The 227,946-nt window shown below is 72.5% G+C and carries 196 protein-coding genes, 4 tRNA genes and 1 riboswitch (1 of these 201 only partly in view); of the genes, 112 read left to right on the forward strand and 88 right to left on the reverse strand.

Annotated elements, in window-relative coordinates; all coding sequences use genetic code 11:
* Positions 1–161: 161 nt before the first annotated feature.
* A complete protein-coding gene (locus AB0O36_RS13075; RefSeq protein ID WP_365108328.1) occupies positions 162–1,484 on the reverse strand; it encodes a hypothetical protein in 1,323 nt (440 codons plus the stop codon).
* Between the two features lie 126 nt (positions 1,485–1,610).
* Here AB0O36_RS13075 and AB0O36_RS13080 point away from each other — a divergent pair, with 126 nt between their 5' ends.
* Positions 1,611–2,012, forward strand: coding sequence for a hypothetical protein (locus tag AB0O36_RS13080; RefSeq protein WP_365108330.1), 402 nt, complete (start codon positions 1,611–1,613; stop codon positions 2,010–2,012).
* On the opposite strand, the gene AB0O36_RS13085 is transcribed toward AB0O36_RS13080, so the two are convergent.
* Positions 1,990–2,208, reverse strand: coding sequence for a DUF397 domain-containing protein (locus AB0O36_RS13085; RefSeq protein ID WP_365108333.1), 219 nt, complete (start codon positions 2,206–2,208; stop codon positions 1,990–1,992). The genes AB0O36_RS13080 and AB0O36_RS13085 overlap by 23 nt on opposite strands.
* Between AB0O36_RS13085 and AB0O36_RS13090 the strand changes: the two genes are divergently transcribed.
* From AB0O36_RS13090 to AB0O36_RS13105, 4 genes are all read left to right on the forward strand, one after another.
* Positions 2,192–2,542, forward strand: coding sequence for an ATP-binding protein (locus AB0O36_RS13090; protein ID WP_365108929.1), 351 nt, complete (start codon positions 2,192–2,194; stop codon positions 2,540–2,542). The two genes, AB0O36_RS13085 and AB0O36_RS13090, sit on opposite strands and share 17 nt — an antisense overlap.
* A gap of 207 nt (positions 2,543–2,749) precedes the next feature.
* Entirely contained in the window at positions 2,750–3,421 is a 672-nt protein-coding gene (locus AB0O36_RS13095) for a DUF4097 family beta strand repeat-containing protein (RefSeq protein WP_365108336.1), read from the forward strand.
* Positions 3,422–3,783: 362 nt separating this feature from the next.
* Positions 3,784–4,680 carry a helix-turn-helix domain-containing protein gene (locus tag AB0O36_RS13100; protein ID WP_365108338.1) on the forward strand — a complete coding sequence of 299 codons (897 nt, stop codon included), beginning with the start codon at positions 3,784–3,786 and terminating at the stop codon, positions 4,678–4,680.
* 48 nt (positions 4,681–4,728) lie between these two features.
* Positions 4,729–5,319, forward strand: coding sequence for a Uma2 family endonuclease (locus AB0O36_RS13105; protein ID WP_365108341.1), 591 nt, complete (start codon positions 4,729–4,731; stop codon positions 5,317–5,319).
* A gap of 15 nt (positions 5,320–5,334) precedes the next feature.
* Here the strand turns inward: AB0O36_RS13105 and AB0O36_RS13110 are convergent, their stop codons facing one another.
* Complete coding sequence (locus AB0O36_RS13110; RefSeq protein WP_365108343.1) at positions 5,335–6,069, reverse strand: TetR/AcrR family transcriptional regulator C-terminal domain-containing protein; 735 nt, start codon at positions 6,067–6,069, stop codon at positions 5,335–5,337.
* Positions 6,070–6,221: 152 nt separating this feature from the next.
* Here AB0O36_RS13110 and AB0O36_RS13115 point away from each other — a divergent pair, with 152 nt between their 5' ends.
* On the forward strand, positions 6,222–7,769 hold the full coding sequence (locus tag AB0O36_RS13115; RefSeq protein WP_365108346.1) for an MFS transporter: 1,548 nt from the start codon (positions 6,222–6,224) through the stop codon (positions 7,767–7,769).
* A 318-nt stretch (positions 7,770–8,087) separates the two neighbouring features.
* On the forward strand, positions 8,088–8,684 hold the full coding sequence (locus AB0O36_RS13120) for a dihydrofolate reductase family protein (protein ID WP_365108349.1): 597 nt from the start codon (positions 8,088–8,090) through the stop codon (positions 8,682–8,684).
* A 129-nt stretch (positions 8,685–8,813) separates the two neighbouring features.
* On the opposite strand, the gene AB0O36_RS13125 is transcribed toward AB0O36_RS13120, so the two are convergent.
* The 4 genes from AB0O36_RS13125 to AB0O36_RS13140 all read right to left on the reverse strand — a co-directional run bounded on the left by AB0O36_RS13125 (position 8,814) and on the right by AB0O36_RS13140 (position 11,985).
* On the reverse strand, positions 8,814–9,080 hold the full coding sequence (locus AB0O36_RS13125) for a hypothetical protein (RefSeq protein ID WP_365108352.1): 267 nt from the start codon (positions 9,078–9,080) through the stop codon (positions 8,814–8,816).
* Between the two features lie 140 nt (positions 9,081–9,220).
* On the reverse strand, positions 9,221–10,408 hold the full coding sequence (locus AB0O36_RS13130; RefSeq protein WP_365108354.1) for a PLP-dependent aminotransferase family protein: 1,188 nt from the start codon (positions 10,406–10,408) through the stop codon (positions 9,221–9,223).
* A 129-nt stretch (positions 10,409–10,537) separates the two neighbouring features.
* Positions 10,538–11,326, reverse strand: coding sequence for an SDR family oxidoreductase (locus AB0O36_RS13135; protein WP_365108357.1), 789 nt, complete (start codon positions 11,324–11,326; stop codon positions 10,538–10,540).
* A gap of 83 nt (positions 11,327–11,409) precedes the next feature.
* Positions 11,410–11,985, reverse strand: coding sequence for a TetR/AcrR family transcriptional regulator (locus tag AB0O36_RS13140; protein WP_365108360.1), 576 nt, complete (start codon positions 11,983–11,985; stop codon positions 11,410–11,412).
* A gap of 144 nt (positions 11,986–12,129) precedes the next feature.
* On the opposite strand from AB0O36_RS13140, the gene AB0O36_RS13145 reads away from it, so the two are divergent.
* Positions 12,130–12,990 (forward strand): hypothetical protein, encoded by an 861-nt coding sequence (locus AB0O36_RS13145; protein ID WP_365108363.1) that lies wholly within the window; start codon positions 12,130–12,132, stop codon positions 12,988–12,990.
* Positions 12,991–13,169: 179 nt separating this feature from the next.
* Here AB0O36_RS13145 and AB0O36_RS13150 read toward each other — a convergent pair whose 3' ends face one another.
* The 3 genes from AB0O36_RS13150 to AB0O36_RS13160 form a co-directional block, all read right to left on the reverse strand.
* Positions 13,170–13,382 carry a DUF397 domain-containing protein gene (locus tag AB0O36_RS13150; protein WP_365108366.1) on the reverse strand — a complete coding sequence of 71 codons (213 nt, stop codon included), beginning with the start codon at positions 13,380–13,382 and terminating at the stop codon, positions 13,170–13,172.
* 269 nt (positions 13,383–13,651) lie between these two features.
* Positions 13,652–14,533 (reverse strand): helix-turn-helix transcriptional regulator, encoded by an 882-nt coding sequence (locus tag AB0O36_RS13155; RefSeq protein WP_365108369.1) that lies wholly within the window; start codon positions 14,531–14,533, stop codon positions 13,652–13,654.
* A 393-nt stretch (positions 14,534–14,926) separates the two neighbouring features.
* Positions 14,927–15,664 carry a GPP34 family phosphoprotein gene (locus AB0O36_RS13160; RefSeq protein WP_365108372.1) on the reverse strand — a complete coding sequence of 246 codons (738 nt, stop codon included), beginning with the start codon at positions 15,662–15,664 and terminating at the stop codon, positions 14,927–14,929.
* Between the two features lie 160 nt (positions 15,665–15,824).
* Here AB0O36_RS13160 and AB0O36_RS13165 point away from each other — a divergent pair, with 160 nt between their 5' ends.
* Complete coding sequence (locus AB0O36_RS13165; RefSeq protein ID WP_365108374.1) at positions 15,825–18,860, forward strand: hypothetical protein; 3,036 nt, start codon at positions 15,825–15,827, stop codon at positions 18,858–18,860.
* Positions 18,861–19,126: 266 nt separating this feature from the next.
* Positions 19,127–20,914, forward strand: coding sequence for an MFS transporter (locus AB0O36_RS13170; protein ID WP_365108932.1), 1,788 nt, complete (start codon positions 19,127–19,129; stop codon positions 20,912–20,914).
* 65 nt (positions 20,915–20,979) lie between these two features.
* Here AB0O36_RS13170 and AB0O36_RS13175 read toward each other — a convergent pair whose 3' ends face one another.
* The 5 genes from AB0O36_RS13175 to AB0O36_RS13195 form a co-directional block, all read right to left on the reverse strand.
* Complete coding sequence (locus AB0O36_RS13175) at positions 20,980–22,050, reverse strand: NlpC/P60 family protein (RefSeq protein ID WP_365108377.1); 1,071 nt, start codon at positions 22,048–22,050, stop codon at positions 20,980–20,982.
* Positions 22,051–22,117: 67 nt separating this feature from the next.
* Complete coding sequence (locus tag AB0O36_RS13180; RefSeq protein ID WP_365108379.1) at positions 22,118–22,600, reverse strand: poly-gamma-glutamate biosynthesis protein PgsC/CapC; 483 nt, start codon at positions 22,598–22,600, stop codon at positions 22,118–22,120.
* Positions 22,597–24,474, reverse strand: a complete 1,878-nt coding sequence (gene pgsB, locus AB0O36_RS13185; RefSeq protein ID WP_365108381.1) for a poly-gamma-glutamate synthase PgsB — start codon at positions 24,472–24,474, stop codon at positions 22,597–22,599. Before pgsB ends, AB0O36_RS13180 begins: the two co-directional genes overlap by 4 nt.
* A gap of 5 nt (positions 24,475–24,479) precedes the next feature.
* Positions 24,480–26,714: a HAMP domain-containing protein gene (locus AB0O36_RS13190; protein WP_365108384.1), complete on the reverse strand. Its 2,235-nt coding sequence runs from the start codon at positions 26,712–26,714 to the stop codon at positions 24,480–24,482.
* Between the two features lie 107 nt (positions 26,715–26,821).
* A complete protein-coding gene (locus AB0O36_RS13195; protein ID WP_365108388.1) occupies positions 26,822–28,075 on the reverse strand; it encodes a CapA family protein in 1,254 nt (417 codons plus the stop codon).
* A gap of 14 nt (positions 28,076–28,089) precedes the next feature.
* Between AB0O36_RS13195 and AB0O36_RS13200 the strand changes: the two genes are divergently transcribed.
* Both AB0O36_RS13200 and AB0O36_RS13205 read left to right on the forward strand, forming a co-directional pair.
* Positions 28,090–29,079 (forward strand): hypothetical protein, encoded by a 990-nt coding sequence (locus tag AB0O36_RS13200; RefSeq protein WP_365108391.1) that lies wholly within the window; start codon positions 28,090–28,092, stop codon positions 29,077–29,079.
* Positions 29,080–29,301: 222 nt separating this feature from the next.
* Positions 29,302–29,508, forward strand: coding sequence for a hypothetical protein (locus AB0O36_RS13205; RefSeq protein WP_365108394.1), 207 nt, complete (start codon positions 29,302–29,304; stop codon positions 29,506–29,508).
* Between the two features lie 30 nt (positions 29,509–29,538).
* On the opposite strand, the gene AB0O36_RS13210 is transcribed toward AB0O36_RS13205, so the two are convergent.
* From AB0O36_RS13210 to AB0O36_RS13230, 5 genes are all read right to left on the reverse strand, one after another.
* Positions 29,539–30,084 (reverse strand): ATP-binding protein, encoded by a 546-nt coding sequence (locus tag AB0O36_RS13210; protein ID WP_365108396.1) that lies wholly within the window; start codon positions 30,082–30,084, stop codon positions 29,539–29,541.
* A 390-nt stretch (positions 30,085–30,474) separates the two neighbouring features.
* A tRNA-Arg gene (locus AB0O36_RS13215) sits at positions 30,475–30,547 on the reverse strand.
* Positions 30,548–30,741: 194 nt separating this feature from the next.
* Positions 30,742–31,533: an ABC transporter permease gene (locus tag AB0O36_RS13220; RefSeq protein ID WP_365108399.1), complete on the reverse strand. Its 792-nt coding sequence runs from the start codon at positions 31,531–31,533 to the stop codon at positions 30,742–30,744.
* Complete coding sequence (locus AB0O36_RS13225; RefSeq protein WP_365108401.1) at positions 31,530–32,525, reverse strand: ATP-binding cassette domain-containing protein; 996 nt, start codon at positions 32,523–32,525, stop codon at positions 31,530–31,532. Before AB0O36_RS13225 ends, AB0O36_RS13220 begins: the two co-directional genes overlap by 4 nt.
* A 59-nt stretch (positions 32,526–32,584) precedes the next feature.
* Positions 32,585–33,265 carry a DUF4097 family beta strand repeat-containing protein gene (locus AB0O36_RS13230; RefSeq protein WP_365108404.1) on the reverse strand — a complete coding sequence of 227 codons (681 nt, stop codon included), beginning with the start codon at positions 33,263–33,265 and terminating at the stop codon, positions 32,585–32,587.
* Positions 33,266–33,488: 223 nt separating this feature from the next.
* Between AB0O36_RS13230 and AB0O36_RS13235 the strand changes: the two genes are divergently transcribed.
* Positions 33,489–34,208 carry a helix-turn-helix domain-containing protein gene (locus AB0O36_RS13235; RefSeq protein WP_365108407.1) on the forward strand — a complete coding sequence of 240 codons (720 nt, stop codon included), beginning with the start codon at positions 33,489–33,491 and terminating at the stop codon, positions 34,206–34,208.
* A 124-nt stretch (positions 34,209–34,332) separates the two neighbouring features.
* A complete protein-coding gene (locus AB0O36_RS13240; protein WP_365108410.1) occupies positions 34,333–34,797 on the forward strand; it encodes a MarR family transcriptional regulator in 465 nt (154 codons plus the stop codon).
* A gap of 243 nt (positions 34,798–35,040) precedes the next feature.
* On the opposite strand, the gene AB0O36_RS13245 is transcribed toward AB0O36_RS13240, so the two are convergent.
* Positions 35,041–35,541, reverse strand: coding sequence for a nucleoside deaminase (locus AB0O36_RS13245; RefSeq protein WP_365108413.1), 501 nt, complete (start codon positions 35,539–35,541; stop codon positions 35,041–35,043).
* A gap of 1,249 nt (positions 35,542–36,790) precedes the next feature.
* Between AB0O36_RS13245 and AB0O36_RS13250 the strand changes: the two genes are divergently transcribed.
* Positions 36,791–37,684: an FAD binding domain-containing protein gene (locus AB0O36_RS13250; protein WP_365108416.1), complete on the forward strand. Its 894-nt coding sequence runs from the start codon at positions 36,791–36,793 to the stop codon at positions 37,682–37,684.
* On the opposite strand, the gene AB0O36_RS13255 is transcribed toward AB0O36_RS13250, so the two are convergent.
* A complete protein-coding gene (locus tag AB0O36_RS13255) occupies positions 37,657–38,952 on the reverse strand; it encodes a M6 family metalloprotease domain-containing protein (protein ID WP_365108419.1) in 1,296 nt (431 codons plus the stop codon). The genes AB0O36_RS13250 and AB0O36_RS13255 overlap by 28 nt on opposite strands.
* Positions 38,953–39,204: 252 nt before the next feature.
* Here AB0O36_RS13255 and AB0O36_RS13260 point away from each other — a divergent pair, with 252 nt between their 5' ends.
* The 3 genes from AB0O36_RS13260 to AB0O36_RS13270 all read left to right on the forward strand — a co-directional run bounded on the left by AB0O36_RS13260 (position 39,205) and on the right by AB0O36_RS13270 (position 42,950).
* On the forward strand, positions 39,205–39,939 hold the full coding sequence (locus tag AB0O36_RS13260) for a TetR/AcrR family transcriptional regulator (protein ID WP_365108422.1): 735 nt from the start codon (positions 39,205–39,207) through the stop codon (positions 39,937–39,939).
* Positions 39,940–40,017: 78 nt separating this feature from the next.
* Positions 40,018–41,553: an MFS transporter gene (locus tag AB0O36_RS13265; protein ID WP_365108423.1), complete on the forward strand. Its 1,536-nt coding sequence runs from the start codon at positions 40,018–40,020 to the stop codon at positions 41,551–41,553.
* A 416-nt stretch (positions 41,554–41,969) separates the two neighbouring features.
* Positions 41,970–42,950, forward strand: a complete 981-nt coding sequence (locus AB0O36_RS13270; RefSeq protein WP_365108426.1) for a sigma-70 family RNA polymerase sigma factor — start codon at positions 41,970–41,972, stop codon at positions 42,948–42,950.
* Between the two features lie 67 nt (positions 42,951–43,017).
* Here the strand turns inward: AB0O36_RS13270 and AB0O36_RS13275 are convergent, their stop codons facing one another.
* Positions 43,018–43,965 (reverse strand): YafY family protein, encoded by a 948-nt coding sequence (locus tag AB0O36_RS13275; RefSeq protein ID WP_365108429.1) that lies wholly within the window; start codon positions 43,963–43,965, stop codon positions 43,018–43,020.
* Positions 43,966–44,028: 63 nt separating this feature from the next.
* Between AB0O36_RS13275 and AB0O36_RS13280 the strand changes: the two genes are divergently transcribed.
* Positions 44,029–45,582: an MFS transporter gene (locus AB0O36_RS13280; protein WP_365108432.1), complete on the forward strand. Its 1,554-nt coding sequence runs from the start codon at positions 44,029–44,031 to the stop codon at positions 45,580–45,582.
* Positions 45,583–45,750: 168 nt separating this feature from the next.
* Here the strand turns inward: AB0O36_RS13280 and AB0O36_RS13285 are convergent, their stop codons facing one another.
* Positions 45,751–46,536: a DUF6227 family protein gene (locus AB0O36_RS13285; protein ID WP_365108435.1), complete on the reverse strand. Its 786-nt coding sequence runs from the start codon at positions 46,534–46,536 to the stop codon at positions 45,751–45,753.
* Positions 46,537–46,719: 183 nt separating this feature from the next.
* Between AB0O36_RS13285 and AB0O36_RS13290 the strand changes: the two genes are divergently transcribed.
* Complete coding sequence (locus AB0O36_RS13290) at positions 46,720–47,385, forward strand: vitamin K epoxide reductase family protein (protein WP_365108438.1); 666 nt, start codon at positions 46,720–46,722, stop codon at positions 47,383–47,385.
* Positions 47,386–47,496: 111 nt separating this feature from the next.
* Here the strand turns inward: AB0O36_RS13290 and AB0O36_RS13295 are convergent, their stop codons facing one another.
* On the reverse strand, positions 47,497–47,904 hold the full coding sequence (locus AB0O36_RS13295; RefSeq protein ID WP_365108440.1) for a rodlin: 408 nt from the start codon (positions 47,902–47,904) through the stop codon (positions 47,497–47,499).
* A gap of 350 nt (positions 47,905–48,254) precedes the next feature.
* Between AB0O36_RS13295 and AB0O36_RS13300 the strand changes: the two genes are divergently transcribed.
* Both AB0O36_RS13300 and AB0O36_RS13305 read left to right on the forward strand, forming a co-directional pair.
* Positions 48,255–48,710 (forward strand): hypothetical protein, encoded by a 456-nt coding sequence (locus tag AB0O36_RS13300; RefSeq protein WP_365108443.1) that lies wholly within the window; start codon positions 48,255–48,257, stop codon positions 48,708–48,710.
* 143 nt (positions 48,711–48,853) lie between these two features.
* Positions 48,854–49,093 (forward strand): chaplin, encoded by a 240-nt coding sequence (locus AB0O36_RS13305; protein WP_365108445.1) that lies wholly within the window; start codon positions 48,854–48,856, stop codon positions 49,091–49,093.
* A 159-nt stretch (positions 49,094–49,252) separates the two neighbouring features.
* Here the strand turns inward: AB0O36_RS13305 and AB0O36_RS13310 are convergent, their stop codons facing one another.
* The 4 genes from AB0O36_RS13310 to AB0O36_RS13325 form a co-directional block, all read right to left on the reverse strand.
* Positions 49,253–49,603, reverse strand: coding sequence for a hypothetical protein (locus tag AB0O36_RS13310; protein WP_365108448.1), 351 nt, complete (start codon positions 49,601–49,603; stop codon positions 49,253–49,255).
* A 191-nt stretch (positions 49,604–49,794) separates the two neighbouring features.
* Positions 49,795–50,997: a chaplin gene (locus tag AB0O36_RS13315; protein ID WP_365108450.1), complete on the reverse strand. Its 1,203-nt coding sequence runs from the start codon at positions 50,995–50,997 to the stop codon at positions 49,795–49,797.
* 138 nt (positions 50,998–51,135) lie between these two features.
* Complete coding sequence (locus AB0O36_RS13320) at positions 51,136–51,369, reverse strand: chaplin (protein ID WP_365108453.1); 234 nt, start codon at positions 51,367–51,369, stop codon at positions 51,136–51,138.
* Positions 51,370–51,602: 233 nt separating this feature from the next.
* The gene (locus AB0O36_RS13325) at positions 51,603–52,010 is read right to left on the reverse strand and encodes a rodlin (RefSeq protein ID WP_365108455.1); all 408 of its coding nucleotides are present in this window, start codon (positions 52,008–52,010) and stop codon (positions 51,603–51,605) included.
* A 299-nt stretch (positions 52,011–52,309) separates the two neighbouring features.
* Here AB0O36_RS13325 and AB0O36_RS13330 point away from each other — a divergent pair, with 299 nt between their 5' ends.
* The 9 genes from AB0O36_RS13330 (at position 52,310) to AB0O36_RS13370 (ending at position 63,971) form a co-directional block, all read left to right on the forward strand.
* Positions 52,310–53,428: a DUF3344 domain-containing protein gene (locus AB0O36_RS13330; protein WP_365108458.1), complete on the forward strand. Its 1,119-nt coding sequence runs from the start codon at positions 52,310–52,312 to the stop codon at positions 53,426–53,428.
* Between the two features lie 84 nt (positions 53,429–53,512).
* Positions 53,513–54,727 carry a glycosyltransferase family 4 protein gene (locus AB0O36_RS13335; RefSeq protein WP_365108461.1) on the forward strand — a complete coding sequence of 405 codons (1,215 nt, stop codon included), beginning with the start codon at positions 53,513–53,515 and terminating at the stop codon, positions 54,725–54,727.
* A gap of 2 nt (positions 54,728–54,729) precedes the next feature.
* Positions 54,730–56,247, forward strand: a complete 1,518-nt coding sequence (locus AB0O36_RS13340; protein WP_365108934.1) for a sugar transferase — start codon at positions 54,730–54,732, stop codon at positions 56,245–56,247.
* A 107-nt stretch (positions 56,248–56,354) separates the two neighbouring features.
* Complete coding sequence (locus AB0O36_RS13345; RefSeq protein WP_365108937.1) at positions 56,355–57,785, forward strand: O-antigen ligase family protein; 1,431 nt, start codon at positions 56,355–56,357, stop codon at positions 57,783–57,785.
* The gene (locus AB0O36_RS13350) at positions 57,782–59,935 is read left to right on the forward strand and encodes a lipid II flippase MurJ (RefSeq protein WP_365108464.1); all 2,154 of its coding nucleotides are present in this window, start codon (positions 57,782–57,784) and stop codon (positions 59,933–59,935) included. The genes AB0O36_RS13345 and AB0O36_RS13350 overlap by 4 nt, the downstream gene beginning before the upstream one ends.
* The gene (locus tag AB0O36_RS13355) at positions 59,925–60,704 is read left to right on the forward strand and encodes a polysaccharide deacetylase family protein (RefSeq protein ID WP_365108467.1); all 780 of its coding nucleotides are present in this window, start codon (positions 59,925–59,927) and stop codon (positions 60,702–60,704) included. The genes AB0O36_RS13350 and AB0O36_RS13355 overlap by 11 nt, the downstream gene beginning before the upstream one ends.
* Positions 60,705–60,724: 20 nt before the next feature.
* Positions 60,725–61,894 (forward strand): glycosyltransferase, encoded by a 1,170-nt coding sequence (locus AB0O36_RS13360; RefSeq protein WP_365108940.1) that lies wholly within the window; start codon positions 60,725–60,727, stop codon positions 61,892–61,894.
* 167 nt (positions 61,895–62,061) lie between these two features.
* Positions 62,062–62,832, forward strand: coding sequence for a lipopolysaccharide biosynthesis protein (locus AB0O36_RS13365; RefSeq protein WP_365108470.1), 771 nt, complete (start codon positions 62,062–62,064; stop codon positions 62,830–62,832).
* Complete coding sequence (locus AB0O36_RS13370; RefSeq protein WP_365108473.1) at positions 62,829–63,971, forward strand: GNAT family N-acetyltransferase; 1,143 nt, start codon at positions 62,829–62,831, stop codon at positions 63,969–63,971. Before AB0O36_RS13365 ends, AB0O36_RS13370 begins: the two co-directional genes overlap by 4 nt.
* Positions 63,972–64,005: 34 nt before the next feature.
* Here the strand turns inward: AB0O36_RS13370 and AB0O36_RS13375 are convergent, their stop codons facing one another.
* Positions 64,006–65,253 (reverse strand): glycosyl hydrolase, encoded by a 1,248-nt coding sequence (locus tag AB0O36_RS13375; protein ID WP_365108476.1) that lies wholly within the window; start codon positions 65,251–65,253, stop codon positions 64,006–64,008.
* 150 nt (positions 65,254–65,403) lie between these two features.
* Here AB0O36_RS13375 and AB0O36_RS13380 point away from each other — a divergent pair, with 150 nt between their 5' ends.
* From AB0O36_RS13380 to AB0O36_RS13400, 5 genes are all read left to right on the forward strand, one after another.
* Positions 65,404–66,792, forward strand: coding sequence for an ATP-grasp domain-containing protein (locus tag AB0O36_RS13380; protein ID WP_365108479.1), 1,389 nt, complete (start codon positions 65,404–65,406; stop codon positions 66,790–66,792).
* A 134-nt stretch (positions 66,793–66,926) separates the two neighbouring features.
* Complete coding sequence (locus AB0O36_RS13385) at positions 66,927–68,207, forward strand: NAD(P)-binding domain-containing protein (protein WP_365108481.1); 1,281 nt, start codon at positions 66,927–66,929, stop codon at positions 68,205–68,207.
* A 12-nt stretch (positions 68,208–68,219) separates the two neighbouring features.
* Positions 68,220–68,525 carry a hypothetical protein gene (locus AB0O36_RS13390; RefSeq protein ID WP_365108483.1) on the forward strand — a complete coding sequence of 102 codons (306 nt, stop codon included), beginning with the start codon at positions 68,220–68,222 and terminating at the stop codon, positions 68,523–68,525.
* 53 nt (positions 68,526–68,578) lie between these two features.
* Positions 68,579–70,651 (forward strand): SpoIIE family protein phosphatase, encoded by a 2,073-nt coding sequence (locus AB0O36_RS13395; protein WP_365108486.1) that lies wholly within the window; start codon positions 68,579–68,581, stop codon positions 70,649–70,651.
* Positions 70,652–70,841: 190 nt separating this feature from the next.
* Positions 70,842–71,009: a hypothetical protein gene (locus AB0O36_RS13400; protein ID WP_365108489.1), complete on the forward strand. Its 168-nt coding sequence runs from the start codon at positions 70,842–70,844 to the stop codon at positions 71,007–71,009.
* 75 nt (positions 71,010–71,084) lie between these two features.
* Here the strand turns inward: AB0O36_RS13400 and AB0O36_RS13405 are convergent, their stop codons facing one another.
* Positions 71,085–71,549, reverse strand: a complete 465-nt coding sequence (locus AB0O36_RS13405; protein ID WP_365108491.1) for a DUF6299 family protein — start codon at positions 71,547–71,549, stop codon at positions 71,085–71,087.
* A 223-nt stretch (positions 71,550–71,772) separates the two neighbouring features.
* On the opposite strand from AB0O36_RS13405, the gene AB0O36_RS13410 reads away from it, so the two are divergent.
* Both AB0O36_RS13410 and AB0O36_RS13415 read left to right on the forward strand, forming a co-directional pair.
* Positions 71,773–72,411 carry a hypothetical protein gene (locus AB0O36_RS13410; protein ID WP_365108494.1) on the forward strand — a complete coding sequence of 213 codons (639 nt, stop codon included), beginning with the start codon at positions 71,773–71,775 and terminating at the stop codon, positions 72,409–72,411.
* Between the two features lie 57 nt (positions 72,412–72,468).
* Complete coding sequence (locus tag AB0O36_RS13415; RefSeq protein ID WP_365108497.1) at positions 72,469–72,963, forward strand: DUF5949 family protein; 495 nt, start codon at positions 72,469–72,471, stop codon at positions 72,961–72,963.
* 151 nt (positions 72,964–73,114) lie between these two features.
* Here the strand turns inward: AB0O36_RS13415 and AB0O36_RS13420 are convergent, their stop codons facing one another.
* Both AB0O36_RS13420 and AB0O36_RS13425 read right to left on the reverse strand, forming a co-directional pair.
* The gene (locus tag AB0O36_RS13420; protein WP_365108500.1) at positions 73,115–74,371 is read right to left on the reverse strand and encodes a cytochrome P450; all 1,257 of its coding nucleotides are present in this window, start codon (positions 74,369–74,371) and stop codon (positions 73,115–73,117) included.
* Between the two features lie 16 nt (positions 74,372–74,387).
* Positions 74,388–75,551, reverse strand: coding sequence for a low temperature requirement protein A (locus AB0O36_RS13425; protein WP_365108503.1), 1,164 nt, complete (start codon positions 75,549–75,551; stop codon positions 74,388–74,390).
* A gap of 404 nt (positions 75,552–75,955) precedes the next feature.
* Here AB0O36_RS13425 and AB0O36_RS13430 point away from each other — a divergent pair, with 404 nt between their 5' ends.
* The 6 genes from AB0O36_RS13430 (at position 75,956) to AB0O36_RS13455 (ending at position 81,308) form a co-directional block, all read left to right on the forward strand.
* Positions 75,956–76,930, forward strand: coding sequence for an MFS transporter (locus AB0O36_RS13430; protein ID WP_365108943.1), 975 nt, complete (start codon positions 75,956–75,958; stop codon positions 76,928–76,930).
* Positions 76,927–79,224: a molybdopterin oxidoreductase family protein gene (locus AB0O36_RS13435; protein ID WP_365108506.1), complete on the forward strand. Its 2,298-nt coding sequence runs from the start codon at positions 76,927–76,929 to the stop codon at positions 79,222–79,224. The genes AB0O36_RS13430 and AB0O36_RS13435 overlap by 4 nt, the downstream gene beginning before the upstream one ends.
* Before the next feature lie 8 nt (positions 79,225–79,232).
* Positions 79,233–79,832 carry a 4Fe-4S dicluster domain-containing protein gene (locus AB0O36_RS13440; protein ID WP_365108508.1) on the forward strand — a complete coding sequence of 200 codons (600 nt, stop codon included), beginning with the start codon at positions 79,233–79,235 and terminating at the stop codon, positions 79,830–79,832.
* Positions 79,829–80,518, forward strand: a complete 690-nt coding sequence (locus AB0O36_RS13445) for a Rieske (2Fe-2S) protein (RefSeq protein ID WP_365108511.1) — start codon at positions 79,829–79,831, stop codon at positions 80,516–80,518. Before AB0O36_RS13440 ends, AB0O36_RS13445 begins: the two co-directional genes overlap by 4 nt.
* Positions 80,518–80,904: a hypothetical protein gene (locus tag AB0O36_RS13450; protein WP_365108513.1), complete on the forward strand. Its 387-nt coding sequence runs from the start codon at positions 80,518–80,520 to the stop codon at positions 80,902–80,904. The genes AB0O36_RS13445 and AB0O36_RS13450 overlap by 1 nt, the downstream gene beginning before the upstream one ends.
* A gap of 173 nt (positions 80,905–81,077) precedes the next feature.
* The gene (locus tag AB0O36_RS13455; RefSeq protein WP_365108515.1) at positions 81,078–81,308 is read left to right on the forward strand and encodes a hypothetical protein; all 231 of its coding nucleotides are present in this window, start codon (positions 81,078–81,080) and stop codon (positions 81,306–81,308) included.
* 118 nt (positions 81,309–81,426) lie between these two features.
* On the opposite strand, the gene mscL is transcribed toward AB0O36_RS13455, so the two are convergent.
* A complete protein-coding gene (gene mscL / locus AB0O36_RS13460; RefSeq protein ID WP_365108517.1) occupies positions 81,427–81,933 on the reverse strand; it encodes a large conductance mechanosensitive channel protein MscL in 507 nt (168 codons plus the stop codon).
* 123 nt (positions 81,934–82,056) lie between these two features.
* Complete coding sequence (locus AB0O36_RS13465) at positions 82,057–82,521, reverse strand: hypothetical protein (RefSeq protein ID WP_365108520.1); 465 nt, start codon at positions 82,519–82,521, stop codon at positions 82,057–82,059.
* 262 nt (positions 82,522–82,783) lie between these two features.
* On the opposite strand from AB0O36_RS13465, the gene AB0O36_RS13470 reads away from it, so the two are divergent.
* Complete coding sequence (locus AB0O36_RS13470; protein ID WP_365108523.1) at positions 82,784–83,290, forward strand: GNAT family N-acetyltransferase; 507 nt, start codon at positions 82,784–82,786, stop codon at positions 83,288–83,290.
* Positions 83,291–83,406: 116 nt separating this feature from the next.
* Here the strand turns inward: AB0O36_RS13470 and AB0O36_RS13475 are convergent, their stop codons facing one another.
* From AB0O36_RS13475 to AB0O36_RS13490, 4 genes are all read right to left on the reverse strand, one after another.
* Positions 83,407–84,240: an S-methyl-5'-thioadenosine phosphorylase gene (locus tag AB0O36_RS13475; protein ID WP_365108526.1), complete on the reverse strand. Its 834-nt coding sequence runs from the start codon at positions 84,238–84,240 to the stop codon at positions 83,407–83,409.
* A 109-nt stretch (positions 84,241–84,349) separates the two neighbouring features.
* Positions 84,350–84,640, reverse strand: coding sequence for an FmdB family zinc ribbon protein (locus tag AB0O36_RS13480; RefSeq protein WP_365108529.1), 291 nt, complete (start codon positions 84,638–84,640; stop codon positions 84,350–84,352).
* Positions 84,641–84,707: 67 nt separating this feature from the next.
* Positions 84,708–86,135: an MFS transporter gene (locus AB0O36_RS13485; protein ID WP_365108946.1), complete on the reverse strand. Its 1,428-nt coding sequence runs from the start codon at positions 86,133–86,135 to the stop codon at positions 84,708–84,710.
* A gap of 547 nt (positions 86,136–86,682) precedes the next feature.
* The gene (locus AB0O36_RS13490) at positions 86,683–88,203 is read right to left on the reverse strand and encodes a potassium/proton antiporter (protein WP_365108531.1); all 1,521 of its coding nucleotides are present in this window, start codon (positions 88,201–88,203) and stop codon (positions 86,683–86,685) included.
* 194 nt (positions 88,204–88,397) lie between these two features.
* Between AB0O36_RS13490 and AB0O36_RS13495 the strand changes: the two genes are divergently transcribed.
* A complete protein-coding gene (locus tag AB0O36_RS13495) occupies positions 88,398–91,274 on the forward strand; it encodes a penicillin acylase family protein (protein WP_365108533.1) in 2,877 nt (958 codons plus the stop codon).
* 18 nt (positions 91,275–91,292) lie between these two features.
* On the opposite strand, the gene AB0O36_RS13500 is transcribed toward AB0O36_RS13495, so the two are convergent.
* Positions 91,293–91,937 carry a 5-formyltetrahydrofolate cyclo-ligase gene (locus tag AB0O36_RS13500; RefSeq protein WP_365108536.1) on the reverse strand — a complete coding sequence of 215 codons (645 nt, stop codon included), beginning with the start codon at positions 91,935–91,937 and terminating at the stop codon, positions 91,293–91,295.
* A 96-nt stretch (positions 91,938–92,033) separates the two neighbouring features.
* On the opposite strand from AB0O36_RS13500, the gene galU reads away from it, so the two are divergent.
* The 8 genes from galU (at position 92,034) to AB0O36_RS13540 (ending at position 99,063) form a co-directional block, all read left to right on the forward strand.
* Positions 92,034–92,939 (forward strand): UTP--glucose-1-phosphate uridylyltransferase GalU, encoded by a 906-nt coding sequence (gene galU / locus AB0O36_RS13505; protein ID WP_365108538.1) that lies wholly within the window; start codon positions 92,034–92,036, stop codon positions 92,937–92,939.
* A 3-nt stretch (positions 92,940–92,942) separates the two neighbouring features.
* Entirely contained in the window at positions 92,943–94,319 is a 1,377-nt protein-coding gene (gene glp, locus AB0O36_RS13510; protein ID WP_365108541.1) for a gephyrin-like molybdotransferase Glp, read from the forward strand.
* Positions 94,320–94,494: 175 nt separating this feature from the next.
* The gene (gene moaC, locus AB0O36_RS13515) at positions 94,495–94,974 is read left to right on the forward strand and encodes a cyclic pyranopterin monophosphate synthase MoaC (RefSeq protein WP_365108544.1); all 480 of its coding nucleotides are present in this window, start codon (positions 94,495–94,497) and stop codon (positions 94,972–94,974) included.
* 122 nt (positions 94,975–95,096) lie between these two features.
* Complete coding sequence (locus tag AB0O36_RS13520; protein WP_365108949.1) at positions 95,097–95,591, forward strand: MogA/MoaB family molybdenum cofactor biosynthesis protein; 495 nt, start codon at positions 95,097–95,099, stop codon at positions 95,589–95,591.
* 17 nt (positions 95,592–95,608) lie between these two features.
* Positions 95,609–96,211 carry a GNAT family protein gene (locus AB0O36_RS13525; protein ID WP_365108546.1) on the forward strand — a complete coding sequence of 201 codons (603 nt, stop codon included), beginning with the start codon at positions 95,609–95,611 and terminating at the stop codon, positions 96,209–96,211.
* Positions 96,212–96,364: 153 nt separating this feature from the next.
* Complete coding sequence (locus tag AB0O36_RS13530; RefSeq protein ID WP_365108549.1) at positions 96,365–97,390, forward strand: hypothetical protein; 1,026 nt, start codon at positions 96,365–96,367, stop codon at positions 97,388–97,390.
* A gap of 52 nt (positions 97,391–97,442) precedes the next feature.
* Positions 97,443–97,516, forward strand: a tRNA-Ala gene (locus AB0O36_RS13535).
* Positions 97,517–97,713: 197 nt separating this feature from the next.
* On the forward strand, positions 97,714–99,063 hold the full coding sequence (locus tag AB0O36_RS13540; protein ID WP_365108552.1) for a CoA transferase: 1,350 nt from the start codon (positions 97,714–97,716) through the stop codon (positions 99,061–99,063).
* A gap of 25 nt (positions 99,064–99,088) precedes the next feature.
* On the opposite strand, the gene AB0O36_RS13545 is transcribed toward AB0O36_RS13540, so the two are convergent.
* Positions 99,089–99,583, reverse strand: coding sequence for a GNAT family N-acetyltransferase (locus tag AB0O36_RS13545; protein WP_365108554.1), 495 nt, complete (start codon positions 99,581–99,583; stop codon positions 99,089–99,091).
* Between the two features lie 107 nt (positions 99,584–99,690).
* Between AB0O36_RS13545 and AB0O36_RS13550 the strand changes: the two genes are divergently transcribed.
* Entirely contained in the window at positions 99,691–100,491 is an 801-nt protein-coding gene (locus tag AB0O36_RS13550) for an exodeoxyribonuclease III (protein WP_365108556.1), read from the forward strand.
* Here AB0O36_RS13550 and AB0O36_RS13555 read toward each other — a convergent pair.
* Positions 100,476–101,291, reverse strand: coding sequence for a MerR family transcriptional regulator (locus tag AB0O36_RS13555; RefSeq protein WP_365108559.1), 816 nt, complete (start codon positions 101,289–101,291; stop codon positions 100,476–100,478). The genes AB0O36_RS13550 and AB0O36_RS13555 overlap by 16 nt on opposite strands.
* A gap of 124 nt (positions 101,292–101,415) precedes the next feature.
* Between AB0O36_RS13555 and AB0O36_RS13560 the strand changes: the two genes are divergently transcribed.
* The 4 genes from AB0O36_RS13560 (at position 101,416) to AB0O36_RS13575 (ending at position 105,118) form a co-directional block, all read left to right on the forward strand.
* Entirely contained in the window at positions 101,416–102,999 is a 1,584-nt protein-coding gene (locus AB0O36_RS13560; protein ID WP_365108562.1) for an NAD(P)/FAD-dependent oxidoreductase, read from the forward strand.
* Positions 102,996–103,964: an alpha/beta hydrolase gene (locus AB0O36_RS13565; RefSeq protein WP_365108564.1), complete on the forward strand. Its 969-nt coding sequence runs from the start codon at positions 102,996–102,998 to the stop codon at positions 103,962–103,964. The genes AB0O36_RS13560 and AB0O36_RS13565 overlap by 4 nt, the downstream gene beginning before the upstream one ends.
* Positions 103,961–104,851 (forward strand): SDR family oxidoreductase, encoded by an 891-nt coding sequence (locus tag AB0O36_RS13570; RefSeq protein WP_365108566.1) that lies wholly within the window; start codon positions 103,961–103,963, stop codon positions 104,849–104,851. The genes AB0O36_RS13565 and AB0O36_RS13570 overlap by 4 nt, the downstream gene beginning before the upstream one ends.
* A 75-nt stretch (positions 104,852–104,926) precedes the next feature.
* Positions 104,927–105,118 (forward strand): hypothetical protein, encoded by a 192-nt coding sequence (locus AB0O36_RS13575; protein ID WP_365108568.1) that lies wholly within the window; start codon positions 104,927–104,929, stop codon positions 105,116–105,118.
* A gap of 168 nt (positions 105,119–105,286) precedes the next feature.
* Here the strand turns inward: AB0O36_RS13575 and AB0O36_RS13580 are convergent, their stop codons facing one another.
* On the reverse strand, positions 105,287–108,751 hold the full coding sequence (locus tag AB0O36_RS13580) for a S41 family peptidase (protein ID WP_365108571.1): 3,465 nt from the start codon (positions 108,749–108,751) through the stop codon (positions 105,287–105,289).
* 177 nt (positions 108,752–108,928) lie between these two features.
* Between AB0O36_RS13580 and AB0O36_RS13585 the strand changes: the two genes are divergently transcribed.
* The gene (locus AB0O36_RS13585) at positions 108,929–109,498 is read left to right on the forward strand and encodes a TetR/AcrR family transcriptional regulator (RefSeq protein ID WP_365108574.1); all 570 of its coding nucleotides are present in this window, start codon (positions 108,929–108,931) and stop codon (positions 109,496–109,498) included.
* Between the two features lie 138 nt (positions 109,499–109,636).
* A complete protein-coding gene (locus AB0O36_RS13590; RefSeq protein ID WP_365108577.1) occupies positions 109,637–111,865 on the forward strand; it encodes an MMPL family transporter in 2,229 nt (742 codons plus the stop codon).
* A 102-nt stretch (positions 111,866–111,967) separates the two neighbouring features.
* On the opposite strand, the gene AB0O36_RS13595 is transcribed toward AB0O36_RS13590, so the two are convergent.
* Entirely contained in the window at positions 111,968–112,333 is a 366-nt protein-coding gene (locus AB0O36_RS13595; RefSeq protein ID WP_365108580.1) for an SsgA family sporulation/cell division regulator, read from the reverse strand.
* A gap of 175 nt (positions 112,334–112,508) precedes the next feature.
* On the opposite strand from AB0O36_RS13595, the gene AB0O36_RS13600 reads away from it, so the two are divergent.
* The 4 genes from AB0O36_RS13600 (at position 112,509) to AB0O36_RS13615 (ending at position 116,487) form a co-directional block, all read left to right on the forward strand.
* A complete protein-coding gene (locus AB0O36_RS13600; protein WP_365108582.1) occupies positions 112,509–113,639 on the forward strand; it encodes an energy-coupling factor ABC transporter permease in 1,131 nt (376 codons plus the stop codon).
* 1 nt (position 113,640) lies between these two features.
* Positions 113,641–114,402, forward strand: coding sequence for a cobalt ECF transporter T component CbiQ (cbiQ, locus tag AB0O36_RS13605; RefSeq protein ID WP_365108585.1), 762 nt, complete (start codon positions 113,641–113,643; stop codon positions 114,400–114,402).
* A gap of 13 nt (positions 114,403–114,415) precedes the next feature.
* Positions 114,416–115,183 carry an ABC transporter ATP-binding protein gene (locus AB0O36_RS13610; protein ID WP_365108587.1) on the forward strand — a complete coding sequence of 256 codons (768 nt, stop codon included), beginning with the start codon at positions 114,416–114,418 and terminating at the stop codon, positions 115,181–115,183.
* Between the two features lie 71 nt (positions 115,184–115,254).
* A complete protein-coding gene (locus AB0O36_RS13615; protein ID WP_365108590.1) occupies positions 115,255–116,487 on the forward strand; it encodes a serine hydrolase domain-containing protein in 1,233 nt (410 codons plus the stop codon).
* Positions 116,488–116,518: 31 nt separating this feature from the next.
* Here AB0O36_RS13615 and AB0O36_RS13620 read toward each other — a convergent pair whose 3' ends face one another.
* The 13 genes from AB0O36_RS13620 to AB0O36_RS13680 form a co-directional block, all read right to left on the reverse strand.
* A complete protein-coding gene (locus AB0O36_RS13620; RefSeq protein ID WP_365108593.1) occupies positions 116,519–118,147 on the reverse strand; it encodes a penicillin-binding transpeptidase domain-containing protein in 1,629 nt (542 codons plus the stop codon).
* 202 nt (positions 118,148–118,349) lie between these two features.
* On the reverse strand, positions 118,350–119,609 hold the full coding sequence (locus AB0O36_RS13625) for a site-specific integrase (RefSeq protein ID WP_365108595.1): 1,260 nt from the start codon (positions 119,607–119,609) through the stop codon (positions 118,350–118,352).
* A gap of 72 nt (positions 119,610–119,681) precedes the next feature.
* Complete coding sequence (locus tag AB0O36_RS13630; RefSeq protein WP_365108952.1) at positions 119,682–119,900, reverse strand: helix-turn-helix domain-containing protein; 219 nt, start codon at positions 119,898–119,900, stop codon at positions 119,682–119,684.
* A 252-nt stretch (positions 119,901–120,152) separates the two neighbouring features.
* Positions 120,153–121,307, reverse strand: a complete 1,155-nt coding sequence (locus AB0O36_RS13635; RefSeq protein ID WP_365108597.1) for a DUF3631 domain-containing protein — start codon at positions 121,305–121,307, stop codon at positions 120,153–120,155.
* 346 nt (positions 121,308–121,653) lie between these two features.
* Positions 121,654–122,574: a bifunctional DNA primase/polymerase gene (locus tag AB0O36_RS13640; protein ID WP_365108600.1), complete on the reverse strand. Its 921-nt coding sequence runs from the start codon at positions 122,572–122,574 to the stop codon at positions 121,654–121,656.
* An 86-nt stretch (positions 122,575–122,660) separates the two neighbouring features.
* Positions 122,661–122,816, reverse strand: coding sequence for a hypothetical protein (locus AB0O36_RS13645; RefSeq protein ID WP_365108602.1), 156 nt, complete (start codon positions 122,814–122,816; stop codon positions 122,661–122,663).
* Positions 122,817–122,827: 11 nt separating this feature from the next.
* The gene (locus AB0O36_RS13650) at positions 122,828–123,316 is read right to left on the reverse strand and encodes a hypothetical protein (protein WP_365108605.1); all 489 of its coding nucleotides are present in this window, start codon (positions 123,314–123,316) and stop codon (positions 122,828–122,830) included.
* Between the two features lie 222 nt (positions 123,317–123,538).
* Positions 123,539–125,650 carry a hypothetical protein gene (locus AB0O36_RS13655; RefSeq protein ID WP_365108608.1) on the reverse strand — a complete coding sequence of 704 codons (2,112 nt, stop codon included), beginning with the start codon at positions 125,648–125,650 and terminating at the stop codon, positions 123,539–123,541.
* Positions 125,638–127,287 carry a hypothetical protein gene (locus tag AB0O36_RS13660; RefSeq protein WP_365108611.1) on the reverse strand — a complete coding sequence of 550 codons (1,650 nt, stop codon included), beginning with the start codon at positions 127,285–127,287 and terminating at the stop codon, positions 125,638–125,640. The genes AB0O36_RS13655 and AB0O36_RS13660 overlap by 13 nt, the downstream gene beginning before the upstream one ends.
* Before the next feature lie 81 nt (positions 127,288–127,368).
* The gene (locus AB0O36_RS13665) at positions 127,369–127,686 is read right to left on the reverse strand and encodes an RRQRL motif-containing zinc-binding protein (RefSeq protein WP_365108614.1); all 318 of its coding nucleotides are present in this window, start codon (positions 127,684–127,686) and stop codon (positions 127,369–127,371) included.
* Positions 127,683–128,531, reverse strand: coding sequence for a hypothetical protein (locus tag AB0O36_RS13670; RefSeq protein ID WP_365108617.1), 849 nt, complete (start codon positions 128,529–128,531; stop codon positions 127,683–127,685). The genes AB0O36_RS13665 and AB0O36_RS13670 overlap by 4 nt, the downstream gene beginning before the upstream one ends.
* Positions 128,528–128,803 carry a DUF6303 family protein gene (locus AB0O36_RS13675; RefSeq protein WP_365108620.1) on the reverse strand — a complete coding sequence of 92 codons (276 nt, stop codon included), beginning with the start codon at positions 128,801–128,803 and terminating at the stop codon, positions 128,528–128,530. Before AB0O36_RS13675 ends, AB0O36_RS13670 begins: the two co-directional genes overlap by 4 nt.
* Positions 128,803–129,066: a DUF6284 family protein gene (locus AB0O36_RS13680; RefSeq protein WP_365108623.1), complete on the reverse strand. Its 264-nt coding sequence runs from the start codon at positions 129,064–129,066 to the stop codon at positions 128,803–128,805. The genes AB0O36_RS13675 and AB0O36_RS13680 overlap by 1 nt, the downstream gene beginning before the upstream one ends.
* A gap of 516 nt (positions 129,067–129,582) precedes the next feature.
* Between AB0O36_RS13680 and AB0O36_RS13685 the strand changes: the two genes are divergently transcribed.
* Positions 129,583–130,710 (forward strand): XRE family transcriptional regulator, encoded by a 1,128-nt coding sequence (locus AB0O36_RS13685; protein WP_365108626.1) that lies wholly within the window; start codon positions 129,583–129,585, stop codon positions 130,708–130,710.
* Here the strand turns inward: AB0O36_RS13685 and AB0O36_RS13690 are convergent.
* Positions 130,694–131,470 carry an NUDIX domain-containing protein gene (locus tag AB0O36_RS13690; protein ID WP_365108628.1) on the reverse strand — a complete coding sequence of 259 codons (777 nt, stop codon included), beginning with the start codon at positions 131,468–131,470 and terminating at the stop codon, positions 130,694–130,696. The two genes, AB0O36_RS13685 and AB0O36_RS13690, sit on opposite strands and share 17 nt — an antisense overlap.
* Before the next feature lie 221 nt (positions 131,471–131,691).
* On the opposite strand from AB0O36_RS13690, the gene AB0O36_RS13695 reads away from it, so the two are divergent.
* Positions 131,692–132,078, forward strand: a complete 387-nt coding sequence (locus tag AB0O36_RS13695) for a hypothetical protein (protein ID WP_365108630.1) — start codon at positions 131,692–131,694, stop codon at positions 132,076–132,078.
* A gap of 117 nt (positions 132,079–132,195) precedes the next feature.
* On the opposite strand, the gene AB0O36_RS13700 is transcribed toward AB0O36_RS13695, so the two are convergent.
* Entirely contained in the window at positions 132,196–133,794 is a 1,599-nt protein-coding gene (locus tag AB0O36_RS13700) for a phospholipid carrier-dependent glycosyltransferase (RefSeq protein ID WP_365108955.1), read from the reverse strand.
* Between the two features lie 162 nt (positions 133,795–133,956).
* On the opposite strand from AB0O36_RS13700, the gene rsmI reads away from it, so the two are divergent.
* The 12 genes from rsmI to AB0O36_RS13760 all read left to right on the forward strand — a co-directional run bounded on the left by rsmI (position 133,957) and on the right by AB0O36_RS13760 (position 149,847).
* Positions 133,957–134,874 carry a 16S rRNA (cytidine(1402)-2'-O)-methyltransferase gene (rsmI, locus tag AB0O36_RS13705; RefSeq protein WP_365108633.1) on the forward strand — a complete coding sequence of 306 codons (918 nt, stop codon included), beginning with the start codon at positions 133,957–133,959 and terminating at the stop codon, positions 134,872–134,874.
* 238 nt (positions 134,875–135,112) lie between these two features.
* The gene (locus tag AB0O36_RS13710; RefSeq protein ID WP_365108958.1) at positions 135,113–135,508 is read left to right on the forward strand and encodes a hypothetical protein; all 396 of its coding nucleotides are present in this window, start codon (positions 135,113–135,115) and stop codon (positions 135,506–135,508) included.
* Between the two features lie 76 nt (positions 135,509–135,584).
* The gene (locus AB0O36_RS13715; protein WP_365108961.1) at positions 135,585–136,436 is read left to right on the forward strand and encodes a TatD family hydrolase; all 852 of its coding nucleotides are present in this window, start codon (positions 135,585–135,587) and stop codon (positions 136,434–136,436) included.
* 103 nt (positions 136,437–136,539) lie between these two features.
* Positions 136,540–138,618 carry a ubiquitin-like domain-containing protein gene (locus tag AB0O36_RS13720; protein ID WP_365108636.1) on the forward strand — a complete coding sequence of 693 codons (2,079 nt, stop codon included), beginning with the start codon at positions 136,540–136,542 and terminating at the stop codon, positions 138,616–138,618.
* Positions 138,615–139,529 carry a 16S rRNA (adenine(1518)-N(6)/adenine(1519)-N(6))-dimethyltransferase RsmA gene (gene rsmA, locus AB0O36_RS13725; protein ID WP_365108638.1) on the forward strand — a complete coding sequence of 305 codons (915 nt, stop codon included), beginning with the start codon at positions 138,615–138,617 and terminating at the stop codon, positions 139,527–139,529. Before AB0O36_RS13720 ends, rsmA begins: the two co-directional genes overlap by 4 nt.
* Positions 139,526–140,455, forward strand: a complete 930-nt coding sequence (locus AB0O36_RS13730) for a 4-(cytidine 5'-diphospho)-2-C-methyl-D-erythritol kinase (protein ID WP_365108641.1) — start codon at positions 139,526–139,528, stop codon at positions 140,453–140,455. The genes rsmA and AB0O36_RS13730 overlap by 4 nt, the downstream gene beginning before the upstream one ends.
* Positions 140,456–140,586: 131 nt before the next feature.
* Entirely contained in the window at positions 140,587–142,395 is a 1,809-nt protein-coding gene (locus AB0O36_RS13735) for an ABC-F family ATP-binding cassette domain-containing protein (protein WP_365108643.1), read from the forward strand.
* A gap of 159 nt (positions 142,396–142,554) precedes the next feature.
* Positions 142,555–144,252: a PQQ-binding-like beta-propeller repeat protein gene (locus AB0O36_RS13740; protein ID WP_365108646.1), complete on the forward strand. Its 1,698-nt coding sequence runs from the start codon at positions 142,555–142,557 to the stop codon at positions 144,250–144,252.
* A gap of 22 nt (positions 144,253–144,274) precedes the next feature.
* The gene (locus AB0O36_RS13745) at positions 144,275–146,179 is read left to right on the forward strand and encodes a PQQ-binding-like beta-propeller repeat protein (RefSeq protein ID WP_365108649.1); all 1,905 of its coding nucleotides are present in this window, start codon (positions 144,275–144,277) and stop codon (positions 146,177–146,179) included.
* A 257-nt stretch (positions 146,180–146,436) separates the two neighbouring features.
* On the forward strand, positions 146,437–147,111 hold the full coding sequence (locus tag AB0O36_RS13750) for a LuxR C-terminal-related transcriptional regulator (RefSeq protein ID WP_365108652.1): 675 nt from the start codon (positions 146,437–146,439) through the stop codon (positions 147,109–147,111).
* A 292-nt stretch (positions 147,112–147,403) separates the two neighbouring features.
* Entirely contained in the window at positions 147,404–148,372 is a 969-nt protein-coding gene (gene galE / locus AB0O36_RS13755; RefSeq protein ID WP_365108654.1) for a UDP-glucose 4-epimerase GalE, read from the forward strand.
* A 650-nt stretch (positions 148,373–149,022) separates the two neighbouring features.
* On the forward strand, positions 149,023–149,847 hold the full coding sequence (locus AB0O36_RS13760) for a response regulator transcription factor (protein WP_365108657.1): 825 nt from the start codon (positions 149,023–149,025) through the stop codon (positions 149,845–149,847).
* Here the strand turns inward: AB0O36_RS13760 and AB0O36_RS13765 are convergent.
* A complete protein-coding gene (locus tag AB0O36_RS13765; protein ID WP_365108659.1) occupies positions 149,806–150,303 on the reverse strand; it encodes a MarR family transcriptional regulator in 498 nt (165 codons plus the stop codon). The two genes, AB0O36_RS13760 and AB0O36_RS13765, sit on opposite strands and share 42 nt — an antisense overlap.
* Positions 150,304–150,467: 164 nt before the next feature.
* Here AB0O36_RS13765 and AB0O36_RS13770 point away from each other — a divergent pair, with 164 nt between their 5' ends.
* Both AB0O36_RS13770 and AB0O36_RS13775 read left to right on the forward strand, forming a co-directional pair.
* The gene (locus AB0O36_RS13770; protein ID WP_365108964.1) at positions 150,468–151,319 is read left to right on the forward strand and encodes a trans-aconitate 2-methyltransferase; all 852 of its coding nucleotides are present in this window, start codon (positions 150,468–150,470) and stop codon (positions 151,317–151,319) included.
* 2 nt (positions 151,320–151,321) lie between these two features.
* Positions 151,322–151,711 (forward strand): VOC family protein, encoded by a 390-nt coding sequence (locus AB0O36_RS13775; protein ID WP_365108967.1) that lies wholly within the window; start codon positions 151,322–151,324, stop codon positions 151,709–151,711.
* 81 nt (positions 151,712–151,792) lie between these two features.
* On the opposite strand, the gene AB0O36_RS13780 is transcribed toward AB0O36_RS13775, so the two are convergent.
* From AB0O36_RS13780 to AB0O36_RS13795, 4 genes are all read right to left on the reverse strand, one after another.
* Positions 151,793–153,529, reverse strand: a complete 1,737-nt coding sequence (locus AB0O36_RS13780; protein ID WP_365108661.1) for a VCBS repeat-containing protein — start codon at positions 153,527–153,529, stop codon at positions 151,793–151,795.
* 122 nt (positions 153,530–153,651) lie between these two features.
* On the reverse strand, positions 153,652–155,376 hold the full coding sequence (locus tag AB0O36_RS13785) for a VCBS repeat-containing protein (RefSeq protein ID WP_365108664.1): 1,725 nt from the start codon (positions 155,374–155,376) through the stop codon (positions 153,652–153,654).
* Positions 155,377–155,559: 183 nt separating this feature from the next.
* Positions 155,560–156,234, reverse strand: a complete 675-nt coding sequence (locus tag AB0O36_RS13790) for a TetR/AcrR family transcriptional regulator (protein WP_365108667.1) — start codon at positions 156,232–156,234, stop codon at positions 155,560–155,562.
* A complete protein-coding gene (locus AB0O36_RS13795) occupies positions 156,231–157,220 on the reverse strand; it encodes a fatty acid desaturase (RefSeq protein ID WP_365108670.1) in 990 nt (329 codons plus the stop codon). Before AB0O36_RS13795 ends, AB0O36_RS13790 begins: the two co-directional genes overlap by 4 nt.
* Positions 157,221–157,458: 238 nt before the next feature.
* On the opposite strand from AB0O36_RS13795, the gene ppc reads away from it, so the two are divergent.
* Positions 157,459–160,188: a phosphoenolpyruvate carboxylase gene (gene ppc / locus AB0O36_RS13800; RefSeq protein ID WP_365108673.1), complete on the forward strand. Its 2,730-nt coding sequence runs from the start codon at positions 157,459–157,461 to the stop codon at positions 160,186–160,188.
* Positions 160,189–160,270: 82 nt separating this feature from the next.
* Here ppc and pth read toward each other — a convergent pair whose 3' ends face one another.
* The 5 genes from pth to AB0O36_RS13825 form a co-directional block, all read right to left on the reverse strand.
* Positions 160,271–160,876, reverse strand: a complete 606-nt coding sequence (gene pth / locus AB0O36_RS13805) for an aminoacyl-tRNA hydrolase (RefSeq protein WP_365108675.1) — start codon at positions 160,874–160,876, stop codon at positions 160,271–160,273.
* Positions 160,877–160,968: 92 nt separating this feature from the next.
* Positions 160,969–161,562, reverse strand: coding sequence for a 50S ribosomal protein L25/general stress protein Ctc (locus AB0O36_RS13810; protein WP_365108677.1), 594 nt, complete (start codon positions 161,560–161,562; stop codon positions 160,969–160,971).
* A 209-nt stretch (positions 161,563–161,771) separates the two neighbouring features.
* Positions 161,772–162,749 (reverse strand): ribose-phosphate diphosphokinase, encoded by a 978-nt coding sequence (locus AB0O36_RS13815; RefSeq protein ID WP_219667467.1) that lies wholly within the window; start codon positions 162,747–162,749, stop codon positions 161,772–161,774.
* Positions 162,750–162,873: 124 nt separating this feature from the next.
* Positions 162,874–164,322 carry a bifunctional UDP-N-acetylglucosamine diphosphorylase/glucosamine-1-phosphate N-acetyltransferase GlmU gene (gene glmU, locus AB0O36_RS13820; RefSeq protein ID WP_365108680.1) on the reverse strand — a complete coding sequence of 483 codons (1,449 nt, stop codon included), beginning with the start codon at positions 164,320–164,322 and terminating at the stop codon, positions 162,874–162,876.
* Between the two features lie 109 nt (positions 164,323–164,431).
* Positions 164,432–164,502: transfer RNA gene (locus AB0O36_RS13825), tRNA-Gln, on the reverse strand.
* A 394-nt stretch (positions 164,503–164,896) separates the two neighbouring features.
* On the opposite strand from AB0O36_RS13825, the gene AB0O36_RS13830 reads away from it, so the two are divergent.
* Complete coding sequence (locus tag AB0O36_RS13830) at positions 164,897–166,189, forward strand: histidine kinase (protein WP_365108683.1); 1,293 nt, start codon at positions 164,897–164,899, stop codon at positions 166,187–166,189.
* A 225-nt stretch (positions 166,190–166,414) separates the two neighbouring features.
* Here the strand turns inward: AB0O36_RS13830 and AB0O36_RS13835 are convergent, their stop codons facing one another.
* Both AB0O36_RS13835 and AB0O36_RS13840 read right to left on the reverse strand, forming a co-directional pair.
* Entirely contained in the window at positions 166,415–166,933 is a 519-nt protein-coding gene (locus tag AB0O36_RS13835) for an SUKH-3 domain-containing protein (protein WP_365108685.1), read from the reverse strand.
* Positions 166,933–167,463, reverse strand: coding sequence for a YwqJ-related putative deaminase (locus tag AB0O36_RS13840; protein WP_365108687.1), 531 nt, complete (start codon positions 167,461–167,463; stop codon positions 166,933–166,935). The genes AB0O36_RS13835 and AB0O36_RS13840 overlap by 1 nt, the downstream gene beginning before the upstream one ends.
* A gap of 228 nt (positions 167,464–167,691) precedes the next feature.
* Here AB0O36_RS13840 and AB0O36_RS13845 point away from each other — a divergent pair, with 228 nt between their 5' ends.
* The 3 genes from AB0O36_RS13845 (at position 167,692) to AB0O36_RS13855 (ending at position 172,365) form a co-directional block, all read left to right on the forward strand.
* The gene (locus tag AB0O36_RS13845) at positions 167,692–168,690 is read left to right on the forward strand and encodes an SMI1/KNR4 family protein (RefSeq protein WP_365108689.1); all 999 of its coding nucleotides are present in this window, start codon (positions 167,692–167,694) and stop codon (positions 168,688–168,690) included.
* A gap of 8 nt (positions 168,691–168,698) precedes the next feature.
* Positions 168,699–171,251 carry an SUKH-4 family immunity protein gene (locus AB0O36_RS13850; RefSeq protein ID WP_365108692.1) on the forward strand — a complete coding sequence of 851 codons (2,553 nt, stop codon included), beginning with the start codon at positions 168,699–168,701 and terminating at the stop codon, positions 171,249–171,251.
* A 226-nt stretch (positions 171,252–171,477) separates the two neighbouring features.
* A complete protein-coding gene (locus AB0O36_RS13855; RefSeq protein WP_365108695.1) occupies positions 171,478–172,365 on the forward strand; it encodes a cellulose-binding protein in 888 nt (295 codons plus the stop codon).
* Between the two features lie 80 nt (positions 172,366–172,445).
* Here AB0O36_RS13855 and AB0O36_RS13860 read toward each other — a convergent pair whose 3' ends face one another.
* A complete protein-coding gene (locus AB0O36_RS13860; RefSeq protein ID WP_365108698.1) occupies positions 172,446–173,315 on the reverse strand; it encodes an alpha/beta hydrolase in 870 nt (289 codons plus the stop codon).
* Positions 173,316–173,396: 81 nt separating this feature from the next.
* On the opposite strand from AB0O36_RS13860, the gene AB0O36_RS13865 reads away from it, so the two are divergent.
* On the forward strand, positions 173,397–174,056 hold the full coding sequence (locus tag AB0O36_RS13865; protein WP_365108701.1) for a CGNR zinc finger domain-containing protein: 660 nt from the start codon (positions 173,397–173,399) through the stop codon (positions 174,054–174,056).
* Here the strand turns inward: AB0O36_RS13865 and AB0O36_RS13870 are convergent.
* From AB0O36_RS13870 to AB0O36_RS13880, 3 genes are all read right to left on the reverse strand, one after another.
* Entirely contained in the window at positions 173,999–174,826 is an 828-nt protein-coding gene (locus AB0O36_RS13870) for a hypothetical protein (RefSeq protein WP_365108704.1), read from the reverse strand. The genes AB0O36_RS13865 and AB0O36_RS13870 overlap by 58 nt on opposite strands.
* Positions 174,827–174,900: 74 nt before the next feature.
* The gene (locus tag AB0O36_RS13875; RefSeq protein WP_365108706.1) at positions 174,901–175,833 is read right to left on the reverse strand and encodes a hypothetical protein; all 933 of its coding nucleotides are present in this window, start codon (positions 175,831–175,833) and stop codon (positions 174,901–174,903) included.
* Positions 175,834–176,191: 358 nt separating this feature from the next.
* Entirely contained in the window at positions 176,192–177,823 is a 1,632-nt protein-coding gene (locus AB0O36_RS13880; protein WP_365108709.1) for an MFS transporter, read from the reverse strand.
* Between the two features lie 391 nt (positions 177,824–178,214).
* Here AB0O36_RS13880 and AB0O36_RS13885 point away from each other — a divergent pair, with 391 nt between their 5' ends.
* From AB0O36_RS13885 to mfd, 3 genes are all read left to right on the forward strand, one after another.
* Positions 178,215–179,003: an ABC transporter ATP-binding protein gene (locus tag AB0O36_RS13885; RefSeq protein WP_365108712.1), complete on the forward strand. Its 789-nt coding sequence runs from the start codon at positions 178,215–178,217 to the stop codon at positions 179,001–179,003.
* Positions 179,000–181,573, forward strand: a complete 2,574-nt coding sequence (locus AB0O36_RS13890; protein ID WP_365108715.1) for an ABC transporter permease — start codon at positions 179,000–179,002, stop codon at positions 181,571–181,573. The genes AB0O36_RS13885 and AB0O36_RS13890 overlap by 4 nt, the downstream gene beginning before the upstream one ends.
* Before the next feature lie 211 nt (positions 181,574–181,784).
* Positions 181,785–185,324: a transcription-repair coupling factor gene (mfd, locus tag AB0O36_RS13895; RefSeq protein WP_365108718.1), complete on the forward strand. Its 3,540-nt coding sequence runs from the start codon at positions 181,785–181,787 to the stop codon at positions 185,322–185,324.
* Positions 185,325–185,358: 34 nt separating this feature from the next.
* On the opposite strand, the gene AB0O36_RS13900 is transcribed toward mfd, so the two are convergent.
* On the reverse strand, positions 185,359–186,663 hold the full coding sequence (locus tag AB0O36_RS13900; protein ID WP_365108721.1) for a hypothetical protein: 1,305 nt from the start codon (positions 186,661–186,663) through the stop codon (positions 185,359–185,361).
* A gap of 197 nt (positions 186,664–186,860) precedes the next feature.
* Between AB0O36_RS13900 and AB0O36_RS13905 the strand changes: the two genes are divergently transcribed.
* Positions 186,861–187,082 (forward strand): hypothetical protein, encoded by a 222-nt coding sequence (locus tag AB0O36_RS13905; RefSeq protein ID WP_365108724.1) that lies wholly within the window; start codon positions 186,861–186,863, stop codon positions 187,080–187,082.
* Between the two features lie 58 nt (positions 187,083–187,140).
* Here the strand turns inward: AB0O36_RS13905 and AB0O36_RS13910 are convergent, their stop codons facing one another.
* From AB0O36_RS13910 to AB0O36_RS13920, 3 genes are all read right to left on the reverse strand, one after another.
* Positions 187,141–188,448 (reverse strand): SGNH/GDSL hydrolase family protein, encoded by a 1,308-nt coding sequence (locus tag AB0O36_RS13910; protein WP_365108727.1) that lies wholly within the window; start codon positions 188,446–188,448, stop codon positions 187,141–187,143.
* A 206-nt stretch (positions 188,449–188,654) separates the two neighbouring features.
* Positions 188,655–189,473 carry a hypothetical protein gene (locus AB0O36_RS13915; RefSeq protein WP_365108730.1) on the reverse strand — a complete coding sequence of 273 codons (819 nt, stop codon included), beginning with the start codon at positions 189,471–189,473 and terminating at the stop codon, positions 188,655–188,657.
* A 151-nt stretch (positions 189,474–189,624) separates the two neighbouring features.
* Complete coding sequence (locus AB0O36_RS13920; RefSeq protein WP_365108732.1) at positions 189,625–190,356, reverse strand: hypothetical protein; 732 nt, start codon at positions 190,354–190,356, stop codon at positions 189,625–189,627.
* A gap of 142 nt (positions 190,357–190,498) precedes the next feature.
* Between AB0O36_RS13920 and AB0O36_RS13925 the strand changes: the two genes are divergently transcribed.
* The 3 genes from AB0O36_RS13925 to AB0O36_RS13935 all read left to right on the forward strand — a co-directional run bounded on the left by AB0O36_RS13925 (position 190,499) and on the right by AB0O36_RS13935 (position 194,871).
* Complete coding sequence (locus AB0O36_RS13925; protein WP_365108735.1) at positions 190,499–192,643, forward strand: N-6 DNA methylase; 2,145 nt, start codon at positions 190,499–190,501, stop codon at positions 192,641–192,643.
* Positions 192,644–192,721: 78 nt separating this feature from the next.
* The gene (locus tag AB0O36_RS13930) at positions 192,722–193,366 is read left to right on the forward strand and encodes a hypothetical protein (RefSeq protein ID WP_365108737.1); all 645 of its coding nucleotides are present in this window, start codon (positions 192,722–192,724) and stop codon (positions 193,364–193,366) included.
* Positions 193,363–194,871: a serine/threonine-protein kinase gene (locus AB0O36_RS13935; protein ID WP_365108739.1), complete on the forward strand. Its 1,509-nt coding sequence runs from the start codon at positions 193,363–193,365 to the stop codon at positions 194,869–194,871. Before AB0O36_RS13930 ends, AB0O36_RS13935 begins: the two co-directional genes overlap by 4 nt.
* Before the next feature lie 77 nt (positions 194,872–194,948).
* Here the strand turns inward: AB0O36_RS13935 and AB0O36_RS13940 are convergent, their stop codons facing one another.
* Positions 194,949–197,444: a YfhO family protein gene (locus AB0O36_RS13940; protein WP_365108742.1), complete on the reverse strand. Its 2,496-nt coding sequence runs from the start codon at positions 197,442–197,444 to the stop codon at positions 194,949–194,951.
* Between the two features lie 182 nt (positions 197,445–197,626).
* On the opposite strand from AB0O36_RS13940, the gene AB0O36_RS13945 reads away from it, so the two are divergent.
* Together AB0O36_RS13945 and AB0O36_RS13950 are read left to right on the forward strand one after the other, a co-directional pair.
* On the forward strand, positions 197,627–198,247 hold the full coding sequence (locus AB0O36_RS13945) for a SurA N-terminal domain-containing protein (protein WP_365108745.1): 621 nt from the start codon (positions 197,627–197,629) through the stop codon (positions 198,245–198,247).
* An 81-nt stretch (positions 198,248–198,328) separates the two neighbouring features.
* Complete coding sequence (locus AB0O36_RS13950) at positions 198,329–199,333, forward strand: nucleoside triphosphate pyrophosphohydrolase (protein WP_365108748.1); 1,005 nt, start codon at positions 198,329–198,331, stop codon at positions 199,331–199,333.
* Between the two features lie 67 nt (positions 199,334–199,400).
* Here the strand turns inward: AB0O36_RS13950 and AB0O36_RS13955 are convergent, their stop codons facing one another.
* Positions 199,401–200,603: a globin domain-containing protein gene (locus AB0O36_RS13955; RefSeq protein WP_365108750.1), complete on the reverse strand. Its 1,203-nt coding sequence runs from the start codon at positions 200,601–200,603 to the stop codon at positions 199,401–199,403.
* A 121-nt stretch (positions 200,604–200,724) separates the two neighbouring features.
* Here AB0O36_RS13955 and AB0O36_RS13960 point away from each other — a divergent pair, with 121 nt between their 5' ends.
* The 9 genes from AB0O36_RS13960 to AB0O36_RS14000 all read left to right on the forward strand — a co-directional run bounded on the left by AB0O36_RS13960 (position 200,725) and on the right by AB0O36_RS14000 (position 211,692).
* Positions 200,725–201,978, forward strand: coding sequence for a cytochrome P450 (locus AB0O36_RS13960; protein WP_365108752.1), 1,254 nt, complete (start codon positions 200,725–200,727; stop codon positions 201,976–201,978).
* 143 nt (positions 201,979–202,121) lie between these two features.
* Positions 202,122–203,351, forward strand: coding sequence for a transglycosylase family protein (locus AB0O36_RS13965; RefSeq protein ID WP_365108755.1), 1,230 nt, complete (start codon positions 202,122–202,124; stop codon positions 203,349–203,351).
* A 275-nt stretch (positions 203,352–203,626) separates the two neighbouring features.
* Positions 203,627–203,803, forward strand: a riboswitch (cyclic di-AMP (ydaO/yuaA leader).
* A gap of 3 nt (positions 203,804–203,806) precedes the next feature.
* Positions 203,807–204,544 carry a transglycosylase family protein gene (locus AB0O36_RS13970; protein WP_365108758.1) on the forward strand — a complete coding sequence of 246 codons (738 nt, stop codon included), beginning with the start codon at positions 203,807–203,809 and terminating at the stop codon, positions 204,542–204,544.
* Positions 204,545–204,893: 349 nt separating this feature from the next.
* Positions 204,894–206,180, forward strand: coding sequence for a phosphopyruvate hydratase (eno, locus tag AB0O36_RS13975; RefSeq protein ID WP_365108760.1), 1,287 nt, complete (start codon positions 204,894–204,896; stop codon positions 206,178–206,180).
* Between the two features lie 152 nt (positions 206,181–206,332).
* Positions 206,333–206,815, forward strand: a complete 483-nt coding sequence (locus AB0O36_RS13980) for a septum formation initiator family protein (protein ID WP_365108762.1) — start codon at positions 206,333–206,335, stop codon at positions 206,813–206,815.
* 52 nt (positions 206,816–206,867) lie between these two features.
* Positions 206,868–207,446 carry a DUF501 domain-containing protein gene (locus AB0O36_RS13985; RefSeq protein WP_365108765.1) on the forward strand — a complete coding sequence of 193 codons (579 nt, stop codon included), beginning with the start codon at positions 206,868–206,870 and terminating at the stop codon, positions 207,444–207,446.
* The gene (locus AB0O36_RS13990; protein WP_365108768.1) at positions 207,443–208,384 is read left to right on the forward strand and encodes a Ppx/GppA phosphatase family protein; all 942 of its coding nucleotides are present in this window, start codon (positions 207,443–207,445) and stop codon (positions 208,382–208,384) included. Before AB0O36_RS13985 ends, AB0O36_RS13990 begins: the two co-directional genes overlap by 4 nt.
* 390 nt (positions 208,385–208,774) lie before the next feature.
* Positions 208,775–210,157, forward strand: a complete 1,383-nt coding sequence (locus AB0O36_RS13995; RefSeq protein ID WP_365108771.1) for an NAD(P)/FAD-dependent oxidoreductase — start codon at positions 208,775–208,777, stop codon at positions 210,155–210,157.
* 164 nt (positions 210,158–210,321) lie between these two features.
* Complete coding sequence (locus AB0O36_RS14000; protein WP_365108774.1) at positions 210,322–211,692, forward strand: cyclopropane-fatty-acyl-phospholipid synthase family protein; 1,371 nt, start codon at positions 210,322–210,324, stop codon at positions 211,690–211,692.
* A 132-nt stretch (positions 211,693–211,824) separates the two neighbouring features.
* Here the strand turns inward: AB0O36_RS14000 and AB0O36_RS14005 are convergent, their stop codons facing one another.
* Together AB0O36_RS14005 and AB0O36_RS14010 are read right to left on the reverse strand one after the other, a co-directional pair.
* On the reverse strand, positions 211,825–214,371 hold the full coding sequence (locus AB0O36_RS14005) for an FtsX-like permease family protein (RefSeq protein ID WP_365108776.1): 2,547 nt from the start codon (positions 214,369–214,371) through the stop codon (positions 211,825–211,827).
* Between the two features lie 81 nt (positions 214,372–214,452).
* Positions 214,453–215,226, reverse strand: coding sequence for an ABC transporter ATP-binding protein (locus AB0O36_RS14010; protein ID WP_365108779.1), 774 nt, complete (start codon positions 215,224–215,226; stop codon positions 214,453–214,455).
* Positions 215,227–215,669: 443 nt separating this feature from the next.
* Between AB0O36_RS14010 and AB0O36_RS14015 the strand changes: the two genes are divergently transcribed.
* Positions 215,670–215,751, forward strand: a tRNA-Leu gene (locus AB0O36_RS14015).
* Between the two features lie 192 nt (positions 215,752–215,943).
* A complete protein-coding gene (locus AB0O36_RS14020; RefSeq protein ID WP_365108782.1) occupies positions 215,944–216,816 on the forward strand; it encodes a Bax inhibitor-1/YccA family protein in 873 nt (290 codons plus the stop codon).
* A gap of 121 nt (positions 216,817–216,937) precedes the next feature.
* Here the strand turns inward: AB0O36_RS14020 and AB0O36_RS14025 are convergent, their stop codons facing one another.
* The gene (locus AB0O36_RS14025) at positions 216,938–217,168 is read right to left on the reverse strand and encodes a DUF4287 domain-containing protein (protein WP_365108785.1); all 231 of its coding nucleotides are present in this window, start codon (positions 217,166–217,168) and stop codon (positions 216,938–216,940) included.
* Between the two features lie 103 nt (positions 217,169–217,271).
* On the opposite strand from AB0O36_RS14025, the gene AB0O36_RS14030 reads away from it, so the two are divergent.
* Positions 217,272–217,616: a hypothetical protein gene (locus tag AB0O36_RS14030; RefSeq protein WP_365108787.1), complete on the forward strand. Its 345-nt coding sequence runs from the start codon at positions 217,272–217,274 to the stop codon at positions 217,614–217,616.
* Here the strand turns inward: AB0O36_RS14030 and AB0O36_RS14035 are convergent.
* The 3 genes from AB0O36_RS14035 to AB0O36_RS14045 all read right to left on the reverse strand — a co-directional run bounded on the left by AB0O36_RS14035 (position 217,600) and on the right by AB0O36_RS14045 (position 221,228).
* Complete coding sequence (locus tag AB0O36_RS14035; RefSeq protein WP_365108970.1) at positions 217,600–218,430, reverse strand: hypothetical protein; 831 nt, start codon at positions 218,428–218,430, stop codon at positions 217,600–217,602. The genes AB0O36_RS14030 and AB0O36_RS14035 overlap by 17 nt on opposite strands.
* 337 nt (positions 218,431–218,767) lie before the next feature.
* Positions 218,768–219,988, reverse strand: a complete 1,221-nt coding sequence (locus tag AB0O36_RS14040; RefSeq protein WP_365108790.1) for an acetyl-CoA C-acetyltransferase — start codon at positions 219,986–219,988, stop codon at positions 218,768–218,770.
* A gap of 199 nt (positions 219,989–220,187) precedes the next feature.
* Entirely contained in the window at positions 220,188–221,228 is a 1,041-nt protein-coding gene (locus tag AB0O36_RS14045) for an SGNH/GDSL hydrolase family protein (protein ID WP_365108792.1), read from the reverse strand.
* Positions 221,229–221,372: 144 nt separating this feature from the next.
* On the opposite strand from AB0O36_RS14045, the gene AB0O36_RS14050 reads away from it, so the two are divergent.
* Together AB0O36_RS14050 and AB0O36_RS14055 are read left to right on the forward strand one after the other, a co-directional pair.
* Complete coding sequence (locus AB0O36_RS14050) at positions 221,373–222,755, forward strand: cystathionine beta-synthase (protein WP_365108973.1); 1,383 nt, start codon at positions 221,373–221,375, stop codon at positions 222,753–222,755.
* Positions 222,756–223,386: 631 nt separating this feature from the next.
* Positions 223,387–224,232 (forward strand): MurR/RpiR family transcriptional regulator, encoded by an 846-nt coding sequence (locus AB0O36_RS14055; RefSeq protein ID WP_365108794.1) that lies wholly within the window; start codon positions 223,387–223,389, stop codon positions 224,230–224,232.
* A 49-nt stretch (positions 224,233–224,281) separates the two neighbouring features.
* Here AB0O36_RS14055 and AB0O36_RS14060 read toward each other — a convergent pair whose 3' ends face one another.
* Positions 224,282–225,730 (reverse strand): diaminopimelate decarboxylase, encoded by a 1,449-nt coding sequence (locus tag AB0O36_RS14060; RefSeq protein ID WP_365108797.1) that lies wholly within the window; start codon positions 225,728–225,730, stop codon positions 224,282–224,284.
* A 106-nt stretch (positions 225,731–225,836) separates the two neighbouring features.
* Here AB0O36_RS14060 and hutU point away from each other — a divergent pair, with 106 nt between their 5' ends.
* A complete protein-coding gene (hutU, locus tag AB0O36_RS14065) occupies positions 225,837–227,501 on the forward strand; it encodes a urocanate hydratase (protein WP_365108800.1) in 1,665 nt (554 codons plus the stop codon).
* 170 nt (positions 227,502–227,671) lie between these two features.
* A protein-coding gene (locus tag AB0O36_RS14070; protein ID WP_365108976.1) for an allantoate amidohydrolase crosses the window boundary here: on the forward strand, positions 227,672–227,946 show its start. 916 nt of this gene lie beyond the right edge of the window; only the first 275 of its 1,191 coding nucleotides appear in the window; its start codon is at positions 227,672–227,674; its stop codon lies off the right edge, out of view.

A 227,946-nucleotide genomic window follows, 5' to 3' on the forward strand; every position in this document is an offset into this window, starting at 1 on the left:
ATCGCCCTCCGGGCGACGCGACGAAGGAGCGCCCTTGACAGGACTGACGGACCCGTAATGACACTGGGACTGACGGGCCACCCCCGGGCACCACCCTGATTCCGTCCAGGCGAAGGCTTGGCTGCGGGTGCGCGGCCAAGCTCCTGTGGGATCCACGAGGTTCAGTGGTGGTGTACCGGGGCCGTGTCGTCCACCCAGTGCCAGTTCACCGGGGCGTACTGGCGTTTCAGAGCGTTGCGACCGGGGCCGTATGCCTTCAGCGCGGCCCGGACGGCGTCCTCCAGGTCACCCAGGTCCTCCGGTACCGGCACCCGGAGCAACAGGTGTTGCTTCTGGTGCACGAGGAGGAGCTCCCCGGCGGGCGAGCAGCCCATCAGCGAGAAGTTGGTCAGGGCCTTGAAGGGCGTGTCCGAGGTCGGGATCCGGGAACGCATCTGCCCCTCCGCATCCCATGCGTACAGGCCGTAGCGGTTGAGGTGGAAGGCGCGGGCGCGGTACGGATCGCCGACCACGGTCCAGTTGGCCCCGGTGAAGGGGCTGTCCTCGTACCGGTGCATCCCCTCCAGCCTCCCGCGTTCCGCGCCCTGCCCGTCGAGCAGCAGGAAGGAGAACACCTGCCCGCGGCTGCCCGAGCGGTACGTCTTGCCGAAGACGGGGACGACGAACAGGTCGTCCCCCATCGCGGCGGGGCGGCCCATCCGGCAGTTCGTGTAGTCGAAGCGGGTGCGGTCGTCCGTGGACACCATCTCGGTGAGGGTGGGCGACGGCCGGTTCCCACCACCGACGGGCGCGCCGTCGAAGACCACGTGCGGGTAGTGGTCGGCCTCGGTCTGCCGGTCGGTGAGCCCGTCGTGCGTCGCGATCGCCCGCAGGGTTGCCTTGGAGCCGGGGCCGAGCGTGCTGCCGGGCTCGGAAAGCGCGACCAGGTTGGCGACCCGACCGGCCCAGTTCTTCACTCCGTACTCGGCGACCGCGCACAGCAGCCGACCGGAAGGCGTGACGTCGATCGAGTGCGCGAACGGATCGCCGTTGCGCTCCTTCTCCTCATCCCGCCCCCAGGGCGAGCGCCAGGACTCCACGAGCCGGCTCAGATCGGCCGAGAAGAGGTGGGTGTTCCCGGGGTGTGAACTCACCGCCACCGTCCCGTCCGGGAGGACGGCCAGGTCGAAGTCCGATCCCTCGGTCAGCCCCGTCGGGACGTTGCCCCGGGTCGCCCCGCCGAGCCGGGCCGTCGCGGTGGGCGTCCCGTCGGGGGCGTAACGGGTGAGCAGGTGGTACGTGAAGTCCATCTGGAAGGGGTCGGAGGGTACGGCCGAACGCCCCCGGTAGCGCATTGCACAGGAGTACGCGTACGTCTCACCGTCCGCGTTCGCGGCGACGGCGTACGTTCTGAAGCCCCACCCGGCGGTGGGGGTGCCGGTCATGTCGACGCGGTGGTCGCCCACGACGGCGGCGGGCAGGGTCAGTGGAAGGGTCGCAGCCATGATCCCCATCCTCCTCCGGGCCACTGACAGTGGTGTGCAGAGGTGGGACGTTGCTGTGCGGCTACTCAGGGGAGATGAGTAGGTGCGCGCTGCTCCGGGACCGGGGTGGGAAGGGACGCTTGGGGCATGCGCCGAATATCACTGAAGCTCCTCCCCTGCCTGATGGTTGCCATCCCGGTCGTGGCCTGGGCCGCCTGGCTCGGATGGGACCAGAACCGGGACGTCCACCCCGACGGATCGGTCAGCGGCCCGTACGAGGCGTGGCAGGTGATCGGGCTGGTGCTCACCCTCCTCGCACCGCTGTACTGGGCCGCGTCCCGGGGCCGTATCGCGCCCGCCGTGCTCGGCACCACGGCCGGTCTGACCGCTGCCGTCTACTACGACTGGTCGGACGACGCCAGCGGCCTGTTCGTGATCGGAGTGAGCATGGTCATGGTCGGAAGCCTCGTGGCGACTTCCGTCCTTTCCCTGGTCATCGCCTCCGTGACGCGGGGCTCTACGCCGGTCAACCCCGTCGGGCTGCGGTGACGAACCCGCCCCAGGCGGCGGGGGAGAAGCTCAGGTGGGGGATGGCGGTGTCCTTGGAGTCCCGGACGAGGACGGCGGCGAGGGTGGTCGCTACCTCGACGCAGTCGTTGATGTCCCCACCGTCGCTGTAGCTGCTCTTGCGCCAGGCAACTTCGACGCAGGAGTCTCCCTCGGGGCCGCTGCAGCTGTCCTCCACCCCGCGCGGTGCGCGTCTCGCCCGGCTGCTGGCAGTGGAGCAACTCCGCTGCTGGGGGCTGCCCTTGGACGCTCCGGCGCAGATCGTGGCGGAACTGGCCGCCAATGCCGTGACCCACGGACGCGTGCCGGGGCGGGACTTCCGGCTCGTCCTGACCGCCGGCGCGGCGGCGCCGCTCCGGATCGAGGTCACCGATACCCGGGGTGACCGCGAGCCGGAAACGGCGGGGCGCGGGCTGGCGATCGTCGGGGCCCTGGCCGACCGGCGGGGAGTCGACCGGGGACCCGTACAGCGCAAGACGGTCTGGGCCGAGATCGATCCTGGTGCCGGTTAGCGTTCGCTGTCATTCCATTGCAACGGTCGGGGATGTTTCATTGCGTTACCCGTCAAGGTCGTTGCAATGATTGTGGGGCTCTGAGCTGCGCAGATGCCCGTTGAGCGCAATGAAGTTGTTGCCGTAACGGCGAACGCAACTTAGCGTTTCTCCTGTCGGAAACGCCGAGCAGGCAACGAAGAACACAAGAACAAACAGGAGAGAGTCATGCAGAAGTTCGCCGCCACCGCCCCCGTCGTCGCCGTCCTGAACGTCCCCGCCGGCCGCATCCAGCTCATCGCCGCCGACCGTGCCGACGCCACTGTGGAGGTCCTGCCCATCAGCACCTCCAAGAGCGCGGACGTGAAGGCCGCCGAGCGCACCGAGGTCTCGTACGTCGACGGCGTCCTGCGGATCGACGTTCCGGAGTCGGGGAACAAGCTCCTCGGTCAGTCCGGCGCCATCGAGGTCACCGTCCAGCTGCCCGCCGGGTCCCGGGTCGAGGCCGTGACGGCCGCCGCCGAGTTCCGGGGCGTCGGGCGCCTGGGCGACGTCGTCTTCGAGGGCGCGCAGGGCGCCGTCAAGATCGACGAGACCGCGGGTGCCCGCCTCACCCTCCAGTCCGGCGACATCACCGTCGGTCGGCTGGGCGGCTCCGCAGAGGTCAGCACCCAGAAGGGCGCTCTCCGGATCGCCGAGGTCGTCCAGGGCACCGTCACCCTGCGGACCGAGCACGGGGACATCGCCGTCGGCGCCGCCCGCGGAGTCTCCGCGACCCTCGACGCCGGCACCGCCTACGGCCGTATCGAGAACGCCCTCAGCAACACCGAAGGCGCTTCCGCGGCGGTGAACATCCACGCCACCACCTCGTACGGCAACATCTCGGCCCGCAGCATCTGAGCGCGTTGGGCTGCGGACACCGGGTCGAGGACACCGCGACCCGGCCGGGACGCGGGGCGGGCGCCCACGACGTAAACCACCCTGGTGGTCGGGGGGAAAAGAACCAAACCAACCAACCGGGGCGCCCGTCGCTCGCACGGGTGAACTGTCCCAATCGGACTGGAATTACGCACCGGTTGCGGGCATATGCTCGCCGCGACAACCCCAGACATGAGTCGGCCCCCGGCCGGGAATGGCATCCCGACCGAGGGCCTGACCGACGAGGAAGCGAACCCTTCCCGATGGCTATCGCACACCCTAACGCGGGCGCGCCCGCACGGCCCGGGATGCCCGCAGGGTCCCCCCGAGCCGGTGTCGTTCACGTGGTCGCCGACCAGGACGAGCGGTCCACGACGATCGGCAACCACCTCGCGCAGCACTCCGAACTGTCGCTGACGGCGGTCGGGCTGGGCGTGTACATCCAGTCGTTGCCGGAAGGCACGAACATCAGCGTCAAGGCCCTTTCCTGGCGGCTCAGGGAGGGCGAGTACCGGATCGCGAAGGCGCTCCGCGAGCTCGAACGACACGGCTACCTGGCGCGGAACCGCGAACGGCTGCCCGACGGGCGGATCGTGACGCGGACGTACTGGTACAGCCTGCCCCTCGCGTTGTGCGAGAACCCGCCCCCGGCGCTCATGGAGCACCCGGAACTCCCCGACGGCGCCCCCGGACCGGGCTGCACGTCCGCCGCCCCCGTGCCCGACGCGGCTGCCGGCCCGGCCCGCGAGGAGCTGCCCGCGGCCGACGCGGAGCCGGCCCCTGAGCCTCAGCCGGCTCCCACGCCGGAGGCAGCCCCCGCGCCCGGAACAGCCCCCGCGGCGGAATCGGCGTCCGAACAGGACCGGATGCGGGGCCAGGCGTGGAAGCTGCTGGCGGGGCTCCGCGGCAGCGATCCCCGGCTGACGCTGTCCTTCTCGGACATCCACCGGCTGGCGCCGCAGGTGACCCGCTGGCTGGAGAACGGCGCCCGGCCTTCGGCCGTCAGCCGGACCCTCACGGCCGGGCTCCCCGAAGACCTCCGCCACCCGGCCGGCCTGCTGGCGCACCGGCTGGCCACCCACCTCGCGCCCCCGCTCCCGGCCGCCACCCCGTCGCCTGCGCCGGACCCGCAGCGCCCGCATCCCATGGCGACCTGCGACGGCTGCGAACGCGGGTTCCGCGCCCCGTACCCCGGCGCCCGCTGCCGCGACTGCGGACCCATCGAGGGCAAGGCTGCCTAGCATGGAGGTGATGACTCGGGCCCAGGGCGCAGACGAGGAGCCGACACCATGACCGTTGCACCGGACGACTCGCGGCAGAGCTCGACGCCGTACACGGCCATGCGTGGCGTTCTGGAGTCGCTGGACGACACCGTTCCGGGCAAGTTCGAGATCAGCAAGCAAGGGATTGTGCACGACATGATGTCGCCCGGGCGTCCGCACGTGTTCACTGCCGGCCTGATCGGCCGACGCCTGGAGAGAGTCATGCCCGAGGGCATCTGGGCGGTTGCGGGGGAGCCGGACGTCGAAGACGAACCCGAAGGCATCATGCGCCGCCCCGACGTCATGGTGATCGCGCTGGACGAGATGGAGGGCGAAGGGTCCTTCGATCCCCGCACCCTCATCGCCGCCATCGAGGTCGTCTCCCAGTCGAATCCCGACAACGACTGGGTCGGCAAGATGCGCGAGTACCCCCTGATGGGCGTCCCCGTCTACGCCGTCTTCGACCCGCGCACCGGGACCGGCGCGGTGATGTCCGACATCCACGCCACGCCCGACGGCCCGCGCTACGCCACCCGCAAGGACTTCGTCTACGGCGAGGACGTCACCGTCGCCGACTGGACCATCTCCACCGAAGGGCTTCCGCGGTACGCCGGGTGACGGGCGCCCGGCCGGTCAGCCCGGGATGCGCAGGGCCAGGCCGTCGAGCATGGCCTCCAGGCCGTAGGTGAACTTGTCCTCGCGGGCGGCGACCGGGTCGAACACGTCGGTCGCGGCCTCCGCGTAGGCGTCGGTCAGGTGCTCGTGGCCTTCGGCCGCCTGCCGGGCGGTCGGCATCAGGCGGGCGACGAACTCCGCCTCGCTCTCGCCCGACTTGGCCACCGTGGTCAGCCAGGCCGCCTCGGAGGTGGCCATGCCGATCACGTATCCGCAGAGTGCATCGATCGCGCGGGTGGGGGAGGGGAAGCCCGCCTCGATGAAGAGCGATCCCAGGCGGTTCGAGAAATCCATCAGGTTCGGCCCGAGATAGGCCAGGCCCGCCTGTCCGAGGACCGAGGACAGCCAGGGGTGGCGCAGGGCGGTGGCCCGGAAGGAGCCGGCGGCCGCGGTGGCCGCGGGACGCCAGCCGCCCGGTCCGGCGGGGGTGACGACCACCTCGGCGAAGACCTCGTCCACCGCGAGCTCCATCAGCTCGTCCTTGGTGGCGACGTGGCGGTACAGGGAGGTCGCGCCCGCGTTCAGCCTGGCGGCCAGCTTCCGCATGCTCAGGGCCTCGATGCCCTCGGCGTCCAGCATCGCGATGGCTTCGCGCACGATCGCGTCCTGCGAGAGCCCGGGCTGTTCCGCCTCGCGTGCGGCCCGGCGGGCCCACACGGAGGGGACGGGCTGCGTCTTCTGGCCGGCGGCCATGGGCTCACTCCTCTGCGTACGGCGTGCGCATCCAGCGTACAGGCGTCACCCGGTTGCGAACACTGTGCGCATCGGCGTACGGTGTTCGCATCGCACGGAACAGTGTGCGCACCGGGCGGAACGGTGTGCGCAACCCGAAGGGGGAGAGATCGATGACGGATACGAACGCGGCCGCGGTCGCCGGGGCCCGTAGCCCGCACCGCTGGTGGATCCTGATCGTGCTGTGCCTCAGCACGCTGGTGCTGGTGGTCGACAGCATGGCGCTCACCGTCGCCGTACCGGCCATGACCGAGGACATCGGCGCGAGCCCGCAGCAGATCCAGTGGATCCTCGACTCCTACGTGCTCGTCTTCGCCGGTCTGCTGCTGACCTCCGGGAGCCTGGGAGACCGCTTCGGGCGCCGGAAGGTGATGATCATCGGCCTGCTGCTCTTCGGGGCCGCCTCGCTGGCCGCGGTGTTCTGCAAGAACCCCGGTGAGGTCGTGGCCGCCCGGGTGGCCATGGGGGTCGGCGGCGCGCTGATCATGCCGTCCACGCTGTCCATCCTGATCACGGTGTTCGACGAGGAGGAGCGCCCGAAGGCGATGGCGGCCTGGGGCTCGGTGTCCATGCTCGGCCTGGTCGGCAGCCCGGTCCTCGGCGGCGTCCTGATCGACCGGTTCTCCTGGCACTCGATCTTCTTCATCAACGTCCCGGTCGTCCTCCTGGCCGTCGCGGCCGGCCTGCTGCTGATGCCCGAGTCCAAGGCCCCCTGGCAGAAGGCCGATCCGCTGGGTGCCGTCCTCTCCGCCGTCGGCATGACCTCCCTGGTCTGGTGGATCATCGAGATCCCGCAGCACGGTGCCTTCGAGGGCCGCGGGGTCATCACCCTGGCCGTTGCCCTGGTCTCCCTCGTCGGCTTCGTGGTCTGGGAGAACACCACCGCCTCCCCGATGGTCCCGCTGGTGCTCTTCCGGAACCGCAACTTCACCGGCGGTTCGGTCGCGCTGGCCCTGGTCCAGATCGGCAACGGCGGTCTGCTCCTGGTCCTCACCCAGTACCTCCAGTCGGTCCTCGGGTACTCCCCGGTCAAGGCAGGGCTGGCCTTCACCCCGCTCGCCGTGGCCGCACTCATCGGCAACGGGGCGGGTGCCAAGCTCGCCGCCAGGACCGGCTTCCGCCCCCTGGTCCTGGCCGGGATGCTGCTGATGGCCGCCTCCTTCGGCCTGCTGACCACCGTCTCCACCGACAGCGGGTTCGCCGTCCCGGCGGTCGCGCTCGGCCTGCTCGGCCTCGGTGCCGGTGTGGCGATGCCCGCCGCGGTGGGTGCCCTGATGGGGACCATCCCGGCCGACAAGGCGGGCGTCGGTTCCGCCCTCAACGACACCATCCAGCAGGCCGGTACGGCCCTCGGCATCGCCATCCTCGGCTCGCTCCTCGGCAGCACCTTCTCGGCGAAGATGCCGGCCGGCGCCCCCGAGCAGGCCAGGCAGTCCATCGGCGGTGCGCTGGCCACCGCCCAGGGTGACGCGGGTCTGGTGCGGGCGGCCAAGGAGGCATTCACCGCCTCAATGTCCACCACCCTCACCGTCAGCGCGATCGGCATCCTGGCCGCCGCCCTGCTCGCCGTGGTGGTCATGCGCGACAACAAGACCGAAGCCCCGGCCGGGGCGGAAGGGGAAGCTGCTGCGCAGGAGAAGGAGCTGGTGGCGGCGGCCTGATCTCCCTCCCCCCGCCCGCTGTTCCGTGCCGGAAGGCCGGCGCCCCGTACGACGGGGGCGCCGGCCTTCCGGCGTGCCGGCCGTGCGCTGCGGCGTGCTCCGGGATCCGCCGGAAGAAATTCCGTCGGCGGGCGATGAGTTCCGGGCGGCCGGGCGGTCTGACCTGATGAACGTGGGCCGGCCGCGAGGGTGGGACACGGGAGCGGGACGCGGGAGCGGGACGTGGCGGCAAAGATGTGGACGGCGTCCACATCAGTCGCTAGAGTGATCGATGTGGACGCCGTACACATGCGGTGCCGATAACGGAGGCGGATTCAGATGCGTGTTGTGGTCAACGAGTTCATCAGCCTGGACGGCGTCGTGCAGGCCCCCGGCGGTCCCGAGGAGGACCTCGACGGCGGCTTCCGGCACGGCGGGTGGAGCCACCCGTACTTCGACAACGAGGTGATCGGCGGGTTCATCGCCCAGGGGTCGAGCACCACCGACGCCCTGCTGTTCGGCCGCCGCACCTGGCAGACCATGGCCGGGGCCTGGCCGGAGCGGGCCGGTGACCCCTTCGCCGACTGGATGAACTCCATCCGCAAGTACGTGGTGTCCGACACGCTCACCGACACCGAACTGGCCGGCTGGGGCGACTCGGTGCGGTTCGGCGTGGAGGAGGGTGCCGCGCAGATCCGCAAGCTGCGCGAGGGCGAGGGCCGGGACCTGACCGTGATGGGCAGCCCCACCCTGGTCCGCACCCTGCTCGCGGAGGGCCTGGTCGACGAACTCCGGCTCGTCGTCATGCCGGTGCTGCTCGGCGGCGGCAAGCGGATCTTCCCCGAGGACGACGGGCTCCGCGCGATGGAGCTGGTCTCCGCCGCGTCCAACGACAAGGGCGCCCAGGTGCTCACCTACAAGCCGGTGAACGCCTGAGCGCCGCTGCCTCGGGGGCGCCCCCGAGGGGGCGCCCCGCAGGACCCGGGACGGTGCGGGCGCCGAACGCGCGGTGCCGGTCCTTCCGGACCGTGACCACCGGCGCGGCCGACGCCCGCGGTCATCGGGTCAGGGCTTGTTCAGATCCTTCCGGATGTGGTTGTAGAGGCTTTGCGTGACCGGATTGACGACGTCCTCGCCGAGCTTCTTCCCCGCCTCGAAGGCGTGCTGCTGCGCCATGCCGTCGTTGGGGTTCTTCTTGGCGTGCTGGTACGCGGCGGCCGCGGTCGCGGCTGCCAGGGTCGCCCGGCCCTGTGGTGTCTTCTGGGTCCAGGTGTAGACGCTCTGTGCGATCTTCACGACCACGCCGGCGGCGGCAAGTAGGGGAATCGGCATGTTCCCTCCTTTTCCTCGACTGTTTCCTGCCACGCCGGACGAGGCCCCAACCCCCTAGGTGATATGGCTGGTTCACCCCTAGGGGGAGGGCGGATCGCCCCTCCGGGCGGGCCCTCGTGGCGGGCCGCCGGAGCGGGCCCTCAGGCAGTCGCTGCGGCCAGGCGGCGCAGGCCCTCGGCGATCTCCACCGGCGTGTGGGTGGTGAAGGACAGGCGCAGGGTGCGGGGATCCGGGTCGGTGCTGAAGAACGGGGCGCCGGGCACGAAGGCGACGTCCTGCCCGACCGCCGACTTCAGCAGGGCCGTGGCGTCGTGGCCCTCCGGGAGGCGGGCCCAGACGAACATGCCGCCCTCCGGCCGGTTCCACTCCGAGCCCGGCGGGAGGGCCGCGGACAGTCCGGACAGCAGCGCGTCCCGCCGCTCCCGGTAGGCGGCCCGGATGCGGTCCACGTGCGCGTCCAGGTCCGAGGCCGCCAGATAGTGGGCCGCCGCCAGCTGGTCCACCGTGGAGGTGTGCAGGTCGGCCGCCTGCTTGGCGACCACCGCGGCGCGCCGCAGCGCCGCCGGGGCCCGCAGCCAGCCCAGCCGCAGCCCCGGGGCCATGATCTTGGAGAAGCTGCCGAGCAGCGCCGTACGGTCGGCGGCCGCCGGATGCGCCGCGATCCACGGCACCTCGGTGCCCTCGTAGCGGAGTTCGCCGTACGGGTCGTCCTCGACCAGCCAGAGGCCGAGGCGGGCCGCGATCCCGGCGACCGCCGCGCGCCGGGCAGCCGGCAGGGTGCGGCCGGTGGGGTTCTGGAAGGTGGGGACGGAGTAGAGGAGCTTCGGGCGCTCGCGGAGGACGAGTTCCGCCAGGGCGTCCGGGAGGACGCCCTGCTCGTCGCAGGGGACGGCGACCACTCGGGCGCCCGCCAGCCCGAAGCACTGGAGGGCGGCGAGGTAGGTGGGGTTCTCGACGAGCACCACGTCGCCCGGCTCGACCAGGGTCGCCGTGATCAGGGTGAGGGCCTGCTGCGAGCCGGTGGTGACCAGCAGGTCGTCCGGCCCGGTGGGCAGGCCGCGGGCGGTCGCCCGGGCCGCCACCGCCTCGCGGAGCTCGGGCGCGCCCTCGGTGGTGGAGTACTGCAGCGCCCGGCGCGGTGCGGCGGCGAGCGCGGCGTCGTAGGCGGCCCGCAGGCCGGCGGTGTCGAACAGCTCGGGCGCGGGCAGCCCGCCCGCGAAGGAGATCACCCCGGGGCGCTCGGTCAGCGCGAGGATCTCCCGTACGGGCGACCCTCCGACCGAGGTCGCGCGGGCGGCGAACGCGGGCGGCGGATTCTGGTCGCGCATGCGGGCTCCTTGGCCGGAACGGTGTGGTTGGCGGACACCCTAGTAAATAAAGGTGTACCCGCCAACCACTTGTTCGATGGCTGAACTCCCTTGCCGCGGGCTGCTTTTCGGGCCGACCCCGCAGCCCGGTCAGGCGGCCTTGAGGGTGCCGCCGTCGATGACGTGGTCGGCGCCATGGATGCTGGCGGCGCGCTCGGACAGCAGGAAGGTGACCAGGTCGGCCACTTCGCCGGGTTCGGTCAGGCGCCCGGAGGAGATGCCGAACCGCCCGGGCAGACCGTCGAGCAGGTCGCCGTGACCCACCCCGAACGCGGCGGCCACCCTGCCGCCGAAGCGGTCCGGGTCGGTCCACAGCGGGCTGGTGACCACTCCCGGGGAGACGGTGTTCACGCGGACGCCCCGCGGTGCCAGCTCCTCGCTGAGCCGCTTCCCGAACTGGGTCAGGGCCGCCTTGGCCTCCGCGTAGCCGACCGGCGAGCCGCCGGGCACGTGGGCGCTGATCGAGGAGATGTTCACGATCGCCCCCTTGCGCTCCAGGATGCTCGGCAGGGCTGCCTTGGTGGTCCACACCGCGCTGAAGAGGTTGAGGTCGAACATGCTCTGCCACTGCTCGTCGTCGACGTCCAGGAAGCCGGCGAGGGAGAGGTCCTCCGCGTCGCCCGCGCCGACGTTGTTGACGAGGAAGTCGATCCCGCCGACCGCGGCCAGGGCCTGTTCGACCACCGACCGCGCCCCCTCGCGGGTGCTCAGGTCCAGGGACACGGCCGCGGCCGCGACCTTCTCCAGCTCGGGCGTGACGGTCCGGGCCGCACCCACCACGCGGACGCCCTCCGCGGCCAGGTTCCGGGCGATGGCCAGGCCGATGCCGCGGCTCGCGCCTGTGACCAGGGCGGTCTTTCCACTGATGCCGAGATCCATGATCTCCCCCTCTTGACGACTGGTTCTTGAACTACAGGTCCAAAATCAGGGCACAAAAAAGCGCTGCCCCGGGTGGCGTGAACTCAGATGCCGGCCAGGGCGGTGTCGATGATCCGGTGCAGGACCGGCCGGTCGAACGTCTTGACCATGACCCGGAGCCCCGCGAGCGTGGTCTGGAGGAGCAGCGCCTGGGCCCTGCTGTCGACCTCCGGTCCGACGTCGCCGTCCCGCCGCCCCTGTTCGATGCGGGCGGTGAACAGCTCGATGCTGCGCTGCTCGATGCGGTGCACCGCGCGGGTCGCCTCCTCGTCCCGCCCACCGAGCTCCTCGATCGTCTTCTGGGCCAGGCATCCGCGGCGGGCCGGCCCGTCCAGGCTCATGTCCACGAGCAGGACGAAGTACGCGCGGATGCATTCCCTGGCGGTGCCCGGCCGGGAGAGGGACTCCTCGGCGAACTCCGAACACCTCCGGGCGTACAGGTCCAGCGCCTTGGCGAACAGCTCGCGCTTTGAACCGAAGGAGTGGTACAGGCTGCCCTTGGCCACTCCGGTCGCCGCGGCGAGGTCGGCAGGAGAGGTGCCCACGTAGCCGTTGGTCCAGAACGCCTCCATCGCCTGCGCGATGACCACGTCCGGTTCGAAACTCTTCGGCCTGCCCATGCGGGCACTGTAGTGATTATTTGACCTGTAGGTCAAGAAGTCGGGTCCGGGTGGGGCAGCGCGCGTGGCGGCCAGGCCGCCCCCATCTCTCCCGACCGCCCCCGACCCCTCCCCATCTGATGCTCCATCAGCTAGACCGGTGGCATGACGAACGAAGAGCAGGAGAGCCGGGACGCGCGGCGCGTCGAGGACTACGCCGGGCTCGCGGCCGTGGGGCCGTACGGCGTCCACCCGGGGCACGCGCTGATCACCATGGTGGAGCCGCACCCGGGCCACGAGTACGCGTACAACCGCTGGTACGAGGACGACCACTACTACGCCGGGGCGATGGCCATGCCCTGGATGTACGCCGGGCGCCGCTGGGTGGCCACCCGGGACCTCCAGGAGCTCCGCTACCCGGAGAAGTCGGCGGTGGCGCAGCCCGTCACCGCCGGGTGCTACATCTCCACGTACTGGATCACCGACGGCCGCTACGACGAGCACATGAAGTGGACCGTCGGCATCAACAAGCGGCTCAACCGGGACGCCCGCGTCTACCAGGACCGCACGCACGTCTTCACGTCCTTCCAGGACCACGAGGCCACCGTCTACCGCGACGGTGCCGCCGGACCCCGCGACTTCCACGCGCTGGACCACCCGTACGCCGGGCTCGTCGTGCAGGTCGTCGACGCGGACGGACCGGAGCAGCGGGCGGAAGTGCTGGAGTGGCTGCGCTCCCGGTGCCTGCCGCGGCGGCTGGCGGGCGGCCCGGCGGCGATGGTGACGGTCTTCCGGCCGACGCCGCTGCCCGGCGACCGGATGACGTACGTCAAGCAGGTCGAGGGGGTCGACACCCGGCTGACGCTGCTGTGGTTCCTGGAAGCCGACCCGCGCGACTGCTGGGACCGCTTCCGCGGCCTGGACGCCGAGCTCGCGGAGTCCGGACCGGGCGGCCGGGTGGAGCTGGTGGCGCCGTTCGTCCCGACCGTGCCGGGGACGAACACGTACGTCGACCTGCTCCGCTGACGGGACCTCCGACGGGGGCCCTGGCGGCCGTCTCCGACGGCGGCCTCCGGGCAAAGGCCGAGCCCCCTCGGCCGGGACGGCGGACCAGTCGAGAGGGCTCTGTCGGTGTGGCTCTTCTGTTGTGTGACCCGGTCGCGAACGGTGCCGGGCCCGGCCTGCCGGGGCGCTCGTCGCGCAGCTCAGACGAGGCGTCCCAGCCGGCCCGAGGTGACCTCGGTGACGAAGGAGGTCCACGAGGCGGGCGCGAAGGTGACGGCCGGGCCGTTCTGCACCTTCGAGTCCTGGACCGCGATGGCTTCGGTGACGGGGGACTTGACTTCGACGCACGCGCCGTTTCCGCCGGAGTAGGAGGACTTCATCCAGTTTTCCGTGGCGCCCAGGCGAATGGCCATGTTTCTTCTCCGGTTCAGCGAGTTGTTCCGATGGCTGCCAGCCCCTGTCCACTGTTCCCGGCTGGCGTGATCGACGCTACCGGCCCCACCTGATGGGTGAAGAGGTCATTCACCCGACCGGGTGGCATATTCCATTCGGGTCTTCTGCGGTCGGGTGGTGACGGTGTACCGTACCGGCCGCCTCGCCGACGGGCCTGATGACGGCCCTTCTCGGCCCTTCGCTGCCTTTCTCGGCCCTTCGCGGTCCTTCTTGGGGGTTTCGGTCCTTCTCAGCCCTTCTTCGCGTATTCGGCGATGATGTCGGAGATGAAGTCGCGGGTCTGCTCGACGTTGTGGGCCTGGGCGCGCAGGTGCTCGTACATCACGCTGTACTTCTGGACGTCATTGGCCTTCTCCAGGTACAGGTCGCTGGTGACGCCCTCGATGTAGACGACGGTCGAGTCCGACGCGTCCGGGAATTCCAGAATGGCGTACTGGCCGTTGACCCCAGGATGTGCGCCCATGTCGAAGGGCATCACCTGGACGGTGACGTACGGGCGCTCCGACTGCTCTATCAGGTGCTCCAGCTGCCGGATCATCACCTGGGCGTCGCCCACGCGCCGGCGCAGCACCGCCTCGTCGATGACGGCCCACAGACGCAGCGGACCGACGTCCGGATTGCTGTTGTCGCTCTCCGAGAGCCGCTTCTGGCGGTGCATGCGGACCTGCACCCGCTTGTCGATGTCCACGGGCGAGGTCTCCGGCAGTGCGCCGCGGACCAGCGCCTGGGCGTACTCCGCGGTCTGCAGCAGCCCGGGGACCATCTGCGGCTCGTACACGCGCAGGCTGGCGGCGTCGGTCTCCAGACCGATGTAGACGCTGTACGGGATGTCGCCGAAGGCGTGCCACCAGCCCTGCTGGCGCGACTCCTTGGCCATCTGCATCAGGGAGTCGACCACCCGCGGGTCCTGCACCTCGTACACCTCGCACAAGTCGCGTACGTCCCGCTGGCTGATGGAGCGGCGGCCGTTCTCCAATCGGCTGATCTTCGACTGGGAGACCAGCAGGCGCTCGGCGACCTGCTCGGCCGTCATGCCTTTGTCCTCGCGGAGTTTGCGCAACTCCATGCCGAGCCGGCGCCGCCGGACGGTGGGATTGACATTGGACGCCACGGAAACGGCACCTCCGCCTTCTGTCGCTCTTTTGCTGCTCTGGGAGCTCTGCGTGTCTGCTGGTGAGCAGACTGCCACCGAAGACGGGCCCGGCGGGCGGGAATGCGCCATCGCGCGGTGATCTTGCCTTGATCGCGCGGGATTCGGGCGTGAAAACGGACGCGGAAACGGGGGCGCGGGGTGGCCGGGCCGGCGTACCGGCCCTCACCACCCCGCGCTTCGGCGGCTCCCGGACGGATGTTGGGGATCTTCCGGGGGCTGCCGTCGGTGCTGATGTGTTCCTGATGCTGCAGTGCTCGTGCTGCTGTTGTGCTCGTGCTGCCGTGCCCGTGCTGCCGTGCCCGTGCCGTGGTACCCGTACTGCGGTGTGCCGGTGGCGGGTGCGGCGGTGTGTCAGTGCGCCGCGCCGGCGCGGGCCATCGGGGCACCCCGGCGGGGCTGCATCGGAACGCCGCTCGCCGTGGCGCGCACGGCCGGTGCCGCGGCGCGTTCCCGGCGCGGCTGTGCCGCCACACCGTTCTGGACGTCCATCACGGCGTGTGCCACGAGGCCGCCCATGGGGTCGTGCCGGATCAGGTCGCGCAGCCTGGAGCGGGACGACCGTCCTTCGTTGCCCGGGTACAGGTGCTTGCCGAGCCCGACCGCGTGGGCCAGGGCGGCGAGCGCCGCGGTCCGCGGGTCCGGGGGTACCCCGGTGCGGATCGCACTGTCGAGCCGGGCACGGATCTCCCGGCTGATCGCCGTGTCGGTCGCCTGGTAGCGAGTCGTCGGCAGCACCCCGCACATCTGTCCCGCCACGGCATGCACCATGCCGCACCGCTCCAGATGAGAGAGGTACGTCTGGCGGAGCCCCAGCCGGGGTCCGCCGATCCAGTGGACCGCCCTCACCGGGCTGCCACGACGGCGCAGCAGCTCCAGTGCGGAGTCCAGGGTCGGATCTCCTGTCGGCCGTGGCATCACCACGGCGATACGATCCCCATCAGGGGCTATCCGTCCGGCCAGAGCCAGCTCCACGAGCTGTGCTCCGGCCAGTCCGAGGTCGAGCGACTGCGGCTGCGCAGTGGTACCCGTGGTCGGGTCCAAAGCGAGCAGCAGAAGCTCCTCGGGAATTGTTCTGCGGCTCCTGCCCATCCATGCCTCCCCGCGTGGATGAGTGACAGGGTGACCCCTCTCACATTCATCTGTCGAGAGTGCCTGTCTTCTTTGTGGGGGAACCGGCAGACATGTCGTTCTCGTCTAGCGCGGGGGCGATGCCCCCGAGACGGGACACTGGTAGACGGTTCGGACAGCGATGGAGGAGGAACTGGTGGCGGGCGAGTCCCCCGACAAGTCGGTAGAGCAAGGTTCGTCGGGTGCGGCGGCCTCCGCGGAGCAGGAGCGCGAGCGCGACCCCCGCCTGTCGGTGCTGCGCCCGCGCGACCCGGAACCGCAGTCGAAGCCGACACCGACGCCGGCGGCGGATGCGCCGGACACCGTGGACGCCGTTGATGCCGAGGGCGCCGAGGGTGCGGCGGACGATCCGCTGCGCGCCGCGGTCGCGGCATGGGTGGCGACGGCCGACTCCGACAACGATGCCGATGCCTCCGCGGACGCCGACACCGTTACCGGCACAGATGCCGGTGCCGATGCGGATGTCGCTGCCGGCGCTGACGCCGATGCCCGTGCCGATGCCCCCGCCGAGTCCGACGCCGCGTCGGACGAAGCCGCCCCCGCGCCTGCAACTGCCGATGCTCCCGCCGAGGCGGGTTCCGCTCAGGACTCGGAGCGCACCGCCGTGTTCCGCGCCTTCGACCGGCCCGTGCGCGCCAACGCCGATTCCGCTTCCGCTCCGGCCGACGGGCGTCCGAAGGCGGATGCCGGTGCGGACGCGGGCGTGGAGCGTACGACGGTCTTCCGTGCGGTCAAGCCGTCCGCGGCCGAGAGGGACGCCCCGGAGGCCGCCGAGGCGGACCCCGAGGCGGACCCCAAGACCCCTTCGGCGCCCTCCGCGGCACCCTCTTCGCAGTCTTCCTCGAAGTCTTCCCCGGAGTCTTCCTCCGGTTCTGATTCCGATTCCGCTTCGGCTCCTGAGGACGCCGCTCCGGACTCGGAGCGGACCGCCGTGTTCCGTGCGTTCGACCGGCCCGCGCGCGCCGGCAACAACGATTCCCCTTCGCCTGCCTCTTCCTCCCCTTCTCCTTCGGCTGACGGGCGTCCGAAGCCGGAGTCCGGCGCGGACGCGGACGCGGAGCGCACGACGGTCTTCCGGGCGGTCAAGCCGTCCACGGCGGCCGGAGCGGATTCCGCTTCGGGCCCGGGCGCCGCTCCGGCCAAGCCGGCCGGGGGTGCGGCCGCCGACCCGCGCGCCGGGCGTTCCGGGAGTGCCGCCGCAGAGTCGGACTCGGAGCGGACCGCGGTCTTCCGTGCCGTGAAGCCCGGTTCGGCCACGGGCGGGAAGCCGTCCGGCGGTGCCGCCGCGCCCGGATCCGGTCAGACTTCCGGTCCTGCTTCCGGTTCCGAGCGCGGGCGGGGTGACTCCGCGGGCGGCGACCGCGTTCATGGGGGCATGCGCGACGACTCCAAGGATTCCGCTTCTGCTCAGGGCCAGGGCGGTGACAGCGAGAAGACCACCGTGTTCCGTGCCGTGCGGCCGGCCGGCACCACCCCGGCCGGCACCGGCACCGCCGCACCGCGGTCCGAGGGCGAGGGCGACCGCGCCGGCACCTTCGTACCGCTCCGCACCGACGAGGACCTGCCCCGCCCGGCGGCGCCGGGCCAGCAGCCCAAGATGGCGCCCAAGGGCCCCGGGGTGCACCCCGCCGACCGCGCCGCGGCGCAGGCACCCGGGACCCGGGCCCCGGGCGCGTCGGCCGGTGCCCCGGCCGCATCGGCCGCATCGGCCGCGTCGGCCGCGTCGGCCAAGGCTCCGGCCGGTCCGGACCGGCCGGGCGCCGCAGCCGGCTCCGCCGCGGGCCCTGTCGGCGGCCCGTCCGCCGCGCCCGCCGACACCCCCGCCCCGCCACTCCTCCGCGACGGCACGGAGCGGACCACCCAGCAGCCGCTGCCGCCCCGGCCGCCGCTGGACCTGCTCGCCGAGCTCACCAACAACCCGCCCCCGCCGCCCAGCCCGCTGCGGACCACCGTGCGGCGGCTCAAGATCTACACCCCGATCGCGCTGCTGCTCGTGGTCATCCTGGGTGTCGTCCAGCTGGTCCGGCCGCTGCCGGAGCCGAAGCTGGTCATGACCGCCTCGACGAGTTACACGTTCGAGGGCGGGAAGCCGACCCTCCCGTACCCGAGCCAGGGCCAGTCCTTCATGGCGGCCGCCGGCCTCGGCACCGTCGGCTCCTCCGGCGAGCAGAAGCCCGTCCCGATCGCCAGCGTCACCAAGTCGATGACGGCGTACATCATCCTGCGCGACCACCCCCTCAAGAAGGGGGACCACGGTCCGATGATCGACATCGACAAGACCGCCGAGACCGAGGGCCAGAAGGACAAGTCGGACAACGAGTCCACCCTCAACACGGTCAAGGAAGGCGACAAGATCTCGGAGTACGACGCGCTCGCCGCGCTCATGCTCCCGTCGGCCAACAACATCGCGCGGCTCCTCGCGCGCTGGGACGCCGGCAGCCAGGAGGCGTTCGTCAAGAAGATGAACGACACCGCCCGGGAACTCGGCATGACCAACACCACGTACACGGACCCCTCGGGTCTGGACGCGACCACGGTCAGCACCGCCGAGGACCAGGTCAAGCTGGGCCTGAAGCTGGTCGAGATCCCGACCCTGGTCGAGATCACCAGCAAGCCCGAATGGACCGACCCGTACGGCAAGAAGTGGCGGAACTGGAACGACCTGGTCCCGTTCAACAACTCGCTCGGCATCAAGACCGGCTCCACCACCAAGGCCGGCGGCAACCTCCTCTTCGCCGCCTACCAGAACGTCGGCAAGACCAGGCAGCTGATCGTCGGAGCCGTCCTGGCCCAGCACAAGCCGCCGATCCTCGGCACGGCCATCAACGCCAGCAAGCAGATGATGCTGTCCACGCAGAAGCTGCTGACCGGAGCGAAGGTGGTGACCAAGGGGCAGGTCGTCGGCTACGTCGACGACGGCCTCGGCGGCCGCACGGAGGTCATCGCCACCGCGGACGTGGAGGCCGTCGGCTGGCCGTCGGTCACCGTGAACATCAAGCTGGCCGACGGCGGCAAGCTGCCGCAGTCGGCAACGGCCGGGACCGAGGTCGGCATGCTCACCGTCGGTGAGGGAGCCAGCCAGGTGAAGGTGCCGGTGGCGCTGAAGAGCGACCTGGCCGCACCCGGCATCGGCAGCAAGCTGACCCGCATCGGCTGAGGCCGGCGGCAGGATCAGGGATCCGGTACCGGCGCCCCGGGCAACCCCGGGGCGCCGGTCCGCGTCTTCGGGGCAGGTGCCGGGGACGGGACGCAGTGGAGAGGGCGCAGGTGACCACCGCCGAGCAGCAGAAGCGGGTCCCGCGGCAGGGTTCTGCCGCCGATCCGGACGACGTACGGGACACCGGGCACGCCCCGGGGCCCGGCCACACCCCGGGCTCCGGACCCCTCGGTCAGGACCCTGGCCCCGGAGCTCTCGGGCGGGCCCTGCGCGCCGGACTGGACGGGGTCCGCGCGCACCCCGTCGTGGTGGCCACCGCGCTCGCCGCCGTGCTGCACGTGCTCTGGTTCTACGCCTTCGCCAACAGCGGCGGGGACCTCGCGGCGCAGGACGCCTGGGCCGAGTTCGTCGGCCGGCACCCGGACTCCGCGTACAACCTGGCCTGGTACGGCGGCATGCACCCGGTCTCGTACAGCGTGGTCTCGCCGTACCTGATGCACATGCTCGGCGTCCGTACGACGCTGATGATCGCCGGGACGATCTCCGCGGGCCTGCTCGCCCTGGTCCTCACCCGCTGCCGGGGCGCCGTGCGCCAGCCGGTCTGGCCCGCCCTGGCCGGTGTGTACGGGCTTTTCTGCAACGCCCTGTCCGGCCGGGTCACCTTCGGCCTCGGCGTGATGTTCGCGCTCGGCGCGGTCGCCGCGGCCTTCTGCTGGCCCCGGAAATGGGCCCGGCGCCGCTGGGCGAAGGCCGCCGTGGCGGCGCTGCTGGCCGGACTGGCGACCGCCTCCAGCCCGGTCGCCGGACTGTTCCTCGGGGTGATCGCGGCCGCCCTGTTCCTGAGCGGGCGCCGGCCGGGGGCGTACGCGCTCGGGCTCGCGCCGGTGGCCGTGGTCGGGCTCTCGGCCTGGCTGTTCCCCTTCTCCGGCACCCAGCCGATGAAGCTGGGCTCGGCCTGGCTGCCGTTCGCCTCCGGGCTGGCGGTCTTCCTGCTGGTGCCCAAGAAGTGGAAGACCGTCCGGATCTCCGCCGCCGTCTACACCCTGGGCGTGTTCCTGACCTGGGCGATCGACTCCCAGGTCGGCTCCAACGTGACCCGCCTGGCCATGCTCTTCGGCGGTGCGGTGCTGCTCGCCGCCCTCGCGTACGAGGTCCCGCGCACCCGGCGCTGGTACGCCGTCCTGATCGCGTTCGCCTCCGTCAACATCTGGATCACCACCAACAGCATCACCGACATCGTCCGCACCACCCCGATGGCCGCCTGGAACCGGGAGCTGGCGCCGCTGGTCGACCAGCTGCAGAAGGCCGGTGCCGAGCGCGGCCGGGTCGAGGTGGTCCCGGCGAGCAGCCACCGCGAGTCCTCGGCCTTCCCCTCGTACGTGAACCTCGCGCGCGGCTGGAACCGGCAGGCGGACCTGGAGCGGAACCCGCTCTTCTACGACGACACCCTGGACGCCGACAACTACCGCACCTGGCTGGACCGCTGGGCGGTGCACTACGTCGTGCTGCCCGCCGACAAGCCCGACTCGGGCGGTGAGGACGAGGCCGTCCTGGTCCGGGAGGGGCTGCCCTACCTGCAGCAGGTGTGGGGCGACGCGAACTGGCAGCTGTTCAAGGTGACCGAGCCGGCGCAGATGGTGAGCGGTCCGGCCGAGGTGGTCCGGGCCTCCGCCGGGGAGATCGTCATCGACGTGAAGGCGGCCGGTCCGGTGCTGCTCAAGGTGCCGCACTCGCCGTGGCTGGGTCTGGTCGACTCGGCCGGCAAGTCGGTGACCCCGCCGCGGGAGACCGCGGAGTCCAGGGCCGCCCTGGGGGCCCACGCCCGCAAGGAGTACGAGAACGTCGCCGGCTGCCTGTTCAAGGCGGAGGCCGATCCGGAGGGCGACGTGTGGACGCGGCTGCTGGCTCCGGCTCCGGGCCGCTACCGGTTGGCCGCGAAGTACCAGCTGCCGCGCGGCACGCCCTGCCCGGAGGAGCTGATCACGGCGGAGCTGGGCATGCCGGACCGGGTGGGCCCGGACGGACCGGGCCCCCGGCGGCCGGACGTCCCGTAGCGGGTCCGGTTCCGCTTCCCTTCCCCCGGTGGGCCGGGGGAAGGGAGAGGCGCCCGCGGGCCGGGCTAGAGGCGCTTGGCGCTGCGCAGGGTGGACGCGTAGTAGCCGTTGCCGTCCAGACGTGAGGTGCCGCCCTTGTCGCCGATGGTCGGTCCGTCGGCCTCCTCGCGGCTGGAGATGAAGATCTTGTGGCCGTCGGTGTCGGTGCCCAGATAGATGCCGGTGTGGTCCAGGCGCTGCCCGGTGCGTGCGTCCAGCTTGAAGAACAGCAGGTCGCCGGGCTGGAGCACGTCGATCGAGGCGGGCCGGGCGTCCGCGCCGACGCCCTTCAGCGGAATCACGTCCACACCGGTCCTGGAGCGGGCCATGCCGTTCGCGGTGCGCGGCAGGCCGTCGCCGGTGGTGTCGCCGGCCATCAGCGGGAAGCGGGCCCGGTAGCCGAAGACCGTACGGACGAAGCCGGAGCAGTCCATGGCCCGGTAGCGCACCTTCTCGGGCTGCCCCTTGGCCCCGCTGCGGAAGGTGTAGGGGATGCCGAGGTAGTCGTAGAAGTCCGACTCCTCCAGCCGGTAGTCGTTGCCCATGGAGCCGTTGGGGTTGAGGGGGCCGAAGCTGGCGTCGCCGGCGTAGGGGACCCCGCTCGCGTCCTTCTTCACCGGTGCCTGGTCGCCGTACTGGAAGGCGATGGCGAAGAGGTCGTCCTCCTCGCTGCGGAAGTACTTCTTGAACCAGTCCTTGAACCACTGCTCGCGCTCGGCGCCCTGCCGCCACTCCTCCGGCATCAACCGCACCCAGTCGGTGGTCACCACCCGGGTCTTGGTGGTGGCGGGCTCGGTGAAGGTGCGGCTGGGGCCGGTCAGGGTCGCCGTGCGGGCGCCGTCGGTGAAGGTGGCGAGGATCGCCCCCTTCCCGTCGCGCAGCACCGAGCGCTCGGGGTTCTTCAGCCGCTCCCACTTCTGCTCGCCGTCGCCGCCCTGTGAGCCGCCGCCGTTCGGGGTGTCGGTCACGGACATCACGGCCGGTGCCTTGGTCTGCTCCTCCTTGCGCAGCTCGACGGTGAAGTACGCGCTGCCGGCGATGAGCGCGGTCAGGACGACGGCGTGCAGGACGGGACGGGTGCGGCGTTTGGCGGTCATCGGTCGCTTCCGGAGGCGTGGGTTGTGAGGCGGGCGGGCGCGGGGCGGTGGGCTCGGGGTGTGCGGGTCAGGCGTGCGGCATGACGCCGAGCAGGATTCCGGCGGTCAGGACGACGTACGTCATGAGCGTGGCGGAGCCGGTCGCCAGCAGGGTGGCGCCCTTGGGCTGGCGGACCAGCTGGTAGGCGATCAGGCCCGGCACGATGAAGCCGAGGGTCTGGTTCGCGTACAGCAGCGGGAACTCCATCTGGAGCACGATCACGACGCCGCCCTGGAGCAGGACGCCGATCAGCACGACCGCCGCGAACAGCCGCTTTCCGTAGAGGATCACGAAGCGCTGGACCAGCAGCGTGAGCGCGTAGGTGAGCGCGGTGACGCCGACGACGAGCGCGGCGCGCTGGAGGTCCTCGATCAGGGTGAGGGCGAGCCAGCCCGGCGTGATCATGCCGCCGGGGGAGAGGTTCGTCGTCAGGTAGCAGACGAGCGAGAACAGGAGCCCCAGGGCGATGCCGATCGCGGCGATCTCGGGGGTGAGGACGGCGGGGATCAACGGGGTTCTCCTGAGCTGGGCCACTGCGGGGCCTGGGGGTTGTCGTGGTTCTGCACGTACTGCTGCGGGGGCCGGGGGTATTGGGGAGGCCGGGGCTGCTGGGGCAGCCGGGGCGGCTGGAGTTCCTGGGGCTGCTGGGGCGGCCGGACGGGCCACGGCTGCAGTTCCGCGTGCTCGGGCCGTACCGGGGGCTCGGGGCGTACCGGGTGCTCGGGAGCCGGCGGGTATCCCGAGTACCCCGGATGTGCCGGGTGGCCCGGGTGACCCGAGTACGCCGGGTGGCCCGGGTGGCCCGGGTGTTCAGGCCGCTCCGGATATCCCGGTCGGCCCTGCAGGGCCTGCTGGCCCTGCTGTGCCTGATGGCCCTGCTGGTTCGGGCGCGCCTGCTGCCCCTGCTGCCCCTGATACCCCTGCTGGTCCGGGTGGTGCGCCGGCCGGAAGGTGTTCCGGTCCAGGTAGTCCTGCGGGAAGCCCGGCCGCTGCGGCTGCATCCGGGGGGCCGCGTGCTCCCGGCGGCGGGCCTCCTCGGCCGCGCTCAGGTCGGCGTACGGGTCCAGCGGCCGGGTGTACAGCGGCACGGTCTGGTCGTGCCGCGGTGCGGGGACGCCGTGGACCGGGGACCCCACGGGCGGGGCGGCAGCGGGGGCGGCGGCGGACGAGGCCGCGGGCGGGTGCGCCTGGTCGTCCTCCTCCTCGAAGGACGGCAGTTCGGCGAGGTGCTCCAGCAGGATCTCGCCCTGCCCGTGGATGTTGCCGATGGCGACCAGGGAGGACTCCGGGCCCAGGTGGCCCAGCAGCTCGTGCATGAACTCCTCGCCGTCGCGCCCGTCGCCGCCCAGGTCCACGGCGCGATCGCGCCACTGCGCGGGGATGGCGTCGATGGCGCTCTTCGCCGGGTGCCCGATCACGAAAACCCTGTCGGGCTCCAGGTCCGGGACGATCTGGCCCATCTGGCCGTTGCGTTCGACCCGGTCCGGGCGGCAGTTGATGACCACGTTCAGCGGGCGGCTGATCGCCCCGAGGTCGAGCAGCTGGTTGATGTTCATCAGCGTGGACTCGGGGTCGTTGGCCGCGAAGACGTTGGCGAACCGCACGCGCTTCCCGCCCGGGGCCACGTACCGCTCCACCGACAGCACACCGGGGTCCGGCGGCGCGTCGTACATGCCCTGGAGGGCGGTGTCCCGGTCGATGCCGAGGAGTTCGGCCACGGTCAGCGCGATGGCCACGTTCTCCTTGAACGTGAACCAGCTGAAGCCGCGCAGCTCCTCGTCGCTGACCGTCTCCGGGTCGGCGTAGATGAGCCGGCAGTCCCGCGCGTCGGCCTCTTCCCGGAGGATGTGGAAGCGGTCCTTCTCGGCGGTGACGCAGATGCCGCCGTGCGGCATGGAGCGGGACAGCGAGCGGCCGATGTCGTCGAGGGTGGGGCCCATCTCGGCGACGTGGTCCTCGCGGACGTTGCACAGCACGCCGATCGTGGACTGGATCAGCTTCTCCTGGTTGAGCTCCTGCAGCGGCGGCATGACCGCCATGCACTCCATCACCAGCGCGTCGGGCCGGTAGGCCGCGGCCCGTCGCACGATGCCGATCTGCTCCACCACGTTGGCGATGCCGAACTTGCGGTAGACGGGCTCCTCGGTGGCGTCCGGGTGGATGAACCGGGCCGCGGTGCCGGTGGTCTTGGCCACCGTCACCAGACCGCCGCCGCGCAGCGCCCCCGCGCACAGCCGGGTGATGGAGCTCTTGCCGCGGATGCCGTTGACCAGCACCCGGGTGGGTATCTCGTTCAGGTTGGCGAAGTGCCGCCGCTGTTCGACGATGCCGGCGACCAGCATGATCAGGGAGCTCACGAGGAGCACGATGTAGAGGAAGAGCACGCTGATCAGTTCCTTCCGGCCTGCGCTGTGGCGGCCTCGCGCTTGCGCAGTTCCACGAGCTGCTGCCGGATGACCTCCAGGCTCCGGGTGACGGCGCCGACCTCGTCGTGGTGGCGGGGGAACAGCACGGTGCGGCGGTCGCCGTCGGCCAGCGCCTCCGCCCGCTCGGTGAGCTCCCGCAGGGCCCGGACAACGATGATGTGCAGCCAGCCGAGGCAGGCCACGGCGGCGGTGAGGCCGAGCAGGCCGGCCAGCACGGTGCGGTTCTGCAGGTTGTACTCGGGGATGGCCAGGCCCTTGGCGGGCTGCCAGCTGACCACCGTCCAGTTCAGCGACTTGGCGGCGCCGCCGCCGGCCATCGGCACCGCGGCGGCGATGGTGATCTCCTCGCCCTTGCCGCGGAGCAGCACGCTGCTGGGCCGCGGGGCCATGCCGACCTTCTGGTTGGCGCCGGTGACCAGGGCGCGCAGGCTTTCGTCGGGCAGCTTCTTGAAGGCCAGGTAGCCGTTGTTGCCGCCGATCACCCGCTGCTTCTCGTCCAGGACCCGGATCTCGCCCAGGCCGGGCCGCTTGAGCAGCGAGTTGAGGAAGTCGATGCGCAGCTCGCCGACGACGTAGGCGCCCTTGAGGTTGGGGGCCGGGGCGTATTCGGTGATGACCGGCTCGTTGCCCGATTCGCGCAGCACCACGGGGGTGGTGGAGGGGCCCTTGCCGGCCGGGTGATGGGGCTCGGCGCCGGCCCGTGCGGTCACGGTGCCGTCGGTGCGCAGGACGTAGAGCGAGGCGTAGCGCGGGTGCTGGGTGAGCGTCCGCTCCAGGATCGAGGTGACGTCCGCGGGGGTGCTGTTCTCGCTGATCAGCAGGCCCATGGAGGTGAGGTCGGCGTGGCCCTCGTTGAGGGCGCGGCGGATCCGGTCGGCCATCGTGTCGGTGCGTTCGCGCTGGTCGTGGACGATCGTCTGCGGCACGGCGACGTTCTCGCCGGCCCGGTTGAGCAGCAGCACCAGCGGCGCGGACCACAGCAGCAGGAGTACGCCGCAGGCGGCGACCAGGGCGCGGGCGCCGATCCGGCCGCGGCCGCGGCCCGGGTCGTGGCCGTCCTGGTCCTCGGGGGCCTCGCCGAGGAGCTGCCGGCGGAGCCGCTCCAGGGCGGTGCCGATCCGGGCGGCCTCGCCGTAGCGGGGGCGGTTGACCGGGCGGCGCAGATCGCCGCGGCCGATGCGGCGGCTCTCCAGGAAGAGGGTGATCAGCGGTCGCTGGACGGTGCCGATGAGCAGGGCGACGGCGAGGAGGCCGACGACGAGCAGGGCGCCCGCCGCCGCGATGCCGAAGAAGGAGTCGACGGCGGCCGTGCTCTCCTCGGTGACGGTCAGCAGGGATACGACGGTCAGGCCGAGGGAGGTGGCGTCGGTGCCCTTGCCGGCTTCGGGGCCGGCCAGGGAGGCGTAGCCGACGACGGCGCGTTCGCCGCCCTCGCCGGGGCCGAGCAGGCTGCCGCTGACGCCGAGGAATCCGCCGGCTCCGGGCTCCTTGGTGGTGAGCGGGTTGGCCCTGGTCTTCTTCGCGGCCGTCTTGGCGAACTTCTTGAGCTGCTTGCGGGCCTTCTCGGTCTCGGCCTTGACGTCGTCGGACTGGATCTGTTCGTCGTTGGCGAGGCCGTCGCTGCTGAGGATCTGGCCGGCCGAGTCGGCGACGGCGATGGCCCGGAACTTGCCGAGGCTGATGCCGGGGAACTTCAGGCTGCTGGAGGCGACGAGCAGCATCTGGGGCCGGCCCGGCCAGGACAGGACCGCGAAGGTGAGCAGGCGGGTCTCGCCGTTCTCCAGCCGGACCATGCGGGGGGCGAGCCCGTCGGGCTCGCCGAGCTTGCTGCGGTCGATGGCGGTGAGCGGGAGGTTCTCGCCGCGCTGGGCCTCCAGCCGGCCGGAGTTGATCTCGATGACGGCCGTGCCGCGCCACTTCTGGTAGACGTTGCCCAGTTTGTCCAGGACGGTGTCGGCGGAGACCGGCGGGCCGGCGTTGAAGAGGGTCGTGGTGCGCGACAAGTCGGTGATCGACTCGTCGAGCGAGGCGCGCAGGGCGATCGCGCCGTCTTCCGCGAAGTGCTGCTGGGAGGTGCGGACGGCCTCGCTGACCGGTGCCGTGGCCACCTTGCCGAGGAAGGCGGTGAGGGCGGCGACGGCGAGCAGCAGTGCGGACAGCGCGGCGATCGGCGGCCGGATGCCGCCGAGCAGCGACATGTCCGCTCTTCGGCGGGCTTTCTGCTGCCGCTTCGTGCGCGACGCGGACAAGGAGGTCTCCTGAGGTTGTGCGGGCTCGGGGAGGGGGGTTCGGGGCCGGGTGCCGGTCAGTCGAGGCGTACGAGCGGCTCCAGGCCGTCCGCGCCGGCCCCGCGGTTGAGCAGGGTGCCCTGGGTGCGGTCGTAGGCGAGGCGGAAGCGGGCGCGCCGCTGGTCGGAGACGTCCTGGTACGCCCCGGTGCCGTTGAGGGCGGCGGCGAGGTCGATCAGCCGGTGGTCCTTGACCTGGCCCGCCTCCGGCAGCTTCGGCCCGTTCGCCGTCTGCTCGGGGTCCGGCGGGAGTTCGACGAAGGTCGGCACGTAGCGCGGGCGGACGTCCCACTTGCCGTCCTTCTCGGTGAACTCGAACCAGCCGATGACGCCTTCCTCGGAGAGTCCGCTGGGCACCTCGTGCCGGGCGAGCTGGTTGCCGAGCCCGTACGCGACCCAGGTGTCGCCGACCTTCTCCATGGGCTGCACCACATGGGCGTGGTGGCCGATGACGAGGTTCACGCCGGTCTTCCCGGCGATCTTCTTGGCGAGGCTGATCTGGAGGGAGTTGGGTGCGGGCTGGTGCTCCTTGCCCCAGTGGATGCTGAGGATGACCACTTCGGCGCCGGCCTTGCGGGCGGCCTTCTCGGCGGCGGAGATGGAGTCCAGCGAGGTCTTGTTGACCAGCCAGGGCTTGTCGGCGGGGACCTCGCGGCCGTTGAAGCCGCCCGCGAAGGAGATCTGGGCCACCTTGACGCCCTTGACGTCCATGATCAGCGGCTTGCCGCCCTCTTCGGCGCTGCGCGCGGAGCCGGTGTGCTTGAGACCGGCCCGGTCCAGGGCGTCCAGGGTGCTGCGGACGCCGCCCTCGCCGTGGTCGAGGGCGTGGTTGGACGCCGTCGAGCAGGTGTCGTAGCCGATGTCCTTGAGGGTGGCGGTGATCTGCGGAGGGGCGATGAAGTCGGGGAAGCTGCGGAACGGCCCCTCGGGCTTGCCGAGCACCGGCTCCATGTGGCATATCGCCAGGTCCGCCCGGCTTATCACCGGTTTGATGCCCGCCATGATGGCGCCGAAGTCCATGCCCTTCTTGCCGGCGGCCTTCGCGTCCGCCTGGGCCTGGGCGGTCAGCTCCGGGTGGATCAGGACGTCACCGGCGGCGGCCACGGTGAACGACCGCCCGCCCGATCCCTTGGCCCCGTCCGGGTCACCGGTGCCGCCGTCGCCGCCGCCGAGCAGGCTGCAGCCCGTGAGGGCGCCGGTCAGCAGGAGTGCGAGCATGCCGGTGCGGAGTCGGCCGGTGCGGAGTCGGCCGGGGGAGGGTCTGGTCGTCACTTCGATAGTTTTATATGACCATGACTTTCTTTCGCCCTTCGTCGCCCCGGGGACGAATAACGATTTCAGCAATTTTGGTGCTGGCGGCCGCCCTCACCGGAATTGTGGTGTATTTCATGCTCCCCGACGTGCAACCGTCGGGCGATTCGGTGAAAGGATCCGTCCGCGATGCGAGCGCCGACGCTGTCGATCTAGAAAAGCGTATTGCCGGGTTCACCCAGAGTTTCGGTGAACGAGGTGGTTACCGCATTCCCACGGAGCGTGAGCGGCACGCCGTGGCCGGCGGGGTCGCCCTGGTGCTGGACGGCCGCATGGACGAGGCGCGCGCCAGGCTGGCCGAGGTCGATTTCGCTGTGCAACCGATCAAGGACTCGGTCAGCGGCCGCCGCTTTGCCGAGGTGGCCGACGCGGCCGCCCGCTCGGACGGCGCCAACCGGGGATGGGGCCGGGTGTACGTCGACCTGGACGCCAAGCCCGCCTGGATCGTGCAGGTGCCGCACCCTGTGGCCGACCAGAACACCGAGCGCCTCGGCGCACAGGTGCTGCGCGGGGCGCCCGGCGGGGTGCTGGTGCTGGCCGGGGCGCACCGCAACGCGGCCGAGGGGGGTGCCGCGGACGTGGCGCACCGTACCGACTCGGTCTTCCATGACGTGATCGGCGAGCTGATGAACCGGCGCCTGCCCGGTTTGCAGCTGCACGGGTTCGCCAACTCCTCCATCCCCGAGTTCGACGCGGTCGTCTCGACCGGCGCGGGGGACCGTGCGGTGAGCGAGGCCAAGCTGTTGTCGCGGGAGTTGGACGAGCGGGGGCTCGACGTGTGCCGGGCTTACACCCGCAAGTGCCGCCTGTCCGGTTCGTCCAACGAGCAGGGGCTGCTGGCTGCCGAGGAAAAGCTGGGATTCCTGCACCTTGAAATCGCCCGGCGGAATCGGATTTCCGACGGCCGACTCGGTGAGGTCGCCCAGGCGATCGGCGTGCTCACACAGCGCTGGGCCAAGGGCTGACGGGGGCGGCGGGGGCCGCCGGTCGGGCGGGGCGGGCCCCGGGGCGGATCCCAGGTCGGGTCCCGGGCCGGACCCCGGGCCGGACCCCGGGCCGGACCCCGGGCCACCGGGTGCGCATGGCCCGCCACCTGCCTAGGATCGATCCACATAGTCCGATTGACTCCGATTGAATCAACTTCAACATCATTCGAGTCGATTCGATCCGATGGGAGTGACGACGGGATGAGCGAAGAGCGGAAGAGGCCGGACATCCGGGAGGCCCAGCGGCCCGAGGAAACCCACCAAGCCCCGCCGCCGCCCGGCCGGCACGGCTTCGACGGTCCCGTGCGGAGCAAGATCAAGGGTGGACTGCACACGAAGGCGGACCTCAAGCGGGCCGGCACCCCCCAGGGCGACCGCATCGGTGAACGCGCCAAGGGCCTGAGCTGACCCCTGCGTGCCAAGGGCCGGTCCGGGGAGTCACCTCCCCGGACCGGCCCCGTCGTGCCGCCCGTCGTGCCGCCCGTCATGCCGCCCGGCCGGGTGGCCGTCGTGCCGCCCCGCCTGGTGGCCGGCCTGATGGCCGGCCTGATGGCTGCTCTGGTGGCCGGGCTCGGTCCGGGCGGCGGACGGCCGCGGCCGGGGAGGCCGGAGCCGGACCCACACCCTCTTGCCCCGCCCGTCCCCGGCCGGCTCGGAGGCCCACTGATCGGCCAGGGCGGCCACCAGCTCCAGCCCGCGGCCGGATTCGGCCGACGCCTCCGGGTGGCGGGGTGCGGGCGGGGCGCCGGAGTTGTCCTCGACCGCGATGACGAGCCCACTGCCCGGCTGCCACGCCAGGCCCACCCGAATGTGCTCGCCCTCCCCCTCGGGCGCGGTCCGGCCGTGGACGACCGCATTGGTGGCCAGTTCGCTGCAGATCAGGACGGCATCGTCCTTGAACTCGGCGCAGCCCCACTCGTCGAGGTGGGCGGCGGCGAAGCGCCGCGCCTTGCCGGCGGCTCTCGTATCGCTGGGGATTTCCATCCGGGCGGATGCCGCCGGGGCGTCCGCGGCGGGGGCTGCCGTGACGTGCCGTGACGTCGCGAACCCCCAAAGCACTGTGGGGCGTTGCATCTGCCGGCCCTCCACACGCTGGTGGTGGCTTCGGGCCCGGGAGCGCCGACCGGGATACGCGAGTGACCATGGTGACGCTGGGACGACCCTGGCGGACGGCGGAATCGCCGCCCCCCTGACGGAGCCTGCGCGAACAGGTCCATCCCATGTTTCCACAATCCGGAAGTCCAATTCCGCATGTGGCATACCAAAAATGTAGAAACCCTCCCCGGGTTCGTCAACACCTGCCGACCGGGCGCGCCCCCACCCGACGCCAGAGGCCCCCCTGCCGGGATCGGCAGGGGGGCCTCTGGATCGGTGTGCCCCCGGCAGGATTCGAACCTGCGACACCCGCTTTAGGAGAGCGGTGCTCTATCCCCTGAGCTACGAAGGCGGGGATCCGCCGGACCGTGCGCCTTGGAGCGCCGGCCGACAGGGTGGCGCCCGACCTGCGAAGGACCGGGCCACCGCGGTCAGTGTAGCGGGTGACGCTTGATCGGTAACCGGGTAAACGGGGGAGAGCCGGAGCGCCCGGGGGCGGGCGCCGGGGAGCCGGTTGATCATGGGGGTCGCTTCGGGTCTCGGGGGTCACTTCGGGTCGGCGTTGAACTTCGCGGTCGACCAGAAATAGCCGAGGACCGCGAGGCCGACGCACCAGGCGACCGCGAGCCAGCCGTTGTGGCCGATCTCCGTGCCGAGGAGCAGTCCGCGCAGGGTCTCGATGGCGGGAGTGAAGGGCTGGTACTCGGCGATGGGCCGGAACCAGCCCGGCATCGCCTCGGTGGGCACGAAGGCGCTGGAGAGCAGCGGCAGCAGGATCATCGGCATCGCGTTGTTGCCGGCGGCCTCGGCGTTGGGGCTGATCAGGCCCATGCCCACGGCGATCCAGGTGAGTGCGAGGGCGAAGAGGGTGAGGAGTCCGAGGGCGGCGAGCCATTCCAGGGCGGTGGCGCCGGTGGAACGGAAACCGATGGCGAGGGCGACGGCGCCGACCACGAGCACGCTCATCACGGCCTGCAGGACGCTGCCGATGACGTGTCCGACGAGGACGGAGCCGCGGTGGATGGCCATGGTGCGGAAGCGGGCGACGATGCCCTCGGTCATGTCGTTGGAGACGGAGACGGCGGTGCCGACGGTGGTGCCGCCGATGGTCATCAGCAGGATGCCGGGAACGATGTAGGCGATGTAGTCGGAGCGGTCCGCCCCGCCGCCCGCGATGCCCGCGCTCATCACGTCGCCGAAGACGTAGACGAACAGCAGGAGCAGCATCACGGGGGTGAGGAGCAGGTTGAGGGTGAGGGAGGGGTAGCGGCGGGCGTGCAGCAGGTTGCGGCGCAGCATGGTGGAGGAGTTGCGGACGGCGAGGGCGAGAGAGCTCATCGGACGGTCTCCTGGGAGTCGTTGGACTGCTGCCCGGGCAGGGTCGGTACGTCGTTTCCGGTGAGGGCGAAGAAGACGTCGTCGAGGTCGGGGGTGTGGACGGTGAGTTCGTCCGCTTCGATGCCGGCCGAGTCCAGGCAGTCGAGGATGGAGCGCAGGTCGCGCTGGGTGCCGTCGCTGGGGATCTGGAGCGCGAGGTCGTCCTCGTCCGGCGTCGCATGGGTGTGGAGGGCCACGACGGCGTTGCGGTAGGCCGCCGGGTCGGAGAAGCGGAGGCGGACGTGCCCGCCGGGGACGAGGCGCTTGAGTTCGGCGGCGGTGCCCTGGGCGGCGATCCGCCCGTTGTCGAGCACGGCGATGGTGTCGGCGAGCTGGTCGGCTTCCTCCAGGTACTGGGTGGTGAGGAAGGCGGTGACGCCGCCGGCGACGAGTTCGCGGATGATCTGCCACATGGTGTGGCGGGAGCGGGGGTCCAGGCCGGTGGTCGGTTCGTCGAGGAAGATGACGCGCGGGCTGCCGACCAGGGTCATGGCGATGTCCAGGCGGCGCTTCATGCCGCCGGAGTAGGTGGAGGCGGGCTTCCTCGCGGCGTCGGCGAGGTCGAAGCGCTCCAGGAGTTCGGCGGCGATACGCCGGCCCTCGCGCTTGGGCAGGCAGTGGAGGTCCGCCATGAGGAGCATGTTCTCCTCGCCGGTGATCAGGCCGTCGACGGCGGAGAACTGGCCGGTGACACCGATCGCGGCGCGGACGTCCTGGGCATGGGTGGCCAGGTCGTGGCCGGCGACCCGCACCTCGCCGGCGTCGGCGGTGATCAGGGTGGAGAGGATCTTGACCGCGGTGGTCTTGCCGGCGCCGTTCGGGCCGAGCAGGGCGAAGACCGTTCCTTCGGGGACGGTCAGGTCGACGCCGTCCAGCACGACCTTGTCGCCGTAGGACTTGCGCAGACCGCGTGCCGAGACGGCCGGGGTGGCCCGGGTGGCCGGGTTGCTCATGACGGGTGCTCCTCGGAGGGCAGGGGCCGGTGGTCGGAGTCGGTGGTCGGAGTCGGTGGTCAGAGGCTGCGGGCGGTGATGTCGCCGTAGGCGGTGGTGGCGTGGATGGCGAGGTCGGCGCCGGTGCCGCCGGTGTTCCGGAGGGAGTTGTGGACGCGGCCGTGGGCGGTGCCGGCGTCCAGGGAGGCGGAGACCCCGCGGGCCGCGCCGACCGATACGTCACCGGCCTCGGTGCGCAGCACGACCGTGCCGTGCACGGCCTCGTCGATCCGGATGGCGCCCTTGTGGGTGGTGATCTCGGCGGAGCCGCCCAGGCGGCCGACGGCGATGTCGCCGGACCGGAGCGCGAGGCGGGCGCTGCCGGTCTCGTCGAGCCGGACCGAACCGTCCGCGCCCTCGAAGACCACGTCGCCGAGCCGCCCCACGCCGTGGAGTTCGGCGGCGGCCGCCTTCGCCTCCACACGGGAGCCGGCGGGCAGTTGGACGGTCACCTCGACGGATCCGGAGTTGCCCAGGAGCGCGTTCTTCGCCGCCGGGGCGTCGATCTCCAGGAGGCCGTCGGCGTACCCGACCCTGATCTGCTCCGCCGCCTTCACGTCGCGGCCCTTCGAGGCGTCCGCGGGCAGCACCCGGACGGTGGTGTCGGCGCGGTCGGTGGCGATGAGGCGGATGCGGCCGGCGGGGATGTCGAGGACGGCGGCGATCGGGGCGGGGGTCGGGAACTTCTCGGTGTTCTGCATGGTGTCGTTCCTTCGGCTCGTTGTTTCTGACTTGGGAAACGCTAAGTTGCGTTCACGGATCTGGCAATGAACGCGTTGCGCTTGATTGGCATCTATGCAGGTCAGAGCTGCAAATTCATTGCACTGGGTCTCCGGCTTAACGCAACGTCAGCTAGTCGTTCGTTGCAATGTGTTGAGCGTGAACGCTATGGTGGGCGTGTCAGGGAGAACGAAGGAGGCCGTGATGCCGGGAGGCAGGCTCACCCAGCAGGACCGTCAGCAGATCGCGCTTGGGGTGGCCGACGGCCTCGCCTACGCGGAGATCGCCAGGCGCATCGACCGCCCGACCTCGACGGTCACGCGCGAGGTCATGCGCAACGGCGGCCCCACCGCCTACCGCGCCGAGCTGGCCCACCGCGCCACCGAGCGCCGCGCCCACCGGCGCCGGCAGCCGGCTCCCCGGGAGGCCGAGGGGGCCCCGCAGCCCCACGGGCGGGACGCCGGGGCCGTGCGCGAGTACGAGGAACTGTTCACCACGGTCCTCATGGGCTCGGGCATGCCCAAGATGATGGCCCGGGTGATGGCCTGCCTGACCCTCACCGACAGCGGCAGCCTCACCGCGGCCGAGCTCGCCCGGCACCTCCAGGTCAGCCCGGCGTCCATCTCCAAGGCCATCGCGTTCCTGGAGAGCCAGGGCCTGGCCCGCCGGGAGCGCGACGAACGCCGCCGCGAGCGCTACGTCGTCGACGACGACGTCTGGTACCAGTCGATGATGGCCAGCGCCCGCGCCATCGCCCACCTGGTCGACATCGCGCGGCAGGGCGTCGGCGTCCTCGGCCCCCGCACCCCGGCCGCCAACCGCCTGGAGAACATCGCCCGCTTCGCCGACTACGTCGCCGAGAGCACGGTCCGGGCCGCGGAGCAGGGCCGCGAGATCCTCCACTCGAAGCCCCCGGCGCCGTAGGGGAACGCGCCGCCGGGGAAAAGCGATGGCTGCCGGCACCGATCGGCGGACAGCATGGTCCGCGCGCACGCGGTCCTGCCCGACGCGCCTTTGATCCGTGCACCGAGAACGAGAAGGAGCAGCCATGACCACCACCGCACCCGCCCTCAACGCCCGCGTCATAGCCCTGGCGCACCACTCCGCCCGCGCCCTCCTGGAGGACGCGCTGGCCCGTCGCGGCGTCACCTTCCACCAGAGCGTCACGCTGCGGGCCGTCGCCGTGGCCGGCGGTTCCATCGGTCGCGAGGAGCTCCTCGCCGAGGTCACCGGTGCACTGAAGGCCGACGGGTCGCTCGTACGCGGCGTGATCGAGGAGCTGACGGCCGCGGAGCAACTGGAAGAGGACCCGGCGGGGGCGTCCCGCGTACGCCTCACGGCCGCCGGACGGGAGCTGTACGAGCTCACCGCCGCCGAGGGCGCGGGGATCGCCTCCCGGCTGTACGCGGGAATCCCGGCCGAGGACCTCGCGGTCGCGGGCCGCGTGCTCGCCCTGATCACCGAGCGGGCGAACGACGAGCAGGCGAACGCGGAGCCGGCCGCCGGCGCCTGACCCCCGCGCCTTACCTCCGCGCCTGAGCCCGCGCCCGCGCCTGAGCCCGCGCCCTCACACCCCCTGGAAACGCCAAAGGCGGCGGACGACTCTCGTCGTTCCGCCGCCGGGCGCGCGGGGCCTTCTGTCCTTGCCGTGGACGTTCACCTCGTGTTGCGGTGCCGGAAAGTTCCGGGATCCACGCCGGTCCGCGGGGTTCGGTTCACTCGTTGCCGGAGCGCGGTGAACCGGGACGCCGCGTTTTCAGTAGTCGATGCGGTCGGTCTTGGCCACCCACGCGTCGAACGGCGCGGTGCGGTTCGGGAGGTCCAGGCCCACGATCTCCAGCGGCCAGTCCGCCGAGTCCTGCTTCTCGAACAGGTCGTAGAACTTGCGGTCGTCGAAGCCGGCCACCGCGGCGTCGTCACGGTCGGCGGCGAAGACGATCCGGTCGACACGCGCCCACAGAGCGGAGGAAAGGCACATCGGACACGGCTCGCACGAGGTGACCAGGACACAGCCTTCGAGGGAGAAGGTGTCCAGCTCCTTGCACGCGGCGCGGATCGCGGTTACCTCGGCGTGCGCGGTCGGGTCCAGGTTCGAGGTGACCTTGTTGTTGCCGAGCGCAACGATCTCGGAGCCCTTGGCGATCAGGGCGCCGAACGGGCCGCCGCCGTTGGCCACGCTGGTGGTGGCGAGCTCGATCGCCTTGTTGAGCCAAGCGCGCTCGAGCTCCTGGGTGCTGGTTTCCTGGACTGCCGTCATGGTCACTCCTTGTTGGGGGCGGTGGGGGACTGCCCGAATGCTCTGTCCGTGCGGGACGCCGGACGCGGGTTCATGCAGGGGGTTTCGCGGGTGCCGCCTCACGACCGGTTCGGTCGGCGGTACCGGCGGGGGCTCACCGCGGCTGTGCGTCCACGGTGCGTCCCGGGGTGACCGGGGTGTGGTGCAAGACCGGTCCCGGCGCGTTGCTGATGGCGTACACGACTGCCGGGGCGGAGAAAGGTGGGCGGTTCACCGACACCACGTACGCCGTACGGGGATGTCGGTCACGCAATGTCGCAGACCGGAAGATACCGGACGAAACGGGGTTTTCCGCATAGCGGGAGCCGACCCGCTCCGTGGAGGACGGCCGGCGGTCTTCCGCCGGATCGTGTCCCCGCAGGCGCGTGCGCGGAACGGACCGGGCGGCCACTGCGGGCCGGCCGGACGATGTCGCAGCCACGACTCTCCCCTTCGTTTGGACAGGCTGTCAGGAGGGTGGAGGCCCTGGCCGGCGGGTCCGGCATCACGCAGGCGCCACCCCTGGGTGGTGGCGATGCGGACACAGCGAGCGCAATACCCCGTTTCGTTGCGCCTTGTGTGAGCAGTAGACAGCCAACGGGGTCAGGCCAGCGAGGGGCTGAAAATATGAAGACGCCCCCGGGCTGGGACCGGCTCTTCGTAGGGTTCTACAAGAGATGGTCCGTCCGTGATGTCACGTTGGTGAGTTCGCTGGTCACTACTGCACCCGCGGGGCCCTGCCGGGGCGCCTGAAGAGGTGCTCCGGCGACGGCCGGAGGCGGGTGCGGGTGGGCAGGTCAGCTCGGCTTTGTCGTGATCGACTGGCTGAAATCCACCGCCCGCGCCCGCCCTCCGACCGCGTGTTTCCGCCACCGCGCCGACGGGCCGGTCGGTGGCCGCCGCCGGCCGTCCGGCACCCGGGACCGATTTGCCCCGAATGATCGGTATTGCCTGCGAATCGGGCCGATCCGCTCCCGCCCGTGTGATGGGCCACTGCCGGGCGGGGTGGTCCGCCGCTCTGCGCGGGGCGATCCGTCGCTGTGCGCGAGCCGATCCCCATGGCCGGGCGGGCCGATCCCCGCTGCCGCGCGGGGCGATCCGCCGCGACCCGGCGATATCATGGCGAGGTTCGGACATTTCCGATCGTATGGGTGAAATTCCGCCCACTCGGGCGACGCCGGTCGCCACGTCGAGCTTTCCCCGCCCGCTCCCGGACACCGGAGAGGCGATCATGGAGTTCCTTCGTCCTGCCGACTGGGAGGAGGCGCTCGCGATCAAGGCGGAGCGCCCCGCGGCCCTGCCGATCGCCGGCGGTACCGATGTCATGGTCGAGATCAACTTCGATCACCGCCGGCCCGAGACCCTCCTCGACCTCACCCGGATCGGCGAGCTGTACGAGTGGGAGGTGGGGGAGGACACCACCCGGCTCGGCGCCTCGGTGCCGTACACGCGGATCATGGAGAACCTCCGGGGTCCGCTGCCGGGCCTCGCCCTCGCCTCGCACACCGTCGCCTCCCCGCAGATCCGCAACCGCGGCGGAGTCGGCGGGAACCTGGGGACCGCCTCACCGGCCGGCGACGCGCACCCGGCACTGCTCGCCGCGGGCGCCGAGGTGGAGGTGGAGTCCGTCCGCGGGTCCAGGCTCATCCCCATCGACGACTTCTTCACCGGGGTCAAACGCAACGCGCTGGCCGCCGACGAGCTGATCCGGGCGGTGCACGTCAGGAACGCCACCGGGCCCCAGCAGTTCTCCAAGGTCGGCACGCGCAACGCCATGGTGATCGCGGTCTGCGCCTTCGGCCTCGCCCTCCACCCCGACAGCCGGACCGTCCGGACCGGGATCGGGTCCGCCGCGCCCACGCCCGTCCGGGCGAAGACCGCCGAGGAGTTCCTCACCGCAGCACTGGAGGAAGACGGGTTCTGGGACTCCGGTGAACCCGTCACCCCGGCCATCGCCAAGCAGTTCGGCGATCTCGCCGCCGCCGCGTGCAACCCGATCGACGACGTCCGCGGGACCGCCGCGTACCGGCGGCACGCCGTCGGCGTGCTCGCCCGCCGGCAGCTGATGTGGACCTGGGACCAGTACCGCGACCCCCGTCACCGCCGGGTGACGCGCACCCGGTAGCTGCCCGACTCCAGGCGCTGCAGGACCGCGATGCTGATGCCCGCCTCCGCATCCGTGAAGGTCTCGCCCGGCCCGTACGGAGCGTCCGAGAGCTCCGCGTGGATGTTGGCCCGCCGGGTGCAGCCGCCGCTGGTGTGCTTGCTGTCCGCCACGGTCACCGGGCCGCGTCCGGTGTCCACGTCCGAGTCGACCTTGTAGATGAGGACCCCGGGCTTGCAGACCGCCTCGTCGTTCCCGGCCTGCGTACGGACCTCCACCGCGTACCCCACGCTCGCCGACAGCGGTACGAAGGCCAGCTTGACCCCGCCCCCCGTCGCGAGCGGCGCCAGCACGTGCACGCTCGTCCCCGCCCGGGACGCGCAGGAGATCTGCTTGCCGTCCAGCCAGCCCAGCTTCCACTTGTGCCAGCCCAGCAGGTCGTTGTTGGAACCCCAGTCCTCGCTCATGATGTCCCAGTGGCCGACCGCGCCGCCCCCGTCGGCGGTGTAGAGGTCCGGCAGCCCGAAGACGTGCCCGTTCTCGTGCGGCAGCACCCGGTAGCCGGTCTCCCGGTAGCTGCCGGAGCCGTCGTCCTGCCGGCTGTAGACGAACGAGGTGTTCGCCAGCGGCACCCCGTCGGCGACCGGCGCGTCGGCGTTCCCGGAGAAGGTCACGGAGAGCACGGTGTCCAGCGCGGACGGCCCGGCGTTCGGCGTGACCAGGATGTTGACCAGGTCGTACCGGCTGAAGTCGACCTCGCTGTCGGCCGCCTTGACGATGTGCTCGATGAGCTGCTGGTAGCCCGGCTCGTACGCCGAACCCCGCTCGATCCCGTACGCCGCGAACGGCATCGGCATGCGCAGCCAGGACCTAATGGGGGACTCCGGCCGGTAGTCCAGCCGGCCGTAGGAGCTGGCGCGGAACCAGTCCGCCGTCTGGGGGAAGAACTCCGCCAGCCGGTCCAACGCCGTGCCCTCGCCCTTGGCGTCCGGGAAGTCGATCATCAGGTTCAGGGCCCGGACCTCGCCGGTGCTGCGCGCGTAGCCGGGTGCGGTCGGCATGCCCTCGGACATCTGGACGCCCATCGCCCCGGCGATCCGGCACGGAGCCAGCGCGGCCTCGTTGGACGTCGCCACCGGACCGGCCGCGGACCGGGCCGGGCCGGTGATCCCGGTGCTGGCCGTCGCGGTGATCCCGAGGGCCAGTGCGGCGATACCGATGTATGCGCAGGTGCGGCGGTGCGCGTGGAGGACCTGGAAGGTGCGTATCCGCCGGCGGGTCTGCGTCATGGGATACGCCTTCCGGCCCGCGGCAGCCGGCCGACCCGGACTGCGCTCTGACCGCCACCCTCCGTCCGGCGCGCCGCGCCCGCGCGCCGGGCGCGTCCGAACGTGGGGCGGCCTGTGGCCCGGCTCACACGGACGAGTGAAATAACCGGGGACGGGTTCCCCGTTTGCATGGATGTCCTCGAAGCGGGGACGGGCTCCCCGTTTGCGGGGCGGGCCGAAACGCAGACCGACCGAACGTGTGGAGGAGGGGCGATGGGAGTCGCGGAGAAGGGCGGCCGCGAGCCGGCGCCGGAAGCCGTAGTGCAGCCACAGCCGTCGGCGCCGGGCAAGGTGCCGAGGCCGCGTGCGGACGCGCTCCGCAACCGCGAGCGGATCCTCACCGCCGCCCGGGAGGCCTTCGTCGAACACGGGCCGGACGCCCCGCTCGACGAGATCGCCCGCCGGGCCGGGGTCGGCAACGCCACCCTCTACCGGCACTTCCCCGACCGGTCGGGTCTGGTCCACCACGTGGTCCTCTACGTCATGGACCAGGTCACCGCCCACGCGACACGGTCCCTCGCCGAGGAGCCGGACGCCTTCGCCGCCCTCGTACGCTTCACCCACGCCGCCGCCGACGAGCGGATCGGTGCCCTCTGCCCCATGCTCAGCGGCGACTTCGACCACGACCACCCCGAACTCCTCGCGGCCCGCGCCGCGCTGGAGGAGGCCGTCGGCCAACTGATGGCGCGCGGCCGGGACACCGGCCTGCTCCGTCCGGACGTGGCCATCGGGGACTACATGCTGGCCACCGCCCAGCTGAGCCGTCCGCTGCCGGGCACCGGCTGCCCCGACGCCGACGGGTTCGTCCACCGCCATCTGCAGCTGTTCCTCGACGGGTTGCGCGCACCCGCCCGGTCCGAACTGCCCGGCTCCGCCATCACTCTCGAAGACCTGAGACGGAGGGCCGGGGCCGAAAACCACATGACTCCGCCGGGCTGCGCCCTCTAGCCTCTCAAGCCGAGTTCTTCCAGAAGATCCCTTTTCTTCATCGTTTCAAGTCATCCGCACCGTGAAGTGGGTACCCCCATGCCGAAAACGCCCGAGCCCGCCCTGCAGCAGGCTGATCCCAGCCGCTGGAAAGCGCTGGTCTTCATAGCCCTGGCCCAGCTGATGGTCGTCCTCGACGCGACCATCGTGAACATCGCCCTCCCGTCCGCCCAGCAGGACCTCGGGATCTCCGACGGCAACCGGCAGTGGGTCATCACCGCCTACGCCCTCGCCTTCGGCGGCCTCCTCCTCTTCGGCGGCCGCATCGCCGACCTGTGGGGCCGCAAGAACGCCTTCATCGTCGGCCTGATCGGCTTCGCCGTGGCCTCCGCGCTCGGCGGCGCCGCCACCGGCGAGGCCATGATGCTCGGCGCCCGCGCCCTCCAGGGCGCCTTCGGTGCCCTGCTCGCCCCGGCCGCGCTGTCCCTCCTCGCCGTCATGTTCACCGACGCCAAGGAGCGGGCCAAGGCCTTCGGCATCTACGGCGCCATCGCCGGCGGCGGCGGCGCCGTCGGCCTGATCCTCGGCGGCTTCCTCACCGAGTACCTGAACTGGCGCTGGACCTTCTTCGTCAACATCCCGTTCGCCGTGGTCGCGGCCGTGGGTGCGTACCTGGTGATCCGCGAGCCCGCCGGCTCCCGCAACCGCTCCCCGCTGGACATCCCCGGCGTGCTGCTCTCCACGGCCGGCCTGGTCGCCCTCGTGTACGGCTTCACCCGCGCCGAGTCGGACGGCTGGACGGACGGGGTCACCGTGGGCCTGTTCGTGGCCTCGGTCCTGCTGCTGGGCGCCTTCGTGGTGACCGAGAAGCTGGTGAAGTCCCCGCTGCTGCCGCTGCGGGTGCTCCTGGAGCGCAACCGGGGCGGTGTCTACCTCTCCCTCGGCCTGGCCGTGATCGCGATGTTCGGCCTGTTCCTCTTCCTCACCTACTACCTCCAGGTGGTCGAGGGGTACTCGCCGGTCAAGACCGGCTTCGCCTTCCTCCCGATGATCGCGGGCATGATCACGGGCTCCACCCAGATCGGCGCCCGCCTGATGACCCGGGTCCCGCCGCGCCTGCTGATGGGCCCCGGCTTCCTGCTCGCCGCCACCGGCATGCTGATGCTGACCCAGCTGGAGGTCGGATCCTCGTACACGACGCTGATCCTCCCGGCCCAGCTGCTGCTCGGCCTGGGCATGGGCACCGCCTTCATGCCGGCCATGTCCCTGGCCACGCACGGGGTGGACCCGGCGGACGCCGGTGTGGCCTCCGCGATGGTCAACACCTCGCAGCAGGTCGGCGGCGCGATCGGCACCGCCCTGCTGAACACCATCGCCGCCTCGGCCACCACCGCCTACCTGACCTCGCACGCCACGGAGGCCGCGGCGGGCGGACCGGCCGCGCAGCTGGTGCAGGCGCAGGCCATGGTGCACGGCTACTCCTCGGCGATCTGGTGGGCCGTGGGCATCCTGGCGGTGAGCGCGGTGATCGCGCTGACCCTGATCAACACCGGGCGCCCGCAGACCGGCCCCGCGGCCGGCGCGGACCCGGACGCGGCGGACGCCGAGGTCAAGATCCCGGTGGTCGCCCACTGACCCGCCCGGCAGCCGCCTGACAGCGGCCACCCGCTTCACACCAGGACGGGCCGCCCTCCACCCGGGGGGCGGCCCGTCCTCGTGTGCGGGTGGTGCGGAGGCAACCCCGCGGCGCGATCCGGCGTCTACAGGAGTGAAGTGGCAGCCCGCACGGGTACGCGCGCAGATGCCCGTACCGGTCCGCGCGCCGGTGCGCGCACCGGCGCTGACCTGCGCCTCTGCCGGAGCGGACGGGCGGCGCCGCCCTGTCGCCGACGGCGGCGGGGCAGGATACTGCAAGATCTCGAAAATTGCGGCGCTCTGTGGGAATTCTGTCCCGATTCCGGTCGTTGTTTCCTTCGGATGCCGGCGCTCACGAGAGGGTTCCGGCACCCGCACCGCCACACCGCGACCGAACTCATCGCAAGGGAGCACGCATGGCAACCCGCGCCGTCGCCCGTCGTCAGTCCGCCGGCAGCAGTCGCGCCACGAGCGCGGAGATCGCCGACCGCGACCTCGTCGGGATGTACCTGGACGAGATCGCGCGCACCCCGCTGCTCGACGCGGCCAGGGAAGTGGAGCTCTCCCAGATCATCGAGGCCGGTGTGTACGCCCGGCAGATGCTCGACGGTGAGACGGAGCAGTCCGAGGGGGGTGTCGCCACGCGTGCCGAGCTGGAGGCACTCGCCGCCGAGGGGGAGCGCGCGAAGGAGATCTTCATCCGGTCGAACCTCCGGCTGGTCGTCGCCGTCGCCCGCCGCTACCCGCGCAGCGGCCTGCCGCTCCTGGACCTGATCCAGGAGGGCAACGCCGGCCTGGTCCGCGCGGTGGAGAAGTTCGACTACGCCAAGGGCTTCAAGTTCTCCACGTACGCGACCTGGTGGATCCGGCAGGCCATCACCCGCTCCATCGCCGACCAGTCCCGCACGATCCGCCTCCCCGTCCACCTGGTCGAGGAGCTCGGCCGGATCCGCCGGGTGCAGCGCGAGTTCAACCGGGAGCACGGCCGCGACCCGGAGCACGCCGAGATCGCCGCGGAGCTCGGCTCCACCGAGACGCGCGTGGGCGACGTCCTGGACTGGGCCCGCGACCCGGTCAGCCTGAACATGTCCGTGGACGACGAGGGCGAGACGCAGTTCGGCGACCTGCTGGAGGACACCTCGGCGATCTCCCCCGAGCAGTCCGTCCTCTCCCTGCTCCGCAGCGAGGAGCTGGAGGACCTGATCGGCAAGCTCGACCACCGGACGGCGTCGATCATCAAGATGCGGTACGGCATCGAGGACGGCCGCGAGCGCACGCTGACCGAGGTGGGCAAGCAGCACGGCCTCACCCGCGAGCGCATCCGCCAGATCGAGAAGCACGCGCTGCTCGAACTCAAGCGGATGGCCCGCGACACGGGCTTCGACGCGGTGGCCTAGGGCGGCCGGCAGCGATCCCCGGGCGGGGGCAGGGCGCAGGAAGGCTGCGCGCGGCGGAGCGGAATGCCTACGCCGCGCCGGCGGCGGCGGTCAGGGTCGCGCCCAGCGTGGCGGCCGCAGCTGCCAGCGCGGGCGGCTCCACCACCGTGAACGGGACGCCGGTCAGGGCCAGCCGGGCCGCCAGCCACTCCGGCGCGTCCGAAGTCTCGAAGCGGAGCCGGCAGCCGCCGGCCGGCTCCTCCACCGCCGGCTGCAGCCACGACGGCAAGTCGGCGGGCACCGCGGTGAAGACCACCTCCACGGTGTACTCCTCCCGCCCGCGCAGCCCGCGCGCGACGAACTGCACCGGATCCATCGGCGCCTCGCGTTCCGTGAACCGCGCCCCCGTGGGGAACGGCTCGGCGACCCGGTCCACCCGGAAGGTCCGCCAGTCCTCGCGGTCGAGGTCGTAGGCCATCAGGTACCACCGCCGGCCGGTGCTCACCAGCCGGTACGGCTCCACCAGCCGCTTCGACGCGGTCCCGTCCCCGGCCCGGTAGCCGAAGCGCAGCCGCTCCTGCCCGGCCACCGCGCCGGCGATTGCCGTCAGCGTGCGCGGGTCGATGCGGGCCCCGTCGCCCCGGGTCAGCGCGACCGTCGCCGACTGCAGGGCGCCCACCCGGTGCCGCAGCCGCGACGGCAGCACCTGCTCCAGCTTGGCCAGCGCCCGTACGGACGCCTCCTCGACCCCCTCGATGGCGTGCCCGGCACCCGCCCGCAGCCCCACGGCGATCGCGACCGCCTCCTCGTCGTCGAGCAGCAGCGGCGGCATGGCCGTTCCGGCCACCAGCCGGTACCCGCCCACCGCGCCGAGCGTGGCCTCGACCGGGTAGCCGAGCTCCCGCAGCCGGTCGATGTCGCGCCGGATCGTCCGGGAACTGACCCCGAGTCGCGAGGCCAGTTCACTGCCCGGCCACTCGCGCGGGGTCTGGAGCAGGGAAAGCAGGGTCAGCAGTCGTCCCGGGGTGTCGTTCATGGTCACCAGGCTCCCATTTAAATAGGACACGGACTGACCTACATGGGGGCTAGATTCCTCTCCATGAGCACTGAGACGCCCAGGAAATCGCCTGCAAGACCCAGCGGGCCCGCACCGGAAGAGAAGCAGCCGGAGGCCGCCGACCGCCGCCGCTGGCTGGCCCTCGCCATCGTCATGACCGCCGCCTTCATGGACCTGGTCGACGTGACGATCGTCAACATAGCCATCCCGAGCATGCGGGCGGACCTCGGCGCCTCCACCAGTGCCATCCAGTGGATCACGGCAGGCTACGCACTCGCCTTCGCCGCCGGACTGATCACCGGCGGCCGGCTGGGTGACATCTTCGGCCGCAAGCGGCTCTTCCTGATCGGCATCGCCGGCTTCACCGCCGCGTCCCTGCTCTGCGGCCTCGCCGCGAACCCCTCGATGCTCGTCGCCTCCCGGATCCTCCAGGGCGGCATGGCCGCCCTGATGGTGCCGCAGGTGCTCGCGATCATCCACGTCACCTTCCCGCCGCACGAGCGCGGCAAGGTCTTCGGCATGTTCGGCGCGATCGTCGGCCTCGGCGCCGTCTCCGGCCCGATGCTCGGCGCCCTGCTCACCGAGTGGAACCTGTTCGGCCTGGAATGGCGGCCGATCTTCCTGATCAACCTGCCGGTCGGCATCGCCGGAGTGCTCCTCGGCCGCAAGTTCATCAGCGAGTCCAAGGCCCCGCAGGCCCTCCGCCTCGACCTGGTCGGCGTCGTCCTGGCCACCCTCGCCATGGTGATGCTCATCTACCCGCTCACCCAGGGCCGGGAGAACGACTGGCCGCTGTGGGGCTTCGTCTGCATGGGGGCGGTGCCGCTGGTGATCGCCGGCTTCATCGTCTACGAGAAGCGCAAGGCGGAGCGGGACGGTTCCCCGCTGGTCGAGCTCTCCCTCTTCAAGGTCAAGAGCTTCGCCGCCGGCATCGCCGTACAGCTCACCTTCGGCATCGCGACCGGCATCTTCTTCTTCGTCTGGACGCTGATGATGCAGCTCGGACTCGGCTGGAGCGCCCTGCGCTCCGGTCTGACCGGCATCCCGTTCTCCATCTCCGTCTCCCTGGCCGCGGGCATCTCCGTGCAGAAGCTGGTGCCCCGCTTCGGCCGCAAGGTGCTCCAGACGGGCGCGCTGGCCATGGTCGCCGGTCTGCTGCTCTACATCTGGGAGTCGCAGCACTACGGCATGGAGATCTCCTCCTGGCAGATGGCGCCCCCGCTGATCGTGCTGGGCATCGGCATGGGCCTGATCGTGGCCCCGCTCACCGACACGGTGCTCTCCGAGGTGCCGCGCGAGCACGCCGGCTCCGCGTCCGGCCTGATCAACACCACCAACCAGATGGGCAACGCGCTCGGGCTCGCCCTCACCTCGGTGGTGTTCTTCGGGGTGATCGACAACGAGATGGTCTTCGGTGCGCCGTACGTGGAGGCGTTCCGGCACGCGATGTGGTGGGTGGCGGGGGTGCTGGCCGTCATCTTCGCGGTGATGTTCGCGCTGCCGCGCAGGCATGATGCCGCGGGGGCGGGCCACGAAGCCGAAGCCGGCTCCGCGGTTGCCGCCGACCCGGCCCCGGTCAAGGTCCCCGCGGCCTAGACCCCGCCCGGTGTGGGCAGGCGTCCCGCAGGGCGGGACGGGTGGGCACACCGGAACGACGGCCGCGCCGGACCGCGCAGCGTGTACCTGGGCCACCGCTCCGGCGGTGGCCCTTGCTGTGCCCGCTGCGAAACCGCGGCCCGCTTCGGCCGGGGGCGGCTGCGAGAGTCAGCGGACGCGGGAACGGGATTGCATGGCCGCCCGCGCCGCCGTCTCCGTCTCGTAGACCTCGCACATGTGCCGGCCGTCCGGCGTCGCCGTGTGCTCGACCTCCCACAGGCTGACCTCGCTGCCGTCCAGCAGCACGAACGCGTGCTCGTAGAGGCTGAATCCGGCGTCCCGCCCGTACGCCAGGCACTGCCGGGTCCCGAACGCCTGGGTGATCCGGTGCGCGTACGCCGCCTTCAGCAGCCGGGCCGTCGGCTCGCCCGGCCGGTCCGGGTTCTCCGCCCGGCGCAGTACCCGGCGCGCGTGGTCCGCGGAGTCCTCGACCTCGTACTCCCGGTGCCGCCGGTCCGGCGCCGCCGCGGACTCCCCGGACGCCGCGAACAGCGCGCTGAGCGCCGCCGCGTCGTCCGCCAGGCCGTCCGCATCGTCGGGCAGCAGCGTGAACTCCGCGTGCGCGGCCCCCTCCGGACCGTCGAAGATACGGTTCACCGCCGACGCGACCTCCGCCCGTCCGGCGAACAGCTCGTACCGCACCGCCGGATCCGGCCCCCGGCGGTAGGCGAGTTCCCACAGCACGGCCGCGCTGCCGTCGGCCAGCAGGTACGTGTGCCGGTGGACCTCCCGCCACAGCCCCGACGGACCGTGGTGCGCAGTGTGCAGCGAGGAGCTGTGGGCGAGCGCCGTGCCGAGGCGCTCCACCAGCCGGTCCGGCAGGTCGAAGGAGTTGAGGGCGCGGCCCAGGAGTCGTGCGAGGTGGGCCTCGGTTGTCTCGTACGGATCGCTCAAGATGGGTCTCCAGGCCGTCGCAGCTCGTCACGTTGCGGAAGCACAACGTAGCCCCTGCATCTGACATCACGTCCGGGGTTCGGTAAAACGTCCGGGAAGCATCCCGGGTTCCCGCCACCCCTTCAGGTCAACTTGCATACGGATACAAAGGGTTCACCACGTTCTGTGGGGTATCGCGGGAGTATGGGCCGTATGGCAACAACCGATGCAGTGAAGACCGCGGGCATTCCCCGGCAGGGGGCGGACCGCGCGAGGCGGGGGCCGGACCGCGAAGGGGCCGCCGCGCCCAAGGGGCTGGCCTGGCTGCTGGCGGTCACCGGGGCCGCCGGACTGCTGGCCTCCTGGGTCATCACCCTCGACAAGTTCCTCCTGCTGGAGGACCCTTCGTTCAAACCGGCCTGCAGCCTCAACCCGGTGGTGTCCTGCGGCAGCGTGATGCAGAGCGAACAGGCGGCCGCCTTCGGGTTCCCCAACCCGATGCTGGGACTGGCCGGTTATGCCGTGGTCGTGTGCGTCGGCGCCGGCCTGCTCGCGGGCGCCCGCCACCGAGGCTGGTTCTGGCTGGGACTCAACGCCGGGACCGCCTTCGGCACCGGCTTCTGCGCCTGGCTGATGGTGCAGTCCCTGTACGAGATCAACGCCCTGTGCCTGTGGTGTTCCCTGGCCTGGGTGGCGACGCTGCTGATGTTCTGGGCGGTGACCGCGCACAACGTCCGTACCGGAGTGCTGCCCGCGCCCGCCCCGCTGCGGACTTTCTTCACCGAGTTCGCCTGGGCGCCGCCGGCCCTGCACATCGGGGTGATCGGCATGCTCGTCCTGACCCGGTGGTGGGACTTCTGGACGAGCTGAGCGCCGTCCGGACACCGGAGAGCCCCGGCAGCCGGATGCTGCCGGGGCTCTGCGCATCACCGCATCGCTCCACGGGCGTCAGTAGCCCGGACCGTAAAAGGGGAGCAGGGGTCAGCTGCCGGCCGACGCGTTGCCCGAGAGGACCGGGATGTTGCTGAGGATGTGCGAGACCGGCTCGTCACCCTTGATCTGGTTCGAGTTCTCGACGCACTGCTGGTTCTGCGGGGCGGAGAGGACCGGGATGTCCTGGACGCCGACGTTGATCAGGGCCACCAGCGACTGCGCGTTGACCTTGGCGGGCAGGCCGATGCACGGCTTGTTCAGGGTGCCCTGGACCAGGCCGAGCTGCGGGCTCATCGGGCCCTCGGTCTTCTGGTTGCCGTAGATCTGCTGCGCACCGTTGCCGTTGACGTTGGTGACGGTGTCGTTTCCGATGGCCATCGCCGGGGCGGCCACGGCGGCGCCCGCGCCGACCACGGAGGCGGTGACCGCAGCGGTGGCCATAATCTTCTTGAGCATTTTGGTCCTTTTGTCGCACGAGTGCCCGCTAATGGAGCGCCCTGATCAACTGGCCGGTCCGGGGGTTGGTTCCGCTCCTTCACTCAAACGGCCTGTCCCCGCCCGGCTTTTCCCCAGCCCGGGTGAAACCGCCCCGGACGCCTGCGCGAAGCCCGTACGAAGCCCGCAGCGGAGGGCCCGGCGAAGGATGCGGCGGAGGGCGCGGCGGAGGACGCGGGCCGGCGGCGGGCCCAAGGTCCGGTTGCGCTCCGTGCAAGGTGTTCGCACGGTGGGTGAGGAAGCGGACTGTCTCCCGACTCCGGGGGTCCCCCTGCTGGTCCGCGCCCGCACGTCCCAGAGAAGGAACGCTCATGCACCCCAAGAAGGCGACTCGCGTCCTCGTCCCCTCCGCCCTTGCCGCCGTCATACTCTTCGGCGGGGCGACCCCGGCGAGCGCCATCGACGCGGAAGGAGCCCGATCCCACCGGGCGGCGGCCGCGGCCGGGCCGATCGACGACCTGGTGAACGGCATCCTCGACGTGATCAAGGGGCTGCTGCCGGCGGGGGTCTCGCTCCCCCCGATCAGCATTCCGGAGATCAAGCTCCCGGAGATCAAACTGCCCGAGATCAAGCTGCCCGACCTCGGGATCCCCGGCCTCGAACTGCCGGAGATCCCGGGCGTGGAGCTCCCCGAGATCCCGGGCCTGACCCCGCCGGAGCTGCCCGTCCCCGGCACTCCGGTCGACATCGTGCCGGAGGTCCCGGAGGCCGAGGTCCCCGACATCCCGGTGGTCCCCGACGTCAACATCCCGGTGAGCGCCCGGTAACGCCGGATCCGGGCCGCGGTTACGGCCGTTGAGCTGAACAGGTCGGATCGCGGCCCGGCCCGTGTCGTCCTTGCGGAGTGGACCGTTTCGATCGGTGCGAGCCCCGGATCGGGGCAGAACGTCGAAGAGAAGGTGTGCTCCTCATGAAGACTGCCAAGAAGGCCGCCGTGGTCCTGGCCACCGCCGGACTCGCCGCTGCCGGTGCCGCGGGCTCCGCCGTCGCCGACTCCGGGGCCGAGGGCGGTGCCTACGGCTCCCCCGGTGTCGCCTCGGGCAACGTGGTCCAGGTCCCGGTCCACGTTCCGGTCAACCTCTGCGGCAACACCGTCAACGTGATCGCGCTGCTGAACCCGGCGTTCGGCAACACCTGCGTCAACGCCTGATCCGTAGGATCCTGAGCCACCGGGTCCGGGCTCCCCGAGCCGGACTTCCGGAAGGCGGCTCCAACCACTGTGGGCGCCACCGGCATTGCCGGTGGCGCCCACAGTGCTGTGCCGGGGCGGTGGGGGCGGCCGAGGGGGTGTCCCGGCGGCCGCCGGGCGTCAGCCCTTGCTGCCGCCGTTCACGTTCAGCCCGCCCAGCATGGGGACGACCTCGCCGACCACGTTGGCCTTCTCCGCCACCTGGCCCGGGCCGACCGCGTTGCGGGCCTGGTTGACGTCCTGGACCGTCCCGAGCACCTTGCCGACCTGCCCGTTCTGCGTGGCCAGGTCGTCGCCGACGTGCTGTACGGGGTTCTCCAGGACGGGTGCCAGCGCGTTCGCGGCCTCGGTGACCCCGCCGTTGAGGCTCATCTGGGGCGCGGGGCCGGCGGCGAAGGCGGAGGCGGACGCGGAGGCGGCCAGCGCGGCGACGGAACCGGCGACGGCGACGGCGACCTTCGAGTACTTCATCGTCGAAATCCTTTTCCAGTGACGACCCTCGCGCCACTATCGCCCTGGACAACGAGGTGGCATGGCTGCGGAAACTCTGCGGGCACCGCTTTTCGAACGCCAACCGCCCGCATGCCGACGGCCGGAGAATCCCGCTGGATTCCCCGGCCGCCGATTTTCCGATCAGTCGATGTGTGGTCGGTCGATGTGTGTCAGTTGATGCGGGACCGCCGGTAGAGGACGGCTCCGCCGAGCAGCAGGGCCGAGGCGAGAGCCGCCATGGCCTCCATGGAGCCCGCGCCGGTCGCGGCGAGCACCGGAGCGGTGACCGGCGCGGGAGCGGGCGCCGGGAGCGGCGCCGGGGCGGGCGCGGGCGCGGGTGCCGGAGCCGGCTGCGGGGCGGGGGCGGGCGCGGGCAGCGGGGCCGGCACCGGGAGGTCCCCGGCGGGGACGGCGGGCGGCTGGTCCACGACCGGGGCGGGCGGACGTACGGTCTCGGCGGCGGGCGGGACGACCATGCTGCCGTGCGGCGGTGCGGGCGGCGCCTCCTCGTCGGCCGGAGCGGGCGCGGGCAGCGTCACGGGCGCCGGGGCCGGGGCCGGCTCGGGCGCCGGCAGGGTGACCGGCGGGGCCTCCTCGTGGACCGGGGCGGGGGCGGGGGCCGGGACCGGTGCGGGCATCGGCTCGGGCTTCGGGGCGGGGGCCTCCGGCCGGTCCGGCGTGGCCGGGCGGGGGGCCGGAGCCGGGTGCTCCGCCTGCGGCCCGGGCTCGGGCTTCGGCTCGGGCTTCGGCCGCGGCATGGGCTTCGGGGGGACGTGCTGCGCCGGCGGGTGGTCGTCGCAGTCCTCGTCGTGGCCGCCGTAGCCGTCCTGCCCGCCCTGCCCGTGCTGGACGTGCTGCCCGTGGTCCCGGTGGTCCAGGCGCGGCTCGTGGCGGGGCTGTTCGTGGCGGGGCTGTTCGTGGCGGGGCTGTTCGTGCCGGGGCTGTTCGTGCCGGGGTTCCTGGCGCGGCACATGGCGGGGCGGTGCCTCGTGCGAGGGTCCGTATCCGCCGCCGTGCCCCTCGCGCTCCTCCAGGTAGCGCTCGAAGGCCTCGGCGTGCTCCGGGCTGAGGTGGCGCCGGTAGTCGTACCCGTCCGCCGGGCCGGAGTGGCCGCCGGTGTCGGTGACGCAGGTGTTGCCGAAGGACGGGTTGAGCGCGCCCGCGGGATCCACCGAGTTGCCGCACACGTTCGGCGAGAAGGTGATCGGCGCCGAGACGCTGTTCCCCGAGAGCACACCGGGGGAGTGCGAGGCCTCGGCGGTCGCTCCGGGGCTCGCGTAGGCCGCCCCGCCCGCGATCGACAGCAGACTCGACGCCGCCGCGGCCGTGAGCACCCCCTTGCCCAGTACCTGTCGGCTGAGTACCTGTCGCATGGGTTCTTCCCTGTCTACCGGCACCACGGCCGGTGCTGAATCGAAGGTGGCCCCGGAGTGCACCGCCGTGCACTCCGGGGCCACCCCGAGGAGGTTTGCCCTTCCGGGCGACGGCGCCTGGCGCCGGCCGGCCCCTGGTCAGGCGTTGACGCAGGTGTTGCCGAAGGCCGGGTTGAGCAGCGCGATCACGTTCACGGTGTTGCCGCAGACGTTGACCGGGACGTGGACCGGGACCTGGACGAGGTTGCCCGAGAGGACACCGGGGGAGCCGATGGCCGCACCGTCGGCCGCGGAGTCGGCCATGGCGGGGGCGGCCGCACCGGCGGCCATCAGAACGCCGGCGCCGAGGACGAGGGCCTTCTTGTACTTCATTTCTTCGATCCTTCCCGCAGTGACGTTTGCCGCTGCAGAAATAACAACGAGCCGTGCCGGAAAAGGAAACCGGATATTTCTCCGGGCTTCGATTTCGTTCACTCGATTGCCGGTGGGGCGCTCGATTGCCGGCCGGACCCCGTCGGGTGTGGAATTCGGTATTGAGTGGAGCGTCCGTCACGCGGCGAGGCCGCCGCCCCGGAAAGGTGCGGCGGCCTCGGCGTGGCGTGCGGTCAGCTGCCGGAGGAGAGGTTGCCGGAGAGGACCGGGATGTTCTGCAGGATGTGCGAGAGCGGCTCGTCGCCCTTGATCTGGTTCGAGTTCTCGACACACTGCTGGTTCTGCGGCGCGGACAGGACCGGGATGTCCTGGACACCGACGTTGACCAGGGCCAGCACGGACTGGACGTTGGCCTTGGCGGGCAGGCCGATGCACGGCTTGTTGAAGGAACCCTGGATGAGCGCCATCTGCGGGCTCATCGCCCCGTGGGTCTCCTGGTTGCCGTAGATCTGCGCGGCACCGTTGCCGTTCACGTTGGTGTTGGTTTCGTTCCCGATAGCCATCGCCTGCGGAGCCATGGCCGCGCCCATGCCCACGACGGAGGCGGCGACCGCCGCCGTGGCCATCATCTTCTTGATCACTGTCGTCCCTTTTCTGCAGGATTGCCCGGTACAGGAGCATCCGGAACAACGGTCCGGTCCCGGCTCGGGTTGCGAGGCTTCACCCGGATGTCGTCCTCGGGTGAGCGCGTTGACGGCCGGATGTTCGCAGCTGCCGAACGCGGTGCACCTCCTTAACGACACGCCGCCCGTAAGGGTGCGCAGCATCCCCCAAAAGGCCGTACGAGCGAGTCCGGCGTGATTTCGAGCCCGATTTCTGACAAAGTGCGGAACCGGTTTCATCCCAATGCGTCCCAATGATCGAAAATGGTGACAGGGTCATGGGTTCCTTCCGCCGAATCCTCGGCGCACTCGGTCTGATCTCGTCCCTCGCTCTTTCGTTCAGTTCACCCGTGGCCGGCGCGGCCGCCGTTCCGGTGGTGAAGGAATTGCCCCGGATCCCCTTCACCCAGCGTTATCAGGCGGTGCAGCACGGCGGACTCGTACGGGCCTCGAACTCGGGGATCGGCTGCCGCCGGCAGGAGGAGCCGGGGGCGGCCACCTGTGCCCAGGTCGGTCGGGGTGCGGCCGGGGTCAACAGCGATTACGAGATGTTCTACAGCGAGGTCGACAAGGACCCGGACACCTACAACTCGACCCGGGCCGAACTGCGGATCCCGCAGGGCGCGAAGGTCACCTACGCGCGGTTGTACTGGGGCGGGAACCTGCGGGTCGGCGAGCAGAAGCCGCCCCGGGACAACGGCCGGGTGCTGGTCGCCGAGCCGGGCGGGGCGTACAAGGACGTGCTGGCCGACACCGTGATCGGGCACCGGACGGACGCGGGCAGCGACGCCTACCAGGCGTCCGCCGACGTCACCCCGCTGGTCCGCGGGGGCGGCGCCGGGATGTGGACCGTGTCCCAGCTGAACATCGCCATGGGGCATTCGGAGGTGGGCGCCTGGGGCGGCTGGACCCTGGTGGCGGCCTACGAGCACCCCGGCGAGCCGCTGCGGCGGATCTCGCTCTGGGACGGCTTCGAGGCGCCGGCCGCCGGCGTGCCGGGGTCGGCCGTGCCGGCGATGCGGATCACGGGGCTGGACGTGCCGGTGCGCGGGTCGGGGAAAGCGGGGGTCGTCGGCTACGACGGGGACCGCGGGACCCGGGGGGACTCGCTCACGGTGACGGCGGACGGTGGTCGCCGGACCCGTCTCGGCAATACCGCAAATCCATCCGATGATGTGATGAATTCGACGATCACGGAATTCGGAAAGGCCGGTTTCCGGCGCCTGCCCGCCCATGTGAACAACCTGGGGTACGACGCGGACGTGTTCGATCTGGGCCCCGCCCTGTCCCGCGGAGCCCGCAGCCTGACCTTCGCGTTCACGGGCGAGAGCCGGGGCCATTTCCTCGGCGTGCTCTTCGTCCAGACGGACGCCGTTCCGACGGACGCGCGTCCCTGAAAGGCGACCACTACGTCGCCGATCGCACATTCCTGATCCCACACCCCCTGAAAACGCACGGGGACCACGGAGGGCCTCTTCGCCGTGTCGTCAGATCATGCGCCCGACCATCCGACCGTTCTCCATCTCGTCCAGCCCGTGGAGGGCGGTGTCGCCCGGGTCGTCACCGACCTCGTCCGCGCCCAGACCTCAGCCGGCCTGCGCACGGTCGTCGCCTGCCCGCGCACCGGCCGTCTCGCCGAGGACGCCCGGGCCGCCGGGGCCGAGGTGCTCCCCTGGCGGGCGGTACGCGCACCGGGTCCCGGGCTCGCGCTCGAAGCGGCCGCCGCCGCCCGGCTGATCCGCCGGGTCCGCCCCGACCTGGTGCACGCGCACAGCGCCAAGGCCGGACTGGCCGGCCGGCTCGCCCTGCGCGGCACCCTGCCCACCGTCTTCCAGCCGCACGCCTGGTCCTTCGACGCGGTCGGCGGCACCACGGCCGCACTGGCCCTCAGATGGGAGCGGTTCGCGGCCCGTTGGGCCGACCGGGTGCTCTGCGTCAGCGAGGCCGAACGGCGCGCCGGGGAGTCCGCCGGGATCGCCGCCCGCTGGGCCGTCGTACGCAACGGGGTGGACCTGGACCACTTCGCCCCCGGCGGGCCCGACCCCGGCCGGGACAAGGAAGCCGCCCGCGCCGCGCTGCCGCTGCCCGCCGCCCTCCGGGACGGCGGCCCGCTGGCCGTCTGTGTGGGCCGGGTCTGCCAGCAGAAGGGCCAGGACGTGCTGCTCCGGGCCTGGCCGGAGGTCCGGGCCGCCGTCCCCGGCGCCCGGCTCGCCCTGGTCGGCGACGGCCCCGACGTCGAACGGCTGCGCAGGACAGCACCGCCCGAGGTGATCTTCGCGGGGGCGGCCGCCGACATCCGACCGTGGCTTCGGGCCGCCGATCTCGTTGTACTGCCGTCGCGCTGGGAAGGCATGGCGCTCGCTCCGCTGGAAGCCATGGCCTGCGGCCGGCCGGTCCTGGTCTCCGACGTCAGCGGGGCCCGGGAGAGCCTGCCGCCCGGTCAGGGACGGCTCTGCCTGGTACCGCCCGAGCAGCCGTCCGCCCTGGCCGGCGCCCTGAGCGGACTGCTCGCCGAACCGCGCCTGCTCGACGAGCTGGGACGGCAGGCGCAGCAGCACGCCCGGACCGAGTTCGACGTCCGGCGGACCACGGACGAGGTCACCGGGCTGTACCAGGAACTGCTGGGCAGGCCCTCCCTGCGGCTCCACCGGAGGGACGACCCCAAGCCCATGAACCAGGAGCGCAACAGCCGATGACGATGGACAGCGCACACGCACCGCACCCGGGGCGCGGCGGCAACCGGCCCGCCACCGCGGTCCGCCGTTCGGTGCTCCCGATCCACCCGCCGCGGGGTCCGCGGGCCGACCAGGCCCGTCCGGCCGTCCGGCCGCAGCGGATCCGCCGGCACGGCGGCGCCGTCCCGCTGATCTCCGCCGACGCGCTGGCCGCCGTACTGACCACCGCCGTCACCGCCGGGACGGGTCCGGGCCTGCCCGCCGGGGCGGCCGTACCGCTCGGGGTCCTGCTGGCCGGAGGAGCCGTCGCGCTGAGCGCGCAGGCCGGGCTGTACCGGCCGCGGCTCGCGCCCTCCGCGCTGTTCGAACTGCCCGCGCTGGCCGGGCGGGCGGCCGTCCTGTGGTGTGCCGTCGCGGCCGCCGCCGGGGCCGCCGACGCCGGCGCCGCACCCGGCTGGGGCGCCCTCCTGACCGCCGTCTGCCTGCAGACCGTACTGGCCTGTGCCGGGCGCGGGGCCGTCCACCTGCTGCGCCGCCGCACCGCCCTGCGCCGGCCGCGGTCCGCCCTGGTGGTCGGACCCGGCACCGGGGCGGGCACGGTGGCCGCCGCCCTGCAGGGCCGCCCCGAGTACGGGCTGCGGCCGGTCGGGCTCGCGGACACCGGGACGGTGGGGCCCGGCGCGGAGGCCGGCGGTCCGCTGCCGCTGCTCGCCACCCACGAGGACGTACGGCGCGCGGTGATCCAGAACTCGGTGCGGGAAGCGGTGTTCACCCGCCCGCCGGAGGCCGACGAGCACACCGCCTCGCTGGTCCGGCTCTTCCACGACCACGGCTGCCGGCTGTGGCTGGCCGACCCGTCCGGCACGGCCAAGATCACCGGAATGCGGGTGGCGCACCCCGCCGACCAGCTGTGGGGCTTCGCCGTGCAGCCGCTGCTGCCCCGGCCCGCCCGGCCGGTGGAGAGGGCCGTGAAGCGGGCCGTGGACACCGCCCTCGCCACCCTCGCCCTGCTCGCCGCGGCACCGGTGATGGGGCTGTGCGCGCTGGCCGTACGGCTGGCCGACGGGCCCGGGGTGATCTTCCGTCAGGAGCGCGTCGGCCTCTACGGGCGCCCGTTCACGCTGCTGAAGTTCCGCACCCTGCGCCCGGCGAACGAGCACGAGTCGGCGACCCGCTGGACGGTCGCGAACGACCACCGGATGAGCGCGGTCGGCTCCTTCCTGCGGAAGTCCTCGCTGGACGAGCTGCCCCAGCTGTGGAACGTGGTGCGGGGTGACATGAGCCTGGTCGGCCCGCGCCCCGAACGGCCCTTCTTCGTCGCGAAGTTCTCCTCGCTGCACCCCGGCTACGAGGCACGGCACCGGATGCCGGTCGGCATCACCGGGCTGGCGCAGATCAACGGGCTGCGCGGGGACACCTCCATCGAGGACCGGGCCCGCTTCGACAACCACTACATCGACACGTGGTCGCTCTGGCAGGACCTGTGGATCCTGGCCCGCACCGCCGCGTCGTTCTTCCGTTTCCGGCTGGGGGGAAGTTGAACACGGTCCTCGCCGCGCCCGCGGCGCCGACGGGTCCGCCGCCGACGGGTCCGTCGCGGCCGCGGCCGCCCCACCGTCACCGCCGGGGTCGCCGTTTCCGGGACGCGCTGCTCCGGGACTGGCCGCTGCTGCCGCTCGCGGCCACCGTCCTGCTGCTCGTCGCCCCGCTGCCGGCCGGTGACGTCACCGCCTCCGGCAAGGTCACCCCCGCCGACACCGCCTCGCTGCTGCTGGTGGCGGTCTGCGCGGTACGGGCGCTGCGCGGGGAGACGGGCCGGCTGAGCCTGCTGGGCGCGCTGGTGCTGGGCGTGCCGGCGGTGGGCCTGGCGGTGGCCACCGTCACCGCCGGGGACCCGGCCGCCGCCCTGCCCGGCTTCGTGCGCTACCTGCAGGTGTTCGTGCTGGTGCCGGGCGCGGTGGTGCTGCTGGTGCGCGAGGCGCGGCAGTTCCGGCTGGCCGTGGGGTGCTTCGTGGTGCTGGCGCTGGTGCAGGGCGCGGTGGGTGTGGTCCAGTACGCGACCGGGACGGGGGCCTCGTACCAGGGCGAGGACATCCGCGCGGTGGGCACCTTCGGGCCCGGCGACGTGATGGGCATGGCCACGGTGGTGGCGTACGGGCTGATCGCCGCGACGGCGGTGGCCCTCGCACCGGGCAGCGGCCGGCGGGCCCGGCGGGCCGCCGTGGCCGCGGCGGTGCTGCTGGTGGTGCCGCTGGTGCTGTCCTTCAGCCGGGGCGCGTGGATCGCGACGGTCGTGGCGGGGCTGGTGGTGATGCTGCTCGCGGGGGTCCGGCGGGCGCTGAAGGTGCTGGTGGCGCTGACCGCCGCCGGGGTCGTCCTGGTGGGCGGCTTCGGGGTGGGCTCCGAGATGATGGCCGAACGCCTCGCCTCGATCACGCAGGTCTCCAGCGCGCCCGACCAGTCGGTGACGGACCGGTACACGATGTGGGCGGCGGCCTCCTCGATGTGGCGGGAGCGGCCGGCCACCGGGGTGGGCCTCAAGGGCTTCCCGGCGAACCGGGACGGGCACTCCTCGCTGGGCCTGTCCTCCGGCAGCGACACGGCGGGGGCGGGGCGCGGATACCTCCGGCAGCCGCTGCTGTCCCCGCACAACATGTACCTGCTGGTGCTGAGCGAGCAGGGGCTGGTGGGCCTGGTGGCGCTGGCGGGTGGCTGGGCGGTGCTGCTGGTGGCCGGGATCCGCCGGGTCCTGGTCCGGGGCGCGGCGCCCCGGACGGCCCGGGACTGCGGGCTGATCGCGGTCGGGCTCTTCGTCTGGCAGACCACCGACTTCCTGTACGCCGACATCGGCGGGCCCTCCACGGTGCTGACCGGTGTGATCATCGGCCTCGCGGCCTGGTGGGCTGTCGGGACCGGGACGTTCGGGACCGGGACGTTCGGGACCCGGGCGTACGGGTCCGGGGCGGCCCCCGCCGGTCCGGACGCCACGGGCAGGCCCGGGGGCCCGGCGGTGCCGGCCCCGGCGGCCGTCGGCCGGGTCCCGGGCGCGGTCGCCCGTGAGGGTGCGGCCGGCCGGTGACGGATACCACGCCCTGGCGGCCCGCAGCCGCGGCGAACGGACTCGCCGCGGCTGCGGGGCGTCCCCCGGCCCCGTCGGACGGCGCCGCTCCCGCCGTGTCCCCGCCGTCGCCTCCGCCGGCCGCGGCCGGCGCACGGGCGGACGCACCCGCCCCGGCGGACCCGCCCCCCGGCGGGCCGGCCCCGGGCCGGGGACACCCGGGTACGGCCCCACCGACCCTTCCGGGGACCGGTGTTCCCGGTACGGCGGCCGCCGCCGGGGCGGGTGCTCCGGCGGCCCCGGTTTCCGGGTCGGCCGTCCCGGCGGCCGAGGCGGTGGGCGGCGGGGCCGCGCCCTGGGCGGCCGGTGCGCCGGGGCCGACGGCCGGGCGGGCGCGGGCATCGGTGCTGCGCGCGGACCGGACCGCGGGAGACACCCGCCTGCGCGTGGCGGGGCCCGCCGAGGGCGGGCCCGCCGGCGCGGAGCAGGCGGGGCCGGAGGCGCCGCAGGCGAAGCCGCCGGGCAGCGGTGTGCCACTGGGGCGGTTCCTCGCCAAGGCCGCCGCGGTCACCGCGGGACTGACCGCCGCCGGGGCGGTGCTCGGCCTGGTGCGCGACCAGACCATCGCCCACCTGTTCGGCGCCGGGCACGACAGCGACGCCTTCCTGATCGCCTGGACCGTCCCCGAGATGGCGTCCACGCTGCTCATCGAGGACGCCATGGCCCTGCTGATGGTGCCCGCGTTCAGCCACGCCCTCACCCGCCGGTCCGCCGCCCGGTCCGGGCTCAGCCGCCGGGAGGCGCGCGACCGGGACCCGGTGCGGCTGCTGGTCGGGGCCACCCTGCCGCGGCTGCTGGTGTTCCTCGCCGCGGTCGCCGCCCTGCTGGTGGTCGCCGCGCCCCTCGTCGTCGGCGTGCTCGCCCCCGGCCTGCCCGATCCGCAACTGGCCGTGCAGTGCACCCGGCTGACCGCCCTGACCGTGCTCACCTTCGGCGTGGCCGGGTATTTCAGCGCCGCCCTGCGCGCACACCGCTCCTTCCTGCCCCCGGCCGCGATCTACGTCTCGTACAACATCGGCATCATCGGCACGATGGTCGTCCTGCACCGGGTGTGGGGGGTGCGGGCCGCGGCCCTGGGGGTGGCCTGCGGCGGGCTGCTGATGGTGCTCGTGCAACTCCCCGCGTTCGTCCGGCACGTCGGCTTCGGCGTTCCCGGGCGGCGCGGCCGCCGCCGTGACCGCCGTGACGGCCATGCCCGCCGCGACCGCCGCAACCGCCATGACCGGGAGCGGGACCGGCCCACCCTGATCGCCTTCGGGATGATCGCCCCGGTCATCTTCTTCGCCGTGTTCCGGCAGTCCCAGGTCCTCGTCGAACGCTTCCTCGCCGCCTCGCTGCCGCCCGGCGCCATCTCGCACCTCAACTACGCGCAGAAGGTCGCGCAGATGCCGATGGTGCTGTCCCTGATGATCTGTACGGTCACCTTCCCGGTGGTCGCCCAGGCCGTGGCCGGCGGCGAACGCGAGAAGGCACGGCGACGGGTCGAGCAGGACCTCGCGCTCGCCTCGCTCGCCGTCCTCATGGGCACCGCGCTGGTCATCGGCTACGCCCCGCAGATCATCCAGGTGCTGTTCGAGCGCGGCGCGTTCACCCGGGAGGACACCCTCGCCACCGCCGCCGTGATGCGCGTCTACGGCCTGGGCCTGCTCGGCCACTGCCTGGTCGGCGCGCTGTCCCGGCCGTTCTTCTCCTCCGACCGCCCCACCTGGTTCCCCGCCCTGGCCATGGGCGGCGGCCTGCTCGTCAACGTCGTCGCGGGCGCCTTCGCCGCCGGCTGGTGGGGCACGTACGGCATCGCCGCCGCCAACGCCGCCGGCATCTCCACCACCGCCGCGCTGCTCCTCACCGGCCTCGGCTCCCGGATCATCGCCATCCAGGTCCGCCGGGTCGCCATCAGCCTGGGCCGGCTCTCCGTCGCCGCGGCGGCGGCCTGCGCCACCGGCTGGCTGGCCGGGCCGATGATCCCCGACCCGCTGCTCAGCGCCGCCCTCGGCTGCCTCCTGATCCCGGCCATGTTCGCCGCCACCGGCATGGCCATACGGGCGCTCGAAGTGACCGCCCTGCCCGCCCAGATCGCCCAGCTCACCTCGAGGTTCCGCCATGTTCGCTGACACCGACACGGCCCCGCCCGCCGCACCGGACCGGCCCGGACGGCGCACCGCCGCGCCCTGGGTCCTCATGTACCACTCCGTCCACGAGTTCACCGACCCCGCCGAGGACCCGTACGGGATCACCGTCACCCCCCGCACGCTCGACGCCCAGCTGGGCTGGCTGCGCTCGCGCGGCCTGCACGGGGTGTCCGTGGGCGAACTGCGCCGGGCCCGGAAGGCCGGCCGGGGCGCCGGACTCGTCGGACTCACCTTCGACGACGGCTACACCGACTTCCTCACCCAGGCGCTGCCGCTGCTGCAGCGGCACGGCTGCACCGCCACCCTGTTCGTGCTGCCCGGCCGGCTCGGCGTGGACAACGTCTGGGACCCGCTGGGACCGCGCAAGCCCCTGCTGTCCGCGGAGGGCATCCGCTCGGCCGCCGGGGCCGGGATGGAGATCGGCTCACACGGCCTGGTCCACCGGCACCTCACCACCTGCGCCGACGACGAGCTCCGGCAGGAGTTGCGGGGCAGCCGCGAGCTGCTGCGCGAGCTGACCGGCCGGCTCCCGGAGGGCTTCTGCTACCCCTACGGCAGCTTCGACCGCCGGGTGCTCACCGCCGCCCGGGCGGCCGGGTACCACTACGCCTGCGCCATCGTCCCCGGCCGGCTGTCCGGCCCGTACGCCATGCCGCGCACCCACGTCAGCCAGGCCGACGGGCCCGGCCGGCTGCGGGTCAAACGGCTCCGGCACCAGGTGCGGGAACTGAGCCGGACGGTGTTCCCGTGACGCCCCCGGGCGGGGCGGCCATGGTGGGCTCGGTGAGCTCGGCCAAGGCGCTGCACATCATCACCGGACTGGGCGTCGGCGGCGCCGAGCAGCAGCTGCGGCTGCTGCTGCGGCACCTGCCGATGCAGTGCGACGTACTGACCCTGACCAATCCGGGCCCGGTCGCCGACGGGCTGCGCGCGGACGGCGTCCGCGTGGTCCACCTCGGCATGCACGGCAACCGCGACCTGCGGGCGCTGCCCCGGCTGGTCCGGTTCATCCGGCGGGGCGGCTACGACCTGGTGCACACCCATCTCTACCGGGCCTGCGTGTACGGGCGGCTGGCGGCCCGGCTCGCCGGGGTGGGCGCCACGGTCGCCACCGAGCACTCGCTCGGCGAGGCCGAGATCGAGGGCCGCCCGCTGTCGGGCGGGGTGCGGGCGCTCTACCTGGCCAGCGAACGCCTGGGCGCGGCCACCGTCGCCGTGTCCGACACCGTGGCCGGCCGGCTGGAGGGGTGGGGGGTGCCCGCGGCCCGCGTGCACGTGGTCCCCAACGGCATCGAGGCCGTGCGGTTCCGCTTCGACCCGGCGGTACGGCGGGCCACCCGGGCCCGTACCGGGCTGCCCGAACGGGCCTTCGTGGCGGGCGGCGTCGGCCGGCTGGTGCCCGGCAAGCGGTTCGACGTACTGGTCCGGGCGGTGGCCGCGCTCCCCGGGGCGCACCTGCTGCTGGCCGGTGACGGGCCCGAGCGCCCGGCGCTGCGCCGGCTGGCCGCCGAACTGGGCGCGCAGAACCGCATCCACCTGCTGGGCGAGCGGGACCCGCTGGGGGACAGCGCGGACGGGCGGACGCCCGGCATCCCGGCGCTGCTGGCCGCGATGGACGTGTTCGTCTCCCCCTCCAGGGAGGAGGCGTTCGGGCTGGCGGTGGTCGAGGCGCTGGCCGCCGGACTGCCGGTGCTGCACGTCACCTGCCCGGCCATCGACGACCTGCCCGCCGCCGAGGCCCCCGGCGCCCGCCGGATCGGCACCGGCACCGAGGAGCTGGTCGCGGCGCTGCGCGGGCACATGGAGGCCGGTGCGACCCGGCTGCCGCCGCCCCCGGTGGTGCGCCGCTACGACATCAGCCGCAGCGCGGAACAGCTGCTGGGCGTCTACGCCCAGGCGCTGACCCGGAGCCGTCCGCCGGGGGTGCCGGCGCAGGTCTGAGCGGCCCGGGCGGTCGGCGGCCGCCGCCGACGGCGGCCGGACACGGGCTCCGGCACCGGCACGAACACGGGCTCCGGCACCGGCACCGGCACGAACACGGGCGTGAACGCGCCTGCACGAGCACGAGCACACGAGGACCACGAGCACACGAGGAAGTGAGCACGGAGATGGCCGAGACCTCCGACCACCAGCGAGCCGGCGGACCGGACGGACCCCCGTCCCGGACCGGCCGGCGCAAGGGCGGCCCGCGCGGGGCGCGGGGCCGCCTGTTCCCGCCGCCCGCCTGGTGGCCGCTGCCCGCCTGCGCCCTGCTGGGGCTGGCGGCCGGCGGCGCGTACGGGGTGCTCAAGACCCCCGAGTACGCCGCCACCAGCTACATCGTGGCGGTGCCGGACGACACCACCGACCCGGCCACCGCGCTCGGGTTCGCCCAGGCGTACGCGCGGATCGCGACCGGCACCGCGACCCTGGCGCAGGCCCGGCCGAGGGCCGGGCTCGACGAGCGGCAGCTGCGCACCCGGGTGCGGGCGGAGACCTCCCCCGAGTCCCCGATGATCGCGATCACCGGTACCTCGCCCCGCCCGGCGAAGGCCGCCGACATCGCCAACGCCGTCGCCGACGCGCTGACCCTGACCGGCAACCAGGCCGCGAAGAACACCGGTGTACGGCTGCTGCTGTTCAGCCAGGCCATGGCGCCCACCGAGCCCGTCTCCCCGTCCGCCCCGATCAGCGGGGCCGTCGGACTCTGCGCGGGCGGGCTGGCCGGCGGCCTGTGGCTGCTGGCCCGGCCGGGCGGCCGGCGGCGTACGGAGGAATGGGCCGAGCCCGGTGCGCCCGCGGCGGCCGGGGCCGTCGCGGAGGGGGCGTACGCGCCGCTGCCCGCCCAGGGCGAGGCGGCCGGCGCCGCGACCGCGCGGGAGAAGGAGCGGGCGCGATGACCACTGGCTCCGCCGGGGCCCTGACGGTGACGCTGTGCCGCGACCCCCGGCAGTTCGCCGGGCTGGAGCAGCCCTGGAACCGGCTCGTGCGCGCCTGTCCCGCCGCCACCCCCTTCCAGAGCCACGCCTGGCTGCACTCCTGGTGGCTGTCGTACGGCAGGGACGGGCGGCTGCGCATCGTCCTGGTGCGGCGCGACGGCGAACTGGTCGGCGCGGCCCCGCTGATGCTCGTGCACCGGCCGATGCCGCTGCTGGTCCCGCTCGGCGGCGGGATCACCGACTACTCCGACGTGCTGGTGGACGCCGCGCACGAGGAGGCCGTGCTGCCCGCGCTCGCCCGCGGCCTGCACCGGGCGGCCCGGGGCGCGGTCGTCGACCTGCGGGAGGTGCGGCCCGGGGCCGCGGCCGAGCGGCTGTTCGGGATGTGGGAGGGGCCGCGCACCGAGCTGGCCGACTCGGCCTGCATGGAGCTGCCGGTGCTGCCCTTCGAGGAGCTGGTCAGGCGGATGCCGACGGCCGGGGCGCAGCGGGTGCGCGCCAAGCTGCGCAAGGCCGACGCGGCCGGACTGGAGGAGCACGAGGTCACCGAGCACGAAGTGCCGCGCGCGGTGCGGTCGTTGCTGCGGCTGCACGAGAAGCAGTGGCGCGGCCGCGGGGTGACGCCGGAGCACCTGAAGCCGCGGTTCGCCGAGCACCTGACCCGGGCCACCCGGCGGATGGTGCGCACCGGACAGGGCCGGCTGACCGAGTTCCGGCTGGACGGCAAGGTGGTCGCGGCCAATGTGACCCTGCTGTCGGCCGGGCTGAGCGGCGGGTACCTCTACGGGGCCGATCCCGAACTGCGGGCCAGGAAGGTGGACGTGGCCTCGGTGCTGTTGCGGCACGAGGCGCAGCGGGCGCTGGCGGACGGGCGGGAGGTGGTGAGCTTCCTGCGCGGGACCGAGCCGTACAAGAACCACTGGCGGCCGGAGGTGGTGGTCAACCGGCGGCTGCTGCTGGCCACGGCACCGCTCGCGCCCCTGCTGCGGCTGCACGAGTCGCAGGTGACGGGACGCGAGCGGGCGGTGGGCGTGCTGCGGGAGGCCCTGCCGGCCGCCCGGGACTGGCGGGCCCGGCTGAACGAGCTGCGGGTCCGGTGACCGTCCGGTGACCGTCCGGTGCCCGCGGCCCGTCCTAGAAGGGCCAGGTCCAGTCGAACTTCACGCAGAGGGACTTCTTCCCGAGCAACTGGCCGAGCCAGTCGCCGAAGTTGAGCGGGAGGCACCACTCGGTGCTGTTGACCGGAGGCCGCGGGGTCGTCGGGTCCGGGCTCGGCTCGGGGACGTCGGGGGAGGGCTTCGGGGTGTCGGGGGACGGCTCCGGTCCCGGCCCCGGGACGTCCGGGGAGGGCTTCGGCTCGGCCGGAGTGGGAGTGGGCTCCGCGGGAGTGGGCACCGGCCGAGGCAGCGTCGTCAGCGCGTCCCGGAACACCTTTGCGGACTGCGGGTTCGCCGCGCACTGCCAGACGCCGTGCGGGCAGTAGTCCGTGATGGTGTGGTACAGCGGCTTGTGCTCGTCGATCCACTGGAGCATCCGCCGCATGTACTCCGGGTTGTCCCCGTAGCGGAACAGGCCCCATTCCGGGTAAGAGATCCGCTTGCCGTGTGCTTTCGCGAAATCGACATGGTCCTGGAGGCCGTACGGCTGGCTGATCATCTCGTCGAAGGTGCGGCCGGGCGCCTGGTCGTAGGAGTCCATCCCGATCACGTCCACGACGTCGTCGCCGGGGTAGCAGCGGTCCCAGCCGATCGCGTCGGTGCCGCGGCTCGGGGCGAAGTCGAAGCGGAACTCCTGTCCCGGCACCGAGCGCATCGCGGTGACGATCCGCCGCCAGTACCGCTTCCAGTTCTCCGGGTCCGGCGCGCACCGGTGGGTGTAGGTGACGCCGTTCATCTCCCAGCCCAGCACGATCACCGTGTCCGGGACGCCGAGGTCCACCAGCCGCTGCGCGAGGGTCTTGAAGTGCTGGTCGTAGTACCCCTGGGCGCCCGCCCTGATCAGCTGGGCGACCTGGTGGTCGGGCACCCGGGACTCGTTGCGCTCCTGCATGGGCACGTTGAGGACGAACATCCGGTCCGGGTCGCCGCGCCGCCACGCGGCCCAGTCCTCCAGGAAGTCCGGCGCGCCCTCGATGTTCGACCACCGGTCCCCGGGGAGGTACGTGTGGCCCACCCGGATCTCCCGGCCGCCGAGCCAGCGCGACAGCTGGGGGATGCGGGCCACGCCCTCCGGGCCGTAGTCCAGGTAGGCGCCCATGGCGATGCCGGTGTCCCCGGAGTCCTCCTGTTCCGGTGCCGCGAAGGCGGCGCCGGAGGCGAGCAGCAGCCCTGCCGTGACGGCACCGATGCCGGCACTGGCCACTCTGCGGCGCGGTCTGGGCATGGCGTCTCCCGGGATTCCCGAATCGGTGTGCTTGCACACGACGTTAGGCAGCTCATCCGATGAACGGCCTGTCCGATGCCCGGCTGGTAGGCCATTCGCAGCTGCGCACGCCCCCCCGCTTGGTCCGACTAGGTGAAAGACCCCGTTCCCATGCACGTGTTCACCCCGCAAGTGCCCGCCGTCCTGCTCCGGCTCGACCGGAACCCCTTCCACCACGGGACGCTCGGTGCCGTCCGCTCCCTGGGCCGCCGGGGCGTGGAGGTCCACGCGGTCGTGGAGGCCGGGGGCGGGCCGGTGGGCCGGTCCCGGTACCTGCACGCGGTCCATGCCGGTCCGTCAGGTCCTGCAGGCCTGCTCGACTGCCTGACGGGGGTCTCCGAACGGATCGGCCGGCCGGCGGTGCTCGTCGCGATGGACGACCTGAGCGCGATCGAGGTGTCCCGGATGGCGGCCCGGCTGGAGGGCCGGTTCCGGATCCCGCACCAGCCCGACGGACTCCCCGAGCGGGTCGCCGACAAGGCCGAACTGGCCGGTCTCTGCCACCGTTTGGGCGTGCCCCACCCCGAGACGGCGGTGCCGGGAAGCGCGGCGGAGGTCACCGAGGCCGTGTGGCGGCTGGGCCTGCCGGTCGTGGCGAAGTGGAGCCGGCCCTGGCTGCTGCCCCCGGGCGGCGGCCTGCGCAGCACCACCCTGGTGCACTCCGCGGCACGGGCCCGCGAGCTGTACGGGCGGTCGGCGGAGGCGGGCAGCCGGCTGCTGCTCCAGCGGTTCCTGCCGGCCGGACCCGACACCGACTGGTTCTTCCACGGCTGCTTCACCCGGGGCGGGCGGCCGCTGCTCACCGGGTCGGGCCGCAAGGAACTCTCCTGGCCGGTCCGCACGGGGCTGACGGCGGTGGGGCGCTGGCTGCCCGACCCGGCGGTGGAGGAGGCGGGCCTGCGGCTCGCCGAACAGCTCGGCTACCAGGGGATCCTGGACCTGGACTTCCGCCGGGACGAGCACGGCCGCTTCCGGCTGGTGGACTTCAACCCGCGGCCCGGCGCGCAGTTCCGGCTGTTCACGGCGGCCTCCGGGCTCGACGTGGTGCAGGCGCTGTACCTGGACCTGACCGGGCAGGTCGGGCAGGTCGGGCAGGGCAGGCAGGCCGGGCAGGGCAGGCAGGCCGGGCAGGCCGGGCAGGAGGGCCGTACGGAGCACCGGGGCGGGCCGGGCCGGGTCTTCGTGGTGGAGAACTACGCCCTGCTGGCGGCACTGCGGGGGGCCCGCCCGCCCGCCCGGCCGCCGGGGCGGGAGCCCGGCCGGGGGACCGAGACCGCCTGGTTCGCGTCCGACGACCCCGCGCCCTGCGTGGCGATGGGCGCCGCGTTCCTGGGGCGCGGCGCGCGGAAGGGGGCGTACGGGCTGTGGAACGCGCTGCGGGGCGTCCCGGCGCGCGGCCGCCGCACGGCGCGCGCCGTGGTCCGGGCGCCGCGCCAGCGCGACGGGGACGGCGACCTGGCCGACCTGCCCTCCCCGGAGGACCTCGTCGCCCGCCGCTAGGCCGTGAGCCGCTTCGTCGGGGGATCCACACGACAGCAGGGGATTCACACAACAGGGGGTCACTCGGGCGAGGGATGTGCAGCCGTGCCGGAGTGAACGGGAGGCCCGCACGGAAGGGGAGAAGCGTGACGCACATGGACGATCTCCTCGTGATCGGCGCAGGGCCGTACGGACTGTCGATCGCCGCCCACGCGGCCGGAGCCGGACTGGGCGTCCGGGTGCTCGGCCGGCCGATGGCCTCCTGGCGGGACCACATGCCCGACGGCATGTACCTCAAGTCGGAGCCCTGGTCGTCCGACCTGTCGGCACCCGGCGGCCGCCACACCCTCGCCGAGTACTGCCGCAGCCGGGGGATCCCGGCCGCGCACGGCCACCCGCTGCCGATCGGTACGTTCAGCGCGTACGGACTGTGGTTCGCCGGGCGGGCCGGGCCGGAGGTGGAGGAGCGGACCGTCACCACCGTGACCCCGTACGGCGCCGGCTTCCGGATCGGCACCGACGACGGCGGGGTCCTGCACGCCCGTACGGTCGCCCTGGCCGTCGGGGTGATGCCGTTCACCAACCTGCCGGCCCCGCTCGACGGGCTGCCGCCCGGGCACGCCTCGCACAGCAGCGCCCACCGTGACCTCGGCCGGTTCGCCGGGGCGGACGTGGCCGTGCTGGGCGCCGGCCAGGCCGCGCTGGAGACCGCCGTGCTGCTCGCCGAGGCCGGCGCCCGGCCCACCCTGGTGGCCCGCAGGCACCGGCTGAACTGGAACACCGTGCCCCAGCCGCTGGACCGCCCGCCGCTGCGGGCCCTGCGCGCCCCGCACAGCGGCCTCGGCACCGGCTGGCGCAGCTGGGCCTGGTCCGAGCTGCCCTGGGCGGTGCGCCGGCTGCCGGCCGCCACCCGCGAGCGGATCGCCGCCACCGCACTGGGCCCGGCCGGGGCCTGGTGGCTGCGGGAACGCTTCGAGGGCCGGGTCCCCGCCCTGCTGGGGCACGGCCTGCGCCGGGCGGAGCCGGCGGGCGCCCGCACCCGGCTGTGCCTGACCGCGCCCGACGGGGGGAGCGTCGCCCTGGATGCCGCGCACGTGATCGCGGCGACCGGTTTCACCCCGGACCTGGCCCGGCTGGGCCTGCTGGAGGGCGGGCTGCGCACGGGCCTGCGCACGGTCGGGCGGAGCCGGACCCCGGAGCTGAGCCCGTGGTTCGAGTCCTCGTACCCCGGACTGTTCTTCGCGGGGCTGCTGACGGCTCCCTCGTTCGGCCCTTCCATGCGATTCGTGCACGGCGCGGGCTTCACTGCGGGGAAACTGGTGGCAGGAGTCCGCCGGCGTCTCGGCGCCCGGGTCCCGCAGCCGGGTCGCCCCGGGTGGCGGCGGACGGCGGACGCCCAGGACGATCTGGACGGCCTGTCGACGGTGCAGCGGTGAGAGGGGTCCGTGATGAGCCGGGAGCGAGCACAGGGGCGCGGCTGGGTCCGCATTCCCGCGAGCCGGGCGGAACAGCCGCCGGTGGCCCCCGCACCGGGGCCCCCGGGGGCGGCCCCCGCCCATGCCTCCCCGTACGACCGCGACCGGGACCGCGACCGGGACCGTACGGCCGGGCCCTTCCCCTCCGCGGTCTCGACCGCCCCCGCGATCTACCTGTCCCTCGTCAAGCGCTGGCGAGAGGCCGGGCGCACTCTTCCGGGGCATCCTGACGAGGAGTGGGAGCGGCTGATCTCGAAGCCGTGCTGGCCCGGCCCCTGACGGGCCCGACCCCTGGCAGGACCGACCCCTGACCGACCCCGAGGTGGTGCCCCATGGCAGCGGAGGCGCACGGTGCGCCGGGCCCGGGCCCGGGCGCGGTCACCGGCCCCGGTGAGCGGCTGGCCCTCAACGGCATGGGCAGCTTCGAATGGGACCTCACGACGGGACGGGTGGTCGTCGACGCGTCCGGGATGGTGGTCTTCGACCTCACCCCGGAGGAGTTCGACGGCACCCCGGAGGGCCTGGGCCGGCACGTCCCGGAGGAGGACGCCGCCCGGCTCGGCGAGGTCGCCCGGGCCGCCCTGGAGGGCGGGGAGCAGTCGTACGGCGCGTACTTCACCGTGCTCCGGCGGGACGGCGTGGAGCAGTGGTCGCACACCCAGGGCCGGATCATCCGGGACGAGGCCGGCACGGCGCGGCGGATCGTCGCGGTGGTCCGGGACGCCCGCGCCGAGCTCGCCCACTCCGAGCTGCTGCGGAAGCTGGAGTCGGCGCGGGCCAAGCAGACCACGATCGTCCAGCGGACCACCGAGGCGCTGTCCCGGGCGGTGACCGTGGACGACGTCACGGCGGTGCTGACCGGTGCGGGGGCGCTGGAGCGGCTGGGCGCCGACGGGCTGGCGCTGGGCCTGGTGGAGAACGGCGCCATGAAGATCATCGCGCTGAGCGGGGAGTCCCTGGACATCCTCAACGAGCGGCGGTTCACCCGGCTGGAGGACGACATCCCGCTGTCCCGGGCGGTGATGACCCGCAAGGCGCGGTTCGTCACCTCCATGGACGAGCTGGCGCTTGAGTTCCCGACCATCGAGCACTACCTGCGGGCCATCGTCTTCGACGCGGCCGCCTACCTGCCGCTGATCGCCCAGGCCAAGGCGATCGGCGGGCTGGTGCTCTTCTACCGGCGGCGCGAGGAGTTCACCCCGGAGGAGCGGAACCTGACCCTGGGCCTCGCGGGCATCGTCGCCCAGTCCCTCCAGCGGGCGCTGCTCTTCGACCAGGAGCGGGAGTTCGCGACCGGCCTGCAGGCGGCCATGCTGCCGCGCCGGATCCCGGACATCAGCGGCGGGGAGATCGCGGTCCGGTACCACTCGGCGTGGAGCGGGCGGGAGGTCGGCGGGGACTGGTACGACGTGATCGCGCTGCCCCGGGACCGGGTCGGGATCGTGGTGGGCGACGTCCAGGGGCACGACACCCACGCGGCGGCGATCATGGGCCAGCTGCGGATCGCGCTGCGCGCGTACGCGGGGGAGGGGCACCCGCCGTCCACCGTGCTCGCGCGCGCCTCCCGGTTCCTGGCGGAGCTCGACACGGAACGCTTCGCCACCTGTACGTACGCCCAGGTGGACCTGGAGACGGGCGGCGTACGGGCGGTCCGCGCGGGCCACCTGGGGCCGCTGATCCGGCACACCGACGGCCGTACCGGCTGGCCCAACCTGCGCGGCGGCCTGCCGCTGGGCCTCGCCTCCTCCTTCGCCCAGGAGGACTTCCCCGAGACCCGGCTGGACCTGGTCCCGGGCGAGACGCTGGTGCTGTGCACGGACGGGCTGGTGGAGGAGCCGGCCGAGTCCATCACGGCGGGCATGGAGGCCCTGGCGCACGCGGTGCGGACCGGTCCGCAGGAGGCGGGCGCGCTGGCGGACCACCTGCTGGACCGGCTGTGGGAGCGCTGGGGGTCCGGCGACGACGTGGCCCTGCTGGTGCTGCGCCGGGCCCCGGACCCGGGCACCCACCGGGCGCCGCGGATCCACCAGTACGTCCACCAGGCCGATCCGGAGGGGCTGTCCGAGGCCCGCTTCGCGCTGCGCCAGGCGCTGCGGGACTGGGGCATGCCGGGGCTGGCCGACGACGTGGAGCTGGCGGCGGGGGAACTCCTGGTCAACGCCCTGCTGCACACGGACGGCGGTGCGGTCCTCACCATGGAGGTGCTGCCGGAACCGGTCCGCAAGGTCCGGCTGTGGGTGAAGGACCGGTCCAGCGTGTGGCCGCGCCGCCGCACCCCGGGGGAGGCGGCGACCACCGGGCGCGGGCTGCTGCTGGTGGACGCGCTGGCCTCGCACTGGGGCGTGGAGTCCCGGGGCGACGGCAAGGCGGTGTGGTGCGAGTTCGAGTCGCCGGCCCCGGTTTAGCGCGGGGTGCGGGTACGGGTGCGGGCACGGGCGTGGTGCGGGGCGATCGGCGCGGGCGTCCGGCGCGGTGCAGGGTGCCCGACCCCGGCGTGTCATGGGGCCTCACCCGGCGGCGCTGACACGAGTGGACGCATCCGCTTGTGCGCGGCCCACGGCGGCCCGACCATCTGGCCATGGGAACGATGCGGCCATGAGACCGGCCAAGCGCTGGGCGTCCACCGCCCTCCTCGCTGCCCTCCTGCTCGCGGCCGGCCTGCCGACCGTGCTCGGCCGGGCGACGGGCCGCCCCCAGGCGGACCCGTCCTGCCGGTCGGTGGCGTTCATGTCGATGGTCGGGATCGGGCCGGAATGCCCCTGACCGTCTCCTTCCGATCAGCCCGACGTCCGGACCGGGCGTCCGGCCGACTGCCCGGCCGGTCCGGTGTCCGCCGGGCTACCGGCCCGGGGCGACCAGCTCGACGTCCTTCCGGTCCGCCGCCAGGTGCGACACGGACACCGGCGGGAACACGCCGCTCGTGAGCCGTGCGGACTGCAGCCGCGCCTCGGCGCCGGCGGCGCCCGCGTGGACGCCGGGGGTCATCCGCAGCTTCCCGGTGGCGGACCACTGGTGCTGCTCGCCGTCGCAGACCGCCTCGTCGCCGCCGAAGGACAGGCGGGACCCGTCCTGGACGAGCGTCGCCTGGATCTGAACCGCCCCAGAGGGTGACGGCGTCACGCACCGGTAGGTCCCGGAAAGGGTGACGCTGTCGCCTTCGACAATGCGTCCCTGCTCCTGTACGGAAATCTCATTTCCGAAATCGGCGGAGTTCGCCGGGGTCGCAACGACAATCGCGGCCGCCGCGGCGCAGGCCGCGGCCAGGACCAGGCGGGAAGCGGCAAAGGCGGTGGGAATTCGCATGAATCCTCCGGGGTCTCGTGAGCGGTTCGGAGAGTGGTTCCGTGGTTCGCAAAGAATTGTGCTGCCCGAAGCCCGGCCGCTCTTCCGGCGCGCTCGTGTCGTTGGGTGCAATTGCCCGCTCGGCCGCGTGAGACTGACCGGAATGCCTCCCCCCGAAGCCCTCGTGGCCCTCGTGGGCCCCGAAGCCCCTGCGAAGCCCCCTGAGCCCGTGAAGGGACCCGCCATGGCCCGCCTCCCGTCCGCCCTGCCCGCCGGCCTCGCCCTGCTGCCCCTGTTCCCGCTCCTGCTGCTCGGCGCGACCGGCTGCACGGACGGTCGGGAGGGCGCCGTGGCCCCGGCCGCCGTGCCCGCCGTACCGGTGGACGACCATGCGCCGGGCGACGGCGACGGCGACGGCGACGGCGACGGCCCCGGCGACGGCTCCGGGTCCGCGCGCCGCACGGAGGCGCACGTCGGGGACGCGGTGCGGGTGCACGGCCGGGAGCTCGGCCGGCACCTGCGGGCCGTGCTCAACGCCTACGTCGACCCGGCCGTCAGCGTGGACCGGCGGTACGGGCCGCCCGCCGGCAAGCGCTGGGTGGCCGCCGGGATGTCCTTCGTCAACGTGGGCGGCGCGACGTACGGGTCACTCGGACGCATGTGGGCGCACGACAGCGCGGGGCGGCGCCATCCGCCGGTGCCCGCCGGCGGGCTCGGCGAGCTCACCACGGGCAAACCGCTCGTCTTCGATTCCCCCGCGGCGGGTGACCGGGCGGAGGGATGGGTCGTGTTCGAAATTCCGGAAAACGCGCGCATCGTGCGGCTGCAGTACGAGGACGCGAACATCAGGCCGAAATCCGGAGAGGGTTTCTGGGCGGTCTAGCCCGCCCGGGTGAAGGCCCGTGAAGGGGGTGGGGGAAAGACCACTAGGGTGCGGCGCATGACTTCGACTCAAGCCGAAATCGACCGGTCCCTGCTCGGCACCCTTTCCGTGCTCGCGTGGATCGGCGACCCCGAAGAGGGCCACGACCTCCCGTACCTCCTCGCCTATTCGCTCGGCGACGGCCCGGAGGGCAGGGAAGGCAGTGAGAAGGCCGCCGAGGCGCTGCTGCGGGAGATGCGCCTGCCCGTCGGGGACGAGGTGCTCGACGCCACCCGCAACCCCTCCTCCTTCCCGGTCCAGGTGCTGGTCGAGGGCGACCAGATCGCCCTCACCCTGCCCGGCCTCAATGCCGCCTGCACCGCCCCGCCGGAGTGGGTGGCCGCCGCCGACGACCACGGAGAGGTGTACTTCCTCTTCGGCACCCGCGCCTGGCCGGAGGCCGTTCCCGGCCGCCCGGTGACCGCCGAGATGCTCCAGGCGTACGCCGGTGACGAGGCCGTCCTCACCTCCAGCGCGCACTGCGTGCTCCGGGTGATGCGGCTGCAGAAGTAGGCGGGCTCCGGCCCGCCCGCCCCGGGGCCGCCGGCCGCCGGGCTCCCAGCCTGCCCGGTGGCCGGTCTCCCGGAACACCCGAACGGATCGCCCGAACAGGTTGCCCCGACAGGTCGCCCGGACGGGTCTCTCGAACGGACCGCTCGCAGGATCACTCGAAGGCGAACCTCAGGGTCCGGACCCGGTTGTCGAAGTTCGACCCGGCCAGGTCCGGCAGCCCCACCGCGCGCAGGTCCCGCGGCCGGGTCAGCAGCTCCCGGAACAGGGCCTTCATCTCCACCCGGGCCAGGTGCGCCCCCAGGCAGAAGTGCGGCCCGCCGCCCCCGAACCCCAGGTGCGGGTTGGGCGAGCGGGTGATGTCGAAGGCGTCCGGGTCGGTGAACACGGCCTCGTCGCGGTTGGCGGAGGCGTAGTACAGGACCACCTTCTCGCCCGGCACGAAGGTCCGGCCGCCCAGCGCGTGTTCGGCCCGTACGGTCCGGCGGAACTGGATGATCGGCGTCGAGTGCCGGATCATCTCCTCCACCGCCCCGTCGGCGTGCTTCTCGAAGTCCGACAGCAGCAGCTCCCGCTGGTCCGGATGGTCGGTCAGCAGGGTCAGCCCGTGCGTGATCGCGTTCCGGGTGGTCTCCACACCGGCCACCATCAGCAGCGAGAAGAACGCCCCCAACTGGCGGGCGCCCAGCGCCTGCCCGTCCACGTTGGCGGTCACCAGGGCCGAGATCAGGTCGTCGGCCGGGTTGCGGCGCCGCTCCCGGCCGATGCCCGCGACCATCCGCTGCATCCGGGCCAGGGCGCGCAGGCCCCGCCCGGGGATCCGCAGCCGGTCGGCCAGCCCGCGCTCCACCCCGATGTTCTCCGAGGCGTGGTTGACCCGGTCGGCGATCTCCGGACGGTGGCGCTCCGGGATGCCCATCATGTTGCAGATGACCTCCAGGGGCAGCCGGGAGGCCACGGCGGAGACGAACTCCTCGGGCCGCCGGGCCAGCACGTCGTCGACGATCCGCGCCGCCACGGCGTGGATGTCGGCCTCGGCGGCGGCCAGCAGCCTCGGGGTGAACGCCCGCTGCACGATCCGGCGCAGCTGGGCGTGGTCGCCGCCGTCCAGGTTCACCATCGAGTCCCCGAACAGCGCCCGCACCCAGCGGGCCGGCTCCGGGGTGGTGACCCCCGGAGAGCTGGCGAACACCTTCGGGTTCCGGCTGGCCTCCTGTACGTCGGCGTGCCGGACCAGTGCCCAGTGGCCGCGCCCGCGCCCCTCGGCGAAGTAGCGGGGCCCGTCGAGCGCCCGCAGCCGCGCGAACGCGGCGAGCCGGTCGCCCGGCGGGAGTTGCCAGAACACCGGGTCGGCCAGGTCCGCGCCCTCCGTGTCCTGTGGACCGCCGTACCGCTGTGCCGGGACCCTCATGGCGTACCCCTTCTCCTCAGCTCACCTGACGACCAGAACGCGTCCGGTGGGCCAAGGTCACGCCGACCGCGACGGTGGCGGCGGCCACCAGTCCCGTCCACAGCACGGCGTACGCGCCCGTCCAGGCGCAGAGCAGGATCACGGCCGCGGACACCGGGAGGGTCAGCTGCTGGGCCGCGCCCTGCTTGAAGTGCCGCGAGTGCAGCAGCCACACGAACGCCATGTACAGCGCCGCGGGCACGCACACGGCGAGGTTCGCGGCGACCGTGGAGATGTGCGCCTCCCCGGTGGCGTGCTCCACCGCGACCTCGATGCCGGCGCCGATGGCGGCCGCCGACGCGAAGATCACGAAGTGGCCGTATCCCCAGGGGATGGCCTCCCGGTTGCCGGTCAGCCGGTCGTGCACGGGCACCGCGAAGTAGATCCACCATGCCGCGAAGACCAGCAGCAGCCCGCCCGCGGCGATCGGCAGCAGCTCGTCCAGCGCCTCGTGCTCGTCCAGCGCGGACTGGACGGCGACCGTGGCCGCGGCGATGGTCTCGCCCAGCACGATGATGGTGAACAGGCCGTACCGCTCGGCGATGTGGTGTGCGTGCCAGGGCGTCTGGTGGCCCCGCTCGGCGATCAGCGGCACCAGCAGCTCGGCGGCCACCAGCACCAGGAACAGCCACCGCTTGCTGTCCTCCGGCGCCCACAGCAGCGCGATCCAGCCCAGCTGGCAGACCACCAGCCCGGCCGCGTAGAGGTGGGCGCAGTGCCGGGCCGTGCCGGTCTCCCCGGAGGCGGCGCGCAGCCACTGGGCGGTCAGGGCCAGCCGCATCACCACGTAGCCGAGGACGGCGACGGTCCAGTCGTTGGCGTTGAAGGCCCTGGGGATACCGGCCGAGTACACGAGCACGCCGGCGATCTGCACCAGCGTGGCGATCCGGTACGGCACGTCGTCGACGTCGTAGGCGGAGGCGAACCAGGTGAAGTTCATCCAGGCCCACCACACCCCGAAGAACACGAACAGGTAGCCCGTGATCCCGGCCGCGACATGGCCTTCGGCGAGGGCGTGCACCAGCTGCCGACCGGCCTGGGCGACGGCCACCACGAAACACAGGTCGAAGAACAGCTCCAGCGGGGTCGCCGTCCGATGGGCCTCGTCACGGCTGCGGGCGGTCATCTGTACGTACGCCATGCCGCCCAGCACAGCAGCCGCGGGGCGGCCCCGAGGCGAGGCGCGCGGCCCGCGTACCCCGCGCGGACGGGATCCGGCCCCTCCGCCCCCGTGCCGGACCGACCCCGAACGGCCGCATCGCGTAACGGGCAAAACGGGCTGAATCGGTAGGGAACGCCTAGCGTGGAGCTGTGTCCGAGCCCACAGAGCCGAACGCCGCCGCGCCGCCTCCTTCCGAGGCGGCGCCTCCGCAGGCCCCGCCGCCTCCGCAGGCACCACCGCCCCCACCGGTACCCCCGCTGCCGGAGGCGCCGCCCGACCCGGCCGGCCCACCGGACCGTCCGGCCGCGGGTCCGGGTGCCGGTCCGGGTGCCGGGGCGTCCCTCACCGCGCGCGCCACGCTCGCCGGGACCGCGGTCTCCCTCCTGCTCGTCCTCGCGATCGTGCTGGGCAGCCGCTTCCTGCGCGACTTCGACGCCGCCCTCCTGCCGTACGCGGTCGCCACCGTCTTCCTGGCCTTCGGCGTCGCCTACCGCTACACGGTCTGGGTCTCCGCCCCCGGCGCCAACCGGCTCTTCAGGAAGGGCTTCGGCAGCTTCTTCTCGGCGGACAACTTCAGGAAGGCGCCCACCGCCCTGCCGAGGATGCTCGCAACCTACCTGGGCTTCCAGAAGTTCCTCGGCGCCCGCTCGCGCGCCCGCTGGATCGCCCACCAGCTGATCTTCTGGGGCTGCCTGCTGGCCGCCGTGATCACCTTCCCGCTCACCTGGGGCTGGTTCACCTTCACTTCCCCGACCGGCTCCGGACCCGGCTACGAGATGCGCATCTGGGGGTTCAAGGTCCTCGGCTTCGACGCCCTGGACTTCTTCGGCTGGGTCATGTTCCACGGCCTCGACCTCGCCGCCGTCCTGGTCATCCCCGGCGCCTGCTACTTCCTGTGGCGGCGGATGAAGGACCGCGGCGCCATCACCGGGCAGCGCTTCGCCTACGACCTGCTGCCGCTGGTCCTGCTGATCGTCATCGCGGTCACCGGCCTGCTCCTCACCTTCTCCTCGATCTTCCTGAACGGCGGCGGCTACGAGTTCCTCGCGGTCCTCCACATGGTCTCGGTCGTCTTCACCCTCGTCTACATCCCGTTCGGCAAGTTCTTCCACATCGTCCAGCGGCCCGCCGCCGTCGGCATGCAGCTGTTCAAGTACACCGCCCCGCAGGACGAACGGGTCTTCGCCTGCAAGCGCTGCGGCGAGCCCGTGGACACCGCCCCGTACGTGGAGAACCTGCGCGGCACCATGCGGGACCTGGAGCTCGGCTTCGACGCCTTCGCCGAGTACTGCCCCCGCTGCAAACGGGTGCTGCGGGGCAGCGCCTACCTCACCCACGTCAAGGAAGGCTTCCATTGACCGCGCCGCAGCCCCTCGACCCCGCCGTCGTCCCGCCCGGAAGCCGGGCCTTCCGCGACGCGGGCGGCCTCGCGGCCGACCGGTGGCACGCCGACCAGGAAGGCGAGACCCTCGTCCCCACCCACTGCTGCTTCTGCGGGGTCCAGTGCGGCATGTACCTGCGGGTGGACCGGGCCGGCAAGGTCTTCGGCGTGGAACCGCGCAACCACGACATCAACCGCATGCGCCTGTGCCCCAAGGGCATCAACGCCTACCAGCAGGTCAACCACCCCGACCGGCTGACCTCCCCGCTGCTGCGGCGCACCCGTGACGAGCCCTTCCGCGAGGTGTCCTGGGATGAGGCCCTCGACCACACCGCGGCCGAGATCAAGCGGATCCAGCAGCAGTACGGCAACGACGCCTTCGGCATGCTCGGCGGAGCCAGCCTGTTCTCCGAGAAGACCTATCTGGTGGGCAAGTTCGCCCGCGTCGCCCTGGGGACCAGGCACGTCGACTACAACGGCCGCCTGTGCATGGTCAGCGCCGCCGGGGCCAACAAGCTCGCCTTCGGCATCGACCGGGCCGGCAACCCCTTCTCCGACATCCTCCTCACCGACTGCCTGCTGATCGCCGGGTCCAACGTCGGCGAGTGCTTCCCCGTGATGACCCAGTACCTGTGGGGCGCCCGGGACCGGGGCGCCACCCTGATCGTGGTCGACCCCAGGGAGACCGCCATCGCCCGCACGGCCGACATCCACGTCGCCCTGCGGCCCGGCACCGACTCGGCCTTCTTCAACTCCGTCCTGCACGTGGTCGTCAAGGAGGAACTCGACGACGAGGCCTACCTCGGTGCCCACACCACCGGCTGGGAGGAGGTCCGCGACACCGTCGCCGCGTACCCGCCCGAACGGGCCGCCGAGATCTGCGGCGTACCCGCCGAACAGATCGTCCGGGTCGCCCGGACCTTCGCGGGCGCGGACAAGGCCATGGCCTGGCACGCCCGGGGCATCGAGCACCACACCCAGGGCGTCGAGAACTGCCTCTCGGTGATCAACCTGTGCGTGGCCACCGGCAACATCGGCAAGCCCGGAGCCGGCTACGGCACCATCACGGGCCAGGGCAACGGCCAGGGCGGCCGGGAGCACGGCCAGAAGTCCGACCTCCTCCCCGGCGGCCGTTCCATCGGCAACCCCGAACACCGCCGCCAGATCTGCGAGATCTGGGGCATCGAGGAGTCCGAACTCCCCGCCGCCGGCACCTCGATGATGGAGATGGTCTGGCAGATGCAGCGGAAGGAGATCCGCGGCCTGATCGGCGTCTGCAACAACCCCTTCGTCTCGCTGCCCCACTACGCGGTGGTGAAGGAGGGCTACGACACCGCCGAATTCCACGTCCAACTCGACTTCTTCCTTTCCGAGACCGCGGCCAACGCGCACGTCGTCCTGCCCGTCACCACCTGGGCCGAGGACGAGGGAGTCATGGCCAACGCCGAAGCCCGGGTGGTCAAGCACAACAAGGCCCAGGAACCGCCCCCAGGGGTCCGCACCGACACCTGGGTGCTGTGCCGACTCGCCGAACGGCTGGGTTCCGGAGACAAATTCGTCTACACCGGCTCCCGTGACGTGTTCGAGGAACTCCGCATCGCCTCCGCGGGCACCGTCAACGACTACTACGGCATCACCTACGAGCGCCTGGAGCAGACCGGGGGCATCGCCTGGCCCTGCCCGTCCACCGAACACCCGGGCACCCCCAGGCTGTTCGAGGACGGCCGCACCTACCACCCCGACGGCAAGATCCACCTCCAGGTCGTCGAATGGCACCCCCCGGCGGACCCCTACTCCGATGAATTCCCCCTCTCCCTGACCACCGGCCGCACCGTGGCGCACTTCCTGTCCGGCAACCAGACCCGCCGGCTGGGCGCCCTGGTCGAGCAGACCCCGCGCCCCTGGGTGGAGGTCCACCCCTCCCACGGGTTCCGCACCGGCGACCCCGTCCGCGTGGTCACCCGCCGCGGCAGCGAGGTGTTCCCCGCCCTGGTCACCGAGGCGATCCGCCCCGACACGGTCTTCATCCCCTACCACTGGCCCGTGCCGACCGCGGCGAACGCCCTCACCAACGACGCCCTCGACCCCCGGTCCAAGATCCCCGAATACAAGGTCTGCGCCGCCCGGATCGAGGCCGGCACACAGGTCGACGAGGTCCCGCCACCGCCCACCGCACCCGGGCACGAGGCGTACCCGGAGACCCAGGTCTCCCGTACCGATCCGCGTCCCCCCACGTCCCCGCAGGGCCGTGGCACGGCCGAGAGGGGCTGAGCCGACCCATGATGGGCCGCACCATCTTCATCGACCCGGGCCGCTGCATCGGCTGCCAGGCATGCGTCTCGGCCTGCCGCGAATGCGACTCGCACCGAGGCACGTCGATGATCCACCTGGACTACACCGACGCCGGCCGGTCCGTCGCCTCCCTCCCCACCGTCTGCATGCACTGCGAGGACCCGGTCGCCCCGTGTGCCGAGGTCTGCCCCGCCGACGCCATCCTGGTCACCGCCGACGGAGTGGTGCAGCAGGCCGACACCACCCGCTGCATCGGCTGCGCCAACTGCGTCAACGCCTGCCCCTTCGGCGTTCCGAAGATCGACCTCCAGGCCAAGCTGCAGATGAAGTGCAACCTCTGCTACGACCGCACCGCCCACGGACTCGCCCCCATGTGCGCCACCGTCTGCCCCACCGGAGCCCTCTTCTACGGAACCCTGGAGGAGCTCCAGGCCGAACGCCCCGGGGTCCAGGTCGCGGACTCCTTCGCCTTCGGTGACGTGGTCGTCAGCACGGGCGTCGCGATGGTCGTCCCCGCCGACAAGGTCCAGTGGCCCGTCCCCGGCGGCCTGCCCGTCGTCGAAGTCAACGGAGTCGATGTCCGATGAGCCTGACCGACCAGCCCGGTGCCGGACCCACGGCCGGGCCCACCGCCGGACACGCCTCCGCACGCGCCGCCGAACCCGCCGCCGAGGCCGCCCGTGAGCAGCTCCGCGACCGGATCAGTGCCGACTCCCTCACCACCCGGCGCGACTACCTCCGGATCGTCGCCACCGTCTCCGGCGGCCTGGCCATCGGAGGGGTCGGCGTCGCCGCCGGCATCCTGCACCGGCACGGCGACAGCGAGACCCTCCCCGAGACCAGGAAGGTCACCGACCAGCTCCTCCCCGGGCAGTCCGTGGCCTTCCGGTTCCCCGGGGACGAGGACCGCGCCCTCGCCGTCCGCCTCGGCGACGGCACCCTGGTCGGCTACTCGGCCGTCTGCACCCACCTCTCCTGCGCGGTGCTGTGGCGCGCGGACCGCGGACCCGAGGGCGAGCTCTACTGCCCCTGCCACGAGGGCGTCTTCGACGCCCGCACCGGCGAAGTCGCCGCCGGCCCACCACCGCGCCCGCTCCCCAGGATCTTCCTGATCGAGCAGCTCGACGGCAGTGTCTGGGCCGTCGCCACCGCCCGGTCCGGAGAACCCGCCAAGGACGCCCTGTGCCGGCAGTTCGCCGAGCCCCGCCCCGACATGGCCCAGCGGCTCGGCTGCCCGGGAACCACCACCGCCCCCGAGAACGGGCAGACCTGATGAGCGACGCCCCGGTGCCTCCCCGGCCCGCCCACAGCCCGCGGCCCGCGTACAGCCCAGGCAGTGCCCGGCCCCGGCTGAACCGGCCGGTCCGCGAGCGCTACCCGCAGATCCGGCCCACCAGCGGCTACGGCGACCCCCGCGTCCGCCACACCGGGCCGGGCCCGGGGGCCGGCACCGAGCAGGAGCCCGAGCGGTCCGCCAAACTCAACGCCCGTCTCGCGCTGGTCCTGACCGTGGTCGTCGGCCAGCTCTGGGGACTGGCGGTCACCGTCAACGCGTGGATGCAGGGCCACACCGGGACGGCCTGGTGGGGGGCGGGATTCCTGATCCTGTCCTTCCTGGTCGTGCTCGGACTGTGGTACCTCGATCCGAAGGACCGGTGACCCGCCTCCCTCCCGCCGGCACCCCGCGGTCCAGTCCACGGCCCTCGAACAGCCCGGGAACACCTCCGGGCGAGCCGGGAGCACCTCCGGGCGGGCAGGGAGGAACGCCCCCGGGGTCACCGGGGCTCCCGGCCGGGCCCGGGCGGCGGCGGGGCCAGCCGTACTCTGGATGCATGAGCACCGCCCCCGCGCCCGGTTCCGGGCCCGCTCCCGAGTCCGGCCCGCAGCCGTCCCAGGCGCACCGGCCGTCGTCCAGGCCCAAGCCGGCCCTGATCTTCGACGACCCGCTGGACCGGCAGTCCTCCGACGACACCGACCGCGGCTGGGGCGAACGGCCGCCCGCCTCCGGCAGCGCCGCCGACCTGGCGCGCTTCCTCGACGAGAAGCCTCCCCACCACATCTGAGCCGCCCGGCCCGGCCTCCGGCCGCTCCGGCCCGGCCGGACCGGGATCTGGTCCAGGTCCGGGGCCGGGTCCGGGGCCGGGTCCGGGACCAGGTCCGGTTCCGGGACCGGGTCCAGGGTCAGAGCGTGCTGCCGCCTGTGCGCGGCTGGGGGGCCGAGTCGACGGAGCCGGCGCGCTGCGCCACCAGGTTGTCCCGGATCTCCTTCAGCACCTCCAGCTCGGTGACCTCGACCAGCTCCTGCACGCCCTCGCGGGCCTTGCGCCGCGCCTCCTGCCGGGCGAGGTACTTCGCCATCGGCAGCACCATCAGGAAGTAGACGACCGCCGCGGTGATCACGAAGGTCAGCGTGGCGTTCAGCACGCTGCCCCAGAGGATGTTCACACCGACCGGGTTGCCCTGTGCGTCCACACTGCAGGGGCCCTTCAGACACGAGGTGTAGCCGTCCAGGCTCTTCGTGCCGATCGCGCCCACCACCGGGCCGATGATGCCCTTCACCATTGAGTTCACGATGTTCGTGAACGCGGCACCGATGACCACGGCGACCGCCAGGTCCACCACGTTGCCGCGCATCAGGAAGGCCTTGAAGCCCGCCAGGACGCTCTCCTTCTTCTTCTTCTCGCTCATCACTGAGCCCTTCGTCGTTCGAACAGGACACGGAGCCAACGGTTCCGAAAACTACGGCAGTACGGCCGCGGCCTGTCCAATCGGCGTACACCTTCAGGTGATTTGACTGATCATGGGCGCGAGTCAGCACAGCGTCACCGCCAGCGGAGTCACGGCGCCCACGCCGACGAGCTGCCGCGCGGTGTCCCGTGGCACGGACAGCACCACCAGCGCCCCGCCGTCCGTACCCTCCTCGTCCCGATCGGGTACGCCGGCCACCCGGGCACCCGCCGCCACCACACGGGGCGGCCCGCCCCGCTCCGCGGCCACCACGTCCACTCGGTCACCCACCCGGAGCAGCCGTACCGTCGCCGCATCCGCGATCCGCACCGGAGCGGACACCAGCCGCACCACGGGCGCGGCGCTCGGCCCCGGCCGGGGCGGCGGCGGGGCCTCGCCGCGCTGGGCCCGGGCCTCGGTCCCGCCGGCCGCCAGTGCGGCCGCCGCGGCCACGGCCAGCCCCACCCCGGCCACCCGCCGCCTGCGCCGCACGGCCCGCCGGAGCCGCCCGGGGCCCCGCCCCACCCGGAGCGGGGCGAACTCCGGCACCGCCCGAGGCGGCGGACATGTCACCGGAGCCGCGGAGAGCCGCCCGCCGGTCGAGGGAACGGAGGAAGCGGAAGAAGCAGCGGAAGCAGAAGCGAAGAAAGTGCCGGACATGCCGACCACCGCCCGTCGAGAGGGAGTTCACCCCGGACACCGCGCCCGGACACCCCTCACGATCCGGCACCGCACCCCCGCCCCGCCCGGACCTGTGGACACCCCCCGGCCTGTGGAAAACGCCGCCACCCACACGGGTTACGCTCCCGCCATGACACCGACCCCGACACCGACGGTGAGTCTGCGAGAAGTACGGGACGGGGACCTGGCGGCCTTCTGGGAACACGCCACGGATCCCGGCGCGCAGCACATGGCCGCGATGACCCGCGGTCACCACTACGACCGTTCGGCCTTCGACACCCATTGGGCCAAGGTCCGCTCCGACCCCGCCGTCACCGTCCGGACGATCCTCGCCGACGGTGAGGCGGCGGGCCACGTGGCGGTCTACGGCCCGCCGGAGGAACGCGAGGTCACCTACACCGTCGGACGCCCCTACTGGGGCCGCGGTGTGGCCACCGCCGCCCTGCGGGCCCTGCTCGTGCTGGAGCCGGCCCGCCCCCTGTACGGCTTCGCCGCGGCCGACAACACCGGCTCGGTCCGCGTACTGGAGAAGTGCGGCTTCCTCGTCACCGGATCGGTCCGGGAGTACGCCCGGGCCCGCGGCGAGGAGATCGAATTCGTCCGCCTCGTCCTCCCCGCCCCCGCGGAAGGCCCCTGAGGCAGCGGGGAGGGGACAAGGGGAAGGGGGGAGGAGGGGACAAGGGGAAGGGGAGGCGGCAAGGGGGACGAGGAGGGAAGGAGAGGCAGCGGGGAAACGGCAGCGGCCCGGGCCCGCTACGGCAGCTCGATCCCCAGGTCCCAGCCGTCGTGCGCGTGCGTGCACAGGCAGGACCGCGACTCCGCCGGCGGCAGCCCGGCCACGGCGTCGAAGAGCACCTCTCGCAGTCGGCCGATGTTCTCGCCGAAGACCTTCAGGACCTCGGTGTGGGAGACGCCCTCGCCGGTCTCCGCACCCGCGTCCAGGTCGGTCACCAGCGCCATCGAGGTGTAGCAGAGCCCCAGCTCGCGGGCGAGTACGGCTTCCGGGTGCCCGGTCATGCCGACCACCGACCAGCCCATCGCCGCGTGGAACCGCGACTCGGCCCGGGTGGAGAACCGCGGCCCCTCCACGACGACCATGGTGCCGCCGTCCACCGGCTCCCAGGCCCGTCCGCGGGCCGCCTCCAGCGCCACCGACCGCCCGACCGGGCAGTAGGGGTCGGCGAAGGTCGTGTGGACCACGTTGGGGACGGTGCCGTCGGGCAGCGGGTGCCCGTCGAAGTACGTCTGCGCGCGGGCCTTCGTACGGTCGACCAGCTGGTCGGGGACCAGCAGGGTGCCCGGCCCGTACTCGGTGCGCAGGCCGCCCACCGCGCAGGGGCCCAGCACCTGGCGGACGCCCACCGAGCGCAGTGCCCACAGGTTGGCGCGGTAGTTGATCCGGTGCGGTGGGAGGTGGTGCCCGCGGCCGTGGCGGGGCAGGAAGGCCACCGTCCGGCCGGCCAGCTCGCCCACGTAGAGCGAGTCGCTCGGTGCCCCGTACGGGGTGTCGACCTGGATCTCGGAGACGTCCTCCAGGAAGGAGTAGAAGCCCGACCCGCCAATTACGCCGATCTCTGCGTGCACCATGCGCACAAGCCTACGAGACACACCCGTACGGAGTACGCGGAAACCCCCGTGCCCATGGGGCGCGGGGGTTTCCGTTCAGCTCTGCAGCTCGCGTACGAGGTACGGAGCGTCAGGCGGCCGGGGTGCTCGGCGCTGCGGCCGGGGCCGCCGGAGCCGCGGTCGACGTCGAGGACGACGACGCGGGCTTCGAGGAGCTCGACGCGGGCGTGCTGCTCGACGAGGCGCCACGGCTGTCGTTCCGGTAGAAACCGGAACCCTTGAAGACGATGCCGACCGCGGAGAACACCTTCTTCAGGCGTCCCTTGCAGCTCGGGCACTCGGTCAGGGCGTCGTCCGTGAACTTCTGCACGGCCTCGAGGCCCTCACCGCACTCGGTGCACTGGTACTGGTAGGTCGGCACGATCTTCCTCCTGGCACTCTGACTCAATGAGTGCTAACGACGCTCCATGGTGACCTATTCCGGCGGATCAGTCCACCGTCACCGGCACGCGGTGACCGACGCCACGCTCGTTCACCCGTGCCGCGGCCTGACCGCCAGTCTGGCGCGGGGCACTCGTGACGGGCTTGACGGACGCCTTGGCACCGCGGGTGACGGCGGTCCCGGCAGCGCTCCCGGCACCGGTCGGGACACCGGTCGGGGCACCGGTCGCGGCACCAGCCTCGGCCCCGGCACCGGCCCCGGCGGTGGCCTTGGCCGCCACCGAGGAGGAGATCACGATGCGGCTGGGCGCCTTCGGCGCCAGCTTGCCGCGCAGCGTCAGCAGCGTGGCGAGCGCCAGCACGGTCGCGCCCATCGGCACCAGGAATCCGGCGGTGGAGCCGTGCGCGTCGGTCAGGCGGCCCGCCAGGACCACGGCGCCGGCCTGGCCGAAGGCGACCGCACCGGTCAGCCAGGTGAACGCCTCGGTGCGGGAGCCGGCCGGGACCAGACCCTCGACCATGGTGAAGCCGGTGATCAGGGCCGGGGCGATGCACAGGCCGACCAGCAGGCCGATCCCGCCCAGCACGACCGCGGAGTTCGCGGTCCACAGCAGCGAGGCGGCGGCGGTGAGGCCGACGTAGCCCAGGATCAGACGGCGGCGCGGGCCGATCTTCCAGGTGATGGCACCCATGGCGATGCCGGCGGTCATGTTGCCCGCGGCGAAGACGCCGTAGAGCAGACCGTTCGCGCCGGGGTTGCCCATCTCGTTGGAGAAGGCGGCCAGGGAGACCTGCATGCCGCCGAAGACGGCGCCGATGCCGACGAAGGAGGCGATCAGGACCCACAGGGCGGGGACGGTGAACGCCGGGGTGTGCTTCTCACCGGAGCCGGCGACGCGTCCGCGCGGCTTGGGCTGGGTGGCGCGCTGGGCGGCGAACAGCAGGCCGCCGAGCAGCGTCAGCACGGCCTCGGTCACCAGACCGGCGGCCGGGTGCACACCGGTGCACAGCGCGGTGGCCAGCACCGGTCCGACCACGAAGGTGAACTCGTCGGACACGGACTCGAACGCGGCGGCCGTCGGCAGCAGCGGAGAGCCCTCCAGGCGCGCGGCCCAGCGGGCGCGCACCATCGGGCCGACCTGAGGGACGCTCGCACCGGCCGGGACGGCGGCCAGTGCGAGCGCCCAGAGCGGGGCGCCGAGCAGGGCGAGGGCGGCGAGGCCGCTCACCGCGGCGGAGTGCGTGAGGACCACGGGGACCAGGACGGAACCCTGGCCGAAGCGGTCGGTGAAGTGGCCCATGACGGGGGCGAACAGGGCCATCGAGATGCCGGTGACGGCGGCGACGAGGCCGGCGTTCGCGTACGACCCGCTGGTGTGCTGGACCAGCAGCAGGATGCTGAGGGTCAGCATTCCGAAGGGGAGCCGCGCGGCGAAGCCGGGGAGCACGAAGCTCACGGCGCCGGGAGTGCGCAGGAGCGCGCCGTAACCGGGCTTGGCGGCGTGCGCGGCAGAAGAAGAAGTGGTGGTGGAGGACGTCGTCTCGGACTTGTCGGTCGTGACCGCGGATGTCACGGCCCTTGCCTTTCTGCTGCCTGGTAGAGCATCCCCGTCTGCGGGCGGTGCGGGCTTTGTGAGCCGCACCCGTACATGTGGGAGCCCCGAGAGCTGTCCTCTTGCGCAGAACCGAGTGATACCTGGGCACCCACTGCGAGGGGTGCCGCGGCCGCCGAGCGGTCGCGCCAGCTCTGCATCAGGCAGAGTTGGTTCGTTTGTGTTCCTTAATCATACAGGCAAAGTCACCGCGACGCCCTGTGATTACGCTGACAAGACGTGTCTTAACCTTTGATTAAGCGGAGCTTCACATTCCCGTCCCGTGGAAACGAGCGTGAAACCTCCCGTTTTCCTGGTGAACGAAGACCGGGATCCGTCAGATGATCCTCCGGGCCACCCGACGGAGCCTCGTGCGATCGGCTCCTGGCCAGGCGGTGTGCCCCTTTTGTAGTGGCCTCCCGTCGCCCGCTCAGTGCAGCGAAGCCCCGCCGGTCCCCAGCCAGCCGGCCAGCTTGCCGCCGCGGGCCACCGCCCGCAGCCGCGCCTCCGCCGCGTCCCGCACCGGGTCCGTCGCCACCACCAGCAGCTCGTCCCCGTGCCGCAGCACCGTGGACGGCATCGGTACGAAGCTCTTCTCGTCGCGGACGACCAGGGTGACGGCCGCGCCGGCGGGCAGCCGCAGCTCGCTGACCTCCACGCCGTGCATCCGGGAGCCGTCCGGGATGCCGAAGGACAGCAGGTGTCCGCGCAGCTTCTCCAGCGGCGCCGATTCGATGCCGAGGTCCGCCGCGGCCTCGCCGGTCTCCCGGAGGTTCAGCTTCCGGGCCAGCCAGGGCAGGGTCGGCCCCTGCACCAGCGTGTAGACGATCACCAGCACGAAGACGATGTTGAAGACCCGCTCGCTGCCCCCGATCCCGGACACCATGGGGATGGTGGCGAGGATGATGGGCACCGCGCCGCGCAGGCCGGCCCACGACATCAGGGCCTTCTCCTGCCAGGGCATCCCGAACGGCAGCAGGCTGAGCCACACCTCCAGCGGCCGCGCCACCAGCGTCAGCACCAGTCCGATGACCACCGCCGGCCAGAAGTCGTCGGCCAGCTCGTGCGGGGTCACCAGCAGGCCGAGCAGGACGAACATGCCGATCTGGGCGATCCAGCCGAGCCCGTCGGCGAAGCCCCGGGTGGCCGGCCAGTGCGGCAGCTTCGAGTTCCCCAGCACCATCGCCGCCAGGTAGACGGCGAGGAAGCCGGAGCCGTGCGCCATCGCGCCGGCCGCGTACGCCGTCACGGCGATGGCCATCACGGCGATCGGGTAGAGGCCGGAGGCGGGCAGGGCGACGTGCCGGAGGCCGTACGAGCCCATGAAGCCCACGGCGAGTCCGATGGCCGCGCCGATGGCCAGCTCCAGCGCTATCTCGGCTATGAGCACGTACCAGTCGCTGACGGGGCCGACCGTGGAGAAGGCCACCACCAGGATCACCACGGGGGCGTCGTTGAAGCCCGACTCGGCTTCCAGGACGCCGGTGACCCGGGAGGGCAGCGGCACCTTCCGCAGGACGGAGAAGACCGCCGCCGCGTCGGTCGAGGAGACGACCGCGCCGATCAGCAGCGCCTGCCGCCACTCCAGCCCGACCAGGTAGTGGGCTCCGGCGGCCGTCACGCCCACGCTGATCGCGACGCCGACCAGGGACAGCATCACCGCCGCAGGCAGGGCCGGCTTGATCTCTTTCCACTTCGTGCCCAGACCGCCCTCGGCCAGGATCACGACCAGGGCCGCGTACCCGATGACCTGCGTCAGCGCCGCGTTGTCGAACCGGACGCCGATGCCGTCCTGCCCTATCGCGATGCCTATGCCGAGGTAGATGAGCAGGCTGGGGAGACCGCTGCGTGAGGAGACGCGCACCGCCGCGACGGCGATGAGCAGCACGAGCGAGCAGACCAGCAAAAGCTCATTGAGCTGGTGGACAGTCAGCGGGCGGTCCTCTCTCACAGGGCCTGCCGGATCGTTCCTCCGGTGGCTGGTAGTTCGTTACCTTACCTAATCTTTGACGCTTTCTTGACTCGATAGTCACATTGTGAAACGCCAGTTCGACGAAGTCCCTGACACCGCGTCCGAACGGGCGCGGTGCTGCGCCTATGGTTGCTCCCAGCACTCAGGACCACCCTGCCCCTCGAAGGACAGCGATGCCCGCCAACGAATCCGCCCCCTCCGTCAAGAAGAAGGGGCGACGCGCCCGTCTGATCGTGCTCACCCTGGTGCTGGCGCTCGTCGCGGGCCTCGGTTACGGGGCGTACTGGAGCGTGGACAGTGTGCGCGCCTCCTTCCCGCAGACGACCGGCAGCCTGGCCCTCCCGGGTCTCACCGGCACCGTCGAGGTGAAGCGCGACCGCCACGGAATCCCGCAGCTCTACGCCGACAACGACCAGGACCTGTTCCGCGCGCAAGGCTTCGTGCACGCCCAGGACCGCTTCTGGGAGATGGACGTACGCCGCCACATGACCTCCGGGCGCCTCTCGGAGATGTTCGGCAGCGGCCAGGTCGAGACCGACGCCTTCCTGCGCACGCTCGGCTGGCGCCAGGTCGCGCAGACCGAGTACGACACCAAGCTCTCGGCCGACACCAAGAAAAACCTCCAGGCGTACGCCGACGGGGTCAACGCGTACCTGAAGGACAAGTCCGGCAAGGACCTCTCGGTCGAGCACGCGTCCCTGAAGATCAGCGACGACTACGCGCCCGAGCCGTGGAGCCCGGTGGACTCCGTGGCCTGGCTCAAGGCCATGGCCTGGGACCTGCGCGGCAACATGCAGGACGAGATCGACCGGGCGCTGATGTCCGGCAAGCTCACCCCGGAGCAGATCGCACAGCTGTATCCGGCCTATCCCTATGACCGGAACAAGCCGATCGTCGAGGGCGGCAAGGTCGATTCCGGGCAGTACGTCCCCCAGGGCCAGTCCGGCTCCGGCACCACGGGCCGCGGCACCACCGGCACCGGCCGGAACTCCGTCTCGACCGGCGGCACCGGCTCGACCACCGGCACGGGCTCGACCACGGGCACCGGCTCGACCACGGGCACCGGCATCAGCACGGACACCGGGACCGGCGCCACCTCCCCGGCCGGCGCCACCGAGGGCCTGCGCAGCAGCCTGACCGCCCTCTCCGGCACCCTGGACGCGGTCCCCGCCCTGCTCGGCCCGAACGGCAGCGGCATCGGCTCGAACTCCTGGGTCGTTGCCGGCAAGCACACCACCACCGGCAAGCCCCTGCTGGCCAACGACCCGCACCTGGCCCCGCAGCTGCCCTCGATCTGGTACCAGATGGGCCTGCACTGCCGGAAGGTCTCGCGCGACTGCAAGTACCAGGTGGCCGGCTACACCTTCTCCGGCATGCCCGGTGTGATCATCGGCCACAACCAGGACATCGCCTGGGGCATGACCAACCTGGGCGCCGACGTCACCGACCTCTACCTGGAGCAGGTCCGTCCGGACGGCTACGTCTACGACGGCAAGGTCCTCCCCTTCAAGACCCGCGAAGAGGTCATCAAGGTCGCCGGCGGCGCCGAGAAGAGGATCACCGTCCGCTCCACCAACAACGGCCCGCTGGTCTCCGACCGCAGCGACCAGCTGGAGACCGTCGGCGTCCGCGCCCCCGTCGACAGCTCCGCCCCCGACCGGGGCAACGGCTACGCGGTGGCCCTGCGCTGGACCGCCCTGGACCCGGGCAAGTCCATGGACGCCGTGTTCGCGCTCGACCGGGCCAAGAACTTCCAGGACTTCCGGGCCGCCGCGCGCGACTTCGAGGTCCCCTCGCAGAACCTGATCTACGCCGACACCAAGGGCCACATCGGCTACCAGGCACCGGGCCGCATCCCGGTCCGCGGCCAGGGCGACGGCCGCATGCCGGCCCCCGGCTGGGACTCCAAGTACGCCTGGAAGGGCACCCCCGGCGGTACCGCCGGCTGGATCCCGCAGAGCGAGATGCCCTGGGACTACGACCCGCAGCGCGGCTACATCGTCACCGCCAACCAGGCCGTCGTCGAGAACGGCAAGGGCAAGTACCCGTACGCCCTGACCACCGACTGGGGCTACGGCGCCCGCAGCCAGCGGATCAACGACCTCATCGAGGCGAAGGTCAAGGACGGCGGGAAGATCTCGACCGACGACATGCGGACCATGCAAATGGACAACAGCAGCGAGATCGCCGCGCTGCTCACGCCCATCCTGTCCAAGATCCACGTCTCGGACCCGGACGTGCGCAAGGCGCAGCAGCTGCTGGACGGCTGGAACTACACCCAGGAGCCCGATTCCGCCGCGGCCGCCTACTTCAACGCTGTCTGGCGGAACGTCCTCCGGCTGGCCTTTGGCGACAAGATGCCCAAGGAGCTCCGGATCGAGGGCAGCTGCCTGAACGTCCGCGAAGCGGCCTCCGGCCCGGTCGACGACCTCGCCGAGACGGTCCGCGAGTGCGGCATGCGGGACGAGGACTCGGCCCAGCCGGACGGCGGCGACCGCTGGTTCGAGGTGGTGCGCGCACTGGTCAAGGACGAGAAGTCCGGCTGGTGGAAGGCCCCCGCGACCCGCACCGCGAAGGCCGCCACCACGCGCGACGAGCTGTTCGCGCGGGCCATGCGGGACGCCCAGTGGGAGCTGACCGCCAAGCTCGGCAAGGACCAGAGCACCTGGAGCTGGGGACGGCTGCACCAGCTGATGCTGCGCAACCAGACCATCGGCACCGAGGGCCCCGGCTTCCTGCAGTTCGTGCTCAACCGGGGTCCCTGGAACCTGGGCGGCGGCGAGGCCGCGGTCAACGCCAGCGGCTGGAACGCGGCCGGCGGCTACGACGTCACCTGGGTGCCGTCCATGCGGATGGTCGTGAACCTCAACGACCTGGACAAGTCCCGCTGGATCAACCTGACCGGCGCGTCCGGGCACGCGTACCACCCGAACTACACGGACCAGACGGACCTGTGGGCCAAGGGCGAGCTGCTGGACTGGCCGTTCGGCCCGGACGCGGTGAACCAGGCGACCGAGGAGACCCTCACGCTGAAGCCCGAGGGCTCCTGAGGGCCTGAGGGCCTGCGGTCAATCCGCCGGGGGCCCGAGAGTCCTCCGCCCGCCGCGCTGAGCGGCGAACCGGCGCACCCCCGACGGGGTGGCCACCGCCTGCACGGGGTGGTCGTGCGGTTCCTCCGGGACCCGCGCGACCACCTCGTTGTCGTAGAGGAGCACCACCAGCGCCGGATGCGCCCCGGCCTTCTCCAGCCGCGCCAGCACCCGGTCGTACGAGCCGCCGCCGCGGCCCAGCCGCATCCCGCGGCCGTCCACCGCCAGCCCGGGCAGCAGCACCGCGTCGGCCCCGGTCACCGCCTCCGGGCCGAGCCGGGGACCGGCCGGCTCCAGCAGCCGCATCTTTCCCGGGTGCGCCGCTTCCACCAGGCTTCCGGGCCCCTCGTACGCGGCCCAGTCGAGGTCGTTGTCGGGCAGCAGGACCGGCAGAAGCACCTGCTTGCCCGCCCGGCGCAGGCCGTCCAGCAGGTCGCGGGTGCCGGGCTCGGTCCCGACCGAGACGTACGCCGCCACCGTGCGGGCGCCGGCCAGCTCGGGCAGTTCCAGGGCCTTTCCGGCCAGCGCCCTGGCCGCCGTACCGGCCGCTCCGGGTGACAAGGCGCGCCTGGCTGCGAGCAGTTCACGGCGCAATTCGGACTTCGCAGATCGGTTCTCTGTCACAGCTCGCCTTCAAATCCCTTGCCATACCGGTGCAAAACGGTATTTGTTTACCGGAATCTCACCGTGCGTCTTCACGTACCCTCTATCGTTCTGCCCATGACTCAGTTGCACCCCGTGATCACAAAGGCCGTCATTCCGGCCGCGGGCCTCGGTACTCGCTTCCTTCCTGCGACCAAGGCCACCCCCAAGGAGATGCTCCCGGTCGTTGACAAGCCCGCCATCCAGTACGTGGTGGAAGAGGCTGTCAACGCGGGCCTGGACGACGTTCTCATGATCACGGGACGCAACAAGCGACCGCTCGAAGACCACTTCGACCGCAACTACGAGCTGGAGTCGGCCCTCGTCGCCAAGGGTGACGACGACCGGCTGAAGAAGGTCCAGGAGTCGAGCGACCTGGCCACCATGCACTACGTCCGCCAGGGCGACCCGCGCGGCCTCGGCCACGCCGTGCTCTGCGCCGCCCCGCACGTCGGCAACGAGCCCTTCGCCGTGCTCCTCGGCGACGACCTGATCGACCCGCGCGACCCGCTGCTCCGCCAGATGACCGAGATCCAGCAGCGCACCGGCGGCTCCGTCATCGCCCTGATGGAGGTCCCCGCGGAGAACATCCACCTCTACGGCTGCGCCGCGGTCGAGGCCACCGACGAGACGGACGTCGTCCGCATCACCGGCCTGGTGGAGAAGCCGGACGCGGCCGACGCCCCGAGCAACTACGCGGTCATCGGACGGTACGTACTCAACCCCGCGATCTTCGACATACTGCGGGAGACCGAGCCGGGCCGCGGTGGGGAGATCCAGCTCACCGACGCCCTGCAGAAGCTGGCCGCCGACGAGACGTTCGGCGGTCCGGTGCACGGCGTGGTCTTCCGCGGCCGTCGCTACGACACCGGGGACCGTGCCGACTACCTGCGGGCCATCGTCCGCCTCGCGTGCGAGCGTGAGGACCTGGGCCCGGAGTTCCGCACCTGGCTTCGCAGTTACGTCACGGAGGAGATGGAGTAAGCCTTGAGCAGCACCGCACCGCAGGGCACCGCACCCGGGCCGCAGCGCCTCTGGTCGGTGGACGAGCACCTGGCGGACGTCCTGGCCGCGATCCGGCCGCTGGAGCCGATCGAGCTGCAGCTGCTCGACGCCCAGGGCTGCGTCCTGGTCGAGGACGTCACCGTGCCCGTCGCCCTGCCGCCCTTCGACAACAGCTCCATGGACGGCTACGCCGTCCGGGTGGCCGACGTCCAGGGGGCGAGCGAGGAGTTCCCGGCGGTGCTCACGGTGATCGGGGACGTCGCGGCGGGCAGCGGTGAGCTGCCCTCCGTGGGCCCCGGCCAGGCCGCGCGGATCATGACCGGCGCCCCGCTGCCGCCGGGCGCCGAGGCCGTCGTCCCGGTCGAGTGGACCGACGGCGGCACCGGCGGCGGTGCCGCGGACGGCATGACCCCGGCCAGCTCCGCCCCCGAGGGCGCCGGCGGCGAGGTGCGGGTGCACCGGGCCGCCGAGGCGCGCGCCCACGTGCGGGCGCGCGGCAGCGACGTACAGGCCGGCGACCTGGCGCTGGCCGCCGGCACCGTCCTCGGGCCGCCGCAGATCGCCCTGCTCGCCGCGATCGGCCGCGGCACGGTCCGCGTCCGGCCCCGGCCGCGCGTGGTGGTGATGTCCACCGGCAGCGAGCTCGTACAGCCCGGCGAGGCGCTCACCGCCGGGACCATCTACGACTCCAACAGCTTCGCGCTGGCCGCGGCCGCCCGGGACGCCGGGGCCATCGCCTACCGGGTCGGGGCGGTCGCCGACGACGCGGACACCCTGCGCGCCACCATCGAGGACCAACTGATCCGGGCGGACCTGCTGGTCACCACCGGCGGGGTGAGCGTCGGCGCGTACGACGTGGTCAAGGAGGCCCTGTCGGCGGCCGGACGGCCGGAGGACGGGGAGGCCGGGGATGCGGCCGGGAACGGTGACGGCACCTCCGCCGGCGGCGGGATCGACTTCCGCAAGCTGGCCATGCAGCCCGGCAAGCCGCAGGGCTTCGGCTCGATCGGCCCCGACCGCACCCCGCTGATGGCCCTGCCCGGCAACCCGGTGTCCTCGTACGTCTCCTTCGAGCTGTTCGTCCGCCCCGCCATCCGCGCCCTGATGGGACTGCCGGAGGTTTCCCGCCCGGTGGTCCGGGCCCGGCTGGAGGCCGACAAGGCGATCGGCTCGCCCGCCGCCCGCAGGCAGTTCCTGCGCGCGACGTACGACGCCCAGGCCGGCACGGTCAGCCCGGTCGGCGGCTCCGGCTCGCACCTGATCGCCGCGCTGGCGCACGCCGACTCGCTGCTGGTCGTCCCGGAGGACGTCACCTCCGTGGAACCCGGCACCGAGCTGGACGTGATTCCGCTCGGCTGACGGTTCCGAGCGGCCGGCGGTCCCGACCGCCGGGCGGTTCCGACCGCCGGGCGGTTCCGAGCGGCCGGACGGCCCGTCCGGCTGACGGTCCTGCCCGGCCCGGGCGGCCGGGGTCCGGGTAGCGTGTGTTGCACCACACAGGCCCCGTCGGGGCCCAGAGCGGAGCGGCGCAGCGATGAGTACCCAGAGCAGGCTGACGCACATCGACGAGGCGGGCGCGGCCCGGATGGTCGACGTGTCGGAGAAGGACGTCACCACCCGCACGGCGCGGGCCAGCGGGCGGGTCCTGGTCGCGCCCCGGGTGATCGAACTGCTGCGGGGCGAGGGAGTGCCCAAGGGCGATGCCCTCGCCACCGCGCGGATCGCCGGGATCATGGGTGCGAAGAAGACCCCGGACCTGATCCCGCTGTGCCATCCGCTGTCGGTGTCCGGCGTCAAGGTCGACCTCACGGTCGCCGACGACGCGGTGGAGATCCTCGCCACCGTGAAGACCGCGGACCGCACCGGCGTCGAGATGGAGGCGCTGACGGCGGTCGCGGTGGCCGGCCTGACCGTGATCGACATGGTGAAGGCGGTCGACAAGGGCGCGGTCATCACCGACGTCCGCGTCGAGGAGAAGACCGGCGGCAAGTCGGGCGACTGGAGCCGGTCGTGAACGCGCCCCGCGGCGGCGAGGTCCACAGCCACGCCCATCCGGAGCAGGGGGCGCCCTCGGCGTCTGCCCCCGCCCCGGACTCGGCTCCGGCGGCCCCTCCCGCCGGAGCGGGCCCGCGCGGCCTGGTCGTCACGGCCTCCAACCGGGCGGCGCAGGGCGTCTACGCCGACAAGGGCGGTCCACTGCTGGCGGACGGCCTGCGGCAGCTCGGCTTCGCGGTCGACGGCCCCCGGGTCGTCCCGGACGGCGACCCCGTCGAGCTCGCCCTGCGCGAGGGCGTGGCCGCCGGCTACGACGTCATCCTCACCACCGGCGGTACGGGCATCTCGCCGACCGACCGGACCCCCGACGCCACCGCCAGGGTGGTCGACTACCAGGTCCCCGGCATCCCGGAGGCCATCCGTGCCGAGAGCCTGGCGCACGTGCCCACCGCGGCGCTCTCCCGCGGCCTGGCGGGCGTCGCCGGCCGCACCCTGATCGTCAACCTGCCCGGCTCCACCGGCGGGGTCCGCGACGGGCTGGCCGTACTGGCCCGCATCCTGCCGCACGCGGTGGAGCAGATCCACGGGGGCGACCACCCCCGGCCGCCCGCCGGACCCGCGGGGAGCGAGAGCTGAACGCGCCTTCCTGGCCGGTGGTGCTGCGCGACGGCGACGTGTCGCTCCGGCCGATAAAACTGCGGGACCAGCGCGACTGGCGCGAGGTGAACCGGCGCAACCGCGAATGGCTGCGCCCGTGGGAGGCGACGATCCCGCCGCCCGCACCCTGGGGTCCGGTGGTCCAGCGTCCGACGTACCGGCAGATGGTCCGGCACCTGCGGGCCGAGGCGAACGCCGGCCGGATGCTGCCGTTCGTCGTCGAGTACCAGGGCCGGCTGGTCGGGCAGCTGACGGTGGCCGGGATCACCTGGGGCTCGATGTGCGCCGGCCACGTGGGCTACTGGGTGGACCGCGAGGTGGCCGGGCGGGGCGTGATGCCGACGGCGGTCGCGCTCGCCGTGGACCACTGCTTCCGCGCCGTGGGGCTGCACCGGATCGAGGTGTGCATCCGGCCCGAGAACGGGCCGAGCCGCCGCGTGGTGGAGAAACTCGGCTTCCGCGAGGAGGGGTTGCGGCCGCGCTACCTCCACATCGACGGCGCGTGGCGGGACCACCTGGTCTACGCGCTGACGGCGGAGGAAGTACCGGAGGGGCTGGTCGAGCGCTGGCACCGGCGGCGCGTCCAGCACCGTCAATAAAGCGTAAATCGCAAACCTGTTCGAATTAAAGGGACATCGGCCGATCGTCTGATCCGAAGAATCACAAAAAAAGTCGGTGATATCAGCCAGATCGTGCGACACACCGGCCCAATTGGCCGATGCCCCAGCCCGCGCCCCTCTACGGTGTGAGGTGTGAGCAGCAGCGGCCTCATCTACGCAGTCATCGTGGGGGCCTGGGCCGCCTACTTGGTGCCCATGTGGCTCCGGAGGCAGGACGAGCTGAACGAAGCCCGTCCGACGGAACGCTTCTCCACCGCCATCCGGTTGCTTTCCGGACGGGCGGGAATGGAGCGCCGTTACGCCAAGGAACTGCGTGAGCGCGGTGGCGAGGAGGGGCAACCCCACGCGGACCCGGACGCGGCCACGGAATTGGTGAATTCCGTCGAGGCCGACGCCCGGGCCTCAGGCATGTCCCCGACCCGGGCCGAGCCCCGGGCGGCCGCCGCCGAACGGATCGAGCGGAACCGGCGCGAGAGCCGCCACCAGGTCCTCGCCCGCCGCCGGCGCACCACCGCGATCCTCTTCCTCGCCTTCACGCTGGGCGCGATCGTCGCCGCGGTCGGCGGCCTCCGGTTCCTCTGGGCCCCGGCCGTGCCCGCCGTCCTGCTGAGCGCCTACATCGGCCACCTGCGGGCGCACGAGCGGCGCCGCTTCGCGTTCACCATGGACCGCCGTCGCGCCGAGGCCGCGGCGCGCCGCCTCCGCGAGAGCCGGTCGCCGCGCCGCCGCGACCCCGAGGACCCGGCCGCCGCCGCGGAACCCGACCCCGCGCCCCCCGTCTCCCCGCAGGAGGCGGGCCGCCGTGCACTGGTGGAGCAGACGGACCACGCGGAGTGGGTGGACCAGCAGAAGGAGCGCGAGCGCGGCCCGGCCCGCGGCGACAGCTGGGAGCCGGTCCCGGTTCCGCTGCCGACCTACGTCACCGCCCCGGTCGCCCCGCGTGCCACCGGCTCCCCGGCCCCCGACGCCTGGAGCCCGGCCCGCTCCAGCACCGCCGAGCCCACCGACCCCCGGCTGCGCGCCCAGCGCTCCGCGGCCCCGCCGGCCTCCCCCCAGGACCCGTCCCGCCCGGCCTCCCGCCGCCCCCGCGACACGGGCCGCACCCCGCTGTTCGACCAGTACGAGAGCGACGACCGCCCCCGCGCGGCCAACGAGTGATCATCGGTTTTGGACCAGGGCCGCGGGGATGCTAATGTTTCACACGTCGCAAGGGCCTGTGGCGCAGTCTGGTAGCGCACCTCGTTCGCATCGAGGGGGTCTGGGGTTCAAATCCCCACAGGTCCACAGACGACAGTTCTTGAGTAGCTCTCAAGAATCGTCACGAGATCCCGTTCCGCCGAAAGGCGGGGCGGGATCTCGGCGTTTCCGGGGGTACCCGAGCCGACGCCATGGCCCGACCGGTGCGGTCAGTCCGCCGCGGGTGGAGCGGAGCTTCGTTCGACCCGGCGCGGAGGCCCGTCCCCCCGGCACAGAATGGGGCCATGGTGATCGGGGAGCGCGGCGGGGCGGCGGAGCAGGCTTGGGCGGCACTCGGCGGGGACGCCGGGGTGGTGGGGCGGGTGCGGTACCGGGGGGTGGGTGGGTTCGGTGACGGGCCTTTGCCGGTGGGGGAGTTGGCGCGGGCTTCGGTCGGGGTGTGTTCGCTGGCCGCTGCCGAGCTGGGCGCCGTACGGGGCGGGCGGGACGAGGTGTCCGGGGTGGTGGTCGACGAGGGGGCGGTGACGGCCGCGTTCGTCAGCGAACGGCACCTGCGGGTGGACGGGCGGGCGCCGGTGGTGTTCGCGCCGCTGTCCGGGTTCTGGCGGGCCGAGGACGGCTGGGTGCGGACGCACGCCAACTATCCGCACCACCGGGCCGCGCTGGTACGGGCCTTGGGGTTGGCGGGGGAGGCGCCGGAGGAGCTCGCCGCGGCGGTGGCCGGGCGGAAGGCGGCCGAGGTGCAGGAGGCGGTGTACGCCGCGGGCGGGCTGGCCGTGGCCGTGGCGGACCGTTACGGGGCACCGCAGCCGCTGGTGGAGTGGACGTCGGAGGTCCGGGAGGACCGGCCGGGGGTGCTGCCGGGGGCACCGGAGGGGCTGCCGATGGCCGGCCTGCGGGTGCTGGACCTGACCCGGGTGATCGCCGGCCCGGTGGCCACCCGGACGCTCGGGCTGCTCGGCGCGGACGTGCTGCGGATCGATTCGCCCCGGCTGCCCGAGGCGGACGACGCCCACGCGGACACCGGCTTCGGGAAGCGGTCGGCCCGGCTGGACCTGGCGGTCCCGGCGGACCGGGAGGTGTGTGAGCGGCTGCTCGGCGGGGCGGACGTGGTGGTCACCGGGTACCGGCCCGGCGCCCTGGACCGCTACGGCCTGGCCGAGGAGGACGTGCGGGCCCGGCGGCCGGGAGCGGTGGTGGCCCGGCTGTGCGCCTGGGGCTGGTCGGGGGAGTGGGCCGGGCGCCGCGGTTTCGACTCGCTGGTGCAGGCCGGTTACGGGATCTCGGCCGCGTACGCCGCCCCGGACGGCACCCCCGGGGTGCTGCCCGCCCAGGCCCTGGACCACGCCACGGGGTACCTGGTGGCCGCCGGGATCATGCGGGCGCTCTCCGACGGGGGCGGCCGGTCCCTGAGGTTCTCGCTGGCCGGTACGGCGTCCTGGCTGGTCCGGGGCATCGGGGCGGAGCCCCGGCCCGCCGCGGCGCCGTGCCCGCCGGAGCCCTGGCTGCGGGAAGCCGACTCGGCGTACGGGCGGCTGCGGTACGCAGCCCCGCCGCTCGGACACGGCCCCGCCGACTGGTCCCGTACGCCGTCCCGCTGGGGGACGGACGCCCCGTTGTGGCTGCCCCGGTGACCTTCCGGCCGCGGCACCGGCCGGGTCAGGGGTGCAGGGGCTTGGCCATGCAGCGGCTGTTCTCGTACTCGCGGTAGTAGCCGAACTTCGGGCACAGCTCGTAGCCCGAGGAGAGGTAGAGGCCGATGGCCTCCGGCTGCTGGTCGCCGGTCTCCAGGACCATGCGGGTGCGGCCGGCGGCGCGGGCGTCCGCCTCCAGCTCGGCGAGGATGCGCCGGGCCAGGCCGCGGCCGCGGGCACCGGGGATCACGTACATCCGCTTGAGTTCGGCATCGCCGTCCGAATAGCCCTCGTCGTTCCGCTCCTGGCTGCGCCAGCCGCCGCTGGCCACCGGGAGGCCGGAGGGGTCGTAGGCGAGGAGGTAGCGGCCGCGCGGCGGTTCGAACATGGCCGGGTCGAGCCAGGTGGCATCGCCCTCGCCCTGGTACCGGTGCCGGTATTCGATCTGGACATCGTCGTTGAGCTTCACCGCGTCCGGGTGGTCGTACGTCACGGTGTGCAGCTCGATCCCGTCAAACATCCGAATATCGTACGGCGGGTTCGGCTGTCCGGGATGTGGCGGATCACACCGCCCAGGCCGGTTGCCGAGTACGCTGCTGCGCGTTTGTGCCGATCTGGGGAGTTTTCTTGATCACCGTGACCTCCGTGAACGTGAACGGGATCCGCGCCGCAGCCAAGAAGGGCTTCGTGCCGTGGCTGGCGGGGACCGATGCCGATGTGGTCTGCCTCCAGGAGGTCCGGGCCGAGGAGGCGCAGATCCCCGAGGAGGTGCGGGCGCCCGAGGGCTGGCACACCGTCTTCGCGCCCGCCGCCGCGAAGGGCCGGGCCGGTGTGGCGTTGTTCACCCGGCGCGAGCCGGAGGAGGTCCGGGTCGGCTTCGGCAGTGACGAGTTCGGTGCCGGCGGGCGGTACGTGGAGGCCGACCTGCCCGGACTGACCGTCGCGAGCCTGTACCTCCCGTCCGGGGAGGCCGGCACGGAGAAGCAGGACGAGAAGTACCGCTTCATGGCGGAGTTCCGCACCTACCTGGAGGAGCTGAAGGGGAAGGTGGCGGCCGACGGGCGGGAGGTGCTGGTCTGCGGTGACTGGAACATCTGCCACCGGGAGGCCGACCTCAAGAACTGGAAGACCAACCGCAAGAGCGCCGGCTTCCTGCCCGAGGAGCGGGAGTGGCTGGGCGGGGTCTACGACGGCGTCGGCTACGTGGACGTGATGCGGCAGCTGCACCCCGACCAGGAGGGTCCGTACTCCTGGTGGTCCTACCGGGGCCGGGCCTTCGACAACGACGCCGGCTGGCGCATCGACCTGCACGTGGCGACGCAGGGCCTGGCGGCCAAGGCGGTGAAGGGCTTCGTCGAGCGGGCCGAGACGCACCCCGAGCGGTGGTCCGACCACGCCCCGGTGACCGTGGTCTACGACCTCGGCTGATGGGTCCGGGGCTGATGGGTCCGGGGCTGATGGGTCCGGTGGGGCTGCACCGGGTCCCGTCCGTCCGCCGGGGCGGGCCGCTCCGCGGGGTCCGCGTCCGGCACGTGTCCAGTCTCCGGCCCGGGTCCCGTCTCCGGCCGGCCGAGGGCGGCCTGCAGGCGGTCCAGTGCCATCGACAGCTCCGCCTCGACCACGTTCTTGGCGACCGGCCGCAGCCGGCCGATCGCCTCCGGGTCCGCCACGTGCCGGGCGATCAGGCCGGCGAAGAGTTCCGCCATCGCGTCGGCGTGCTCGCGGACCCGGCGTCCCGCGTCCAGCACCGCCGCCAGCGGCACGCCCTCGCGGACCAGGGCCGAGGAGGCGTCCAGCAGGCGCCGGCTGACGTGCACGATCTCTTCGCCGTCGGCCGCCACGTAGCCGAGGTCCAGCGAGGCCATCAGGTTCTCCGGGGTGACCTCCCCCTCGAAGTAGTCGGCCATGGCCTCCGGGGTCAGCCGCACGGGGGTCTCCTCCGACCGGCCCATGCCGAGCAGCTCGCCGAGCTGGCCGACGTCGCGCCCCTTCTCGAACGCCGCGGTGAGCTCGGCGATCCCGCCGAGGGTGTGGCCGCGTTCCAGCAGGGCCGCGATGGTGCGCAGCCGGGCCAGGTGGTGGTCGTCGTACCAGGCGATACGGCCCTCGCGGCGGGGTGGCGGCAGGAGTTTGCGCTCCCGGTAGAAGCGCAGGGTGCGCACCGGTATGCCGGCCGCCTCGGCCAGTTCGCCGGTCCGGTATTCGCGTACCGTCTGTTCGTCCGCCACAGGCGCAGCCTATGGCGTACTGCCGGTAACTTTCCCGACGAGACCCCTACCCATGAGTACGGAGAGGCTCTACTCTCCCAACCGTGCCAGTGATCGCTGGCAGAGTCTGTGAAGGGCGGCGGGCGTGGGCGAACATGTGCGCGTGGCGGTGATCGGGTCCGGCTTCGGCGGGCTGGGGGCGGCGGTCCGGCTCCGCCGCGAGGGGATCACCGATTTCGTGGTGCTGGAGCGGTCCGATTCGGTCGGCGGCACCTGGCGGGACAACACCTATCCCGGATGTGCCTGCGACGTCCCCTCCCACCTCTACTCCTTCTCCTTCGCCCCGAACCCGGACTGGCCCCGCACCTTCTCCGGCCAGCAGCACATCCGCGCCTACCTGGAGCACGTCGCCGACACCTTCGGGCTGCGGGCGCACCTCCGGCTTGAGCACGAGGTGCTGATGATGCGCTGGGACGCCGACGCGCTGCACTGGGAGATCGAGACCTCGGCCGGCGACATCACCGCCGAGGTGGTCGTGTCCGCCACCGGCCCGCTCTCCGACCCCAAGCTGCCGGACGTGCCGGGCCTGGCCGGCTTCCCCGGCAAGGTCTTCCACTCCGCCCGCTGGGACCACGACCACGACCTGCGCGGCAAGCGGGTCGCCATGATCGGCACCGGCGCCTCCGCGATCCAGATCGTCCCCGCGATCGCGCCCGAGGTCGGCCGGCTCACCCTCTTCCAGCGGACCCCGCCGTGGGTGATGCCCCGCACCGACCGGGAGATCAGCGCGGTGGAACGCTGGCTGCACCGGCAGCTGCCCTTCACCCGGGCCGCTCGCCGCGGGGTGCTCTGGGGCCTCCGGGAGCTGCAGGTCGGCGCGTTCACCAAGCACCCGGGCAGGCTCGGCCTGATCGAGACGATGGCCAAGGCCAACATCGCCCGCTCGATCAAGGACCCCGCCCTGCGGGCCAAGCTCACCCCCTCGTACCGGATCGGCTGCAAGCGGATCCTGCTGTCCAGCGAGTACTACCCGGCGCTGGCCCGGCCCAATGTGGACCTGGTCGCCTCCGGGCTGAAGGAGGTCCGCGGCTCGGTGCTGGTGGCCGCCGACGGCACGGAGACCGAGGCCGACGTGATCGTCTTCGGTACGGGGTTCCACGTCACGGACATGCCCATCGCCGACCGGGTGGTCGGGGACGGCGGCAAGACCCTGGCCGAAGCGTGGAAGGACGGGATGCAGTCGCTGCGCGGGGCGACCGCGGCCGGGTTCCCCAACTGGATGACGATCATCGGGCCGAACACCGGGCTCGGGAACAGCTCGATGATCCTCATGATCGAGTCCCAGCTGAACTACATGGCCGACTACGTGCGCCAGCTGGGCCTGCTCGAAGGCCGCAGCCAGGGCCAGGGCCATGGCGAAGGCCGCGGCCGGGGCCGGGGCGGGAGGGTCGCGCTCGCCGCCCGCCCCTCCGCCGTGAACGCCTGGAACCGCCGCGTGCAGGACCGGATGAAGCGGACCGTGTGGAACACCGGCGGCTGCACCAGCTGGTACCTGGACGCGGCCGGCCGGAACACCACCGTCTGGCCCGGCACCACGGGCGAGTTCCGCGGCGAGACCCGGACCGTGGATCTTGCCGAATACGAGGTGCTGCGCGCCGGGAGCGGGCAACGTACATCCGTGCCGGCAGGAGCTGCCGGTGCCGTCGCCACCGAGGAGGAAGCCGCATGAGCAGGCTGACGCACGTCACCGCCGGTCCGTACGCACCCCCGTCCGCCCGGCGCGAGCTGGTCGCCGAATCCGCCGACGGGGCACGGCTGCACGTCGAGGTGCACGGGGACGAGGACGCGCCCGCCGTGGTGCTCGCGCACGGCTGGACCTGCTCCACCGCCTTCTGGGCCGCCCAGGTCCGCGAACTCGCCCGGGACCACAAGGTCATCGCCTACGACCAGCGCGGCCACGGCCGCAGCCCAGCCACGGGCGTCTTCAGCACCGGCGCCCTCGCCGACGACCTGGTCGCCGTGCTCGCCGCCACCCTCGGCGAGGGCGAGCGCGCCGTGGTCGCCGGACACTCCATGGGCGGGATGACGATCATGGCCGCGGCCGGCCTCCCCGGCTTCGACGACCGGGTGTCCGCCGCGCTGCTGTGCAGCACCGGCGCGGCCCGGCTGCCCGAGGAGTCCACGGTGGTCCCGATGCGCCCCGGCCCCGCACGGACCCGGATCACCCGCACCGTCATGTCCGCCCGGACGCCGCTCGGACCGGTCACACCGGTCGCGAAGAAGGCCGTGCAGTACGTGACCATGGCGCCGGGCACGGCCCCGCACAAGGTCGACGCCTGCGCCCGGATCGTGCACGCCTGCCCGCCCAGGGTGCGGCACGAGTGGTCGAAGGTCCTGGCCGGCCTGGACGTGCGGCACAACCTGGCCCGGCTCACCGTGCCGACGGCCGTGATCGGCGGTACCGCCGACCGGCTCACCCCGATCGTGCACTCGCGCGGCCTGGCCGCCGAGCTGCCGCACTGCGTGGGGCTCACGGAGCTGACCGGGATGGGGCACATGACGCCGATCGAGGCGCCGGAGGCCGTCACCGGCGTCATCCGCGGCCTCGTCGGGATCGCGGCCGCGGGCGGCACGGACGCGGGCGGCAGCGGTGCGGGCGGCACGGACGCGGGGATCAAGGAGAAGAGCGTATGAGCGGCGGCGGCAGGCGGAGTCTGGAGGGGCAGGTCGCGGTCGTCACCGGCGCGGCCCGCGGGGTCGGCGAGCTGCTCGCCCGGAAACTGTCCGCGCGCGGCGCGCGGATCGCCCTGGTCGGACTGGAGCCCGAGGCGCTCAAGGAGGTATCCGAGCGCCTCCACACCGACAGCGACCACTGGTTCGCCGACGTCACCGACCACGAGGCGATGGCCCGGGTCGCCGAGGAGGTCAAGCAGCGCTTCGGCAAGGTGGACATCGTGGTCGCCAACGCCGGGGTCGCGGCCGGCGGGCCGTTCGGCGACTCCGACCCGGACGCCTGGCGGCGGGTGATCGAGGTGAACCTGATCGGCAGCGCCGTCACGGCCCGCGCCTTCCTGCCCGTACTGGCCGAGAGCCGCGGCTACTTCCTGCAGATCGCCTCGCTCGCCGCCATGACCCCGGCGCCGATGATGACGGCGTACTGCGCGTCCAAGTCGGGCGTGGAGGCGTTCGCCCACTGCCTGCGCGCCGAAGTCGGCTACAAGGGCGTCAAGGTGGGCGTGGGCTACCTGTCCTGGACCGACACCGACATGGTGCGGGGCGCCGACGAGAACGACGTCATGCGCGAGCTGAGGCAGCGGCTGCCCTGGCCGGCGAACCGGACGTACCCGCTGGGGCCGGCCGTGGACCGGATCGTGGCCGGCATCGAGCGCCGCTCGGCGCACGTGTACGCGCAGTGGTGGCTGCGCGGGATGCAGTCCGTGCGCGGGTACCTCCCGGCGGCGATCGCGCTGGGCGGACAGCGGGAGATGAAGCGGTTCGAACCCCGGTTGTCCGGTGTCCGCAAGGGGCTCGTGGGGGCCGGCGGGGCCGCCGACGAGAAGGAGCGGACCGCGCACCGCTGACCGAAATGCGAGGTCCGCCCCCTCGTGAAAGTCTGGTCGAGGCCCCACCACCGACACCCCTCGTGGAGTGAAAGCATGGGTATCGAAGACCGGTTCAACGAGAAGGCGGAGCAGGTCAAGGGCACGTCCCGGCAGCCGGCCAAGGGCCCGCAGCAGGGCCCGGCCGAGCGCATACGGGCCCGCGAGGAGGAGGCCGCGAAGCCCGCGCGGCGCCCGCAGCAGGAGGAGGAGGCGCGCCGGGCGTACGGCGACGAGGACGACTTCTAGCGCGCCGCCCGCAGCGTGCGAAGGGCGCGACCGTTCCGGAACGGTCGCGCCCCTTCCTGTTCCCGGCCCCCCTCTCCCTCCGTCCCTCTTTCTCCCGCTCCTTCCGCTTCCCGGTCCGCTTCCCGGTCCGCTTCCCGTTCCGTTTGCCGGTCGTTCCGTTCCGTTCCGCTACGGGCGCGGCGGCAGCTTCGGGCGCCGCCGGTCCGGTACGTCGCCGTACCCGGGCGGCACCGCGGCCGGGTTCTGCTCCAGCAGCTCCAGCGCCAGGTAGACCGCGTCGTCCAGACCGGCGTGCCGGCCCTCGGCCCAGTCGAGCGGGGTGCGCAGCACCGCCAGGTCCGGCTCCACGCCGTGGTTCTCCACCGACCACCCGTACTCGGGGAACCAGGCCGCGTTCATCGGCACGGTGATCACCGTGCCGTCGCCGAGCGTGTGCCGGCCCGTCATGCCGACCACTCCGCCCCAGGTCCGCTGGCCCACCACCGGTCCCAGGCCCAGCAGTTTGAACGCGGCCGTGATCATGTCCCCGTCGGAGGAGGTGGCCTCGTCGGCCAGCGCGACCACCGGACCCCGGGGCGCGTTGGAGGCGTACGACACCGGCTGGGCGTTGCGGGTGAGGTCCCAGCCCAGGATCTTCCGGGTCAGCTTCTCCACCACCAGTTCGCTGATGTGCCCGCCCGCGTTGCCGCGTACGTCCACGATCAGCGCCGGCCGGGACATCTCGGCCCTCAGATCCCGGTTGAACTGCGCCCAGCCCGACCCGCCCATGTCGGGGATGTGCAGGTAGCCGCACTTGCCGCCGCTGACCTCGCGGACCACCGCGCGGCGCTTGGCCACCCAGTCCTGGTACCGCAGCGGCCGTTCGTCCACCAGCGGCACCACCGCCACCCGGCGGGCCCGGCCCTCTCCTTCGGCCGGCCGGAAGGTGAGCTCGACCGTGGTGGCGCCGGCCGCGGACAGCAGCGGGTACGGGCCGGCCACCGGGTCCACCGGCCGGCCGTCCACATGGGTCAGCACCGCGCCCTCGCGGATGCCGGTGCCGGCCAGCGGAGAGCGGGCCTTGGAGTCGGAGGAGTCGCCGGGCAGGATCCGCTTGACCGTCCACCGGCCGTCCCGCGGCACCAGGTTGACGCCGAGCAGGCCGATCGGCCGCTGGTAGTGCGGCGGTCCCTCGTTGCGGCGGGCCGGGGCGACGTAGGCGTGCGAGGTGCCGAGTTCACCGAGGACTTCGCGCAGCAGGTCGGCGAACTCGTCGGGGGAGGCGACCCGTTCGAGCAGCGGGCGGTACTGCGCGAGCACCGCGTCCCAGTCGATCCCGCACATCTTCGGCTCCCAGAAGAAGGTGCGGATGATCCGCCCGGCCTCCTCGTACGCCTGGCTCCACTCGGCTCCGGGGTCCACCTCGTGCAGGATCCGGCGCAGGTCCAGGTAGACCGTGGAGTCGCCGTCGCCGGACTCGTTGGCGGGGACCGCGCGCAGGTCGCCGTCGTCGTTGAGGACCAGCCGGGTGCCGTCGCCGCTGGCCGCGAACCAGTCCAGCCCGGAGGCCAGTTCGGCCTTGCGGGCCTTGGTGATGTCGAAGTGCTCCAGGGTGGGCTTGCCGGTCATGTCGGCCGGGTTGGCGAAGGTCTCGCCGAGCGCTCCCGAGATGGGCCAGCGCAGCCAGACCAGTCCGCCGCCGTGCACGGGGTGGAGGGAGGAGTACTTGGAGGCGCTCACCGGGAAGGGGGTGACCCGGCTCTCCAGGCCCTCGATCTCCACGGTCACCGTGCCGTCGCCGGTGTCCCCCTCCACCGGGTCGAGCCCGCCGGCGGCCGGCCGGCCCTCGGCGGACAGTGCGAAGGGGGAGGGGGTCGCGGAGGACAGCGGCACCAGGTAGGGGCGGCAGCCGAGGGGGAAGGACAGGTCGCCCGTGTGCACGTCGTACACCGGGTCGAAGCCGCGCCAGGAGAGGAAGGCCAGGTAGCGGCCGTCGCGGGTGAAGACCGGGTTCTCGTCCTCGAACCGGCCGTTGGTGACGTCCACGATGGTCCGGGCGCCGGGGCCGGAGATCCTGGCGATCTTGATCTGCCGCAGGGAGCGACCGATCCCGGGGTGCGACCAGGCCAGCCAGTCCCCGTCGGGGGAGAAGGCCAGGTCGTTCACCGGCCCGTTGATGGACCGGATCAGTTCGGTGACCTCTCCGGCGCGCTCTTCCGCGCCCGAGGGCCCCTCCGCGCCCGAGGGCCCCTCCGCGCCCGAGGGCTCCTCCGAGTCCGAGGGTTCCTCCGTACCGGAAGGGCCGGAAGGGCCGGAAGGACCGGAAGGCTCCTCCGCCTCCGTGTCCGCGTCCGCCTCCGCCTGCACGCCCGTGTTGCCGGCGTCGTCGTCGGGCACGGTGAGCAGCAGCAGGCGACCGTCGTCGGAGGCGATCGCGAGCCGTTCCCCTTCCGGGTCCGATACGAGTTCCAGTACGCGGCCCAGCCGGCCGGAGGCCAGCCGGAGCGGCTCCCGTTCCCCGGACGCCCGGGGCAGGTAGGCGATCTCCACGGCGTCCTCGCCGTCGGCGTCGGTCACGTAGGCGACCTTGCCGCCGGAGCCCAGCGTCTCGGGCAGCCGGATCCGCACCCCGGGGGTGTCGGCGATGGTGCGGGCCGGTCCGTCCCGGTGGGTGAGCCAGTACAGGCTGCCGCGTACGGCGATCGCGCTGGCCCGCCCGGTGGTGTCCACGGCGACGCCGCCCACGTTCCCGGCGGCCGGCACCTGGTAGGTGCGGCGGCCGGTGCGCGGGCCGCCGAGGCGGACCGGGAGCCGGCGCGGCGAGGCGTCCGGGGCGAGGGACTCCACCAGCCAGAGGTCGCCCGCGCACTGGTAGACCACGCGGCGGCCGTCGCTGGAGGCGTGCCGGGCGTAGAACTCGTCGTGGTCGGTGTGCCGCCGCAGATCGGTGCCGTCGGGCAGGCAGGAGTACAGGTTGCCGGTGCCCTCGTGGTCGGAGAGGAACGCGATCCGGCCGGCCACGAACATCGGGGAGTCGAGGTGCCCGCCGAGGTCCTCCAGCAGCCGTTCTCCGTGCAGCCAGAGCCGGCCGGTGGCGCCGCCCCGGTAGCGCTTCCAGGCGGCCGGCTCGTGCGGCGGTTTGCCGGTCAGCAGCAGGGTGTGGCGGGAGACGGTCCCCTCCTCGCCGGTGGGCTCGTCGTGCACCGCGATGTCGGAGACCGGGCCCCACGGCAGCCGGCCGCCGGGGCTGCCGTCGGGCGGCAGGCTGTAGGCCCAGGCGAAGTAGGAGAAGGGCTGGCCGTGCGAGGACACGGCGAGGATGTCGCTGCGGCCGTCCTTGTCGGGCGGGGTCCAGCCGCAGACCCGGGTGTCGGTCGAGCCCCAGTAGGTGAGCCGGCGGACCGGGCCGCCGTCCACCGGGGCGAGGTGGATCTCGGGGTCGAGGCTGCGCCAGGTGGTGAAGGCGATGTGGCGGCCGTCGGGGGAGAACCGGGGGTGGCCCACCCGGGTCCGGTCGACGGTGATCCGCCAGGCCCGGCCCGGGGGTTCGCCCTCCGCGACGAGCGGGGCGACCCACAGGTCGTCCTCGGTGGCGAAGCACAGCAGGTCGTCGTGCAGGTGAGGGAACCGGAGGTACGCGACGTCGTGACTCACCCCCCAATGCTTTCCGCGTCAGGGGGGCCCGGCAACTCGTACTGATGATCCGATCACGTACGTTGGTCCGTGACGGATCCCACTGGGGGCAGCGAAACGAAACTGTTTCGTTCCGCTCTTGTCCGGGGTATCGTCACGGTGTACGAAACGGTTTCGTTCGGCGGGAGGTACGGAGAGTTGGCAAGCCGCATCACCCCCGAGCGTGAGGCCGAACTGCACGGCGCGGTCCTGGACCTGCTCCGTGAAGTCGGTTACGAGGCACTGACGATGGACGCCGTCGCCGCCCGTACCAAGTCCAGCAAGGCCACCCTCTACCGCCAGTGGGGGAGCAAGCCGGAGCTGGTCGCCAAGGCCCTGCGCTGCACGCAGAAGGTGTCCCTGGCGGACATCGACACGGGCAGCATCCGCGGTGACTTCGCGGTGATGATCCAGCACTCCGACGACGACCAGATGGCGAAGGACACGGCACTGATCCGTGGCCTGGGCCATGCGGTTCACGAGAGCCCCGAGCTCCACAAGGCGCTGCGGGAACTGCTCGTCGACCCGGAGATCACCGGGCTGCAGATGATGCTGCAACGGGCCGTCGACCGGGGGGAGATCGCCCCCGACTGTCCGGCCATCGCATTCGTCCCGCACATGCTCATCGGCGCGTTCATCTCCATGCCGCTGATCGAGGACCGACCGGTCGACCGGGAGTTCCTCACCGCGTTCACCGAAGCCGTGGTCATCCCCGCCCTCGGCGCCTGAACCCAGCGGTCCGCAGCACGGCTGCACCCGCTGTTCCCCGCTGTACCGCTGTTCCGCTGTTCCTGACACGCCGCTCTCGTCGTCGGGCCGGCATTCGATGCCCATCCCATCCACGACTCGAACGGGAGAACCACCGACGTGGCCACCTTCCTGTACCGACTCGGCAAGGGCGCCTTCCGGCGCCGCCGCTGGGTCGCGCTGCTCTGGGTGGCGCTGCTGTTCCTCGCCGGCTTCGGCGCGGCCACGGCGTCCACCCCGACCTCCAGCTCCTTCTCCATACCGGGGACCGAGGCCCAGAAGGCCTTCGACCTCCTCGAAGAGCGCTTCCCGGCGCTCGCCGCCGACGGCGCCACCGCCCGTGTGGTGATCAAGGCCCCCAACGGCCAGAAGGTCACCGACCCGGCGGTCAAGGGCCAGGTCCAGAAGATCGTCGGCGACCTGAAGTCCGGCTCGGACCAGATCGCCACGGTCGACGACCCGTACCAGGTGCAGGCCGTCAGTCACGACGGCACCACCGCCTACATCACCACCAAGTACAAGGTCAACTCGATGGAGTTGACGGACGAGACCCGCGACGCGCTCAAGGACAGCGGCAAGGACGCCCAGAAGTCCGGGCTGACGGTGGAGATCGGCGGTGACGCCCTCCAGACCATGCCGGAGAACGGCTCCGGCGAGGCCATCGGCATCATGATCGCCGCGGTGGTCCTGGTCATCACCTTCGGCTCGCTGGTCGCCGCCGGGCTCCCGCTGCTGACCGCCCTGATCGGCGTCGGCATCGGCATCTCCTCGATCACCGCGCTGGCCAACGTGCTGGACCTGGGCACGACCACCGGCACCCTCGCGATGATGATCGGCCTCGCGGTCGGCATCGACTACGCGCTCTTCATCGTCTCCCGCTACCGCGCCGAGCTCGCCGAGGGCCGGGAGAAGGAGGAGGCCGCCGGCCGCGCCGTCGGCACCGCAGGCTCCGCCGTGGTCTTCGCCGGTCTGACCGTGGTCATCGCCCTGGTGGGCCTGGCCGTGGTGAACATCCCGATGCTCACCAAGATGGGCGCGGCGGCCGCCGGCACCGTGGTCATCGCCGTCCTGGTGGCGCTCACCCTGGTCCCGGCCATGATCGGCTTCGCGCAGAAGCGCGTCCTGCCGGCCGGTCAGAAGAGCCGGCTGTTCGGCGGCGGCAAGCCGAGGCCGGAGGGCGCCGAGGAGAAGCCGAACGGCGGCACCCGCTGGGCCCGTTTCGTGCTGCGCCGCCCGCTGGTGGTCCTGCTGCTCGGTGTGATCGGCCTCGGCACCATCGCGCTGCCGGTGGGCAAGCTGGAGATGGGCCTGCCCGACGAGGGCTCCCAGCCGGTCTCCACCACCCAGCGCCGCGCCTACGACATGCTCTCCGAGGGCTTCGGCCCCGGCTTCAACGGCCCGCTGATGCTGGTCGTCGACGGTGACAAGGCCGCCGCCGACAAGGCGGGCGAGCAGGTCAAGGCGCTCAACATGGCCGCGGCGGTGCTCCCGCCCACGCCGAACAAGGAGAAGGACGCCGACACCTGGATCATCACGGTGATCTCCAAGGACCGGCCGTCCTCGGTCGAGACCGAGGACCTGGTCCACAAGATCCGTGCGGCCACGGGCGACGACGTGCTGGTCACCGGCCAGACCGCGATGAACATCGACTTCTCGCAGAAGATGGACGACGCGCTGCTGCCCTACCTCACCCTGGTGGTCGGCCTCGCCTTCCTGCTGCTGATGGTGGTGTTCCGCTCGGTCCTGGTCCCGCTCAAGGCGGCCCTCGGCTTCCTGCTCTCGGTGATCGCCGCCCTCGGCGCGGTCGTCGCGGTCTTCCAGTGGGGCTGGCTGGGCGGTGTCTTCGGGGTCGAGCAGCCCGGTCCGATCATGAGCATGATGCCGATCTTCATGGTGGGCGTGGTGTTCGGTCTGGCCATGGACTACGAGGTCTTCCTGGTCACCCGGATGCGCGAGGCGTACGTCCACGGCGAGCGCCCGGGCCAGGCCGTGGTCACCGGCTTCCAGCACGGCGCGCGGGTGGTCACCGCCGCCGCCGTGATCATGATCGCGGTGTTCTCCGGCTTCATCGGCTCCAGCGAGCAGATGGTCAAGATGATCGGCTTCTCGCTGGCCATCGCCGTCCTGTTCGACGCGTTCATCGTCCGCATGGCGATCGTCCCGGCGGTGCTGGCCCTGCTCGGCCACCGCGCCTGGTGGCTGCCGAAGTGGCTGGACCGGGTGCTGCCCAACGTGGACGTGGAGGGCGAGGGGCTGCGCAAGCACCTGGCCGACCCCGAGGACCACGCGGGCCCGGGCCGGGGCCACGACCAGGACCCGGACCAGGACCGGAAGCTGGTCAACGCCTGACCGGAGCCGGTCGACGCCCGACCGCGCGGTGATACGGAGCGGCCCCGCACCTCGTCCGAGGTGCGGGGCCGCTCTCGTTCCACGCGATCGGGCGCCGTGCGCCTAACGGGTGACGGGCTGGTACGTCCGGCGCAGGAAGCGGCGCAGCACGGCGATGTCGAACTGGACCACGGCCACTCCGTCGGGAGAGTGGAACTCCACGACCGCCTGCACCCTGCCGCACGGCCAGACCCGTACGTCCCCACTGCCCGAGGGGGCCTGCAGCCCGGCCTCCAGCAGTGCCCGGGGGAAGACCCACTCGTTCTCGGTGCCTTCCGGCGAGAGGCCCGCGGGGAACACGATCCGGACGGCGAGGGGCTCGGACGGCGCGAACCTGAGGGCGACCGGAATGGCCCGGTAGAGGGGGTCGTCGGTGATGACCCGGGCGCGCACTCGCTCTTCGACGGCGGTGGTGGTGGTCGCAGACATCGGCCGGCTCCTCGCGTCAGAAGCGGAACAAAGCAGTCCGTATTGCTCTCCAGCCTCGCACATTCCCACGGGAGCGCGCGGCCGGTTTTGTGATGCGCTCGCTATTGCCAATGGTTTGCAGCTGCCTGCATCCTTGAACAGTTAAACAACGTGTGAAGAAGGAAGCGGACACACCATGCATGTACCCGACGGATTCATCGACGCACCCGTATCGGTGGCCGCGGGAGTGGTGGCCGCGGGTGCCGTGGCCGTCAGCCTGCGCGGAGCCCGCCGGGAACTGGACGAGCGCACCGCGCCGCTCGCCGGCCTGGTCGCCGCCTTCATCTTCGCCGTGCAGATGCTGAACTTCCCCGTCGCCGCCGGCACCAGCGGCCACCTGCTCGGCGGCGCGCTCGCCGCGATACTCGTCGGCCCGTACACGGGCGTGCTCTGCATGTCCGTGGTGCTGCTGATGCAGGGCGTCCTCTTCGCGGACGGCGGCCTGACCGCCCTCGGCGTGAACGTCTCCGTCATGGGTGTGGTCACCGTCCTGGTGGCCCACCTGCTCTTCCGCGGCCTGCTGAAGGTGCTGCCGCGCAACCGCGGCTCGGTCACCATCGCCTCCTTCGCCGCCGCCCTCGTCTCCGTCCCGGCCGCGGCCGCCGCCTTCACCGGCATCTACGCCATCGGCGGCACCACCGACGTGGCGGTCGGGAAGGTGCTGACCGCCATGGTCGGCGTCCACGTGCTCATCGGCATCGGCGAGGCCCTGATCACCGCCGCCACCGTCGGCGCCGTGATCGCCGTACGCCCCGACCTGGTCTTCGGCGCCCGCGGCCTGGCCGCCCCGCTCAAGCTCAAGGTGGGCGGCGAACTCGTCGACGCACCGGCCGCCACACCGGCCGCAGCTCCGGCCGGCGCCGGGGCCACCGGGTCCACGGGGTCCGCCGGGCCCTCCCGCAAGCTCTGGGCCACCGGCCTGGTCACCGCCCTCGTCCTGGCCGGCTTCGTCTCCTTCTACGCCTCCGCCAGCCCCGACGGCCTGGAGAAGGTCGCCGCCGACAAGGGCATCGACGCCAAGCTCAAGGCGGACGAGGAGAAGCCCGAGGGAGAGCGCACCTACGAGCACGCCTCCGCCGACTCGCCGCTCGCCGACTACGGCGTCAAGGACGTGGAGAACGCGCGCCTCTCCGGCGGCCTCGCGGGCGTCATCGGCGTCGGCACCACCATCGCCCTCGGCAGCGGAGTGTTCTGGGCCGTCCGCAGCCGCCGCTCCTCTTCCCCCGCCGGCCCGGCGGCCGAAGCCGCCCGGCCGGCGGCCGGCTGACATGGGAGCGGGCCACGCCCACCGGCTCTACCGGCACGGGCACTCACCGGTGCACGCCCTCCCGCCGCACTGCAAGCTCGCCGCGACCTTCGCCTTCGTCCTGGTCGTCGTGTCCACACCGCGCGAGGCGGTGTGGGCCTTCGGCCTGTACGCCGCCCTGATCGCCGGGGTCGCGGCCGTGTCCCGGATCCCGGCGGGCTTCCTGCTGCGCCGACTGCTGATCGAGGTCCCGTTCGTCGCGTTCGCGGTGCTCATGCCGTTCGTCGCCGAAGGCGAGCGGGTCGAGGTCCTCGGCACGTCCCTGTCCGTGTCGGGACTCTGGGGCGCCTGGAACGTGCTCGCCAAGGGCACCCTGGGGGTGGCCGCGTCCGTGCTGCTCGCCTCCACCACCGAACTGCGCGAGCTGCTCCTGGGACTCCAGCGGCTGCGCCTGCCCTCCCTGCTGGTGCAGATCGCCTCGTTCATGATCCGGTACGGGGACGTCATCACCGACGAACTGCGCCGGATGTCCGTCGCGCGGCGCTCGCGCGGCTTCGAGGCGCGCGGGATCCGGCACTGGGGCGTGCTGGCCAAGACCGCCGGGGCCCTGTTCATCCGCTCCTACGAGCGCGGTGAGCGGGTGCACCTGGCCATGGTCAGCCGGGGCTACACCGGCTCGATGCCGGTGATCGACGAGGCGACCGCCAGCCGTACGCAGTGGGCGCACGCCGCGGCGCTCCCGGCGGCGGCACTCGCCGTGTGTGTGATGGGCTGGACACTGTGATGGGCTGGACGCCATGACCTCTGCTGCTGTTCCCTCCGTTCCCTCGCTCGACGTGTCCGGGCTCGCCTTCGCCTACCCCGACGGGCACCAGGCCCTGTTCGGGGTGGACCTGAAGGTCGGCCGGGGCGAGCGGGTGGCCCTGCTCGGCCCGAACGGTGCCGGCAAGACCACCCTCGTCCTGCACCTCAACGGCATCCTCGGCGGCGGCGTCGGCACCGTGACCGTGGCCGGGCTGCCGGTGGAGAAGCGCAACTTCGCCGAGATCCGCCGCCGGGTCGGCATCGTCTTCCAGGACCCCGACGACCAGCTGTTCATGCCCACCGTGCGCGAGGACGTGGCCTTCGGCCCGGCCGCGGCCGGACTGCGCGGCGCGGAGCTGGAGGAGCGGGTCCGGACCGCACTGGACCGGGTCGGCATGGCCGCCTTCGCGGACCGGCCGCCCCACCACCTGTCCTTCGGACAGCGCCGGCGCGTGGCCGTCGCCACCGTGCTGGCCATGGAGCCGGAGATCCTGGTGCTCGACGAGCCCTCCTCCAACCTGGACCCGGCCTCCCGGCGGGAGCTCGCGGAGATCCTGCGCTCCCTGGACGTGACCGTCCTGATGGTCACCCACGACCTGCCCTACGCCCTGGAGCTGTGCCCCCGCTCGGTGATCCTCAGCGAGGGCGTCATCGCGGCCGACGGCGGCACCCAGGAGCTGCTGTGCGACGAGGAACTGATGCGGGCCCACCGGCTGGAACTGCCCTTCGGTTTCGATCCGCGCTCTGTTTCGGTGGCATAACGCGCGTTGCGGTGACATAACGAAGGCGCCGGGGCCGGCATAGCCGCGGAAGCACGGGCGTTGTAGCGGCCGTGGACATCCAGGGTGAGGTGGCGGAGGGCTTCGAGCCCGTCCGTGAAGCGTTCGTACGGAACTTCGAGCTGCTGGGCGACCGGGGCGCGGCGGTCGCCGTGTACCGGGACGGGCGCAAGGTCGTCGACCTGTGGGCCGGCACCAAGGACGCGGACGGGGGCGCCGACGCCGGTGCCCGCGCCGACGGGGCGGCGGACGGTTCGGCGGACGGCTCCGGCGGCGCCGAGCCCTGGGCGGAGGACACCGCGGTGGTCGTGCGCTCCGGCACCAAGGGCGTCGCGGCGGCCGTCCCCCTCCTGCTGCACCAGCGCGGGCTGCTGGACCTGGCCGCGCCGGTGGGCTCGTACTGGCCGGAGTTCAAGGCGGGCGGCAAGGAACGCACCCTGGTCCGCGACCTGCTCGCGCACCGCGCGGGCATACCCGCCCTGGACCGGCCGCTGACCCCCGCGGAGGCCGTCGACCCCGTCTCGGGGGCGCGGGCCGTCGCCGCGCAGCAGGCGTTCTGGGAGCCGGGCAGCGCACACGGCTACCACGCGCAGACCTACAGCTGGCTGCTGTCCGAGCTGGTCCTCCGCGTCACCGGGCGTTCGATCGGCACCTGGCTGGCCGAGGAGATCGCCGAGCCGCTGGGGCTCGACTTCTGGATCGGCGTCCCGGAGGACGAGGCCCACCGGGTGGGCCGGGTGGCGCCGGTGGAGCCGCCCGGGCATGCGGGCTCGCTGCGGACCCGGCCGCGCCGGAACGTCGCCGAGGCGTACGCGGACCCGGCCTCCCTGACCCGGCGGGCCTTCGCGGCGATCGACCCGCTGCCCGACGAGAACGCGCCGGAGTGGCGGTCCGCCGAGCTCCCGGCGTCGGCGGGCATCGGCACGGCACGCGGCCTGGCCCGCTTCTACGCCGCCACCGTCGGCACCGTCGAGGACGGCGGGCGGATCTTCACCCCGGCGGTCACGGCGCTGGCCGGTACGGAGCTCTCCGCCGGGCCGGACCGGGTGCTGGTGGTCAACACCCGTTTCGGCCCCGGCTTCATGCTGCACGGGCCGGCCTCCCCGCTCCTCTCCCCGGCCTCCTTCGGCCACCCGGGCCGCGGCGGCTCCCTGGGCTTCGCCGACCCCGACTCCGGCATCGGCTTCGGCTACGTCACCAACGCCCTGGCCAAGTCGGTCACGGCCGACCCCCGGGCCCAGGCCCTGGTCCGCGCCCTGCGGTCGTCCCTGGACGCGCAGCCGTAGCGGACCCGGCCGGGGCGCTCCCGCGGCGGGGTCAGCCGGCGCGGAGGACCTGGGCGACGAGCGGGCCGGCCGCGTCGGCGCCGTGGCCGCCGCCCTCGACCATCGCCGCGGCCGCCACGTCGTCGCTGTAGCCGGTGAACCAGCTGTCCGGGCTGCCCGCGCCGTCGACCTCCGCGGAGCCGGTCTTGGCGCCCTTGTCCCCGCCGACCCCGGCCATCACCTTCGCCGCGGTCCCGCCCGTCGCCGTCAGCCGCATCATCGAGACCAGCTGCTGCCGGACCGCCGGCTTCATCCGGCGCTCCGCCGTCGCCAGCGTCCGTCCGTCCAGCGCGGCCGGCACGATCACCGGCTGCCGGAAGACACCCGTCTTCGCGGTGGCCGTGATCGAGGCGATGTTCAGCGGGTTCATCTGGACCTCGCCCTGGCCGATGTACGCCGCGGCCGCCGCCGGACCCGAACTCTCCGGCACCGTGCCGTCCCGGGACGGGACGCCCGTCTTCCAGTTGTCCAGGCCGATGCCGAAGACCTCGCGGGCCTCGCGGGGCAGCGCCCCGTCGTCGTCCACCTCGTCGATGTGTCCGATGAAGGCCGTGTTGCAGGACTTCGCGAAGCTGGTGGCGAAGGTCGCGCCGTCGAGGCTGAAGCCGCCCAGATTGCGGAAGGTCCGGCCGTACCAGGTGGCCGTGGGCTTGCACGGCGCCACCTTGTCCGCCGCCACCAGGCCCTTGTCGAGCAGCATCTCGCCCGTCACGATCTTCATGGTGGAGCCGGGCGCCCGGGCCCCCTGCATGGCCGCGTTGAAGCCGTCCTTGCGGTTGTTGGCGACCGCCAGGATGTCCCCGGTGCTCGGCTGGACCGCGACCACCGAGGACTCCGGGTGCTGTGCCACGGCCCGCTCCGCGGCCGCCTGCACCGCCGCGTCCAGCCGGGTCTCGACCTTCCCGGGCTTGCCCGGCGCCAGCGTGAGCAGCGTCCGCTTCGGCGCGTCCGCCACGGCCGGTTCGATCCACAGCTCCGCACCCGGGGTCCCGCCGGCCTTCTCGCCGTAGGTCTTGCGCAGCTGGTCCAGCACCGGTCGCAGCGAGGGGTACTTCTCCGGGTCGAGCTCCTTGCCGCCGCGGTCCACCAGGGTGACCGGGGGCGCCGCCGGGGCGCCCGCCCGCAGCGTCTCGTCCTTCTGCAGCTGCGGGTGGAGCACCGACGGCTGCCAGTCCACCAGGGCCTTGCCGCTGGACGCGCCGCGCACCACCGTCAGCTTCGACTCGTACGAGAGGGGCTTGGTCTGCCCCTCGTACGTGACCTCCGCCTCGACCTTGAACGGCACCGTGGCCTCCGCCGGGGTTCCCGGTGTGATCACCGCCTTGGAGACGTGCGCCCTGGTCCGGAAGCCGATCACGGCCTGCCGTGAGGCCGCCGCGTTGTCCGTCAGGTCGGCGGCGGCCCGCTCGTCCCCGGCGGCCCAGGCGGCCAGGAAGTCCTTGGCGGTCCGCTCGACCTCCTTCGGGGTCGGCGGCCCGGTCTCGACCGCGGCGGACCCGTTTCCGGAGCCCCCGCCGCTCCCCATCTCCGATCCCAGCATCGTGTACACCCCGTAACCGGCCCCGCCGACCATCAGCAGGAAAACCCCGCCGATGACGGCCCCCTTGGCGGCCCCGTTCATGACAGTCCCCTCCCCAGGTGTCACAACTGTCTGAACATGTTCACTTCCTCAGACCCAGGTGTCCAGCCACATTCGGTTGCGCCAGGAGTCCATGGGCAGGGTCTCGCCGGTGTACAGCGGCCAGAAGTAGATGAAGTCTCGCTTTTCGCCGCATGCGCGGCCCCGACCAGCCAAAACTTGACCGATCGGGGCCGGGTGCGACCTACGGGGCCGTCTCGGGGCCGTGATCATGCTCCGTGGGCCCCGGAAACAGCCCGTCCACGGCCTTCCGCGTCCGGCTCTCGCTGCTCGGCATGAGGTGCGTGTACGTGCGGAGCGTGAAGCCCGGGTCGGCGTGCCCGAGGTACTGGCTCAGGGCGCGGATGCTTTCCCCGGCGTCCAGCAGGACCGACGCGTAGAAGTGCCGCAGTGCGTGCATTCCGTGCAGGCGAGCAGAGGCGTACCGCTCGCCCTCCTCGGCCGGCGGGATGATGCCCGCCACGGCCAGTGCGGGCTTCCACATGAAGTCGTTGAAATGGCTGACCCTGACGAAGTCCCCTTCGGAGCCGCTGAACACCAGAGACTTGGTCACGAGGGGGCCCTCTGGCGTCCGCCACGGCAAGGTGACCTTGACTGGCGGGTTCAGCTTCGTGTGGCTGACGAGTGCAGAAGCGACCGACCGGGGCAGCGGCACCGAGCGGGTCTTGCCGCCCTTGGGCAGAGCGAACACGTACTTCCCGCGGATGCGCTTCAGCTGGTGCTGGACGTGGATCCACTCGCTCTCGTAGTCCAACTCATCCTCGGCGAGTCCGAACACCTCGCCCTGCCGGAGCCCGCAACCCGCGGCGATGTCCACGGCCGTTCGCAGATGCTCCGGCAGAGCAGTGCGGACGGCGAGCACCTGAGGGGGAGTCCACGGTGCCACGCGAACCTGCTCAGGCTTGGGAACCTGCACGGACCGGGCCCGGCACGGATTCTTGGGGATCAGGCCGTCATCGACAGCGGCATTGAATGCGGACGAGACGGTGCCGAAGATGATCCGGCGGTGCGAGGCTGCCAAGCCGTTGCGCTCCAACGCGCCCAGCCACGTTCGGATATGGCCCGGCTGGAACGACGGCACGGGGCGGGTTCCGATGTACGGGTAGGCGTGCAGCCTGAGCCGCCGCTCCGCAGCCTCGCGGCTGTTGATCTCCGTGGTGTGCGTGGCCACCCACTTTTCGGCGAACTGGCGGAAGGTGATGCGGCCGGCGCGCGGGTCGACGTATTGACCTCGCGCCATGTCGGCGGCCGTCTCGTTGAGCCACTGCTCGGCAAGCCTCTTCTGCTTGTCTGGGAAGCTCTTTGACTTCTCCGTTCCGTCCGGGCCGATGTACCGGGCGCGGTAGCGCATGCCGGTGCCGTGCCGGTCGGTCTTGACCCGGTGGGCCTTGCCGTCGGGGCCGTTCTCCGTCTTGTACCAGCGGTCTTGGATGTGCCCTGCCACTGAGGAGCCTTCCTGAAAGATGAGGAGAGGGCGGGCCCAGGGTGGGCCCGCCCTCGTGGTGGTGGGGTGTGATCAGGCGGCGGCGCTGATGTCGTCTGCCATCTGTTGGGCGATCCAGTTGAGGACCGCTTGGGGGTGGTAGCGGGTGTGCTTGCCGACGCGGAAGCCGGGCGGACCGGTGCGCTTCTTGCGCCACTGGTAGACGGTTTCGACGGGGACCTTGAAGAGGGTGGCCACGTCGTCCGGGCTGAGGAACTGGGCAGGGAGTGCGTTCAGCGTGATCCCCTCGATTCGCTCGGGGCCCGGAGGGCCCCTCTCAGATGTCCGCTACTGCCGCTACTCCGCTACCGCGCAGGTCAGGGGCGGTGTGTTGGTAGCGGATGGGGTAGCGGTAGCGGATGAGTGCCGCCACCGGCCTGGGTGGGGTGGGGGCCGGTGGCGGGGTGGGGGTAGCGGATCTTTGCCGCTACCTCAGGGGGTTGCCGCTACCTCGGTAGGTGCTCTGACCTGCGAGGTAGCGGCGGTAGCGGAGGTAGCGGACTTTCAGGAACCGGGGGGCGGGCAGTACCTGCTCCAGGCGTCGGCGAGGTCGTCGGCGTAGTAGCCCTTCAGCACGGTCCCGGCGGTCTTGATGTTCCGGGCGACGATCGGCCGGTTGGCGCCGGTCATGTACTCGCGGAGCATCTGGCCGAGTCCGCGGGCGTCCAGGGGCCGGCCGTTCATGTCGCCCCAGGGGGCTTCGTCCAGGGAGCGGAGCTGTTCGAGGACGGCGGCGGTGGGCAGGCGGGGGATGTCGCCGAAGACGTGGTCGCGCAGGTCCGTGAGGAGCCGGATCCCGAGGCTGGCCTTGTCGTCGCTCTCGGCGGCGGTGACCAGCTCCAGGCAGGCGGCGCGGGCGCGGTCGGGCCAGTCGCCGCCGGCGGCGTCGGCGACGGCGAGGAGGGGCTCCCAGACGTCGGCGGGGCGGTCGGTGACCCCGTCGGGCATGACGGGGAAGGCGCCGGTGATGCGGTCGCGGACGTTGTCGGCCCAGGCGGCGAGCCGGTCCCGCAGGGCGTGGCCCTCGGTGGTGTGGAGGCGGGCGCGGAACGGCTCGACCTTCTCGGTACGGGCGCGGCGACGCATGCGGATGACCACGGACCGGGTCAGGATCGTGTCAGGCAGGTTGCCCAATCCGGCGACGGCCAGGGCGCAGTACGAGGGGAAGCCGACGACGGACTGATTGCCGGCGCCGTCGCTGACGCACCGGTAGGTGACGCCGGAGCGGCGGTGCCCGGCGTTGATGAACCCGCGCAGTTCCTCGTTCTCCCCGGCCTTGGGGCCGAAGACGGTGTCGATCTCGTCGAAGAGGATCGTCGGCCGCCCCTCGCCGCCGGACACGGCGCGGAAGAGCGCGGCCGGCGAGGCGTTAACCGCCACCATCGGCGCGGGCACCAGCGTCTCCACGATCTCCAGCGCGCGGGACTTACCCGAGCCAGGCTCCGGCGACAGGAACGCGATCCGCGGCGTGGCGTCGAACGCTTCCAGGAGGTGCGCGTGTGCGTCCCACAAGGCGACCGCCACGTAGGCGGCCTCGCTGGGGAAGACGTTGAACCGCCGGTGGAAGGCCTCCACCGCGTCGAGGAGGGCCGCTCCCTCCGGAGCCTGCTCCGGGGCCTGGGTCTCGGCGGGGGCGGGGTGGATGGTGGTCAGGGTCATGCGGCGGCACTCCTGTCGTCGGCCCGCAGGTGGCAGGCGGTGCGGTGGTCGGTGTGGCGCTGGACAAGCGCGAGGATCTGCCGGGGCCCGTACGCGGTCTCGTCCCGTCCGCAGGCGCAGACCGAGCGCGCGGAGGGGATCGCGCCGTAGGGGGCACAGATTTGGAGCGTGGCGACGATGTATCGGCCGTCCGCCGGGCGCGGGTCAGGGCGAACAGATGAAGGGACGCCCTGACGGGCGACGACTTTCGGCGCCCTACTGCCGTCTGTGCCGCGGCCCGGTTCGGCGAGGCCGGGGCCGGTGGGGCTGTCGGATGGGCTCTTAGCCGGGGGGTGTCCGCGGCCGGTCATGCCGTCGCCCGGGTGCCGGAGTTGTTAGTGATGGACCAGTTCAGTGCGCTGGTGATCGCGGAGCGGTACTCGTAGGGCTTCAGGCCGGCCGCTTCCGCCCCCCAGCTAAGAGCCTCCTCGACCTCGTCGCGGTCGAGGTCGCCGGACGCGATCAGCCGCCCCAGGGCTCGCGCGGCCCGGACGAGCACCTTGTTCCGCCCGCCCTCAGCCGCTGTCTCGACATTCCGGCGCTCGTTGCGCAGGGCCGCCGCAGCGTAGGCGGCCCGCCGACCTGTGGGGGCTCCGGAGACGTGGGGGCGGAGCGGTACGGCCTTGATCGTGGGCGGGGCCGTCAGCCGGGCGTGCAGCCACGCGGGAAGCGGGGCGGGGGGCCGGTCGTCGGCGATCTCGTAGCGCCCGGCCGGGGTGATGCTGCCGGGGGCGACGACGTAGCCGCCCCACGCCCGGGTGTCGATGTGCCGACCTAGGGTGTCTGCCGTGCAGCGCATCGGGGCGCCGGGCGGGGCGGCGAAGTACAGGTGCAGCCCGCCGGACGGGGTGGCCACGGTGTGCGTCTCCGGCAAGGTCTCGCCGAGGGTCGTGCACAGGTTGTGGAGGATCTCGCAGCCGTGATGGGTGCCGGGCGGGTCGGAGGGCTTGGGCGGGTCGAGGTCCACGACCACCAGCCCGGCCGGTCCCGTGGCCAGGCCGATGTTGTACGCGCGGGGTGCCCATGCTGCGCAGATGCGGTCGGGGTCGGTGGTGGCGCGCTGCTCGGGCTTGGCGTGCCCGTCGGCGCAGTCCCCGGTACGGGGGCAGTGGGTCTCTCCGTGGAGGGCAGAGACCTTGGAGCCGGGCCGGAGCGGGATCACCGGCCAGCCGCGGGCGGCGGCGGCTAATGCTGCGGTCAGCAGCGCAGACAAGAGTTGGTGGGTCATGCTGGGTGTCTCCAGTTCTCGTGAGTGCTGGATGCGAGGGCGGCCCCGGGTTCATTGGCGTGAGGTTGGGGCCGCCTTGTCGTGCGTCAGTCGGTGGCCGTGTCATCGGCCATGTCGTCCAGCTGGAGCAGGAGTTGTCCCAGCTGACGGCGAGTGATCTGGCGGGTGTACGGCTGGTCGAGGTCCTCCCAGTCAAGTTCGACGGTGAGGACGTACTCGGCGTCGTCGTGGTCGGCATGCATGGGCGTCCCTTTCAGCGGTTGTTGATGGTTCCGGTGGCCTTGCCGAACAGGCCGGTGGCGGTGATGTTCTGGGTGACGTGCTGTACCGGTCCGGCGCGGTGGCCGGTGTTCCCGCGGCCGGCGCGGAGGAGCAGGGGCGCTGCGGCGCTGGCAGCGAGGAGGGCGACGGCGGCCCAGAGGGCTTCGGTCATGGCGATCAGTCCCGGGGCTGCGTAGGCGATGCCGAATCCGGCGGCGGCGACCCCGCCGCCGACGGTCGGGGCGAGCAGGGCGGTGGTCTTGGCCCACACCGGCACTGACTCGCGGGCGCGTTCCGGTTGGGTGGGTGCGGGGTTGGTGTAGGCGAGGGTGCGCACGCCGTTGGGGAGGGTGACCCAGTCGACGCCGGGCGGTATCTCGGCGGGCAGGATCACGGTCGGCTGGACGGGCGCGGGCCGGTATGCGGGGTCGCCGTAGTGGGTGGCGGTGGTGGTGCTCGGGAGGGTGGGTTCATAGGGCATTGCAGGCTCCTGTACGCGGCGACGGGCCGCCTGCTGGTGGCAGGGGCGGCCCGTGTGGGTGGTTGCGCTGCGTGCTTGTAGTGGGGTGTGGCTACTGGGTAGTGGGTAGTGGGGTCCCCACTAGAAAGGCCAGTTGAAAGCCCCTGGGCGCCCCAGTAGGGCCGGTAGTGGGTACTGGGGGCATGCCCCAGTACCCACTACCCGGTAGCTGTCTGCGATGGGTCAGGCGTGGTCGGGGTGGACGTAGACGGAGTGCGGTCCGTTGTCCCGGTAGACCAGCTCCCTGCGGTCGGCCGCGTCCTTGAGGGCCTTGCGGACGGTCTTGCGGTCCTTGCCCACCTGGTCGGCGACCGCGGCCGGCTTCATACCCTCCGGCCCGGCGGCGTAGATTGCGGTGATGGCGTCCGGCAGCCATCCGGGGCCGGTGTCGGCCTGCTCACCACGCAGCGCCTTGAGATTCAGTCCCTGAGAGGTGCGGGGTTCCGGTTCCGGGCTGGCGGCGGGTTCGGGGGTGGTGGCGAACTGGGCGTCGATCTCGCGCATGAACTCCGCAGCGAGCCGGTCCTCGTCCGTCGCGCCCGCGGCCGGGGCGGGCCCGGCGTTCCGGAGGGCGCTCAGGTTCAGCCCGCCGGTCGCGGCCGACGCGGTCTTGCCATGTGCCTCGGCCCCAGCCTCGGGTTCGCTCGGGTCGGCGTTGGTCATCCAGGCGGTGCGGGTGTGGTCCCAGCGGCGGGCGTAGTCGGGGCCGGCGGCCTTGGCCGAGACGTTGTCGAGGCGGGGGTGCCGGTCGGATGTGGCGATGACGATGTCGCGGATCTGGTTGGGCAGGATCCGCCAGGACTTGAACAGGCCCGCCGGGGACTCCGGCGTTCCCATGAATCCCGAGCCCTTGTACGGCGCCTGCTCAACGCGCAGGCCCCGGGAGCCGGGGAACATCTTGTTCAGGTCCATGCCCTCGGTCTCACCGCCGGTCAGGGCCACCCGGACCTTCCCTTCACGGCGGATCATCAGATTGCCGAGCACACTGCTCGTGGCACCCAGCGCGGTCAGGATCGTTCGGATCCCCATCGAGCGGAGCATCCGGATCACTTCCAGGATCTTCTTGGCGAGCTTCCGCATCTGCTGATCGGTGCTGGTCAGGATCTCCGCACCCTCGTCCACCACCAGCATGATCTGCGGGATCTCCGCGCTGATCGGCAGCAGGTCGGTGTTCGCCTTGGCCAGCAGGTCCTGATACGCCTGCTTGCGGCGCAGCCCGACCCGCAGCGCGGCATCGAGCATCAGCTCGGCCTCCTCAAAGGTGGACGCGAGCCAGTCCACGCCCGGCCGGACCGCCTGCCCGGCCTCGGCGGTGAGGGCGGGGCGGACCCAGGGCAGGCCGGCCGATCCGGCGTTGAGGTCAATGACCCAGGTCAGGCCGTCGTTGGCGCGGGCGAGTCCGGCCAGGACACCGTGGAGCAGGTTCGTCTTGCCCGATCCGGTCGGGCCGACCAGCAGCGCGCACTGCTCGCGCAGGTAGGCGTTGACCGGGGTGCCGTCGGTGCGGACACCCCAGGGCATGCCGGTCAGGATCGACAGAGGGCTGTAGTCGGTGGGGTAGCCGATCTCTTCGGCCAGGACGTTGACGGTGGTGACGTCGATCAACACGCGGCCCTGGTCGATGCCGGGGGAGGCGGCAGCGGTGCAGCCGTGCGGCAAGCGGGCATCGGCGGACAGGCGGGTGTTGTGCTGGGCAACCCGGTCCCACGGAATGCCGCCCTGGGGCAGTTCGGCGTCGATGGTGAACCCGGTCCCCGTCGGCCACATCTCCACCGCCAGCACGCGCAGGGTGATCCCGCAGACCCGCTGCACCCGGTCGACCCACTCGGCGGCGATCGCCCGCCGCTCCGCGGACAGCTCGCGGGCGACCTGCCGTTCGGCTTCCTCCAGGGCGACGTTCTCGCGGGCCTCTTCGTAGAGGCTGGTGAAGTGGGTGGCGGCGGCCATGCCCATGCCGAGGGTGGCCAGGGAGCCGAGGGCAGTCCAGGACAGGGGGGTGGTGGTGATGGCCCAGGTGGTCCAGCCTCCGGCCAGGAGCCAGGAGGCGGCGCGGGCGCCGATGGTGCGGCCGGCCAGTTTCTGGCGGAGGCCGGCGGCGGTGTGGCCGATCGCTCCGGCGGTGCCGAAGGCGAGGGCCCAGGTGGGGGGCATGTGGGTGGCGGCGCCGATGGTGGACAGGGCGAAGGATCCGGTGGTGGCGGACAGGGCGCCGGTCACAGGTCCGTGACCGGCGGCCCAGTCCAGGGCCACCCCGGTGTGCTGGGGGGCGGTGGCGGCCATGATCAGACGTTCCATCCCTTCTCGGCCTCGGGCCCGTTGCGGGGGTCCTCGTGGCGGGCGATGTCGTGCTCGTGGACCATGCGGAACACGCCGCACAGGTCGTCGGCCACCGCGGTCGCGGAGTTCAGGGCGCCGTAGATGTCGGCGAAGCCCTGAGCGACTTCCTTCTCCAGCGGGAACTCACTGTCGGAGCGCTCGGCGAGGATCTGCATGATGTTCGCGACCGACGCCAGGGCCTCGGGCAGTCCGTCGATCATCGCGAGGATTTCCATGGCGGACTCGGGCTCGTAGGACTGGGCGGCCTGCTCCATCTCGGCGGCGAGTTCCTCGAACCGGAACCCCGACCCGCTGCTGCTGGACGTACTCACGGTGTCTCCCTCACTGATGACGGGCGGTGCGGTGGTGTTGGTGCGGTCGGGCCGTTCGGCCCGCTCCCCGAGCGGCTGTTCGTCCTGCTCGGCCTCGGCGGCGGCCTGCTCCTCCGCAGCCGCTTCGTCCTGGTCGAGCTGGGCGTGGATGTCGGTGTCGCGCTGCTGGCGTTCGGTGCGGGCCCGGCTGGTCAGCCAGCGGAACAGCCGCCGGCCGGGGTTCATCAGCCAGGCCATGCCGAGCTTCCGGCCCAGTGGGGTGGTGAGCATTCCGGCGGCGCCCATGAGCGCGCCGAGAACGCCGGCGGCGGCCCGGCGGGCTTGGTAGCGGGCCGCGGACCGGCGCAGGGCCTTGCGGGCGGCTTTCTGGGCGGGGGCCTTCAGTGCGGCCACCCGCCGGGTGCGGGCGGCCTGGCGGGCGGACTGCTCACCGGCCCGGACCTGCCCGGCCGTGTGCCGGTCTTGGGCCTTGCGGCCCGCGGCTACGGCCCGGTCCCGTATCCCTGCCGCCTTGCCCGCCGCCATGCCGACCAGGCGCCCAGCGGGGCCCCGCTCAGCCTGTTTGCCGGTCTGGGGTGCGGGGGTGGTGCGAGCGGCGGTCTTGGCCGCGCGGCGGGCATCGGCGACCTGCCGTCGGGCTCCCGTATCGGCAGCCCGGCGGGCGGCCCGGGTCGGGGTGTCGTGGCGGGCCTGCTGCCGCAGCTCCGTCACGCGGCCCGCCCGGCCGCCACCCGGCACCCGGGACAGCACACCCGAACCCTTACGCCGGGACGGCGCCTTGGCCTTCCCCACCGGTGTCACGGAACCGCGTGGGCTGCCACCGGTGGTCTTGGGCGAGGCGCCCGTGGCCCGGCTGGTGCTGCCTGGACCGGCTCGGCGGCCGGCACCGGCGGCGGAGGCAGCACGGTGGCTGCCGCGCGGCTGGGAGGGAACCAGCCCCGACGCGCGGGGCGACCGGCCGGAGAACGTGGCCGCCGTCGATGCCGTGGGCTGGGGGCGGCGGGCAGGGGACTTGCGTTTGTCCTGCTTGGTGCGGGTGGCCAGGGTTCCGAGGACGACGGCGGCGGTCATGGCGACCGCCGCGGCGACCGGTCCGGCGGCCATGCCCGCGGCCCCGACCAGCCCGGCGGTCGTGTTCGTCCCGGCCAGGCCCAAAGGCAGGACCGGCAGGCCACCGGCCGTGTGCTCGACCTGGGGTTCGCGCTGCTGCTTGGGAGCGGGCGGATCGGCCGGGGGCGTGTCCTGGTCGGGTGGGGCTGTTGGCGGGGTGAGGGTCTCGGTCATGCTGAACGTGCCTCCTTGAGGTAGGGGCCCGGCCGGATCTGTGGTGGAGAGGGCCGGGCCCGAACTGCAGTGACGGGGTGTTCAGGCAGAGCAGGGGTTGCAGGCGCCCAGGTGGGCGGGGATGACGTATCCGGCGTCCCGTCCGCAGTGCGGGCAGGTCCGCCGGGCCGCGTTCGCACGGGCCAGGGCCGCGCGCTTGGCCGCGGTGAACGGCCGGACAGGGCGGGCCAGGTCGATCCGGTAGAGGTAGGCGATCAGCGGCCCTCGCTTCCGCCGGGGGCGCCGCAGCTCCGCCACGACGTCCTGTCCACCGGGGCGGAGCCCGGCCGCGCGGAGCTGTCGGCGGGTGGCCAGGCCGTCCGGGGCGAGGTGCCACCGGTAGACCGGCAGGGTGCTCACTGGGCGGCCTCGTCGGTGGCAGAGGAGTGGGTGGCGAACTGGGTGTAGACCTTGTGGACGTAGGAGGTGGACCGGGTGGACAGCCGGGCGGCGTGGCCGATCGAGTCGCCGTTCACCCAGCACTCACGGATGATCCGCTTCGCCTCTTCTGCCGGAAGTTTCTCGACCGGTTCGGGGTGGAGGGGGACGACGGTGGTGGCACGGGGGATGGTCAGGGGATACACCCGGCGGCCACCGCAGATGACCAGCGAAGATACCCCCAGCCTGCCCACGGACTCAGCGACCGCCGGAGCAGCCGCGGGGGTGGTGGACGGCGGCGCGGGTGCAGGGTGGACGGCAGGGGGATGCACCCCGGCTGTCACGGTGTCCCCCTCGGTGGCCCGCAGGTACTCGATCTTGTCCAGGATCGTCCGCCGGTAGTGGCTGATGGCCTCGGCGAGCGCGATCAGCAGCACCGGGGGGATGGAGTGGAGAACCAGCCCTGCGGGGTCGACGGAGTGGGGGACGCCGAAGGGCGTCCCCTCGGGCCAGAGGGAACCCCAGCAGTTCATCACCCACGTGGCCACCCCGGCGAACCAGCGCAGCACGGTCGCCCATCCCGAGGGGCGCAGACCGTACTCCGACAGGCGGCCATCGAAGAGGAGCACCGTGCCGAGCGCGACAGCGACCATGGGGTCCAGCAGCCAGGCGATCCACGGTGAGACGTGGTGGTCGATGGCGAAGGTGGTGACGTTGGTCGCGGTGAAGATCAGCGCCACGGTGCAGATGAACACCAGCACCCGTGTCAGCGAGGCCAGCAGCCGCTCCAGCGCGCGGATCTGAGCCGCAGCGCTCCGCGCCTTCACCGGCCACCACCAGACCCGTTCGGCCGGACGGCGGCGGTGGCCATCAGCAGCACCGACGTGTCCCAGCACTCGTCCGGCTCCCCCTCCACCCAGGACCAATCGGCCCCGGGCTCCACCTCGTAGCCGAGGTCGGCCAGGGCCTGGTCCCGCTCGGCCTGTGTCGGGATGGGCGAGCCGACCGGCCAGTCGTACGAGGGCCACCGGGTCTCGCCCATGAGGACGACGAACAGGTGCCACCCGGCACGGTTCGACATCTGCGCGGTCAGGTGCATCACGCCACCTCCGGCGCGACCGCCGCAGCCTTGTTCGCCGCGTCCCGGCGGGCCGCCAACACCTTGCGGTGCGCCCGTCGGATCCGGCGGGCGCTGAACTCCGAGGCCGGACGGTCCAGCAGCGCGATCAGCGCGTCCAGCAACTCGACCTCCGCGGTGATGACCGGCATCTCTGCCTCGATCGCGTCCAACTCCGCGTCCGTCGGCTCCAGATCGGCCGGCAGGGCGGTAACACGGTTCTGACGTGCAGCGATGAACTTCATTGGGTCTTGCTCCTCTCACACAGGAACGGGACCGAACAGCGCCCCCGGTGTTCGAGCACCGGGGGCGCACGTCGTTGTGAAGCAGGAAGAACTCCGGCTCCCCTCGACCCCGCCCGTACGAGACGGGCGGAGGAGGCAACCGGCCGCAGCACGAGAACCCTGCGGATAGCTGGTGTGCGGACCTGAGCCGCACCGGCCGCCTCTGCGGGGAGGCGGCCTTTCATTCGTCACACTGTTGAGTTCTCAAGGGGCAATCGCTTCCTTTCGAGCCCCTCCCAGGACCCGTCCGGGCGCTTCGTGCGGTGGTGCGAGTGCATGCCAGAGCCGAGCCAGTTCGGCTCATCTGGTGCGCACCAGTAGGTTGGCATCTGGTGCGCACCAGATGCAACCCCCTGTTTGGTGGGTTGCTCGGCGTGCATCTCTAGGGAACGGCTCAAGTTGGGTGTCTCGGTAGCCAACTGGGGTTAACCTCAAGAGGGTTAACCAGCTCTCACCTGCGGCTTTATGGGAGGCGGCGTGGGCACGGGGTTACGAGTGATCAGGACCGCCCGTGGGTGGTCTCAGGACCGATTGGTCTACGAGATGCGGCGGTTCGCGGAGCAGCGGCTCTTGGGAATCGCGTCATCGGCGAGCCTGAAGGTCTACATCTCGGAGTGGGAGAACGGCCGGCGCCCGATCACGGATCGGTATGCAGCGATCCTTCGGCCCCTCTTCGGTGCCACAGACGCTGAGCTACGAGGAGAGCCGGAACCGCAGCCTCAACAGGCGGACGGATATGAGGATCTGCTGAGCAGGATCGATGCCGCGGTCAGCCTCAGTGTGTCCATGGTGCAGACGTTCCTGGATCAGACAGAGCTGCTGCGGACGATGGACCGGCAGATGGGTGCGGCTGGTCTCGTTGACCAGATGAACGGGCACCTGGCGAGGATGGAGGACGCGCTGACCTTCGCGGTGCTGCCGAGTGCGCGGCGGCCGATCGCCACGGCGCTGGCGGGGGCATCGACGCTGGCAGCGTGGCAGGCGCTGGACGCTGGGGCCGTGGAGCGGGCATGGCGGCACTACGAGCTTGCGAAGAAGGCTGCCCAGGACGCGGATTCACCGATGTATCTGGCACACGCCATGGGGGAGCAGGCGTACGTGCTGCACGACGCTGGCCGGCCGCAGCTGGCGGTGGAGCTGGTGCGGGACGCGCGGACCACTCAGGCGAACCGTCAGTCGCCGCGCCTACGGGCCTGGCTCGCTGCCGCGGAGGCGGAGCTTTGCGGGGGAGCGGGGATGACGGAGGACGCCCGGAGGGCGCTGGAACAGGCGAACTCGCTGCTTCCGGATGACGGCGAGACGCGGGACCCGGACATGGCGAGCATCTTTCTGAACAAGGACCACCTGGCGAGGTGGCGCGGGAACGTGCTCGCCAAGCTGGGGGACAGCTCCGCGATGGAGGAGCTGTACGCCTCGCTGTCGGCCGCCGACGCGTCGTTCGTGCGCGCGAAGTCTGGGCTGCACTGTGATCTCAGCCAGGCCCATCTTGCGCGGGGAGAGCTCGAAGATGCACGCAGCCACCTGCAACAAGCGCGGTTGCTGGCGAACCGCACGGGGTCCGTGCGGTATCGCCGGCGGGTGGAGATGCTTACCGGACGCCTGTAGAGCGCGTGGCCAGGATGTGCAGCAGGGCAACCAGGGTTCCTGATCCCATCAGCTTGCCCTCGCTCATCAGGCGGGGGATGTCGTCGAGAGGGACCCACGCGACCTCGCCCGCCTCCTCCGCGTCGGTGGGCTCGCCCACCTTCTCGGCTCCACGGGCCACGAAAATCTCGTGGGGCGAGTCGACCATGCCGATCATGGGCTGGTAGCTCACGACGTGCTCGATGAGACCGGGGCGCCAGCCCGTCTCTTCCTCGGTCTCCCGGGCGGCGGTGGCGGCGGCGTCTTCGCCCTCGTCCACGATCCCCCCGGGTAGCTCCCACCCCCACTGCTGCGGCACGAAGCGGTACCGCCAGAGCATGAGCACCCGGTCCTGGTCATCGATCACGGCCGTGACGGCCACGCGGAAGAGCCGGACCACGTGATGTTCGAAGCGCTCCACCCCAGGGGGCTCCACGTCGACCAGGTCGAGGTTCACCCATCGGTTCTCGTACACGGACCGCGAGCCGTGGACCTTCCAGGGTTCACCTTCTGCCGGCGCGGGAGTGGATCCCCCGACAAGCACGCGATATGAGCTGCGGTCGTGCGCCTTGATGAAGTGCTCGTTTACCAGCCGCGTCAGCACCTGTCGCAAGGCGGTACGGCCGATCTCCAGATCGGCACTCATGGACCGTTCGGACGGCAGCTTGTCCCCGGGAGAGTACCGGCCCTCCTCGATCCAGGACCGGATCGTTTCGTAGACCCTCTGAGTCTTGGGTCCCATCCTCGGCGCACACTCCCCGATCGGCGGCTCGTGTTCGCCAGCGTAACGGGGCCGGTGGCGCGGATGGAGTACGGATGACTCAACCATCAATCTCTGCTCCTCCATGTTCAGCGGGCGGAGAGGCGGGGCGGTCCTGGGCTTTGAGGGTGACCTCTTCTGATCGCTAACGGATCGGTCAGTAGCTCTGGTGCAGGGTGTTCGGCTGCGCCAGGATGCCCGCCATGGGAAGAAAGGCTGCTGACGGCAGCTCGATACTTGTGCACAAGATCAGAGTCGGATGCTGGACTGTTGTCTTCGTAGCATTTGCGGCTCTTTTCGTTGTTGGTCTGATCTTCGGCGAGGGCGAGCCCGAGCCTCTCAAGGCAGAAGTGGGGGGTTGCATGGCCACGAGTGGCGCAGAGCCAAGCTTGGTCCCCTGCGATTCGGCCGCGGCTGACGCCAAGATTCTCCGGATTTTCGAGAACCAGACCAACCCAGAGCTGTGCCGACCAGTACCGGGCGTGACGGAGGCATACGAACTTCGCGGCACGTGGCGCGTAGGTGGTGCGGACGGCGTTGATGTCGCCGATACCGGTGAGAAGGACGTCGTCTGCGTGGGGACTAAGTAGCGTCTCTACCGGGCCGCCCCTGGGCCGTCGAATGACGGCCCAGGTGGGCCGATGACACCCGCCAACGACCAACAAGGGTCCGGCGCGCGATGCACCGAGCCTTGCCTCTTCTCCCTGCTAGACCCAGGTGTCCAGCCACATTCGGTTGCGCCAGGAGTCCATGGGCAGGGTCTCGCCGGTGTACAGCGGCCAGAAGTAGATGAAGTTCCAGATGATCAGCAGAACCAGGACGCCCGCCGTGATGGCCCCCAGGGCGCGCCTCCGCTCCGAGGAGCCGGCCGGGCCCAGGAGGGCGCCGATCATCATCGCCACCGCCAGGCACAGGTACGGGACGAACACCACCGCGTAGAAGAAGAAGATCGTGCGCTCCTGGTAGTTGAACCAGGGCAGGTAGCCCGCGGCCACACCGCAGGCGATGGCGCCGGCCCGCCAGTCGCGGCGGAACGCCCACCGCCACAGCACGTACAGCAGGGCGAAGCAGGCCGTCCACCACAGCAGCGGGGTGCCCAGGGCCAGCACCTCGCGGGCGCACTTGGCGGTCTCGGAGGCCGGGCAGCCGTCGGTGCCGGGGGCGGGGGACTCGTAGAAGTAGGAGACCGGGCGGCCCAGGACCAGCCAGCTCCACGGGTTCGACTCGTAGGTGTGGCCCTCGGTCAGGCCGACGTGGAACTTGTAGACCTCGGTCTCGTAGTGCCACAGGCTGGTCAGCCAGTCCGGCAGCCAGGCCGGGCCGCCCTGCTTGGCGGCCCAGTCGCGGAAGTAGCCGCCCTTGCCGTTGGCCGGGCTGAGGATCCAGCCGGTCCACGAGAGCACGTAGACGAGGAGCGCCACCGGGACGACGGAGGAGAACGCGGGCAGCGCGTCACGGCGCAGCATGGCCAGGTACGGGGTGCCCGCGCCCGCGACCCGGCGCGAGGCCGCGTCCCACAGCACGGTCAGCACACCGAAGAAGGCCAGCACGACCAGGCCGTTCCACTTGGTGCCGAAGGCCAGGCCCAGGCACACGCCGGCGGCGATCCGCCACGGGCGCAGTCCCAGCCGGGTGGTCTCCGCGATCAGCGCGTCCGGGCGGGTCCGCCCTTCCTCGTCCACCGGGAGCGCCGCCGCCAGCCGGGCCCGCGCCAGGTCCCGGTCGATCAGCAGGCAGCCGAAAGCGGCCAGCACGAAGAACATCAGCACCAGGTCGAGCAGCGCCGTCCGGCTCATCACCAGGTGCAGCCCGTCCACCGCGAGCAGCGCACCGGCCAGGCAGCCCAGGAAGGTCGAGCGGAACAGCCGCCGCCCGATCCGGCACAGCATCAGCACCGACAGGGTGCCCAGCAGGGCCGTCATGAAGCGCCAGCCGAACGGAGTGAAACCGAACATCCACTCGCCGAGGCCGATCACCCACTTGCCCACCGGCGGGTGCACGACGTAGCCCGGGTCCAGCGGGAGCGCCACCCCGTCCGGATTCGCGATGATCGACTTGTCGACGTCCTTGGGCCAACTCGCCTCGTAGCCCTGCCGGATGGTCGCCCACGCGTCCTTCGCGTAGTACGTCTCGTCGAATATCACCGCCTTCGGGCGGCCCAGGTGCCAGAACCGCAGCACCCCCGCGACCAGCGCGATCAGCACCGGACCCAGCCAGGCCAGCACCCTGCCCAGCGCCCCGCCGGCGTCCGCCGGCACCCCGAGGGCCGCCCAGAGCTGTCCGGACGGTCGGGCGTACGGCGGCACCAGGCGCGCGCGGACGTCGTCCCGCGGGGGCGGGCTGGGCGCGTGGGGCTCGGCGAGCGTCGGGGTCGCGGTACTGGTGGTCACCGGGTCATCGTAGGGAACGGATCTGTGCGACCCCCAGCACCGGGGAGCCCCGGGCCGCGGACTTGAGAGGATGGGGCGGTGACAGACACGCAGCCCGCCCGCACTTCCCAGCCCGGCCACCCCGGCGTCCTCGTCCTGGCCGGCACCCCGATCGGGGACCTGGCCGACGCCCCGCCCCGGCTCGCCACCGAACTGGAGCAGGCCGACGTGATCGCGGCCGAGGACACGCGGCGGCTGCGCCGGCTCACCCAGGGCCTCGGCGTGCACACCACCGGCCGGGTCCTCTCCTACTTCGAGGGCAACGAGTCCGCGCGCACCCCCGAACTCGTCGAGGCGCTGCTCGGCGGAGCCCGGGTGCTGCTGGTGACGGACGCCGGCATGCCCTCCGTGTCCGACCCCGGCTACCGGCTGGTCGCCGCGGCCGTGGAGCAGGACATCAAGGTCACCGCCGTCCCCGGCCCGTCCGCCGTGCTGACCGCGCTCGCCCTGTCCGGCCTCCCGGTCGACCGCTTCTGCTTCGAGGGCTTCCTGCCCCGCAAGGCCGGCGAGCGCCTCGGCAAGCTCCGCGAGGTCGCGGCCGAGCGGCGCACCCTCGTCTACTTCGAGGCACCGCACCGGCTCGACGACACCCTGGCGGCCATGGCCGAGGTCTTCGGCACCGGCCGGCGGGCCGCCGTCTGCCGCGAACTGACCAAGACGTACGAGGAGGTCAGGCGCGGCGGGCTGGGCGAGCTGGCGGAGTGGGCGGCCGAGGGCGTGCGCGGCGAAATCACCATCGTGGTCGAGGGCGCCGCCGAGGCCGGCCCCGGCGAGGTCGACGCCGATGAGCTGGTGCGCCGGGTGCAGGTGCGCGAGGAAGCGGGGGAGCGGCGCAAGGAAGCCATCGCGGCGGTCGCGGCGGAAGCCGGCCTTCCCAAGCGGGAAGTGTTCGATGCCGTGGTGGCGGCAAAGAACGCGGTACGAAAGGCACCGCAAGCCGGTAAAGAGCTAATCTGAAAAGCAAAGATTAGGCCGTGCTCCGGCTGCTCCGGGAATGAGTCACCCAAAGATCAGCCAACAGTCGACATGGCCTGATGCGCTCTTGCCCGAAGAGGCGTCCACTGGCAGTGGACACCAGCGCTCTAGAGGAGCCGGCATGAGTGAGATCGCAGACACCCCGGTCGCCGCCACCAACCCCCGTCCCGCACCCCCTCCCGGGGTGCAGATCGTGCACGAGGCGTACTCCTTCGCCTGCATGCGGTGCGGCTTCGGCTGGGAACAGGCCTACGAGATCGAGCACCACACCGACATCAACGGCCGGCCCTTCATCATCTACACCGCCGACGGGCAGCGGGTCCCCTCCCCGCTGTCCAACCCCACCTGCCACAACTGCGAGGGCCACGTGGTCCGGATCATGCGGTCCGGCCAGGTCGACACCGTGCTCGGCACCATCGACCGGCTCTACCACCACCGGATAGCCCCGGGGATCGCCGGACCGGTGCCCGCCGGCGCCAACGTCCCGCGCCGGCCGCGGCCGGCGCGGAAGCAGCCGACCCACGCCTCGCCGGGACCGGTGGAGGTCGCCCCGGAGGGGGACCGGCCGCGCCGCGGGCCGATCGCCCGCCTGCTGGCACTCTTCCGGCGGTCATAAGATCGGGCGTATGAGCCCCAGCCCTGCCAAGGACTCCACGAAGTCCGTGAAGGACTCCAAGGAGTCCAAGGACGAGATGCCGCCGCTGCCCGAACCGCTCCGGGTGGCGGTGGCCGACTCGCACACCCATCTGGACATGCAGCGCGGCACGGTCGAGGAGGCCCTCCGCAAGGCCGCCTCCGTCGGCGTGACCACCGTCGTCCAGGTGGGCTGCGACGTGAAGGGCTCCCGGTGGGCCGCCGAGACCGCCGCCGCGCACGACAACGTCCACGCTGCGGTCGCGCTCCACCCGAACGAGGCGCCCCGGATCGTGCTGGGCGACCCCGACGGCTGGTCCCGCCAGGGCGCCCGGGCGGGCGGCGGGGACGCCGCCCTCGACGACGCCCTCGCCGAGATCGAGGCGCTCGCCGCCCTCCCGCACGTCAACGCCGTCGGCGAGACCGGACTCGACCACTTCCGCACCGGCCCCGAGGGCATGGCCGCGCAGGAGCGTTCCTTCCGGGCGCACATCGAGATCGCCAAGCGGCAGGGCAAGGCACTCGTCATCCACGACCGCGAGGCGCACGCCGACGTGCTGCGCATCCTGCGGGAGGAGGGCGCGCCCGAACGCACCGTCTTCCACTGCTACTCGGGCGACGCCGACATGGCCCGCGAATGCGCCGCCGCCGGCTACTACATGTCCTTCGCCGGGACCGTCACCTTCAAGAACGCCCAACCGCTGCGCGACGCCCTGGCGGTGGCCCCGGCGGAGCTGGTCCTCGTCGAGACCGACGCCCCGTACCTCACCCCGGCGCCGTACCGGGGCCGGCCCAACGCGCCGTACCTCATCCCGCTCACCGTCCGGGCGATGGCCGCGGTGCGCGGCATCGACGAGGACGCGATGTGCGAGGCCCTCGCCGCCAACACGGCTCGCGCGTTCGGCTATTAACTCCTGTGCACGCTGTGTAGCGGGTCGACTTTCCTCGGTAACCGCCGCTCCGCTAGTCTCCCCTGCCCGAACCAGGCCGGGCCGGACCAGTGGAGCGAGCGTCGTGAGCGATACCCAGCCGTACGCGGGCGGCACGTACGCGCCCCCGGAGGCGCAGCCCTTCCCCGGGGCCGGGCCGTACCCCGGACCCGGGCCCTTCCCTGGCGCGGAGCCGCCGCCTCCGGTGGGTGCGGACCCGCATCCCGGCCCGGACCCGCATCCCGGCCCGCACCCGCTGCCCTACCCGGGGCCGGAGGCGTACGGGGGCGCGTACCCGGACCCGTACGCCGGCCCCGCCGATCCGTACGCGGGCCCCGGCGGCGGCCCGGACGCCCACCCCGGCCCCTACGCCGCGCCCGGCGGTGACCCGTACGGGCACGGCGCGTACGAGGCCGGCCCGTACGGGGGCGGTGCGTACCGGGGCAGTCCCTACGAGGGCCGTGCGTACGACGGCACCGGCGGGTACGGCGCGCAGGACCACGGCGCCGGTCCGCCCGGAGGCCACGGACCGGGCGGGGCGGGTTCCCCGGACGCCGTCCCGCCCGACGTGCTCGCCGCCCTGGACACCCTCGGCGCCCTGGACTCCCTCGCCCCCGCCGGTCCGGACGGGACCGGCGGGGCGGACGGCGCACCCGCCCCGGACCGGCCCGACGGGGCGTACGCCGTGCCTGCCGCGCCCGCGACGGAGGGCGCCGACCGCGACGCCCCGGGAGGACCGGACGGCAGCGGAAGCCCGGGCGGCCCCGGCGGTCCGGGCGGCTCCGGGGAGGCCCCCGTCCCCGGCCCGCGCACCGGCCGGCGCCGCAAGGCCGCCGAGCCCCAGCCGGGACGCCGCGCCCGCGGCCGGGCCCCGGCCCGCACCCCCGCCCCGCCCGCACCCCCGGCCGTCCCCGCGCCGTCCCCCGCTCCCGGCGGGCCACCGGCACCCGGACCCGGACCCGTCTCCGGACCGCCGCCCGGACCGGCATCCACCCCCAGCCCCAGCCCCAGCCCCGGTCCCGCCCCCGCCGGCGGCCGGTCCGCCGCCCGCGCCCGGCGCGGCCCCGCCGGAGGCGACGGACTGCGGAAGCTCGTCCCCCAGGCCCTGGTCGTGGCCGTGCTGGCCGGCGGCACCTCCGCCTTCGTCGCCGCCGACAAGTCCGTCCGCCTCACCGTCGACGGCGTCCCCCGCACCCTCCACACCTTCGCCGACGACGTCGACGAACTCCTGCGCCGGGAAGGCGTCGGCCTCGGCGAACACGACCTCGTCGCCCCCGCCCGCACCGCCTCCCTCGACGACGGCGACGAGATCGTCGTCCGCTACGGCCGCCCCCTGCGCCTCACCCTCGACGGCGAGCACCGCCAGGTGTGGACCACCGCCGACACCGTCGAGACCGCGCTCCGCCAGCTCGGCGTCCGGGTGGAGGGCGCCTACCTCTCCGCGTCCCGCACCGCCCCCGTGCCCCGCCGCGGCCTCGCCCTGAACGTCCGTACCGAACGCAGCGTCACCTTCATGGCGGACGGCCGGGAACGCACCGTCCGCACCAACGCCGCCACCGTCCGGGAAGCGCTCGACCAGGCCGGCATCGGCCTCGGCGGCCAGGACACCACCTCCGTGCCGCCCGACTCCTTCCCGCGCGACGGCCAGACCGTCACCGTGCTGCGCATCACCGGCACCCGGGAGGTCCGCGACGAGCCGATCCCGTACGTCACCAGGCGGGTCGAGGACCCGGACCTGTTCGCCGGCACCGAGGTCGTCGAACGGTCCGGCCGGCCCGGCGCCCGCCGGGTCACCTACGCCCTGCGGACCGTCAACGGGGTCCGCCAGCGGCCCCGGAAGATCGCCGAGGAGACCGTGCGCGAACCGGTCAACGCGCTGGTGAAGGTCGGCACCAAGCCGCTCCCCAGCTCGGTCACGGGCGCCGACGGACTCGACTGGGTCGCCCTGGCGCACTGCGAGTCGGGCGGGCGGCCCGGCGCCACCGACCCGTCCGGGACGTACGGCGGGCTCTACCAGTTCGACGTACGCACCTGGCAGGGGCTCGGCGGCAGCGGCCGGCCGCAGGACGCCGACTCCGACGAGCAGACGTACCGGGCCAAGAAGCTCTACGTGCAGCGGGGGGCGAGTCCGTGGCCGCACTGCGGCCGTAGGCTTTACCGGTGAGCACCGCAGAGCCGACCGAGCAGCCGTCCGAGCCGCAAGGCACCCCCGACGCCCTCCTGGGCCCCGCCGACATCCGCGAACTGGCCGCGGCCCTCGGCGTACGCCCCACGAAGCAGAAGGGGCAGAACTTCGTCATCGACGCCAACACCGTCCGCCGGATCGTCCGCACCGCCGAGGTGCGGCCCGACGACGTGGTCGTCGAGGTCGGCCCGGGACTGGGCTCGCTGACGCTGGCCCTGCTGGACGCCGCCGACCACGTCACCGCCGTGGAGATCGACGACATCCTCGCCGCGGCACTGCCCGCCACCATCGAGGCGCGGCTGCCGGCGAAGAAGGACCGCTTCGCGCTGGTCCACTCCGACGCGATGCTCGTGCAGGAGCTGCCCGGCCCGGCGCCGACCGCACTGGTCGCGAACCTGCCCTACAACGTGGCCGTCCCGGTGCTCCTGCACATGCTCGACCGGTTCCCGACCATCGAGCGGACCCTGGTGATGGTCCAGGCCGAGGTCGCCGACCGGCTGGCCGCCCGCCCCGGCAACAAGGTGTACGGGGTGCCCTCCGTCAAGGCGAACTGGTACGCCGACGTCAAGCGGGCCGGCGCGATCGGCCGGAACGTCTTCTGGCCGGCGCCGAACGTCGACTCCGGACTGGTGTCGCTGGTCCGCCGCACCGAGCCGGTGAAGACCACCGCGACCAAGGCGGAGGTCTTCGCGGTGATCGACGCGGCGTTCGCCCAGCGCCGCAAGACCCTGCGGGCCGCGCTGGCCGGCTGGGCGGGCTCGGCGGCAGCCGCCGAGGCCGCGCTGACCGGCGCCGGGATCTCCCCGCAGGCCCGCGGCGAAGCCCTCACCGTGGAGGAGTTCGCGGCGATCGCGGAGCACAAGCCGGCAGCGGAAAGGCCCGCCCTGTGAGCACCGCCGCAGTGAGCACCACCGCACCCGGTTCCGTCACCGTACGGGTCCCCGCCAAGGTCAACGTGCAGCTCGCGGTGGGCGCCGCCCGCGCCGACGGCTTCCACGACCTCGCCAACGTCTTCCTCGCGGTCTCCCTCCACGACGAGGTCACCGCCACCCCGGCCGCGGAACTGCGGGTCACCTGCGAGGGCCCCGACGCCGACCAGGTCCCGCTGGACCGCACCAACCTGGCCGCCCGCGCCGCCGAACTCCTCGCCGCCCGGCACGGCCTGGAGCCCGCCGTCCACCTGCACATCGCCAAGCGCATCCCGGTCGCCGGCGGCATGGCCGGCGGCAGCGCCGACGGCGCCGGCGCGCTGCTGGCCTGCGACACCCTCTGGGGTCTGGACAGCTCCCGCGAGGAGCTCCTCGACATCTGCGCCGAACTGGGCAGCGACGTCCCCTTCAGCCTGGTGGGCGAGGCGGCGCTGGGCACCGGGCGGGGCGAACACCTGACTCCCGTCGGGGCGGGCACCTTCCACTGGGTGTTCGCGGTCGCCGAGGGCGGCCTGTCCACCCCGGCGGTGTTCCGCGAGTTCGACCGGCTCACCGCCGGCACCGACGTCCCGGTCCCGCAGGCCGACCCGGCCCTGCTGGCCGCGCTGCGCTCCGGCGACGCCGACGCGCTGGCCGCGGCCCTGTCCAACGACCTCCAGGCCGCGGCGCTCTCGCTCCGCCCCGAGCTGGCCGCGACCCTGGACGCCGGCCTCGGCGCCGGGGCCCTGGCCGCCCTGGTCTCCGGCTCCGGCCCGACCACCGCCTTCCTGGTCCACGACCCGGAAGCGGCGCTCAAGGTCGCCGCCGCCCTCGAAGCCTCCGGCACCTGCCGCACCACCCGCACGGCCTCCTCCCCGTCCCCGGGCGCGACGGTCCTGCCCCGCTGAACCCGGGCCCGTGAACCCGGGCCCGGCCCTGCGGGGCCGGGCCCGGCGGATGGACGCCGGTGGAGCGCTGCCGCCCCGCCGGGAAGGTTAGGCTGAGGGGCTGATCCATCCCTTTCCCTGGAGCGCGTCTGATGGCCGTCAATCTGGTCAATGTCGAGGCAGTCAGCAAGGTGTACGGCACCCGTACCCTGCTCGACGGCATCTCCCTCGGCGTGTCCGAGGGGGACCGGATCGGTGTCGTGGGCCGCAACGGCGACGGCAAGACCACCCTCATCCGGATGCTCGCCCGGCTGGAGGAACCCGACAGCGGACGCGTCACCCACACCGGCGGCGCCCGCCTCGGCATCCTCACCCAGCACGACTCCCTCGACCCGGCCGCCACCGTCCGCCACGAGATCATCGGCGACATGGCCGACCACGAATGGGCCGGCAACGCGCGCATCCGCGACGTGCTCACCGGTCTGTTCGGCGGACTCGACCTGCCCGGCTTCAACCAGGGCCTGGACACCGTCATCGCCCCGCTGTCCGGCGGCGAGCGCCGCCGCATCGCCCTGGCCAAGCTGCTCATCGCCGAGCAGGACCTCCTCGTGCTCGACGAGCCCACCAACCACCTCGACGTCGAGGGCATCGCCTGGCTGGCCCAGCACCTCCAGGACCGCCGCTCCGCCCTGGTCTGCGTCACCCACGACCGCTGGTTCCTCGACCAGGTCTGCACCCGCATGTGGGACGTCCAGCGCGGCGCCGTCCACGAGTACGAAGGCGGCTACAGCGACTACGTGTTCGCCCGCGCCGAGCGCGAGCGGATCGCCGCCACCGAGGAGGTCAAGCGGCAGAACCTGGTCCGCAAGGAGCTCGCCTGGCTGCGCCGCGGCGCCCCCGCCCGCACCTCCAAGCCGCGCTTCCGGATCGAGGCCGCCAACGCCCTCATCGCCGACGTGCCGCCGCCCCGCGACCGCAGCGAGCTGATGCGCTTCGCCAACGCCCGCCTCGGCAAGACCGTCTTCGACCTGGAGAACGTCTCCGTCCAGGCCGGGCCGAAGATGCTGCTCAAGCACCTCACCTGGCAGCTCGGGCCCGGCGACCGGATCGGCCTGGTCGGCGTCAACGGAGCCGGCAAGACCTCCCTGCTGCGCGCCCTCGCCGTGGCCGCCCGCACCCAGGGCGAACAGCAGCCCGCCTCCGGTGTGATCACCGTCGGCAAGACCGTACGGCTGGCCTACCTCTCCCAGGAGGTCGGCGAGCTCGACCCGTCCCTGCGCGTCCTGGAAGCCGTACAGCGCGTCCGCGACCGGGTGGACCTGGGCAAGGGCCGGGAGCTGACGGCGGGCCAGCTGTGCGAGCAGTTCGGGTTCACCAAGGAGAAGCAGTGGACGCCGGTCGGCGACCTCTCCGGCGGTGAGCGCCGCCGGCTGCAGATCCTGCGGCTGCTGATGGACGAGCCGAACGTGCTGTTCCTCGACGAGCCCACCAACGACCTGGACATCGAGACGCTGACCCAGCTGGAGGACCTCCTCGACGGCTGGCCCGGCTCGATGATCGTCATCTCCCACGACCGGTTCTTCATCGAGCGCACCACCGACACCGTGATGGCGCTGCTCGGCGACGCCACGATGCGCATGCTGCCCCGCGGTGTCGACGAGTACCTCGAACGGCGGCAGAAGATGGTCCAGGCCGCCGCTGCCGCCGCGGCCCCCGCCGCCGCGGCGGCACCGGCCAAGGAAAAGCCGTCGGGCGACACGCGGGCCGCGAAGAAGGAACTGCAGAAGATCGAGCGGCAGCTCAACAAGCTCGCCGACCGCGAGTCCAACCTGCACGCCCAGATCGCCGAGAACGCCACCGACTACGACAAGGTCGCCAAGCTCGACGCCGAGCTCCGGGAACTGCTCTCCGAGCGGGACGAGTTGGAGATGCGCTGGCTGGAGCTCGCCGAGGAGGCGTGAGTTCCGGGCCGCTCCGGGCGCGTCCGGAGGCATAACGACGGCATCACGGGCCGGTCCTGCCTCGGGAACAGGGGGTGCGACCGGCCCGTTGTCCGTCGGTGGTCAGTGGTAGAAAGGTTCATCCCCCCACTACCTCTGACACGCCGAAGGTATGCGCTGATGACGAACCCGCCGCCCGTTCCTGAGGGTTACGGGCACCTGCCCGGTCCGCCGCAGCACGGGTACGGCGCCCCGCAGCAGGGCCCCAACCCGTACGCGTCGCAACCCCAACAACCCCAACAGCCGCCGCAGCAGCCACAGCAGCCCCCGCAGTTCGGGCAGCCGCAGCCGCCGCAGCCGCCGCAGCAGCCCCCGCTGCCGCCGGGCCAGGCCTTCCCGCCGCCCGTGCCGCCCGGCCCGCCGACGGTCCCGCCCGGCGGGGGCCGCCCCGGTGGACTGCCCGCCGGCCGCAAGGGCATCGTGCTGATCGCCGCCGCCACGGCCGCCGTCCTCGCCCTCGGCGCCGGCGGGTACGTCCTCCTGGCGGGCGGGGACGACGACCCCAAGACCCCGCAGGCCCAGGGCAGCAAGAGCCCCGGCAGCGACGACAAGCCGGGCGGCGCCCCGGCACCGTCCGGCTCCGTGGACGACGGAGACGGCAACGGCAACGGCGGCTCGGAGGAGACCGACCTCAACGCCGGCCGCAAGCCCGGCGAGGACAAGGTCCTCTGGCTGCGCAACAACGACATCGAGCTGCCCGGCGGAGGCGCCGCCTCACCCGCCCAGTGGGTCGTCGGGGACACCGTCGTCAAGGCCGTCGCCAAGTCCGTCACCGCCTACGCGGTCGCCGACGGCAAGCAGCGCTGGACCGTCTCCTTCCCCGCCGAGATCTGCGGGGCCACCGGGCAGACCACCGCCGACGGCAAGACCGTGGTCGCCTTCAAGAACGGCGCCTCCGACACCGCCGACTGCAACCAGATGAAGCTCATCGATCTGAAGGCGGGCAAGGAGGGCTGGACGAAGGAGGTCCCCAAGGAGGGCCTCTTCGACATCATGACCAAGCCCAGCCTGGCCATCACCGGTGACACCCTCACCGTCAGCCGCATGGGTTCGGCCAGCGCCTTCAAGGTCAGCACCGGCGACAAGCTGTTCGGCAAGCCGGAGAGCGGCTGCAGGCCCAGCAGCTACGCGGGTGGAGCCAAGCTCATCGCCATCGCCGACTGCGGTGACCAGACCGAGGAGATCCAGGGCGTCGACCCGGTCACGGGCAAGCCGAACTGGACCTTCAAGGCTCCCAAGGGCTGGACCGTCGACAAGGTCTACGGCACCGACCCGCTGGTCGCCGAGGCGACCAACAAGGCCGAGAAGAAGCGGTCCGTCCTGGTGGTCGGCTCCGACGGCAAGCTGCGCAGCCAGCTCACCGGCGAGGGCAGCTTCGCCGCCCGCTGCGGCCTCTCCATCTTCTCCGGCCCGCAGAGCTGCACCGGCGTGGTCGTGGACGGCCCCTCCAACACCGTCTACATGCCCACCGAGGGCGACTCCAACGAGATCGCCGCCTTCGACCTCACCAGCGGCAAGATCAAGTGGCGGGCCCCGGCCGGCGAAGGCCGCAGCGCCCTCCCGCTGAAGGCGGAGAACGGACAGCTCATCGCCTACCTGGAGCCCTCCTACGACAAGGGCGGCGAGGTACTGTCCTTCCCGGCCGGCGGCGGCAAGCCGACCACCCTGCTGCGCAACCCGTCGGGCGCGGCCACCGTCGAGAGCGGCTTCTTCGAGCCGCAGATCGACTGGGCGGGCGGACGGCTCTTCATCTCGCAGTCCCGCCTGAACGGCCGCAGCGACGGGCCCGAGAAATTCCTGATGGCCTTCGGCAAGTGAACGACGAGAGGCAGTAACCACCGTGAGCACCCCACCCCCACCGCCGCCGAACCAGCCCCCGCCGCCGCCCGGCAATCCGCCCGCGGGCGGATTCGGCGCCCCGCAGGACCCCCGGGCCGCAGGCTTCGGTGCCCCGCAGGACCCCCGCGCCGGAGGCTTCGGCGCACCCCCGCCGATGCCCCCGCAGCAGCCCGCGCAGCCGCCGGCCCCGCCGGCCGCACCGCCGGCCCAGCCGCCCGCCGCCCCCGCCGCACCGGCCCAGCCGCCGGCCGGCCAGCCCGGCTATGGCTACCCGCAGCAGGATTACGGCCACCCGCAGGCGCCCCAGCCCGCCCAGGGCTACGGCTTCCCGCAGCAGCCCGGCCACCAGCCCCAGGCCCCGCACCAGGCGCCCGACCCGTACCGGACCCAGCCGATGGGCGCCGGCAGCCCGGCAGCCCCGCACGGCTCCGGCGGCAGCACCAAGCGCAACCAGCTGCTCATCATCGCCGCGGCCGTGGTGGCCATCGCCGTCATCGTGGCGGGCGGCTTCTGGCTGGTCGGCGACGACGGCGGAGGCGACGACACCCCCACCGCGACCGGCAGCCCCAGCCCGGGCGGCGGGGAGAACAAGGGCGGCGGGACCCAGGGCGGCGGCGGAGCCGAGAAGCCCCAGGGCAACACCAACGCCAAGACCCTGGTCAACGTCGAACAGCCCGTGGTCCCGCCGGACAGCGACGGCGGCTTCAACACCATCGGCACGTACGGCTCCTGGCTCACCGACACGGTCTACGCCAAGTCCGACGTGGCCAAGGTCATCGGCTACAACCTCGACAACGGCAGCCAGAAGTGGACGGTCCCGCTGCCCGGCCACATCTGCGGCGCGAGCCAGCACGTCTCCGGCAACAAGACCGCCGTGCTCTTCCAGTACAAGCTGCCCACCGCCGAGGAGAAGTCCCCGGCCTGCAGCAGCGTCGGGGTCATCGACCTGAGCACCGGCAAGCTGGTGTGGTCCGCCGAGGCCAAGTCCGCCACCAACGGCGACCGGAAGGTGACCTTCGAGGAGATCACCATCAGCGGCAAGACCGTCGCCGCCGGCGGCCTCTCGGGCGGCGGCGCCTGGAACCTCGACGACGGCAAGGTGCTCTGGGATCCCAAGACCGACAACGAGGGCTGCTACGACATGGGTTACGCGGGCGGCGAGGCCCTCGCCGTGCTCCGCAAGTGCGGCCGGATCGGCAGCCAGACCGTCACGGCCCAGGTCCTCGACCCGACCACCGGCGCGCCGAAGTACTCGTACCGGATGTCCCAGGGCATCGACTACGGCCACATCATCTCCACCAAGCCGCTGGTGGTCACCGCCAACGTCAACCGGAGCGCCCCGAACGCCATCGGCATCAGCGACATCTTCCTCATCGACGAGTCGGGCAAGCTGAAGGCCACCATCCCGCTGACCTCGGGCAACTACGACCCGTCCTGCAACAACTCGGACGTGGAGAACTGCTCCAAGATCGCGGTCGGCAACGGGAAGATCTACCTGCCGTCCGTCCAGCACCAGGGCTCCGGCAGCCAGGCCAGCTCCCGTACCAACGAGATCCTGTCCTTCGACCTGAACACCGGCAAGCAGACCACCGACCGCGCCGACGCCGGCGACCGGTACACGATGTACCCGCTGCGCATGGACGGGTCGAACATCATCGCGTACAAGCGCCCGCCGTACGACAAGGGCGGGCAGATCGTCAGCATCGACGGCGCGACGATGAAGCAGACCACCCTGATGGTCATGCCGGACGACAAGGAGAGCCGCAGCGCGGAGACCGCGTTCGTGGAGAAGGCGGAGTACCGCTACGCCGACGGACGCCTGTTCATCGCCGACGACATCATCAGCAGCTCCCGCTCGGTGGTCGGCGACAAGGACTACCTGTTCGTCTCGTTCACCACGCACTGACGCACTGACGCACTGACGCACTGAAGCGCTGACGCACTGACGCACTGACGCACTGAAGCGCTGACGCACTGACGCACTGACGCGCTGACGCACTGACGCGCTGACGCACTGACGCGCTGACGCACTGAAGCGCTGATGTACCGACGCGCCGACCGCGTGAACGAACGCGCACGAAGCCCCCGGAAGGTCCGTCCTTCCGGGGGCTTCTGCGCGGTATCCCGGACGTGCCCTCGAACAAGCGTGTAGCTTCCCGGGACATGGGCGTACGGGTGATGGTGGTCGACGAGCACCGGCTGCTGGCCGAGGCGCTCGCCTCGGCGCTGAAACTGCGCGGACACCGGGTGCTGGCCGCGGCCGCGCCGGCCGCCGGGGCCGCCGAGCTGGTGATCAGCCGCGCCCCCGAGGTGTGCCTGCTGGGCACGGCCTCGCCCGCCGAGCCGGGCGTCTTCGAGCCGGTGGTGCGGATCAAGCGGGAGCGCCCGCAGATCGCCGTGGTGGTCCTGGGCCCGGTGCCCAGCCCGCGCGGGATCGCCGCCGCGTTCGCCGCCGGTGCCTCCGGCTACGTCCGCCAGGACGAGCGCATCGAGGGCGTGGAGCGGGCGCTGGCCAAGGCCAGGGCCGGTGAGGTCGCCATTTCCCCGCAGCTGCTCCAGGGGGCCTTCGCGGAACTGCTGAACCCGGCCGCGCAGCCCGACGACGAGGGCAGCCGGCTGCTGCGGCTGCTCACCCCGCGCGAGGTGGAGGTGCTGGTGCGGGTCGCCGAGGGCGAGGACACCCGGCTGATCGCGGCCGGCATGGCCATCGCCCCGAGCACCGCCCGCACCCATGTGCAGCGGGTGCTGATGAAGCTGGGCGTGGGCTCCCGGCTGGAGGCGGCCGCGCTGGCCGCCCGTACCGGACTGCTGGACCGGGCCGCCGGACCGGCCTCCTGAGGCACCCAAGCCGGCCTCCCGAGGCATCAGGCCCGGCCTCCCCAGGCGCCCGGAAGGCCCTCCTCAGGCACCCGGAACGCCGTCCGAGGCATCCGGAAGGGGGCCGGGGCGCCCGAGGGCGTCCGGAAGCGGAGCCGAAGCGGATCCGAAGCGTCCGGATGGCGGGTGCGGGGCATCCGGAATCCGGCCGGCGGACGGGCCCGATTTCCGCGCGGGCCACCGGATCGGGTAAGCCAGAGTCGACAGGTCGCGCAAGGAAGCGCGGCCGGAGACTGTGAGAGGTAGCGAACGAGTGAGCAAGTACCTGGTCACCGGCGGCGCCGGATACGTGGGCAGCGTGGTCGCCGCCCACCTCCTGGAAGCCGGCCACGAGGTCACCGTCCTCGACAACCTCTCCACCGGCTTCCGCGAGGGCGTCCCGGCGGGCGCCGCCTTCGTCGAGGCCGACATCCGCGACGCCGCGCAGTACCTGGACCCCTCCTACGAGGCCGTGCTGCACTTCGCGGCCTTCTCCCAGGTCGGCGAGTCCGTGGTGAACCCGGGCAAGTACTGGGAGAACAACGTGGGCGGCACCATGGCGCTGCTCGCCGCGATCCGCGGAGCGGGCGTGCGGAAGCTGGTGTTCTCCTCCACCGCCGCCACCTACGGCGAGCCGGCCGAGACGCCGATCACCGAGTCCGTGCCGACCGCGCCGACCAACCCCTACGGCGCGTCCAAGCTGGCCGTGGACCACATGATCACCGGCGAGTGTGCGGCGCACGGCCTGGCCGCCGTATCGCTGCGCTACTTCAACGTGGCGGGCGCGTACGGGGAGCACGGCGAGCGGCACGACCCGGAGAGCCACCTCATCCCGCTGGTGCTCCAGGTGGCGCTGGGGCGGCGCGAGGCGATCTCGGTGTTCGGCGACGACTACCCGACCCCGGACGGCACCTGCATCCGCGACTACATCCACGTCGCCGACCTCGCCGAGGCCCACCTGGCGGCGCTGGACGGCGCGCGCGACGGCGAGCACCTGATCTGCAACCTGGGCAACGGCAACGGGTTCTCGGTGCGCGAGGTCATCGAGACCGTCCGCAAGGTCACCGGCCACGAGATCCCCGAGGTGATCGCCGAGCGCCGGGCCGGCGACCCGGCCGTGCTGGTCGCCTCGGCGCGCGCGGCGCACGAGAAGCTCGGGTGGACCCCGCGCCGTCCGGACCTCGCCGGGATCGTCTCGGACGCCTGGGAGTTCGCGCGGCATCGCGCGGCCGGACAGGACTGACGCGCCCGCTCGCCCGCTCGCCCGCCCGCCCGCCCGCCCGGCCGCCCGGCCCCCCCGCCCGGCGGCCCGGCGGGCCGCCCGGCGGCCGGGGGGCCCGGCGGCGGGGGGCGGCGGGCGGCCGGCCGGGCGGCCGGGCGGCCGGGCGGCGCGGTCCGGGTGCGCGCGGCTGAGCGGGCCCGGGCACCGCTGAGCAGGCGCCGGACCCGGCCGCGCCGGAGCTCGCGCGGGCTCAGCCCCGGGGGAGTGCGCGGGCGCGTGCGCGCCGGGACCGCACCGCGTGCGCGGGCGCCCGGCGCGCACACGCTGCGTGAAATGCCCCTCACGCAACTGCCGGTGGCACGAGCCGGGCCGGAATCCGCCTCCCGGCCCTTTTCGACGGGCGAATTCCGGCCATCGGCAGGCCCGTCAGCGGCACGCCTCGCCGGAAAACAGCTCGGAAAACTTCTGCTATTCGGCCAACCATCGGCCTGCCGCCGTCCTACGCTGAAGCGTGACACCGGTGGGGGCCGGTGTTGATTCAGGGGTCGAGACACGTCGGGTACGACGTCCGGTCCGGGGTAATGCAGTGAAGACGTGGCGGCGGCCGCGACGACTGTGGACCACCGGGTCCCGGGCGTCGTACCCGCCGTCGTCCGTTCGTTCCGCGACCCGTGGGGGTGGCTGTGGTCCGTATCAGGGTTCTCGTGGTGGACGATCACCGGATCTTCGCCGAGTCGCTCGCCGCCGCGCTCGCGGCCGAGCCCGACGTGGAGGTGGCGGCGGCCGGCAGCGGTCCCGCCGCGCTGCGCTGCCTCGACCGTGCCGTGGCCGAGGGCCGCCGCTTCGACGTGCTGCTGGTCGACGCCGACCTGGGCGGCACCCCGCCCGCGGTGCCCGCCCAGCGCGAGCCGGGACCGGCGGCACCGGTGGCCGCGGCCGCACCCGGCCCCGGCGCGGCGGGCTCCGCAGGTGACGGCATCGCCCTGGTCTCGGGCGTCCGGGCCGCACACCCGGCCGTCCGTACGGTGGTCCTGGCCGAGCGGGACGAACCCCGCCGGGCGGCGCTCGCGCTGCAGGCCGGAGCCTGCGGGTGGGTCGCCAAGGACTGTTCGCTGTCCCGGCTGCTGGCGGTGATCCGCGGCGTGCTCCGGGAGGAGACGCACCTGCCGCCCGCGCTGCTCACGGGGGTGCTCCGGGAGCTGACGGCGGCCCGCAAGCACCGCACCGACAGCGAGCGGCTGGTGGAGTCGCTGACCCCGCGCGAGCACGAGGTGCTCCGCTGCATGGTGGCCGGGCTGGGCCGCAAGGACGTGGCCGCGCGGCTGTTCCTCTCCCCCCACACCGTCCGCACCCACATGCAGAACGTGCTGGGCAAGCTCGGCGTGCACTCCACGCTGGCGGCGGTCGCGCTGGCCCGCCGGGCCGGCGTGCGGCCGGCCGACCTGGGGCCGGGTCTAGCCGGGAATGTTGTCGAACGGAGCGGTCAGCCGGCGTAGCAGCGCGGCCAGGTCCGCACGCTGGGCCCGGGAGAGCCGGGCCAGGATCGCCCGCTCCTGGGCGAGCAGCCCGGCGAGCGCCTGGTCGGCGGCCTCGCGCCCGTCGGGCGTCAGCCGCACCAGTACCCCGCGCCGGTCGCTGGGGTCGGGCAGCCGCTCCACCAGGCCCTTCTTGGCGAGCCGGTCGATCCGGTTGGTCATCGTCCCGGAGGTGACGAGGGTCTGGGTCAGCAACTGGCCGGGAGAGAGCTGGTAGGGCGCGCCCGCGCGGCGCAGCGACGTCAGGACGTCGAACTCCCACGGCTCCAGATTGTGCTCCGAGAAGGCGAGTCTGCGGGCCCGGTCGAGGTGGCGCGCGAGCCTGGACACGCGGCTGAGCACTTCGAGCGGCTCCACGTCGAGGTCAGGGCGCTCCCGCCGCCATGCCGCGACCAGTCGGTCGACCTCGTCCTCCATGCGGATCATTGTAAGGGGTCTGTCGATATGAAGTCTCTTGACGTCAAGATATATTTTCCGCCACCCTGGGCATGGAGGGGGCCGGAACCGACTTCCGGTTCCCTCCGCCCCATCAGCAGGGAGGCTCGAACATGCATTCCGACATCGCGCCGGGCCCGTGCCCCATGGCCACCGTCGGCCCCGAGGCTGCCGCGCCCTCCACGCCCAACCCGCCCACCTGGGACCCCCAGCAGTACCTACGCCATGCGGGCCACCGCACCCGCCCCTTCCTCGACCTGCTCGCCCGCATACCGGAACTGCCCACCCGTCCCGCACACATCGCCGACCTCGGCTGCGGCCCCGGCAACGTCACCGCCCTGCTCGCCGAACGCTGGCCCGAGGCCCGCATCACCGGCTACGACCTCTCCCCGGAAATGCTCCACCGGGCCCGCGAGGAACACGCCGGACCCACCCCCGGCGGCGGCAGCCTCGAATTCCGCCCCGCCGACCTCGCCACCTGGGTCCCCGAAGAGCCGTACGACCTGATCGTCTCCAACGCCGCCCTCCAGTGGGTCCCCGGCCACGCAGGCTCCTTCGCCGCCTGGATCAACGCACTCCGCCCCGGCGGCACCTTCGCCTTCCAGATCCCCGGCAACTTCACCGCCCCCAGCCACCACCTCCTCGCCGCCCTCTGCGACGCCCCGCGCTGGCAGGCCCGGCTCGGCGGCCAGGGCGCCCGCTACGTCCACCTCCTGGAACCCGCCGAGTACCTGGCCCGCTTCACCGAACTCGGCTGCACCGCCGACATCTGGGAAACCACCTACCACCAGCTGCTGCCCGGTACCGACCCCGTCCTCGACTGGGTCAAGGGCACCGCGCTCCGGCCGGTCCTCACCGCCCTCGGCGACGACCGCCAGGCCGCCGAGGAATTCCTCGCCGAATACCGGGACCTGCTGCGCGGGTCCTATCCCCCCGGCCCCCGGGGCACCGTGTTCCCGTTCCGCCGCATCTTCGCCGTCGCCCGCAAGGAGGCATGACCGTGCTCGCCGCAGTCGACCACGTCCAGCTCGCCGCACCGCCCGGATCGGAGGACCTCCTCCGCCGGTACTACGTACACGTCCTGGGCATGACCGAAGTCCCCAAACCTCCCGTACTGGCGGCCCGCGGCGGCTGCTGGTTCGCCGCCGGACCGGTGCAGCTGCACCTGGGCGTCGAGGAGGACTTCCGGCCCGCCCGCAAGGCCCACCCGGGCCTGCGCGTGACGGGCATCGAGGGGTACGCGCGGCAGCTGGAGGAACGCGGCGCCAAGGTGGTCTGGGACGCCGACCTGCCGGGCCACCGCCGCTTCTACTCCGAGGACCCGGTGGGCAACCGCCTTGAGTTCCTGGAGCCCGACGCGCCCGGCGCACCCGAAGGCGCGGAGGGATGAGCCGCGCCCGGTTATGACGCGGCGGCGCCCCGCCACCGGAAGGACCGGTGACGGGGCGCCGCCATGTGCCGAGTACGGGGCTCAGTTGAACTGGGTGTAGGTGTTCCAGCCCTGCGAGAGCCACGTGCGGGCGGCGAAGGTGTGGGTGCCGCCCCAGCCCTGGGAGCGGTAGAGCCACATGGTGCCGCCGGAGTCGCGGGCGACGAGGTCGGCGCGGCCGTCACCGGTCAGGTCGCCGGAGACGGCGATGCCGGTGTAGCCGTTCCAGCCGCCGCCGGCCCAGTCGCGGGCGGCGAACGGCGCGGAGGTGTTGCCGGTGCCCTTGTAGACGTAGAGGTGGCCGTCGCCGGACTGGGCCACGAGGTCGGCGCGGCCGTCACCGTTGATGTCGCCGCCGCCGACGATCGACTTGTACGCGTTCCACCCGGCGCCGACCTTGACCGGGTTGCCGAACCAGGTGCCGGTGCCGTTGCCCGGGCGCAGCCACAGGGTGCCCGAGGTGTCGCGGGTCAGCAGGTCGCCCTTGCCGTCGCCGGTCAGGTCGCCGGGGCCGACCACCAGGTTGGTGTTGGCGAAGTTCCCGGCGATCGCCGCGCCCGTGGGCAGGCTCAGCGTGGACCCGTTCCAGAAATAGCGGGCGGACCAGTTGTACTTGGCCACCCCCGCGGCGTCGACCAGGGTGGCGCCAGCCGGTGCGGGCGCCTGGAAGGAGCCGCGCTCGTCGTAGAACCGGCCGTCGGTACGGTTGGCGTGTTCCCAGACGGTGTTCGAGGAGTCCACGCCGCGTACGGCGTGCTTGCCGTAGTTGGGGGTGACACCGGAGTTGACCATCAGGTCCTCGCCGCGCCAGCCGGAGCCGGCGTTCTGCCGGGCGGTGAACTTGCCGTTGCCCAGGGAGGCGTAGAAGAACAGGTCGCCGTTGGGCTGCACGCCGAACAGGTCTGCCTTGCCGTCACCGGTCTGGTCGTCCGCGGCCAGGATCTTGTTGTAGGTGTTCCAGCCGCCGCCGACCCAGGTGCGGGCCTTGAAGGGCGAGGTCGCCGAGCCGGTGCCCTTGTAGTAGTAAAGGTTCCCGTTGAGATCCTTGGCGAGCAGGTCGGCGATGCCGTCGGCGTCCACGTCGTTGGAGCCGATGATCTGGTCGTACGCGCCCCAGCCGCCGCCGACCTTGACCCGGCCGGCGAAGGGCTCGCCGGTGGCCGAGCCGGTGGCCCGGTACAGGTACAGGTCACCGGAGGGCGTGCGGGCCAGCAGGTCGCCGCGGCCGTCCCTGGTGAGGTCGCCGACAGCGATCAGCTTGTTGTAGACCTGCCAGCCGTAGCCCGCCCAGGACGGGGCCTGGGTGCCGGCCTCGTACGCCTGGTGCATGGACAGCCGGCCGTCGAAGGACCACTGGAGCACCTCGGTGCCCCAGCCGCCGCGGATGTTGCCGAGGGCGACGATGTCCCGGACGGTTTCCTTGTCGTCGCCGTTGATCCGGTAGCCGGCGACGCTGTTCAGCTCGGTACCGAGGGTGGCGGAGCCGCCCCAGACGTTCCGGAAGAGGAGGTCGCTCCAGCCGTCGCCGTCCAGGTCCAGGCGGGGCTTGGCGGCCTTGGCCGCGTACGTGGTCTTGCCGGGCGAGGAGGAGAAGGCCCCGGGCTTCGCCGGGTGCTTCAGTGTGAGCGTGCCCGCGTGGGAGGAGGAGACCGACGGCTTCGGCGCGGCGGGCTCACCGGCGGCGAAGGCCGGGCCCGCCGAGAGCAGGGTGCCCGCCGACAGGGCGAGGGCGGTGCAGGCCGCGACGCGGCCCAGGCGCTTGTGGCGCGTAGAAGACAAGGCGTCCCTCCGGACGGTGATCGAAGTGGGTCGAGGAAGGCGCCCCGCCACCCGGGATCCGGGGGGCGGGGCGCCTGCGTGTCGCGGTGCGTCCGCGGCCCGCTGTCAGGCCGCGATGCGGCTCAGTTGAACTGGGAGTACGCGTTCCAGCCCTGGTTCAGCCATGCGCGGCCCGCGAAGGTGTGGGTACCGCCCCAGCCCTGCGAGCGGTAGAGGTAGGCGGTGCCCGACGCGTCGCGGGCGACCAGGTCGGCGCGGCCGTCACCGGTCAGGTCGCCGGAGAGGGCGATGCCGGTGTAGCCGTTCCAGCCGCCGCCGACCCAGTCGCGGGCGCCGAACGGGGCGGAGGCGGAGCCGGTTCCCTTGTAGACGTACAGGTGGCCGTCGCCGGACTGGGCCACGATGTCGGCGCGGCCGTCACCGTTGATGTCGCCGCCGCCCACGATGGCCTTGTAGCCGTTCCAGCCGGGGCCGACCTTGACCGGGTTGCCGAACCAGGTGCCGGTGCCGTTGCCGGCCCGCAGCCACAGGGTGCCCGAGTTGTCGCGGGTCAGCAGGTCGCCCTTGCCGTCGCCGGTGAGGTCACCGGGGCCGACCACCAGGTTGGTGTTCGCGAACTCGCCGACGCGGTCGCCGGTGATCGGGTTGAACAGGGCGCTGCCGTTCCAGGCCAGCTTGCTCGCCCAGTTCGACCGGTCCAGACCGGCCGCGTTGACCAGCTTGGTGCCGGACGGCCACGGGAACTGGTAGTGCAGCGCCTCGGCGAAGTACCGGCCGTTGGTCTGGTTCACGTGCTCCCAGAGGCCGTTCGACCCGTCGACGGCGGTCACGCCGTGCTTGCCGAAGACCGGGGTGACACCCGAGTTGACGACGGCCTCGTCGATCGTCCAGCCGCTGCCGAGCTTCTGCCGGGCGGAGAACTTGCCGCCGCCCATCGAGGCGTAGCCGTACAGCTCGCCGTTGGGCTGCACGCCGTAGATGTCGGCCTTGCCGTCACCGCTCTGGTCGTCCATCGCGACGATCTTGTTGTAGACGTTCCAGCCGCCGCCGACCGAGGTGCGGGCCTTGAACGGGGCGGAGGCGGAGCCGGTTCCCTTGTAGTAGTACAGGTTGCCGTTCAGGTCCTTGGCCAGCAGGTCGGCGAAGCCGTCCGCGTCCACGTCGTTGGCGCCGATGATCTGGTCGTACGCGCCCCAGCCGCCGCCGACCTTCACCCGGCCGCCGAACGGGTTGCCGGTGGCCGCGCCGGTGGCCCGGTAGAGGTACAGGTCACCCGACGGGGTGCGGGCGAGCAGGTCGCCGCGGCCGTCGCCGGTGAGGTCACCGCCGGCGATCAGCTTGTTGTAGACCTGCCAGCCGGTGCCCGTCCAGGTCGCGGCCTGGGTGCCGGTGGCGTACGCCTGGTGCATCGCCAGACGGCCGTCCGCGTACCACAGCAGGAGCTCGGGGCCCCAGCCGCCGCGGATGTTGCCGACCGCGACCATGTCGCGGGCGCCGTCCGTCTGCTCACCGGAGACCTTGAAGCCGGTGACCTCGTCCGCCCCGCTCTGCAGGGTCCCGGTGTACCCGTAGTGGTTCCGGAACATGAAGTCCGACCGGCCGTCCCCGTTCACGTCCAGACGGGGCTTCGCCTTCTTGAAGGCGAAGGTGCTCTTGCCGGGGGCCCCGGCCGGAGCCGCGAGGTCACCCGCCGTCCGCTGTGCACCGGATGCGGTGGCCGACGGCGCGGGCTTGCCGGAATCGCCGGCGGCGAAGGCCGGGCCCGCCGAGAGCAGGGTGCCCGCCGACAGGGCGAGGGCGGTGCAGGCCGCGATACGGCCCAGGCGCTGGTGGCGCGAAGAAGACAAAGGGTTCCCCCTGGATCATGCGAAGCCGGGAGGAGGGCGACACGCGCGGCGCGCGCACAGTCGGGCGCACCGGATCGAGCATTCCCCCCGGAAAGTGATCGAAGGCTATCCGGGGGGCCGGTGAGGTAGAAGAGGTTTTCCGTACAACCTTTCGGCTCCCCGCACGTCAGGGCAGACAGCCGCTCAGTTCTTGCGGTGCCCCACCAAGCGCGGCTTCGCCTCCAGGCCGTCCAGACCGTGCCAGGCCAGGTTCACCAGATGGGCCGCGACCTCCGCCTTCTTCGGACGGCGCGTCTCCAGCCACCACTGCCCCGTCAGCGCCACCATGCCCACCAGCGCCTGCGCGTACAGCGGCGCCAGCTTCGGATCAAAGCCCCGCGCCTTGAACTCCAGACCCAGGATGTCCTCGACCTGGGTGGCGATGTCGCTGATCAGCGAGGCGAACGTACCCGTCGACTGCGCCACCGGCGAGTCCCGGACCAGGATCCGGAACCCGTCCGTGTAGTTCTCGATGTAGTCCAGCAGGGCGAACGCCGCCTGCTCCAGCAGCTCCCGCGGATGCCCGGCGGTCAGCGCCCCCGTCACCCCGTCCAGCAGCTGGCGCATCTCCCGGTCCACCACGACCGCGTACAGGCCCTCCTTGCCGCCGAAGTGCTCGTACACCACCGGCTTGGACACCCCGGCCTTCGCCGCGATCTCCTCCACCGACGTGCCCTCGAAGCCCTTCTCCGCGAACAGCGCACGGCCGATGTCCAGCAGCTGCTGACGCCGCTCCGCGCCCGTCATCCGGACCCGGCGCCCACGCCTGGGTTTGTCACTGCTGGAAGTACTGCCGTCGATCGCCACATCCCCCATCATGCCGCGCTCGCGGTGTTTTCCCTGCGCCGGGAGTCGATCCGCGACCCCGAAGACCAGCGGACGTCACTCGCCCACCCCAGCACCTCGAACCAGCGGATCAGCCGCGCACTCGAATCCACCTGCCCCCGCAGCACCCCGTGCCGCGCCGACGTCGGATCCGCGTGGTGCAGGTTGTGCCACGCCTCCCCGCACGACAGCACCGCCAGCCACCACACGTTCCCCGACCGGTCCCGCGACCGGAACGGCCGCTTGCCCACCGCATGACAGATCGAATTGATCGACCAGGTCACGTGGTGCAACAACGCCACGCGCACCAGCGAACCCCAGAAGAACGCCGTGAACGCACCCCACCACGACATCGTCACCAGGCCCCCCACCAGCGGCGGCAGCGCCAGCGACAGCACCGTCCAGAACACGAAGTCACGGCTGATCCGCCGGATCACCGGATCCTTGATCAGATCGGGCGCGTACTTCCGCTGATCGGTCTGCTCCTCGTCGAACAGCCACCCGATGTGCGCCCACCACAACCCCTTCAGCAGCGCCGGCACCGACTCACCGAACCGCCAAGGCGAATGCGGATCACCCTCGGCGTCGGAGAACCGGTGGTGCTTCCGGTGATCCGCCACCCACCGCACCAGCGGCCCCTCCACCGCCATCGAACCCGCGACCGCAAGAGCGATCCGCAGCGGCCGCTTCGCCTTGAAGGACCCGTGCGTGAAGTAACGGTGGAAGCCGACCGTGATCCCATGACACGTCAGGAAGTACATCGACACCATCAGACCCAGATCCAGCCGGCTCACCCCCCAGCCCCAGGCCAGCGGCACCGCCGCGACCACCGCCACGAACGGCACCGTGATGAACAGGAGCAGCGCGATCTGCTCCACCGAGCGCTTCGTCTCCCCGCCGCGGGTCGCGGACGACTGCGGCCCGCCGGCCGCCTCCGGAGCGTCATCGATCAGATCCGGCAGATCCGGGCTGAGGGTCATGGGAGTCCCTGAGAGGTGGGGGCCAGAGATGAGAGGTCCGCAGGCATCCAGGTTACGGCTCCGTAACCTACGGCAACGTAAGTATGGCAGCGCCCCACCCCCCGGCAAGACCCGCGACGCCGCGTCCGCTGTGCGGACAACCTGCCCGGCCATCCGACCGGGCCACCTATCCTTGGTCCGTCGGACAGCGCGGTCCGCCCCAGTAGCGACGCTCGAAACACTGCAAGGAGCCGCACCTGTGAGCAGTGCTGACCAGCCCACCCCCAACGCAGAGCTGCGCGCGGACATCCGCCGCCTCGGCGACCTCCTCGGCGAGACCCTCGTCCGCCAGGAAGGCCCGGAACTCCTCGACCTCGTCGAACGCGTACGCGCCCTCACGCGCACCGACGGAGAAGCCGCCGCCGACCTCCTCGGCAACACCGGCCTGGAGACCGCAGCCAAGCTCGTCCGGGCCTTCTCCACCTACTTCCACCTCGCCAACGTCACCGAACAGGTGCACCGAGGCAAGGAACTCCGCGCGCACCGCGCCGCCGAAGGCGGCCTCCTCGCCCGCACCGCGGACATGCTCAAGGACGCCGACCCCGACCACCTCCGCGAGACGGTCAAGAACCTCAACGTCCGGCCCGTCTTCACCGCACACCCCACCGAAGCCGCCCGCCGCAGCGTGCTCGGCAAGCTGCGCCGCATCGCAGCCCTCCTCGAAGAGCCCGTCAGCGGCGCCGGCGACCGCCGCCGCCACGACCTCCGGCTCGCCGAGAACATCGACCTCATCTGGCAGACCGACGAACTCCGCGTCGTCCGGCCCGAACCCGCCGACGAGGCCCGCAACGCCATCTACTACCTCGACGAACTCCACGCCGGAGCCGTCGGCGACGTCCTCGAAGACCTCGCCGCCGAACTCCAGCGCGTCGGCCTCGAACTCCCCACCGGCACCCGCCCCCTCACCTTCGGCACCTGGATCGGAGGCGACCGCGACGGCAACCCCAACGTCACCCCCGACGTCACCCGCGACGTACTGATCCTCCAGCACGAACACGGCATCAGCGACGCCCTCGAACTCATCGACTACCTGCGCTCGCTCCTCTCCAACTCCATCCGCTACACCGGAGCCACCGAGGAACTCCTCGCCTCCCTCCAGGCCGACCTCGAACGCCTCCCCGAGATCAGCCCCCGATACAAGCGCCTCAACGCCGAAGAGCCCTACCGCCTCAAGGTCACCTGCATCCGGCAGAAGCTCCTCAACACCCGCCGCCGGCTCGCCCAGGGCACCCCCCACGAAGAAGGCCGCGACTACCTCGGCACCGCCGAACTCCTCGCCGACCTCACCATCGTCCAGACCTCCCTGCGCGAACACCGCGGCGGCCTCCTGGCCGACGGCCGGATGGACCGCACCATCCGCACCCTCGCCGCCTTCGGCCTCCAGCTCGCCACCATGGACGTACGCGAACACGCCGACGCCCACCACCACGCCCTCGGCCAGCTCTTCGACCGCCTCGGCGAGGAATCCTGGCGCTACGCCGACATGCCCCGCGACTACCGGCAGAAGCTCCTCGCCAAGGAACTCCGCTCCCGCCGCCCCCTCGCCCCCACCCCCGCGCCCCTCGACGCCGCCGGCGCCAAGACCCTCGGCGTGTTCACCGCCGTCAAGGACGCCTTCGAGAAGTTCGGCCCCGAAGTCATCGAGTCCTACATCATCTCGATGTGCCAGGGCGCCGACGACGTCTTCGCCGCCGCCGTCCTCGCCCGCGAAGCCGGCCTCTTCGACCTCCACGCCGGCTGGGCCAAGATCGGCATCGTGCCGCTCCTGGAAACCACCGACGAGCTCCGCGCCGCCGACGTCATCCTCGACGACATGCTCGCCGACCCCTCCTACCGCCGCCTGGTCTCCCTCCGCGGCGACGTCCAGGAGGTCATGCTCGGCTACTCCGACTCCTCCAAGTTCGGCGGCATCACCACCAGCCAGTGGGAGATCCACCGCGCCCAGCGCCGCCTCCGCGACGTCGCCCACCGCTACGGCGTCCGCCTCCGCCTCTTCCACGGCCGCGGCGGCACCGTCGGCCGCGGCGGCGGCCCCTCCCACGACGCCATCCTCGCCCAGCCCTGGGGCACCCTCGAAGGCGAGATCAAGGTCACCGAACAGGGCGAGGTCATCTCCGACAAGTACCTCGTACCGGCCCTGGCCCGCGAGAACCTCGAACTCACCGTCGCCGCCACCCTCCAGGCATCCGCCCTGCACACCGCCCCCCGCCAGTCCCCCGACGCCCTCACCCGCTGGGACGCCGCCATGGACGTCGTCTCCGACGCCGCCCACGCCGCCTACCGGCGCCTCGTCGAAGACCCCGACCTCCCGGCCTACTTCTTCGCCTCCACCCCCGTCGACCAGCTCGCCGACCTCCACCTCGGCTCCCGGCCCTCCCGCCGCCCCGACTCCGGCGCCGGCCTCGACGGCCTCCGCGCCATCCCCTGGGTGTTCGGCTGGACCCAGTCCCGGCAGATCGTCCCCGGCTGGTACGGCGTCGGCTCCGGCCTCAAGGCACTCCGCGAAGCCGGCCAGGAAGACGTCCTCGGCGAAATGGGCCAGAACTGGCACTTCTTCCGCAACTTCCTGTCCAACGTCGAAATGACACTGGCCAAGACCGACCTGCGGATCGCCCGCCACTACGTCGACACCCTCGTCCCCGACGAGCTCAAGCACGTCTTCGAACTCATCGAGACCGAACACGCCCTCACCGTCGCCGAAGTCCTCCGCATCACCGGCGGCGAAAAGCTCCTGGACTCCAACAAGGTCCTCCAGCAGACCTTCGCCGTCCGCGACGCCTACCTCGACCCCATCTCCTACCTCCAGGTCTCCCTCCTCGCCCGCCAGCGCGCCGCCGCAACCGCCGGCGAACCCGCCGACCCCCTCCTCGGCCGAGCCCTCCTGCTCACCGTGAACGGCGTCGCCGCAGGCCTCCGCAACACCGGCTGACCCCACCCGCACGACACACGGGAAGGCCCCCGCACCGAAACCGGCGCGGGGGCCTTCCCCGTCCCACGAGACACACGCGAACTCAGGAGTTGTACGCCGACTGCGCCCGCTCCAGACCCTCCAGCACCAGACACTCCACCGCATCCGCCGACCGGTCCACGAACCAGTCCAGCTCCTTGCGCTCCGTGGAGGAGAAGTCCTTCAGCACGAAATCCGCCACCTGCATCCGGCCCGGCGGACGCCCGATCCCGCACCGCACCCGGTGGTACTCCGCACCCATCGACTTCGTCATCGACTTCAGCCCGTTGTGCCCGTTGTCCCCACCGCCCAGCTTCAGCCGCAGCGTCGCGTAATCGATGTCCAGCTCGTCATGGACCGCCACGATCCGCTCCACCGGCACCTTGTAGAAATCACGCAGCGCCGTCACCGGACCACCCGACAGGTTCATGAACGACATCGGCTTCGCCAGCACCACCCGCCGGTTCGCCGGCCCCGGAGGACCCATCCGGCCCTCCACCACCTGCGCCCGCCCCGACTTGTGCGCCTTGAACTTGCCGCCCATGCGCTCCGCCAGCAGGTCCACCACCATGAACCCGATGTTGTGGCGGTTGCCCGCGTACTCGCCACCGGGGTTGCCCAGGCCCACGACCAGCCAGGGAGTCGTCGCGTCCGTCGCGCCATCCGCCATCAGAAAGAACTCCTCGAACAAGGGACGACCGCCGCCCCGCTCCAGTGGAGCAGGACGGCGGCCGGTTGCACAAACGGTCGAGCCGGGGAGGATCAGGCCTCCGCGGACTCCTCGCCCTCGGCGGCCTCGGCGGCGGGCTCCTCGGCCTGCGCGGCCAGGACCTGCAGGACGACGGCCTCGGCCTCGGTCACCAGGGTGACACCGGCGGGCAGCTTGACGTCGGACGCCAGAACCGAAGCACCGGCCTCCAGGCCCTCCACCGACACGGTGACGGACTCGGGCAGGTGGGTGGCCTCGGCCTCGACCGACAGGGTGTTCAGCACGTGCTCCAGCAGGTTGCCGCCGGCGGCCAGCTCGCCCTCGGTGACGACCGGAACCTCGACCGTGACCTTCTCGCCCTTGCGGACGGCCAGGAAGTCCACGTGCAGCAGGTCACGCTTGATCGGGTGCTTCTGGACGGCCTTCGGGATGACCAGCTCGGTGCCGTCGCCCGCGATGTCCAGGGAGATCAGGACGTTCGGGTTCTTCAGCGCCATGAACAGGCCGTGGCCCTCGACGGACACGTGCTTCGGGTCCTGGCCGTGACCGTAGATGACACCCGGAACGACCTTGTTGCGACGGGCCTCACGGGCACCGCCCTTGCCGAAACGGGTACGGATCTCGGCGGAAAGCTTGACCTCGGACATGCTCACTCCTCGTGGGGTGACGAAACGGACAGGGTCACCCGGCCACGAAACGGCCTGCTACGAAGAGCGCGTCGATAACGGAGCGCCACACACAAGAGTGCGGCCTCCCTCGCCGAGCAACTTCACGAGTCTACCCGGCGCGGAGGCCGCACCTCAAAACGATCTAGCAGAACGTTTCCTCAGTGATCAGCACACGAGGAAACAACGCCCTACTGCTGCTCCTCGAACAGCGAGGTCACCGAACCGTCCTCGAAGACCTCACGCACCGCACGAGCGATCATCGGCGCGATCGACAGCACCGTGATCTTGTCCAGCTCCAGGTCCGACGGGTCCGGCAGCGTGTTCGTGAACACGAACTCGCTCACCTTCGAGTTCTTCAGACGGTCCGCAGCCGGCCCCGACAGGATGCCGTGCGTCGCCGTCACGATGACGTCCTCCGCACCGTGCGCGAACAGCGCCTCCGCAGCCGCACAGATCGTGCCACCCGTGTCGATCATGTCGTCGACCAGCACGCACACCCGGCCCTTGACCTCACCCACGACCTCGTGGACCGTCACCTGGTTCGCGACGTCCTTGTCACGCCGCTTGTGCACGATCGCCAGCGGCGCGTCCAGCCGGTCACACCAGCGGTCCGCCACCCGCACACGGCCCGCGTCCGGAGACACCACCGTCAGCTTCGACCGGTCCACCTTCGCGCCCACGTAGTCCGCCAGCACGTTCAGCGCCGACAGGTGGTCCACCGGACCGTCGAAGAAGCCCTGGATCTGGTCCGTGTGCAGGTCCACCGTCAGAATCCGGTCCGCACCCGCCGTCTTCAGCAGATCCGCCACCAGACGAGCCGAGATCGGCTCACGGCCCTTGTGCTTCTTGTCCTGACGGGCATACCCGTAGGACGGCACGATCACCGTGATGGAACGCGCCGACGCACGCTTCAGCGCGTCGATCATGATCAGCTGCTCCATGACCCACTTGTTGATCGGAGCCGTGTGGCTCTGGATCACGAAGCAGTCCGCGCCACGGGCCGACTCCTCGAAACGAACGTAGATCTCACCGTTCGCGAAGTCGAAAGCCTTGGTCGGCACGAGGTCGACGCCCAGCTGGTGCGCAACCTCCTCGGCCAGCTCGGGGTGGGCGCGGCCGGAGAACAGCATCAGCTTCTTCTCGCCGGTCGTCTTGATCCCGGTCACAGCACAGTCTCCTCAGACGTGTTGAAAAGCACTCGCCCCCATGTGCGTCCGTCCCGCACACGGTGAGCCAGCCGAATTGCGTGCACCTACCACGGTACGCCGTCCCAGGCGCACCTGTTTCCGGTCAGTTGTCGGCCGAGTCCGAATCGCCCGCCGACTGAGCCGCCTGCGCAGCCGCACTTCCCGGACGCTTCCGGGCCACCCAGCCCTCGATATTCCGCTGCTGGCCACGGGCCACGGCCAGCGCACCGGGCGGCACGTCCTTCGTGATCACCGAGCCGGCAGCGGTGTACGCGCCGTCCCCGATGGTGACGGGAGCCACAAACATGTTGTCCGAACCCGTCTTGCAATGTGAGCCGACGGTCGTGTGGTGCTTGTGCTCACCGTCGTAGTTCACGAACACGCTCGCCGCGCCGATGTTCGTGTACTCGCCGATCGTCGCGTCGCCCACGTACGACAGGTGCGGCACCTTCGTGCCCTCGCCGATCGTCGCGTTCTTCATCTCCACGTACGTGCCGGCCTTGGCCTTCGCCCCCAGCACCGTCCCCGGACGCAGATACGCGAACGGACCCACGCTCGCCGAATCCCCGACCACCGCCGTGTCCGCCACCGTGTTGTCCACCCGCGCGCCCGCACCCACCCGGGTGTCCTTCAGCCGCGTGTTCGGACCCACCTCGGCACGCTCGCCCACGTGGGTGGCACCCAGCAGCTGGGTACCGGGGTGCACCAGCGCGTCCTGGCCGAAAGTCACCGTCACGTCCACGAACGTGCTGCCCGGGTCGACCACCGTCACGCCCGCCAGCATCGCCTGCTCCAGCAGCCGCGCGTTCAGCAGCGCCCGCGCCTCGGCCAGCTGCACCCGGTTGTTGATCCCGAGGATCTGGCGGTGGTCCGTACCGACGGCCGCACCCACCCGGTGGCCGGCCTCGCGCAGGATGCCGAGCACGTCGGTGAGGTACTCCTCGCCCTGGCTGTTGTCCGTACGGACCTTCTTCAGCGCGTCGGCCAGCAGGGCCCCGTCGAAGGCGAAGACCCCGGAGTTGATCTCCTTGATCGCGCGCTGGGCGTCGGTGGCGTCCTTGTGTTCGACGATCGCCTTCACGGCGCCGGACTCGGAGTCGCGGACGATCCGGCCGTAGCCGGTGGAGTCCGGCACCTCGGCGGTCAGCACGGTGACGGCGTTGCCGTCGGCGTCGTGCGTGGCCGCGAGCTGCCGCAGGGTCTCGCCGGTCAGCAGCGGGGTGTCGCCGCAGACCACGATCACGGTGCCGTCGACGCTGCCGCCGAGCTCCTCCAGGGCCATGCGGACGGCGTGCCCGGTGCCGTTCTGCTCGTACTGCACGGCGGTGCGGACCTCGGCGTCGATGCCGGCCAGGTGTGCCTGCACCTGCTCGCGGGCGTGCCCGACGACCACGACGAGATGAGTGGGGTCCAGCTCACGGGAGGCGGCGACGACGTGACCGACGAGCGAACGCCCGCAGATCTCGTGGAGGACCTTGGGAGTGGCCGACTTCATGCGGGTGCCCTCACCCGCTGCGAGTACGACGACGGCTGCCGGGCGGTTGGCGCTCACGGGTGTGCCCTTCGGCTTCGGGGGTGGACGCACGAAGGATACCGGGGCGTTAAGCGGCGTAAACGAGTGCGGGCCCCGACTGTTAAGTCGGAGCCCGAACCGCCACTTGCTCCCCTGCAAGGATTCGAACCCTGACATAAGGCACCAAAAGCCTCAGTGCTGCCATTACACCACAGGGGATGGCAAACCAGACCGAATCGGACATTTCGTCACTTGGTCGAGCTGACGGACCCAACTATGCCGCACCAAGTGCCTTCGATGCGACGGTACAAGTCGGAGTCGGCGGCAACGCGGACGATCAAGCATCCGGACCCAGGAGATCGGTTCAGGGTCTGTCCGCTGCGTACATCCGGCCGGTCGGCAATCTCGCGGCGGCTGAGGCCCCCGCGGCGGAGGGTGACGGCCTGGGCTCGCATGCCCTCGAAGTCGGCGTATTTGCTCATGGCGTCAGGATCGTCCGGAATGTGTGATTCGGGTCTCGATGGGTGGGTGATTCAGTCGTCCGTGCGATTACCGGTCGTTCGCCGGAATTCCGTTCGCGTGTGCGCAGGGGGTCTTCCGTAGGCTGGGCGGTATGACCAATACGGGGGAACGAGAAGGTGGAGAGGGGCGGGCCGGGCCTCTCTGGTGGGGGCGGCGGGGGCAGGCCGTGCTCGATGTGGGGCTCGGCGTGCTGTCCGCCGTCGAGTGCGGGTTCGAAGGGATCCTGTTCGCGCGGGAGGCGCATCTGCCGACCGTTGTCGGGGTGCTGTTCGGGGTCGTGGTGGGGGCCACGCTCACGGTGCGCCGGCGGTGGCCGATCGCCGTGGTGCTGGTGTCGCTGGCGGTGTCGCCGGCGGCGATCGGGTTCGTGCTCGGGGTGGTGTCCCTCTACACCCTCGCCGCGAGCGAGGTGCCGCGGCGGATCACCGGGCTGCTGTCGCTGCTGTCGCTCGTCGCGACCTTCGCCGTGATGTACGTGCGGACCGAGGGCGACGTGGAGGCGAGCGGCACCTTCGTGGCGGTGCTGTCGGTGTGCATAGCGTTCGCGCTGACCGCGCCGCCGGTGCTCTACGGGCTGTACCAGGGGGCGCGGCGGCGGCTCATGGAGAGTCTGCAGGAGCGGGCCGATTCGCTGGAGCGGGAGCTGGGGCTGCTGGCGGAGCGGGCCGAGGAGCGGGCGGAGTGGGCGCGCCGGGAGGAGCGGACGCGGATCGCGCGGGAGATGCACGACGTGGTGGCGCACCGGGTGTCGCTGATGGTGGTGCATGCGGCTGCGGTGCAGGCGGTGGCGGTGCGGGATCCGGAGAAGGCGGCGAAGAACGCGGCGCTGGTGGGGGACATGGGCCGGCAGGCGCTGACGGAGCTGCGGGAGATGCTCGGGGTGCTGCGGGCGGTGGAGAAGAAGGTGGAGAAGCCGGTTTCCGTGGCTGTCGCGGCCGTGGGGGTGTCCGCCGCGCCGGTGCTGGTGGCGGGTGTGGAGGAGGGGCCGTCGCTGGGGGAGCTGGAGGCGTTGGTGGGGCAGTCGCGGGCGGCGGGGATGGCGGTGGAGCTGGTGGTGCACGGGGAGGGTGCGGGGTATGCGGCGGAGGTGGAGCAGACGGCGTACCGGGTGGTGCAGGAGGCGTTGACCAATTGCCACAAGCATGCGCCGGGTGCGGAGGTCGTCGTACGGCTGGCGCACCGGGGTGAGGAGGTGGCGATGCAGGTGGAGAACGGTCCGTGGGACTGCGAGGCGGCGGGGGCCGGGTTGCCGAGCGGGGGCAACGGTCTGGTGGGGATGCGGGAGCGGGTGCTGGCGCTGGGCGGGGTGTTCGTGTCGGGGCCGACGGATGCGGGGGGTTTCCGGGTGTCGGCGGTGTTGCCCGGGGCGCGGTCCCGAGGGTGACTGCGGGTGCGGATCCGCTGTCCGTGTTGGTGGCCGGCTCGGGCTGAACGTGCCGCTCGGTCAGCCGGAGCAGGTGCCTTCGCTGATCGCACGCGAGATCGCTGCCGAGGTGCGCGGCGAACGCGCGGATCTCCCCCGCGGTCCCCTGGCCGTCCGGCTCCCGCTCCGGCAACCGGCGCTTCGTTGTCCGGTGGTGGGGGAGCGGCTGCCGTGGCTGGGCTCCGGCTAGGTTCCGCTCTCCGTGCGGAGGCGGATCGGCTGGAGGCCGGTGAGGAGGGCGGTGAGGGCTTCGTCGATGCTGCCGCCGAGGTACCAGTCGCCGGTGTGGTCGACGGAGTAGACGCGGCCGTCGGCGTCGAGGGCGAGGTGGGAGGTGCCGTCGGCCTCGACGCCGAGGGGGCAGAGCTGGGTGGAGAGGGCCCGTCCGAGGTCGGCGAAGGTGCGGGCGAGGTGGAGTCCGCTGAGGGGGTCGAGGCGGACGGGGGTGGGTGCTATCTGGCGGCCGGGTCCGGGGGCGGTGATGGTGAGGCCGCCGAATTCGGCCCATGCCTCGACGGCGGCGGGGAAGACGGTGTGGCGGTGGCCGGCGGGGGTGGTGTGGTCGCGCAGTGCGTCGGCCCAGTATTCGGCCTGCTTGATGTCCCAGCGGCCGGGTTGCCAGCCGGCGGTGCGCAGGGCGGTGTCCACCGTGGCCGGGAAGCGGGTGGCGGAGGACCGGTCGTAGGAGGCGGAGGTGGCGGTCATCACTTCTCGGGCTGGGTGAGGTCGACGGGGCGGATGCCGAAGTGGGCGAGGAGGGCGTCGCAGGAGCGGCAGGGTGGTGCGTAGGTGCCGTGCAGCGGGTCGCCGTCTTCGCGGATGCGGCGGGCGGTGATGCGGGCGTTCTTGAGGGAGCGGCGTGCTTCGCTCGCGGTGAGGGGTTTGCGGGAGGCGCGTTTGCTGCGGGAGCCCTCGACGGTGGTGAGGTGGCGGGAGAGGAGGATGGCTTCGGGGCAGCGGCCGGTGAAGCGTTCCCGCTGGCTGCTGGTGAGGGTGTCGTGGAAGTCCTGGACCAGTGGGTGGAGCGTGGGGGGCTGGTCGCCCTTGCCGGCGGTGCCGGTGAGGGTTTCGCCGCGGACGGAGAGGGCTGCGGCGATGGTGGGGAGGATGCCGTCGCGGCGGAACCGGAGCACGGGTGCGGCGGTGCCGTCGGTGCTGCTCCAGCGGAGCCGGGGGTCGCCGGAGGCGGCCGTGTGGCCGTGTGACGGTCCGTTCCGTGTTGCCGTGTTCTGCATGTCGCGTTTTCCCTCCCGTGGCGGCGGTGGTGTCGCCGTCGCGTACGCCGCCGTGCCGCGGGGACAGCCTGCCAAATGTCCTCATGGGTGTGGAAGCGGGGTCGAATATTCGTATCAATTCGGATGTTCCGGGGCGCGTGGCGGGGGTGGGGGTCGGGGGAGTCGGGGCCTCTTGCGGGACCGCATAGGCTGTGCTGAACCAGCCAGATCCAGCAGGGGGCTACCGCCATGACGACAGGTCGGCTCGGGCAGCAGGCCCCGCCACCCAATGCCGCGTACGCCGGGCAGGTCGTGCACTTCCCGGACCCGGTCCGGGCGGCGCGGCATCCCCAGGGCGTCCGGATGGACGGCAACGGGCATCCCGATTTCGCGCCGTACGCGCGGGCTGCGGTGGAGATCGCCGAGCCGCCGGAGGGTTTCGGTGTCGACGAGCTGCGGCTGACGGACTACGTGTCGGCGAACGCGGCGATGCGGGCGGCCGGGCACGAGCTGTGGGACACGGTGGGGCCGGTGGCGACTCCGCACGGCTGGACCTGGCACCACGCTGCGGGGACGCGGCGGCTGGAGTTGGTTCCGGTCGAGGTGAAGGCGTTGCTGCGGCACCATGCGGGTCTGGTGACGGCTCCGGTGGACCACGAGAAGCGTGGTACGCGGCCGCTGCAGGAGGTGCGTCCGGTGCATCTGGGGCTGCCGAAGTCGGTGGTGTCGGTGTCGGAGCAGCAGGTGCAGGGGGTCGAGGAGGACCTCGGGTACCGGTTGCCGGAGGCGTACCGGTCGTTCCTGAAGGCGGCGGGTGGCTGCGCTCCGGTGGGTGTGGGCCTGGACGTGGATCTGGGGCTGCTGGTGGACCAGCCGTTCTTCACGGTGCGTGAGGAGGCGGCGGTCAATGACCTCGTGTACGTGAACAAGTGCCTGCGGGACCATCTGACGAAGGACTACCTGTGCGTGGCTTTCGCGCAGGGTGGTCTGGTCGCGCTGAAGGTGCGGGGTGAGGGTGCTCCGGTCGGGTCGGTGTGGTTCTCGCCGTACGACGATGCGCGTGACCGGGACGGCTGGTCGGTACAGGAGCGGGTGGAGCGGCTGTTGCTTCCGTGTGGTGCGGATTTCGACTCCTTCCTGGAGCGACTGGCCGGTAATCCGGCGGAGTTGGAGACGGTGGCCGGTCTGATGGTGGACGGCGGATTCGCGCGCTCGGTTCCCGTGTCGACTCCGTCCGTGGAGGGGTGAATCGCGTCGTGGTGACGTTCGCGCAGGCGCAGGAGCGCGCCGAGGAGTGGATCAACGGGGACGTTCCCGCGTATCAGCACCGGGAGGTGCGGGTGCGGGAGTTCGGCCTGGGTTTCGTGGTGTGGGCGGAGGACCGTGCGGCGGGTCCGGTGTCGGGGGGTGGCCGGCAGCGGCTGGTCATCGCGCGGGACAGCGGTGAGGTGACGTTGTGGCCGGGGTTGCCGGTGGGTGAGGTGATCCGCCGGTACGAGGAGGAGTACGGGGCTGCGGCGCAGGCGGGTGCGGGGCAGGAGGCTTCGGTGCCGCCGCCGCGGATCGATTCCGAGCAGACGTCGTTCATGCTGAGTCCGCCGGAGTGGCTGCGGGAGGCTGCTGCTGTGGCCACCGGTCAGGATTCGGGTCCGGACGCGGGTTCGGGGCCGGGTGCGGCTGCGGGCGTGCCGGACGCGGGTGTGCCGGGTTCCGGTGGTCCGGCCGGTGTGCCGGACGGTGGTGTGCCGTCGGCCGTGCCCGGTGCCGAGCCCATGGGCGTGGGCGCGGGTTCGGGTGCGGGTGCAGGGGTGGGCGCGGGTGCGCCGGCCGGGGACGGTGTGCCGTCGGGGGCGACCCCGTGGGCCGGGATCGATGTGAACCCGGGGGCGGACGACGCGTCGGTGCCGCTGCCGGCGACCGTGTTCGCGCCGCCGCTGTCGGGGTCGGACCTGGAGGACGAGGGTCCGGTGTCCGGGGTGGAGCCGGAGGCGAAGACGGCCCTGATTCCCGGTGGCAGCCGGCTGCCGCGTACGACGGTGGCGCCGGTCATCGACCTGATCGGGTCGGCTCCGGGTGGCCCTGCCGCGCCGGCGCCCGGCCCCCGGCCCGCGGCCGGGCCCGGTGCGGCGGACATCGCCGATGCGCCGACGGGCAAGGCCGAGGCGCCGCGGCGGCCCGCTCCGGCTCCGGCCGGTGGCGGTCTCGACCATGCGGCGACGATGCTGGCCCATCCGGGTGGTCCCGGTGCTCCGCAGCCGCCCGGTCCGCCCGGTCCGCCCGGAGCCCCGGGTGCCGCGGGTGCGCCCGGTGCCCCCGGTGCGGGGCAGCCGCCCGCGCCTCCCGGTCCGCCCGGTGCCCCCGGTGGTTCCCTCGGTGGCGGTCTCGATCATGCGGCGACGATGCTGGCGCACCCGGGTGGTCCCGGTGCTCCGCAGCCGCCCGGTCCGCCGGGCCCGCCCGGGCCTCCTCCCGCGCCCGGTGCGCGCGGGGGCGGGCAGCCGCCCGCGCCTCCCGGTCCGCCCGGTGCCCCCGGTGGTTCCCTGGGTGGCGGTCTCGATCATGCGGCGACGATGCTGGCGCACCCGGGTGGTCCCGGTGCTCCGCAGCCGCCCGGTCCGCCCGGGCCTCCCCCTGCCGCGCCCGGGGCTCCCGGTGCGGTCGGCGGTTCGCTCGGTGGCGGGCTGGACCATGCCGCGACCATGCTGGCGGGTCCGCCCGTCGGCGGGCCGCCGGCTCCTCCCGGTCCGCCGCCCGGCCGTGGTCCCGTACCGCCGGGTCCCGCGCAGTCCGGCCCCGTACCGTCCGGTCCGGGTCCGGTCCAGCAGCCCGGGGTACCCACGGTCGGGCCCGGCTACCAGGCCGTGCTGCGCTACCGCGCGCCCGACGGTTCCGAGCAGCAGATCATCCGCCGCTCGGCGCCCGGTACGCCGCATCCGGAGTGGCAGATCCTGCACGAGCTGCGCGCCATGAACGTGCCGCCGCAGCAGGTGCTGGAGCTGCACACCGAGCTGGAGTCCTGTGAGCTGCCCGGTGGTTACTGTGCGCGGATGATCCGGGACACCTGGCCCCAGGTGCGGATCACCAGTGTGGCTCCGTACGGTCAGGACCACGCGGGCCGGCAGGCGGGCATGCGGCATCTGCTGACCCATCAGGGTGAGTTGCACCAGGTTGCCGACGGTCCGGCGCGGCCGGCGCCGGTGCGGGTGCCGCTGCCGCAGGTTCCGCTGCAGCCGGCGATCCCGATGGAGGCGATCGGGCAGGAGCTGGCGGGTGCTTTCGGCCCGCAGGGCGTGTTCCGGTTCGACCAGCGGGCGGTGTCCCGGCAGGGGGTGCCGGAGATCGTGGCGCACACCCTGGTGGTGGCCGGTCTGCCGGCGGACTTCGGGCCGTTCTTCTGGGCGCAGGCGGTGCCGGGGCAGCCGGTGCCGACGCTGGCGGAGCTGGCGGCGCAGCGGCAGGTGCAGCCTGCCGTGGACGCGGGTTCGTACCTGGTGGTCGGCAGTGACTTCGGCAAGGCGCTGTGCGTGCAGTACGGCACGGCGCACATCGTGGCGGTGCCGGTGGAGGGCGGGCCGGGCGGTGCTCCGGTGCCGCCGCAGTTCGTGAACTCAAGCCTGCCGCAGTTCGTGCGGTCGATCGCGATGCTGGGTCACATGTGGCGGCTCCGGCAGCATCTGACGCCGGAGCAGGCGGGTCGCTGGACCGTCGATTTCCAGGCGAACCTGGCGGGTCTGGACAGTGCGGCGCTGGCCTCTCCGGAGAGCTGGTGGTCGGTGCTGCTGGAGCAGATGTGGGACGGGCTGCTGTGACGGGCCGCTGATCGGCGGCCGTGCGGTGCCGGTGGCCGGCGGCCGTGCGGTTCCGTGACCGGCAGCCGTGCGGTGCCGGTGTCGTGCCGGTGTGGTGCTCGTCCGGATGGCCGGGCCGGGACTCCGAACCAGGGGTCCCGGCCCGGCCATTCCGGCTTCTGACCGCAAATGGCGCATCCTTGTCGGGAATCCCCGCGAGAGAGGCGCTTCCAGGATGAGTGCACCCATGTCACCTCAACCGCACGGCTTCACGACCGTCCGGGGCCGTGGTTACCGCTCGGACCAGGTCGACCGATATCTCGCCCGGCTGTCCGGGAGCCGGGACGAGGCGTGGGAGCGGGTGGCCCGGCTGACCGTGCTCGCCCGGCAGATGGAGGTGGAGGCGGAGCGGCTGCGCGAGGTGGTGTCGGCGCTGCGGCCCCAGACGTACGACGACCTGAGCGAGCGGGCCCGGCGGATCCTGGCGTTGGCCGAGGAGGAGGCGGAGGTCCTGCGGATGGAGGCCCGGGTGGACGCGCAGGGTGCGCTCGCGGCGGCGGACTCGCATGCGGAGCGGGCGGAGGAGCTGGCCCGGTCGGATGCGGAGGCGGTGCGCGAGCAGACGGAGGTGCGGGCCCGGCAGGGGTTGTTGAGAGCCCGTCAGGAAGCGGACGCGCTGCGGTCGGAGGCCAGGGACGAGGCCCTGGCGTGGCGGGCGGAGGCGCAGGCCGGGCTGGAGGACGTACGGCGGCGGGCGGACGCGCTGCTCGACGGCCAGGAGGCGCAGCAGCGGGAGCGCCGGGACGTGGCGGAGCGGGAGTGGGCGGTGCGGGGCGAGGAGCTGCAGGCCCGGCTGGCCGAGGCGGAGACGCATGCGGAGGCGCGGCTGGCGGAGGGGCGGCGGGCGTTCGCGGAGGCGGAGGAGGCGGCCCGGCACGGCCAGGAGGACGCGGAGGCGAGGGGTGCGGAGCTGATCGCGGAGGCGCGGGTGCGGGAGGAGCGTGTGGGCCGGGAGACGGAGCGGGTGTTGCGGGAGCATGCGGAGGCGCAGGAGGAGATGCGTGCGCACATGAACCACGTGCGTTCCAGTCTGGCGGCGCTGACCGGGCGCCCGGCCCCGGCCGACGGACTGTAGGGCGGCCGGGTCTCGCGGTTCCCGGAGCTTTCGCGACCCTCGGGGCTCCGGGGGCGGGGGCTCCGGGCGGCCCTTGGGGCTCAGAGGTTCTCGGCGAGGAAGGCCGCGATCGGCGGGGCGATTTCCGGGAGGTGGGTTTCCAGGGCGAAGTGGCCGGCGTCGTCGAAGAGGTGGAGCGCGGCGTCGGGGAGGTCGCGCAGGTACGCCTTGGCGCCCGCCGCGGTGAAGAAGGGGTCGCCTGCGCCCCAGAGGACCAGCGTCGGCGGCCGGTGCTCGCGCAGCCACGCCTGCCAGACGGGGTAGAGCTCGACGTTGGACCGGTAGTCGAAGGCCAGGTCGGTCTGGGCGTCGGCGCGGCCGGGCAGGTCGAGGAAGTACTGGTCGAGGGCGGGGGCGGCGGGGTCGAGGCGGGTGGGGTCGGCGAGCCCGGCCTCGTACTGGAAGCGGGTGCCGGCGGGGGTGAACAGGCCGCGGATCGCGTCCTCGTCGCCGGGGACCTCGCGGCGGCGGGCGATGAGTTCGCGGGCGCCTTCGGAGAGGCCGTCCTCGTAGGCGTTGCCGTTCTGGACGATGAGGCCGGTGATCCGCTCGGGGTGGCGGGTGGCGAGGCGGAGGCCGACGGGGGCGCCGAAGTCGAAGACGTAGAGGGCGTACCGGTCCAGGCCGAGGGCGTCGGTGAACGCCTCGGTGATGTCGGCGAGCCGGTCGAAGGTGTAGGTGAAGCCGGCGGGGGCCTCGGTGTGGCCGAAGCCGGGGTAGTCGGGGGCGATGAGGCGGTAGCGGTCGCCGAAGGCGTCCATCAGCCGGCGGAACTGGTGGGAGCCGCTGGGGAAGCCGTGCAGGAGGAGCAGGACGGGGGCGTCGGCGGGGCCGGCCTCGCGGTAGAAGACGCGGACTCCGCCGGCTTCGACGGTGGCGTGGCGGTGCCGGACGGGAAGGATCTCGCTCATCACATGCCTCCTTGGGCTTCGGTGGCATTAGCTTCGCCGATCATGGCTAACGGGTCAAGTGATTCCGTTAGCATTAGTCGGGTGACAGTGAACGAGACCGACACCGGGACGGCTCCGGCGGCCCCTGCGGCTCCGGCGGCGGCCTTCCCCCTGATCGGCGAACCGCTCGCCCTGGACCTGCTCAACACCCGGCCCGCGGCGGCCGGGGACCTGATCGCCGGCCCGGCCGGCCTGGCGGCCTGGCTGCACGGGCAGGGCGGCCGGCTGACCCCGGTCGCGGAGGTGGGCGCGGCCGAGCTGGCCGCCGTACACGCCGTACGGGAGGCCGCGGACGGTGCGCTGAGCGCGGCGGTACGGGGTGAGCGGCCGCCGGCGCGGGCCCTGGAGGCCCTGAACGCGGCGATGGCCGCGGCGCCCGCGCACCGGGAGCTGGTCCGGGAGGAGGGCGGCCTGAGGTCGGAGCGGGTCCGTGCGGGCGCGCCCGCGGAGCGGCTGGCGGCCGAGCTGGCGGAGGCGGTGGCGGACCTGCTCACCGATCCCAGGGTCACCTCGGTGCGTGCCTGCGAGGCGGAGGACTGCGTACTGCTCTTCCTGCCCGCCCATCCTCGGCGCCGCTGGTGCGTGGCCTCGGCCTGCGGCAACCGCGCCCGGGTTGCGCGCTATTACGCCCGCCACAAGGGGGATCAGGTGCAGACGGTGACCGGGAGCCGGGCGGAGGAGCGGCCGGAGACCACGTCGTAGGCCACGGCGTAGGCGCGTACGGGTGCGGTGCCGGCGGCGGAGCAGTCGCCGCGGTCGGTGCGGATGCCGAAGCTTCCTCCGGGGAAGCCGGCGTGCGGGGTGCCCTTGACGGTGGCCGTCCACAGGACGCGGTCGTCCTTGGCGGCGCGGACGGCGAGCCGGATCCGGTCGAGGTTGTAGCCGGAGCCGTTGAGCTTGAGCATCGGCTGGTCGGCGCCGCGTTCGCAGTCGCCGCCGGGGTCGCAGGTGGTCTCCCTGTGCCAGTTGCCCGCCCACAGGCGGAGGGAGACGCGGCGGTCGGCGGCCCTGGCGTTGTCCTCGCGGGCGCGGTCGCGGACGCGCGGTTCGACGCACACGGTGTCGCCGGGGTACGCCTCGCGCCAGACCCGGCCGGGGGCGCACTCCTTCGAGCCGAGGCCGGTGGTGGTGTCGGAGCGGACGTTGTCGGCGCGGACCTGGTCGCGGACGGCGGGTTCGACGCAGACGTGGTCGTCGGGGCGGGCCTCGCGCCAGACGAAGCCCTCCAGGCAGGTGTCGGGGCCGTGGTCGCCCGAGAGGGTGACGATGTCCTCGGATCCGGATCCGGATGCGGATCCGTCGGTGGCGCCGGGCCGGGCGGGGTCGGGGTTCTCCTGGGCGGTGGAGGCGGCGGACGGGGCGGCTCCCGGCTCGGGCGCCGGACCGGTGCAGGCGGCACCGCCGGCCGCCAGCACCCCGGCGAGGAACACGGCGGCCGCCGTACGTCCGGCCCGGCCTTCTCTGCGATCCACGGCTGACTCCCCCCGCAGTGTCCGCCGCCTTCTCCGCGAGGCGGCCGGGCACGGGCGGAGACGCGGGCCCCCGCCTACCGGTTCCCGGCGGGCTTCGCGGGACTGCCGTCCGGGGCCGGGCGCTGCGGTCCGACGGCGGCCTCCGGGGCGGTGGCCGGGCTCGCGGTGGCGGAGGCGGCGGCGGGCGTGAAGGCGTACGGGTCGCTGCGCAGGCCCGTGGTGGTCACGACGACGGCCTGGGGACCGGTGAGGGTGCCCGGCCGGTCCACGACGAGCCGGCCGCCGTCGAGGCGGGCCGGGACCCCGGTCTCGTTGAAGGTGACCACCGAGGCGTCCTGGAAGCCGCCGCCGGACAGGGTGACCGGGCCGCCGGGGGCGTCCTGGCGGACGTCGGTGATGACCGGGTTGGGGCGGCCGGCCATCTTGTTGAGGAGGTAGGCGCCGGCGGGTGCGCCCGTCAGTGCCCAGATCTGCCCGGGGAGCCGGGGGAGGCCGTCGCCCACGTCGCCGAGGAAGAAGACGACCACGTAGGCCATGGTCACCAGGCTGAGTGCGACGTACTGGAGGTCGACCAGGTCGGTGCGGCCGCTGTCGTTCGCGATCAGGTCGCGGACCGGGCGGGTGGCGGGGGCGTCCGTTCCGGCGGCGGGCGCGGGGCCCGGCTTGGTCAGGGAGCCCTGCTGGATGCGCATCCCCACGACGGCCTTGGCCGCGATCAGTGCGGCGTAGGGGCCGCCGAGCAGGGGCAGGTAGACGGTGGTGAGCGGGTCGAAGGGGCCGTCGGGGGTGCGGTGGAACCAGGCGGTGCCCTCGCCGGAGAAGACGCCGTAGCCGAGTATGACCAGCAGCAGCCAGACCAGCAGGACGGTCCAGGCGAGGGCGAGGGTGGTTGACGTCGACAGGCGTCCGTCGCGGCCGGTGATGAAGGCGGGGTTCCTGCGGAGGCGCAGGGCGACGGGGCCGGCGAGGGCGGCGAGCGCGAGCAGCGCGAAGAAGGCGGAAAGCAATTCGGGTCCCCCGGTGGTGAGTCGGCGGGGTGGACGCGGACCTGCGCTCCGCCCCGACCAACGGTGTACCGCTTGGCCGGGTCCATGACAACGCAGCCACGCCCTGCGGGCCGCAGACGGTGAGATCCGCTGCGCGGTGCCTCCCCCACCCCACCCCTTCCCGAAACCGGGGGCTCCGCCCCCGGCCCCCCTGCCTGGAGGCTCCGCCCCCGCCCCCGCCGTTGGGGCTTCGCCCCCACACCCCCGACCTGCTGTGCCCCGCCAGGGGCGCGGGGAACTGCGCGACCGGCCGGCGGACTGCGGGTCCGCCGCCGCCGGCTGGGCCGCGGCGGGCCCAGCCCCGCCGGCCCGGCGTGCGTCAGGAGCGGGGTTCCGCCGGCAGGACCGGGAAGCGGCGGGGTGCCGCCAGGAGCAGGATGAGGAACGCCGCGAGTGCCGCGGCCGCCGCGCCCAGGTAGACGTGGTCCACCGCGCTGGTGACCGCCGCCCGGAGGTGCGCGGAGGCGGCCGCCGTGAGGGAGTCCGGGTGTTCCAGGGCCCGCGAGACCTCGTCGAGGTGGGAGGGGAGCCCCGGCACCGGCGCGTCGGCCAGCCGGGCCGCGATCGTCGCGTTGGCGATCGCCCCGAACAGCGCGGCGCCGACGCTCTGGCCGACCTGACGGCAGAACAGCACCGACGCGGTGGTCTGTCCGCGCTCCGCCCAGCCCACCGTCGACTGCACCCCCACCATCAGCGGCAGCTGGAACAGGCCCAGGGCGGCCCCGAGCGCCAGCATCAGCAGGGCCGGCTGCCAGGGCCGCGCGGGGTGGGGGAGGAGCGGGAAGGAGGCCAGGCAGAGGAAGCCGAGGCCGACACCGAGCGCGGCGGTGTTGCGGAAGCCGATCCGCCGGTAGACGTGCTGGCTGAACGCCGCCGATATCGGCCAGCTCAGGGTCATCGCGGACATCACGAAGCCCGCGCCGACCGGGTCCAGGCCGAGCGCGGACTGGGCGTACGTGGGCAGGAACACCATCGGGGCGACCATCAGCAGGCCCAGCATGGCCATGGCCAGATTGACCGCGGCGATGGTGCGGCGGCGCCATACCCAGCCCGGCAGGATCGGTTCCGCCGCGCGCCGTTCGATGTGGACGACGACTGCGGCGAGGACCGCGCCCGCGCCGAACAGGCCGAGGGAGGGAGCCGACAGCCAGGGCCAGGCGACGCCGCCCTGGACCAGCGCGAACAGCACCAGCCCGCCGCAGGCGAAGACCGCGAGCGCGCCCGGCCAGTCGATCCGCGCGGCGGCCCCGGCCCACCGCCCGCCGGACGCCGTACGTGCCGCGGCGCGGGCCGGCTCCCGCAGGTGGCGGGCGGTCAGCCAGACGGCGAGGGCGCCGACGGGCAGGTTGAGCAGGAAGATCCAGCGCCAGTCGGCGTAGGAGGCGAGGAGTCCGCCGAAGGCCGGGCCGGCTATCGAGGAGGTGGCCCACACGGTGGACATCCGGGCCTGGATCCTCGGGCGCTCCCTGAGCGGGTACAGGTCGGCGGCCAGGGTCTGCACGGTGCCCTGGATGGCTCCGCCGCCGAGGCCCTGAAGGACGCGGAAGGCGATCAGGGCGGCCATGTTCCAGGCGGTGGCGCAGCACAGCGAACCGAAGAGGAACAGGCTCATCCCGGCCAGCAGGACGGGCTTGCGGCCGAAGGTGTCCGAAAGCTTGCCGTAGACGGGGAGGGTGACGGTGACGGCGAGCAGGTAGCCGGCGAACAGCCAGGAGAAGACGGAGAAGCCGCCGAGGTCGCCGACGATCTGCGGGACGGCGGTGGCGACGATGGTCCCTTCGAGCGCGACGAGACCCATGGCCAGCATGAGCGCGGCCACCAGGGCGCGCCGCGGCCGCCCGCCGCCGTCCCCGCCGTTCGCGCCCGCCTCCGGGGCCGCGCCCGCGCCCGCGTCCGCGGCGGCGGCACCCGTGTTCTCGCCCGACCCCACCGTGATCCTTTCACTGTGCACGCAACTCCGCGGAACACCTTCTCACCCGGCCCCGGCCGGGCGGTATCCCCCAGGCGTCCTCCCCCGCAGGGGGGAGGACCCCTAGGGGTAGGTCCTCACATCGGGCCAGGGGTCTTTCGTCCCGGCGGAGGACGAGAAAACGGCCGGATCCTTCTTAACTGATTCCTACAGGCGGGGACCGGGGGGTGGGGTTAACCCCCGGACGGATACGGCGATCCGCACCAGCGCGCCGTCCACCCCCCTGCGCACAGACTCAACGGGTGCGACGGAGCGCCGCCCGGCGCCCCGGCGGACCGGGGACGGCGTACTGCGAACGACGTACCGCGCACGACGTACTGCGAGCGATGTACCGCGAGCGGCGAATGACGAACGACGGACTAGGAGAATGACCGTGACAACGGCTGTGACCGACACCAGGCACGGGGGTACTGGAGGGCGTACGGCCGTCGCGGCACGAGCGCGGCAGGTCGTGAAGGCGTACGGCGCGGGGGAGACCCGCGTGGTCGCGCTGGACCACGTGGACGTGGACATCCACCGCGGGCAGTTCACCGCGATCATGGGCCCGTCCGGCTCCGGCAAGTCCACCCTGATGCACTGCCTGGCCGGCCTGGACACGGTGAGCGGTGGCCAGATCTACCTGGACGACACCGAGATCACCGGCCTGAAGGACAAGAAGCTCACCCAGCTCCGCCGGGACCGGATCGGCTTCATCTTCCAGGCGTTCAACCTGCTCCCCACGCTCAACGCGCTGGAGAACATCACGCTGCCGATGGACATCGCCGGCCGCAAGCCCGACACGGCGTGGCTGAACCGGGTCGTGGAGACGGTCGGCCTGGCCGGCCGGCTCAAGCACCGTCCCACCCAGCTGTCCGGCGGCCAGCAGCAGCGCGTGGCCGTGGCCCGCGCCCTGGCCGCCCGCCCGGAGATCATCTTCGGTGACGAGCCGACCGGAAACCTGGACTCGCGGGCCGGCGCCGAGGTCCTCGGCTTCCTCCGCCGCTCGGTCGACGAGCTCGGCCAGACCATCGTGATGGTCACCCACGACCCGGTGGCCGCCTCCTACGCCGACCGCGTGCTCTACCTGGCCGACGGACGGATCGTGGACGAGATGTTCAACCCGACCGCCGACCAGGTGCTCGACCGGATGAAGGACTTCGACGCGCGCGGGCGGACGTCGTGACCGTGCTGAAGACCTCGATGCGCAACTTCGTCGCGCACAAGGGCCGGATGGCGCTGTCCGCCGTCGCCGTGCTCCTCTCCGTCGCCTTCGTCTGCGGCACCCTGGTGTTCACCGACACCATGAACACCACCTTCGACAAGCTGTTCGCGAACACCGCGGCCGACGTCACCGTCGGCGCCAAGTCCGCGGACGACGTCGAGAACCCGAAGAACGGCCGCCCCGCCACCATCCCCGGCGCGGCCGTCGCCCAGGTCGCCAAGGCCCAGGGCGTGCAGCGCGCCGAGGGCAGCGTGGTCTCGCTGTCCGTCACCGTGGTCGACGCCAAGAACAAGAACCTGGGCCCGACCACCGGCGCGCCGACCATCGCCGCGAGCTGGAACGACCAGGAGCTCAAGTCGATGAAGGTCGCCTCCGGTCATGCGCCGCGCGGCCCGACCGATGCGATGGTCGACGCCGACACCGTCAAGAAGCACAAGCTGAAGCTCGGTGACGAGATCCGCGTCATCACCATCAACGGTGACTTCCGGGCGAAGATCGCCGGTGTCGCCGAGTTCACCGTGACCAACCCGGGTGCGACCGTCGTCTACTTCGACACCGCCACCGCCCAGCGTCAGCTGCTCGGCGCCACGGAGCTGTTCACCAACATCAACGTCACCGCCGCGGAGGGCGTCACCGACGCGCAGCTGAAGGCGAACATCGCCACGGCCGTCGGCGCGGACACCTACAAGCTGCAGACCGCGGCCGAGGCCGCCGACGAGGGCCGCAAGGACGTCGGTTCCTTCCTGAACATCATGAAGTACGTGATGCTCGGCTTCGCCGGCATCGCCTTCCTGGTCGGCATCTTCCTGATCTTCAACACCTTCTCGATGCTGGTCGCCCAGCGCACCCGCGAGATCGGCCTGATGCGCGCCATCGGCTCCGACCGCTCCCAGATCAACCGCTCGGTGCTCACCGAGGCGCTGCTGCTCGGTGTGGTCGGGTCGGTCCTCGGGGTCGGCGCCGGCGTCGGCCTGGCCGTCGGCCTGATGAAGCTGATGGGCTCGTTCGGCATGAACCTGTCCACCGATGACCTGACGGTCGTCTGGACCACCCCGGTCGTCGGCATGGTCCTCGGCATCGTCGTCACCGTCGTCTCCGCCTGGATCCCGGCCCGCCGCGCCTCCCGGGTCTCCCCGATGGCCGCGCTGAGCTCGATCGGCGCCCCCGAGGACCGCAGGGCCGGCATCGTCCGTGCCGTCATCGGCCTGGTGCTGACGGGCGCCGGCTTCGCCGCGCTGCTCCTGGCCGGCAACGCCGACAAGGCGGCCACCGGCTCGCTGTGGCTCGGCCTGGGCGTGGTGCTCACCCTGATCGGGTTCGTCGTGATCGGCCCGCTGCTCGCCGGGGCCGTGGTCCGGGTGCTGTCCGGGGTCGTCCTGCGGCCCTTCGGCTCCGTCGGCCGGCTCGCCGAGCGCAACGCGCTGCGCAACCCGCGCCGTACGGGGGCCACCGCGGCCGCGCTGATGATCGGCCTGGCGCTGGTCGCCTGCCTGTCCGTGGTCGGCTCCTCGATGGTGGCCTCCGCCACCGACGAGCTCGACAAGTCGGTCGGCGCGGACTTCATCGTCGCCTCCGACACCGGCCAGCCGGTGATGCCGCAGGCCGAGAAGGCCATGCGGGAGACCAAGGGCCTGGAGCACGTCACCACCTACCGCACGGTGGAAGCCAAGGTCACCGCTCCCGACGGCTCCGTCAAGAAGACCGACCTGAGCGTCACCGACCCGACGTACCCGCAGGACGTACGCCGCAAGATGCGCGCCGGCGAGCACAAGGACGCGTACGCCGCCGGTTCCATGGCCGTCGGCTCGGTCTACGCCGACGAGCACAAGCTGAAGATCGGCGACCGGATGAAGGTGGCGTTCGACGGCGGCAAGACCGCCGAGCTGAAGATCGCCGCGATCACCCTCGACGAGGGCAACCTCGACCGGGGCGCGATGTACGTCAGCACCGCCACCGCCCAGGCGAACGTGCCGGCCGAGATGCTGCCGCGCCCGTTCATGATGCTGGGCAAGGCCAAGGACGGCCAGGCGGACGCCGCGTACGAGTCCCTCAAGTCCACCCTGGCCGAGTACCCGCAGTACAGCGTGCGCGACCAGACGGACTACAAGCAGGCGCTGAAGGACCAGGTCGGCACCCTGCTGAACATGGTCTACGGCCTGCTGGGCCTGGCGATCATCGTGGCGATCCTGGGCGTGGTGAACACCCTGGCGCTGTCGGTCGTCGAGCGGACCCGCGAGATCGGCCTGATGCGCGCCATCGGCCTCTCGCGCCGCCAGCTGCGCCGCATGATCCGCCTGGAGTCGGTGGTCATCGCCCTCTTCGGTGCGCTGCTCGGCCTCGGCCTGGGCATGGGCTGGGGCGCCACCGCCCACCAGCTCCTCGCCCTGCAGGGCATGAAGGTGCTGGAGATCCCGTGGGGCACGATCATCGGGGTGTTCATCGGATCGGCCTTCGTGGGTCTGCTCGCGGCGCTGGTCCCGGCCTTCAGGGCCGGCCGGATGAACGTGCTGAACGCGATCGCCAGCGACTAGCGGCGGCACGCAGCGAGGGCGTGTCGTCCGGATCGGGCCCGGCCCTATCCGGACGACACGCCCCAGGGCCCGATGGCCCCGGTCCTCCTCGGGGGAGGGACCGGGGCCATCGGCGTAGGCTGGGAACCCCCGGCCCGCAGCGCGTGTCGGGCCCCTCGCGTTGCCCAGATCCAGATCCCAGATCCTGCGGACGGACGGAAGCCCTTACCTCATGAGCCTGCACGGACTGCTCGACGCCGTCGTCGCGGACCCCGCCCTCGCGGAAGCGGTCACCGCGGCCGCCGACGGCAACCGGATGCACGTGGACCTGGTCGGTCCGCCCGCCGCCCGCCCCTTCGCGATCGCCGCGCTGGCCCGGCGTACCGAACGGACCGTCCTCGCCGTCACCGCCACCGGGCGGGAGGCCGAGGACCTGGCGGCGGCGCTGCGCTCGCTGATGCCCCCGGAGCTGCAGAACTCCGTGGTCGACTACCCGGCCTGGGAGACCCTGCCGCACGAGCGGCTCAGCCCGCGCAGCGACACCGTCGGACGGCGGCTCGCGGTGCTGCGCCGGCTCTCCCACCCCAGCAAGGACGACCCGGCCGCCGGCCCGGTCAGCATCGTCGTCGCACCCATCCGGTCCGTGCTGCAGCCGCAGGTCAAGGGGCTGGGCGAGCTGGTGCCCGTGGCGCTGCGGCAGGGGCAGACCGTCGACCTCGGCGAGGTGACCGAGGGCTTGGCGGCCGCCGCCTACGCCCGGGTCGAACTGGTCGAGAAGCGCGGCGAGTTCGCCGTGCGCGGTGGCATCCTCGACGTGTTCCCGCCCACCGAGGAGCATCCCCTCCGGATCGAGTTCTGGGGCGACGAGGTCGAGGAGATCCGCTACTTCAAGGTGGCCGACCAGAGGTCCCTGGAGATCGCCGAGCACGGCCTGTGGGCTCCGCCGTGCCGCGAGCTGCTGCTCACCGCGGAGGTGCGGGAGCGGGCCGCCGCCCTCGCCGAGCAGCACCCCGAGCTCGGCGAACTCCTCGGCAGGATCGCCGAGGGGATCGCCGTCGAGGGCATGGAGTCCCTCGCGCCCGTGCTCGTCGACGACATGGAGCTGCTGCTCGACGTGCTGCCGGCCGGTTCCATGGCCGTGGTCTGCGACCCCGAGCGGGTCCGGACCCGGGCCGCCGACCTCGTCGCCACCAGCCAGGAGTTCCTGCAGGCGTCCTGGGCGGCCACGGCCGGCGGCGGGGAGGCGCCCATCGACGTGGGCGCGGCCAGCCTGTGGGGCATCGCCGACGTCCGCGACCGGGCCCGCGAGCTCGGCATGATGTGGTGGTCGGTCTCGCCGTTCGCCGCCGACGAATCCATCGGCGCGGACTCCCTGACCCTGGGCATGCACGCCCCCGAGAGCTACCGCGGCGACACCGCCCGCGCGCTGGCCGACACCAAGGGCCGGCTCGCCGACGGCTGGCGGACCGTCTTCGTGACGGAGGGCCACGGACCGGCCGCCCGTACCGTCGAGGTGCTCGGCGGCGAGGGCATCCCGGCCCGGCTGGAGGCCGACCTCGGCGCCCTGGAACCCGCGCTGGTGCACGTGGCGTGCGGGTCCGTCGAGAGCGGCTTCGTCCACCCGGAGCTGAGGGTCGCCGTCCTCACCGAGACCGACCTGACCGGGCAGCGCACCGCCACCAAGGACCTCGGCCGGATGCCCACCCGGCGCCGCAAGACCATCGACCCCCTCACCCTGGAGGTCGGCGACTACATCGTCCACGAGCAGCACGGCGTGGGCCGTTACATCGAGATGGTGCAGCGCACCGTCCAGGGCGCCACCCGCGAGTACCTGCTCGTCGAGTACGCCCCCGCCAAGCGCGGCCAGCCCGGCGACCGCCTCTACATCCCCACCGACCAGCTGGAGCAGGTCACCAAGTACGTCGGCGGCGAGGCGCCCACCCTGCACCGGCTCGGCGGCGCCGACTGGACCAAGACCAAGGCGCGCGCCAAGAAGGCCGTCAAGGAGATCGCCGCCGACCTGATCAAGCTCTACAGCGCCCGCATGGCAGCGCCCGGCCACACCTTCGGCGCGGACACCCCCTGGCAGCGGGAACTGGAGGACGCGTTCCCGTACGCGGAGACCCCCGACCAGCTGTCCACCATCGCCGAGGTCAAGGAGGACATGGAGAAGTCGGTCCCCATGGACCGGCTGATCTGCGGCGACGTCGGCTACGGCAAGACCGAGATCGCGGTCCGCGCGGCCTTCAAGGCCGTCCAGGACGGCAAGCAGGTCGCCGTGCTCGTCCCCACCACCCTGCTGGTGCAGCAGCACTTCGGCACCTTCTCCGAGCGCTACAGCCAGTTCCCGGTCAACGTGCGGGCACTGTCCCGCTTCCAGACCGACACCGAGGCCAAGGCCACCTTGGAGGGCCTCAAGGAGGGCTCGGTGGACGTGGTCATCGGCACGCACCGGCTGTTCTCCTCCGAGACCAGGTTCAAGGACCTGGGCCTGGTCATCGTCGACGAGGAGCAGCGGTTCGGCGTCGAGCACAAGGAGCAGCTGAAGAAGCTGCGCGCCAACGTCGACGTGCTGACCATGTCCGCCACGCCGATCCCGCGCACCCTGGAGATGGCGGTCACCGGTATCCGCGAGATGTCCACGATCACCACCCCGCCGGAGGAGCGGCACCCGGTGCTGACCTTCGTCGGCCCGTACGAGGAGAAGCAGATCGGCGCGGCCATCCGGCGCGAACTGCTGCGCGAGGGCCAGGTCTTCTACATCCACAACCGGGTGGAGTCCATCGACCGGGCGGCCGCCAAGCTCCGCGAGATCGTGCCGGAGGCGCGGATCGCCACCGCGCACGGCCAGATGGGCGAGAGCCAGCTGGAGCAGGTCGTCGTCGACTTCTGGGAGAAGAAGTTCGACGTGCTGGTCTCCACCACGATCGTGGAGTCCGGCATCGACATCTCCAACGCCAACACCCTGATCGTGGAACGCGGCGACAACTTCGGCCTGAGCCAGCTGCACCAGCTGCGCGGCCGGGTGGGCCGCGGCCGCGAGCGCGGGTACGCGTACTTCCTCTACCCGCCGGAGAAGCCGCTGACGGAGACCGCGCACGAGCGGCTGGCGACGATCGCCCAGCACACCGAGATGGGCGCGGGCATGTACGTGGCCATGAAGGACCTGGAGATCCGCGGCGCCGGCAACCTGCTCGGCGGCGAGCAGTCCGGCCACATCGCCGGCGTCGGCTTCGACCTGTATGTGCGCATGGTCGGCGAGGCCGTGGCCGACTACCGGGCGTCACTGGAGGGCGGTGTCGAGGAGGAGCCGCCGCTGGAGGTGAAGATCGAGCTGCCGGTGGACGCGCACGTCCCGCACGACTACGCGCCCGGCGAGCGGCTGCGCCTCCAGGCGTACCGCTCCATCGCCTCCGCCAACTCGGAGGAGGACGTCAAGGCGGTCCGCGAGGAACTCACCGACCGCTACGGCAAGTTGCCCGAGCCGGTGGAGAACCTGCTGCTGGTGGCCGGGCTGCGGATGCTGGCCCGCGCCTGCGGGGTCGCGGACATCACCCTGCAGGGCAACAACATCCGCTTCGGCCCGGTGGAGCTGCGCGAGTCCCAGGAACTGCGCCTCAAGCGGCTCTACCCGGGCTCGGTGATCAAGCCGGCCACCTCGCAGGTCCTCATCCCGCGCCCGAAGACCGGCAAGATCGGCGGCAAGCCGCTGGTCGGCCGCGAACTCCTGGGCTGGACGGGCGAGTTCCTCGCCCAGATCCTGGGCTCGTAGATGCCGGCTCCCCCGCCCGGCGCACGGGTGTGCGTCAGGCGGGGGATTCCTCCCTGGATTTCCTGAGCACCTGGGCCATCGTGACCTGGTCCTGCCAGTCGAAGACGGCCGACACCGGCCACTGACGCTTCGGGATCTGGGTCATGCCCATGCTGTCGTAGATCGCCTCGTCCGACGAGCACGGCCCGCAGATGTCGACATCGCGTTCGTCGGTGAGCCGCGAACCGCCCGGCTGCTCCAGGGACCTCACGCGGCAGCGGGGGCACAGGGCCGTCTCCGGCGGGGCGATGCCTGCCGGGGGAGAGGCGTCCGGCTCCTCCGGCACGGTCTGGTACCGGCGCATCGCGGCCGCGCCACGTGCCTGGTCCAGCAGGTCCTGGTCGGCCTGCTCCCTGACCCATTCCATGATCCGCGCAACGTCCCGGCCGGGACGGAAGACCAGGGCGAACCGCAAGAGCGATGCCGCCGCCACGGTGTCCCCCAGCCCGCCCAGCTGGTCCATGAGGTCCGTCACCTCGGAGACCGACCTGAGTACCGCGGTGGCGATGAAGGCGTCCCCCCAGTCCGCACGGATCTCGTCCGTGCGCTGCGCGAGGTCGTGGAAGACCGCGGCGATCTCCCGGACGGGGCGCTGTTCGACCGCAGTGGTCAGCAGGGCGGAGAGCTCGATCTCCTCGTCTGCGAGCTCTTCGACCAGTTCCACGAACGAGGGAGGCGCGTGCCATCGTGCCGCCGCGCGCAGCAGCTCACCCCTGTGTTCGCCGGACATGAACTGGCAGGCCAGTGCGAGCAGGTCGGCCGGCCACCTGTTGGCCAGCCAGCGGACGAACTGCCGTGCCTGTGCGGGGCGGCCCCGGTGCTCCAGCGCCTCTGCCACCGCCCGCCCGGTGCTCACTTCGTTCAAGGTCTGTGCGAATTCGGCCATGAAGACCTCGTGATCGGCGGCCGCATCACCGACGGCCTCGGGGTCCTCGTCGGACCGCCGGACGGGATCCTTGCGCGGCCGGGATCCCCGTACCTTCGCCTCGCCGTGCCACAGCCTCCACTGGTGGAGCTCGTACAGACCCGGGACGGCCGATTGGGGCGTCCGTCGCCGCGCTCGGGCGATGAGTGTCGTGATCAGTGGCGCGATGCCGGAAAAATCCCTCGGGAGGTTGGTGCCCGTGGTCCACGCGCTGATGTTCTGGGGCGTTGGTGCCTGGCGAGGGCGCCCGTTCTGCCGGTCCGCTTTCAGCGCCTGCGCGATCTCCAGGCGGAGGCTCTGCCGGTTCGGGAACGCGGCGGTCCGCTCCAACAGCTCCAGGCGGTGCCTGAATTCCTCCCGAGTGCAGGCTTCCACGGCTCCCCCTCAAAAGACGCCGGATCGGGCAGGTCCGGAACCATCCGGACTTCGATCCGGAGAATAAGCCGCTGACCTGCGCTTTGGCTGCCGTTCCGGAATTCCGGACTGGCCCGGGCCGTCCCGGACCATGACGGTGTGTCTTCCAGCCCGCTGCCGTTCGGAGGCCGCGGGCACCCGAAGGGGAGGCACACGGCATGAGCACATCGATCGGCGGCGAACCGACCAATTCCGAGCTCTACCGGCTGGTCGTCCGGCTGCGTGAGGACGTGGAGAAGCTCAAGGAGGAGCAGCAGCGCCTGCGTGAGCAGGACCTGGAGCGGGCGACGAAGACGTGGCACCTGCTCGCCTCGGCGTTCCTGGGGCCGCTGGTCATCGGCCTGGTCCTGCTGTGGGCGCGTGTGCGGGGTTCCGTGTGACGGTGGGGCCCCGGCCCGGCGGGCTGCCGGGCCGGGGCCGCTCGTGCGGACCGGGGGCTCAGAGCTCGTCGAGGTCCAGGGCCTGGGCCATCGCCCGGTAGCCGGCGTCGCCCGGGTGGATGTGGTCGCCCGAGTCGTAGGCGGGCAGGATGCGGTGCCGGTCCTGCGGGTCGGACACGACGCGGTCGAAGTCGACGACGGCGTCGTACGCGCCCGAGGTGCGGACCCACTCGTTGAACGCCTCGCGCCGGGCCTCGTTGTCCGGGGTGTCGTAGAAGCTGCCCTTGATCGGGGTGAGGGTCGAGCCGATCACCTTGATCCCCCGGGCGTGGGCCTGGCGGATCAGCGTGCGGTGGCCCTCGATCAGCCGGTCGACGGACACCCTGGGGGTCGGTCCGCCGACGGCTTCGGGCAGGCTGCCCCCGATGTCGTTGAGGCCCTCCATGAGGATGACCGTGCCCACGCCGGGCTCGCTGAGCACGTCCTTGCGGAAGCGGGCGACGCCCTTCTCGCCGGCCCAGGCCCAGTCGTTGGTCACCTGGTTGCCGCCGATCCCGTGGTTGAGGACGCTCCGGGGCCGCCCGGCCGCGACGAAACGTTCCGCCAGCTCGTCGGGGTAGCGGTTGTCGGCATCGGTGGAGGAGCCGACGCCGTCGGTGACGGAGTCGCCGAAGGTCACCACGCCGTCCCTGCGCCGGGAGTCCCGGCCGCCGGACACCTCGACCCCGCTCAGGTAGTACCAGGAAGTGCTGGTCTCCGTGAACGCCGTACCCGTCACGTCCGAACGGTGGTCGCCCGTCGCCCGGTAGCTGGTGGCGCCGGCGAAGTGGTGGAAGGTGGCGGGGCCCGTCGGTCCGGCCAGGTAGAGGGTGACGGTCACCGACTCCAGCGCGCCGACCGGGAACGGCACCCCGTCGCTGTGGGCCGTGCCCCCGGCCGGGATGGTGAGCGACCGGCTGTTGCCGAAGGTCAGCTGCCGCACCGACCCGGGCCGCACCGCCCCGCCCGCGGCGGCCTTGGCCACCGTCGCCCCGGTGATCCGCAGCGGGGTCCCGCCGTAGCGGTTGGACAGCTCGATCCGCGCCCGGGTGCCCCCGGTGCTGACCCGGACCACCTGCCGGACCGTGTGGTCGGAGAAGCCCTGCTGCGACCAGTTCGGCCCGAAGGGCGCGGTCGGCGCCTGCGGCGAAGCGGCCCAGCCGCCGCGCCAGTCCCGGCCGGTGCCGGCGTACGCGTCATCCGCGGTCGCGGTCGCGGCCGCGACCGGACTCGCCACCGCCTCCGGCCCGACGGCCGGCAGCGCGGCCAGGGTGGCCGTGGCCAGCAGGGCGACTCCCGTACGCCGCAATCCGTTCCTCGTGGTCATCCGTCCCAGCCCCTTGTTCTGCGCGAAGTTCGTCCATGTGCCGTGTGCGTGCACGCAACACCCACAAGGGGAGGGGAACCCCGGTTGTTCCGGCGCCGCCGCTTTCGCACCCCGTATGTCACCTCCGGGTCCGGTACGGCGGAGCCGGAGGGCACGCGGGCAGCGGGCGGGAGGAGGGAGGAGGGAGGAGGGAGGTGTTGTGGGGGTCAGGCGCTTTCGGACGGGCCGCCGCTGACCTTGTCGCCGTCCACGATGTCCTTGTCGGCCGGCTCCTGGTTCTTCACCGGGACGTTGAACTCGGAGAAGGTCATCTCGCCCGCCTCCTCTCCCTGGCTGCTCATCTTCAGGAAGTACGGCTCACCCTGCATGGCGACCCAGAACGTCGAGTCGCCGTCCTCGCCGCTGTTGGTGAGGGTGTACGCCGGGCCGGCCGGCAGCCGGGTCTCCTCGCCCTTGCGGGCGAGGGGCATCCGCTCGAACTCGCCGAGCAGTTCGTCCAGGTCGCAGAGCGACGCCATCTCCTTGGCCTGCGCGGTGGTGGCGGTCTTCTTCACCCAGCGGTCGGCGAGCTGCTTGACGGCCGCGTCCTGAACGGCCTTGGGATGGGCCTTCATCTGGGTCCGGTAGAACTTCTCGTCGGCCTTGAAGTAGAGGAGTTTGGCGTTCTTCACGATCTTGACCGTGCCCTCGCCACCCATGGCCATGGCGCCCTCGCAGTCGCCGTTCTTGTCGATGGCCAGGTCGATGCTCATCGGCTTTCCGCCGTCCCTCACCTGTCCCTTGACGCGCATGGACTGCACGGCACGGGTGGCCGCGTACGCCTTCTCGCCTATCTCCGGACCCGAGAGGTCGGTGAACGGGTGCTTGGCGGGGCTCGGGCTCGGGCTCGCGGCAGGGGAGGCAGGGGCGTTCGTCCTGCCGGACTTCGCATCGCCGGAACCCGAGCCGGACCCGTTGCAGCCGGTGAGCCCGAGGAGGGCTGCCGAGGCCAGGACTGCGGTGGCGGTCACGCGGGCACGTCGCATGAGTGCTACTTCCTGTTGCGGAGGACGGAGCCGATCGGGAGCGGAGCGGCGAGGGGCGAGTGTACGGGGCGGCGCCGACACGGGGTTTCGGGGAGCCGCCCTCCCGCGCCGCTCCCGAAGCCGGCCTCCAGGCCCCGGGCGGGGCGTTGACTCAGCCGCTCTTCTTCCAGTCGCCGCAGCCGGTGGTCTTGAAGTAGGCGTCCTTGGCGGAGACGGTCACCACCGCCGGGCCCGTCGGGTTGTCGTTGGCGGCGATCGAGTCGAGGCCGTGCGCGGCGTCCTTCGCGCGCTCCCAGTAGCAGCCGGCGCTGCCCTCGGCCGGTCCGGCCGACTTGTAGGTGCCGGGCGCGATGTCCACGCCCACCTTGAACATGCCGCCGTCGCCCTTGATCGCGGACTTCGGGCTGCCGGCCGCCTTCTCGTCCACGACCTCCCAGTCCTTGCAGTCCGAGCTCTTGAGGATCTTGGCGGGGGCCTTGACGGTCATGTAACTCGCGCCGGTGACGTTGTCGTTGGCGATGATCGAGTCGGCCTCGCCGGAGGAGTCCTTGGTCAGCTCCCAGTAGCAGCCGGCCGTGCTGCCGTTGCCGGTGGTGCGGTACGTGCCGGGCTTGAGGTCCTTGCCCACCTCGAAGGTCCCGTTGCCCTTGAAGGCCACCGCCTTCTTCGGTTCTTCCTTCTTCTCCGGGGACTTCCCGCCCGTGCCGGCGGTGCCGCCCGTACCCGGGTCGGCGGGCTTGCTGCTCGCGGCCTTGCCCTTGTCCTTGTCCTTGTCGGCCCCGGTGTCCGTGTCGGAACAGGCGCTCAGGGCTACCAGGGCGAGCGCCGTGCCGATACCGGCGAGGGCCGTGCGGGTGAGCCTGGAGGCGTGGGCGTGCGACATGTCTGGCCTTTCGTCGATCCGGTGGTGGGGGGACACGGGTCATCACAACAGAGACTGTGAACCGAGTCAACAAGATTCATTCGTTCCATCGAGTTCACGCTGTGAAGCTGGTTCTCGGGTGTGTACGGGTATCCTCTGCGGCATGCCGGAGAACACCGCAGAGGTCACCGCCGCAGAGGTCACCACCGCCGAGGTCACCGCCGCAGAGATCGCCCGCCTCGCCGGCGTCGGCCGCGCGGCCGTGAGCAACTGGCGGCGCCGCCACCCCGACTTCCCCAAGCCGGTCGGCGGCACCGAGACCAGTCCCTCCTTCGCGCTCCCCGAGGTCGAGGCCTGGCTGCGCGCCCAGGGCAAGCTCGCCGAAGTACCGCTGCGCGAACGCGTCTGGCAGCAGGTCTCCGGCCACCCCGGCGGAGCCGTCGCCGGCCTCGTCGAAGCGGGCTGCGCCCTGCTCCTCGTACGCGATCGGCCGACCGGTTGGCTGGAGGCCGCCGCCGTCTCCGACCCGCGCACGGCCACCCTGCTCCGGCCCCTGCTCGCCGAGGTCCTCACCGCCCGGCTCGGCCCCGGCCACCCCCTGGCGGCACTCGCCGCCGACGGCATCCCCGCCGCCTCGGTCCCGCTGCTGCGCGCCGCCGCCGAGCTCGCCGCCGGACTCGGCGCCCGCAAGGCCTTCGAGTTCCTGCTCGGCCGGCACCTCGACGCCAACCCCCGCCAGTACACGCTCACCCCGCCCGGCCCCGCCGAGCTGATGGCCGCACTGGCCGGCGACGGCGCCCGCACCGTCCTCGACCCGGCCGGGGGCACCGGCACCCTGCTGCGCGCCGTACGCGCCCCCGCAGCCCTCCGCATCCAGGACAGCAGCCCGGACACGGCCGCGCTCGGCGCACTCCGGCTCGCCCTCCACGGCGACGCCGAGGTCCGGGCCGCCGCCGCCGACAGCCTGCGCGCCGACGCCTTCCCGGGGCTCGCGGCCGACGCCGTGCTGTGCCACCCCCCGTTCAACGAGCGCAACTGGGGCCACGACGAACTCGCCTACGACCCCCGCTGGGAGTACGGCTTCCCCGCCCGCACCGAATCCGAGCTCGCCTGGGTGCAGCACGCCCTCGCCCACCTCCGCGAGGGCGGCACCGCCGTCCTCCTGATGCCGCCCGCCGTCGCCGCCCGCCGCTCCGGCCGGCGCATCCGCGCCGACCTGCTCCGGCGCGGCGCCCTGCGCGCCGTCGTCGCGCTGCCCGCCGGAGCCGCACCCCCGTACGGCATCCCGCTCCACCTGTGGGTGCTGCGCCGGCCGGCTCCGCACGGCCCCGCCGCCCCCGGGCTGCTCCTCGTCGACACCGCCTCCCTCGCCGCCGACGGACGGGACAGGTCCGCCTGGCCCGCCGTACACACCGCGGTGCTCGACGCCTGGAGGGCGTACGACCGCACCGGCGGCGCGGCCGAGGACACCCCGGGGCTCAGCCGCGTCGTCCCGGTCATCGAACTCCTCGACGACGACGTCGACCTGACCCCGGCCCGGCACCTCCCGCCGCCCGCCGCGGCCGGCGGGCCCGCCGAGCTGGCCGCCGTACGCGAGCGCCTGGACGAGACCCTCGCCCGGGCCGCCCGCCTCACCCCGCCGCCACCCGCCGCGCCCGCCGGGTCCGCAGCACCCGAACCCTCCGGCGGCGGACCGGTCCCGTCCGTCTCGGCCCCGTCCGCCTCCGCCTCCGCCCCGTCCCGGCCGCCGCTCACCACCATCGGCGAACTCGCCCGGGCCGGCGCCGTACTGCTCCGCACCGGTACCGGCAGCGGCACCGGGGAAGCCCCCGTCCTCACCGAACACGACGTGTCCGCGGGCACCGCCCCCTCCGGCACCCTCGCCGAGGGCCCCGAGCCGCCCGTGCTCACCGAACCCGGCGACGTCGTCGTCCCCGTGGTCGGCGGGACCTCACCCGCCCGGGTCATCGGCCCGGACACCGCCGGTGCCGCCCTCGGCCGGAACCTGCAGCTGCTCCGCCCCGACCCGGACGCCCTCGACCCCTGGTTCCTGGCCGGATTCCTGCGCGGCACCGCCAACAGCCGGCAGGCCAGCAGCCACGCCTCCACCGCCACCCGGCTCGACGTGCGCCGGCTCCAACTGCCCCGGCTGCCGCTGCCCGACCAGCAGGTCTACGGCGAACGCTTCCGCGCCCTCGCCGAGTTCGAGGACGCGCTGCGGCTGGCCGGCCGCCTCGGAGAGCAACTCGTCCAGGGCATGTACGACGGACTCACCGACGGGACCGTCACGGTTGGGTACAACCACTGACCTCCTGCGGGAGTCGGTGTATACGCTCTGACCCGCACGTCCCCATCAGTCTTTTCGCGCCAGTCCCCAGGAGCAGTGATGCACGGCCCCGGCTATCCGCCGCAGCAACGACCCCGACCCGCCGGCGGGTCCGTGGTGACCATGCGCGTGCTGTTCGCGCTGCTGCCCGTGCTGAGCTGCGGCATGCTCGCCTTCGGGACGCTGATCCGGCTCGCGGTCGTCACCCGGCGCCCGCGCGACTGGGCCCTGAGCGTGGCCGACGGCGTGCTCATCGTGGCCTGCCTGGCCCTGGTCGGCGAGGACCCCACCGAGGACGCCAGCACCTGGATGGGCAACACCGGCATGATCACCATCCTGACCATGGCCGTGGTGGTCACCGTGTACTTCCTCTACAGCGACATCAAGCACTGGGAGAACGCGGCGGCCGCGCCGGCCGGCTGGTACCCGCCGGCACCGCCGGTCACCCCGCACTACGGCTACCCGCCGGTGGACCACACCCCGGCGCCCGGCCACACCCAGCCGCCCGGCCGGACCACCGTCCCGATGCCGCACCAGCCGGCCCCGCACCAGCCCGCCCCGCAGCAGGCCCCGCAGCAGACCCCCCAGCCCGCGCCGCAACAGGCCCCCCAGCCCCACCAGCCGCCCCGCATCGGCCAGGTCCGCGCCGAACTCGACGAGCTCAGCGAGCTGCTCCGCAGGCAGCAGGGGGAGCAGGGCCGGTGACCGAACGCGTCATCGCGGACCGCTACCAGCTCGCCACCGTCCTCGGTCAGGGCGGCATGGGCCAGGTGTGGACCGCCTACGACCGCAGGCTCGACCGCCGCGTCGCCGTCAAGCTGCTCCGCCCCGACAAGGTGGCCGGCCCCGGCACCGTCGCCGAGGAGCTGCGCCGCCGCTTCGTCCGCGAATGCCGGGTCACCGCACAGGTCGACCACCCCGGCCTGGTCACCGTGCACGACGCCGGCAGCGACGGCGACGACCTCTACCTGGTGATGCAGTACGTCGAGGGCGCCGACCTCGCCGACCACCTCGCCGAAAACGAGCCCTACCCGTGGCCGTGGGCGGTCTCGGTGGCCGCGCAGCTCTGCGCGGTGCTGTCCGCCGTCCACGCCGTGCCCATCGTCCACCGCGACCTCAAGCCGCGGAACGTGATGGTCCGGCCCGACGGCACCGTCCTCGTCCTCGACCTGGGCGTCGCCTCCGTGATGGACACCGACACCACCCGCCTCACCAACACCGGCACCCCGATCGGCAGCCCCGCCTACATGGCCCCCGAACAGGCCATGGGCGGCGCCGTAGGCCCGTACACCGACCTGTACGCCCTCGGCGTGCTGATGTACGAACTCCTCAGCGGCAGCGTCCCGTTCGCCGGATCCACCGCCCTCGGCGTACTCCACCGCCACCTGTACGAGCCGCCGCTCCCGGTCCGCCAGGTCCGCCCGGAGATCCCGCACCAGCTGGAAGCACTGCTGCTGCACCTGCTCGCGAAGGACCCGCAGGACCGCCCCGGCTCCGCCCAGGAGGTCTACGAGGCCCTCGTCCCGCTGCTGCCCACCGCCGGCAGCCAGGTCCCGTCCGGGCCGATGGACCCGACCCGGCCGTTCCTGAAGCCGCAGGCACCCTGGCCGGACCGGGCCGCCGCCCCCGTCGTGCCGCCCCGCCCGGCCGCCCCGCCGCGCCCCGACATCGCCTCCTCCGTGGACGAGGTCAAGCGCCTCCTCGACCAGGGCCGGCTCACCCAGGCCGTGGACATCCTGGGCTCCCTGCTGCCGGCGGCCGCCGCCGAGCACGGGGAGGGGTCCCCGGTCGTCCGCTCCCTGCGCAAGCAGTACGCCGCCACGCTGATGGACGACGGCCAGTACCGGCGGGCCCTGCCCGAGCTGCGCCGGCTCGCCGACGAACTCCCGGCCGGCGACCCGCAGTCCCTCCGCTTCCGCTACGACGCGGCCCAGTGCCTGGACCAGCTCGGCGAACCGGCCGCGGCCCTGGCGGAATACCGCTCGCTGCTGCCGCAGTTCGAGAACCACTACGCCAACCCGGACCCGGAGCTCGCCCTGGAGGTCCGCCGCCGGATCGGACACCTGCTGCTCTCCCTCGGCGACCGCCAGGCGGCCCACGAGATGCTGGCCCGGCTCCTCTACGACGCCGAACGCCTCCACGGCCCGGGCCACCCGCTCCCCGCGGAGGTCCGCCGCACCCTGGCCTGGCTGGGCCAGGTCCGCGGCTGAGACCGGGCTATGCCCCGGCAGGGCCGGTGCCCGCCCACCGGGCGGACACCGCCACCGGTCGGCGCCCCGGCCGGCCCCTACCCGGCGATCCGGGCGTCCCGGCCGGTCCCGGCCGAGGAGCTGTCCGCACGCTGACCGCCCGGCCCGCCGGATCCCTCGACACCGCCCGGCCCGCCGGATGCCTCAACTCCGCCCGGGCCGCCCGGCCCTCCGCGCCGGGCGGACCGGGCCGAGGCCCGTGCGGGAAGGAAGGTGAGCAGGGCCGTGCCCGCCAGCCCGACCCCGCCCAGGCCCAGCCCCGCCAGCAGCCCCGGCGGGCGGAAGGTGCAGGTCACCGTCGTGGTGCGGCCGTCCAGCGGGACCGCGACCAGCCCCAGGTGGCTCTCCGCCGACCGCCCGTTGCACGTCCAGCCCGGAATCCGGGTCGCCGCCACCACCGCCGTGCCCGTCGACCCGGCCGGCAGCTCCGCGCGGACCCCGCGCGACCCGACCCGCACCGAGACCGCCGCCGTGTCCCGCAGCGCCGACACCGCAGCGTCCAGACGGCTCCGGTCCAGGCACTCCAGCGTCCAGTCGAGCGGCTCCTTCCCGAGGAACCTCAGCTTCGAGGACGCGCCGTGCGACACCCCCATCGGCTGCATCGCGGCCCGGTTCTTCGGCGCGTTCCCGCGCAGCCCGAAGGGCTGCCCGTCCGCCAGCCGCACCCTGCCGTCGTACGCGGGCGCCCACAGGAACGCCTCCGTACCCGGCGCGCACACCCCCGGGGCCACCGGCTGCTCGTACACCCGGGCCCCCAGCAGCAGTTCCTGGTTGCGGAACGGTGAGTCGCCGTACGCCGGCGCGGCCGCCGCCGGCGGGCGGACCGTGACCATCGGCAGGGTGTCCCGGCGCAGCACCGAACCGTCGGGCTGCAGCCTGGCGCCCACCGCGAACAGGGCGTCCGTCACCGGGTTGTCGATGCTCTGCACGTTCCGGCCGCGCGAGGTCCAGCCCGCGCCCAGCGCCGCCATCGTCCGCGTGTACACGTCCGGGGTGTGGCTGCTGTAGTACGAACCGCCCTCGCCGCCCAGCAGCATCGGGTCATTGCCGGTCAGGGCCGGCCGGCCCGGGTCCGTGCGGTACGCGGGCCAGCCGTCGGCGGCGGCCAGCGCGCGGGCCCGCGCGCCGTGCTCCCGCCCCCAGGACGGGTAGTCGTCCAGCAGGGCCAGCTTCTCGTGGTGCCCCCACGCCGTGGTCGCCGCCGCCTGCCCGGCCAGCACCAGCACGAGCAGCCCGGCCGCCGGGACCGCCAACCGGTGCCGGTGCAGCAGCCACCAGGCGAGCCAGGCCACCGCCAGCCCGCCCAGGAACAGGGCGTACGACCAGGTGGTCGGCAAGGTGCTGCCGGCCGCCGCCAGCGCCGCCGCGCCCGTCACCGCCGCGCCGCCGGCCAGCGCCCGCGGCCCCGGCCGGCCCGCCGCCAGCCCCGTCCACGCGGCGATCACCAGCACCCCCGCCAGCACGAACGTCTGCCGGTAGGGGCTGCCGTTCGGGGTGGCGAACACGTGCCACGCCAGATGGGTCGGCTTCCACTGGAAGGAGAGGAGCACCGCGAGCACCAGCCCGGTCCACCACAGCCGGGTCCGGACCGGAACCGCCCGGTGGAACGGCAGCGCCGCCGCCAGCAGCAGCGTGCCCGTCCCCACGAACACCGCGGGGGAGGAGAAGCTGTACGTGGCCGGCAGCAGCCGCGCGGACAGGTCCGTCCACCCCGCCGGCTCGAACTCCTTCACCAGCCCCGGAAAGGCGTGCTTCGACCCGAGGAACACCGGGACGAGCACCGGCCCGGCCAGCGCGATGCCCAGCAGGGTGGCGCCCGCCGCCCGCAGCACCACCCGCACCCGGTCCCGTACGTCCTCCCGTTCCAGGACCACGCGCACCAGCAGCACCAGCGCCGCCCCGAGCGTCGCCATGTACGCGGTATAGAAGTTCGCCGCCCAGCACACCGCGACGACCACCGGGGCGAGCCCCGCCCGGCGCCGCCGCAGCGCCCACTCACCGGTCAGGCAGAGCAGCGGGAAGGCGATCAACCCGTCCAGCCACATCGTGTTGTAGGAGGCCTCGATCACCGACCAGCCGCACAGCGCGTACGAGGCGCCCAGCACCGCGGCACCCCACCACGGGCCCGGCCGCATCGTCCGCAGCAGGCCCGCCATCACCGCCGCGGCCGCCGCGATCTTCAGCACGGTGATCACATAGACCGCCAGGTCGATGTCCTCGCGCGGGAAGAGGCCCACCAGCACCGCGAACGGGCTCGTCAGATACGTGCCCAGGTCGGGCAGGAAACTCGTCCCGTAGCCCGACTGCCAGTTGAGCAGCAGCCCGCCGGCGGCCTCGCCGTGCAGCAGGTCCCACAACCGGGCGTGGAACGGCACGAACTGGTTGCCGAGGTCATTGATGCTGCGGTGCCGGTGGCCGTACGGGAAGATCCGTGCGGCCGCGTCGCCGGCGCACACCGCCAGCGCGGCGATCAGCGCCGCGAGCGCCGATCCGTACAGGCCGGGACGGCGCGGTGCGTTGTGCGGTGTCGACATGGTGGGGTGACCTTGGCAGTGTCGGAAGACAGTTGGATGGCCGACGGGTGAACACGCACCCCAACAGCACGGGAATCGTTGGTCGAACCGGTGGCCCGTACCAACCTGAGCTCATACCATCGATCATCGCAAGGCCCTTGTGCACCGAAGCACAATCTAACGGCCCGGCCCTGGAGGCTCCTTTGCACCGTCGCACTGCGCTCTCCGTCTCCGCCGCCCTGCTCCTCGCGGCACCGCTGCTCTCCGCCTGCTCCGGTGAGGCACGCCCCGGCACGGCGGCCGTCGTCGGCGGCGAGCGGATCACGACCTCCGCCCTCCAGGCCCAGGTGAAGGACGTGCGCGCGGCCCAGCGGCGCACCGACAACCCGGCCCAGCAGATCGCCGCCTCCTCCCACCTGGAGCGGATCAAACTCAGCAGGATGGTCCAGCTGCGGATCCTGGAGCGGGCCGCGGACGGGGCCGGGGTCACGGTGACCACCAAGGAGATCGGGGAGGTCGCCAAGCGGCAGCTGGCGCAGGCCGGCGGCGACCCGGCGCAGATGGAGAAGCTGCTGCTGGCCCAGCGCACCCCGCTGGCCCCCGACCAGGCCGACGACGAGATCCGCTTCCAGCTCCTCTACGGCAAGCTCGTCGAACACGACGGCGAGCAGAAGGCCATGGCCCGTCTCGCCGAGGCCGCCCGGCAGCTGCACATCGAGATCAACCCGCGCTACGGCGCCTGGGACGCCAAGCAGATCACCCTCGGCGAGGGCCGCACCCCCTGGATCACGCAGAAGACCCGTACCGAGGAACCCCAGGCCTGACCCGGCCTGCGGAACCCCGGGCCCGACCCCGCCTGCGGACCCCGGGCCCGACCCGGCCGGCCGCCGGGGTAGTTTCGAGGTGTGACCGACCACGACGCCCTCTCCGCACACCCCGACCGGCCCGCCGACGGGGACACCGGCCGGATCGTCCTGCTGACCACCAGCCACCGGGTCGCACCCGGCCTGCTGTCCTGGCCGGCGTGGCAGACCCTGCGCTCCGCCGACCGGGTCCTGTGCACCGACCCCGGGCACCCGCAGCTGCCCTACCTGCGGGAGGCCGGGATCCCGGTGGAGCAGGAGAACCCCGACGCCGCCGGCCTGGTCGCCGAGTGCGCCGGCGGCCGGACGGTCGTGGTGCTGCCCACCGGCGAGGGCGACCGGCACCTCACCGACGGCCTGGCCCGGATGGCCGGCTCCGGCCGCTTCGCCATGCCCGGCCTGGAACTGCTCCCCGGCTCCTACGACCTGCCCGGCGCCCGGCTGCTCGACCTGGTCCAGGTCATGGACCGGGTCCGCCGGGAATGCCCGTGGACCTCGCGCAAGACCCATGAGGGTCTGGCCAAGTACGCCATCGAGGAGGCGTACGAACTGGTCGAGGCCATCGAGACCGGGGACCGCGGCGAACTCCTGGAGGAGCTCGGCGACGTACTGCTCCAGGTCGTCTTCCACGCCCGGATCGCGGAGGAGAGCGAGGAGGACCCGTTCTCCATCGACGACGTCGCCGGCGCGCTGGTCGCCAAGCTCGTCCACCGGCACCCGCACGTCTTCGGCGACGCCGAGGCCGAAACCCCCGAGGACGTCCACGAGCACTGGCAGCGGACCAAGGCGGAGGAGAAGCAGCGGGAGTCGGTGACCGACGGCGTCCCGCTGGGCCAGCCCGGCCTGGCGCTCGCCGCGAAGCTCGCCGGCCGGGCGCGCGCCGGCGGCATCGACGTCGCACTGCCGCGGGGCGAGGGCATCGGGTACGAGCTGCTGGCGCTCGCCGCCCGGGCGGAGGCCGAAGGCGTGGAGCCGGAAACCGCGCTGCGCGCGGCGGCCCGCGCCTACCGGGACGCGATCCGCGCCGCGGAGGGCGTCGGCGCCTGAGGCCTGCCCGGCGAATCACGGGCCGGGGCCGGCCCCGGCCCCGGCCGTGATCCGGGCGCGGGGCGCCTCAGCCCCGGCGCGGGGCGCGGCCCGAGGGGTTGTGCCAGTGGAGGTCCGGAGGGTTGAGGAACCACTCGCCGAAGCCGACCGGGCGCGAGCGCCCCGCGCCGCCGGCCGGCACCGCGTCGTGGAAGATCCGCCCGGGCGGGGCACCCAGCTCCTCCAGCAGCAGGGCGGTCCGCTCGATGAACAGCGGCGGCCCGCTCAGGTACACGTCGTGGTCGGGCCACAGCCCCCGGGTGGAGAGCGCGGTCGCCAGCCGGTCGGTGGCCTGGTTGCGGTGCCGGCCCGGAGCGGGGGTGATGTAGGTGACGCTCAGCCAGCCGAAGGCCTCCGCGAACTCCTCCATCAGCGGGCGGTCGTACAGGTGCGCCTGGTCGCGGGCGACGGCGAAGAGCCGCACGTCCTGATCGGGAGGGCGCTCGGCGAGCTCCTCCAGCATGGCCCGCACCGGCGCCCAGCCGGTCCCGGCGACGATCATGCTGATCGGGCGGCCGTCCCGGCGCAGGACCATCCGCCCGCCGGGCGCGCCCAGCCGCAGCGTCTCCCCCGGCCGCACCTCGCGCACCAGGGCGGGACTCAGCCGGCCCTGCTCGATCCGGCTGATGTGCAGGTCGACGGTGTGGTCGGCGCGGGGCGCGTTGCCCAGGGAGTACGTCCGCCAGGTCCTCGGCACGCGGTCGCTGCCGACGCTGACGTACTGGCCCGGCCGGTAGGGCAGCGGTTGCCGGGGCCGCAGGGTCAGCACCCCTATGTCCTCTCCGTACTGGAGGTGGCGCACGATCTCCGCGTCCCACCACGGAGGGTCCCCGCCCTCCGCCGCGCCGGCCGTCATCGTGTCGGCGATCAGCTGGTACGCCTCGCCCCAGGCCTTCTCCACCACCGGCGTCCAGGCCGCGCCGGACGCCTCCGCGAGCGCGGCGAGCAGGCTGGCGCCGACGGCGGCGTAGTGTTCCGGGCGGATCAGGAACTTCCGGTGGTCCCGGCCGAGTTCCCTCAGATAGGGGATGACGGTGTCCTCGTCCAGGTGGGCGATGACGTGGGTCAGTGAGGCGAACAGCCGGTCCCGCTGGCGCTCCATGTCCTCGGCGGAGGGCGGGAACAGCTCGCGGATCGCGGGGTTGTGCCAGAAGAGGTGCGAGTAGAAGAACTTGACCGCGTGTTCGGCCCGTCTCTCCACCACCGCGAAGCTTTCTCTCAAGATCCTCACATCCACAGAACCGAAAGTAGGAACAGCGGGCGCGGCAAGGTCAAGCTCCGTCCGATCTGCGGACAGCCGCGACGAACCCCTCATAACGGATGGGGTGCCGGACGCGGGATACGGTCGGACCGTGCACGATGACCCGCCCACGCTGTTCGACTGGCAGTTCGCGACCGACCCCTACCCCTCCTACGCCTGGCTGCGGGAGCACTCCCCGGTGCACCGCACCACGCTGCCCAGCGGGGTCGAGGCATGGCTGGTGACCCGGTACGCCGACGCCCGCCAGGCCCTGGCCGACCAGCGGCTCAGCAAGAACCCGGTGCACCACGCGGAACCGGCGCACGCCAAGGGCAAGACCGGGATCCCGGGGGAGCGCAAGGCGGAGCTGATGACCCACCTGCTCAACATCGACCCGCCGGACCACACCCGGCTGCGCCGGCTGGTGTCGAAGGCGTTCACCCCGCGCCGGGTCGCCGAGTTCACCCCCCGGGTGCAGGAGCTCACCGACCACCTCATCGACAGGATCCTCGAAAAGCCGGCGGTCGCGGGGCGGGGGGAGGCGGACCTCATCCACGAGTTCGCCTTCCCGCTCCCCATCTACGCCATCTGCGAGATGCTCGGCGTACCGCGCGAGGACCAGGACGACTTCCGCGACTGGGCCGGAATGATGATCCGCCACGGCGGCGGTCCCCGGGGCGGGGTCGCCCGGTCCGTGAAGAAGATGCGGAACTACCTGGTCGAACTCATCCATCGCAAAAGGGATGATCCGGGCGATGATCTGATCTCGGGTCTGATCCGGGCGAGCGACCACGGCGAGCACCTGACCGAGAACGAAGCCGCCGCCATGGCCTTCATTCTCCTCTTCGCCGGCTTCGAGACCACGGTCAACCTCATCGGCAACGGGGTCCACTCCCTCTTCATGAACCCGGACCAGCGGACCCGCCTCCAGGCATCCCTCGCCGCGGGTGAGACGGACCTGCTGGCCACCGGGGTCGAGGAGCTCCTCCGCTACGACGGCCCGGTCGAGCTGGCCACCTGGCGGTTCGCCACCCGCCCGCTGGTGCTCGGCGGCCAGGACATCGCCGCCGGCGATCCCGTCCTGGTGGTGCTCGCCGCCGCCGACCGGGACCCCGACCGGTTCGCCGACCCGGACACCCTGGACCTCTCCCGGGCCGACAATCAGCACCTCGGATACGGGCACGGGATCCACTACTGCCTGGGCGCGCCGCTGGCCCGGCTGGAGGGGCAGACGGCGCTGGCGAGTTTGCTGACGCGGATTCCGGATCTGGAGCTCGCGGTGGACCCTGCCGAGCTGCGCTGGCGCGGCGGGCTGATCATGCGTGGCCTGCGCACCCTTCCGGTTCGCTTCACTCCCCGTAATTAACTGACCCGAGGTCAACCCGTTTCCTGACATGCCATCAGCAATGTGACCTTCGCGTGATCTGCGCTGCATCGACTTGTGACAGACGTTCGGGGAGCGCTAGGTTCCACGTCACCTCCCCGCCGTCACGCGAAAGGTCCACCCTCATGCGTTCCGGGAACGGCCGTCACCGTAGGCCCCGCCAGGCTCCCGCCTTCGTCGTAGCCGCCGGAGTCACCGGCTCCGCGCTCGCGCTGCCGCTGCTCGCCGCCACCAGTGCCTCCGCCGCCGACACAGGCACCTGGGACCGGGTGGCCGACTGCGAGAGCGGCGGCAGCTGGAGCGCGAACCCCGGCGGAGGCGCGTACGGCGGACTCCAGTTCACCCAGGACCAGTGGGAGCGCGCCGGCGGTCTCGACTACGCCCAGCGCGCCGACCTGGCCAGCCGCTCCCAGCAGATATCCATCGCGGAGCGGGTGCTGGCCGCCGAGGGGCCGCAGGCATTCGGGGCCTGCGCCGAGCAGGCCGGGCTGGACCGGAACGCGCCGGCCGCCCAGGTGGACCCGGGTCAGACCCGGGCCGAGCGGCAGGCCGAGGCCAAGGCGCAGGCGGAGCAGAACCGCTACGAGGCGAGCGGGCAGGACGAGCCCGCCGTGACCCCGGGAGGGGTGTTCATGCCCGGCGTTCCGGCCATGCCGGCGCCGATGCCCCCGACCGTGGAGCCCACCGCCCCGGCGGCCACGCTGCCGCCCGGTCAGCAGCCGGACCCGACCGCTCCGACCACGCCGCCGTTCACGGGCAACCCGACGGCACCGCCGATCACGCCCACCGCGCCGACGACTCCGGTCACTCCCGGCACTCCTGACGGTTCGGTCACTCCCGGCAATCCGAACACTCCGGGCACTCCGGGTACTCCCGGCAATCCGAACACTCCGGCCGTCCCGACCACCCCCGGTACGCCGACCACCCCGGCGGACCCGTCGGGCCCCGCGACCCCGGGCGCCACTCCCGGCGCCACGCCCGGCGCCCAGGGCACCGTGAACGCCTCCAACGCCTCCAACGCCTCCACCACGACCGCGGACCCGTCGGCGACCCCGTCCGCCGATCCGTCAGCCGCCGCCGCGCAGAACGGCGGAACCGCGCAGACCGACCCCGAGGCGGGCACCGGACGCCACCGGGGGACCCCCGCGGTCGAGACTCCCGCCCCCTCGGGCACGTCCGCCCCGCAGTCCGGCGGCAGCTACACGGTCAAGGCCGGCGACAGCCTGACGAGCATCGCGGACGCCAAGGGCGTGAAGGGCGGCGCAAAGGCGCTCTACCAGGCCAACGAGCAGGTCATCGGCACCGACGCGGACCTCATCAAGCCGGGTCAGAAACTGGATGTAACCGCAAAATAGGGCCAGTTCGGGCGACCGGAAAGGGATCAATGTCCGTTTCGTTCGAATGAGACATGCGTCTCTTCCCGTCAACTGGCGTGTCCTACCTGTGACCTTCCGCGAAGTGGCCCCTCACCTGCGCAAACACCCCTCCGGGGGGCGCAAGTAGGGGCCGTTTCCGGCTCGGAACCCCGATTGAACATCCGGGCGGGACCTGTCTACCTTCTGAATCGCTCGCCACCGCGGGCCCCTTCGACCGCATCGCCGAGTCCTGCCGGCGGGCGGAGGGAACAGTCGTCGCGCAAGCGCCGAAGGCAGGAGCGGGGGAACCACAGGTTTTCCGCCGGGACGCGACCGTTCTGACCGATGGTCACCGACCGGCTAGGGGTAAAGCCACGCGCTAGGACGCGAGGCCGGGCAACTCATCCGCCCGAACCCGACAGCTCACCTCGCAGGCGTCGGTGAGGAGAAGTTCCATGCTGCTTTCCGGCAAGGGCAAGCACCGTCGCGCCTCGAAGGCCACCCGCATCGTCACGCTCGCCGGTGTCACCGGTGCCGCGATCGCCGCCCCGCTGATGGCCGCGGGCACCGCGAACGCCGCCACCGGCTCCCAGTGGGACGCCGTCGCCAAGTGCGAGTCCGGCGGCAACTGGTCGATCAACACCGGCAACGGCTACTACGGCGGCCTGCAGTTCTCCGCCTCCACCTGGGCGGCGTTCGGCGGCAAGAGCTACGCCTCGCAGGCCAACCAGGCCAGCAAGTCGCAGCAGATAGCCGTGGCCGAGAAGGTCCTCAAGAGCCAGGGCAAGGGCGCCTGGCCGCACTGCGGCAAGGGCCTGACCAACTCCGCCTACAACGGCGGCGGTTCCTCCGGCGGCGGCTCGAACGGCTCCTCCACCAAGGCCAAGCCGGAGACCCGCAAGGCGCAGCCGAAGAAGGAGACGAAGCGCACCGAGACCGTCACCCGGTCCGAGCGCTCGACGACCCCGGCCCCGACCCGTCCCGCCGCCAAGCCGGCCACGCCGGCCACCCCGGCCCCGGCCGCGCCGAAGACCGGCAACGGCTCCTACGAGGTCCAGACCGGCGACACCCTCGGCGCGATCGCCGACACCCAGCACGTGCAGGGTGGCTGGGAGAAGCTGTACGACCTCAACAAGGACATCGTCTCGGACGCCGACCTGATCTTCCCGGGTCAGAAGCTGAAGCTTTCCTGACGTCTGCTCGAATCCTTCCCGCCGCCTTCCCGGCGGCAGGACACCCGCCCGGCGCGTCCCCGACGCGCCGGGCGGTCGTGTGAGTGCGGACCTCCCCGGGGCCGCTCCGGACCGCCCCGGAGCCGCCCCGATCCCGCCCCGGACCCGCCCCGGACCCGCCCCGGATCCAACCGCGGAAGACCCCCGTCGGGGCCGTATGTCCGGGTAGGCAGGTATTCGGGCCCTTTTTCGTCCCAGGACCCGGGCGGTCGACCGGCCGAACCCCGGCTCCGGTTAGGCTCTAGTCCGGCAGGGGTCGTGCCACGGCCCCCGATGCCGCCGCACACCTAGCGTCACATCCCAGAAGGAGATGCTCGTGCCGTCCATCGACGTCGTCGTAGCCCGGGAAATCCTGGACTCCCGAGGCAACCCCACGGTCGAGGTCGAGGTTGGCCTCGACGACGGCAGCACCGGCCGTGCTGCAGTCCCCTCGGGTGCCTCCACCGGTGCCTTCGAGGCCATTGAGCTCCGTGACGGGGACCCCAACCGCTACCAGGGCAAGGGCGTCGAGAAGGCCGTCCTCGCCGTCATCGAGCAGATCGGCCCGGAGCTGGTCGGCTACGACGCCACCGAGCAGCGGCTGATCGACCAGGCCATGTTCGACCTGGACGCCACCGACAACAAGGGCTCCCTGGGCGCCAACGCCATCCTCGGCGTCTCCCTGGCCGTGGCGCACGCCGCGTCCGAGGCCTCCGACCTGCCCCTGTTCCGCTACCTCGGCGGCCCGAACGCGCACCTGCTGCCCGTTCCGATGATGAACATCCTCAACGGCGGGTCGCACGCCGACTCCAACGTGGACATCCAGGAGTTCATGATCGCGCCGATCGGCGCGGAGTCCTTCTCCGAGGCCCTGCGCTGGGGCACCGAGGTCTACCACACCCTCAAGTCCGTGCTGAAGGGCAAGGGCCTGTCCACCGGCCTCGGCGACGAGGGCGGCTTCGCCCCGAACCTCGGCTCCAACCGCGAGGCCCTGGACCTCATCCTCGAGGCCATCAAGCAGGCCGGCTACGTCCCGGGCAAGGACATCGCGCTCGCGCTCGACGTCGCCGCGTCCGAGTTCTACAAGGACGGCAAGTACAACTTCGAGGGCCAGGCCCGCTCGGCCGCCGAGATGACCGAGTACTACGAGGAGCTCGTCTCCGCGTACCCGCTCGTCTCCATCGAGGACCCGCTGTTCGAGGACGACTGGGCCGGCTGGAAGGTCATCACCGAGAAGCTCGGCGCCAAGGTCCAGCTCGTCGGTGACGACCTGTTCGTCACCAACCCGGAGCGCCTGGCCCGCGGCATCGAGGAGGGCACCGCCAACGCCCTGCTCGTGAAGGTGAACCAGATCGGTTCGCTGACCGAGACCCTGGACGCCGTCGAGCTCGCCCAGCGCAGCGGCTTCAAGTGCATGATGTCCCACCGCTCCGGCGAGACCGAGGACGTCACCATCGCCGACCTCGCCGTCGCCACCAACTGCGGCCAGATCAAGACCGGCGCCCCGGCCCGCTCCGAGCGCGTCGCCAAGTACAACCAGCTGCTGCGCATCGAGGAGATCCTCGACGACGCCGCCGTGTACGCGGGCCGCAGCGCCTTCCCGCGCTTCAAGGGCTGAGCCTTCAAGGGCCGGGCCTTCAAGGGCTGTGCCTTCCGGGGCTGACAGTCGCATGGCCTCCGGGGGCTGACAGTCCCTGAGCCTCCCTACGTCCCCGCACTCGGTCCCGTACCGTGTGCGGGGACGTACTGCGTAATAAGGGGAGGCGCGACATGGCCGGGAACCGGGACCGGTTCTCCACCGCGACCAGGCTCAAGCAGCTCGGCGAGCGCACCGCAGCCCACGTCTACCGCTCGCAGTCGCGCCGTCAGGTCCGCCGCAGCCGGCTCACCGGCCGCGCCGCCCTGCTGGTCCTCGTCCTCTGTACGCTGGTCGTCGCCCTCGCGTACCCGATGCGCCAGTACGTCTCCCAGCGCTCGGAGATCTCCGAGCAGCAGCGGACCGCCGACGAGGCGCGCCAGCGCCTCGAGGAGCTCCGGGACGAGAAGGCCCGCTGGCAGGACCCGGCCTATGTGAAGCAGCAGGCGCGCAAGCACCTGCACTTCGTCCAGCCGGGGGAGATCGGGTACACGATGGCCGACCCGGACGCCGAGGACGAGGAGCGGCGCCGCACCGAGCACGGCGCGGCCGACCGCCCCTGGTACTCGAACGTCTGGGACGGCGTGGACAAGGCCGACCGCCCCGACGCCGGCTGAAGCACGACACCGACCGACCCGACCGACCGCGAACGAAGAGATTCCCTCAGGCATGCAGACGCCCCCGCCCCAGACCGACCGGACCGAGCCGACCGCCGCCGACATCGAGGCGTTCCAGCAGCAGCTCGGCCGACCGCCGCGCGGGCTCCGTGCCATCGCGCACCGCTGCCCGTGCGGTCAGCCGGACGTGGTGGAGACGGCCCCCCGTCTCCCCGACGGCACCCCCTTCCCCACGCTGTACTACCTGACCTGCCCGCGCGCCGCCTCCGCGATCGGCACGCTGGAGGCCAACGGCGTGATGAAGGAGATGCAGGCCCGGCTCGCCGAGGACCCGGAGCTGGCCGCGGCCTACCGGGCCGCGCACGAGGACTACATCGAGCGCCGGGACGCCATCGAGGTGCTCCAGGGCTTCCCGAGCGCCGGCGGCATGCCGGACCGGGTCAAGTGCCTGCACGTGCTGGTCGGCCACTCGCTGGCGGCCGGCCCGGGCGTGAACCCGTTCGGTGACGAGGCCCTGGCCATGCTGCCCGAGTGGTGGGCCAAGGGCCCCTGCGTCACCCCGTGCGGGGAGAAGCAGGCAGAGCAGGAAGAGCAGGAAGCGCAGGCAGAGGCCACGGGGGAGCAGGCATGACGCGGGTCGCCGGTATCGACTGCGGTACCAATTCCATCCGCCTGCTGGTCGCCGACTGCGACCGGGCCACCGGTGAGCTGGTCGAGCTCGACCGCCGGATGACCATCGTCCGGCTGGGCCAGGGCGTGGACCGGACCGGTCGGCTGGCCCCGGAGGCCCTGGAGCGGACCTTCGCGGCCTGCCGCGAGTACGCGGCCGTGATCAAGGAGCTGGGGGCCGAGCGGATCCGCTTCGTGGCCACCTCGGCCTCCCGGGACGCCGAGAACCGGGACGAGTTCGTCCAGGGCGTCAAGGAGATCCTGGGCGTGGAGCCCGAGGTGATCTCCGGCGAGCAGGAAGCGGAGTTCTCCTTCACCGGCGCCACCAGGGAACTGGCCGGCACCGAGCACCTCGACCAGCCCTTCCTGGTCGTGGACATCGGCGGCGGCTCGACCGAGTTCGTGGTCGGCGAGGAGCACGTCCGGGCCGCGCGCTCGGTCGACGTGGGCTGCGTACGGATGACCGAGCGGCACCTGGTCGTGGACGAGCAGATCACCGACCCGCCCACCGAGGAGCAGGTCGCGGCCATGCGGGCGGACATCGAGGCCGCCCTGGACCTGGCCGCGGAGACGGTGCCGCTGTCCGAGGCCCGCACCCTGGTCGGCCTGGCCGGCTCGGTGACCACGGTCGCCGGGATCGCGCAGGAGCTGCCGGAGTACGACTCGGCGCGGATCCACCACTCCCGGGTCTCCATCGAGCAGGTCCGCGAGATCACCGGGCGGATGCTCACCTCGACGCACGCCGAGCGCGCCGCGATCGGGGTCATGCACCCGGGCCGGGTGGACGTGATCGGCGCCGGTTCGCTGGTCCTGCTGGCGATCATGGAGCGCATCGGTGCCCATGAGGTCGTGGTGTCGGAGCACGACATCCTCGATGGAATCGCCTGGTCGGTCGCCTGAATCACCTTGAAATGGACGGTGGGCGGGACTTTCGGCCCGCCCGCCGGAGAAACTTCGTGAAGTTCTTCACAAGGAAAAAGGGCCTGATGGGCCCCCGGAGGGGCACTTGAGGGCCCCGAGGGGCCCCTCAGGCCCTTTTCGGACCCCGTTCGTACGAACGACGGACGCCACCGGATCCGCGTCAGAGGTACCCACCAAGGCCAGTGGTCCACTCCACTTTCGGCCTTAGAGGCCAGTTCAGGCCTGGTGTCCAACGACTCCCGTTACACCTTGGTTCCCGTTGTGCACCATGACCTGGGTCACGTGGGCCGCGCAGTGTAGCAGAGGGTCCACCTCTTCTTGTGAAGGGGCTCACGAGCGTCCCCCTACCGGGTGCTGGATACTCGTTCCATGAGCACCACGGAGCGTCCCAGGATCCTCGTAGTAGGCGGTGGGTACGTAGGCCTGTACGCGGCGAAGCGCATCATGAAGAAGATGCGCTACGGCGAGGCGACTGTGACCGTCGTCGACCCGCGGTCGTACATGACCTACCAGCCCTTCCTCCCCGAAGTGGCCGCAGGCAGCATCTCGCCGCGGCACGTCGTCGTCCCGCTGCGACGCGTGCTGCCCAAGGCCGAGGTTCTGACCGGGCGGGTCACCACCATCGACCAGGACCGCAAGGTCGCCGTCGTCACGCCGCTCGTCGGCGAGGCGTACGAGCTGCCCTTCGACTACCTGGTGATCGCGCTCGGCGCCATCTCCCGCACCTTCCCGATCCCCGGCCTCGCCGAGCAGGGCATCGGCATGAAGGGCGTCGAAGAGGGCATCGGCCTGCGCAACCACGTCCTCGAGCAGCTCGACAAGGCCGAGTCCACGACGGACGAGAACGTCCGCCGCAGGGCCCTCACCTTCGTCTTCGTCGGCGGCGGCTTCGCCGGTGCCGAGACGATCGGCGAGGTCGAGGACATGGCCCGCGACGCGGCCAAGTACTACACCACGATCAAGCGCGAGGACATGCGCTTCATCCTGGTCGACGCGGCCGACAAGATCCTCCCCGAGGTCGGGCCCAAGCTCGGCACCTGGGGCAAGGAGCACCTGGAGTCCCGCGGCATCGAGATCTACCTCGGCACCTCGATGGACTCCTGCGTCGACGGCCACGTCGTGCTGAAGAACGGCCTTGAGGTCGACTCCAACACCATCGTGTGGACCGCCGGCGTCAAGCCGAACCCGGCGCTGGCCCGCTACGGCCTGCCGCTCGGCCCCCGCGGCCACGTGGACACCGCCGCCACCCTCCAGGTGCAGGGCACCGACTACATCTGGGCCGCGGGCGACAACGCCCAGGTCCCGGACGTCGCCGCCCGCAAGGCCGGCGTCGAGAACGCCTGGTGCCCGCCGAACGCCCAGCACGCGCTGCGCCAGGCCAAGGTCCTCGGCGACAACGTGGTCTCCGGCATGCGGGGCTTCCCGCAGAAGGAGTACGCCCACTCCAACAAGGGTGCGGTGGCCGGCCTCGGCCTCCACAAGGGCGTCGCGATGATCGTCATGGGCAAGATGAAGATCAAGCTCAAGGGCCGGCTCGCCTGGTACATGCACCGTGGCTACCACGGCATGGCCATGCCGACCTGGAACCGCAAGATCCGCGTCTTCGCCGACTGGACCCTCGGCATGTTCCTCAAGCGCGAGGTCGTCTCCCTCGGTGCGCTGGAGACCCCGCGCGAGGAGTTCTACGAGGCCGCCAAGCCGGCCCCGGCTCCGGCCGCCTCGGCTCCGGCCGAGAAGGCCAAGGCGTCCTGACGCCCCGGGCCTGACCGTTCCACCCCGCAAGGGGCCGCCTGCCATCCGTGGTGCGGGCGGCCCCTTCGGCGTATCCCGGACGGGTCCTGGCGGCGTATCCCGGCCGCCGAGCGGCGTACGCCCGCCTCCCGTTGGGTAGACCGACTGACCGGAGGTGTGCGCCCATGAACGACGCCGCGCCGCGGTTGGCCGCTCTCGCCGAGGTCCTGCTGGGATACCCGCCGCCCGTGCGCATCCGGGCCTGGGACGGCTCCGAGGCGGGCCCGCCCGGACCCCCGGTGCTCGTCGTCCGGCACCGGCGCGCGCTGCGCCGGATCCTGTGGCGCCCGGGCGAACTGGGCCTGGCCCGGGCCTGGGTGGCGGGCGACCTGGAGGTCGACGGCGACCTGTTCGACCTGCTGGACCGGCTCGCCGGACTGTTGTGGGAGCGGGACCCGGCCGCCGCCCGCCCGGCCCGCCCCGGCCACCGCCCGGAGCCCGCCGCAGCGGCCCGGCTGCGACAGCGGGCCGAGCGGGGCCGGGCCGCGCTGCGGACCGCGGCCGACCCCGCCGCCCGCGCCGCCCTCCGGGAGCTGTTCGCGCTCGCGGGCCCGCTGCCCCCGCCCCAGCCCCCGCCCGAGGAGTCCGGCCGGCGGCGCTCAGGGGCGGCCCACAGCCACCACCGGGACCGGCAGGCCATCAGCCACCACTACGACGTCGGCAACGCGTTCTACGAACTGGTGCTCGGCCCCTCCATGGTCTACAGCTGCGCCTACTGGCAGCCCGGCGGCACCCTGGAGCAGGCCCAGCACGACAAGCTCGACCTGGTCTGCCGCAAGCTCGCCCTGTCCGAGGGCGACCGGCTGCTCGACGTCGGCTGCGGCTGGGGCTCCATGGCGCTGCACGCGGCCCGCCGGTACGGGGCCAGGGTCACCGGGATCACCCTCTCCCGAGAGCAGGCGGCGTACGCCCGCAAACGGGTCGCCGAGGAGGGCCTGGCGGACCGGGTGGAGATCCGGGTCCAGGACTACCGCGACGTCAGGGAGCAGCCCTACGACGCGATTTCGTCCATCGGCATGGCCGAACACGTCGGCACGGTCCGCTACCGCCAGTACGCCGACACCCTGTTCGCCCTGCTGCGCCCCGGCGGCCGGCTGCTGAACCACCAGATCGCGCGCCGCCCCGAGCCCGACGAATCCGGCTACCGGCTCGACGAGTTCATCGACGCCTACGTCTTCCCGGACGGCGAGCTCGCACCGCTCGGCACCACCGTCGGCGAACTGGAACGCGCCGGGTTCGAGGTCCGCGACGTGCAGTCGCTGCGCGAGCACTACGGCCTGACCCTGCGCGCCTGGGTGGCCCGGCTCCGGAACGACTGGCCGGAGGCCGTCCGCCTCACCTCCCCGGGCCGGGCCCGGGTCTGGCTGCTCTACATGGCGGCCTGCGCCCTCGCCTTCGAGCACGGGCGCCTCGGCGTCAACCAGGTCCTGGCCGTGCGCACCGGGGACTCGGGCGACTCCGGCCTCCCGCACCGGCCGCGGGTCTGGCAGGAGTAGCACCCGCCACCGGGACGGCGGAGCAGACGCGGAGAGACGGAGAGAGGGAAGGACGGAAAGGGCCCCGCGACCGGTGGTCGCGGGGCCCTCGCTCGGCGGGACGGCGGGATCGGGGCCGGGTGGCCCCGGCCGCTATTCCGTCTTGATGGCGGTCAGCATGTTCAGCCGGGCCGCGCTGCGCGCCGGCCACATGGCCGCGAGCACGCCCACCAGGGCCGCCAGCAGCAGGAAGATCCCGATCCGGTCCCACGGCAGCACCAGCGAGTAGTGCGGGATGGACTTGGCGATGGTGGTGCCGCCCGCCCAGGCGAGGAAGACACCGCAGACCACGCCGAGCGCGGCACCGAACAGGGAGATGACCACCGACTCCAGGCGGATCATGTTCTTGACCCGGCCGCGGTCCAGGCCGACCGCCCGCAGCATGCCGATCTCCTGGGTCCGCTCGAAGACGGACATCGCCAGGGTGTTGACCACGCCGAGCACCGAGATGATCAGGGCCATGCCCAGCAGGCCGTACATGATGTTCAGAGCGGTGTTGATCATTCCGCCCATCTCGTTGCGCATGTCCTGCTGCGTCATCACGTTGACCGCCGGGTTGTTGCCCAGCGCGTCGAGGACGGCCTTCTCGGAAGCCCCGGACTCGCCGCCCTTGGTGTTCACGTACACCTCGGGGATGTACGGGGTGTCCGCGTGGGCCTGGGCGATCCGGTCGTCGATGACGTACGGGGAGAGCAGGCCCTCCAGGTCCTCGTAGACCGCGCCGACCTTGAGCCGGCCCTTCTTGCCGTCCTCGAAGGTGACGTCCAGGACGGAGCCGACGTTCAGCTTCTGGCTCTTGGCGGTCTTCTGCGCGACCGCGACCTCGCCGCGGCCCAGGCTCGCCAGGGAGCCGCTGGTCACCTCGACGTTGAGCAGGTCGCCGATGGTGGCGGGGTTGACGCCTGAGGTGGCGCGGTACTGCTCGCCGACCTTCAGGGCGGTCGCGGTCTGCGGGGAGACGGCGGTGATGCCCGGGGCCTTGGCCAGCGTCTCGGCCACCGACTTGTCCAGGCTGCCCCCGCCCATGGCCATGGTGACCTTGTAGTCGGCCTTGAGCTTGTCGGTGCTCATCCGGTCGACGGCCTTGCCGACGGTGATGCCGATGACCGACATGGCGGTGACCAGGGTCAGGCCGATGGCGAGCGAGGCGGCGGTGACGGCGGTACGGCGCGGATTGCGGACGGCGTTCTGCGCGGCCAGCTTGCCGGGGACGCCGAAGACCTTCTCCAGCACCGGGCGGATCACGGCGATCACCGGCCGGGCGAGCAGCGGGAGGAGCACGATCAGACCGAGCATCAGCAGGAACCCGCCGGCGGCCACGGTGTACTTGCCGTCCGCGCCCTGGCCGACGCCGAGCAGGACGGTGCCGACGCCCAGCAAGCCGAGCACGGAGCCGAAGACGTTGCGCAGCACCAGCGACTTGGCGGTGGCCGGCAGGTGGGCGCTGCCCATGGCGGCGACCGGGGGGATCCGGCCGGTGCGCCAGGCCGGGATCAGGGCGGCGACGGTGGTGACCACGACGCCGATCAGCACGCCGGTGACGATGGTGCCGGGGGCGACGACCAGGTCGCCGGCCGGGATCTTGGCGCCGAAGGAGTTCATCGCGGAGCGCATGGCGACCGCGAGGCCGACACCGCCGACCAGGCCGACGGCCGCGGAGATGACGCCGACCAGGCCGGCCTCGGCCAGCACGGACCGCATCACCTGGCCGCGCTTGGCGCCGACGGCGCGCAGCAGGGCCAGTTCCTTGGTGCGCTGGGCGACCAGCATGGTGAAGGTGTTGTAGATCAGGAAGACGCCGACGAAGAGCGAGATGCCGGCGAAGATCAGCAGCATGGTGCTGAAGGTGCCCATCTCGCGCTCGATGATCTTCGCCTGCTCGTCGGCGAGCGCGGCGCCGGTCTTGGCCTCGGCGTTCTCGCCGATCAGCGGCCGGATCGCGGAGAGCAGCGCGTCGGCGGAGGCGCCGGGCTTCGCGGCGACCGTCAGGTCGCTGTAGTAGCCGGGCTTGAGGTAGAGCTGCTGGGCCTGCGCGGTGGTGAACAGCACCAGGCTGCCGCCCGCGTTGACCTGGCCGTCGTCGGTGGTGAAGACACCGCTGAGGGTGTACTCCTTCACCGGGCCGTTGGTGGCGACCCGGACCTTGTCCCCGACCTCGTACGCGCCCTTGCGCGCGGTCTCCCGGTCGAGGGCGATCTGGTCGGCGCGGGACGGGCCGGTGCCCTCGGCGAAGGCGTACTGCGGGTCCTTGCCGTCCTTGACCGGGGTGTAGTTGGAGCCGCGGTTGGCCCAGCCGGAGCCGATCAGCTTGCCGTTCTCGTCGCCGACGCCGGCGAAGCCGGAGACCCGGCCGGCCACGGTGGCGACGCCGTCGAGGGACTTGACCTTGTCGAGGGTGCGCTGGCCGATGCCGGGCTCGCCCTCCTTGGAGCCGTCCTCGTTGCGGGTCTGGCCGTAGGAGGTGACGGCGACGGCGACGCCTTCGTAGCTCTTGGCGGACTGCCCGGAGAGGGCCTTGCCGACGGTGTCGCTGAAGACGAGGGTGCCGGAGACGAAGGCCACGCCGAGGGTGACGGCGAGCACCGTCATCAGCAGTCTGGCCTTGTGCGCCAGGATGTTGCGCAGGGCGGTACGGAACATGGTGGGGAATCCAGGAAGTTCAGGGGTGGGCGGCTGGGGCGGCGGTGGCGGGGGACCGGTCGGTCGCGGGGGAGCGCCCGGTCAGCTGGTGCGGCCCTTGGCGTCGAAGTCCTTCATCCGGTCGAGCACCTGGTCGGGGCTCGGGCTGTGCATCTCGTCGACGATCCGGCCGTCCGCCAGGAAGATCACGCGGTCGGCGTAGGAGGCGGCCACCGGGTCGTGGGTGACCATCACGACGGTCTGGCCGAGCTCGCGCACCGAGTTGCGCAGGAAGCCCAGGACCTCCGCGCCGGACCGGGAGTCCAGGTTTCCGGTGGGCTCGTCACCGAAGATGATCTCGGGGCGGGCGGCCAGGGCGCGGGCCACGGCCACGCGCTGCTGCTGGCCGCCGGAGAGCTGGGTGGGCCGGTGCGAGAGGCGCCCGGACAGGCCGACCATCTCGATGACCGTGTCCAGCCACTGGCGGTCGGGCTTGCGGCCGGCGATGTCCATGGGGAGCGTGATGTTCTCCAGGGCGGTCAGGGTCGGCAGCAGGTTGAACGCCTGGAAGATGAAGCCGATCTTGTCCCGGCGGAGCTGGGTGAGCTGCTTGTCCTTGAGCGCGCCGAGCTCGGTGTCGCCGATCCGGACCGAGCCGGAGGAGAAGGTGTCCAGGCCCGCCACGCAGTGCATCAGCGTGGACTTGCCGGAGCCCGAGGGGCCCATGATCGCGGTGAACTGCCCCTGGTGGAAGTCGACGGAGACGTTGTCCAGGGCGACCACCCGGGTCTCGCCCTGGCCGTAGACCTTGGAGAGGCCGGTGGCGCGGGCGGCCACGGCCTGGGCGGTGCGCGGGGCGTGGTTCATGGTGGTCACTTCGGGGGCTCCTGTCGGGGCGGGGGAGGCGTGCTGCGGGACCTTTCCATCGTCCCGGCGGAGGCCGCGCCCGGGATCAGCCGCCGAGCCCGTTCCCGGGGCGACCGCAGTCTGACGGCGGGGGGCGGGCGTACGACTCTGGTATGACGCCCGTCCCGGGGAGGCCCCGAGGGGGGCGGTCGGCGGCGGGGGTGGTCCGGGGGGTGGCCCGGGGTGGCCCGGGGTGGCGTACGACCCGGCGGCAACGGCGTCGAAATCCCGTCATTTACGAATCGGGGCCGATCGCCTCGCACACGGGGCCGACCCTGGCGTTCTGTTACCTGACGGTCACTCAGTCGCCAATAAAATCAGACAACATCGGAAAGAAGTCCGTCGGGCGCGAGCGGTGTTCCGGTTAGGCTCACCATTGCGTTCACGGCTTTTGCGTCACAGCCGTACGCCTGGCCCGGATGGTGGAATGCAGACACGGCGAGCTTAAACCTCGCTGGCCTTCGGGCCGTGCCGGTTCGAGTCCGGCTCCGGGCACTCGCAGGTCGCCCCCGTCAGGGGCGCAGGTCGCCGGCCGGCGGGGCCGCCGGGCCGCGAGGAGCCCGCCTCTTTTGTCCACTGCGCTTCGCGCTGCCTTCTCCTAAGATCCTCCTCCAGCAGTAGAGTGCTTTCTTTGCTAACGCATTACTCTTGATGCAAGGCCGCGCACGGTGGCCATGGAGGAGTGAGATGAGGAGCAGCAACCCGGTCTTCTCGCGACGGGGGTTCAGCCGCGACAACGGCGGCCACGCGGGCTTTGGCGCGCAGCCGCAGATGCAGGCCGGGACCGCGACCCACCCGTACGCGACGAACCCGTACGCCACCAACCCGTACGCCGTGGACCCGCAGACCGGCATGCCGGCCGCGCCGCCCGCCGGCAGCGTGATGACCATCGACGACGTCGTGAGCCGTACGGCCATGACGCTCGGCACGGTCATCCTGACGGCCGTCCTGTCCTGGCTCCTGCTGCCCGTGGACCCGGCCAACGTCAACAAGTCGTACGGCATCGCCATCGGCGCGGGCCTGGTGGCCTTCGTCCTGGCGATGGCGCAGTCCTTCAAGCGCAAGCCCTCGCCGGCCCTGATCCTGGGCTACGCGGCCCTGGAGGGCGTCTTCCTGGGCGTCGTCAGCGCGGTGGTCAGCACCTACATCAGCCCCGGCGTGGTCATCCAGGCCGTGCTCGGCACGCTGTGCGTCTTCGCGGGCGTGCTGTTCGCGTACAAGATGCGCTGGATCCGGGTCACCCGCCGCTTCTACGGCTTCGTGATGGCCGCCGCGGTGGGCTTCCTGCTGCTGATGGCCGCCAACTCGCTGTTCATGCTGTTCGGCGGCGGTGACGGCCTGGGCTTCCGCTCCGGCGGCCTCGGCATCCTGTTCGGCGTCATCGGCATCATCCTCGGCGCCTGCTTCCTCGCCCTGGACTTCAAGCAGGTCGAGGACGGCGTGACCTACGGCGCCCCGCGCGAGGAGTCCTGGCTGGCGGCCTTCGGCCTCACCATGACCCTGGTGTGGATCTACATGGAGATGCTGCGCCTCTTCGCGATCCTCCAGGGCGACGACTAGTCGCAGAGGTTCCACCCGTCCGGCCGCGTGCCGGCCGGACGGGGAAGGCCCCGCGAGCGATGCTCGCGGGGCCTTCCCGCGTTCACGGACCCACGGATTCCCGCGGGCGGCCGGGCGGGGATCAGCCGAATTTTCTGGCGGCCCGGCGGAGGTCGTACTCGTGGAGGATGGCTTTGGCCTGGCCGTACGAGAGTTCGTACGCGCCACGCAGCCAGCTGAGTTTCTCCTCGAAGCGGACGAGGGAGGGGCCGTCGTCGACGGCGCGGAGCCAGTCGGACAGGTCACGACCGGTGGTGTGCGGGATGCGGTCGATCATGTTGCGGTGGGTCTGCTCGGAGAACTCTACGGACATGGGCGCCTCCGGGGGTATGCCGTGGTGCTGTTCTCTTCACGACACCATTCCGCAGTGTTCGCCCGTTGGCAATGGTGCCCGGACGGCGCGTAAGGTCGCTCGGGTGCTTGATACTTCGCCCCTGGACGCCGTTGTGGAACGTTTTGCCGACCGCCTGAGGGCTGCGCCCCAGAGCCGGCTGCAGCGGGGCGCGGCGGCCGAAGCGCTGGCCCTCGCACGGGAGCTGGCGGTGCGTGCGCAGCGGCTGGAGGGTGCGGCCGAGCCGCGCGAGATGCCCGACGCGGGGATCTTCGCGGTCGGGGACCAGGTGGCCGTGGCCGGCGCGGACCTGGCCGAGGCGCTGCGGCAGGCGGCCCGTTCGGCCCCGGACGGCACGGCGGCCCCGTCCGGGGATCTGGACGAGGCCGTGCGGCTGGTGGAGCAGGCGGAGATCAGAGCGATGCGATGACCCGGTCCGCCAGGATGTAGACGTTGCTGTCGGGGTCCTCGGAGTCCCCGCAGGAGAAGGTCAGCGCATAGGCGCCGGAGATGCCGGAACCGCCCAGCAGCACCGGCGCGGTGCCCGACCGGAGGGCTTCGGCGAGCCGTTCGGCGGTCTCCCGGTGACCCGGGGTCATGCACAGCGTGGTGCCGTCGGTGAACACGTACACGTCCAGCGTGCCCAGCGGGCCCGGACGGACGTCCGCGAGGGCCGTACGGGCCTCCGCGAGCTCCTCCAGGCGGCTGACGGTGCGCTCGTGGTCGGCGCCCGGGTTGGGCTGCACGGGGACGAAGTCGGGGTGCGAGGGGTGGCGCCGGCGCGCGGCGGCCAGTTCGGCGGAGTCCGCCGCGTGCTCGGGGAGGTCGTCCTCGAAGACCGCGTCCAGGACCGCGTCCTCGCCCGGACGCGGCTCCAGGCCCACCAGGTCGGCCTGGCGGGGCAGGAAGACCGGGCCGTCCTCGCCCAGGCCGGGCAGGCCGCCCAGCAGGGAGGGCGCGTCGGCGGCGTCACGGGCCTCCTGCGCGGCCCAGAAGGCGCGTGCCTCGGCCAGCTCGCGCTCGCGCTCCTCGGCGAGGGCCTCGGCCACCGCTGCTCGTATTTCGGCGGCGGGGCTTTCCGCCGCGCTGCGGGCGTGCGGGACGGTCGCACCGCGCAGGTGGACCGAGGCCGCGAGCTCGTGGCGCAGGGCGGTGACCTGCTTCCGGAGACCGTGGACAGCGTGCAGCGCAGCAGCGCCCACGGCCGTGGCAGCGGCCGTGGTCAGCAGCAGGGCAAGAGACATGGCGCTCACTGACTAACTCCTGAGGTGATTCCGATCCCCCGACTTCCTACAACAGCTTGTCCCGACAAGGGAATGGCGTGCAGTGCATTACGTCACGAAATGGACAGGGCTTTCGTCACTCCGGAACCCATGGGATCTGCGCTGACCTGCGCAAACACCGATCCCCCAGGATGAATGTCACATCCTGGGGGAGATTTGGTCACAAATCGGCCGCGGTGGGATTAGATTCGGTGTCAGCAGCGAGGAACGATCTTCGCGATCCCTTGCGGCGCCTGGGCGCCGCTCGGGTCGTGCAACCGTCCGACTGCGGTGCGTACCGGTCCGGGACCGGTTCCCGCTAGCTGAGCCGCTCGATCACCATGGCCATGCCCTGGCCGCCGCCGACGCACATGGTCTCCACGCCGAACTGCTTGTCGTGGAACTGCAGGCCGTTGATCAGGGTGCCGGTGATGCGGGCACCGGTCATCCCGAACGGGTGACCGACGGCGATGGCCCCGCCGTTGACGTTCAGCTTCTCCAGGGGGATCTCCAGGTCCCGGTACGACGGGATGACCTGCGCGGCGAAGGCCTCGTTGATTTCGAACAGGTCGATGTCGCCGACGGTCAGCCCGGCCCGCTTCAGCGCCTGCTTCGTCGCCTCGACCGGACCCAGGCCCATGATCTCGGGGGAGAGACCGGTGACCCCGGTGGAGACGATCCGCGCCAGCGGGGTCAGGCCCAGCTCGCGGGCCTTGGTGTCGCTCATGATGACCAGTGCGGCCGCGCCGTCGTTCAGCGGGCAGCAGTTGCCCGCGGTGACCAGCCCGTCCGGCCGGAACACCGGCTTCAGGCCCTCCACGCCCTCCAGGGTCACCCCGGCGCGCGGGCCGTCGTCCTTGCTGACCACGGTGCCGTCCGGGGTGGTCACCGGGGTGATCTCCCGCTCCCAGAAGCCCTTCTTGATGGCTTCCTCGGCGAGGTTCTGCGAGCGCACGCCGAACTCGTCCATGTCCCGGCGGGTCACGCCCTTGAGCCGGGCCAGGTTCTCCGCGGTCTGCCCCATCGCCATGTACGCGTCCGGGACCAGCCCGTCCTCGCGCGGGTCGTGCCAGGTGGAGCCCTCGCTCTGCGCGACGGCCGCCGTGCGGGCCTCGGCCTCGGCGAACAGCGGGTTGTGCGTGTCGGGCCACGAGTCCGAGTTGCCCCTGGCGAAGGAGGACACCATCTCGACACCGGCCGAGATGAAGACGTCGCCCTCGCCCGCCTTGATCGCGTGCAGCGCCATCCGGGAGGTCTGCAGCGAGGAGGAGCAGTAGCGGGTGATCGTGGTGCCCGGCAGGTGGTCCATGCCCATCTGCACGGCCACGATGCGGCCCAGGTTGTTGCCCTGCTCGCCGCCGGGCAGACCACAGCCCAGCATCAGGTCGTCGATCTCGCGCGGGTCCAGCTCGGGGACCTTCGCCAGGGCGGCCTGGATGATCGTGGCCGTCAGGTCGTCGGGACGGATGTCCTTGAGGGACCCCTTGAAGGCGCGCCCGATGGGCGACCGGGCGGTGGAAACGATGACTGCTTCGGGCATCGGGACTCCAAGGAGGAATTGCGGCGGCTGTGCGGACCGCATGCGAAGTTACCGCCCCGTACGGTCGGGGTCACCGCCTGCGAGGTGTGATGCGGGCCCCTTTTTCCGTGAAACCCCTGCTCGCCGGGGCGTGGGGCGGCCGTGTGGGCAGGCTTGCCGCCCGGCGGACGCCTGCCCACGCCTCGGCCGAGGGGGCCGGTCACGCCGGGCGGGGTTCCGTGTCGGCGGGGTCGCCGGAGAGGGACGGGATCGGCTCCGGGGCCGACTCCGGGGCCGGCAGGCGGCGCCGGCGGCGGTGCTTGAGGAGGGCCCACGGACCGCGCGCGGCCGTGACCTCCGTACCCGCCTGCCCCGCCGCCGCCGACGCGGCCTTCGCCACCGGCAGCATGTCCTCGTCCCGCGACACGTCCAGCCGGTCCGACTCCGGCCACACCCCCAGCGCCGCGCACAGCGTGGGCAGCACCGCCATCGCCGCCGTCGCGTACCCCTCCGCCGACGGGTGGTACGAGTCCGGCCCGAACATCTCCCGCGGGTTCGCCGCGAACTCCGGCCCCAGCAGGTCGCCCATCGACACCGTACGGCCGCCCTGCGCCACCACCCCTATCGTCTGCGCCGCCGCCAGCTGCCGCGACAGCCGCCGCGCCAGCCACCGCAGCGGCTGGTACACCGGCTCGATCGTCCCCAGGTCCGGGCAGGTCCCCACCACCACCTCGGACCCCGCCAGCCGCAGCCGCCGTACCGCCGCCGTCAGCAGCCGCACCGACTGGGTCGGCGGCATCCGCCGCGTCACGTCGTTCGCCCCGATCATGATCACGCACACGTCCGGCGCCGGCCGGTCCCCGTCCAGCAGCAGCGACACCTGACGGTCCAGGTCGTCGGACATCGCCCCGGACAGCGCGACGTTCCGCATCTCCACCGGCCGCTCCGCCACCGCGGACAGCCCCGAGGCGAGCAGCGCCGCCGGAGTCTGCCGGGCCCGCCGCACCCCCAGCCCCGCCGCCGTCGAATCGCCCAGCATCGCCAGCCGCAGCGGCCCCGGACTCAGCTCGGGCCCGCCGAACTCCGTCCCGTACAGCCCGTCCGCGCGCGGCGGGTCCGGCAGCCCCGTACCCACCGTCCGCTTCGCCAGCTGGACCTCCGCCAGGACCACACCCGCAGTCGCGACACCGAGCAGGCCGAGCCCGCCCCCTCCGTACGCCGCGCCCGCCGCGATGCGGCGGGCCGTCCTCGCTCTGGACACCCTTCGTGCCACCTCCTCGTCGCCGGACGGGTGCCGGACTGTCTGTCCCGTTCCTGCCCGTTAACGACGCTCGGCCAATCCCTTTCCGCATACTCTGGCGGCACCTCCCGGAGAACCCGTGGAGTCCCGTCCCTGGAGAACATGGTGCAATTCCACGACTCGATGATCAGCCTCGTCGGCAACACCCCGCTGGTGAAGCTCAACCGTGTGACCGAAGGCCTTCAGGCCACCGTCCTGGCCAAGGTCGAGTACTTCAATCCGGGCGGATCCGTGAAGGACCGCATCGCCCTCCGCATGATCGAGGCGGCCGAAGCGAGCGGCGCCCTCAAGCCCGGCGGCACCATCGTGGAGCCGACCAGCGGCAACACGGGCGTCGGACTCGCCATCGTGGCCCAGCAGAAGGGCTACAAGTGCATCTTCGTCTGCCCTGACAAGGTGTCCATGGACAAGATCAACGTGATGCGCGCGTACGGCGCCGAGGTCGTGGTCTGCCCGACCGCCGTCGACCCCGAGCACCCGGACTCGTACTACAACGTGTCCGACCGCCTCGCGCGCGAGCCCGGCGCCTGGAAGCCCGACCAGTACAGCAACCCGAACAACCCCCGTTCGCACTACGAGACCACCGGCCCCGAGCTGTGGGAGCAGACGGACGGGAAGATCACCCACTTCGTCGCGGGCGTCGGCACCGGCGGCACCATCTCCGGCACCGGCAACTACCTCAAGGAGGTCTCCGCCGGCAAGGTCAAGGTGATCGGCGCCGACCCCGAGGGCTCCGTCTACTCCGGCGGCTCCGGCCGCCCCTACCTGGTCGAGGGCGTCGGCGAGGACTTCTGGCCCACCGCCTACGACCAGAACGTCGCCGACGAGATCATCGCGGTGTCCGACAAGGACTCCTTCCAGATGACCCGCCGCCTGGCCAAGGAGGAGGGCCTGCTGGTCGGCGGCTCCTGCGGCATGGCCGTGGTCGCCGCCCTGCGCGCCGCCGAGGGCCTCGGCCCCGACGACGTCGTCGTCGTCCTGCTGCCGGACAGCGGCCGCGGCTACCTCAGCAAGATCTTCAGCGACGAGTGGATGTCGGGCCACGGCTTCCTGGAGGACGCAGGCCCGTCGGCGCGCATCGGGGAGGTCCTCGCCGACAAGCAGGGCACCCTGCCCTCGCTGGTGCACATGCACCCCGAGGAGACCGTCGGCCAGGCCATCGAGGTGCTCCGCGAGTACGGCGTCTCCCAGATGCCCATCGTCAAGCCGGGCGCCGGCCACCCCGACGTGATGGCCGCCGAGGTCATCGGCTCCGTCGTGGAACGCGAGCTGCTCGACGCCCTGTTCACCCAGCGTGCTGCGCTCTCCGACCCGCTGGAGAAGCACATGAGCGCGCCGCTCCCGCAGGTCGGCTCCGGCGAGCCGGTGTCCGACCTGATGGAGGTGCTCGGCGGGGCCGACGCCGCCATCGTGCTCGTCGAGGGCAAGCCGACCGGCGTGGTCAGCCGCCAGGACCTCCTCGCGTTCCTGGCCAAGGGCGCCAAGTAGTCCGCGGGGCCCGCCGGCCCCCGCCGGACCGGGAAGCGGCACGAAGCCGACACGTTGCGGCAGCACCCGCTTAACACGCCTCCGGCACAGTGGTGGACGTCGGCAGGACCCGCCCCAGGGCGGCCCCGCCGGCCCCACCGAACGGCGTCGTGCACCTCCGGAGCGGCTCCCGGACCGTACGCACGCCAAGGACGCGGACCACCGGTTCTGGCCCGGCTGCCGCGTCCTCGGGCGGGGACCGCCGTCGTCCCGCCCCCCGGCCCGACACCGGGGGTGCGGCGGCCCCCGCCCCTCCTTTTTTGGGCGCCTTCGCCGCCCGGGGCCGCCTTCGTCGGCTCCGGGCGGCCGTGCGTGCCGGGAATCCGCTCCTTCGTCGCGGATTCCTGCGCCCGCCCGCCTTCGCCGACGCGGCCCCTTCGGCTCGGCCCGCCCGTGTGGGCTGCGGGCTGCGGGCGGGGGGCCCGACACCGAGGGTGCGGGCCGGCACCGGGGGTGCGGAAGGCGGCGCCAGGGGTGCGGACCGGCGCCGGAAGGCGTCCACCTTTCGGTCCACCGCTTGCCGTCCTGCATAGGTGCATGCAGAGTGCTGCATGACTGAATACAGTCGCACCCGGACGGAGGACACCACCGCATGACCGACAGCCCGGCCGCCCGGCTGCAGAAGCTGTTCGAGGGGCACCGGCTGACGCCGACCCAGCGGCGCATCGCGCACTGCATGGTGCGCGGCGCCGCCGAAGTCCCCTTCCTGTCCAGCGTGGAGCTCGCCGAGCTCGCCGGAGTGAGCCAGCCCTCGGTCACCCGCTTCGCAGTCGCCCTCGGCTTCGACGGCTACCCGGCGCTGCGGAAGTACCTCCGCGAGGTCGCACCCGCCGAGCCGCCCCGCGCCGCCGGCCAGGCCGAGCACAACTCCTACCAGCAGGCCGTCCACGCCGAGATCGAGAACCTCCGCCACCTCGCCGAGATGCTCGCCGACCCCGGCCCCGCCGAGGAGGCCGGCCGGCTGCTGGCGGGCTCCGTCCCGCTGCCCGTGCTCGGCCTGCGCGCCGCCTCCTCGCAGGCGCGCGGCTTCGCGTACTTCGCGGGGAAGGTGCATCCCGACGTACGGCTGCTCGACGAGGGCGGCTCCATGCTCGCCGACCGGATCGACGCGGCCGCCGGCGCCGGCGCCACCGCCCTGCTCTGTTTCGCGCTGCCCCGGCACCCGCGCGAGGTCCTCGAAGCCCTGGAGTACGCCCGGTCCACCGCCGGACTCACCGTGGTCACCGTCGCCGACTCCGCGTTCGCCCCGGTGGCCCGCCACTCCGACCTGCTGATCCCCGCCCCTGTCGGCACCGGCCTCGCCTTCGACACCGCCTGCGCGCCGATGCTGCTGGGCCGGGTCCTGCTGGAGTCCATGGCCGACGCGCTGCCCGACGCGCAGGCCCGCCTGGAGTCCTTCGACGCGAAGGCCGCCGCCCGCGGCCTGTTCGTCGAATAGCCCGCGGGGCCGCGCGTCGGACCGGGAGTCACCGCTCCCGGCCCGGCGGTCACCGCTCCAGCAGCGCGTCCGCGTGCCCGCCGCCCGACTCCGCCACGATCTCGTCGGGGGTCTGGGCGGGACGGGCCAGGGTGAAGCGGACGCCGCCGTCCGGCCCCACCGAGAAACCGTGGACGGCCGGCCGCGGCAGGCTGTTGTAGCCGTAGGGGGCCGTGAAGAAGTACGCGCCCGTGTCCGGGACGGCGATCAGGTCGCCGGGCGCCAGCTCGGGGAGCGGGCGGCCCTCCGCGACCAGGTCGCCGGAGAAGCAGGCCGGTCCGGCGATGTCCTGCGCCACCGTCGGCCCCGCCTTCGGCCTCCCCTTGGCGTCGTAGGCCAGCACCCGCAGCGGCCAGGACGCCGGGGCGTACACGGTCCGGGTCAGCACCTGCACCCCGGCATGGGTCAGCGCGATGCGCCGGCCGCCGGAGCGCTTGGTGTACTCGACCCGGGACAGCACCAGCCCGTGCTTGGCCAGCAGCGACCGGCCGAATTCGGTGACCAGCCCGTAGCGGCCCGAGAACAGGCCGGGCACGGCGTCACGGAGGGCCGCGACGTAATCCGCGAAGGCGGGGGACTCCGCGTCGGAGGCGAAGTCCACGGGCAGGCCGCCGCCGATGTCCAGGGTGTCCACCTGCCGCCGGCCGGCCGCCGCGTTGATCTCCTCCGCCAGTCCGTACAGCACCCGCACCCCGTCCGCGATCAGCGGCAGCGGGACGCCCTGCGACCCGGAGTGGGTGTGCAGCCGGGTCAGCCAGGGCCGCTCCAGGTACGCCCGTACGAGCCACTCCCGCGCGCCCGGGTCCCGGAGCGCCACACCGAACTTCGAGGTGGCCGTCGCCGTGGAGGTCGACTCGATGGAACCGGCGCCGAGCTGCGGATTCACCCGTACGCCCAGCGGGGACGAGGTCGGTGCGGCGGCGACCAGGGCGTCCAGCCGCTCCAGCTCCTGCCGGTTGTCGGCGTTCACCGCGATGCCCAGCGCCAGCGCCCCGCGGAGCTCCGCCGGGGTCTTGGCGGGGGAGTCCAGCACGGTCCGCTCCGGGGGCACCCCGGCCGCCCGGGCCAGCGCCAGCTCCCCGGGGGAGGCCACCTCGCAGCCGATCCCGCAGTCCGCCAGCAGCCGGAGCACCGGCACCAGCGGGGCGGCCTTGGCGGCGAAGGCGTGCAGGACGGGGGTGCCGGGCGGCAGGGCGGCGGCGAAGGCGGCCCGCAGGGCGGCCGCGGAGGACCGGATCCCGGCCGTGTCCAGCAGGCAGACCAGCGGATCCGCGCCGTCCGCGCCGTCCGCACCGCCCGCGCCGTCCGCGGGTCCCACGAGCCCCTGCGCGACGGCGGCCCGTACGGCGAGATCGCGCCGGACGGCCGGTGAGGGGGCGGCCGCGGCGGCGGCGTCGACGGCATCGGCGGGGGAGGCGGGGGATGTGGCGGCGGTGTCCGTACCGGAGTCGGGGGCCATGACCGTCAGCCAATCACCCGACGCGTCCGCCCGCAGCTGTTGACTGAATCTATTCAGAGCGCGAGGATGTGAATGGATTGACCAACATCCGGAGGAGGCACCAGCCATGTCAGGACCCCGCCCCGTACGAGCGGCCCGCGGTACCGAGCTCAGCGCCCTGGGATGGCAGCAGGAGGCCGCCCTCCGCATGCTGCAGAACAACCTCGACCCCGAGGTCGCCGAGCACCCCGACAAGCTCGTCGTCTACGGCGGCACCGGCAAGGCCGCCCGCGACTGGCGCTCCTACGACGCCATGGTCCGCACCCTGCGGACGCTGAAGCAGGACGAGACCATGCTGGTCCAGTCCGGCCGCCCGGTCGGCGTCATGCAGACCCACGAGTGGGCCCCGCGCGTCCTCATCGCCAACTCCAACCTGGTCGGCGACTGGGCCAACTGGGAGGAGTTCCGCCGCCTGGAGGCCCTCGGCCTGACCATGTACGGCCAGATGACCGCCGGTTCCTGGATCTACATCGGCACCCAGGGCATCCTCCAGGGCACCTACGAGACCTTCGCCGCGGTCGCCGCGAAGAAGTTCGGCGGCACCCTGGCCGGCACCATCACCCTCACCGCCGGCCTCGGCGGCATGGGCGGCGCCCAGCCGCTGGCCGTCACCATGAACGACGGCGTCGCGATCTGCATCGACGTCGACCCGCGCGCCATCGAGCGCCGCATCGAGCACCGCTACCTGGACGTGAAGGCCGACAACCCGGCCCACGCCCTGCGGCTGGCCACGGAGGCCCGCGACGCCCGCCGTCCGCTCTCCATCGGCCTCCTGGGCAACGCGGCCGAGCTGCTCCCGCAGATGCTCGCCGAGGGCGCCCCGATCGACATCGTGACGGACCAGACCTCCGCCCACGACCCGCTGTCCTACCTCCCCGTCGGCGTGGCCTTCGAGGACATGGCCGACGCGGCCGCCAAGGACCCGGCCGGCTTCACCACCCGCGCCCGCGAGTCCATGGCCAGGCACGTCGAGGCCATGGTCGGCTTCATGGACGCCGGCGCCGAGGTCTTCGACTACGGCAACTCCATCCGCGGCGAGGCCCAGCTGGCCGGCTACGACCGCGCCTTCGCCTTCCCCGGCTTCGTCCCGGCCTACATCCGCCCGCTCTTCTGCGAGGGCAAGGGCCCGTTCCGCTGGGCCGCGCTCTCCGGCGAGGCCTCGGACATCGCCAAGACCGACAAGGCGATGCTGGACCTGTTCCCGGAGAACGAGTCCCTGCACCGCTGGATCAAGATGGCCGGCGAGCGCGTCCACTTCCAGGGCCTGCCCGCGCGCATCTGCTGGCTGGGCTACGGCGAGCGCGACAAGGCCGGCGAGCGCTTCAACGACATGGTGGCGAGCGGCGAACTGGCCGCCCCCCTCGCGATCGGCCGCGACCACCTCGACTGCGGCTCGGTGGCCTCCCCGTACCGCGAGACCGAGGCCATGCTCGACGGCTCCGACGCCATCGCCGACTGGCCGCTGCTCAACGCCATGGTCAACGTGGCCTCGGGTGCCTCCTGGGTGTCCATCCACCACGGCGGCGGCGTCGGCATGGGCCGCTCCATCCACGCGGGCCAGGTCACCGTCGCCGACGGCACGAAGCTGGCCGGCGAGAAGGTCCGCCGCGTCCTGACGAACGACCCGGGCATGGGCGTCATCCGCCACGTCGACGCCGGCTACGACATCGCCGAGTCGGTCGCCGACGCCAAGGGCGTCCGCGTCCCGATGCGCGAGGGTGACTCCGCGTGACCGAGCGAACCGGGGGCCCCGCCTCCGACCCCGCCGGGCTGCAGGCCACCGGCCTGCGCCCGGCGCCGGCCGCGGCCCCCGGCGGCGCCGTGGGCCTTCCGGCCGGGCCCGGGGGCGCAGCCCCGGGGAACGGCGGTACGGCCGGGCGCGGAGGAACGAGCTTCCACGGCATGTGGGCCGACCTCCGCACCATCGGCCGCGACAGCGGCACCGGCGGATACCGCCGCTACGCCTGGACCGGGGCCGACCGCGACTGCCGGGCCTGGTTTCGGTCGGAAGCCGAGAAGCGCGGCCTCACCCACGAGATCGACCGCAACGGCAACCAGTGGGCCTGGCTCGGCGACCCGCAGGCCGGTGACGCCGTCGTCACCGGCAGCCACCTCGACTCCGTCCCCGACGGCGGTGCCTTCGACGGCCCCCTCGGTGTCGTCTCCTCCTTCGCGGC

It is taken from the genome of Streptomyces sp. NPDC089799 (assembly GCF_040684755.1).
Lineage (GTDB): Bacteria > Actinomycetota > Actinomycetes > Streptomycetales > Streptomycetaceae > Streptomyces.

Excerpts from the sequence above, each read along its gene's own strand:
- AB0O36_RS13130 (WP_365108354.1), bottom strand. The coding sequence starts at position 10,408 with ATGCGCGACCAGAATCCGCCGCCCGCGTTCGCCGCCCGCGCGACCTCG.
- AB0O36_RS13360 (WP_365108940.1), top strand. The coding sequence starts at position 60,725 with ATGGTGGGCTCGGTGAGCTCGGCCAAGGCGCTGCACATCATCACCGGA.
- eno (WP_365108760.1), top strand. The coding sequence starts at position 204,894 with ATGCTCGTGCCGTCCATCGACGTCGTCGTAGCCCGGGAAATCCTGGAC.
- AB0O36_RS13110 (WP_365108343.1), bottom strand. The coding sequence starts at position 6,069 with ATGGCCGCCGGCCAGAAGACGCAGCCCGTCCCCTCCGTGTGGGCCCGC.
- AB0O36_RS14040 (WP_365108790.1), bottom strand. The coding sequence starts at position 219,988 with ATGCCCGAAGCAGTCATCGTTTCCACCGCCCGGTCGCCCATCGGGCGC.
- AB0O36_RS13190 (WP_365108384.1), bottom strand. The coding sequence starts at position 26,714 with ATGTCGCTGCTCGGCGGCATCCGGCCGCCGATCGCCGCGCTGTCCGCA.
- AB0O36_RS13575 (WP_365108568.1), top strand. The coding sequence starts at position 104,927 with ATGGGTATCGAAGACCGGTTCAACGAGAAGGCGGAGCAGGTCAAGGGC.
- AB0O36_RS13910 (WP_365108727.1), bottom strand. The coding sequence starts at position 188,448 with ATGACCACGAGGAACGGATTGCGGCGTACGGGAGTCGCCCTGCTGGCC.
- AB0O36_RS13270 (WP_365108426.1), top strand. The coding sequence starts at position 41,970 with ATGGCAACCCGCGCCGTCGCCCGTCGTCAGTCCGCCGGCAGCAGTCGC.
- AB0O36_RS13595 (WP_365108580.1), bottom strand. The coding sequence starts at position 112,333 with ATGTCTGCGACCACCACCACCGCCGTCGAAGAGCGAGTGCGCGCCCGG.
- AB0O36_RS13660 (WP_365108611.1), bottom strand. The coding sequence starts at position 127,287 with ATGACCGAGACCCTCACCCCGCCAACAGCCCCACCCGACCAGGACACG.
- AB0O36_RS13415 (WP_365108497.1), top strand. The coding sequence starts at position 72,469 with ATGACTTCGACTCAAGCCGAAATCGACCGGTCCCTGCTCGGCACCCTT.
- AB0O36_RS13395 (WP_365108486.1), top strand. The coding sequence starts at position 68,579 with ATGGCAGCGGAGGCGCACGGTGCGCCGGGCCCGGGCCCGGGCGCGGTC.
- AB0O36_RS13260 (WP_365108422.1), top strand. The coding sequence starts at position 39,205 with ATGGGAGTCGCGGAGAAGGGCGGCCGCGAGCCGGCGCCGGAAGCCGTA.
- AB0O36_RS13380 (WP_365108479.1), top strand. The coding sequence starts at position 65,404 with ATGCACGTGTTCACCCCGCAAGTGCCCGCCGTCCTGCTCCGGCTCGAC.
- hutU (WP_365108800.1), top strand. The coding sequence starts at position 225,837 with ATGTCAGGACCCCGCCCCGTACGAGCGGCCCGCGGTACCGAGCTCAGC.
- AB0O36_RS13240 (WP_365108410.1), top strand. The coding sequence starts at position 34,333 with ATGACCACCACCGCACCCGCCCTCAACGCCCGCGTCATAGCCCTGGCG.
- AB0O36_RS13290 (WP_365108438.1), top strand. The coding sequence starts at position 46,720 with ATGGGCCGTATGGCAACAACCGATGCAGTGAAGACCGCGGGCATTCCC.
- AB0O36_RS13915 (WP_365108730.1), bottom strand. The coding sequence starts at position 189,473 with ATGCGACGTGCCCGCGTGACCGCCACCGCAGTCCTGGCCTCGGCAGCC.
- AB0O36_RS13620 (WP_365108593.1), bottom strand. The coding sequence starts at position 118,147 with ATGAACGGGGCCGCCAAGGGGGCCGTCATCGGCGGGGTTTTCCTGCTG.
- AB0O36_RS13920 (WP_365108732.1), bottom strand. The coding sequence starts at position 190,356 with ATGTCGCACGCCCACGCCTCCAGGCTCACCCGCACGGCCCTCGCCGGT.
- AB0O36_RS13790 (WP_365108667.1), bottom strand. The coding sequence starts at position 156,234 with ATGATGGGGGATGTGGCGATCGACGGCAGTACTTCCAGCAGTGACAAA.
- AB0O36_RS13650 (WP_365108605.1), bottom strand. The coding sequence starts at position 123,316 with ATGCCCTATGAACCCACCCTCCCGAGCACCACCACCGCCACCCACTAC.
- AB0O36_RS14035 (WP_365108970.1), bottom strand. The coding sequence starts at position 218,430 with ATGTCTCTTGCCCTGCTGCTGACCACGGCCGCTGCCACGGCCGTGGGC.
- AB0O36_RS14055 (WP_365108794.1), top strand. The coding sequence starts at position 223,387 with ATGACCGACAGCCCGGCCGCCCGGCTGCAGAAGCTGTTCGAGGGGCAC.
- AB0O36_RS13925 (WP_365108735.1), top strand. The coding sequence starts at position 190,499 with ATGCCGGAGAACACCGCAGAGGTCACCGCCGCAGAGGTCACCACCGCC.
- AB0O36_RS13125 (WP_365108352.1), bottom strand. The coding sequence starts at position 9,080 with ATGCCGATTCCCCTACTTGCCGCCGCCGGCGTGGTCGTGAAGATCGCA.
- AB0O36_RS13140 (WP_365108360.1), bottom strand. The coding sequence starts at position 11,985 with ATGGGCAGGCCGAAGAGTTTCGAACCGGACGTGGTCATCGCGCAGGCG.
- AB0O36_RS13320 (WP_365108453.1), bottom strand. The coding sequence starts at position 51,369 with ATGAAGTACAAGAAGGCCCTCGTCCTCGGCGCCGGCGTTCTGATGGCC.
- AB0O36_RS13105 (WP_365108341.1), top strand. The coding sequence starts at position 4,729 with ATGACCGTTGCACCGGACGACTCGCGGCAGAGCTCGACGCCGTACACG.
- AB0O36_RS13695 (WP_365108630.1), top strand. The coding sequence starts at position 131,692 with ATGGGAAGAAAGGCTGCTGACGGCAGCTCGATACTTGTGCACAAGATC.
- AB0O36_RS13315 (WP_365108450.1), bottom strand. The coding sequence starts at position 50,997 with ATGCGACAGGTACTCAGCCGACAGGTACTGGGCAAGGGGGTGCTCACG.
- AB0O36_RS13355 (WP_365108467.1), top strand. The coding sequence starts at position 59,925 with ATGTTCGCTGACACCGACACGGCCCCGCCCGCCGCACCGGACCGGCCC.
- AB0O36_RS13075 (WP_365108328.1), bottom strand. The coding sequence starts at position 1,484 with ATGGCTGCGACCCTTCCACTGACCCTGCCCGCCGCCGTCGTGGGCGAC.
- AB0O36_RS13400 (WP_365108489.1), top strand. The coding sequence starts at position 70,842 with ATGAGACCGGCCAAGCGCTGGGCGTCCACCGCCCTCCTCGCTGCCCTC.
- AB0O36_RS13710 (WP_365108958.1), top strand. The coding sequence starts at position 135,113 with ATGCGGTGCGGCTTCGGCTGGGAACAGGCCTACGAGATCGAGCACCAC.
- AB0O36_RS13265 (WP_365108423.1), top strand. The coding sequence starts at position 40,018 with ATGCCGAAAACGCCCGAGCCCGCCCTGCAGCAGGCTGATCCCAGCCGC.
- AB0O36_RS13985 (WP_365108765.1), top strand. The coding sequence starts at position 206,868 with ATGCAGACGCCCCCGCCCCAGACCGACCGGACCGAGCCGACCGCCGCC.
- AB0O36_RS13495 (WP_365108533.1), top strand. The coding sequence starts at position 88,398 with ATGCCCGCCAACGAATCCGCCCCCTCCGTCAAGAAGAAGGGGCGACGC.
- mfd (WP_365108718.1), top strand. The coding sequence starts at position 181,785 with ATGAGCCTGCACGGACTGCTCGACGCCGTCGTCGCGGACCCCGCCCTC.
- AB0O36_RS13305 (WP_365108445.1), top strand. The coding sequence starts at position 48,854 with ATGAAGACTGCCAAGAAGGCCGCCGTGGTCCTGGCCACCGCCGGACTC.
- AB0O36_RS13830 (WP_365108683.1), top strand. The coding sequence starts at position 164,897 with ATGACCAATACGGGGGAACGAGAAGGTGGAGAGGGGCGGGCCGGGCCT.
- AB0O36_RS13275 (WP_365108429.1), bottom strand. The coding sequence starts at position 43,965 with ATGAACGACACCCCGGGACGACTGCTGACCCTGCTTTCCCTGCTCCAG.
- AB0O36_RS14025 (WP_365108785.1), bottom strand. The coding sequence starts at position 217,168 with ATGTCCGTAGAGTTCTCCGAGCAGACCCACCGCAACATGATCGACCGC.
- AB0O36_RS13120 (WP_365108349.1), top strand. The coding sequence starts at position 8,088 with ATGCGTGTTGTGGTCAACGAGTTCATCAGCCTGGACGGCGTCGTGCAG.
- AB0O36_RS13715 (WP_365108961.1), top strand. The coding sequence starts at position 135,585 with ATGCCGCCGCTGCCCGAACCGCTCCGGGTGGCGGTGGCCGACTCGCAC.
- AB0O36_RS13135 (WP_365108357.1), bottom strand. The coding sequence starts at position 11,326 with ATGGATCTCGGCATCAGTGGAAAGACCGCCCTGGTCACAGGCGCGAGC.
- AB0O36_RS13425 (WP_365108503.1), bottom strand. The coding sequence starts at position 75,551 with ATGGCGTACGTACAGATGACCGCCCGCAGCCGTGACGAGGCCCATCGG.
- AB0O36_RS13235 (WP_365108407.1), top strand. The coding sequence starts at position 33,489 with ATGCCGGGAGGCAGGCTCACCCAGCAGGACCGTCAGCAGATCGCGCTT.
- AB0O36_RS13365 (WP_365108470.1), top strand. The coding sequence starts at position 62,062 with ATGGCCGAGACCTCCGACCACCAGCGAGCCGGCGGACCGGACGGACCC.
- AB0O36_RS14005 (WP_365108776.1), bottom strand. The coding sequence starts at position 214,371 with ATGTTCCGTACCGCCCTGCGCAACATCCTGGCGCACAAGGCCAGACTG.
- AB0O36_RS13655 (WP_365108608.1), bottom strand. The coding sequence starts at position 125,650 with ATGGAACGTCTGATCATGGCCGCCACCGCCCCCCAGCACACCGGGGTG.
- AB0O36_RS13230 (WP_365108404.1), bottom strand. The coding sequence starts at position 33,265 with ATGCAGAACACCGAGAAGTTCCCGACCCCCGCCCCGATCGCCGCCGTC.
- pth (WP_365108675.1), bottom strand. The coding sequence starts at position 160,876 with ATGGCGGATGGCGCGACGGACGCGACGACTCCCTGGCTGGTCGTGGGC.
- AB0O36_RS13640 (WP_365108600.1), bottom strand. The coding sequence starts at position 122,574 with ATGACCCACCAACTCTTGTCTGCGCTGCTGACCGCAGCATTAGCCGCC.
- AB0O36_RS13645 (WP_365108602.1), bottom strand. The coding sequence starts at position 122,816 with ATGCATGCCGACCACGACGACGCCGAGTACGTCCTCACCGTCGAACTT.
- AB0O36_RS13385 (WP_365108481.1), top strand. The coding sequence starts at position 66,927 with ATGGACGATCTCCTCGTGATCGGCGCAGGGCCGTACGGACTGTCGATC.
- AB0O36_RS13310 (WP_365108448.1), bottom strand. The coding sequence starts at position 49,603 with ATGAAGTACTCGAAGGTCGCCGTCGCCGTCGCCGGTTCCGTCGCCGCG.
- AB0O36_RS13115 (WP_365108346.1), top strand. The coding sequence starts at position 6,222 with ATGACGGATACGAACGCGGCCGCGGTCGCCGGGGCCCGTAGCCCGCAC.
- AB0O36_RS13930 (WP_365108737.1), top strand. The coding sequence starts at position 192,722 with ATGCACGGCCCCGGCTATCCGCCGCAGCAACGACCCCGACCCGCCGGC.
- AB0O36_RS13750 (WP_365108652.1), top strand. The coding sequence starts at position 146,437 with ATGGGCGTACGGGTGATGGTGGTCGACGAGCACCGGCTGCTGGCCGAG.
- AB0O36_RS13770 (WP_365108964.1), top strand. The coding sequence starts at position 150,468 with ATGGCCACCGTCGGCCCCGAGGCTGCCGCGCCCTCCACGCCCAACCCG.
- AB0O36_RS13450 (WP_365108513.1), top strand. The coding sequence starts at position 80,518 with ATGAGCGACGCCCCGGTGCCTCCCCGGCCCGCCCACAGCCCGCGGCCC.
- AB0O36_RS13405 (WP_365108491.1), bottom strand. The coding sequence starts at position 71,549 with ATGCGAATTCCCACCGCCTTTGCCGCTTCCCGCCTGGTCCTGGCCGCG.
- AB0O36_RS13165 (WP_365108374.1), top strand. The coding sequence starts at position 15,825 with ATGGAGGAGGAACTGGTGGCGGGCGAGTCCCCCGACAAGTCGGTAGAG.
- AB0O36_RS14060 (WP_365108797.1), bottom strand. The coding sequence starts at position 225,730 with ATGGCCCCCGACTCCGGTACGGACACCGCCGCCACATCCCCCGCCTCC.
- AB0O36_RS13255 (WP_365108419.1), bottom strand. The coding sequence starts at position 38,952 with ATGACGCAGACCCGCCGGCGGATACGCACCTTCCAGGTCCTCCACGCG.
- AB0O36_RS13205 (WP_365108394.1), top strand. The coding sequence starts at position 29,302 with ATGAGCGAAGAGCGGAAGAGGCCGGACATCCGGGAGGCCCAGCGGCCC.
- AB0O36_RS13475 (WP_365108526.1), bottom strand. The coding sequence starts at position 84,240 with ATGGTGCACGCAGAGATCGGCGTAATTGGCGGGTCGGGCTTCTACTCC.
- mscL (WP_365108517.1), bottom strand. The coding sequence starts at position 81,933 with ATGAGCGAGAAGAAGAAGAAGGAGAGCGTCCTGGCGGGCTTCAAGGCC.
- AB0O36_RS13455 (WP_365108515.1), top strand. The coding sequence starts at position 81,078 with ATGAGCACCGCCCCCGCGCCCGGTTCCGGGCCCGCTCCCGAGTCCGGC.
- AB0O36_RS13095 (WP_365108336.1), top strand. The coding sequence starts at position 2,750 with ATGCAGAAGTTCGCCGCCACCGCCCCCGTCGTCGCCGTCCTGAACGTC.
- AB0O36_RS13440 (WP_365108508.1), top strand. The coding sequence starts at position 79,233 with ATGATGGGCCGCACCATCTTCATCGACCCGGGCCGCTGCATCGGCTGC.
- AB0O36_RS13340 (WP_365108934.1), top strand. The coding sequence starts at position 54,730 with ATGGACAGCGCACACGCACCGCACCCGGGGCGCGGCGGCAACCGGCCC.
- AB0O36_RS13545 (WP_365108554.1), bottom strand. The coding sequence starts at position 99,583 with ATGTTTGACGGGATCGAGCTGCACACCGTGACGTACGACCACCCGGAC.
- AB0O36_RS13965 (WP_365108755.1), top strand. The coding sequence starts at position 202,122 with ATGCGTTCCGGGAACGGCCGTCACCGTAGGCCCCGCCAGGCTCCCGCC.
- AB0O36_RS13845 (WP_365108689.1), top strand. The coding sequence starts at position 167,692 with ATGACGACAGGTCGGCTCGGGCAGCAGGCCCCGCCACCCAATGCCGCG.
- AB0O36_RS13370 (WP_365108473.1), top strand. The coding sequence starts at position 62,829 with ATGACCACTGGCTCCGCCGGGGCCCTGACGGTGACGCTGTGCCGCGAC.
- AB0O36_RS13680 (WP_365108623.1), bottom strand. The coding sequence starts at position 129,066 with ATGAAGTTCATCGCTGCACGTCAGAACCGTGTTACCGCCCTGCCGGCC.
- AB0O36_RS13810 (WP_365108677.1), bottom strand. The coding sequence starts at position 161,562 with ATGTCCGAGGTCAAGCTTTCCGCCGAGATCCGTACCCGTTTCGGCAAG.
- AB0O36_RS13940 (WP_365108742.1), bottom strand. The coding sequence starts at position 197,444 with ATGTCGACACCGCACAACGCACCGCGCCGTCCCGGCCTGTACGGATCG.
- AB0O36_RS13175 (WP_365108377.1), bottom strand. The coding sequence starts at position 22,050 with ATGACCGCCAAACGCCGCACCCGTCCCGTCCTGCACGCCGTCGTCCTG.
- AB0O36_RS13210 (WP_365108396.1), bottom strand. The coding sequence starts at position 30,084 with ATGGAAATCCCCAGCGATACGAGAGCCGCCGGCAAGGCGCGGCGCTTC.
- AB0O36_RS13840 (WP_365108687.1), bottom strand. The coding sequence starts at position 167,463 with ATGCAGAACACGGCAACACGGAACGGACCGTCACACGGCCACACGGCC.
- AB0O36_RS13080 (WP_365108330.1), top strand. The coding sequence starts at position 1,611 with ATGCGCCGAATATCACTGAAGCTCCTCCCCTGCCTGATGGTTGCCATC.
- AB0O36_RS13280 (WP_365108432.1), top strand. The coding sequence starts at position 44,029 with ATGAGCACTGAGACGCCCAGGAAATCGCCTGCAAGACCCAGCGGGCCC.
- AB0O36_RS13855 (WP_365108695.1), top strand. The coding sequence starts at position 171,478 with ATGTCACCTCAACCGCACGGCTTCACGACCGTCCGGGGCCGTGGTTAC.
- AB0O36_RS13690 (WP_365108628.1), bottom strand. The coding sequence starts at position 131,470 with ATGGGACCCAAGACTCAGAGGGTCTACGAAACGATCCGGTCCTGGATC.
- AB0O36_RS13150 (WP_365108366.1), bottom strand. The coding sequence starts at position 13,382 with ATGGCCATTCGCCTGGGCGCCACGGAAAACTGGATGAAGTCCTCCTAC.
- AB0O36_RS13610 (WP_365108587.1), top strand. The coding sequence starts at position 114,416 with ATGACCTCTGCTGCTGTTCCCTCCGTTCCCTCGCTCGACGTGTCCGGG.
- AB0O36_RS13250 (WP_365108416.1), top strand. The coding sequence starts at position 36,791 with ATGGAGTTCCTTCGTCCTGCCGACTGGGAGGAGGCGCTCGCGATCAAG.
- AB0O36_RS13740 (WP_365108646.1), top strand. The coding sequence starts at position 142,555 with ATGACGAACCCGCCGCCCGTTCCTGAGGGTTACGGGCACCTGCCCGGT.
- galU (WP_365108538.1), top strand. The coding sequence starts at position 92,034 with ATGACTCAGTTGCACCCCGTGATCACAAAGGCCGTCATTCCGGCCGCG.
- AB0O36_RS13990 (WP_365108768.1), top strand. The coding sequence starts at position 207,443 with ATGACGCGGGTCGCCGGTATCGACTGCGGTACCAATTCCATCCGCCTG.
- AB0O36_RS13225 (WP_365108401.1), bottom strand. The coding sequence starts at position 32,525 with ATGAGCAACCCGGCCACCCGGGCCACCCCGGCCGTCTCGGCACGCGGT.
- AB0O36_RS13905 (WP_365108724.1), top strand. The coding sequence starts at position 186,861 with ATGAGCACATCGATCGGCGGCGAACCGACCAATTCCGAGCTCTACCGG.
- AB0O36_RS14020 (WP_365108782.1), top strand. The coding sequence starts at position 215,944 with ATGAGGAGCAGCAACCCGGTCTTCTCGCGACGGGGGTTCAGCCGCGAC.
- AB0O36_RS13145 (WP_365108363.1), top strand. The coding sequence starts at position 12,130 with ATGACGAACGAAGAGCAGGAGAGCCGGGACGCGCGGCGCGTCGAGGAC.
- AB0O36_RS13600 (WP_365108582.1), top strand. The coding sequence starts at position 112,509 with ATGCATGTACCCGACGGATTCATCGACGCACCCGTATCGGTGGCCGCG.
- AB0O36_RS13735 (WP_365108643.1), top strand. The coding sequence starts at position 140,587 with ATGGCCGTCAATCTGGTCAATGTCGAGGCAGTCAGCAAGGTGTACGGC.
- AB0O36_RS13330 (WP_365108458.1), top strand. The coding sequence starts at position 52,310 with ATGGGTTCCTTCCGCCGAATCCTCGGCGCACTCGGTCTGATCTCGTCC.
- AB0O36_RS13835 (WP_365108685.1), bottom strand. The coding sequence starts at position 166,933 with ATGACCGCCACCTCCGCCTCCTACGACCGGTCCTCCGCCACCCGCTTC.
- moaC (WP_365108544.1), top strand. The coding sequence starts at position 94,495 with ATGAGTACCCAGAGCAGGCTGACGCACATCGACGAGGCGGGCGCGGCC.
- AB0O36_RS14000 (WP_365108774.1), top strand. The coding sequence starts at position 210,322 with ATGAACGACGCCGCGCCGCGGTTGGCCGCTCTCGCCGAGGTCCTGCTG.
- AB0O36_RS13295 (WP_365108440.1), bottom strand. The coding sequence starts at position 47,904 with ATGCTCAAGAAGATTATGGCCACCGCTGCGGTCACCGCCTCCGTGGTC.
- AB0O36_RS13445 (WP_365108511.1), top strand. The coding sequence starts at position 79,829 with ATGAGCCTGACCGACCAGCCCGGTGCCGGACCCACGGCCGGGCCCACC.
- AB0O36_RS13565 (WP_365108564.1), top strand. The coding sequence starts at position 102,996 with ATGAGCAGGCTGACGCACGTCACCGCCGGTCCGTACGCACCCCCGTCC.
- AB0O36_RS13375 (WP_365108476.1), bottom strand. The coding sequence starts at position 65,253 with ATGCCCAGACCGCGCCGCAGAGTGGCCAGTGCCGGCATCGGTGCCGTC.
- AB0O36_RS13540 (WP_365108552.1), top strand. The coding sequence starts at position 97,714 with ATGGTGATCGGGGAGCGCGGCGGGGCGGCGGAGCAGGCTTGGGCGGCA.
- AB0O36_RS13765 (WP_365108659.1), bottom strand. The coding sequence starts at position 150,303 with ATGGAGGACGAGGTCGACCGACTGGTCGCGGCATGGCGGCGGGAGCGC.
- AB0O36_RS13200 (WP_365108391.1), top strand. The coding sequence starts at position 28,090 with ATGACCATGACTTTCTTTCGCCCTTCGTCGCCCCGGGGACGAATAACG.
- AB0O36_RS13420 (WP_365108500.1), bottom strand. The coding sequence starts at position 74,371 with ATGAGGGTCCCGGCACAGCGGTACGGCGGTCCACAGGACACGGAGGGC.
- AB0O36_RS13795 (WP_365108670.1), bottom strand. The coding sequence starts at position 157,220 with ATGACCCTCAGCCCGGATCTGCCGGATCTGATCGATGACGCTCCGGAG.
- AB0O36_RS13970 (WP_365108758.1), top strand. The coding sequence starts at position 203,807 with ATGCTGCTTTCCGGCAAGGGCAAGCACCGTCGCGCCTCGAAGGCCACC.
- AB0O36_RS13635 (WP_365108597.1), bottom strand. The coding sequence starts at position 121,307 with ATGACCCTGACCACCATCCACCCCGCCCCCGCCGAGACCCAGGCCCCG.
- AB0O36_RS13570 (WP_365108566.1), top strand. The coding sequence starts at position 103,961 with ATGAGCGGCGGCGGCAGGCGGAGTCTGGAGGGGCAGGTCGCGGTCGTC.
- AB0O36_RS13980 (WP_365108762.1), top strand. The coding sequence starts at position 206,333 with ATGGCCGGGAACCGGGACCGGTTCTCCACCGCGACCAGGCTCAAGCAG.
- AB0O36_RS13220 (WP_365108399.1), bottom strand. The coding sequence starts at position 31,533 with ATGAGCTCTCTCGCCCTCGCCGTCCGCAACTCCTCCACCATGCTGCGC.
- AB0O36_RS13390 (WP_365108483.1), top strand. The coding sequence starts at position 68,220 with ATGAGCCGGGAGCGAGCACAGGGGCGCGGCTGGGTCCGCATTCCCGCG.
- AB0O36_RS13470 (WP_365108523.1), top strand. The coding sequence starts at position 82,784 with ATGACACCGACCCCGACACCGACGGTGAGTCTGCGAGAAGTACGGGAC.
- AB0O36_RS13410 (WP_365108494.1), top strand. The coding sequence starts at position 71,773 with ATGGCCCGCCTCCCGTCCGCCCTGCCCGCCGGCCTCGCCCTGCTGCCC.
- AB0O36_RS13160 (WP_365108372.1), bottom strand. The coding sequence starts at position 15,664 with ATGGGCAGGAGCCGCAGAACAATTCCCGAGGAGCTTCTGCTGCTCGCT.
- AB0O36_RS13300 (WP_365108443.1), top strand. The coding sequence starts at position 48,255 with ATGCACCCCAAGAAGGCGACTCGCGTCCTCGTCCCCTCCGCCCTTGCC.
- cbiQ (WP_365108585.1), top strand. The coding sequence starts at position 113,641 with ATGGGAGCGGGCCACGCCCACCGGCTCTACCGGCACGGGCACTCACCG.
- AB0O36_RS13995 (WP_365108771.1), top strand. The coding sequence starts at position 208,775 with ATGAGCACCACGGAGCGTCCCAGGATCCTCGTAGTAGGCGGTGGGTAC.
- AB0O36_RS13860 (WP_365108698.1), bottom strand. The coding sequence starts at position 173,315 with ATGAGCGAGATCCTTCCCGTCCGGCACCGCCACGCCACCGTCGAAGCC.
- AB0O36_RS13675 (WP_365108620.1), bottom strand. The coding sequence starts at position 128,803 with ATGCACCTGACCGCGCAGATGTCGAACCGTGCCGGGTGGCACCTGTTC.
- AB0O36_RS13245 (WP_365108413.1), bottom strand. The coding sequence starts at position 35,541 with ATGACGGCAGTCCAGGAAACCAGCACCCAGGAGCTCGAGCGCGCTTGG.